Origin of the sequence: Nocardia sp. NPDC088792 (assembly GCF_044750615.1) — a bacterium.
Lineage (GTDB): Bacteria > Actinomycetota > Actinomycetes > Mycobacteriales > Mycobacteriaceae > Nocardia.
In genome coordinates this window covers 1,314,256-1,544,941 of sequence record NZ_JBIVKC010000001.1, presented here as the reverse complement: position 1 = coordinate 1,544,941, position 230,686 = coordinate 1,314,256, and the positions used below count along the sequence as shown (strand labels likewise).

The 230,686-nt window shown below is 65.4% G+C and carries 203 protein-coding genes, 2 tRNA genes, 6 pseudogenes and 1 riboswitch; of the genes and pseudogenes, 95 read left to right on the top strand and 116 right to left on the bottom strand.

Features of this window, described 5'->3' with window-relative positions:
* Positions 1–70: 70 nt before the first annotated feature.
* From ACIP5Y_RS07460 to ACIP5Y_RS07450, 3 genes are read right to left on the bottom strand one after another with little or no spacing between them, the layout of a single operon-like run.
* Entirely contained in the window at positions 71–421 is a 351-nt protein-coding gene (locus tag ACIP5Y_RS07460) for a hypothetical protein (RefSeq protein WP_400348421.1), read from the bottom strand.
* A complete protein-coding gene (locus ACIP5Y_RS07455) occupies positions 418–1,773 on the bottom strand; it encodes a GDSL-type esterase/lipase family protein (protein ID WP_400349182.1) in 1,356 nt (451 codons plus the stop codon). The genes ACIP5Y_RS07460 and ACIP5Y_RS07455 overlap by 4 nt, the downstream gene beginning before the upstream one ends.
* A gap of 2 nt (positions 1,774–1,775) precedes the next feature.
* Positions 1,776–2,348, bottom strand: a complete 573-nt coding sequence (locus ACIP5Y_RS07450; RefSeq protein WP_400348419.1) for an NUDIX domain-containing protein — start codon at positions 2,346–2,348, stop codon at positions 1,776–1,778.
* 235 nt (positions 2,349–2,583) lie between these two features.
* Here ACIP5Y_RS07450 and ACIP5Y_RS07445 point away from each other — a divergent pair, with 235 nt between their 5' ends.
* The 17 genes from ACIP5Y_RS07445 (at position 2,584) to ACIP5Y_RS07365 (ending at position 24,892) form a co-directional block, all read left to right on the top strand.
* Positions 2,584–3,474, top strand: coding sequence for an alpha/beta hydrolase family esterase (locus tag ACIP5Y_RS07445; RefSeq protein WP_400348417.1), 891 nt, complete (start codon positions 2,584–2,586; stop codon positions 3,472–3,474).
* Between the two features lie 189 nt (positions 3,475–3,663).
* Positions 3,664–4,722, top strand: a complete 1,059-nt coding sequence (locus tag ACIP5Y_RS07440) for a GAF domain-containing protein (RefSeq protein WP_400348415.1) — start codon at positions 3,664–3,666, stop codon at positions 4,720–4,722.
* A gap of 325 nt (positions 4,723–5,047) precedes the next feature.
* Entirely contained in the window at positions 5,048–6,076 is a 1,029-nt protein-coding gene (locus ACIP5Y_RS07435) for a GAF domain-containing protein (protein WP_400348413.1), read from the top strand.
* Between the two features lie 896 nt (positions 6,077–6,972).
* A complete protein-coding gene (locus ACIP5Y_RS07430; protein ID WP_400348411.1) occupies positions 6,973–9,081 on the top strand; it encodes a cutinase family protein in 2,109 nt (702 codons plus the stop codon).
* The gene (locus ACIP5Y_RS07425; RefSeq protein WP_400348410.1) at positions 9,081–10,283 is read left to right on the top strand and encodes a peptidoglycan DD-metalloendopeptidase family protein; all 1,203 of its coding nucleotides are present in this window, start codon (positions 9,081–9,083) and stop codon (positions 10,281–10,283) included. The genes ACIP5Y_RS07430 and ACIP5Y_RS07425 overlap by 1 nt, the downstream gene beginning before the upstream one ends.
* A gap of 156 nt (positions 10,284–10,439) precedes the next feature.
* Entirely contained in the window at positions 10,440–11,801 is a 1,362-nt protein-coding gene (locus ACIP5Y_RS07420; protein ID WP_400348409.1) for a MinD/ParA family protein, read from the top strand.
* 33 nt (positions 11,802–11,834) lie between these two features.
* Complete coding sequence (locus ACIP5Y_RS07415) at positions 11,835–12,230, top strand: hypothetical protein (protein WP_400348407.1); 396 nt, start codon at positions 11,835–11,837, stop codon at positions 12,228–12,230.
* Positions 12,231–12,471: 241 nt separating this feature from the next.
* Positions 12,472–13,008, top strand: a complete 537-nt coding sequence (locus ACIP5Y_RS07410; protein ID WP_400348406.1) for a hypothetical protein — start codon at positions 12,472–12,474, stop codon at positions 13,006–13,008.
* 16 nt (positions 13,009–13,024) lie between these two features.
* Positions 13,025–15,169, top strand: coding sequence for a hypothetical protein (locus tag ACIP5Y_RS07405; RefSeq protein WP_400348405.1), 2,145 nt, complete (start codon positions 13,025–13,027; stop codon positions 15,167–15,169).
* Entirely contained in the window at positions 15,166–16,740 is a 1,575-nt protein-coding gene (locus ACIP5Y_RS07400; protein ID WP_400348404.1) for a hypothetical protein, read from the top strand. Before ACIP5Y_RS07405 ends, ACIP5Y_RS07400 begins: the two co-directional genes overlap by 4 nt.
* Before the next feature lie 9 nt (positions 16,741–16,749).
* On the top strand, positions 16,750–18,279 hold the full coding sequence (locus ACIP5Y_RS07395; protein ID WP_400348402.1) for an ATP/GTP-binding protein: 1,530 nt from the start codon (positions 16,750–16,752) through the stop codon (positions 18,277–18,279).
* On the top strand, positions 18,276–18,776 hold the full coding sequence (locus ACIP5Y_RS07390; RefSeq protein ID WP_400348400.1) for a hypothetical protein: 501 nt from the start codon (positions 18,276–18,278) through the stop codon (positions 18,774–18,776). Before ACIP5Y_RS07395 ends, ACIP5Y_RS07390 begins: the two co-directional genes overlap by 4 nt.
* On the top strand, positions 18,773–20,125 hold the full coding sequence (locus ACIP5Y_RS07385; RefSeq protein ID WP_400348399.1) for a type IV secretory system conjugative DNA transfer family protein: 1,353 nt from the start codon (positions 18,773–18,775) through the stop codon (positions 20,123–20,125). The genes ACIP5Y_RS07390 and ACIP5Y_RS07385 overlap by 4 nt, the downstream gene beginning before the upstream one ends.
* Positions 20,126–20,161: 36 nt before the next feature.
* Complete coding sequence (locus ACIP5Y_RS07380) at positions 20,162–20,656, top strand: hypothetical protein (protein WP_400348398.1); 495 nt, start codon at positions 20,162–20,164, stop codon at positions 20,654–20,656.
* A gap of 4 nt (positions 20,657–20,660) precedes the next feature.
* Positions 20,661–22,037, top strand: coding sequence for a DUF1173 family protein (locus ACIP5Y_RS07375; RefSeq protein ID WP_400348396.1), 1,377 nt, complete (start codon positions 20,661–20,663; stop codon positions 22,035–22,037).
* Positions 21,956–23,548, top strand: coding sequence for a hypothetical protein (locus tag ACIP5Y_RS07370; RefSeq protein WP_400348395.1), 1,593 nt, complete (start codon positions 21,956–21,958; stop codon positions 23,546–23,548). The genes ACIP5Y_RS07375 and ACIP5Y_RS07370 overlap by 82 nt, the downstream gene beginning before the upstream one ends.
* Positions 23,549–23,563: 15 nt before the next feature.
* Positions 23,564–24,892 (top strand): hypothetical protein, encoded by a 1,329-nt coding sequence (locus tag ACIP5Y_RS07365; protein WP_400348393.1) that lies wholly within the window; start codon positions 23,564–23,566, stop codon positions 24,890–24,892.
* 698 nt (positions 24,893–25,590) lie between these two features.
* Here ACIP5Y_RS07365 and ACIP5Y_RS07360 read toward each other — a convergent pair.
* Both ACIP5Y_RS07360 and ACIP5Y_RS07355 read right to left on the bottom strand, forming a co-directional pair.
* The gene (locus ACIP5Y_RS07360) at positions 25,591–25,893 is read right to left on the bottom strand and encodes a hypothetical protein (RefSeq protein WP_400348391.1); all 303 of its coding nucleotides are present in this window, start codon (positions 25,891–25,893) and stop codon (positions 25,591–25,593) included.
* 467 nt (positions 25,894–26,360) lie between these two features.
* On the bottom strand, positions 26,361–26,780 hold the full coding sequence (locus ACIP5Y_RS07355; RefSeq protein ID WP_400348389.1) for a hypothetical protein: 420 nt from the start codon (positions 26,778–26,780) through the stop codon (positions 26,361–26,363).
* A 246-nt stretch (positions 26,781–27,026) separates the two neighbouring features.
* Between ACIP5Y_RS07355 and ACIP5Y_RS07350 the strand changes: the two genes are divergently transcribed.
* Positions 27,027–27,896: a helix-turn-helix domain-containing protein gene (locus ACIP5Y_RS07350; RefSeq protein ID WP_400348387.1), complete on the top strand. Its 870-nt coding sequence runs from the start codon at positions 27,027–27,029 to the stop codon at positions 27,894–27,896.
* Entirely contained in the window at positions 27,893–28,270 is a 378-nt protein-coding gene (locus tag ACIP5Y_RS07345; protein WP_400348385.1) for a DUF397 domain-containing protein, read from the top strand. Before ACIP5Y_RS07350 ends, ACIP5Y_RS07345 begins: the two co-directional genes overlap by 4 nt.
* Before the next feature lie 565 nt (positions 28,271–28,835).
* Here the strand turns inward: ACIP5Y_RS07345 and ACIP5Y_RS07340 are convergent.
* Complete coding sequence (locus ACIP5Y_RS07340) at positions 28,836–29,513, bottom strand: HAD family hydrolase (protein WP_400348383.1); 678 nt, start codon at positions 29,511–29,513, stop codon at positions 28,836–28,838.
* 209 nt (positions 29,514–29,722) lie between these two features.
* Between ACIP5Y_RS07340 and ACIP5Y_RS07335 the strand changes: the two genes are divergently transcribed.
* Positions 29,723–30,709 (top strand): glycosyltransferase family 2 protein, encoded by a 987-nt coding sequence (locus ACIP5Y_RS07335; RefSeq protein ID WP_400348381.1) that lies wholly within the window; start codon positions 29,723–29,725, stop codon positions 30,707–30,709.
* Here the strand turns inward: ACIP5Y_RS07335 and ACIP5Y_RS07330 are convergent.
* From ACIP5Y_RS07330 to ACIP5Y_RS07270, 13 genes are all read right to left on the bottom strand, one after another.
* Positions 30,700–31,281, bottom strand: coding sequence for a histidine phosphatase family protein (locus ACIP5Y_RS07330; protein WP_400348380.1), 582 nt, complete (start codon positions 31,279–31,281; stop codon positions 30,700–30,702). The two genes, ACIP5Y_RS07335 and ACIP5Y_RS07330, sit on opposite strands and share 10 nt — an antisense overlap.
* Before the next feature lie 28 nt (positions 31,282–31,309).
* Complete coding sequence (locus tag ACIP5Y_RS07325; RefSeq protein ID WP_400348378.1) at positions 31,310–32,119, bottom strand: SDR family oxidoreductase; 810 nt, start codon at positions 32,117–32,119, stop codon at positions 31,310–31,312.
* Positions 32,116–33,102 carry an NAD-dependent epimerase/dehydratase family protein gene (locus tag ACIP5Y_RS07320; RefSeq protein WP_400348376.1) on the bottom strand — a complete coding sequence of 329 codons (987 nt, stop codon included), beginning with the start codon at positions 33,100–33,102 and terminating at the stop codon, positions 32,116–32,118. Before ACIP5Y_RS07320 ends, ACIP5Y_RS07325 begins: the two co-directional genes overlap by 4 nt.
* 32 nt (positions 33,103–33,134) lie before the next feature.
* Entirely contained in the window at positions 33,135–34,679 is a 1,545-nt protein-coding gene (locus ACIP5Y_RS07315) for a nucleotidyltransferase family protein (RefSeq protein WP_400348374.1), read from the bottom strand.
* 64 nt (positions 34,680–34,743) lie between these two features.
* Positions 34,744–35,691 carry an aldo/keto reductase gene (locus tag ACIP5Y_RS07310; RefSeq protein ID WP_400349180.1) on the bottom strand — a complete coding sequence of 316 codons (948 nt, stop codon included), beginning with the start codon at positions 35,689–35,691 and terminating at the stop codon, positions 34,744–34,746.
* Positions 35,692–35,766: 75 nt separating this feature from the next.
* On the bottom strand, positions 35,767–36,816 hold the full coding sequence (locus ACIP5Y_RS07305; protein WP_400348373.1) for a hypothetical protein: 1,050 nt from the start codon (positions 36,814–36,816) through the stop codon (positions 35,767–35,769).
* Positions 36,816–38,738, bottom strand: a complete 1,923-nt coding sequence (locus ACIP5Y_RS07300; RefSeq protein WP_400348372.1) for a PEP/pyruvate-binding domain-containing protein — start codon at positions 38,736–38,738, stop codon at positions 36,816–36,818. The genes ACIP5Y_RS07305 and ACIP5Y_RS07300 overlap by 1 nt, the downstream gene beginning before the upstream one ends.
* Positions 38,739–38,742: 4 nt before the next feature.
* Positions 38,743–39,267 carry a dCTP deaminase domain-containing protein gene (locus tag ACIP5Y_RS07295; RefSeq protein WP_400348371.1) on the bottom strand — a complete coding sequence of 175 codons (525 nt, stop codon included), beginning with the start codon at positions 39,265–39,267 and terminating at the stop codon, positions 38,743–38,745.
* Entirely contained in the window at positions 39,264–39,803 is a 540-nt protein-coding gene (locus ACIP5Y_RS07290; RefSeq protein ID WP_400348370.1) for a dCTP deaminase domain-containing protein, read from the bottom strand. Before ACIP5Y_RS07290 ends, ACIP5Y_RS07295 begins: the two co-directional genes overlap by 4 nt.
* Before the next feature lie 37 nt (positions 39,804–39,840).
* Positions 39,841–41,085: a phosphotransferase gene (locus ACIP5Y_RS07285; protein ID WP_400348369.1), complete on the bottom strand. Its 1,245-nt coding sequence runs from the start codon at positions 41,083–41,085 to the stop codon at positions 39,841–39,843.
* Positions 41,085–42,086: an NAD-dependent epimerase/dehydratase family protein gene (locus tag ACIP5Y_RS07280; protein ID WP_400348368.1), complete on the bottom strand. Its 1,002-nt coding sequence runs from the start codon at positions 42,084–42,086 to the stop codon at positions 41,085–41,087. The genes ACIP5Y_RS07285 and ACIP5Y_RS07280 overlap by 1 nt, the downstream gene beginning before the upstream one ends.
* Before the next feature lie 575 nt (positions 42,087–42,661).
* Positions 42,662–43,351: a hypothetical protein gene (locus tag ACIP5Y_RS07275; RefSeq protein WP_400348367.1), complete on the bottom strand. Its 690-nt coding sequence runs from the start codon at positions 43,349–43,351 to the stop codon at positions 42,662–42,664.
* Positions 43,348–43,617: a hypothetical protein gene (locus ACIP5Y_RS07270; RefSeq protein ID WP_400348366.1), complete on the bottom strand. Its 270-nt coding sequence runs from the start codon at positions 43,615–43,617 to the stop codon at positions 43,348–43,350. Before ACIP5Y_RS07270 ends, ACIP5Y_RS07275 begins: the two co-directional genes overlap by 4 nt.
* 449 nt (positions 43,618–44,066) lie before the next feature.
* Here ACIP5Y_RS07270 and ACIP5Y_RS07265 point away from each other — a divergent pair, with 449 nt between their 5' ends.
* The 4 genes from ACIP5Y_RS07265 (at position 44,067) to ACIP5Y_RS07250 (ending at position 48,051) form a co-directional block, all read left to right on the top strand.
* On the top strand, positions 44,067–45,197 hold the full coding sequence (locus ACIP5Y_RS07265; protein ID WP_400348364.1) for a hypothetical protein: 1,131 nt from the start codon (positions 44,067–44,069) through the stop codon (positions 45,195–45,197).
* A 658-nt stretch (positions 45,198–45,855) separates the two neighbouring features.
* On the top strand, positions 45,856–47,208 hold the full coding sequence (locus ACIP5Y_RS07260; RefSeq protein WP_400348363.1) for a hypothetical protein: 1,353 nt from the start codon (positions 45,856–45,858) through the stop codon (positions 47,206–47,208).
* Positions 47,209–47,226: 18 nt separating this feature from the next.
* Entirely contained in the window at positions 47,227–47,613 is a 387-nt protein-coding gene (locus ACIP5Y_RS07255; RefSeq protein WP_400348362.1) for a hypothetical protein, read from the top strand.
* A gap of 129 nt (positions 47,614–47,742) precedes the next feature.
* Complete coding sequence (locus ACIP5Y_RS07250; protein ID WP_400348360.1) at positions 47,743–48,051, top strand: hypothetical protein; 309 nt, start codon at positions 47,743–47,745, stop codon at positions 48,049–48,051.
* A 202-nt stretch (positions 48,052–48,253) separates the two neighbouring features.
* Here ACIP5Y_RS07250 and ACIP5Y_RS07245 read toward each other — a convergent pair whose 3' ends face one another.
* The 5 genes from ACIP5Y_RS07245 to ACIP5Y_RS07225 all read right to left on the bottom strand — a co-directional run bounded on the left by ACIP5Y_RS07245 (position 48,254) and on the right by ACIP5Y_RS07225 (position 54,901).
* Positions 48,254–49,072, bottom strand: coding sequence for a 2,3,4,5-tetrahydropyridine-2,6-dicarboxylate N-succinyltransferase (locus ACIP5Y_RS07245; RefSeq protein WP_400348358.1), 819 nt, complete (start codon positions 49,070–49,072; stop codon positions 48,254–48,256).
* A gap of 67 nt (positions 49,073–49,139) precedes the next feature.
* Entirely contained in the window at positions 49,140–49,820 is a 681-nt protein-coding gene (locus ACIP5Y_RS07240; RefSeq protein ID WP_400348357.1) for a hypothetical protein, read from the bottom strand.
* Positions 49,821–49,911: 91 nt separating this feature from the next.
* On the bottom strand, positions 49,912–50,679 hold the full coding sequence (locus ACIP5Y_RS07235) for an SDR family NAD(P)-dependent oxidoreductase (RefSeq protein ID WP_400348355.1): 768 nt from the start codon (positions 50,677–50,679) through the stop codon (positions 49,912–49,914).
* An 18-nt stretch (positions 50,680–50,697) separates the two neighbouring features.
* A complete protein-coding gene (locus ACIP5Y_RS07230) occupies positions 50,698–54,150 on the bottom strand; it encodes an aminotransferase class I/II-fold pyridoxal phosphate-dependent enzyme (protein WP_400348353.1) in 3,453 nt (1,150 codons plus the stop codon).
* Between the two features lie 109 nt (positions 54,151–54,259).
* Positions 54,260–54,901: a LysE family translocator gene (locus ACIP5Y_RS07225; RefSeq protein ID WP_400348351.1), complete on the bottom strand. Its 642-nt coding sequence runs from the start codon at positions 54,899–54,901 to the stop codon at positions 54,260–54,262.
* Positions 54,902–55,389: 488 nt separating this feature from the next.
* On the opposite strand from ACIP5Y_RS07225, the gene ACIP5Y_RS07220 reads away from it, so the two are divergent.
* Positions 55,390–55,962 carry a hypothetical protein gene (locus tag ACIP5Y_RS07220; protein WP_400348350.1) on the top strand — a complete coding sequence of 191 codons (573 nt, stop codon included), beginning with the start codon at positions 55,390–55,392 and terminating at the stop codon, positions 55,960–55,962.
* 101 nt (positions 55,963–56,063) lie between these two features.
* Positions 56,064–57,113 carry an NAD-dependent epimerase/dehydratase family protein gene (locus ACIP5Y_RS07215; RefSeq protein WP_400348348.1) on the top strand — a complete coding sequence of 350 codons (1,050 nt, stop codon included), beginning with the start codon at positions 56,064–56,066 and terminating at the stop codon, positions 57,111–57,113.
* A gap of 354 nt (positions 57,114–57,467) precedes the next feature.
* On the opposite strand, the gene ACIP5Y_RS07210 is transcribed toward ACIP5Y_RS07215, so the two are convergent.
* From ACIP5Y_RS07210 to ACIP5Y_RS07120, 19 genes are all read right to left on the bottom strand, one after another.
* Positions 57,468–58,655 carry an SMI1/KNR4 family protein gene (locus ACIP5Y_RS07210; protein ID WP_400348347.1) on the bottom strand — a complete coding sequence of 396 codons (1,188 nt, stop codon included), beginning with the start codon at positions 58,653–58,655 and terminating at the stop codon, positions 57,468–57,470.
* Positions 58,656–58,754: 99 nt separating this feature from the next.
* Positions 58,755–63,377 carry a MobF family relaxase gene (gene mobF / locus ACIP5Y_RS07205; RefSeq protein ID WP_400349178.1) on the bottom strand — a complete coding sequence of 1,541 codons (4,623 nt, stop codon included), beginning with the start codon at positions 63,375–63,377 and terminating at the stop codon, positions 58,755–58,757.
* Positions 63,378–64,007: 630 nt separating this feature from the next.
* Complete coding sequence (locus ACIP5Y_RS07200) at positions 64,008–64,331, bottom strand: hypothetical protein (protein WP_400348345.1); 324 nt, start codon at positions 64,329–64,331, stop codon at positions 64,008–64,010.
* Between the two features lie 40 nt (positions 64,332–64,371).
* Positions 64,372–64,587 (bottom strand): hypothetical protein, encoded by a 216-nt coding sequence (locus ACIP5Y_RS07195; RefSeq protein WP_400348343.1) that lies wholly within the window; start codon positions 64,585–64,587, stop codon positions 64,372–64,374.
* Between the two features lie 80 nt (positions 64,588–64,667).
* Complete coding sequence (ssb, locus tag ACIP5Y_RS07190; protein ID WP_400348341.1) at positions 64,668–65,123, bottom strand: single-stranded DNA-binding protein; 456 nt, start codon at positions 65,121–65,123, stop codon at positions 64,668–64,670.
* Between the two features lie 530 nt (positions 65,124–65,653).
* Positions 65,654–66,076, bottom strand: coding sequence for a hypothetical protein (locus ACIP5Y_RS07185; protein ID WP_400348340.1), 423 nt, complete (start codon positions 66,074–66,076; stop codon positions 65,654–65,656).
* 108 nt (positions 66,077–66,184) lie between these two features.
* A complete protein-coding gene (locus ACIP5Y_RS07180) occupies positions 66,185–66,748 on the bottom strand; it encodes a hypothetical protein (protein WP_400348338.1) in 564 nt (187 codons plus the stop codon).
* Positions 66,749–66,811: 63 nt separating this feature from the next.
* Positions 66,812–67,069, bottom strand: a complete 258-nt coding sequence (locus ACIP5Y_RS07175) for a hypothetical protein (protein WP_400348336.1) — start codon at positions 67,067–67,069, stop codon at positions 66,812–66,814.
* A gap of 123 nt (positions 67,070–67,192) precedes the next feature.
* Positions 67,193–67,774 carry a hypothetical protein gene (locus ACIP5Y_RS07170; RefSeq protein ID WP_400348335.1) on the bottom strand — a complete coding sequence of 194 codons (582 nt, stop codon included), beginning with the start codon at positions 67,772–67,774 and terminating at the stop codon, positions 67,193–67,195.
* A gap of 4 nt (positions 67,775–67,778) precedes the next feature.
* The gene (locus ACIP5Y_RS07165; protein WP_400348333.1) at positions 67,779–67,982 is read right to left on the bottom strand and encodes a hypothetical protein; all 204 of its coding nucleotides are present in this window, start codon (positions 67,980–67,982) and stop codon (positions 67,779–67,781) included.
* A 54-nt stretch (positions 67,983–68,036) separates the two neighbouring features.
* Positions 68,037–68,885: a bifunctional DNA primase/polymerase gene (locus ACIP5Y_RS07160; RefSeq protein ID WP_400348332.1), complete on the bottom strand. Its 849-nt coding sequence runs from the start codon at positions 68,883–68,885 to the stop codon at positions 68,037–68,039.
* A gap of 84 nt (positions 68,886–68,969) precedes the next feature.
* Positions 68,970–70,715, bottom strand: coding sequence for a ParB/RepB/Spo0J family partition protein (locus ACIP5Y_RS07155; RefSeq protein ID WP_400348331.1), 1,746 nt, complete (start codon positions 70,713–70,715; stop codon positions 68,970–68,972).
* Between the two features lie 149 nt (positions 70,716–70,864).
* The gene (locus ACIP5Y_RS07150; RefSeq protein WP_400348329.1) at positions 70,865–71,074 is read right to left on the bottom strand and encodes a hypothetical protein; all 210 of its coding nucleotides are present in this window, start codon (positions 71,072–71,074) and stop codon (positions 70,865–70,867) included.
* Between the two features lie 142 nt (positions 71,075–71,216).
* Positions 71,217–72,449, bottom strand: coding sequence for a hypothetical protein (locus ACIP5Y_RS07145; RefSeq protein WP_400348327.1), 1,233 nt, complete (start codon positions 72,447–72,449; stop codon positions 71,217–71,219).
* Positions 72,450–72,531: 82 nt separating this feature from the next.
* Positions 72,532–73,113 carry a hypothetical protein gene (locus ACIP5Y_RS07140; protein ID WP_400348325.1) on the bottom strand — a complete coding sequence of 194 codons (582 nt, stop codon included), beginning with the start codon at positions 73,111–73,113 and terminating at the stop codon, positions 72,532–72,534.
* Between the two features lie 44 nt (positions 73,114–73,157).
* Positions 73,158–73,859 (bottom strand): hypothetical protein, encoded by a 702-nt coding sequence (locus ACIP5Y_RS07135; protein ID WP_400348323.1) that lies wholly within the window; start codon positions 73,857–73,859, stop codon positions 73,158–73,160.
* A 423-nt stretch (positions 73,860–74,282) separates the two neighbouring features.
* A complete protein-coding gene (locus ACIP5Y_RS07130) occupies positions 74,283–75,746 on the bottom strand; it encodes an ATP-binding protein (RefSeq protein ID WP_400348322.1) in 1,464 nt (487 codons plus the stop codon).
* The gene (dprA, locus tag ACIP5Y_RS07125; protein ID WP_400348320.1) at positions 75,743–76,699 is read right to left on the bottom strand and encodes a DNA-processing protein DprA; all 957 of its coding nucleotides are present in this window, start codon (positions 76,697–76,699) and stop codon (positions 75,743–75,745) included. Before dprA ends, ACIP5Y_RS07130 begins: the two co-directional genes overlap by 4 nt.
* Positions 76,696–77,799 carry a DUF4192 domain-containing protein gene (locus ACIP5Y_RS07120; protein ID WP_400348318.1) on the bottom strand — a complete coding sequence of 368 codons (1,104 nt, stop codon included), beginning with the start codon at positions 77,797–77,799 and terminating at the stop codon, positions 76,696–76,698. The genes dprA and ACIP5Y_RS07120 overlap by 4 nt, the downstream gene beginning before the upstream one ends.
* 1,613 nt (positions 77,800–79,412) lie before the next feature.
* Between ACIP5Y_RS07120 and ACIP5Y_RS07115 the strand changes: the two genes are divergently transcribed.
* The 4 genes from ACIP5Y_RS07115 to ACIP5Y_RS07100 all read left to right on the top strand — a co-directional run bounded on the left by ACIP5Y_RS07115 (position 79,413) and on the right by ACIP5Y_RS07100 (position 83,443).
* Positions 79,413–80,066: a hypothetical protein gene (locus tag ACIP5Y_RS07115; RefSeq protein ID WP_400348317.1), complete on the top strand. Its 654-nt coding sequence runs from the start codon at positions 79,413–79,415 to the stop codon at positions 80,064–80,066.
* An 82-nt stretch (positions 80,067–80,148) separates the two neighbouring features.
* Positions 80,149–80,445 carry a hypothetical protein gene (locus tag ACIP5Y_RS07110; protein ID WP_400348315.1) on the top strand — a complete coding sequence of 99 codons (297 nt, stop codon included), beginning with the start codon at positions 80,149–80,151 and terminating at the stop codon, positions 80,443–80,445.
* 214 nt (positions 80,446–80,659) lie between these two features.
* Positions 80,660–81,778: an LLM class flavin-dependent oxidoreductase gene (locus ACIP5Y_RS07105; protein ID WP_400348313.1), complete on the top strand. Its 1,119-nt coding sequence runs from the start codon at positions 80,660–80,662 to the stop codon at positions 81,776–81,778.
* A gap of 399 nt (positions 81,779–82,177) precedes the next feature.
* Positions 82,178–83,443: an IS256 family transposase gene (locus ACIP5Y_RS07100; protein WP_400348311.1), complete on the top strand. Its 1,266-nt coding sequence runs from the start codon at positions 82,178–82,180 to the stop codon at positions 83,441–83,443.
* A 758-nt stretch (positions 83,444–84,201) separates the two neighbouring features.
* Here ACIP5Y_RS07100 and ACIP5Y_RS07095 read toward each other — a convergent pair.
* From ACIP5Y_RS07095 to ACIP5Y_RS07085, 3 genes are all read right to left on the bottom strand, one after another.
* Positions 84,202–84,933 (bottom strand): hypothetical protein, encoded by a 732-nt coding sequence (locus tag ACIP5Y_RS07095; RefSeq protein ID WP_400348309.1) that lies wholly within the window; start codon positions 84,931–84,933, stop codon positions 84,202–84,204.
* Complete coding sequence (locus ACIP5Y_RS07090; RefSeq protein WP_400348308.1) at positions 84,927–85,211, bottom strand: hypothetical protein; 285 nt, start codon at positions 85,209–85,211, stop codon at positions 84,927–84,929. The genes ACIP5Y_RS07095 and ACIP5Y_RS07090 overlap by 7 nt, the downstream gene beginning before the upstream one ends.
* A gap of 85 nt (positions 85,212–85,296) precedes the next feature.
* Positions 85,297–86,250 carry a hypothetical protein gene (locus tag ACIP5Y_RS07085; RefSeq protein WP_400348306.1) on the bottom strand — a complete coding sequence of 318 codons (954 nt, stop codon included), beginning with the start codon at positions 86,248–86,250 and terminating at the stop codon, positions 85,297–85,299.
* A gap of 426 nt (positions 86,251–86,676) precedes the next feature.
* Between ACIP5Y_RS07085 and ACIP5Y_RS07080 the strand changes: the two are divergent.
* Positions 86,677–86,801 (top strand): annotated as a pseudogene (locus ACIP5Y_RS07080) (IS630 family transposase); the annotation flags it as partial.
* 99 nt (positions 86,802–86,900) lie between these two features.
* Here the strand turns inward: ACIP5Y_RS07080 and ACIP5Y_RS07075 are convergent.
* A complete protein-coding gene (locus ACIP5Y_RS07075) occupies positions 86,901–87,203 on the bottom strand; it encodes a hypothetical protein (RefSeq protein WP_400348304.1) in 303 nt (100 codons plus the stop codon).
* Positions 87,204–87,765: 562 nt separating this feature from the next.
* Positions 87,766–88,455 carry a TetR/AcrR family transcriptional regulator gene (locus ACIP5Y_RS07070; protein ID WP_400348303.1) on the bottom strand — a complete coding sequence of 230 codons (690 nt, stop codon included), beginning with the start codon at positions 88,453–88,455 and terminating at the stop codon, positions 87,766–87,768.
* 222 nt (positions 88,456–88,677) lie between these two features.
* Between ACIP5Y_RS07070 and ACIP5Y_RS07065 the strand changes: the two genes are divergently transcribed.
* A complete protein-coding gene (locus tag ACIP5Y_RS07065; RefSeq protein WP_400349205.1) occupies positions 88,678–88,803 on the top strand; it encodes a hypothetical protein in 126 nt (41 codons plus the stop codon).
* Between the two features lie 22 nt (positions 88,804–88,825).
* Here the strand turns inward: ACIP5Y_RS07065 and ACIP5Y_RS07060 are convergent.
* Both ACIP5Y_RS07060 and ACIP5Y_RS07055 read right to left on the bottom strand, forming a co-directional pair.
* Positions 88,826–88,969: pseudogene (locus ACIP5Y_RS07060) on the bottom strand (group II intron maturase-specific domain-containing protein); the annotation flags it as partial.
* A 54-nt stretch (positions 88,970–89,023) separates the two neighbouring features.
* On the bottom strand, positions 89,024–90,466 hold the full coding sequence (locus ACIP5Y_RS07055; RefSeq protein WP_400348302.1) for a lipase family protein: 1,443 nt from the start codon (positions 90,464–90,466) through the stop codon (positions 89,024–89,026).
* Between the two features lie 172 nt (positions 90,467–90,638).
* On the opposite strand from ACIP5Y_RS07055, the gene ACIP5Y_RS07050 reads away from it, so the two are divergent.
* Entirely contained in the window at positions 90,639–91,346 is a 708-nt protein-coding gene (locus ACIP5Y_RS07050) for a TetR/AcrR family transcriptional regulator (RefSeq protein WP_400348300.1), read from the top strand.
* Positions 91,347–91,764: 418 nt separating this feature from the next.
* Here the strand turns inward: ACIP5Y_RS07050 and ACIP5Y_RS07045 are convergent, their stop codons facing one another.
* Entirely contained in the window at positions 91,765–92,991 is a 1,227-nt protein-coding gene (locus tag ACIP5Y_RS07045) for a glycoside hydrolase domain-containing protein (protein ID WP_400348299.1), read from the bottom strand.
* Between the two features lie 868 nt (positions 92,992–93,859).
* On the opposite strand from ACIP5Y_RS07045, the gene ACIP5Y_RS07040 reads away from it, so the two are divergent.
* Together ACIP5Y_RS07040 and ACIP5Y_RS07035 are read left to right on the top strand one after the other, a co-directional pair.
* On the top strand, positions 93,860–94,408 hold the full coding sequence (locus ACIP5Y_RS07040; protein ID WP_400348298.1) for an SRPBCC family protein: 549 nt from the start codon (positions 93,860–93,862) through the stop codon (positions 94,406–94,408).
* A 179-nt stretch (positions 94,409–94,587) separates the two neighbouring features.
* A pseudogene (locus ACIP5Y_RS07035) lies at positions 94,588–94,818 on the top strand (transposase); the annotation flags it as partial.
* Positions 94,819–94,966: 148 nt separating this feature from the next.
* On the opposite strand, the gene ACIP5Y_RS07030 reads toward ACIP5Y_RS07035, so the two are convergent.
* The 7 genes from ACIP5Y_RS07030 to ACIP5Y_RS07000 all read right to left on the bottom strand — a co-directional run bounded on the left by ACIP5Y_RS07030 (position 94,967) and on the right by ACIP5Y_RS07000 (position 109,210).
* The gene (locus ACIP5Y_RS07030) at positions 94,967–96,421 is read right to left on the bottom strand and encodes a hypothetical protein (RefSeq protein WP_400348296.1); all 1,455 of its coding nucleotides are present in this window, start codon (positions 96,419–96,421) and stop codon (positions 94,967–94,969) included.
* Positions 96,422–96,572: 151 nt separating this feature from the next.
* On the bottom strand, positions 96,573–97,214 hold the full coding sequence (locus ACIP5Y_RS07025) for a hypothetical protein (protein WP_400348294.1): 642 nt from the start codon (positions 97,212–97,214) through the stop codon (positions 96,573–96,575).
* Positions 97,215–97,891: 677 nt separating this feature from the next.
* Positions 97,892–99,676 (bottom strand): hypothetical protein, encoded by a 1,785-nt coding sequence (locus ACIP5Y_RS07020; RefSeq protein ID WP_400348293.1) that lies wholly within the window; start codon positions 99,674–99,676, stop codon positions 97,892–97,894.
* Positions 99,677–99,738: 62 nt separating this feature from the next.
* Positions 99,739–100,572: a hypothetical protein gene (locus tag ACIP5Y_RS07015; protein ID WP_400348292.1), complete on the bottom strand. Its 834-nt coding sequence runs from the start codon at positions 100,570–100,572 to the stop codon at positions 99,739–99,741.
* Positions 100,573–100,601: 29 nt separating this feature from the next.
* On the bottom strand, positions 100,602–104,486 hold the full coding sequence (locus ACIP5Y_RS07010) for a discoidin domain-containing protein (RefSeq protein ID WP_400348290.1): 3,885 nt from the start codon (positions 104,484–104,486) through the stop codon (positions 100,602–100,604).
* A 2-nt stretch (positions 104,487–104,488) separates the two neighbouring features.
* Entirely contained in the window at positions 104,489–106,690 is a 2,202-nt protein-coding gene (locus ACIP5Y_RS07005; RefSeq protein WP_400348288.1) for a hypothetical protein, read from the bottom strand.
* Between the two features lie 6 nt (positions 106,691–106,696).
* The gene (locus ACIP5Y_RS07000; protein ID WP_400348286.1) at positions 106,697–109,210 is read right to left on the bottom strand and encodes a DUF6603 domain-containing protein; all 2,514 of its coding nucleotides are present in this window, start codon (positions 109,208–109,210) and stop codon (positions 106,697–106,699) included.
* A 1,296-nt stretch (positions 109,211–110,506) separates the two neighbouring features.
* Here ACIP5Y_RS07000 and ACIP5Y_RS06995 point away from each other — a divergent pair.
* The 5 genes and pseudogenes from ACIP5Y_RS06995 to ACIP5Y_RS06975 all read left to right on the top strand — a co-directional run bounded on the left by ACIP5Y_RS06995 (position 110,507) and on the right by ACIP5Y_RS06975 (position 117,577).
* Positions 110,507–111,451 (top strand): alpha/beta hydrolase, encoded by a 945-nt coding sequence (locus tag ACIP5Y_RS06995; protein WP_400348284.1) that lies wholly within the window; start codon positions 110,507–110,509, stop codon positions 111,449–111,451.
* A 301-nt stretch (positions 111,452–111,752) separates the two neighbouring features.
* Positions 111,753–112,678: pseudogene (locus ACIP5Y_RS06990) on the top strand (zinc-binding dehydrogenase).
* 1,142 nt (positions 112,679–113,820) lie between these two features.
* A complete protein-coding gene (locus tag ACIP5Y_RS06985; RefSeq protein WP_400348282.1) occupies positions 113,821–115,833 on the top strand; it encodes a hypothetical protein in 2,013 nt (670 codons plus the stop codon).
* Positions 115,834–116,466: 633 nt separating this feature from the next.
* On the top strand, positions 116,467–117,159 hold the full coding sequence (locus ACIP5Y_RS06980; RefSeq protein WP_400348281.1) for a hypothetical protein: 693 nt from the start codon (positions 116,467–116,469) through the stop codon (positions 117,157–117,159).
* A 115-nt stretch (positions 117,160–117,274) separates the two neighbouring features.
* Positions 117,275–117,577 carry a hypothetical protein gene (locus ACIP5Y_RS06975; RefSeq protein ID WP_400348280.1) on the top strand — a complete coding sequence of 101 codons (303 nt, stop codon included), beginning with the start codon at positions 117,275–117,277 and terminating at the stop codon, positions 117,575–117,577.
* A 140-nt stretch (positions 117,578–117,717) separates the two neighbouring features.
* Here the strand turns inward: ACIP5Y_RS06975 and ACIP5Y_RS06970 are convergent, their stop codons facing one another.
* A complete protein-coding gene (locus tag ACIP5Y_RS06970) occupies positions 117,718–118,008 on the bottom strand; it encodes a hypothetical protein (protein WP_400348278.1) in 291 nt (96 codons plus the stop codon).
* A 226-nt stretch (positions 118,009–118,234) separates the two neighbouring features.
* On the opposite strand from ACIP5Y_RS06970, the gene ACIP5Y_RS06965 reads away from it, so the two are divergent.
* The gene (locus ACIP5Y_RS06965; protein WP_400348277.1) at positions 118,235–118,966 is read left to right on the top strand and encodes a hypothetical protein; all 732 of its coding nucleotides are present in this window, start codon (positions 118,235–118,237) and stop codon (positions 118,964–118,966) included.
* A gap of 7 nt (positions 118,967–118,973) precedes the next feature.
* Here the strand turns inward: ACIP5Y_RS06965 and ACIP5Y_RS06960 are convergent, their stop codons facing one another.
* The 4 genes from ACIP5Y_RS06960 to ACIP5Y_RS06945 form a co-directional block, all read right to left on the bottom strand.
* On the bottom strand, positions 118,974–119,879 hold the full coding sequence (locus ACIP5Y_RS06960; protein WP_400348275.1) for a DUF2637 domain-containing protein: 906 nt from the start codon (positions 119,877–119,879) through the stop codon (positions 118,974–118,976).
* 82 nt (positions 119,880–119,961) lie between these two features.
* Positions 119,962–120,987 carry a tyrosine-type recombinase/integrase gene (locus tag ACIP5Y_RS06955; RefSeq protein WP_400348273.1) on the bottom strand — a complete coding sequence of 342 codons (1,026 nt, stop codon included), beginning with the start codon at positions 120,985–120,987 and terminating at the stop codon, positions 119,962–119,964.
* Positions 120,984–121,355, bottom strand: a complete 372-nt coding sequence (locus ACIP5Y_RS06950; protein WP_400348270.1) for a hypothetical protein — start codon at positions 121,353–121,355, stop codon at positions 120,984–120,986. The genes ACIP5Y_RS06955 and ACIP5Y_RS06950 overlap by 4 nt, the downstream gene beginning before the upstream one ends.
* Positions 121,356–121,536: 181 nt before the next feature.
* Positions 121,537–121,612: transfer RNA gene (locus ACIP5Y_RS06945), tRNA-Lys, on the bottom strand.
* Positions 121,613–121,849: 237 nt separating this feature from the next.
* Here ACIP5Y_RS06945 and ACIP5Y_RS06940 point away from each other — a divergent pair.
* Complete coding sequence (locus ACIP5Y_RS06940; RefSeq protein ID WP_400348269.1) at positions 121,850–123,064, top strand: Ig-like domain-containing protein; 1,215 nt, start codon at positions 121,850–121,852, stop codon at positions 123,062–123,064.
* Between the two features lie 43 nt (positions 123,065–123,107).
* Complete coding sequence (locus tag ACIP5Y_RS06935) at positions 123,108–124,037, top strand: 2-deoxy-5-keto-D-gluconate 6-phosphate aldolase domain-containing protein (RefSeq protein WP_400348267.1); 930 nt, start codon at positions 123,108–123,110, stop codon at positions 124,035–124,037.
* Between the two features lie 102 nt (positions 124,038–124,139).
* Here ACIP5Y_RS06935 and ACIP5Y_RS06930 read toward each other — a convergent pair whose 3' ends face one another.
* The 3 genes from ACIP5Y_RS06930 to ACIP5Y_RS06920 all read right to left on the bottom strand — a co-directional run bounded on the left by ACIP5Y_RS06930 (position 124,140) and on the right by ACIP5Y_RS06920 (position 126,091).
* The gene (locus ACIP5Y_RS06930) at positions 124,140–124,466 is read right to left on the bottom strand and encodes a hypothetical protein (protein ID WP_400348266.1); all 327 of its coding nucleotides are present in this window, start codon (positions 124,464–124,466) and stop codon (positions 124,140–124,142) included.
* 161 nt (positions 124,467–124,627) lie between these two features.
* A complete protein-coding gene (locus ACIP5Y_RS06925) occupies positions 124,628–125,272 on the bottom strand; it encodes a cyclase family protein (protein WP_400348265.1) in 645 nt (214 codons plus the stop codon).
* A gap of 18 nt (positions 125,273–125,290) precedes the next feature.
* Positions 125,291–126,091 (bottom strand): VOC family protein, encoded by an 801-nt coding sequence (locus tag ACIP5Y_RS06920; RefSeq protein ID WP_400348263.1) that lies wholly within the window; start codon positions 126,089–126,091, stop codon positions 125,291–125,293.
* 194 nt (positions 126,092–126,285) lie between these two features.
* Here ACIP5Y_RS06920 and sigI point away from each other — a divergent pair, with 194 nt between their 5' ends.
* Positions 126,286–127,155: an RNA polymerase sigma factor SigI gene (sigI, locus tag ACIP5Y_RS06915; protein ID WP_400348262.1), complete on the top strand. Its 870-nt coding sequence runs from the start codon at positions 126,286–126,288 to the stop codon at positions 127,153–127,155.
* Positions 127,156–127,189: 34 nt separating this feature from the next.
* Positions 127,190–128,038, top strand: a complete 849-nt coding sequence (locus ACIP5Y_RS06910) for a hypothetical protein (RefSeq protein WP_400348260.1) — start codon at positions 127,190–127,192, stop codon at positions 128,036–128,038.
* A gap of 22 nt (positions 128,039–128,060) precedes the next feature.
* Here ACIP5Y_RS06910 and ACIP5Y_RS06905 read toward each other — a convergent pair whose 3' ends face one another.
* The 3 genes from ACIP5Y_RS06905 to ACIP5Y_RS06895 form a co-directional block, all read right to left on the bottom strand.
* A complete protein-coding gene (locus tag ACIP5Y_RS06905) occupies positions 128,061–129,068 on the bottom strand; it encodes a lactonase family protein (RefSeq protein WP_400348258.1) in 1,008 nt (335 codons plus the stop codon).
* Positions 129,065–130,450 carry a sugar porter family MFS transporter gene (locus ACIP5Y_RS06900; RefSeq protein ID WP_400348257.1) on the bottom strand — a complete coding sequence of 462 codons (1,386 nt, stop codon included), beginning with the start codon at positions 130,448–130,450 and terminating at the stop codon, positions 129,065–129,067. The genes ACIP5Y_RS06905 and ACIP5Y_RS06900 overlap by 4 nt, the downstream gene beginning before the upstream one ends.
* 154 nt (positions 130,451–130,604) lie before the next feature.
* Complete coding sequence (locus ACIP5Y_RS06895; RefSeq protein ID WP_400348256.1) at positions 130,605–131,408, bottom strand: NAD-dependent epimerase/dehydratase family protein; 804 nt, start codon at positions 131,406–131,408, stop codon at positions 130,605–130,607.
* 290 nt (positions 131,409–131,698) lie between these two features.
* Here ACIP5Y_RS06895 and ACIP5Y_RS06890 point away from each other — a divergent pair, with 290 nt between their 5' ends.
* The 5 genes from ACIP5Y_RS06890 to ACIP5Y_RS06870 are packed head-to-tail and all read left to right on the top strand — an operon-like array spanning position 131,699 to position 139,858.
* Entirely contained in the window at positions 131,699–132,598 is a 900-nt protein-coding gene (locus ACIP5Y_RS06890; RefSeq protein ID WP_400348254.1) for a LysR family transcriptional regulator, read from the top strand.
* Positions 132,599–132,657: 59 nt separating this feature from the next.
* Positions 132,658–133,572, top strand: coding sequence for a 5-dehydro-4-deoxyglucarate dehydratase (gene kdgD, locus ACIP5Y_RS06885; RefSeq protein WP_400348252.1), 915 nt, complete (start codon positions 132,658–132,660; stop codon positions 133,570–133,572).
* A 12-nt stretch (positions 133,573–133,584) separates the two neighbouring features.
* Positions 133,585–135,069 (top strand): aldehyde dehydrogenase (NADP(+)), encoded by a 1,485-nt coding sequence (locus tag ACIP5Y_RS06880; protein WP_400348250.1) that lies wholly within the window; start codon positions 133,585–133,587, stop codon positions 135,067–135,069.
* Positions 135,066–136,340, top strand: coding sequence for an enolase C-terminal domain-like protein (locus tag ACIP5Y_RS06875; RefSeq protein WP_400348248.1), 1,275 nt, complete (start codon positions 135,066–135,068; stop codon positions 136,338–136,340). The genes ACIP5Y_RS06880 and ACIP5Y_RS06875 overlap by 4 nt, the downstream gene beginning before the upstream one ends.
* 50 nt (positions 136,341–136,390) lie before the next feature.
* Positions 136,391–139,858, top strand: coding sequence for a tetratricopeptide repeat protein (locus ACIP5Y_RS06870; protein ID WP_400348246.1), 3,468 nt, complete (start codon positions 136,391–136,393; stop codon positions 139,856–139,858).
* Positions 139,859–139,860: 2 nt separating this feature from the next.
* Here the strand turns inward: ACIP5Y_RS06870 and ACIP5Y_RS06865 are convergent, their stop codons facing one another.
* Positions 139,861–141,261, bottom strand: a complete 1,401-nt coding sequence (locus ACIP5Y_RS06865; protein WP_400348245.1) for an ABC1 kinase family protein — start codon at positions 141,259–141,261, stop codon at positions 139,861–139,863.
* Positions 141,258–141,773: an Imm42 family immunity protein gene (locus ACIP5Y_RS06860; RefSeq protein ID WP_400348243.1), complete on the bottom strand. Its 516-nt coding sequence runs from the start codon at positions 141,771–141,773 to the stop codon at positions 141,258–141,260. Before ACIP5Y_RS06860 ends, ACIP5Y_RS06865 begins: the two co-directional genes overlap by 4 nt.
* Before the next feature lie 241 nt (positions 141,774–142,014).
* On the opposite strand from ACIP5Y_RS06860, the gene ACIP5Y_RS06855 reads away from it, so the two are divergent.
* Positions 142,015–144,189 (top strand): ArnT family glycosyltransferase, encoded by a 2,175-nt coding sequence (locus tag ACIP5Y_RS06855; RefSeq protein ID WP_400348241.1) that lies wholly within the window; start codon positions 142,015–142,017, stop codon positions 144,187–144,189.
* Positions 144,190–144,252: 63 nt separating this feature from the next.
* Here the strand turns inward: ACIP5Y_RS06855 and ACIP5Y_RS06850 are convergent, their stop codons facing one another.
* From ACIP5Y_RS06850 to ACIP5Y_RS06835, 4 genes are all read right to left on the bottom strand, one after another.
* The gene (locus ACIP5Y_RS06850) at positions 144,253–145,047 is read right to left on the bottom strand and encodes an MspA family porin (RefSeq protein ID WP_400348239.1); all 795 of its coding nucleotides are present in this window, start codon (positions 145,045–145,047) and stop codon (positions 144,253–144,255) included.
* 13 nt (positions 145,048–145,060) lie between these two features.
* On the bottom strand, positions 145,061–145,660 hold the full coding sequence (locus ACIP5Y_RS06845) for an MspA family porin (RefSeq protein ID WP_400348237.1): 600 nt from the start codon (positions 145,658–145,660) through the stop codon (positions 145,061–145,063).
* Between the two features lie 118 nt (positions 145,661–145,778).
* Positions 145,779–147,449 carry a hypothetical protein gene (locus ACIP5Y_RS06840; protein ID WP_400348235.1) on the bottom strand — a complete coding sequence of 557 codons (1,671 nt, stop codon included), beginning with the start codon at positions 147,447–147,449 and terminating at the stop codon, positions 145,779–145,781.
* A 3-nt stretch (positions 147,450–147,452) separates the two neighbouring features.
* Positions 147,453–148,811, bottom strand: a complete 1,359-nt coding sequence (locus ACIP5Y_RS06835; protein ID WP_400348233.1) for an MFS transporter — start codon at positions 148,809–148,811, stop codon at positions 147,453–147,455.
* A 131-nt stretch (positions 148,812–148,942) separates the two neighbouring features.
* Between ACIP5Y_RS06835 and ACIP5Y_RS06830 the strand changes: the two genes are divergently transcribed.
* The 3 genes from ACIP5Y_RS06830 (at position 148,943) to ACIP5Y_RS06820 (ending at position 153,762) form a co-directional block, all read left to right on the top strand.
* Positions 148,943–149,953, top strand: coding sequence for a LacI family DNA-binding transcriptional regulator (locus ACIP5Y_RS06830; protein ID WP_400348232.1), 1,011 nt, complete (start codon positions 148,943–148,945; stop codon positions 149,951–149,953).
* A gap of 116 nt (positions 149,954–150,069) precedes the next feature.
* Positions 150,070–150,286, top strand: a riboswitch (cobalamin riboswitch).
* A 134-nt stretch (positions 150,287–150,420) separates the two neighbouring features.
* On the top strand, positions 150,421–152,685 hold the full coding sequence (metE, locus tag ACIP5Y_RS06825) for a 5-methyltetrahydropteroyltriglutamate--homocysteine S-methyltransferase (RefSeq protein ID WP_400348230.1): 2,265 nt from the start codon (positions 150,421–150,423) through the stop codon (positions 152,683–152,685).
* Positions 152,686–152,841: 156 nt separating this feature from the next.
* The gene (locus ACIP5Y_RS06820; RefSeq protein ID WP_400349176.1) at positions 152,842–153,762 is read left to right on the top strand and encodes a methylenetetrahydrofolate reductase; all 921 of its coding nucleotides are present in this window, start codon (positions 152,842–152,844) and stop codon (positions 153,760–153,762) included.
* Between the two features lie 25 nt (positions 153,763–153,787).
* On the opposite strand, the gene ACIP5Y_RS06815 is transcribed toward ACIP5Y_RS06820, so the two are convergent.
* From ACIP5Y_RS06815 to ACIP5Y_RS06805, 3 genes are all read right to left on the bottom strand, one after another.
* On the bottom strand, positions 153,788–153,997 hold the full coding sequence (locus tag ACIP5Y_RS06815) for a hypothetical protein (protein ID WP_400348228.1): 210 nt from the start codon (positions 153,995–153,997) through the stop codon (positions 153,788–153,790).
* Between the two features lie 21 nt (positions 153,998–154,018).
* On the bottom strand, positions 154,019–155,074 hold the full coding sequence (locus ACIP5Y_RS06810; protein ID WP_400348226.1) for a LacI family DNA-binding transcriptional regulator: 1,056 nt from the start codon (positions 155,072–155,074) through the stop codon (positions 154,019–154,021).
* A gap of 150 nt (positions 155,075–155,224) precedes the next feature.
* Positions 155,225–156,115 (bottom strand): LysR family transcriptional regulator, encoded by an 891-nt coding sequence (locus ACIP5Y_RS06805; protein ID WP_400348225.1) that lies wholly within the window; start codon positions 156,113–156,115, stop codon positions 155,225–155,227.
* Between the two features lie 82 nt (positions 156,116–156,197).
* Here ACIP5Y_RS06805 and ACIP5Y_RS06800 point away from each other — a divergent pair, with 82 nt between their 5' ends.
* Entirely contained in the window at positions 156,198–157,127 is a 930-nt protein-coding gene (locus ACIP5Y_RS06800; RefSeq protein ID WP_400348223.1) for a DMT family transporter, read from the top strand.
* Between the two features lie 4 nt (positions 157,128–157,131).
* On the opposite strand, the gene ACIP5Y_RS06795 is transcribed toward ACIP5Y_RS06800, so the two are convergent.
* The 5 genes from ACIP5Y_RS06795 to ACIP5Y_RS06775 form a co-directional block, all read right to left on the bottom strand.
* Positions 157,132–157,893, bottom strand: a complete 762-nt coding sequence (locus ACIP5Y_RS06795) for an SDR family oxidoreductase (RefSeq protein ID WP_400348221.1) — start codon at positions 157,891–157,893, stop codon at positions 157,132–157,134.
* A 109-nt stretch (positions 157,894–158,002) separates the two neighbouring features.
* Positions 158,003–159,127 carry a bifunctional 2-methylcitrate synthase/citrate synthase gene (locus tag ACIP5Y_RS06790; RefSeq protein WP_400349174.1) on the bottom strand — a complete coding sequence of 375 codons (1,125 nt, stop codon included), beginning with the start codon at positions 159,125–159,127 and terminating at the stop codon, positions 158,003–158,005.
* Positions 159,127–160,041 carry a methylisocitrate lyase gene (prpB, locus tag ACIP5Y_RS06785; RefSeq protein WP_400348220.1) on the bottom strand — a complete coding sequence of 305 codons (915 nt, stop codon included), beginning with the start codon at positions 160,039–160,041 and terminating at the stop codon, positions 159,127–159,129. The genes ACIP5Y_RS06790 and prpB overlap by 1 nt, the downstream gene beginning before the upstream one ends.
* On the bottom strand, positions 160,038–161,543 hold the full coding sequence (prpD, locus tag ACIP5Y_RS06780) for a 2-methylcitrate dehydratase PrpD (RefSeq protein WP_400348218.1): 1,506 nt from the start codon (positions 161,541–161,543) through the stop codon (positions 160,038–160,040). Before prpD ends, prpB begins: the two co-directional genes overlap by 4 nt.
* A 167-nt stretch (positions 161,544–161,710) precedes the next feature.
* A complete protein-coding gene (locus ACIP5Y_RS06775; protein WP_400348216.1) occupies positions 161,711–162,562 on the bottom strand; it encodes an alpha/beta fold hydrolase in 852 nt (283 codons plus the stop codon).
* Positions 162,563–162,790: 228 nt separating this feature from the next.
* Between ACIP5Y_RS06775 and ACIP5Y_RS06770 the strand changes: the two genes are divergently transcribed.
* Positions 162,791–164,185, top strand: coding sequence for a glycoside hydrolase family 27 protein (locus ACIP5Y_RS06770; RefSeq protein ID WP_400348214.1), 1,395 nt, complete (start codon positions 162,791–162,793; stop codon positions 164,183–164,185).
* Here the strand turns inward: ACIP5Y_RS06770 and ACIP5Y_RS06765 are convergent.
* Entirely contained in the window at positions 164,154–164,987 is an 834-nt protein-coding gene (locus tag ACIP5Y_RS06765) for a helix-turn-helix transcriptional regulator (protein WP_400348212.1), read from the bottom strand. The genes ACIP5Y_RS06770 and ACIP5Y_RS06765 overlap by 32 nt on opposite strands.
* Positions 164,988–165,120: 133 nt before the next feature.
* On the opposite strand from ACIP5Y_RS06765, the gene ACIP5Y_RS06760 reads away from it, so the two are divergent.
* A complete protein-coding gene (locus ACIP5Y_RS06760; protein WP_400348210.1) occupies positions 165,121–165,846 on the top strand; it encodes an SDR family oxidoreductase in 726 nt (241 codons plus the stop codon).
* A 6-nt stretch (positions 165,847–165,852) separates the two neighbouring features.
* Here ACIP5Y_RS06760 and ACIP5Y_RS06755 read toward each other — a convergent pair whose 3' ends face one another.
* The 3 genes from ACIP5Y_RS06755 to ACIP5Y_RS06745 all read right to left on the bottom strand — a co-directional run bounded on the left by ACIP5Y_RS06755 (position 165,853) and on the right by ACIP5Y_RS06745 (position 168,519).
* Complete coding sequence (locus tag ACIP5Y_RS06755; protein ID WP_400348209.1) at positions 165,853–166,569, bottom strand: hypothetical protein; 717 nt, start codon at positions 166,567–166,569, stop codon at positions 165,853–165,855.
* Between the two features lie 415 nt (positions 166,570–166,984).
* A complete protein-coding gene (locus ACIP5Y_RS06750; RefSeq protein WP_400348208.1) occupies positions 166,985–167,749 on the bottom strand; it encodes a class I SAM-dependent methyltransferase in 765 nt (254 codons plus the stop codon).
* A 17-nt stretch (positions 167,750–167,766) separates the two neighbouring features.
* Complete coding sequence (locus tag ACIP5Y_RS06745; protein ID WP_400348207.1) at positions 167,767–168,519, bottom strand: SDR family NAD(P)-dependent oxidoreductase; 753 nt, start codon at positions 168,517–168,519, stop codon at positions 167,767–167,769.
* A gap of 200 nt (positions 168,520–168,719) precedes the next feature.
* On the opposite strand from ACIP5Y_RS06745, the gene ACIP5Y_RS06740 reads away from it, so the two are divergent.
* Positions 168,720–169,880: an epoxide hydrolase family protein gene (locus tag ACIP5Y_RS06740; protein ID WP_400348205.1), complete on the top strand. Its 1,161-nt coding sequence runs from the start codon at positions 168,720–168,722 to the stop codon at positions 169,878–169,880.
* 473 nt (positions 169,881–170,353) lie between these two features.
* On the opposite strand, the gene ACIP5Y_RS06735 is transcribed toward ACIP5Y_RS06740, so the two are convergent.
* A complete protein-coding gene (locus ACIP5Y_RS06735; RefSeq protein WP_400348203.1) occupies positions 170,354–171,100 on the bottom strand; it encodes a nucleotidyl transferase AbiEii/AbiGii toxin family protein in 747 nt (248 codons plus the stop codon).
* Positions 171,090–171,737, bottom strand: a complete 648-nt coding sequence (locus ACIP5Y_RS06730; RefSeq protein ID WP_400348202.1) for a type IV toxin-antitoxin system AbiEi family antitoxin — start codon at positions 171,735–171,737, stop codon at positions 171,090–171,092. Before ACIP5Y_RS06730 ends, ACIP5Y_RS06735 begins: the two co-directional genes overlap by 11 nt.
* A gap of 416 nt (positions 171,738–172,153) precedes the next feature.
* On the opposite strand from ACIP5Y_RS06730, the gene ACIP5Y_RS06725 reads away from it, so the two are divergent.
* Complete coding sequence (locus ACIP5Y_RS06725) at positions 172,154–172,804, top strand: HAD family hydrolase (RefSeq protein ID WP_400348201.1); 651 nt, start codon at positions 172,154–172,156, stop codon at positions 172,802–172,804.
* 275 nt (positions 172,805–173,079) lie between these two features.
* On the opposite strand, the gene ACIP5Y_RS06720 is transcribed toward ACIP5Y_RS06725, so the two are convergent.
* On the bottom strand, positions 173,080–173,637 hold the full coding sequence (locus ACIP5Y_RS06720; RefSeq protein WP_400348200.1) for a flavoprotein: 558 nt from the start codon (positions 173,635–173,637) through the stop codon (positions 173,080–173,082).
* A gap of 61 nt (positions 173,638–173,698) precedes the next feature.
* Positions 173,699–174,880, bottom strand: a complete 1,182-nt coding sequence (locus ACIP5Y_RS06715; RefSeq protein WP_400348199.1) for a helix-turn-helix domain-containing protein — start codon at positions 174,878–174,880, stop codon at positions 173,699–173,701.
* A gap of 178 nt (positions 174,881–175,058) precedes the next feature.
* Between ACIP5Y_RS06715 and ACIP5Y_RS06710 the strand changes: the two genes are divergently transcribed.
* From ACIP5Y_RS06710 to ACIP5Y_RS06695, 4 genes are all read left to right on the top strand, one after another.
* On the top strand, positions 175,059–175,370 hold the full coding sequence (locus ACIP5Y_RS06710; protein WP_400348198.1) for a hypothetical protein: 312 nt from the start codon (positions 175,059–175,061) through the stop codon (positions 175,368–175,370).
* Positions 175,367–175,642, top strand: coding sequence for a hypothetical protein (locus tag ACIP5Y_RS06705; protein ID WP_400348197.1), 276 nt, complete (start codon positions 175,367–175,369; stop codon positions 175,640–175,642). The genes ACIP5Y_RS06710 and ACIP5Y_RS06705 overlap by 4 nt, the downstream gene beginning before the upstream one ends.
* Positions 175,643–175,723: 81 nt before the next feature.
* A complete protein-coding gene (locus ACIP5Y_RS06700; protein WP_400348196.1) occupies positions 175,724–175,966 on the top strand; it encodes a hypothetical protein in 243 nt (80 codons plus the stop codon).
* A gap of 10 nt (positions 175,967–175,976) precedes the next feature.
* Positions 175,977–176,261 carry a DUF6968 family protein gene (locus tag ACIP5Y_RS06695; protein WP_400348195.1) on the top strand — a complete coding sequence of 95 codons (285 nt, stop codon included), beginning with the start codon at positions 175,977–175,979 and terminating at the stop codon, positions 176,259–176,261.
* A gap of 269 nt (positions 176,262–176,530) precedes the next feature.
* On the opposite strand, the gene ACIP5Y_RS06690 is transcribed toward ACIP5Y_RS06695, so the two are convergent.
* Together ACIP5Y_RS06690 and ACIP5Y_RS06685 are read right to left on the bottom strand one after the other, a co-directional pair.
* Complete coding sequence (locus tag ACIP5Y_RS06690) at positions 176,531–177,373, bottom strand: alpha/beta fold hydrolase (RefSeq protein WP_400348193.1); 843 nt, start codon at positions 177,371–177,373, stop codon at positions 176,531–176,533.
* Positions 177,374–177,491: 118 nt separating this feature from the next.
* A complete protein-coding gene (locus tag ACIP5Y_RS06685) occupies positions 177,492–178,316 on the bottom strand; it encodes an alpha/beta fold hydrolase (RefSeq protein ID WP_400348191.1) in 825 nt (274 codons plus the stop codon).
* A gap of 239 nt (positions 178,317–178,555) precedes the next feature.
* Between ACIP5Y_RS06685 and ACIP5Y_RS06680 the strand changes: the two genes are divergently transcribed.
* Complete coding sequence (locus ACIP5Y_RS06680) at positions 178,556–179,716, top strand: IS110 family transposase (protein WP_400348190.1); 1,161 nt, start codon at positions 178,556–178,558, stop codon at positions 179,714–179,716.
* Between the two features lie 74 nt (positions 179,717–179,790).
* On the opposite strand, the gene ACIP5Y_RS06675 is transcribed toward ACIP5Y_RS06680, so the two are convergent.
* Positions 179,791–180,495: a RibD family protein gene (locus ACIP5Y_RS06675; RefSeq protein WP_400348189.1), complete on the bottom strand. Its 705-nt coding sequence runs from the start codon at positions 180,493–180,495 to the stop codon at positions 179,791–179,793.
* The gene (locus ACIP5Y_RS06670; RefSeq protein WP_400348188.1) at positions 180,477–181,394 is read right to left on the bottom strand and encodes a hypothetical protein; all 918 of its coding nucleotides are present in this window, start codon (positions 181,392–181,394) and stop codon (positions 180,477–180,479) included. Before ACIP5Y_RS06670 ends, ACIP5Y_RS06675 begins: the two co-directional genes overlap by 19 nt.
* 815 nt (positions 181,395–182,209) lie before the next feature.
* On the opposite strand from ACIP5Y_RS06670, the gene ACIP5Y_RS06665 reads away from it, so the two are divergent.
* Together ACIP5Y_RS06665 and ACIP5Y_RS06660 are read left to right on the top strand one after the other, a co-directional pair.
* Positions 182,210–182,395, top strand: a complete 186-nt coding sequence (locus ACIP5Y_RS06665; RefSeq protein WP_400348187.1) for a hypothetical protein — start codon at positions 182,210–182,212, stop codon at positions 182,393–182,395.
* Between the two features lie 83 nt (positions 182,396–182,478).
* Positions 182,479–182,706, top strand: coding sequence for a hypothetical protein (locus tag ACIP5Y_RS06660; protein ID WP_400348185.1), 228 nt, complete (start codon positions 182,479–182,481; stop codon positions 182,704–182,706).
* Here ACIP5Y_RS06660 and ACIP5Y_RS06655 read toward each other — a convergent pair.
* Together ACIP5Y_RS06655 and orn are read right to left on the bottom strand one after the other, a co-directional pair.
* Positions 182,698–182,770, bottom strand: a tRNA-His gene (locus ACIP5Y_RS06655). The genes ACIP5Y_RS06660 and ACIP5Y_RS06655 overlap by 9 nt on opposite strands.
* A gap of 54 nt (positions 182,771–182,824) precedes the next feature.
* Positions 182,825–183,463, bottom strand: coding sequence for an oligoribonuclease (gene orn, locus ACIP5Y_RS06650; RefSeq protein ID WP_400348183.1), 639 nt, complete (start codon positions 183,461–183,463; stop codon positions 182,825–182,827).
* A 191-nt stretch (positions 183,464–183,654) separates the two neighbouring features.
* Between orn and ACIP5Y_RS06645 the strand changes: the two genes are divergently transcribed.
* Positions 183,655–185,433: a helicase HerA-like domain-containing protein gene (locus tag ACIP5Y_RS06645; RefSeq protein ID WP_400348182.1), complete on the top strand. Its 1,779-nt coding sequence runs from the start codon at positions 183,655–183,657 to the stop codon at positions 185,431–185,433.
* A gap of 19 nt (positions 185,434–185,452) precedes the next feature.
* Here the strand turns inward: ACIP5Y_RS06645 and lysA are convergent, their stop codons facing one another.
* The 7 genes from lysA to ACIP5Y_RS06610 all read right to left on the bottom strand — a co-directional run bounded on the left by lysA (position 185,453) and on the right by ACIP5Y_RS06610 (position 193,104).
* Positions 185,453–186,799, bottom strand: a complete 1,347-nt coding sequence (gene lysA, locus ACIP5Y_RS06640; RefSeq protein WP_400348181.1) for a diaminopimelate decarboxylase — start codon at positions 186,797–186,799, stop codon at positions 185,453–185,455.
* Positions 186,800–186,930: 131 nt separating this feature from the next.
* Positions 186,931–187,725, bottom strand: coding sequence for a mycolate reductase (cmrA, locus tag ACIP5Y_RS06635; protein WP_400348180.1), 795 nt, complete (start codon positions 187,723–187,725; stop codon positions 186,931–186,933).
* Between the two features lie 84 nt (positions 187,726–187,809).
* Positions 187,810–188,229 carry a DUF4189 domain-containing protein gene (locus ACIP5Y_RS06630; RefSeq protein WP_400348179.1) on the bottom strand — a complete coding sequence of 140 codons (420 nt, stop codon included), beginning with the start codon at positions 188,227–188,229 and terminating at the stop codon, positions 187,810–187,812.
* 134 nt (positions 188,230–188,363) lie between these two features.
* On the bottom strand, positions 188,364–188,963 hold the full coding sequence (locus ACIP5Y_RS06625; protein ID WP_400348177.1) for a VOC family protein: 600 nt from the start codon (positions 188,961–188,963) through the stop codon (positions 188,364–188,366).
* Entirely contained in the window at positions 188,963–190,990 is a 2,028-nt protein-coding gene (locus ACIP5Y_RS06620; RefSeq protein WP_400348175.1) for an FAD-dependent oxidoreductase, read from the bottom strand. Before ACIP5Y_RS06620 ends, ACIP5Y_RS06625 begins: the two co-directional genes overlap by 1 nt.
* Positions 190,987–191,541, bottom strand: a complete 555-nt coding sequence (locus ACIP5Y_RS06615) for a PadR family transcriptional regulator (RefSeq protein ID WP_400348174.1) — start codon at positions 191,539–191,541, stop codon at positions 190,987–190,989. Before ACIP5Y_RS06615 ends, ACIP5Y_RS06620 begins: the two co-directional genes overlap by 4 nt.
* Positions 191,542–191,673: 132 nt before the next feature.
* Positions 191,674–193,104: an MFS transporter gene (locus ACIP5Y_RS06610; RefSeq protein ID WP_400348172.1), complete on the bottom strand. Its 1,431-nt coding sequence runs from the start codon at positions 193,102–193,104 to the stop codon at positions 191,674–191,676.
* Between the two features lie 102 nt (positions 193,105–193,206).
* On the opposite strand from ACIP5Y_RS06610, the gene ACIP5Y_RS06605 reads away from it, so the two are divergent.
* From ACIP5Y_RS06605 to ACIP5Y_RS06575, 7 genes and pseudogenes are all read left to right on the top strand, one after another.
* Complete coding sequence (locus ACIP5Y_RS06605) at positions 193,207–194,151, top strand: helix-turn-helix transcriptional regulator (protein WP_400348170.1); 945 nt, start codon at positions 193,207–193,209, stop codon at positions 194,149–194,151.
* 251 nt (positions 194,152–194,402) lie between these two features.
* Positions 194,403–194,879, top strand: a complete 477-nt coding sequence (locus tag ACIP5Y_RS06600; RefSeq protein WP_400348169.1) for a hypothetical protein — start codon at positions 194,403–194,405, stop codon at positions 194,877–194,879.
* Between the two features lie 99 nt (positions 194,880–194,978).
* Positions 194,979–195,131 carry a hypothetical protein gene (locus ACIP5Y_RS06595; protein ID WP_400348168.1) on the top strand — a complete coding sequence of 51 codons (153 nt, stop codon included), beginning with the start codon at positions 194,979–194,981 and terminating at the stop codon, positions 195,129–195,131.
* Positions 195,128–195,375: pseudogene (locus ACIP5Y_RS06590) on the top strand (helix-turn-helix domain-containing protein); the annotation flags it as partial. The gene ACIP5Y_RS06595 and the pseudogene ACIP5Y_RS06590, both read left to right, overlap by 4 nt.
* Positions 195,376–195,453: 78 nt before the next feature.
* On the top strand, positions 195,454–195,675 hold the full coding sequence (locus ACIP5Y_RS06585) for a hypothetical protein (protein WP_400348166.1): 222 nt from the start codon (positions 195,454–195,456) through the stop codon (positions 195,673–195,675).
* Between the two features lie 6 nt (positions 195,676–195,681).
* Positions 195,682–196,002: a type II toxin-antitoxin system PemK/MazF family toxin gene (locus ACIP5Y_RS06580; RefSeq protein ID WP_400348164.1), complete on the top strand. Its 321-nt coding sequence runs from the start codon at positions 195,682–195,684 to the stop codon at positions 196,000–196,002.
* A 49-nt stretch (positions 196,003–196,051) separates the two neighbouring features.
* On the top strand, positions 196,052–197,419 hold the full coding sequence (locus tag ACIP5Y_RS06575) for an MFS transporter (protein WP_400348162.1): 1,368 nt from the start codon (positions 196,052–196,054) through the stop codon (positions 197,417–197,419).
* Here the strand turns inward: ACIP5Y_RS06575 and ACIP5Y_RS06570 are convergent.
* Positions 197,382–198,005 carry a TetR family transcriptional regulator gene (locus ACIP5Y_RS06570; protein WP_400348160.1) on the bottom strand — a complete coding sequence of 208 codons (624 nt, stop codon included), beginning with the start codon at positions 198,003–198,005 and terminating at the stop codon, positions 197,382–197,384. The two genes, ACIP5Y_RS06575 and ACIP5Y_RS06570, sit on opposite strands and share 38 nt — an antisense overlap.
* Positions 198,006–198,131: 126 nt before the next feature.
* Between ACIP5Y_RS06570 and ACIP5Y_RS06565 the strand changes: the two genes are divergently transcribed.
* The 3 genes and pseudogenes from ACIP5Y_RS06565 to ACIP5Y_RS06555 form a co-directional block, all read left to right on the top strand.
* The gene (locus ACIP5Y_RS06565) at positions 198,132–199,196 is read left to right on the top strand and encodes a ferredoxin reductase (protein ID WP_400348158.1); all 1,065 of its coding nucleotides are present in this window, start codon (positions 198,132–198,134) and stop codon (positions 199,194–199,196) included.
* Positions 199,197–199,208: 12 nt separating this feature from the next.
* A complete protein-coding gene (locus ACIP5Y_RS06560) occupies positions 199,209–200,357 on the top strand; it encodes a fatty acid desaturase family protein (protein ID WP_400348156.1) in 1,149 nt (382 codons plus the stop codon).
* Positions 200,358–200,552 (top strand): annotated as a pseudogene (locus ACIP5Y_RS06555) (hypothetical protein); the annotation flags it as partial. It abuts the gene before it with no gap.
* A gap of 211 nt (positions 200,553–200,763) precedes the next feature.
* On the opposite strand, the gene ACIP5Y_RS06550 reads toward ACIP5Y_RS06555, so the two are convergent.
* A complete protein-coding gene (locus ACIP5Y_RS06550; RefSeq protein WP_400348154.1) occupies positions 200,764–201,366 on the bottom strand; it encodes a DUF4254 domain-containing protein in 603 nt (200 codons plus the stop codon).
* Between the two features lie 461 nt (positions 201,367–201,827).
* Here ACIP5Y_RS06550 and ACIP5Y_RS06545 point away from each other — a divergent pair, with 461 nt between their 5' ends.
* Positions 201,828–202,154: a hypothetical protein gene (locus tag ACIP5Y_RS06545; RefSeq protein WP_400348152.1), complete on the top strand. Its 327-nt coding sequence runs from the start codon at positions 201,828–201,830 to the stop codon at positions 202,152–202,154.
* 370 nt (positions 202,155–202,524) lie between these two features.
* On the opposite strand, the gene ACIP5Y_RS06540 is transcribed toward ACIP5Y_RS06545, so the two are convergent.
* From ACIP5Y_RS06540 to ACIP5Y_RS06525, 4 genes are read right to left on the bottom strand one after another with little or no spacing between them, the layout of a single operon-like run.
* A complete protein-coding gene (locus ACIP5Y_RS06540) occupies positions 202,525–203,124 on the bottom strand; it encodes a GTP-binding protein (protein WP_400349173.1) in 600 nt (199 codons plus the stop codon).
* Positions 203,105–203,584, bottom strand: coding sequence for a DUF742 domain-containing protein (locus ACIP5Y_RS06535; protein WP_400348150.1), 480 nt, complete (start codon positions 203,582–203,584; stop codon positions 203,105–203,107). The genes ACIP5Y_RS06540 and ACIP5Y_RS06535 overlap by 20 nt, the downstream gene beginning before the upstream one ends.
* Entirely contained in the window at positions 203,581–204,009 is a 429-nt protein-coding gene (locus tag ACIP5Y_RS06530) for a roadblock/LC7 domain-containing protein (protein ID WP_400348148.1), read from the bottom strand. The genes ACIP5Y_RS06535 and ACIP5Y_RS06530 overlap by 4 nt, the downstream gene beginning before the upstream one ends.
* An 11-nt stretch (positions 204,010–204,020) precedes the next feature.
* Complete coding sequence (locus tag ACIP5Y_RS06525) at positions 204,021–206,969, bottom strand: nitrate- and nitrite sensing domain-containing protein (RefSeq protein WP_400348146.1); 2,949 nt, start codon at positions 206,967–206,969, stop codon at positions 204,021–204,023.
* A 272-nt stretch (positions 206,970–207,241) separates the two neighbouring features.
* Here ACIP5Y_RS06525 and ACIP5Y_RS06520 point away from each other — a divergent pair, with 272 nt between their 5' ends.
* On the top strand, positions 207,242–207,907 hold the full coding sequence (locus tag ACIP5Y_RS06520) for a DUF4389 domain-containing protein (RefSeq protein ID WP_400348144.1): 666 nt from the start codon (positions 207,242–207,244) through the stop codon (positions 207,905–207,907).
* Here the strand turns inward: ACIP5Y_RS06520 and ACIP5Y_RS06515 are convergent.
* The 3 genes from ACIP5Y_RS06515 to ACIP5Y_RS06505 all read right to left on the bottom strand — a co-directional run bounded on the left by ACIP5Y_RS06515 (position 207,894) and on the right by ACIP5Y_RS06505 (position 210,503).
* The gene (locus ACIP5Y_RS06515; protein WP_400349171.1) at positions 207,894–208,769 is read right to left on the bottom strand and encodes an ATP-binding cassette domain-containing protein; all 876 of its coding nucleotides are present in this window, start codon (positions 208,767–208,769) and stop codon (positions 207,894–207,896) included. The two genes, ACIP5Y_RS06520 and ACIP5Y_RS06515, sit on opposite strands and share 14 nt — an antisense overlap.
* 122 nt (positions 208,770–208,891) lie before the next feature.
* Positions 208,892–209,707: an ABC transporter permease gene (locus ACIP5Y_RS06510; protein WP_400348142.1), complete on the bottom strand. Its 816-nt coding sequence runs from the start codon at positions 209,705–209,707 to the stop codon at positions 208,892–208,894.
* On the bottom strand, positions 209,700–210,503 hold the full coding sequence (locus ACIP5Y_RS06505; RefSeq protein WP_400348140.1) for an ABC transporter permease: 804 nt from the start codon (positions 210,501–210,503) through the stop codon (positions 209,700–209,702). Before ACIP5Y_RS06505 ends, ACIP5Y_RS06510 begins: the two co-directional genes overlap by 8 nt.
* A gap of 165 nt (positions 210,504–210,668) precedes the next feature.
* Here ACIP5Y_RS06505 and ectB point away from each other — a divergent pair, with 165 nt between their 5' ends.
* The 6 genes from ectB (at position 210,669) to ACIP5Y_RS06475 (ending at position 217,778) form a co-directional block, all read left to right on the top strand.
* On the top strand, positions 210,669–211,931 hold the full coding sequence (gene ectB, locus ACIP5Y_RS06500; RefSeq protein ID WP_400348138.1) for a diaminobutyrate--2-oxoglutarate transaminase: 1,263 nt from the start codon (positions 210,669–210,671) through the stop codon (positions 211,929–211,931).
* A gap of 284 nt (positions 211,932–212,215) precedes the next feature.
* Positions 212,216–213,028 (top strand): ABC transporter permease, encoded by an 813-nt coding sequence (locus ACIP5Y_RS06495; RefSeq protein ID WP_400348136.1) that lies wholly within the window; start codon positions 212,216–212,218, stop codon positions 213,026–213,028.
* Entirely contained in the window at positions 213,001–213,837 is an 837-nt protein-coding gene (locus ACIP5Y_RS06490; RefSeq protein ID WP_400348134.1) for an ABC transporter ATP-binding protein, read from the top strand. The genes ACIP5Y_RS06495 and ACIP5Y_RS06490 overlap by 28 nt, the downstream gene beginning before the upstream one ends.
* Entirely contained in the window at positions 213,834–214,829 is a 996-nt protein-coding gene (locus ACIP5Y_RS06485; RefSeq protein ID WP_400348132.1) for an ABC transporter substrate-binding protein, read from the top strand. The genes ACIP5Y_RS06490 and ACIP5Y_RS06485 overlap by 4 nt, the downstream gene beginning before the upstream one ends.
* A gap of 12 nt (positions 214,830–214,841) precedes the next feature.
* On the top strand, positions 214,842–215,987 hold the full coding sequence (locus ACIP5Y_RS06480; protein WP_400348130.1) for an LLM class flavin-dependent oxidoreductase: 1,146 nt from the start codon (positions 214,842–214,844) through the stop codon (positions 215,985–215,987).
* Between the two features lie 99 nt (positions 215,988–216,086).
* On the top strand, positions 216,087–217,778 hold the full coding sequence (locus ACIP5Y_RS06475) for a bifunctional metallophosphatase/5'-nucleotidase (RefSeq protein WP_400348128.1): 1,692 nt from the start codon (positions 216,087–216,089) through the stop codon (positions 217,776–217,778).
* A gap of 10 nt (positions 217,779–217,788) precedes the next feature.
* Here ACIP5Y_RS06475 and ACIP5Y_RS06470 read toward each other — a convergent pair whose 3' ends face one another.
* From ACIP5Y_RS06470 to ACIP5Y_RS06460, 3 genes are all read right to left on the bottom strand, one after another.
* Positions 217,789–219,069, bottom strand: a complete 1,281-nt coding sequence (locus ACIP5Y_RS06470; RefSeq protein WP_400348126.1) for an oxygenase MpaB family protein — start codon at positions 219,067–219,069, stop codon at positions 217,789–217,791.
* A gap of 87 nt (positions 219,070–219,156) precedes the next feature.
* Entirely contained in the window at positions 219,157–219,591 is a 435-nt protein-coding gene (gene tsaA, locus ACIP5Y_RS06465; protein WP_400348124.1) for a tRNA (N6-threonylcarbamoyladenosine(37)-N6)-methyltransferase TrmO, read from the bottom strand.
* Positions 219,592–219,707: 116 nt separating this feature from the next.
* Positions 219,708–219,941: a DUF6374 family protein gene (locus tag ACIP5Y_RS06460; RefSeq protein ID WP_400348122.1), complete on the bottom strand. Its 234-nt coding sequence runs from the start codon at positions 219,939–219,941 to the stop codon at positions 219,708–219,710.
* A gap of 131 nt (positions 219,942–220,072) precedes the next feature.
* Here ACIP5Y_RS06460 and ACIP5Y_RS06455 point away from each other — a divergent pair, with 131 nt between their 5' ends.
* From ACIP5Y_RS06455 to ACIP5Y_RS06410, 10 genes are all read left to right on the top strand, one after another.
* On the top strand, positions 220,073–221,050 hold the full coding sequence (locus tag ACIP5Y_RS06455) for an ATP-binding cassette domain-containing protein (protein WP_400348120.1): 978 nt from the start codon (positions 220,073–220,075) through the stop codon (positions 221,048–221,050).
* A gap of 19 nt (positions 221,051–221,069) precedes the next feature.
* Positions 221,070–221,771: an ABC transporter permease gene (locus ACIP5Y_RS06450; protein WP_400348119.1), complete on the top strand. Its 702-nt coding sequence runs from the start codon at positions 221,070–221,072 to the stop codon at positions 221,769–221,771.
* 28 nt (positions 221,772–221,799) lie between these two features.
* Positions 221,800–222,936, top strand: coding sequence for a sensor histidine kinase (locus ACIP5Y_RS06445; protein WP_400348117.1), 1,137 nt, complete (start codon positions 221,800–221,802; stop codon positions 222,934–222,936).
* On the top strand, positions 222,933–223,580 hold the full coding sequence (locus ACIP5Y_RS06440) for a response regulator (RefSeq protein ID WP_400348115.1): 648 nt from the start codon (positions 222,933–222,935) through the stop codon (positions 223,578–223,580). The genes ACIP5Y_RS06445 and ACIP5Y_RS06440 overlap by 4 nt, the downstream gene beginning before the upstream one ends.
* A gap of 79 nt (positions 223,581–223,659) precedes the next feature.
* On the top strand, positions 223,660–224,220 hold the full coding sequence (locus ACIP5Y_RS06435) for an HD domain-containing protein (protein WP_400348113.1): 561 nt from the start codon (positions 223,660–223,662) through the stop codon (positions 224,218–224,220).
* A gap of 207 nt (positions 224,221–224,427) precedes the next feature.
* The gene (locus ACIP5Y_RS06430) at positions 224,428–225,336 is read left to right on the top strand and encodes a LysR family transcriptional regulator (protein WP_400348111.1); all 909 of its coding nucleotides are present in this window, start codon (positions 224,428–224,430) and stop codon (positions 225,334–225,336) included.
* A gap of 151 nt (positions 225,337–225,487) precedes the next feature.
* Positions 225,488–226,723 (top strand): oxygenase MpaB family protein, encoded by a 1,236-nt coding sequence (locus tag ACIP5Y_RS06425; protein ID WP_400348109.1) that lies wholly within the window; start codon positions 225,488–225,490, stop codon positions 226,721–226,723.
* Between the two features lie 104 nt (positions 226,724–226,827).
* Positions 226,828–228,204 carry a lipase family protein gene (locus ACIP5Y_RS06420; protein ID WP_400348107.1) on the top strand — a complete coding sequence of 459 codons (1,377 nt, stop codon included), beginning with the start codon at positions 226,828–226,830 and terminating at the stop codon, positions 228,202–228,204.
* A gap of 163 nt (positions 228,205–228,367) precedes the next feature.
* Positions 228,368–228,643: a hypothetical protein gene (locus ACIP5Y_RS06415; RefSeq protein WP_400348106.1), complete on the top strand. Its 276-nt coding sequence runs from the start codon at positions 228,368–228,370 to the stop codon at positions 228,641–228,643.
* Positions 228,644–228,808: 165 nt separating this feature from the next.
* Positions 228,809–230,470 (top strand): hypothetical protein, encoded by a 1,662-nt coding sequence (locus tag ACIP5Y_RS06410; protein ID WP_400348104.1) that lies wholly within the window; start codon positions 228,809–228,811, stop codon positions 230,468–230,470.
* Positions 230,471–230,686: the final 216 nt, after the last annotated feature.

The window sequence follows — 230,686 nt, the reverse complement described above, 5'->3', positions numbered from 1 at the left end:
GGGGTCGCCGCGTATCGTCCAGCCGGAACGGAGAGGCCAGCGGCGGGTGGTGGCATTCCACCGCCGCCCGTCAGTTACTCGTCGTCTTGCTCATTGCGGCTTGCTGCCGCATCTGCTCGGTCGTCGAATCCGCTTGTTGCGGTGCCAGCAGGGTGGTGATTGACGGCGCGATGGCTGACCGCGGTGGGCAGTCGGCAACGTCGATGTCGCAGACTCCGTGGACTTTGCGTGTCACCAGCGGGGTGATCGGGCGCGGCGGGCACACGAGCCAGCAGCGGACGTCATCGGCGTCTACGATCGGCCGGTCGAGCGGAAGGACAGCGATCTCGATGATTTCGTCGTGGCCGTTTCCTTCCACGTCGACCACGGCAATGTGCTTGTCGCGCAGCACATCAGGGACCGGAAACGGTTGCGTGTTCATGTACCCTCCTCGGCCAGTAGCGCTTCGACGGTCCGGTGTTCGAGGAGGTATCGGGTGATCGTGTCGCGAACCAGCTCGACGCCGAGTTCGGAGAGATGGATGCCATCGCTCCACAGCGAACGAGCACTCGGCGGCACGGGCGAGGGTGCGCTCGGATCCCAGCCCCAGCAGCGAGCGGTGTCGTGAAACGGCGTCCACAAATCGACGAATCCCGCTCCGTTCCTCGCCGCGACTTCGCGTGCGCGATGGTTGTAGGCCGCCAGCATCGTGTTGGCGGCAGGGACGTCGATTGCGGGGTCCCAGCCGATCGGGGGCTCGCCGATGACCAGGATCTGTCGGGCATGAGTTCCCAGCAACCGCAGGGCGGTGTCGATATTGCGTTCGTAACAGTCGATGTCGACGGCCTCGTGATGTCGGCCTTGATGGAACCGCCACACATCGTTGATCCCGCAGCCGAAGACCGCGAGATCGGTGCTCGGGTGGTCGTGTGTCGCGGCGCGGACCGTGGCGAGCACATCGTTGGATGTTGCTCCGCCTGCACCGTAGTTTTGGGCCGTGAACTCGATATGCGGGAACCTTGTCGATGCCCAAACGGTGACCGCGTGGACGTATCCGCGGTGGCGCCACTGCGCCACGGTGATGAGGGAACCGACCGGGGGAAGGTCGGTTTGGTCGACCAGGCGCGGATGGTGAGCTTCGTAGTGTTCGGTCAAACTGGTGCCGAACCAGGCGAACCGTAGGGCGCGCCGACACGATGACACCATCGCGGGGCGGCTTGAGACTGCACCTTCGAGGCGGTCGGCGTCGAGCCCGGTGGCGGAATCCACCCTCGGCGCTGCCGGCGTCGGCGATCCAGAGTGGTGGGCGCGGATGATGTCGGTGTGGATTCGGTCGACGGTCGAGTCCAATTCCCATGCGGCGTCGATGCGGACCTCGTCGGTGAAAGGTAGCGGCTGCCACCCGCGATACCACTGTGCCATCTGTTCGCCGGAGAAGTCCGCAGCCTGGGGCCGGCCGGCATGGCGGATCAGGGTTTGTTCGAAGGACAGATCGAAACAGTAGTGCAGGGCATGGGTCGCTGACGCGGTGAGTCGTTGCAGCATGGGCCCGTAGCGGTCGGCGTCGAGTATGCCCTCCACGATCACGACCATGCCGCGAGACAACCCGAACATCGCGATGTGTTCGAGCAGGTCGATGTTCGTCGCGGCCGGACCATCGAACTCGCGCAGCATGAGGCGGCGAACCGTATCTTGCGACACGACAAGGCACGTGGCGCGTGGAAAACGTTGCTGGACCGCGCGGGCGGTGGTGGTTTTGCCGGAGCCGGAGTTCCCGCGGATCACGACCAGCATGCTCACCGGCATTCCTGTGGCAGCAGGATGGTGTCGAGTTTGCGAATGAACCGGGGCAGGTGAGGGTCGGTCTCGGGCAGACCGTAGGGGTCCAGATCCCACCAGCGGCCACCATCGAACTCGACCGGGTCGAGGCGGTACTGGCGGGCGCGGTCACCACGAATCGCGAACCACAACGAGATATCGGTGTGGGCCGGGCTGGTGCGTACCGTGCTCACGGTGAGGAACAACGGCTCATCGCCGGCCACGTCGAAGACCGGCGTGATTGCGAGTTCCTCGCTGGCCTCGCGGTGCGCGGCAGCGAGGGGGTGCTCGTCTGTCTCGACGTGACCGCCCGTGGGGAGTTGAAGGTGCGCGAGGCGATGGTGCCCGAGGTGGATGCCCCGGGCCTCGGGATCGACCATCACGACGTAGACGGCCAGATGCGGGGACGGGATCCCCGGTCGGTGTCGCCGGAAGATGTCGTCGGTGCTGTGGAGCCAATCCAAAGTTGTTGCGATGTGCTGTCGTTCGAGGTCGTCGTACGGTGTGATCCGGGAGACGAGGTCGGTGACGACCGCAGTGGCAGGCCGCATAGCGGCGAACCCTACCGCTGCCCTCTGAGTGCCTGGTGGTCATATCGGGTCATTTAGTCATTGGTGTCGCGGCGGGGCGAGGTGGGCGGCCCGGTTGTGGTTGAGGCGGTCGGCCTCGGATATGTGCCTGGTCAACTGATCGCCGTGTGCGGAGGGCGCGTGTCATGCTGGCGTGTTAGCCGGATGATGGTCAGACTCTGTTGCTGTGTGGATGCGCCCACGTCCTGCGAATGTTGTGACAACCCAGTTGTCGTACGACTATCAGCGACGTCGCAGTTACGAGCTGGTTCGCCCGCATGTTGTGGTGCCCGGCGCGCCGCTGGTGCTCGTGCTGCACGGGTTCGGCGATACCCCGAATGCAATGCGTCGGTACTCGGGAGGTTCGTTTGATCGCTACGCCGAACGCGGAATTGTGGTCGCCTACCCGAACGGAATCGGTCGCGAGTGGAATTCTGCTCGACGAGCGGTCATGCGGTCGCGGAGTGTCAAACAGATCGATGACGTCGGTTTTCTGCGGGCACTGGCTGGACATTTGATCGACACGTGGTCGCTGGACCCCCAGCGGGTGTTCGTTGTGGGGTTTTCGCTTGGTGGCCAGATGGCGATCCGGTTGGTCTGCGATGCGCCGGGGCTGCTGGCGGGTGCTGCGTTGATATCGAGCACATTGCCGGCACCCGAGAATCTGGTGTGCAGCGGCGGCGCTTCTGTCGCGGTACCAGTGGTGACGTTCCACGGTACCGCTGATCCTCTGGCGCCTTGGGGTGGCGGAACCGTGGGATTGCGGTGTTCCCCGCGGCAGCGGCGGGTCTGGTTCGGGAAGGGACCGCATTTGTCTGCGCCTGCAACGGGTCGCTGGTTCGCGGAACGCAACGGCATCGAGGGTGCAGGGACATTCGAGTGGATACGCACCGTCGCCGGCTGGGTCGGCCGGACCGACTATCGCGCACCGGGATGTGAACCGGTGACGGGCTACACCCTCGTCGGAGGCAAGCATGAGATTCCGGGTACTCGCTGGCGACGGCTGCTGCCGGATACGACGGTCGGTGGCGGGCTGGTCGCCAGCGATGTGATCGCCGAGTTCTTCGGGATCGGTTCTGAAACAGCGAGTTCGGGTACAACCGATTGACATCATCGACACCCGGCAGCCTGATGGGCGATGATTGCACATCGGCGCCGGAGCTGAGCAGCTTCGACGTGAGCTGATACGCCGCGACTGCCATCAGTGAGATCAGAGGGTCGGTCCACGATTGATAAAGACACTCTGATCAGCGCTTATATCGACATCTCCCTGGTTGTAGTGAATACAATCGCGAAGATGAAGCCTGGGTGGATTCTGGTCGAAACGCTCGAATCCGACCACATGTCTGTGATCGGCCGCGCAGGTGAACCGCGTCAGCGCACATCGCTGGAACGGGCGGTGCAGGATCGCCTCGACACAGGACATGCGCCGGCGGCGGAGGCCACGCGATGGCTTGAGAGAACAATCGGCGAGACACGATCGGCGCCTCGGGCGTGCGAGGTCACAATCACCTTGAAGAACCATCAGCAGGTCCACAGTCGGATCGTACCGATCACGGGACCTACCGAGTCGCTGTTCGCGGTATGGGTGTGGCTGGGCGGCGGCCAGGATTGCTGCACTGTACCGGCGCGAACGCTGGCGTTCTGCTGGGATTCCGATACACGGCTGGCGATGATTCCTTCGGCGCACCCGGGCCAGATTCAGTCCCTCACTGCCCCGGAGCTGTTCCGTTTCGTGCACGTCCCCGACAGCTTGTCGCTGATCCGGACATTACTGACGCCAGCACCGGGGGCGGTGTGGCAGGGTTCGACGATGTTGAGGCTGGCCGATCGCAACCAGCCCGCACACGTATGCATGGTGGCCGGACCGACACCGGAGCTGGCATCACTGTGGCAAGGGGTGCTCTTCGAAACAACGAGCAATGCCACGGCAACAGAGGGCAGTCTCGAGGCTGCCGCTCTTGACGCAATGCAGCTGATGGCACCGGCGGCTTATCTTGCCTTGGTGGATCTGGCCAAGATGCGGCTGATCCGGTGGATCACCGATCCGCTCACCGAAGTGCAATGGAAAGGTCAAGTCGACCAGCGCGACACACCCCACCCCGAAGACGTGCAGCGAATCTTCGCTGCCGCCGCCGACGTGCTGGCAGGGCGGGCGCAGCACGCTATGGTCAACAGGATCCGGCTGCGCCGCAGGGGAGGCGGATGGACCCTCGTCGACGGAGTCGGCGCGATCCTGCGGGCCACAACAACCGAGGATGGTCCACCGCTTGCGCTCGTGCAGATACAGGTGATCGGCCACAGCGACGACCCGGACCCGGTCCCGCCCGACGACCTGGGGCATCCTGGCCTGTAGTCACCGGTGCGCACTGACGAGTTAGCGCGCAAGCAACAGTGCAGTTACTGTGGCGCAATTCACAGGTGGGTTTTATACTGTGCTGGCAGTTGCCCGGTACCTGTCGCTGACGGACGCCGGATGAATAGCACCGGTCGATTCCTGGTGGATCGATCTGTCAGTCATCCGTGCGCATTCGACCGGAGGTATCGAGATGGCAACCCCCTCATTCAACCCGGCAGACGATAAATCGTCGCCGCGCTCTGTGTCGCCGACGAACATGCCCGCCCACATCTCCAGGTGTCCGCACACCCCAGGCACCCATGTACCCAGGCATTGGGCGGTCGTGGAGACCCTCGACCAGGGCAGTGGGGGGACGATGATCGCGGACGGCCTCCAGCCTCGACGATTCAGCAAGCTGAACCGGGTATCGCTTGCCCCCACTATCGGTGTCGTTCGTCGCCTCCAGCCGTTGATTGCTCGTTGCGTAGCGAGTCGCCGATTCGTCATGGACCCGATGACCCTGTCGTGCGGAGCGGAGATCAGGATCGTCGGAGTTCCGGTCCTCGGGCCATACGGGCATGTTCGCGCTGTCTGCGTCTGGATCGGCGAGGTCGACGCTGTCCTGCCTGCGCTTCCCGACGTCGGTGTGCTGGAGTGGGACGCAGCTGTTGTGGTGGCGGCATCGGTCGCTGCCCGCAACCTCCTGCTCGGCGACGAATCCGTCGAAATATCGCTGCTCCCGGACATGCTGTCGAACCTCGATCGATTCGAGAATCGTGCCGACTTCCTCGCCCTGCTCAGTCTCGATAACCCGATCGACGAGTGGATCGGAAGCGCAACAAGGACTTTCAGCGACGGTATACCTCACCGGCTACAGATCGCCGCTCGCGCCGATGGCACTGGCCCTGGTCGCCGCATGCGAGCCGTCGTGTGTGAGGTAGTCGACGATACGCAGACTCGGTTGGCACCCGAAATGTATTTGAAGGCAATGCGACACGTACCGATCCTGCCTGGGCACGCCCTGGCGATGGTCGACCTCAACGCGAAGGTCGTCCACGACTGGATAGCCAACGACAGCGATCCCATGGCCGGCTGGTGCCATCACAGGCCACTGCTTCACCCCGGGGATCAAGCGCGAATTCTCGCGACGTGTGAAGCACTGCTGGCGGGCTCCGCAATGACTGCAACAGTGCGGGGTAGAGTCCGATTCGATCCAGCCGACGAATGGATCGAGCTGGAATCCGAATGGACGCGAATAATCGAGGGCGACCAACCCCAGGCACTCGTTCATATTGCAGTTGTTGCGCCCTTACCAGCGTCGGTCGTGGACAACTGTCCTCGCTGCAGGCGGGCAAGCGACAGTGCCGCCTAACGTCTCTGGATTCGGAACTTCCATAAGTTACCCATACATGCCATAACATCCGGTCGGCAATGAATGGCTTCGCCGTCGGAAATCTTGCAAAAAGATGTGACATAGGATACATTCGACACAACGTCCTCTTGTGAGGATTTTCCCGGCACCCGCTGTGCGGAACCGGATGAATACCAGGCGTATCGCATGGAATCAGTCGCCATCGCGCGATGATTGCGCTGCATGTCTGGTGAACCCGATGGCACCTGGATCAGAGCGCGAGAATTAGGCGCTCCGGTCGGACCGGTGTCGGATGGGAGAGGCTGAGATGAAGATCCTCGAACACGGTTGCCGGCGCTCTCGCCGACCTGACAGCGCTCGGCCGGTCCTCGTGTGGGATTCGGCGTTTAACGAGCGCTTCGAGCGACTCTATGACGAGATGATCGACGGAGAGCTGCGATCACGTCGACGCATACGGCGCCGTTGGTCACTCGACGACGAGTAGGGCCTCTTCGAAATATCGAGTGCAATCTGTTCTGGAGTTGCATATTGCATCGATCGACTTCGTGTAGGCGAATGAGATCGAATTCGATGTCGGTGGCCATTCATTAATTCCGTGCCTTGAGCCTGTCCGATCTGAGTGTCGTGCATTTTCTGATCGGCTTGGCTCGGGCTATTCAACCATGCCGAATGCCGAGGCGGGAACTTACGGGTGCTCGCGAAGTGCGCTGCTGCGAGATGCGCTGATCGGCGGCGAGAACCGGGAGGTGCGCAGTGACGGAGAAACTGTGCGAGCACTGTGGGCGTATACCGCGCGACCGCGTGCTGAATATTCACCAGATAAGTGAACGGACGGGCCACTCCCCGGACCGGATCAGACACCTGCGGCAACAAGGACACCCGCTGTATTCACGCGCATGGAAGAACAGCGACTCGATAAATTCGCCCCTGCTTTTGGAAGCATCGGTAGTCGAGGAATGGGTCGAGTCCCGCAAGCAGCGCCTCGGCGGACAGTCATGAGCGGCGAGAGGCAGAGCAGACGAGTTCCCGGTCGCGTCGGCAGAAATACGCCACGATCCACCGCGGGCGTGGTTTTGCTGGCGGTTGGCGTAACGGCCTTCGCGGCGGTAGTTCCTGGCTCCGCGGTGGCAGAGCCTGCGGCACCACTCGCCGCGGATACATCCAGTTGCCCGGCGGTAACCGGTGTGTTCCTGCCCGGCACATGGGAGACCCACACGGGCGCTGACGAATCCCAAGCCGTGGGGCTTTTCGCGCCGGTGGCGACAGCATTGGCCCAGAAGTTCGGTGCGCAGTTCAACTACCGGTTCCCCGCCTATGCGGCCGAGGCGTTCGACGGCATGGCCTACAGCGACAGCGAAGCCACCGGGGTCACCGCGGCCAAGCGGGTCGTCGGCGACATCGCTGCGCGTTGCCCTGCAACGAAATTGGTGCTTGCCGGATACAGCCAAGGCGCCGACGCGATGGGCGATGTCGCAGCGTCGATCGGATGCAGCAGCGACCCCGTGACCGCGGATCGGGTGCTGGCAGTGGGATTGGTCGCTGACCCGAAACAAGGCACCGCCGGCGGCAAACTGGTAGGTCCCTCGGTGGATGGTCAGGGGATAGCCGGCACCCGAGCCGGCGGATTCTGCGCGTTGTCGGCGGTGACCGCAGAAATCTGTGCCACCAAAGACAAATACTGCGCCACGAACGCCAGCGAAGACCCGATCACCGCCGGCATCGGGCGCGCCCTGACCCAACCCGACAACACGACGAACACCGGGTCCGGCTCAGGTGATGAGACGAGTCAGCAGAACGACTTGGGACAGGCGCTGTCAACCGATCTGTCGGCGGACAAGATCGCGGATCTGCCCGCGACCGTAGCCCGGTTGGGCAGCCAGGCCGCCTCAGGCGCTGATCCCGCCACTGTCTCCCAAACGGCCTCTGATCTGACGAAAACCATTCAGCCACTGACCGATCTGAGCACGTGGGTGTCCAACACTGCCGATGCGCAGAAGCGACTCGCCGATGCCGCCGATGGCTCTGCGGACAAGCTGGCCGGCACCGTCCTCGACGGGCTACGACGCTCGGACGTCAGTAGCGCGTTGAATGCGCTGTCTGACATCGGTTCACAGAATGGCAAGAACAGCGAAGGCAACAGCCAAGCCCAGGACGCCAAGGCCGCCGCGAACGCGATTGCGCCGCTGACGGATTCGCTGTCGTCCTCGACTGCCGACGCGGCCGCGCAAGCCGCGCAGGTACTCGCGATCCTCAAGCCCACGGTGGTGGTCAACCAGCTGGTGAATGTGGTGGGTAATGGTCTGTCGTTCGCGCAGAACGTGCCCACGCTCACCGACACGCTGGGACGGATGATCGGGCTGCTCGGGAATCCGGGAATCGACACCGCGGGCAAGGTGAACGGTCTGCATGATCTGTTCGGCCAGTTGAACAACCTGTTCCAGCCGCTGGTGAAAATGGCCGCCGGAGTCGACCTGCATACCGCCTCGCGGCTGATCGCGATGATCCCGGACACGACCGGCACCGCCCAGATCGTGTCGGCGGTCGTGGGGGTGCTGGCGAACCTGGATGTCGCGAAGCTGGCGCAGCAGGTGGGAGACCTGCAGGACAAGGTGTGGGCGCTGGCCCAAACCATCAGCAGCGGAGGCGATCTGGCCGCCGTCGGTGCTCGGATGCTCGACTTCGTCCCGACCGCACTCGGATTCGCCACCCTGGCATTGGACACGCTGACCGGGCAAGCCAAATCCTCCGACGGCACGGGCAGCAGTGCCGATTTGAGTGGGCTGGCGAAGTCGCTGTCCACCAAGAGCGATGGCAACAAGGACGACGACGGCATCGACGCGTTGTCGAAGCTGCTGTCCGAGGGTGCGGACGCGGCGTCGTTCCTGCTCTCGGGTGTGCACGAGGGCTATGACCACTATGTCGTGGATTCCGATGGTCGTACCGCGGTGCAGTGGCTGACCGACTGGTTCAGCAACCGTATCCAGCACGTGGTCGGAGTGGTGTGATGGCCGCGCTGTCGGCGGCGCTCGTGCCTTTAGGTGCCCTCGCGATTCTCGGCGCGGCGTTGCTGCTGGGATCGGGAGACCGCACACCGGTCCAGCATGGGTGTCTACCCGATACGCCACGCACACAACCGCATGCGACGGCACAGGTGGTCGTGCCACTGCCAGCGGGCAGCTATACCGTGTCGTCGCCGTTCGGGCCGCGTGACGGTGGAATGCATCTGGGCGTGGATCTGGCCGCGCAGGCGGGCACGGCGATCCTGGCGGCTACCGACGGCACCGTCGCCGCGGCGGGCCCGGCCTCGGGATTCGGGAACTGGATCGTCGTCGATACCCACATCGATGGGCAGCTCCTGTCGACGGTGTACGGGCACATGTTCGCTGAGGGCGTGAACGTGACTGTCGGGCAGCAGGTCCGGGCAGGGGAGCGTATCGGTGCGGTAGGCAGCGCCGGCGAGGCGACGGGCCCGCACGTGCATTTCGAAGTCGTACCTGGCGGACGGTTGCAAGGCGGTCACCAAATCGACCCCGTGCCATGGCTGGCGCAACACGGCGCCGCCGTGAACGGCACCGACAGCGCTGCTGTGCGACAAGCCGCAGACACGACGGCAGTCGATACACCGGACGTCGCGAAGACGTCGCGGTCGAGATTCGTTGTCACACAAGCAGCAAGCTTCCTCAGTGGGTGCGTGCCCGGGACAGGTGCCTCGGGTGGGGGCGGTCCGGATTTGCGGGCAGGTTCGGTTCCGGCGGCGTTCGATCCGTGGATTCGCCGGGCCGCCCAGACCTGTCCGGAAGTGACCGGGCCCCTGCTGGCCGGTCAGGAGGAACAGGAATCGGGCTTCAACCCGAACGCCGTCTCACCGGACGGTGCGCTCGGAGCAGCTCAGTTCATGCCCGGAACCTGGGCAGCCTACGGCATGGACGTCGAAGGGACCGGGCATGCCGATGTCACCTCGATCCCGGATTCGGTGATGACCCAGGCCCGCTACGACTGCGACCTGGCCCAAAGCGCGAAAAACGGTTTAGCGCAAGGCACATTGCACGGTGACCTGACCGAATTGTGGCTGAGCATGTACAACTGCGGACCCGCCGGCACCTTCGCCGCCGGTGGCGTGTGCCAGAACTCCCAAACGTTGAACTACGTCAAAGCCATCCCCGCACTGGCCACCAAATACGCCGCGACGCTCGGCAACTCGTCATGAACACCAACCACCACCGAACCGCGGTCCGTGACATTTGCTGGACCACGCTACGCACGCCGATGGCCTGCCAGCGGCTCGCTCTCAAACTGTTGCGTGATCCCATCGCCGATGACGAAATGGCCACGCCAGCACAGGAACTGGGAAAGGAGGCCCGTGATGGACAACAACCTCGAGACAGACGCTGACAGCGTCGAACGTGACGACTACACCGCCGAGCAACCGGTGGACCTGCGTCGCCAACGGCTACGCATCGGCAGTGACAATCCCGAAATCAGTAGCGATACAGATACTGAGCAAGGTACCAGTGCAGGCGACGACGGTGCCTTGGACGGTAGTGACCCGTACGGTGTCGGCGAGCAGAATCTGGCCGGGCCGATCGAACCGTCCGCGGACGAGGTCGCGGCCGTGCGCGAAGCCCGGTTGGCGATGCTGCTCAAGCCCGCCGCGGGAGTGCACACCGACCCCGCTCGGTGGGGGTGGCGCGGACGAGCCAACGCGTTCGGATTCCGGCTGCGGCCCCACCGCCGCAGTACAGAGGTGGCGTATCGGCAGGCAGTCGAACGCATCCGCCAGCCGCTACCCGGCACTCCGGTAGTAGTCGTAGCGAATCCGAAAGGCGGCAGCGGAAAAACCCCAGCAGCGGTACTGCTGTCGGCACTGTTGGGCCGGCACCGTGGCGGACGCGTGGTCGCTTGGGATGCCCATGAAGCCTGCGGTAGCCTGGCTGCGCGGGCGGCGTGCTGCCCGAGCGAGCACACCGTGTGGGATGTGCTCGGACACGCCCACGAGTTGTGCACGGCCAACGCCGACGCCTCCGGGCTCGCACGATTCCTGCAACGCCAACCCACCCTGGACGAGATCCTCGCCTCGGACCAGACCCCCGGCGGCAGCGTCTGTATCGGCCGCGACGAATGCGCGGCGATCCTGGCGGTCCTGCGCCGCCACCGCGAAGTGGTGATCGTCGACACCGGGAACAACGACCGCGCTGAAGGATTCCGGTGGGCGATAACCCACGCTACCCAGCTGGTGGTACCGATCATTGGACGCCGCGATGTGATCGTGTCGGCGTTGCGGCTGCTCGACGGCATCGCCGAGGACGGGTACGAAGACCTGGCAGCGCGTGCGGTGATCACGGTGTGCGGGGCCGGCCCGCAGCAGAGCGGAATCGTGGAAACGCTGGCCGCGGCGGGGATCAGCCGTGTGGTGGCGGTGCCGTTCGACCCCGGCCTGGCCAGCGGCGAGCGCATCGTGGTGAGCCGGATGGGCAGGGATTCGGTGCGGGCGTGGACCGAGGTCGCTGCCACGGTGGCCGACAGTGTCGCGGAAACCCTTGCCGCACGCCACCTTCCGATGCAAACCCGCTTCGTCCCCGACACCCGTTGGGCGGCTGGCGCCGACGAGACGACCCATCACCGACTGCTGACGTACGCGCTGCACGAAGGGCAATTCTCGCGCACTCAGAAGACCCGAACCTCTGGCTCCCATGCCCCGGTCGATGACTTCGACCCGGGCTGGTGAGTACCCGCTCCGACCACGAAGAGGTGAACCGTGATGAATGTGAAACCAATTGTTGTACAGGGGATCCGGTCGGGCCGGTACGCCTGTGCGCTCGCGACGGCCACGGCGCTGGTGGTGTGTGCCGCCCCGTGCGCGTCGGCGGATATCACGAACCCGTTGGATGGGATCAAACCGGATTTCGGGTTGTTCAACGGGGCGCTGGATTCCTCGTGGAAGCGGATCGTGGCGTTCCTGTGGGCGCTGGTGGTGATCGGTGCGTCGGTGCGCGTGATCGTGGGGGCGTTCAAGGTCAAACGCGCGAAGGCGCGCGGCTACACCAACGATCTCGCCGAGGGCAGTGAGGAACTCCAAGACGCGCTGATCTCCCTCGGCCTGGTCGCGCTCGCGTCCCCGCTCGTGGCCACCGTCCTGTTCGTCGTCGGCGGATAAACCCATCCCCAGGAAGGAGACCCCGGTGATACACACCCACGGCAAACACTTCGCCGACCTCGCGCCCGAATCGACCCTCGGCGACCCAGAACATTCCAGCAGAACGGCCACTACCCGGCGAGCGCCTCGGAAGTCGTTGCGCCGGTGGCTGATCGTGGCCCTGGTCCTGGCCGCAATCGCCGCCGCAGGGCTTGTCATCTTCGGCTCCTGCGGGGCGAGATCCTCTAGCGGTCATGATCCTATGAATACGGTGCGGGTCGCGCACGGGCCCACCGCCACCCTCGACGGTGTCCCGATCGGGTACGTCCACGATCGGGCCGGCGCGGAAACCGCGGCAGTGAACACCGTGCAAGCTTTGACGCAAGCCGGCCAAGGACGCATCCCGATGGGCGCGGTCGAGCACGCCATCATCGCGCGTGACCCCGGTCCCGGACTACGCCGTTCACTCGGGATCGGTGCGGATCGTGCACCTGAGCGGGACGTGGTCAACCTGGTTCCCGCGGCGGTCTCGGTGGTGGACTTCTCGGCTCTGGCGGCGCAGGTGAGTGTGTGGACGGTCGCGGTGTCGCGATCGGCGATCAGCGACGGCGACCCGGCATCGGTGATCACCGCGTGGGCCACCCACACGGTGTCGCTGGTGTGGGAGAGCGGGGACTGGAAGGCCAAGGAACTCACCTCCCAAACAGGGCCGACACCGGAGCAGACCGTGGCACCGAGCGCGCAGTCTCCGCTGAGCGCGACACCCGAGTCGGGCTACTACAGCTTCTACATCAACTAAAGGGGGTGAACCGGTCATGCTCAAACGACGGATCATCGCCGCATTCTTCACTGCTGCAGCGATATTGACTGTGCTCACCCATTCCATGGCGATCGCTGCCGCCGATCCGGACACCACCACACCGGTCACGGCGGGCTCGCTGCCGGACGGGTTCCCGACCGATTTGCGTCAATTCATCGCCAACACCGACGAATTCAAGTCGGCCTGGTTCTCCGGAACATGCGCCAACCGAGGGGGTGATGTTGGCGCGTACGTGAACGCGGTGATGCCTGTGGAAGACCGGCTGCTGTACTGGACGGCCGACGACAAGCAGAAAGCGCAGCTGCTGGGCGCCGGTCTACAGGCTTCGGGCGGGCAATCCGAGGCGCAAACCCTCATCAGCCAACACGGCGAACCACCGAAAGACCTGCTACCGAAAGTGTTTCCGGCCGGAGACCCGAACTATCAGATGCCCGCCCCGACGTGTGAGGAGGACCTGAAGCGCTGGACAACGTCGGCGTTCACCGTGTGGGGCTTTTCCTGGGCCACCCATCCCGACGATCAATCGATGACCGCGATCCGCAGCCAGCTCGGAGGTCAGAAGGTCCCCGACCAGGCATGGACCGATCCCTGCGGTGTCGGGTTTTCCTATTGTTCGCACGCCTTCTTCGTCGATTGCGATGGCTCCGACCCCGCCACCGGCGACCAGACCCGGTGTCTGGAGTGGAATCGCGCGGTAGGCAAGCTGTTCGGCGGCACCGCCAACTGGCTCGATAAGAACACCAGCCTGTCCGACAGGATCGAGAAGGTCGTCGACACAGCGGTCGGATCCCAATACGCCGGCGGGGCCGCGGTCGCCTCAGCCTTCGGATGGCTGTGGAAGGTCGGCTCGGCGACGGTGCGATTCGTCGACAACCCCGAAAGCGTCATCGACGACTGGGCCAACTCCTCGAAAGACAGTGCGGTCGCCCTGAGTTCGAAGGTCCTCGACGGGCTGGCCAGTGTCGGCAAATTCGACCCGAACGCGGACTGGTTCCTGCACTGGTATGCGATGAGCACCGGCATCGGCGTGATCGTCATGGGCGCCATGACCCTGCTCGCGCTATGGAGGGCAGCCTCGAAAGGCGAAACCCTCAAAACCATCAGCGCGGACCTGTTCGGGTACATGCCCGCAGGGGTGTTGTTGATGCTGTTCGCGCCGATGTTCGCGACCTTGCTGGTGAGCGTGGCCAACGATGCCTCCGACGCGATCACGAAGGCTACAGGCCCGGACATGGGGCACATGATCACCAACCTGGAGCTGTTCACCGGGAAACTTACCGCGAAGGATCTGGCCGGGGGGCCACTGGTGGGGCTATTGCTGTTCCTGCTGTTGATCGCCGGGTCGCTGGCCGTTTTCTTCGGACTGTTGATGCATCAGGTTGCTTTGCCGATGCTGGCGGTGGCCTCAGGTATCGGGTTCGGCATGTGGGTGCACCCGAGCTGGCGCCGCAAGGCACTGCGCCCGGTCCTGCTGTTCATCGCGATCGTGTTCTCCAAACCGCTGCTGTTCCTGCTGCTGGCCACCATGACCGGACTACTGAATTCCGCACTCACCCAAGACGATCCAGGCCAACAGCAACTGGGCACCCTCGGTCAACTGTGCCTGGTCGTGGTGGCGTTCCTCGTCGTCGGTCTGGCACCGTGGTCACTACTGCGGTACGCACCCTTACTACCGTCGCGCTCGGACGCGGCCGGATTCGGGCAGTCGGGCTCGCTGATGGCCGGTGCGGTCGGTGGCGCTGGTTCGGCGATGTGGTGGTCCGGTCGACGCGGCCCCGGCCGCGCCGGGACCGGCGGCCAGCACTCCGGCGGCGGTGGCAGCAGTGGTGGCCGATCTGCACCCTCAGGTGGAAGTGGTTCCGCGGGAACGAATTCCGCGGGTGGTGGCAGTTCGCCCGGATCACCGACCGCGGCACAGTTCTCCGGGACGTTGAGTGCGAACGCTGGATCGAAGTCGCACCAAGGTCGGTCTGTGGCACGTAAATCGGTGGGTGGGTTGGGTTCTGCCGCGCGTGGTCTGGGCAAGGTAGCGATGGTCGCCTCACCGATCGCGGCCCAAGCAGCCTCGGGTGCGTTGAACAAGGCCCGTAGTGCCGCCGAAGCCGCGCCCGGTGAAGCCGAATCCGGGAGCAGCGAATGAGTACCGGGATGCGGACCAGCATTCTGGGCGGCGAGATCGCGCGGCGCAGCTGGCTCGGGCTGTCGCGGCCTGTGTTGGCCGCGTGGGCGTTCAGTATCGGTGCGGCGTTGGCGATTTACTTGCTGGGTGGTGGACAGGCGTGGGCGATCGCGACCGCGCTCGCCTGGTTGATCGTCGTGTTCGCGGCCACCATGGAATGGCGCGACAAGCCCTCCTGGGCGTCGCGTCGTGCCCACGGGCTGCGCATCTGGAGCCGGCGTCGCCGCGGTGAACACGTCTACCGCAACCTGGCCGACCCTGCCCACGGCGACCCCGCGGTGGATCCGGGCTGGGAATTCCCGCCGCCATTGGGCAATACCACGCCACTACCAGTGGCCGGCACCGGCCTGGATGACATGTTCATCCTGCGGACCGCCAACCCCGGTGAGCGCCCGTACTATTCGGTGATCATCGCCGTCGACGGCATCGCCGACGGGTTGCGCGGCGATGCCGCCTACGGGGCGATGTCGATGGCGTTCGGGACGTTCCTGGCGCAGATGGCGCGCACCAGCTCCCACGTGCGCGGCCTGCAACTGCTGCACCGCAGCATCCCGCACGACATGACACGGCACACCCGCTGGGCCCACGCCCGCGTCGCCCGGCTGCGTGATGCGCGGCTGCTGCCGGCAGTGCAGTCCTACGGCACCCTCATCGACACCCTCACCCCGCTCGCCGAAGAACACCGATGCCTGGTCGTGTTGCGGTTCCCACAAACCGAAGCGTTCATGGCCGAAACCGCCCGCCTCGCCCGCACCAAGAACGCCCCGATCGGCGGCGGCATCGCCCAAGTCGTGCGCGACGAAACCGAAAGAGCAACACGACTATTGGCAGCAGCAGGCATGGGGCGGGTCGACGTGCTCGGTGAACGCCGGGCGTGTGCGCTCATCCGCGCCCTGCTCGACCCCAGCTACAAGATCGACCGCCACCGCGACGCCACCTGGGCGACGTGTTGGCCCAGCTACGTCGGCGGCAACGACTGCGTCGCGATCGGCCCGCACGGGCAATGGCGCACCCGGGTCGGGCACATCCGCCCTCGCGCGATCGAACCCGTCGCGTTGGGGCCGTTGTGGCTGGCACCGCTGCTCACCGGTGTCGAGGCCGACCCCGGCGATGACGACATCGCCCCGATGCCGACCATCCGAACCCTGAGCGTGCGTTTGGATTTCGTCCCCGCCCACCGCGCCCGCGCCGCCACCAAGGGTGATGTCACCGCCGACCAGGCACGCAAAGCCAAGGAACAAGAGAAAGGCAAGCTCGACGACGGCTCCACCGAAGTCCTCTCCGACGCCTCCGAACGCCGCCGCCAAGACCTCATGCCCGGCTCCGGGCACCACGGCGCCATCTACACCGCCTCCATCGCGGTCACCGGCCGCGACACCGACGACCTCGACCGCGCCTGCCTGCGCGTCACCGAAGCCGCCAACGAATCCGCGATCACCGAAATCGACTGGTGCGTCGGCGATCACGACGTCGCCGTCTTCACCACCCTGCCCCTGGCCCGAGGACTCGCGGCCACCCAGCACACCCGCTAGGAGGTGCTCATGCAGCGACACCACCGACCCACCACCCGCCGGTCAACCGACACGGAAACCGAAACCCAGGCACCTGCGGCGCGGCATCCGGCGCACAAGACCGAACCAGAACTGTCGACGCCTCGACACCACAGCCCGCGGCGGGCGCGGTGGCTGGACCGCTACGGCTGGTACGAGCCTCGCAGCGAGGGCGCGTGGACCACCACACGGCAAGCCGAGGCATGGAACCTGGCCACCAGCCGCCGGCGCGTACGCCAAGACGGGGTACTGGCCGGACTCAACACCATCTCCCAAGAACTCGAGATCGTCGACGCCTTCGCCGCCTACGGCGATGACACCTCCGGCATCAACGTCTGCGTCATCGGCGACATCGGGCGCGGCAAATCCTCCTGGATCAAAACCGTATGCGTGCTACGCCAACTCGTCGCCGGCCGCCAGGTCGTCGTCCTGGACAAGAAACCCCAAGCCGGACACGGCGAATACACCCCACTCGCGCAAGCCCTCGGCGCGGAAAGCATCCGATTCAAAGTCGGCGGCTCCGGCGCCCGGCTCAACCTGCTCGACCCGGCCATCAGCACCGGCGGCCAACACCACGGCGGCCTCGACGGTGTCGTGCCCGCGGGCCAGGAAGCACTCGTCCTGGCAGTGCTCACCGACGCCATGGGCCGCGAACTCGACGAGAAGGAGAAGGCCGCCGTCGGCGCCGGACTCAGCCTGGTCAACGCCGACGCCCGCGCCCACGGCCGCGACCCGATCATCCGCGAACTCGCCATGCGACTACTCGACCCACGCCCCGACGACGGGCACGAATTCGGTGACCGCTGGAGCGAACGCGCCCTGGAATGGGGCCTCGAACCCGGCCTGGCCCTGCTGCGGTTGGCCGACCGCGACCTACGCGGCCTGGTCGACGCACCGACAAGTCCGGCGGTGCGTGACGCACTCGAGACCCACCCTCTGGTCCATATGGACCTCTCAGCGTTGCCGACCGACGGACCGGCACTGCGGGTGGTGATGACGACAGCGAATACCTGGCTGGCCAACAAACTCGCCGCCCGCTCGGCCGCCCACGAACAAACCATCCTCGTCGTCGAAGAAGGCTGGCACGTCGCGGTCGGCTCCACCGGCGAAGTATTTCGCTCGAACCTGAAACTCTCACGCGGGCTCGCGCTTTCGACAGTCTCGGCGTTCCACCACCCCGCCGACACACCCTCGGACTCGCCCGCGCGGTCGCTGATGGCCGAAGCCTCGATCGTCGTCCTGTTCGGGCAGGCACGCGCCGACGACGCTGTCGAAACCGCGCGGCTGTATCGGCTGCCACCCGGCACCGAGGACACGCTGATGCGGCTCGGACGCGGGCAGGCCCTCGTGAAGATCGGTTCCCGGGATCCGATCCTGGTCACCCACATCCGATCACCGTTCGAAGCAGCACTCACCGACACCGATGCCGCGATCACGGGCAAAGGTCGTGGGTTCACTGCGACTGAAGCTTCCCCGGATCTGAGGAAGGGCGATGAGCAGGCGGAGAGTGAGGCGTCGTGAGTACGGGACGGCGGATCCCACACCCGGTGCGACGCGACCCGCTGCTTCCGGCCGGGCTGACTCTGACCGGCTATCTCCTCGCCACCGTTGTGGTGGGCGTGTTCGGTGGCGGCGCTGTCTCCGCCATGATCTGCGGCCACGGACTCGGAATCGTTGCACCAGCACGGATGTCGGCGACTCTGGTCCGACTGGCGATGCGACCAGGCGATCCGGCTGCTGCCTGGGTCGGCGCCGCGAGGCCGGGCCCGGCATGGCTGACCTGGCTGTGCATCGGCCTCGTCGCCGGACTGTGGTGCATCATGACCGCCATCGCCGACAGCGAAATCGGCGCCCGCCTGCGCCACCGCCACCGCGACGGGCTCGCCGGGACCGCAGAGCTAGGCCACCTCGGACTCGACGAACCTTCCGCCACACGCAAAGCCGCACAGGAATACCCGCGGCTGGCCCATCAACGGCCAGGCCGTCACAGCACGTTCCTACGCAGGGTGCGGCGATGAAAGCGCTGCCCTGGCACAGGGAAGCGCGTCCGTCGCGGCTTGCGGTGGATGTAGGTGCCTTGATCGAGGCGCCGCGCCGGCACGTGTGGCTGCAGCATCGCGACGGCGTGATCGTGCACGGCCCCACCGGCGCCGGTAAAACCTGGCGGGTGGCCTGGCAGCGGGTCATCGACGCACCCGGATTCGTCCTGGCCACCACCACCAAAGCCGATTTGGTCGCTGCCACCCTCACCGACCGTGTCGCGTGCGGGCGGGTGGCGGTGTTCGATCCCGAGCACCTCACCGGCTGGCCCGACAGCATCGCCTGGTCGGTCCTGACCGGCTGCACCGACCCCGATACCGCCATCCGCCGCGCCGACGCCCTCGCCCGTGCCATGCCCTTGGAAGGCACCCGCAACGGCGCCTACTTCGAGCAGAAAGCCGCCACCATGCTGCGCTGCTGTCTGCACGCCGCGGCCTTGCGCGGGCTCTCGATTCGTGAAGTCCGGGTGTGGGTTTCCGCTCGCACCAACCACACACCCGTCGACATCCTCGCCGACACCCTGCCCGACTGGGCCGGCGAGCTCGACCAAATCCTTTCCTCGGCAAGCGAATCCAGCGACGACGTCCTCGCCGCCGCCTCCCGGCTACTCGAACCGTTGGCCTCTCCGACCTTGCTGGCCGCAGTCGATGTACCCATCCACGAGTCTTTCGACGTTGGGGAGTTCGTGCTGTCGGGCGCGAACACGCTGTATCTGGTCTCGAAAGGGACGTCGCGGTCGATGGCGCCGTTCGTTGCGGCGCTGGCCGCGGAAGTCCATCACGTCGCTGATCGCGCCTCCCAGCTCGCACCGGGTAAACGGCTCGATCCGCCGGTGCGGCTGGTGCTCGACGAGATGAACAATGTCGCACCGATTCCGGATCTGCCGCAGATCATGACCGACTCCGGCGGCAAAGGCATCACCGTGTGGGCCTTCGCCCACAACCAGGACCAGAACGAACTGCGCTGGGGCACCGAAGGCGGCAGAGTCCTCGCCCAATCCGCACCCGCCATGCTCATCCTGCCCGGGCTGCGCGGCGTCGAGGAACTCTCCGCCCTGTCCCGGTTGATCGGGGAACGCCGGCGCTGGGAAGCCAGCCTGCACGAAGGCTCACGCAGCTACACCCTGCACGACGACACCGTGCTGCGCACCGACGAAATCCGCGAACTCGGCACCGACCACGCCTTGCTGATCTACCGCAACGCTCCTGCCATGCTGCTGCGCCTGCCCAGCGTCTGGGAACACCGCCCCTGGCGCGAGACGGTGATTGCCTCCACCGGCATGTTCGACGACATCGTCGCCGGACGCAGACCACCTCCCAGAACTTGACCAGGCCAACCCCGCACAGAGTGAAAGGAGGCAAGCATGACGAATAATCCACTGACACAGCAGGACCCGCAGCCTGACGGTCCAGTCGCTCTGCGGCTGCAGCCGTGCCGCTACTGCTGGCGCGAGATCGACCGGCACGAAGCCGCGCGGTTGTGGGAGGAGCTGCTCGACTGGGTGAACTGGTTACGCCACCGATACCAGCTAGGTTCTCGCATCCCGGCGTGCTGGTACCGCCACGAAGCCATCGTCGAAGAACTCACCGCCCTGATGGCTGCCCACACTGCGGCCTATTGGTGTGGACCCGACAGCATCGAGCTGCCGCGCGAGGACCTGACCGCCTGGCACACCCAATGGCTGTGGCCGGTGATCGAACGCCTCACCCGCATCAGCGACTTCTCCGCCTGCCGACCCCACCACTGCCGGTACGAGAACCATCCACAGCCCGTGCATGCCGGTGTCGAGGAATACCTCACCGTCGAGATCGCGGCTCACACAACGCCATTCGACGTAGGCCCGGACGGGGAGGGATAGGGCGATGTATGCGATCGACGATCAGCTCATCGACCGGACTCGCATCGGTGACGACTATCTGCAGCCGCTGCTGGCCACAGTGCACCGCAGCCCGCAGCGACGGCCCCGATGCTTGTGCAGCGCAAGCGAAACCGGCGGAGTCGACATGTACGTCGCCCGCATCGGCGGACGTTACGTGCTCAAACGCATGCCCGGCACCGGACCTCACCACACCCCGTCCTGCTCGTCCTACACCCCACCCGCCGAACTGACCGGCCTGGCGCCACTGCTGGGAACCGCGATCCGTGAACAACCCAGCACCGGACTGACCCGGCTCGCCCTCGGCTTTCCCCTCACACGTAACCCGACACCACCGACCCGGGAAGCCTGCGACGTCGATTCGGACGTCGGGACCACCCAGGCAGACAGCACGAAGCTGACGCTGCGTTCCTTGTTGCACTTCCTGTGGGACGACGCCGAATTCGTGCGCTGGGTACCCGCCATGTCGGGCCGGCGCAGCTGGCCCGCGATCCGCCGACACATCCTGCTGGCTGCACAGTCGAAAACCACTAAATCACGCGAGCTATCCGAACTCCTATGGCTACCCGAACCATTCGCCCTTGCGAAGAAGGAAGATATCGCCGCACGCCGCACCGTGGCGTTCTCTCCACTGCACGGTGCCGGCGCAAAGCGCAGGCTCATGTTGGCCCTCGGCGAGGTCAAAGACATTGCCCCTGCCCGCTTCGGGCACCACAAACTGCTCATCAAACACGCCCCCGACTGCCCATTCATCCTCGAGCCTGCAACCCTCACGCACCTGCATCATGCGTTCGCCACCGAACTCGCGCTACGGCAATCCATTTCGGATTCCAAGCTGATCGCTCTGTTCACCTTCGCCGTCACACCTGCCGGGGTCGCGATCGCGGACTGCATTGCCGTGATGAGCGTGAGCGCCGAATGGATTCCCTTCGAATCGGTTTTCGAACACACCCTGATCCGCAGATTGATCGGACACGGCCGCCGATTCACCAAATCCCTGCGCTACAACCAACCCGCCACCAGCCCCTTAGCTTCGCTGGTCCTCACCGACACCGACCCGCCCACCGCCTGCTACCTCACCACAGCCACCACCACCGGAGCGCCACTACCACCTGATCCAGACCTGCCACTGCAGCAATGGATCTGGAACACCTCGGTTGACGCCATGCCGAGCATCCCGCCACCCAAGGCCCGACGACTCGGCCAAACCCCAGCCGCTCGAACTCTGAACTCACACAACAACACCGAGGAGAGACCCAACCCAGCTACCAAGGAGACGCCATGGCCGATCAACAGCACACCCCCGCAAGCCAATTCGACGAATCCACCCTGCGGGAGGACTTCCGCCGCCACTACCGGATGATCGGGCTCCAGAGCTGGGCGGTCGTCTCCGAAACCGAACTGCAACAACTCACCAGCGAGGCCAACGCCATCACCGCCCGCTGGGCCGACGCACCCATCCCCTGGAAAACCCACTGGGACCACCTGATGACCGCGGCACAACAGTGGGAACACAATCCCGACCGCATGCAACAGCTGCTCGATCGGATCGCCTGCGACTACGAACGTGCCGGTACCACCGATCTGGCCGCTCCAATCCAGGTCCGAAACCTGCTGCTGGCCGGCGAATTGGTCGAGGAACAACGCACCTACCTCGGCCTCGGAGCCGGCCCGGCCGCCCCGGACCATATCGACCTCGTCTACGGATACCTGACCAGCTACCGCGCCGACAACACCACGCACTGGGAATCGCTGCCGAGCTGGTCGACCGCACGCCGATGGCTCTGCGACCACGCCTCAGCCACTGCCCCCGGCACCCGCGTCGATGTGACCATCACCGGACCTGACCCCCTCAGTGGCGCCGCAGCACGACCGCTCATGACCGGCACCGATCTGACTGCCGGTGAATTGGTCGACCGTTTGCGCCGACTCGACGGATTACTCGGCGCCGCAGCGATTCCCGCCGACCCCGCCGCGCACTCCTGGCTCGACGACCTGCGCTACGACGTACTCTGCGACGCCTACCGCGACACCCTGATCGACCACGCCAACCCCTGGGCGGTCGGCCGCCGATTCGAGCACTACCTGCGCGCTGACGACCTCCACACCGACATCGTCGACTACGCCAACCGAGCCGGGCTGAATCACACTCACCGCAGTGTGGAATCCGGTGAGGAGCAGCCCGACATTGTCGAGGCGCGCCTGGCCGAGATCCGCCGCGACGTCCGGCGGTCCGATATCGATTGGTTCACGCCGCCGCGCGCGAGCACCTGGCTCGACGAAGCGGTCGAGGAAGCCCAGCAGCTGCTCGACTCCGTCGCCCGCAGTGGCCTCGCGCTCAGCTACACCGATCCCACCTACACTGGCCAGCTGACCGTTGCCGGATTCGACGGCGAACAGTGGTACATCCAACGCGCGCATACCGGCGAAGACGGCCGAACGGTCATCCACGACACACCACCGGCCCGGTATCGCTCCTGCGACGAATTACTGTACACAGCAACAACATGCGTGGTCGTAGACGGCACGCAACCCTCACCGGATGCCGTGACCATCCCCGCCGCGGTCGTCGCCCAGCTGCACGACTTCGAACGCGACCTGACCGCGCTCGCCGACAATGTCACTACCGTGAACGAGCTGCGCGACGCCATCCGCTCCGGCCGCCCCTACACCTTGAGCCGCCACCAGCCGCCTGCCGTGACCAGTCAGCGACAAGCCCGTAGCGCAATCAGCCGCGACGCCAACCGGATCACCCTGACCGACACTCCTGACGGCGAAAAACCTATATCACCAGCGCAACCGGCTAAAGAACCTCGCACGAAGCGCAGGCAGCCGCCGAAATCAGCAGGACGAACACACCGGCGACGGCTGTGAGCGCGGGGAGCCACCATGACCAACCCCACCCCAGCACCTCGCGATAGCGCCGAGGCCAGCGCTGTTCGCACTATCCGTTCCCTGGTCGAAGCCAAGGACCTGCGCGCAGCCAAACAACAACTACGCCAATTAGAGAACCGCACCGACGACGCGACATGGGCCATGATCGTCGAGATCGCCAACACCCTGCGCTTCAAGACCCACCCCGTCGCGGTCACCAAACTGCGCAAGCTCTGGCGCGACAACGAACAATTCCGGCCCCTCATCGAAGCCTGCGTCCCGAAATCTGGAGAACATCAATACATTCCAGAGCCCACACCAGCACATAGCGACAACGGCCCGATCGTTCCCCGCGCCGACAAGGTGCGTCGGGAGATCGACCCGGACAAGCGCATCGCACCGGACAGACGCCACCACACCCCCCACACGAAGATCATCGACGACTACGAGAAAGCCCTCACCAGAGGCGAACGCGAAGACCCGGGGGTGGAGCGCGCCGAACTGATAGTCGATCGCCACGACTACGACACCGATGCCCTCACGGAGGCCCACACGACACTGTGCGTGTCGTGCCGACTGGAACGTGCCGCCATCGACCACCACACCGAACGCGTGCACGCCGGACACGGCGACGACGGCCTGTGCGGCGAATGCCGCAGCCACGGCCGGACCGGCCTTCCTGAACTCGCACTCGGCCACACGCTCACCGACCAGGTCCACGGCCGACTTGAGTTCCTCGCCGAACACTTCCAGACCAACAACCGCGGCATATTCCGACAGGAATGGCGCTACGCGCACCCCAAGGAACGACCCATCATCAGCGCATGGGTCAAAGACCACACCACCCCAGAACCGCAACGGGAGAAGGTCACTCGGAGTGTCGAAGCAACCAGCCTGAACGGGTGGTGTGAAAACTGCGAAGAGTACCGTCAACTGGCCCCCAAACGGGCAGGAGCAGGCAAGAACTCGGGAAAACTGTGCTTCGACTGCGACCCGCACTACCAGCGCGCAGGCTTCCAAGCAGGAGATATCGAAGCCGTCCACAACCGGTACAGCGAGCAGCTCGGCGGCAGCACTTCTAGAGAAGAGGCCGGACCACAGCGCGCACCGGATAAGGAGCAGCGGCGGACCGCGAACCAAGAATCCCGAACGAGACAAGTGACGGCGCCAGCTGAACCGAGTGGTGTAACGGCAAAATCCGACAACAGCGCCCCGTCGCTAGAGCACCGGCGAAAGCTGGTCGAGAGTGCCCGCGAAAAGGCCAGGACCGTGGCGCAAGTGCGCCGGCGGGCCATGGCTCGCCAACCAGCCCCAGCGGCACGGACACGTGTGGTTCGACGCTAAAAAATTCTCTCGCACAATAGGATCGGCGGACTGCGACGCAACGATCCACACGAAGGTGGATCGACAAGTCGACCAGAATTCGAGCCTTGAAATTCAAGCCTCTGCGATTTGACATCGTTGAATGCGATGGGGCGGTGGACGATCCAGAGCTAGCTGACCATCATGAATGCCTTTCGAGCTCAGCAGAGCTGTAACGAACACGGACGAAGTCGTGCGTAGGCTACGGAAAATGTAGCTTCGGCTGCCGGGAGGATCCGCCAACCGCCGGAGGTACGTAGTGCCCGTCACGTAGCAGGGCGCGGTGAAGGGTTATGCCCAGCGGCTCGGCCTGGCAGAGGGTGTTTCGCGAGCACACCTCCGCCGTCTGCCGTAGCAGTCAGGAACTGAGTTGGGTTGCCGACTCTCGGAGCGCGGCCACCACCGTGACGATCGGCGGTCGAGCGGGGCCGTCCGTGAGGTGCAACCAGCTGCGCAGGCTGTCACCAGGAGTCGGTAGGGCAAATGCTCGAGGAGCGAGAATCGGCACGATCGGATGCCGGAAGACCGACCACGACAATTGCAAGGCCGCCGAAGAATCCGATATAGCACGTCCAACGCGAACTGCCGTCGATATACCACACAACGCTGCTCGACCGTCAGATCAGCGCCACCGAGATCAGCGCGAGAGCTTTTGATCCTCGCCGACATCGCGCACCTCCTCAGAACGCCGAGGCGGTGGTCGGCCAGTTTCCTGCCGCCCGCGTGTTGATGGATGAGCGATGTGCACGGTAGCGGTGGCGGCCGGCGCGAGGATTCTCCTCAGCGATACGGGCTTCGATGTTCTTGGCGTAGTAATAATCCGGATCGCCTTCACGCGGGACGCGGTCCGGCTCATCGGGGTCGGTGTGCAAGATCCGGAGCAGCCACATCGCCAGGCAACCAACACCGACACCAACCAAGAACAGTACAAGTACAGACATCGGGGTAGACCTCCTCATCAGATGAAACTTGTTATCGGACAAAGGGAAATCCGCAGGATGAGCTCATGCGGCGCGTGGACAACGGGCCAAGCAGTTCGAGTACCCACCGCTGGGCCAGTTGGATGCATTCGATGGGCCGGGCAGCTGCGATACTCATTTCCGACCGTTCAAGCCGGGAAGGAATAGCTTCGCGCGCGTTGGTCCCTGACGGGGCCAGCATCCGAGTGGACTGAGCGACCAGACATCGGTGTCGCAGCGCAGCGCATCCATCCACCCCGTCAGGTGCACGACATGCGGGACCAGCAAACATGTGATGCCGGAGGCGGCGAAGGTGGCCAGCAGCAGAGCGAACTCCCTGTCAGTGGCTGTAACCAGGACGCCGCGCAGATCCAGCTCGAGTCGACACGCGAGTCCGCGGATTTGATCCACGTGCTCGCTGGTGCGTATACCCGAGCGGTCACGGCGAACAAACCCGTATGCCTGCCAGTGCCGAGTGTTCCTCTCAGCGGTCACAGCGCGACCTCGCAAACGTGCACGTCGGCACGTAGAGCCAACACATTGAGCAGACAGGAATGAGGCACCACCATCCCGGACATGTGCCCGCAGCCGGTGAGTACCAAGTGAGCTCCGGACCTGCGGCATTCCTCGAGGAGATCGAGAAATGCCGGTGGGACGGTTTCGGAGAGAGGATCCGACTCCAGAAAGACCGCCGCCAATTCGCAGCCCAGCTTGCACGCAGACGCGGCGAGGATGCGTTCCCCAATATCCAGGGTGAGGTTGCCCAACAGATCCGCGCGCAGGTACCCATACGCGAGGGGCAACCACACTCGCGACGTTTCCTGGTGTTGGCCGCCAGCCAGGTCCGGCCGACGTTCGTCGGTCCGAAGCCAGCCGCTGTCTTGCTCTTTCGTTGATGTGTGCGCGGCCATTGCTGCTCAGCTCCCTCGAAGCGGGGGTCCTGCCTCGGCTCATGTGCCATTTGGCTTGGGGACCTGCGGCCTCTGCGTCCCGGGGCGTTGAGGTCGGCCTGACTCAGCTAAACGGCAGTCTGTGTAATGTCCATCATAATCGTGCACCCAGATTAGCGTGTAAATTTACAGGCAGCAATGCATGTGGCGATTGACGCCGGTCAGCGCGCTATGGTGCTGACGACTGCCGTAAACATGGAGGACTGAGTGACTGAGACGGGTAGGCGATCCGACCCCAATGCGCTCCGGTTCCTGATCGGCCGGGAACTCAAGGACGCTCGCGAACGCGCACGAATGTCACAGAAGCAGGCCGGCGAGAAGATCGACTGCACCCCAACGAAGATCAATTATCTCGAGACCGGCAAGTCGACACAGCAATCCACCGAGGTCGCCGTCCTGCTCGAGGCGTACGGTGCCGATCGCACTCACATCGAGCGAGTCTCGGCCCTCGCGGGGCAGGCGGACCAGGCCACGTGGTGGGCACCTTTCGGCCCGGTGTTCCCGAACTGGTTCAAGACCTTCGTCGGCCTGGAAGGGCTGGCTGAAAGTCAGTACTGCTATACGTCCCTGCACCTACCGGGGCAGATGCAGACAGCAGAATACGCGGCGGCGCTGCTGGAGGGGCATCTGCGGGTCGCCCCCGCTGACGCGCCTCAGGTTGTCCGTGCACGGATGGCGCGCCAGCGCCTTACTGGTGACCATGCCCTGAAGATGCGAGTCGTGATGGAGGAGTACGTCCTCGACCGTATCGCTGGCGGACCGCAGGTCATGAAGCCCCAGTACGAGCATCTGCTGCAGTTGGCCGAGCTCCCGAACATCGAGCTCCACATCATGCCCGTCGACGTTGCCGTACACGACGGTCTCGACGGCGACTTCATCGTCCTGAACTTCGAGTCCGCCCGGAGCATCGGATACATCGAGTACCCGGCTGGTGCTCTATACGTCCAGGAGGAGGAACAGGTCGAGCTGTATAAAATGGCGATCGACCGGATGTGCGCTGCCGCGCTGTCCGAGGCCGACTCGGTTGGCGCGATCGAGCGTCGGCTGGAAGCACTGGGACGTAGGAGCACTCGATGAGCACCGCAGACCGCCTTCCATGGCGGACCTCCAGCTACAGCGGGAACGGTGAAGGCTGCGTCGACGTCGCCCCAACTCCGTCGACCATCTTCATCAGGCACGCGAAACACCACGATCACGGGACCATAACCTTTACTTCCCGGCAATGGTCGAAATTTATTCGCGAAGTCGTGGAAGAAAGCCCGAGCCCAAACGGCGCCGTCGTCGTGACCTACGACGCTGCCGACACGATCGTCTCCTCGGCTGCTGTTCGATTGCGGTTCAACCAGATTGAATGGACGGCCTTTGTCGCCGGGGCGACAGACGGAGAATTCGACTTCGGTCACAGGAACAGACCGAGCCGACCGGTTGATATCTCAACAGCGGGCAATTGATCGACCGCGCGAACTTCACGCCTACTTAGGGACAAAGTCCAACCAGGTGTGTATGATTCAGAGCCCCGATGTATCTAAAGGTATCCATATGGACTTCGGGACACGATGGGAGTCATGTCGCGGCAACGGCATGACCCCACGTAGTCAGGGGATCAATAGGACCACATCACCGGACGTGGATAAGCGCCTGAATTACAACTGGCACTGAGAGGCTCGTTGCCGGCACGCATCGACTACTCACGGAGACCTTGGCGGTCACCTGAATGATCGCCAAAGACTTCCGATCCCGCCGGCGACGTTTTCTCGCCATATACTCCCCTTCATCGCGACACGAGGTGACACACCTCGTTTGGGGGACATTCCTACGTACCGCATGAAGGAGAGAGCGGTCAGTGTATTGATCGAATGGGTTCTCCGCGCCTGATTCTGGAGATTTCGTTCGATTCAGACGTCCTGATAGAGGGTGTATCGACGTTCCGCGCGCTGACAACGCTGTCTGCCCAACCTGTCAACCGGCACAACAGATTTCCCCTGATCGCAGTGGAGATGATATCGGATGAGTGGATCACCATGGAAGTTCATCGATCAGAGTTGGCAGGCACCATAGATCGCTGGACCTTCTCGCCTGCCTGTGCAGCGGCTCCGGTGCGGTTCGCTGGCGGTCTATGTGGAGTGCGCGCATACCCGCCGTGAGACTACCGAGGACGTCCGCGGTCCAATCGTCGCCGACGAATACGGTGGCGTCGGCTGCTGTGCCCGATGTGGCCAGCGCCGTGTCAAACATCCTGGGGTGGGGTTTACGGGCACCGACTCGTGCGGACACCACCACCCCATCCACAAGCTCGAGCAGGCCGGCCTGTGCGAGGGCTTTCTCCGCGTCCCACGTCCAATTTGTGCAAACCACGGTCGCGATACCGCGCTGGCGTAGTTTAGCCAGCACGCTGGCTACTTCCGGGTAGGGCCTCATCTTCCAGGTAGACCACTCGCTGTGAACCTCATCGACCAGCGTCCCAATATCGCCGTGGACGCTGTGTGCCCGAATCATCTGGGCAATACGGTCTTTCTCCCACTCTGTATAGGTTTCCCGCGTTCTGGAATGGGCGGTGTGGTCGAGGCCGTCCGCAGCCTGACTGACATATCGGGCCGCGATGCGATCGTCGAGGGCAATGCCATGGTTGGCGAGCACAGCACGCCACGAGCGGCCTCGGGATTCGAAGGTGACGAGAGTGCCGAACATGTCCAAGACCGCAGCGTGATGCACTCCGGCACCAACCTTACTGGAACTTGCTCGATCGTGATTAGCCACAATCAGGAGCTCTCGATGATCTTTTGCCGAAATGTGTTACACAGCAGTATGTTTCGAGCGCTTGTATCGGTACACTCCGAAGGTGCAGTATATCGGGCAGTCATGTGCTGCGCTCGGCTGCGATCGGGCTCACGCTTCGATATAGTGTGCTGCCGACCAGCAGCTTGAACGGCCTTCGCCGTGGCCATCACGACGAAAACGCCAGCCGACGCGAAACGGGGAAATACAGCATGCCGGAGTCCGGCCAGACCGCATCGACCGACGACCTTGTCTCGGTGGTGCTCGTCACCTACCAAAGCGCCGATGACCTGCCCGAATGCTTGTCCTCCCTCAAGAGTGCCGCTGGCGCCTACGAACTCGAGACCGTGATCGTCGACAACGCGTCTCGTGACAACAGCGTCGAGATCGCCCAGGGCTTCGGTGCGACCGTGATCGCGAACCCGGACAATCCGGGATTGTCTACGGCGATCAACCAAGGTGCCGCTCGGGCGAAGGGCAGTTGGCTGCTGTTGCTCAACCCTGATACCGAGCTTGAGGAGAATTCGATCGCACAGCTGGTCGACCGCCTCAAGGCCGATCCCCAGATCGGCGCGGTCGGGCCGAACATCCGGCAACCCGGCGGGGAGCCTTACCCGACGGGCCGACGGTTCCCGTCGCTGCTGGTAGGCGTGCTGCACGCACTCTTGGCCCGGATCTGGCCATCGAACCCAGCGACACGGCTGTACTTGATGGATGGCCTGGATCGCACTGTGGCCCAGGACGTCGATTGGGTGTCCGGCTCGTGCATGATGATCCGCCGGGAGGCGTTCGACAGGGTCGGGGGCTTCGACGCGGGGTACTTCATGTACTTCGAGGAAACCGACTTCTGCCTGCGCCTGCACCGCAACGGCTGGCGGATCGTATTCGATCCGGCCGCCACGATCATGCACAAGGTCGGGGGATCGACCAAGAGCGCCCCGTATCGCAAGGTGATCAACCACCACAAGAGCGCGCTGCGGTTCTTCCGGTGCCGCCACCAGGGCAAGCCTTGGATCATCCTCACCCCGGTGGTGGCGATCTTTCTTGCTGTACGCGCTGGCGTATCGCTTGCAGGTGTCGCTCTTGAGCAGCGAAAACAAGCCGATCAAGGGTAGTCCCAGCGATGCGCGGTCCAGACCGATTCCAGGCCCGGACCTCGCACTCGAAGCTTGCTTTCGAAGAAATCGAGCCGGTAGATCGCGGGCATCGGCATCGCGCAGCTGAACTGCCAGCTCACGCCTGGCGCCCCCAGTCCCAACAGCGCCCGGGAGATGAACATACCGTGGCTGCCGACAATCACCGCGGTTGTCGGGTGCTCGCGCGCCAACTCGGTCACTGCGCTGGTGGAGCGGCTGGTCAGCTGCGCCAAGCTTTCCCCGTCACCGTAGACGTGGGTCGGATCGTCCCAGCTGTCGCCGTAATAGCGCTCCCATTGCGGTGTGCGCGGCAACCCGGAATCCCACTCGCGCAGCGCGGGCATCGGTTTGACCGGACTTCCCAGGGCGCGACTCAGCGGTTCGACCGTTTGGACCGCGCGAAGGTAAGGGCTCGAGACAATTTTCGCCGGTGCGAACCTGATCAGGTCGTCGACGAGTCGGTCAGCTTGGCGCATGCCTTCGGCGGCCAGTGGCCGGTGATAGTTGTCTGGCCCATCGGGTACGGGGATGACCGATAGCGCGTGCCGCACCAGAACAACCGTTGAGATCGGTGGTGACTCAGACATGGTTCCTCATATCCTCGATTGCCTCGGTGACAGGGCGGCCGACGAGTGGGTGCCGGGCACTTTCGAGGACTAACCGCGGTGGTCGCAGCCCGGTGGGGTCGATGTCGCTGTTGCGGATCGCCACGATGTCGGTAGGTAGGTGCAGGCCAGCGCGGATGGCGTTCATGAATTCGAATCGCGACATAGCAGTGGCGCCACCGACATGGACGATGCCGGACATCGACCACAGACGCGTGAGGTGCTCGGCGATATCGGGTAGATAGAGCGGGTTGGTCACGACATCGATCACCGCGGGGGTGGATGCTGCACGAAAACGGTCGATGAACTTCGTCGACCATGGGCTGAACCCGAACAGGAGTGGGACCCGGATGACGAGATTGTCCTTGCGCCGCAGAATTATTCGCTCGGCAGCGAGCTTCGTGCGTCCATAGACGCTCACAGGCCCGGTGAGGTCGGATTCGATGTAGCGTGGCGCCCGGCCCGAAAAGACGTTGTCGGTAGAGAAATAGACGATCTTCGTCGCAGTGGTGGCGACCAGTTCTTCAGTGGCCCTCACGTGCACACGCTCGGTCAGGGCGGGCTCCTGCTCTGCGCGGTGCAGATCGACGATCCCTGCGCAGTGCACGACCAGGTTGAACGTGCCTGCACAGGCATGTTCAATCGCGGTGGGGTCGGTGAGGTCGAGCCGGTGTAACCCGGTGATGTGGCGGGTGGTGGTCCCGACGACCTCGTGATGTCGGCTTAGCTGCTGGTAGAGCACCCCGCCGAGCAGACCTGACGCGCCGAGCAGGAGGATTCTCACCGGCTTACCCGCTCCTGCGACTCGAACCAGTCGGCGTTCAGTCCGGCGATCTGGTTCATCCGGTCCTTGACTCCGGACAGGGCCATACGCAGGTCACCAGAGGGTTTGAACCCCTGCTGATACAGGCGTTCACCGGCGACTGTGAAGCTGATCTGGTTGACCAGCTCCGCGTCGGTGTATCGGTAGGCCGCTGTCGGGTAGAGCTCGCGAATCACCGACAGGATCTGACCGAGGGTGGCATTGAATGAAACCGTGTTCCACACCTTGCCTGCCAGCCGGCCTGGCGAGCGCAGCGCCATCTCGAGGCTTTGCACGCAGTCCTCGATCGCCAGATACGGGCGGTTCTCGGCTTCGGCGGTTCGGTACACAGTCAGAGGGACACCGACGTGCGCGTAGAGCGCGAGCAGGTTGATGGCCACTTCGTAGCGGTAGCCCGGTGCCCACCCGAATACCGATGCGGGGCGGTACACTACAACGTTCGTGTTCGCACCGCTCAGGCCCAAAATCTGTTCGCTGGCGTGTTTGGTCTTGCCGTACGGCGTAACCGGATTGCAGGGGGATTCTTCGTCTAGAACCTCAGTGCCGCCGTGGCCGTACACGCTCGTTGAGGAGTGTGCGACCAGCGTGGCGACCCCCCATTCGACGGCGCGTTCGGCCAGCGCCACGGTGGCTTCGTAGTTGACCTGCTCACACAGGATTCGCTTGTCCTCGTCCAGGGACGTGGCAGCATCGATCGTGGCCGCCAGGTGCACGATCGCGTCAGGGACTCCGTGTAGTTCGACCGCGGCGGTGATCTGGTCGGGGCGGCGGATGTCGGTGCGGACGAAGTGCAGTCGATCGGGGTATCGGTCGAACAGGTAGGACACCGATTCCAGGCGACCTTTGGACAGGTTGTCGACAATGACGATCTTGTCGACGCCAGGCTGGCGCAGCAGATGCGGCACCAGCGCGGATCCGATGTAGCCGCAGCCGCCGGTGATCATGATATTCTTCGGCAGGGTGCCAGGGGTGATGGTCATTGTCCTTCTTTCGTTGTGCCGCAGTGGTTTTCCTCCGCCGGTCGGGTGTCGTGCGGGCCGGTCGGGTCCGAGGGGACGTGAACGTCGGTGCGTACTTGATGGGCGCGTTGCAGACAGGCGTTCTTCTCGTCCGGCGTGATCGCGCCGTCGTATCGGCTGCTGGTGAAGGCGCCGATCGGTGTCAGCATCGTGTGTGTCGGCTGATCTTCGTCGATGAGCAGCGTCGTGGCACCTACCCAGCGGCGTGATGGCGTCGGCGTTTCGAGTTGAGGGTGGGGAGGTCTCCAGCGAACGCAGTCGAGCCGGGTCATCATCACGGCGGTGCGTTTTGGCGAGGGCCAGCCGATTCGCCGATCGTCCCAGCGCCGGTGCGCGCGCGGATAGATGCGCCGGTTGCGGAACATACGAGCAAAACCGACGACTCCGGAGTCGACGGGCAGAACTCGGCCGATCTGATCGCGCGTCGTCGTGTACACGTAGGCGGCCTGCAACGCCACCGACGCCGGCGAACCCGCGCCGTACCGTTCGACACGGCGCATACGCGAGACCGCTTCCACGGCCCAGCGCAAGGAAGGCGGCGGGGATGGAAGGTGGCTGCCGAGGTGTCGTGCCGCGGTCGTGGCATGGGGGAAGGTGTCGCTGATCGCGCGGAGCGTGGCATGGGCCATCGCCACCAAACTGTTGGCCTTGATCTGGCCATTGAGGTAAGCCAGGTCAAGGTCATGTTCGGTGAGTAGCTGGCATACCCGGTTTAGGGTGCCCATGGACAAGGTGCCGTGGCGCACGAGGTGCAGCATTTCGATCACCACCATGTCCTCGATCGACGGCGTGAGCACCGGTTCGCCGCCGACGGTCCGGCGGGTGGCGCGTTGCCACAGGTCGGTGATCAGCACGCCTTCGCCGGGGCCGTAGAACCGGCCGATGTGCAGGTCGAGAGTGCGCACGTGGCCCATATCCCAGTGCGCCTGGGTGAAATCGGCCGAGCCCTCGCAGCGATAGAGGTTGGCGTAGCCGTGGTAGCGCACTTCACCGGGCACGTTGTCGGGTAGGTGTCGCAACTTGATTTTGCGCAGTGGGTAGCCGAGCTGTTCGGCAATCTCGATGACCTGCCACGCCTGGTCCAGGTCCCGGGCGAGGACATCGAGGTCGGTCATTGCCTGAGGCGCCGAGGTGACCGCCCGCGCTGCGGCGCCTTTGATCGCCAGCGGCCATAGTCGGGCTTGGGCGAACGCGGCGAACAATTCATCTTGCGCCCCGATCGTCTTGTGCCATGTGGCCCGGTGGATCTCGCAGTGCTGGCCGATCGCCGCCGCGATCGGCGCCAGGTCGGGCATTCGTTCTTCGAGTTGTATGACGTTGGCAGACAGGTGATTCCACACATAGCGCAGCACCGGGAACGTCGGTTCCACGGCGAATCGCCGCAACTCGGCGGTGTGACGCTCGGCCCAGATGAAGTCGGACTCGTCGAGGACGTATTTGCTGAATCTCCACAGGAATTCGCGCCGGAATCGTTGCTGGGTGTCCGCCTCTGATTGCATCATCGCGGGCCGCTGTCCCTTCTGTTTGTCGTTGAAGCACCGCCGGATCTGGCCGGGGCGGTCGGAGCTACCAGCCCGGCTCCCACCGGTCAGGCTTCGGCCACCCGGATACGTGATCGAGGTGTTGCAGCTGGACCTGATCGAGGGCCAACGCGGTGGATGCGAGGATCTGATCGAGCTGGTCCACACTGTTGGCGCTGGCTACAGCAATGACGGCCGGGCGAGCGGCCAATAGCCAGGCCAGAGATATCTCGGTGGCGCTGCACCCGAGCTCGTGCGCGATCTCGCGCACGGTGTCGAGGATGACGAAGTTCCGTTCCGTCAGCAGCGGTTCGAGGTGAGCGCGGCGAATCGTGTTCTCGGGTATCGGTTGTCCGCGCTGGTATTTGCCGGTCAGCAGGCCGGCCTCCAGTGGGCTGAACGCGAGCACACCGAGACGGTAGGATTCGGCCAGCGGCGAGTACCAGCGTTCGAACTCTTCTCGTTGCAGCAGACTGTAGGGGGCCTGATAGGTTGCCACCACATCGCGGCCATGGTGTCTGCCGAGGTGGATGGCTTCGGTCAGTCGCCACGGTGAGAAGTTCGAGACACCGAAGTAGCGCACCTTGCCGCAGGTGATCAGGTCCTCCATCACGGCCAGGGTGTCCTCGATCGGGGTGTGTGTATCGGCCCAGTGCGCCTGATACAGGTCGATGTAATCGGTCCCCAGCCGTCGCAGACTGGCCTCGACCGCGCGAAGCACGTGGCGTCGGTTCAGCCCTCCGGAGGTGGGCTCGGCGAACATGCGGCCACCGACCTTCGTCGCAACCACGAGGTCATCACGGTTGCCGCGGGCAGACATCCACTGGCCGACCACTGTTTCGGCGGTGCCGATGCCCGCGCCTTGGCGGGTATAGACGTCGGCGGTGTCGACGAGGTTGCCGCCGGCGGCACGGAATCGGTCGAGCACTGACCAGCAGGTGTCTCGATCCGCACTCCACCCGAAATTCACTGTGCCCAGACAGACCGCCGACACTCGTACGCCGGTGTGCCCTAGAAATCGGAATTGCACTGGTGTCCTTCCCTTTCCACCGTGCGGGGGTCTCAGATGTCAGGCCGACTCGGCGATCCATCCGCTATATCCGCGCGTAGAGTCGCAGGGCCTGGCACCGGGGAGCGCGGAGTCGATTCTTTCGATGTCATCGGCAGAGTCGTAGCTGTAGACGACCTCGAAGAATCGTGCGCACGGCTGCTCAGAAGATTCACCCTGTTCGAACGCAACGGCGTGGTACGCCCCAGCCGGGACGTGGATCAGGTCGCCGGGGCTGCGCACGGACTCGGCGAGATCACTCGGATCATCACCGATGAACAGCCGCACCGCGCCTCCGGCGATGATGTTCAGTTCGGAAGCAAGTTTGTGCCGGTGAATCGAAGTCCGGCCGCCTGGATAGACCAGGATCTCCCGCAGCAAGGTCGCCGAATCCAGTGGCGTCTGGACGTATTCGCCCCAGACATGAGTGGTGTCGCGGGCACCAGCAAACCCCGTCGACGCCGCCCGCAGCGCCGCAGACGCTTTGATCGGCGCACGTACGCCCGCGCCGACGGCTTCGAGCACCTGACGGGCGCAGGCTCTGGGATCGGCTGACAAGGTGTCGATCTCGTAATCGAAGCTCATCGCGGCCATCGCCGGTCCAAATATCTCGCGCTCGTCGATTCGTGAGAGATCGCCGCGGCCGGCCAACCTTGTCGCCCGCACTGGCTCCGCACAGCTCACCCGAACCAACGTGAACCCGGCCTCTCGTAGCCCGGGGGCATCGACGTCAGCGTCACGCAGATCGTCGTTGATGACCGCGGTCCCGTCCGGAACGCCGCGCAAAGCGGCACGGAACCGGTCGACGAATGACGTCGGCGAAACACGCCGCAGATCGGTGGCGATGCGATGCAACAGTTGCTGATCCTGTGCATCCTCACCGACCTCGAGACCAGCTAGGTCGTAGTAAGAGCGCTGCAATTCATACAGTGGCGCAGCCAGTTTCAGCACCACGCTGTTCACACCCTGATCCCGCAGCAGATCGGCGATGGCTTTGGCGAGGGTGGTCTTCCCCACTCCGGTGAACCCCACCAGGGCGATGCGGGGAGCCGTGTTCGCAGCAGTGATCATCACATTCCTTCCATGTGCAGTGTTCCGTCGGGACGCAGGGTCACCATGTAGCCATCGGCAATTTGCACACCAGGTGCGGCCACGGCTGGCACAGCGTGCTCACGCAGCAGGATCATCAAGTGGCACAACAGCGAGGCTTCGGTGCGAAACACGAACCCGGCGACCGTGCCGATGAGAACCGCCAGGATGGCGTACGGATGGTCGACTACCACGACCGGCGGTGCCGGGGCCGCAAGGATTTTCGCGTGCAGGTCGGCGATATAGCGCTGCGCGTTCACCGGTAGGGGTGCTGCCACCGAAACAATCGGTGCGACGCTGGCCCTTTCCAGGATGCCGGTCAGCTCGTCACCCACCACTACGGCCGGCCCGGTACACGTCCCACGGCTGAGCACACCGACTCGCTGACCGGGCAGCCACAGTTCAACCTCGTTATGCACCCGTGAGTAGTCGATGGCATGCGGGTGACCGTCGACAACCGTCCACTCGATCACAGTGTCGGGGCATGTCTGCGTGAATATCTCTGTGAGAGAACGTATTCGAAACAGTGTGGCGGGATGCCAGTCGTCTGGGACGATCCCGGCGACTGTACCGGTCGAGTCGATGCACAGGTGCGTGGTCGGCACGAGGCCGCGGTTGATAGCCAGCAATCCGGCGGTGCTGTATTCGACATGCAGCACGCCCTCGCGCACGCGTGACAGCGCTCCGGCAGTGCCTGTGATGAATTCGCGGACCACGACGGTGTGCACCGCCGTGGGATCGGCGTCGGTCGAGTGCAGTTCCTGCAGTGTTGCGGTGAGATCTGTGATGTCGACGATGATTTGGCGGATCTCGTCGCTCACGTCCACGACCACCTGCCCGGGAAACCGTTCCAGCAGCTGAGCCCAGGCCGCCGATCGTATGCCGAGATCGTTGAACTGCACGGCCACTGCGATCCCCGCAGCACAAAGCTGCCGCGCCGCAGTATCCTGCAACACTTTGCGCTTGCGCCGGTAGTGGTCGTAGATCCGCTCGACCGCGCCGAGGTCGGTGAACCCGGGGGTTTCCTCGTCGCTGTAGACGCCCTTGGTGCGTACCACCGGTTCCTGAGCTGCGGAGAATGGGCCAGCCGCTTGACCCGGCGCCGCGGTGACCGGCCGCACCTGCACGACGTGCAAAAGCACACCGTCCCAAGCCCATTCGACATCGACTTCGCAGGACGCGTGCTGACGCAGCCGTCCGACCGCGTTCACGAGCTGGCCCTGCCACGGCTGAGCGGGATGGATCCGTCCTGGCACCGCGACCGCGGTGCGCAGGGGGACGGCGTACCCACCGACCAGCGATGCAGCCGAACCGTCGACACTCTCGACGAGGACGGTGCTACGGCCGCGACTAAACGCCACGCCCCCCGACTCCGCGGTGATCATCTGTTGCACCACCACAGCCATCTCCGGTGGCCGCCACGGTTGCCGACGGGCCAGCCGCTGCGCCAGCGCGCGATCGCTGTAATACGATCGCCAGCAGCACACCACGGCCTCGGCCACCGACTCCGGCGCAAGGTCGAGCAGCGATTCATACACGCCCGCCTCGGTGCCTGAACCGGAATCTTCCGTGCTCGCCGAGGATCGCACCGCAAACCTCAGCGTGCCCGCCAATTCCTCTTCGATCGCGGTGTTCAGGTCCCGCCGCATCGCGTCGGTCAGGCCGATGTCGCCCAGGACAGTGGCGATCTGTTCGACGGCTTCCGGCAGACCAGCCGCACCACGGTGACAGAGGAGATGCCACGCATGTTCGAGGGCGAGCGCGCGGTCGGCCAGCACGGTGGCGAGCCAGTCCGACGGCACTACGACGAACGGCGGCACCGTTGTCACCTCGGCGGCTTGGGCGAGGCGGCGGCCCTTCCCGCCGGCCTGGGGATCAGCGAGGCATTGCGTGGCCGTGAGCACGGGGCTACACCGTGGCGAAGTCACGATAGATCCGTGTCGCCGAAGGTCCGTGGCTGTACTGGTATTTTCCCGCGTACAGGTCGATCTCTCCAACCGGCTGCCACCAGCTGATCTGGCCGATCTTCATCCCAGGAAGGATCCGAATGCGTTGTGCGGCAAACAATTGCAGGGTCCACTGTCCCAGGTATCCGATATCGCCCAGGGTCGCCGAGAGATTGATGAACAACCCGGCCCGAGCTACCGAGGACCGCGCGGTGAACGTCGGCACGAAGTAGTCGCCGCCCATGACTTCCAGGCTTGCCGCCAAATACAACTGGTTGGCCTCGAGTACGTAGCCGTCATCGGGCATTGTGATTTCGTCGACGTCGGGCTCGACCCGCGGATCGAAGACCTCGCATCGGTAGACATGCAGGGTGTTCGCGAGCCGGAAGTTGTAGCTGTTCGGGTTGACCGCGTCCGGGTCGAAAGGCTCGATGACGATTTGCCCTCGCTCGCGGGCGGAGCAGATCTGTGGGCCGGTAAGAATCATGACAAGTCCTGGCGGGAGAGGTGGAAGTCGGAGGACAAGCTGGACGGACGAACTCCGGTCGATCGGGCATAGCGACCGCAGTAGGCCGACCGCTGCCCCAACGTGACCCAGAAGGCGATCTTTCCGATCGGCATGCCGGGCCAGATCCGCACCGGCTGCGCGACCCGAATCTCCAGGGTCCACGGGATGATCGCGCCGGTGTGTCCGAGGTCGGCGCTGAACTGGATCCACATTCCCATCGAGGCTGTGGACCGGTTGGCGTGCAGGGTAGCTGCGTAGATCGGGCTGCCAAGCACCTCCGCGGATTCGCCGAGATACAGCCGACCGGGATCGAGCACCATGCCGCCGGAGGGAATCTCGGTGGCGCAGACCGTCGGTGGGCGACAGGCATCCAACTCCGTGTCGGTGTAGGTCAGGATGGTCGTGCCCAACCGGAATCCGTAGCTGTTCGGTTCGATGTGTGCAGGCGTGAACGGGTCGATTACTACACGCCCCCGCGCTACCTCTACGTGGATCTGTGGGCCGGTGAGGATCATCTGCACTCCCGCTGGTGGTCGTAATTCTCGGTCGCGCTCATGGACCCGGTTCCTGCCAGTTCGGTCGTGTCAGCGTTCCGCTGAGCAGTCGAGCGTCGTCGAGTCGAAGCAGGTGCTCGGCGCTGAGGACACCCATCGCGTAGAGGCCGGTGGCTAGTTCGGCTTGGGCGGCATGGCCACGGTTGGCTGGAGTGGTCCGGGGTTTGGTGTCGGAGAATCGGCAGGCGACCTCGGCGAGCATGTGCATAGCGGTGGTCATGTGCAGTCGCAGCAGCCAATGCGGGTCTCCTTCGATCAGGCGCCCGAATGCAGGCAGGCTGGCAAGGAATTCGGGGAACCGGTCAGCGGCGGACTCGAACACGTGCGTCTGCCCCGACCGCACCTTGACCTCGATCCCTGCGGTGCAGCGTTGTACGGCGAAGCCCGAGTGCATGCCGGCGTGTAACCCTGCCAGGGAGAACAGAAGTTTGCCCATGTCGTACATCGCGTCCCAATGCTCGACAATTCCGCGAGGATCGAGCATGAAGTAGCCGCCCTTGCCGGTGTTTTCGCGGCGGAACAGGTTGCCCGCATTGAGATCGCCGTGAACCGGGAAATGCAGCACAGGTGGGTCGAGCGCAGCCAACAGGGCGGGGCGTGCACGGAGATCTGCCAGTACGTCTTCGAGACCGGGACAGGATCGGCCGTTGATGCGCACGGCACCATCGAGCAACCTTCGATCGAGGTTGTCGCGGATGACCTTCAGGCGTCGCTCGATACGATCCGGATGCATCCTTGCGAAGGAGCCCGAGGCGGCCGAGATGGTTGAGGTCGAATATCCGTGTTCGATCAAGTCGGTAAGGATGGGCGCCAGCACATCGAAGAACTCGGCGGGGCTGTTCGCATCTTTCAGCAGCTGTATGAGTGGGTAACCGGCCTCGTGATGCATAACCAGCGCGCAACCGTCATCTCCGCGGTACACCAGGATGGGGGCCGCGATGCGGCCAGCCAGCCGAGGACAATACTGGTGGATCCAGGCGATTTGATCTGCCTTGCGGCTCAGGGTTGTTGCGTCGTGGCCGTCGACCAGTGCGGTGCCGGCACGGACGAACTTAACTACGTATGTTGTTGCGGCGTAGTTAAATTCGTACACTCTGGCGTTAGATCCGCCGCCCATGAGCGTGGTGTGGTCGGCGATTGGCAACCGGTCGAGTAGTTCATCCAGCGATCGCAGAGGCTCGATGAACAGTGCCAACAGCCGCTCGTCGCGGCCTGGGCTTCCGCCATGGATCAACAGGGCCATCAGGCCAGGTCCGCTTCATCGTGGGTCCACCAGCCATTGCGGTGCACCCAATTCAAGATGGCGTCCACGCCGTGGTTCAGCGGCGTGGCCGGTTCCCATCCGAGGATGTGGCGGGCCTTGGAGATATCCGGGATCCGCACCACCGGCTCGTCGTAATTCGCGCCGAACAGATCCGTCGAGCTTCGGTGGATGTAGGACTGCTGCGATTGGTCCACGCCTACTCGTTCGCCGAGAACGCCGATGGCGTCCAGCACTGTGATCGGGGTTGCGCTGCCGATGTTGAACGCCTGCTGATTCGCCGCTGGTGTATTGGCAGCGCGGAGTAACGCATCCACCGCATCACCGACATAGGTAAAACAGCGCTGCTGGTGTCCGCCATCGAACACCACCGGCCGGTATCCATGGGCAAGACGCCACAAGGTTCGGGTGATGAAAAAGCTGCTGTCTTGACCGGGTCCGTAGACATTGAACAGCCGCAGTGTGGTGAACCGCATCCCACATCGGCGACCAAGGTCGAACAGTAGCTGTTCGGCGAGCAGCTTGGCCGTCGCGTACACCCAGCGAGGGCGGCTGGCATCCCCCATCATGCAGTCAGCTGTCTCCGACCACGGCACGCTCGGATTACGGCCGAACACCTCGCTCGTGCTGACGAACACCATCGGCACATCACGTTTGAGGGCCGCGCGCGCGACGGTCCGTGTTCCGTTGAAGATTACATCGGCAACGTCTTCGGCATTCTCCAAGTAGTGCGAGATCCCGACGTGCGACGCCAGGTGAAACACCACATCCACGCCGTCGCACGCAGCGGCTACCGCCCGCGCGTCTCGCACGTCGGCAGTAAGGTACTCGCAGTCAGCGGCCTGGAGAATCCTTGCAACCCTTGGTCGTTCATCTCGGTCGACAAGGTCGAGCACAGTAACCTCATCGCCCTGATCTCTGATCCGACCGATGAGATGGCTTCCGATGAACCCCATGCCCCCGGTGAGGATGATTTTGGCCACGACGGACCCTTCCTCTCTAAACAGGTTGGTGTACTTTTTGTTTCAAGCCGGAACACACTGAACTGAGCGGGGCCTGCACGGTAGGAAACGGCGCAGAGCTCACCACCGCAGCACTTATTCCCCGATGTCATCAGCGAATATCATTGTTGTTCAAGGGACCTTGCGATAGCTGCCCATTGATCCGTGCACTGACCAAACAGGCAGAGGAGCAGTGCGAGTGCAGAAAACGGGCAGTCAGGACCTGCCCGTAGGTCAACACGCCCGGGTCGGCGTAGCAGTCACCGATATTGGAAACCATGTGTGTCAAGGTCGCCGGATCCAAATAACCCGGCCGCAGGTCACGCATAACCGCCACGCACCCACCGCTTGCCCTGAAGGTAATCGGTTGCGGGCGTGGGAGATTTGCCGCGCTCTTCACGCCTTTTGGCATCTGCGCAGCAGGGGCGACACCCGGCATATACAGGGTCGGATCTCTGCCATGCACCTCCGCAACCGCTGTCACCCGATATCTGTTTCGTCATTGGCCATTGCCCTCCTCCAGTGGGATCGGCCGCTCCTCGGCCGAGCACAAGTGCTTACGCCTGCCGCAGGCCCGCCAAGACTCGCAGTAGCGTTGGTATTTCGGCGTCGTCGGATAGCTCGGCGTCGAGGCCGGCCACCTCGACATGCATGCCGCGGCGTGCTGCCCGCTCACGGGGACTGAGCGTGGCTGGCACGAACTTCCCGGCATCGATCAAAACCGCAAGTGCCGCCGCTTTGCGGGGGCAGCGCATTGTCTGGCAAAGCTTGTGCGCCTGCATGATCCGATGTGCATTCGAAATATCCAGCGGATGCCATGGGCTGGCGTGTTCGTCCGGCAAGGAGTGGGTGAACGCATCGAGTAGCGACTCCGACATCTCCGATTCGCGACGAGGAAGATCTTCGCTCTGGACGTATACGGATTGTGCCCGCGCCCAGATTTCCTCCGGGTACACCGTGACCAGGGCGCATATGTCGCACACGGGCGCCGGTCGGCAATCGACGTGATCCAGGTCGGGAACGATGATCGCGGCCACGTCCAGATCGCGGGCGATCCGGATTACATGCCGCAGCGGATGAGGTACCGAGGTGGGCCAGATCCTCACGATGTACACCAGCTCAAAGTCCAATCCGCGTGCACGGAGCCGGATTTTGTCGGCATGACGTCCAAGGTCTGTGCCTGAGAGGTCTCCTCGGATGTACCCGATGGCTCTGGGGCGCTGAGGGCGGGACGCCGAGACGATCATTGCCCACCTTCGATCAGAATAGGCAGTGCGCCGGTTGCCCAGCGGGCGAAGGTTTCTTCGGGATCGACGGTGAGCACGTCCACCAGCTGCACCACCACCGCAAGGTGTTCGGCAGCGACGAAATGTTCAGGCCCCGGTGCGATGACAGCGTCGGCGCGGTGTTCTCTGACTGTCTGCGTGAGCTGCTGGATCGGCTCCGGAGTGTCCGCATCGGCCTCGACAAAAGCACGGAGCTCGTAGCCCAATCGGCTGGCGAGGCTGCGCATTCGGGCCTCATCCCATCGCTGCTGCGCCCCGCTGATGTCTATTCGGTGGTATCCGACCGCGATCGGCCTGTCCCTCATAATTGCCCCTTTTGTTGGGTAGGAGACCCGCCCGGCCCCTGCCAGCGTTGTTTTGAGTGTGGAAGCTATGAGCTGCGGAGAGTAAGTTCCTTGGGGGTGGCGAAAGGTGGCGAATTCGGCCACGACCAGCGATCTGGGCGGATGGTGCGGTGGAATCTCCCAACATGCAGCTGTCGGACTGGCTGACCCGTTCGGGTTGGAGCCGAAAGGAATTGGCGCGCAGAGTGTGCGCCACCGCAATGGAGTGGGGTGAACCCCAGATACGGCCGGATACTTCGCGAGTCCGCCGCTGGCTGGAGGAAGGGGAAACACCCCGCCATCCGGTCCCTGCGATCCTCGCCGACTTGTTTTCGTCCCGGTTCGGTTACCGTGTGACGACCTACGATCTCGGTTTCGGTGATTCGCCTACGGTTGACCGAGCACTCACCTACAGCCCATCGTGGACACGGACGATAGAAGCAGTAACTGATCTGGGAAGGGCCGACGTGGATCGCCGTAGATTCCTCACCGCCGCACCATTCGCCCTGGCAGCAGTCGTCGAGCCGTCGCGCGACTGGCTGCTCAACACCCTCGATCAGATCCCCGGCGCAGGCCGTAAGGTCCGCCTTGAGGACGTTGCGGCGGTCAAGAACATGTTCGGTACCTTCCAGCAGATGGATGTTTTCCAGGGCGGTGGCAGTGGGAGGCTGGTGCTGGCCGCCTATATGAATGAACACGTCTTCCCACTGCTGCGCCGCACTCATACCGAGGAGGTCCACCACGCCCTGTCCGGTGCGGCTGCCGAGCAGACGTACCTGCTCGGGTGGATGGCCTTTGACAATGGTGAGCACGGCACCGCCCAGCGATACCTGATCCAGGCTCTCCGGCTGGCTGAGGAGTCCCGCGACCCCGCCCTCGGGGCCCACGTGCTCGCTGGGATGGCAGACCAGGCCACGCTGCTCGGCCACCCTGAGGAGGGCCGCCGCCTTGCGCAGGCAGGCCGTCAGGGCCTCGCCCGCGTGAATTCCTCTGCCTGCCTTGCGGATCTGTGGACGCTCGAGGCGCGGGCCCTTGCTGCAGTGGGCGACAGGCGAGCGACCGCGCACGCAATCAACGAAGCCGAGCGGGCATTTGCTGGGATTGATCCCGACCGCGAGCCCGAGTGGGCTCGGTTCATCGATGAGGCATACATCTGCGGTGAGTGGGCGAATGCGTTCCGGGATCTCGGCCAGCCAGCCGACGCTGAACCGCATGCCCGCCGGTCGATCGCCTACGCGCGCTGGCAGAACCGGGCGCGGCGCGGTGCGCTGTCGCAAGCAGCCCTTGCTGTCACGCACATGCAGAACCGGGACCTGGAAGCTGCTCACACCGCCGGAGTACGAACTCTGGAGCTCTCTCAGAAGGTGAAATCGTCGCGGTCCATCGAAGCGGTTCGCGATGTGCGGCAACGTATGACCGCGTTTGGCGCCCACCCATTGGTCACGGACTTCGCCGACCGGACGCGTGCTTTTCTCGCGGCCTAGCGACGATGCAGTTCGCGTCGTAGCAAGGTTCTCTGTGGGTGGTCGGATGCATCCGACCACCCATAGCGGCGCCTTCATCACGCGGCCTTTTGCCAGCAGGTAATCGCGATATCGTGGGTCTCGGATAACCGGTCGCCGTCGTCGTGAGAACCCGATGCCACATGTCAGCACCAGCTGCGGGTAGTTCTCGTCGTTGTCGAACATGGTCAGGTCGAAATCGAAGGGGGCGAACAACTCGGCGCAGGCGCGTGCCATTCGGGCGGGTGTCTGCCGGGCCGATTCGCTGGCCAACGTGACGCTCGGCGATTCCAGGATGGCAGCAGCTGCTGCTTCGGCCGCGACCATATCGCGGCCAGCGGCGGAAGGGGTGGTGTCACGGCAGGATGCGACGAGAGGAACGGGCATGGGAATCTCCAACCCTTGAGGAAGCCGGAATCCGAATAGTGCAACCGGATTCGGATTCGGCGACATGGTGCTGGATCGTTGATACCGCTCGCCCTTGCGCCTCGGTCCCCCGAGGCGGTTACCGGGTGGCATCTTCCGACGCCGAACTCCGATTCAAGATTCACACCCTCGGCGCCAGCGAACCAGGAACACGACCGGAAACTTCGCCGTAGTCTGAGCGGAAACCGGAAACCCGACCCATCCGGGATACCCCATGATCATCGCTACATGGACCGGCGCGACAGCCAAAACCCTACGCAAGACACTGAACTGGTCCCAGGAGCGGTTCGCCGAGGAGCTGGCGATCACGGACCGCACTGTCCGCAACTGGGAGCGACGTGGGCATCACCAAATCCTCACACCCCATTACGCCCACGAGCTTGGTGATCTACTGGATCGCCTCTCCGCCGATCAGCTTCGACAGTTTTCCGACGCGGTTGTGGACAACCCGTCGACCGATCGATTCGCGGTCGCAGATTCATCGTGTTCGGGGCCTAAGCTCGACGGCAGGAAGGTCGTGTGGCACCCTATGCCGGGCGACGGGAGCTATCCGGAGATCACCGACATGAATCGTCGCGAGTTGCTGAGGCTGCTGAGCACAGTGACGTTGACGCTCAGCACGCCGATCGACTGGGAGCGACTGCACGGCATCGACCCTGGCGACCGCGTCACCGCTGCGACCGCACACGAGTACTCCGAGATCAATCGAATGCTGTGGGAAAGCTATGGGGCGTTGCGGGTGAAGGCCGGCGTATTTCGCGCCGCCCGTGAGCATCTCGGCACCCTCGTCGATGCGCTGCAGCACCCCGCCACGGCCGCAGTCGATCGCTGGTTGCGCGAGTTGGCCACCGACACACTGCAATTGATCGGTGAGGTGTATTTCGACGCCGACCTCTACAGCGACGCCGCCAACTGCTACACCCTCGCAGCCAGCCTCGCGGCCGGTATCGACGCCTATGACCTGTGGGCCTGCGCGCTGACCCGCCACTCCTACCTAGCCCTCTACGACCATGAATGTCAACAGGCCGGCAGCCAACTTGAGAGTGCTTTCGAAATCGCCACCCGAGGCAATCCCGAACTATCGACCCGATTCTGGGTTTCGAGCGTGCGCGCGCAGGCCCTGGCCGGCCTCGGTGATCAGGCCGGTTGCGATCGGGCATTCGACGCCGCCCGCGGAGTCGAACATCTCAGCGCATCCGCTTCGTCGGTCGCCTGGATGCGGTTCAGCGGAGAACGCATCGACGAGGAACAAGCCACCTGCTATGTGCAGCTGAACCAACCCGACGCGGCCCAGGCCATCCTTGAACCCCTGCTGCAACGTCCCCTGTCGTCTCGCCGTCGCGCGTCGGTCCTGGTGGATCTGGCTGCCGCCAGCGCGCAACACCGTGATCCGGTGAGGGTGGTCATGTACGGCTCGGCCGCATTCGACATTGCCCGCCATTCCCACTCCGCCTACGTTGCGCGCCGCCTTAGCCAGCTTGCTCCGTACCTCACACCTCTAGGGCGAGATCACCACATACAGCATCTGCGCCACAACATATCCCCGCTCGCTTACGCTCCTCGGTGACAAGACAGGAGATCCTCAATGACCGACCCCGACCATGGTGCAAAGATCTTCCGGCAGGCATGGATCGACGGTGTCACCCGCCACTACCCCGGTGACCCGAAGCCGTCCTACGTCAGCCCCTGGGACGACATGCCCGACTGGGAAAAAGCCAGTGCCGCAGCGGTCTATGAACAGGTCGCCGGCTTCGTGACCCTTACTGACGGCGCCGCCTGCCAGCTCACACGCGAGCAGAAGGGGCGATTCATCGCGATCTGTTGGATCGGGCAGGTCCGCAAACACATCGCGGACCCGAAACCTGGCTATGTCGCTGATTGGGACCAGATCGCTCCCTGGCAGCAGCAGACCGATATCGAAATCTTCGAATCGATCGAACGATCCATGGAATCGGCACCCGCGACACGCTGACGAACCGATCGAACCCGAGGCCAGCATCAGGCGATCAAGCATCAGGCCGCCGAGCGGATATTGCTAGCTTCGAAGCGAATTCACCGACGTTGGCGCGTCCCCGAAATCCGCACGTGGGGAGGGGACTCAATGATCGAGCCTGAGCCATCGAGCACCAACCGCACAGCCTCGGTATCGTTCAGACTGGCGGCGCTATCTTGGGTCAACCTGGGCAACTCCCTGTGGGAACCATGCGGTGTATTGTTCGGCGACTGGGACGAAGTCAGCATCGTTCCTCGGGAAATCGATCTCATCAACACCCACCAATACGTCCGATTTCAGGTCCTCGGCCAAGCAGGCTTGGAGGAGTTCAGCCGCGCGTACGGCTGGGATGTACGCGGATGGCACGGGTACGACACCCTGCGCAGCATGGGCGACCTACATACGCTCGGCAGCTAGTTCCGCCGTGCGAGCCGCGCGGTGACCGCCGCGCGGGCCACGAACTGGGTGCCCGCATCCGCAGCCTCGGCGACGTCAAATTCAGTGCCGCTAACTGGCATACCGTCAGTTGACCAGTCCGATGGCGCGACACCAAGGAAACAATAGTCAGGGCGGCGATAGCGTGACAGTCCATATCCGATACACAGGGACATAATGACCGTCAGTAGCGCGCCAGGTCGTTGAGCGTGGTTTTCGCGCGGGTCTGCTCGTCGGCGTACTTGACGATCACCGCCGAGTACAGGGTGGGCCCGTCGCCCGTGGGGTCGGGTCTTCCGCCGGACACCACGACGGCGTTCTGGGGTACTTCGCCGCGGTAGATCCGGCCGTGGACGCGGTCGAGGATCGGGGTGGACGCGGTGAGGTAGACACCCATGCCGATGACTGCGCCGCGGCGCACTCGCACACCCTCGGCGATTTCGCTGCGCGCGCCGACGAAGACGTCGTCTTCGATGATCACCGGCGTCTGGCCGATCGGTTCAAGGACTCCTCCCAGGCCGGCGCCGCCGGAGATGTGGCAGCGGGCCCCGACTTGGGCACAGGAGCCGACGGTGGCCCACGTGTCGATCATGGTGGCGGCGCCGATGTATGCGCCGATGTTGACGAAGGAGGGCATGAGTACCACGTCGGGGCCCAGGTAGGCTCCGTGGCGCACCACTGCTCCCGGCACCACGCGCAGGCGGGCGGAGTCGAAATCGTTGTGAGTCCAGTTGTCGAACTTCAGGGCCATCTTGTCGAACCCGCGCGGCAGGCCCGGGCCGGGGTCGATGAGCACGTTGTGGCGGGTTCGGAAAGAGAGCAGGATCAGTTTCTGGACTCTGGCGTCGACCACCCAGTCTCCATCGCTGGGGTGCGCGGCGCGCAGCTTACCGGCGTCGAGCTGGGCGAGGCCCTCCTCGACCGGGCCGGCGGCTGCGGCCCAGTCCGCGGTGCTCAACTCGGTGCGGCGTGCGTAGAGCTGGTCGATCTCGCTGGGCTCCATTACCTGCTCACCTCGTGTGTGGAAGTTGTTGGCCGACAGGGTGGTTCGATCGCGTTCCGGGTGTGGTTCATGGCACTCTCGCGATGCAGATGGTGCGGTTGCGCAGGCCGCTGAGGGGGCGTACGTAGGGGAAGTAGTAGCTCTCGATCGGTTGCAGGCCGGCTGCGGCGAGGCGGTGGGCCAGGTAGTCCTTGGACAGGTACCAGAAGTCGGTGACCCGTTCGTGGGGCGCGAAGCGGGCGCGTGGGTCGGGTGGGGCGTCGTTGGAGAATACGAGCAGTGTGTCGCGTTGGAGATCGAGTTCGCCGAGCTTGCGCAGTGTCGGGCCGATTTCTTCCCGGGCGTCGAACAGGTGCCCGAGGAACCCGTCGGCGTAGACGGCGTGGTAGCCGTCGAGGTCGTCGCGGGTCAGGGCGAAGAAGTCTGCGGTGGTGGCGTCCACACCTTTGTCTTGGGCCAGGGCCACTGCTTCGTCGCAGACGTCGATGCCGGCGACCTTGCGGTCGCGTTCGACCAGGGCGGCTTCGACGGCGGCGTTGCCGCATCCCAGGGAGAAGATCCAGGTGCCGGGGTCGGTGAGGGACAGGAATTTCAGCAGCAGGTGTGAGCGGTACTCGGGTACATAGGTCGAGGGGGTGACCGAGTCGTTGAATGCCTCGCCGCGTTCCCAGATGGCGTAAATGGTTTCGGCGCTGGCTGATCGGGGAGTGGTGTAGTACTCGCGCAGCGCATGCAGATTTTGTGTCATGGTGGTCCTTGTCCGCGGCGCCTCGCGCAGGTCTGCGAAGTGCCGAGCTTTGCTGGTCGACGGGGTGGCGGTGGGGGTGGTGGCGGTGGGTTCAGAGAGCGCCCTGCAGGCCGCCGGCGTCGATGGTGACGGTGGTGCCGGAGATATAGGAGGCGCTTGCTGACAGCAGGAAGGCGACGGTGGCGGCAACCTGGGCGGGAGTGCCGATCGTGGCGGCGGGGTTTCGCGCGCGCAGATGTGCCAACAGAGGTTCGTGCAGTCCTTCGAGGATGTCGGTGTCGATCACGCCCGGACAGACGGCGTTGATGCGGACGTGGTGGCGGGCGTACTCGGCGGCCAGGGCGCGGGTCATGCCTACGACGGCGTGCTTGGAAGCGGTGTAGGACACCGAGAGGCTGTCGGCGGCACGCAGTCCGGCGGTGCTGGCCATGTTGACGATCGCGCCGCCGTGGCCGTGGCCGGTGAACAATGCCAGCTCCTGGCGCAGGCAGGCTGCCAGCCCGAATACGTTGACTGCCATCACATATTCGAATCCGGCGGGGTCGGCGGTGTGAAAGCTGTTGCCGCGCAGCATCGTGTCGGTGCCGATGACTCCGGCACAGTTGAACGCGCCCGTGAGCTCACCGCGGGCGGCGACGGTGGTGAAAAAGTCGGTGACTTGCTCAGAGTCGGTGACGTCGGCGGGGACGAACTCGACTGTGCCGCCGAGCTTGTCGGCCAATGCGTCGCCGGCTTTACGGTCGCGGCCGCAGAAGAGGATCGATGCGTCGGGGTAGTCGTTCGCGAGTTGGATGACGGTGGCCGCGCCGATGCCACGGGTGGCGCCGATCACGGCGAAGACGCTGTCGCAGACGGGCATTGGAGTCCTCGGGGAGTGCTAGCGGGCGGTGGCCGGGGCCAGGGCGGTGGCGAGCCGGTCGGCGATATCGGTGAGGTGGGCGGGATCGTGGGCCGCGGTGATGGTGGTGCGCAGTCCCCGGCGTGAGGGCGAGCGCCCCGACAGCGGGAGCGCGAGAACGCCCGCGTCGAGCGCGGCGTGGAAGGCGTGGGCGGGGTTCATCGGCAGCAGCAGTGGCACGATGGCGGTGCTCGAGGTGCCGATATCGAATCCGGCACCGGTGAGTGCCTGTGCCCAGACGGTGCGGTTGTGGTGCAGCCGTGCGGTGAGTGCGGGCCCGGTGGTGGCGAGTAGTTGCAGGGCTTCGGTGGCCAGGTGCGCGCTCAGCGGGGACAGAGCGGTGGAGTATGTCCCTCGCCGGCGCAGCCGAGTGGTGAATGTGGTGCTGGCGGCGACGAATCCGCCGCCGCCGACCAATGCCTTGCCCAGAGACCCGACGCGGATATCGATGGTCGCGGGCAGGTGGTGGTGGGCTTCCAGGCCGCAGCCGTTGCCGATCTGCCCGATCGAGGACGCCTCGTCGACGTAGAGGATGGCGCCGGTGGACCGGGCGCAGGCGGCGAGGGCGGGAAGATCGGCGATATCGCCGTCGATGCTGAACACGCCCTCGGTGACGATCACGCGCCGCCCGCGCGACCTGGTGGTGCGCAGCAGGGTGTGGAGGTGGTCGGGGTCATTGTGGCGGTAGACCTCGAAGGCGGCGCCGGACAGGACCGCGCCGTCGAGCAGGGAGCGGTGGCATCCTTCGTCGAGCAGCAGTGTGTCACCGGGTCCGGCGACCGCAGGCAGTGCCGCGAGGTTGGCCAGATACGCCGAGCTGTAGAGGGTGACCGCTTCGCAGCCGAGCAGCGACCTCAGTGCCTCGATCAGGCGTTCGTGGGTGTCGGTGTGGCTGTTGAGTTCCGGGGATCCGTGCGGGCCCAGCGAGGCCGCCGAATCCACGACCTCCGCGATGCGGGCACGCAGCCGTGGATGTCCGGACAGTCCGAGGTAGCTGTTGGAGCACAGATGCGCCAATCGTCTTCCGTCGAAGTCGATTTCGGTTTCGGTTGCCGACCGCACCGGACCGAGCACGCCGCGCACATCCACTTCCTCTGCATTACTGCCGCAGTCGGCGTCCGGTGCTGCGGGTGTATCGGGGCCGGGGCTCAGTGCGGTCACGAGCTGAGCAGTGGTGAACGCGGTTGTCGCTGCGCGTGCACCGGCACCGGGATCGGGCAACTGGCTGAGCAACGCGGCAAGCCGTAGCGAATCGACACCCAGTGTGCTCAGAGGAACCTGAGGATCGGGGTCGTGTTCGCCGGTCAGCCGGTACAGGTAGTCGCGTACCAGCTCGGCGGTCCCTGCCTCGCGTGCCGCGTCGACCACGTCGCGTGGGGAGGGCTCGAGGTAGCGGGCCAATGCAGTGGTGTCGATCTTGAAGTTGGGTGTGATCGGCAGGGCGGGCACCGTGATGATGCGGGTGGGCAGCATGTACGGTGGCAGCTGCTCGGCGAGCAAAGCACGAAAGGTGTGGGTGTCGAAGGTGATTGCCGGGGTGGCCGGTACGAGGAACAGCACCAGCGCCGGCGCGGCGGCGATCTCGGCGACGATGGTGGCCGCGTCGGCGACCGCGGTCACCGTTCGTGCCTTGGCGGTGAGGTGGTCGAGCTCGATCCGATAGCCGTTGATCTTGACTTGGGTGTCCGCGCGCCCGAGGTAGCGCACCCCGTGGCGCAATGACGCGAATCCGATATCGCCGGTCAGATATGTCGGTGTGCGGTCGTGGCGCGGTGTCCCGGCGGGGAGGCCGACGCGGAACTTCGCGGCCGTCAGCTGCGCGTCGTCGGCATAGCCGAGTGCGATCTGTGTTGAGCGAATCGCGATCTGGCCGCTCTGCCAGGGCAGACACACCTGCCCGGCGTCGGTGAGCACCAGCACCTGCGCATCGGCCATCCCGCGCCCGGCCGGCAGCACATCAGGCAGCGCGTCGAGGGCCTCGGCGTGAGTGTCGATGTCGAAATAGGCGACCGCGCGCTGTGTTTCGGTGGAGCCGTAGAGCGCGATGAGCCGGGCCGCGGGCGCGATGGCGGCCAGTGCGCGCACTTGAGGCCGGGTCAGGGCGGCACCGAGCAGGTACACCACCCTCAGTCCCGGCAGCTGCACGCCGGTGGCGGTGAGTAGCGTGATCGCCGAGGGATTGACGCACAGCACTCCCACGCCGGTCTCGGCCAGCCAGCGTGCGAAGCCACCGTGCGAGGTCAGCTCGGCATCGGGCGGAATGACCAAGGTTGCACCCAGATACAGCGGGGTCATGATGTCGCGTTGCAGCGGGTCGTGTCCCAGCGCCGAGCACATCCCGAACCTGGCACCCGACAGCGGGCCCAGGTGCTCGTCCATCCACTCGAAGAAATAGGTCAGCGAGCGATAGCGCCCGCGTACGGCCTTCGGTTTTCCCGACGTTCCGGAGGTGAAGGTCACCACCGCACAGTCGTCGCCGGCCAGCAGTTCACGGTCGTGGACCCGCCTGGGCTGGCCGATCGCGGGTATCTCGTGCACGGCGCCGGGATAACCGGTATCGGCCAGATCGACGACCACGTCCGCACCCGCCGCGGCCGCGCAGTCACGCAGAAATGCCTGTGGGGCTGCGGGATTGGCGATCGCCATCGCCGCGCCGACCTTGAACCCTGCCACGACCATGGCGACCAGGCGCTCGTCGCGGCGCGGGATCACCAGTATCACCCGCCCCGGGCCAGCCCCGTGCGAGGTCAAGGTCACCGCCATCGCGTCGGCGAGCGAGTCCAGTTCCTGATAAGTCATCACTCGATCGGCGGTCTGGACCGCTATCCGGTCGGGGTGGTGCGCAACCACCTCCAGGAAGCGGGTGAGAAACAACGTCGGCGGGCCCGCGGGCGCGGGTCTGGTCGGGCGTGACAACAACTCGGCGGCGGCGGGTGCGGCGATCTGTTGCAGCGGGATATCCGGTGCCGCGACGGCCAGCAGGGGCCACACGCGTGCGAGCACTTCGCCCAGCTCGTCCTCGTCGACATCTCCCGCGGGGCAGACATCCAGGTGCATCGCGCCGGTGGCGGCGTCGACAGTCAGCACGGTCGCAGGGGCGAAGATCGCACCTGCCGGCTCACCTGGACCGATCGCGATCAGATGCCCGCCGACACCAGGGGTCGGCTCGATCGCGCGTGCGCGCAACGCAGCCAGCTCTGCCAAGGTGCTGTGGTCGGGATCGACGCCACGAAGATCGATCAATTCCGTTGTGGCGCCATCGATCAGCAGGATCCGATCCTGGTGCGGGAACGCGCGATCGAGCAGGGCGTGTACCGCTATCGCGAGCACGGTCGGGTCCGACGTGCGATCGCGGGCCGTGCCAGCGGCGATCTCGGTGCGCAATACCGGAACAGACGAGGTCGGGCCCTCGTGATGAGTGGGTCGATTCAATTTTCCCCCCGAGAAAAATACACAGTAAATACAGCGGCCGGCACCGATGAGGTGGGCCTTCAACAATTCGCGACGATCGATTACCTGAACGGAAAGGTTCTTATTCCGGTTATCGGGTACCGAAAACGACACCTATTCCGACTCCTACCAGGGCAACGCCCACGGTGGCATCGATTCGTTTGCGTATCCGGGAATTAGCGAGTTTCTTTTGCAAGGAGAAGACAATACTGACCAGGATCAGATACCACGTGCCGACGATGGCGACCGCCACCATCGGCAGCACGATCGCATCCAGGACCGGTGAGCCGTCGTGGCGGATGAACTGTGGGATCAGCGCCACGAAGAACACTGCGGCCTTCGGGTTCAAGATGTTGGACAGAAATCCCCGCCGGACATTGGCCATCATCCCCATTCGGGCGGTCGGTGCCGCGGTCGATTCGAAGTCTGCGTCATCGGTATGCCGGCGGGCGGACAACAGCGACTGCACCCCGAGGTAGACCAGGTAGAGTGCGCCGACGATCTTCACGATGGTGAAGGCGGCGGCGGAGGTGGCCAGCAAGGCCGAAATCCCGGTCACCGCAGCCACTACCCACACTGCGACACCGGCCACCACACCCACTGTCGCTGCCATCCCCGCCGACCATCCCGTCAGGGCCCGGCTGACGATGACCGCCATATCCGGTCCCGGGGAGATCGCCACGAAAAGCATCACGCCGGCGAACGTGGCGTACTGCGCGACAGAGGACATCATCAGTCCTATTCGTTCGAGTGAATCGACATTTCGGACCCGCACAACGGCACGGACTCTAGCAGGTTTGCCAAATACCACCCCCGGTCGGCAAGGAATCCTATCTGCTTTGCCAAGCGAAACGGTAGCAGCGCTCAACACATGGGATCAATAGCCCGCTCAACATTTGCTGATAGAACATTCCGAATTCGGCGTACCGGTCGGTTTATCAAATGAGTTTGCGGCTCGCCTGCCGAACTCGGCACAGTGAGTCCCCGACACAATCTGTGCCACCCGGACTCGGGAACCCTCCTTCCTGCACACGGCACTGCGCTGACCGGCCTCCGGTACGGCCATCATCACGAATGCTTAACGTGTTGCCGCAGTTGACAACTGGACGGGGCTTCAATCACAGTGTGCGAAGGTAGTTCGCGGACCCGGGAAGCTGAGTTCGGTCTCCAGACGCCCGCAAGTGTTCTGCACTGCCATGTAAAGCCGATAAAACCCAGGGCATGGTCCGGGATGCTTCGAAGGGGGAACTCATGGTGCTCTATGCCTTCGGATTCGAGAGGCTGGGCGTGATGCTCAGCGATCTGTACTTCGTGAATCCTGCCCCTACACAAGGTCATGAAAGTCCTGAGCGGGGCGTGCGGCTGGAGCTGCGCTGGCTCGAGGCCGGCCAGCCCCAAGGGTCGATCTACGCCGCGCGCCCGATCACCGTCGCAGAACCGATCTGGCGTGCCGACCTGCTGGAATCGGTCGATGGGCCGTCAGGCAGCTTCGACCGGACCCATCATCACCCCCGCTTCGACGGGTGGAAAGTGTGTCGGCGGGTCTTCGACGCCGAGTTGTCAGCCGACCCGCTCGCCTGGTTGGACCGCCAACTGTCGGATCTGCCGAATCTGCTGACGCGCGCCGGAGTCGATACCGACAAGGTCGGTCGCGGCGACCTGACCGAATTGCCGCGGGCGGTACCGGAGATCGTCGACGTCACCCGGCGGATGCTCGACCGGGTCTACGCCGGAGAATTGGGCCGCGCACCGGACGGACCGCCTGCGGAGTTCGTCCGCGCCAGCTGGCTCTGACGAGTGTGCGGACCGTGAATCTCTGCGGCTCTGAGGCTTTCGAGCACAGGGATTGCTCCGTGTGCAATGCGCCTCGGTGAACGACTGCGAATTGTGTGGCGATGGACGATATAAAACGGGTACTGATTCTGGGTGGGTCATGGTTTCTGGGCCGGGCGATCGCCGAGGCCGCAGTCGGCACAGGAACCGAGGTCACCGTCTTCCGCCGCGGACTCAGTGGTAGCGACGCCGGCGGTGTCAACGCGATCTACGGCGACCGCGCCAACCCCGATGACGTGGCACGCTTGGCGAAAGCCGGTAGCTGGGACGCGGTGATCGACACCTCGAGTTACACCCCGCGCAACACCTTGCAGCTGGCGCGCGGACTCGAACCGGTCGCCGAGAAGTACGTACTGATCTCTACCGTAGCCGTGTACTCCGATTGGCCGTTGCAGCCGCTGACCGAGTCCTCTCCGGTCCTGCAATGCCCAGCCGATGCCGGGCCCGACTTCGAATTTGCCGGTGAGACAAGACATTCCCGCTACGCCGTCAACAAGGCCGGATGTGAGCGGGCGGTCATGGACACCTTCGGACCCGACCGTGCGGCGGTGCTGCGCCCGGGTGTCATCCTCGGGCCCGGGGAGTACGTCGGACGCCTCGAGTGGTGGCTACGCCGGATGCGCCGCGGCGGGCGCGTGCTGGGCCCAGGATCGCCTAGGCGTCCCATCCAGCCCGTGGATGTCCGCGACGTGGCGGCGTTCGCACTATACGCTGCCACCAGATCCGGGCTCTGGAATGTCACTGCGTCCGGCTGCGACACCATGGGCGAGCTTCTGCAAGGCTGTAATGCCGTGGCTGCCGGCGGTGCGGCCCAGATCGACTGGATCACCGACGAGCACTGGCTGAAAGCCCAGCACATTGTGGAATTCAAGGAACTGCCCCTATGGCGCATCTGTGCGGGCACCTGGGCGGTCGACTCGGCTCGAGCTCGGGGTGCCGGCCTGAATTGTCGTCCGTTGATCGAGACCGTCACCGACACATGGGAATGGCTCGCCCACGGCGGACTAGCGATCGCGCACCAGCGCTCCAAGGAGATAGGCATATCACCCGACCGCGAGCAGGCTGTGCTGCATGCATGGGATGAACACCGGAATGCGGGCGGCCGTGCCTGACTGCGCCCGCAGTGGTGTCTACAGAACGATTGTGCACTGATGGGCGGATTTGGGCCCCCTGCCTCCCGGAGTTGCCTATCGGGGTAGACCCGCCGGAGACTACGCTGTCTCCGCCACCTGGCCGCGGCCAAGACAATCAGATCGGACTCGCTGACGTGCTTTAGACAGGTGCATACCCTCGTCATTTGCCGGATCAGCGAAGCCGAGATCGTCGACACCCCGCGTAGAACTCGACGTGAAGGCACCGGCCTGGCCGAAGGTCTATTTGACCAATACACACCGAGATCACCGGTATCGCGCAACCTGATCTCTACAGCGTGCCCTTACTTCGATTGGGGTAAGGACTGCCCGGGTTTATGGGCATCCATCATTCGTCCGGTTCTTGTGTGATCCGCGATTGGCGATGCTCAGGCCGCGGAGGTGGTCACAGACGGTGAGGAGGTGTTGGCGGACGGTGCCGTAGGAGATGGCGTAGCCGGGGAAGGCTCCGGGGATGAATGCGTCGTCGAGTAGTTCGCGCACTTGGCCGGTGTGGGTGTCGATGCCGTAGACGCGGCCGTCGAGTACAGAGAACGGGACGACGGGGATGCGGAGAATGCGTTCGCGGACCGGGGGCTTCGGGGGCGGAGGGGGTTGGCCGGTGCGGGCGGCTTCGGCGGCGAGGTTGCCGAAGTAGTCGTCCTCGATTTTTTGTGCGCAGGCGAGTGCGGTCTGCCAACGGGTACCTTCACGAATATCGTCGACCGACAGGACGTGTCCGAGCATCGGTTCCGGAGTCGATAGGCCATCGGTAATCGCCAGCAGTTCGCGATGTTCAGGATGTAGAGCACCGGCGAAGTCATGATCGAGCGCGTTCAGTGCATTTGGTGCGGCGCCGGGGTTTGCTTGTATGGGCTGGTCGGGGTACGCGGTGGCGCTCAGGTCGAGGATTTTGGTGAGGATGTCGGTGAGGGTGGGAGGGGCGATGCGGATGTCACGGCCCCATGTCTCCGAATGGGGGCCGAGAACTTTTTGATCGGTCCAATACGTCATCTGGCGTAGCTCTGCCTTGAGGTAGGAGGACAGGTCTGGCCAGATGCCGCCCCAGTCGATGTAGAGGGAGAAGATGGATCCGGCCGCGCCTTGGGAAGTGTCCTTCAAGGCCAGGCACAGACGGTCGGCTATCGGCAGATAGCTGTCGGCGTAGTCGTCGGGGATGCGGAGACTTCGTGCAGCGTCGGGTCCGATGTCGTCGACGAACCAGTGCAGCGATTCGACTGCTTCGTCCCAGCGTGGTCCGCTGCCGAGGTCGCTGGTTCCGAGCAGGTCTTCGCCGAAGTTGTAGCCGTCCCAGCCGTCGGCGATGGACAGGAACTCGCGATATTGCGGATCCAACCTGAAGCCGAGCCGGCGCTCGGCGGCGCGGAGCTGCTGCTCGGTGGCCCCCGCCTTGGGCGGTATCAGAGGATCCTTCTCCGGGTCGGCGCCAGCCCGGCGCCGGTGTTGCTGAAGCAGGCTGTCGAGCAATTGCCGCCAAGCATCTTCTCCGATGGGATCACCCATGACGACCTCCTCACCCACTCACGAGCAGAGCTCTGTCTCGAAATCCATTGTGGCAACTTTCCTGCAAACTAAAGCGGAATTCATGCTGAACCGTGACCCTCACAGACCGCGACGACGGGGCCGGTAAGGAGAACCGGGTGCTCCTGGTTTGATGCGGCGGCGTGTCGACGCGGCAGCTTTGCGCGGAGCTGGCGAGGGCGGTGCAGGGGTGGGTGCTGTCGGCGAGGCGGAGGTGGTCGACGTGGAAGTCGGTGCGGGGGCGGGGTTTCGCGGTTGGTGTTTTGCGATTCGTGTGCGGAGTTCGCTGGCGAAGTCGGCGAGGCGCTGGTCGTGGCCGGGGTAGTCGGGGATCGGCCGGAATTGACCGGTGTAGGGGCTGTGGGTGAGGGCTCGGAAGGGGGCGCCATCGGTGGGTGCGGAGTGGGGGAGCTGGTGCTGGATCCAGGTGTCGGCGCGGTCGCGGAGTTCTTGTGCGGGGTCGCGGACCAGGAGCAGGGAGGCGCCGAGGTCGTTGTAGTTGTCGGTGGCGATGGAGGCAATGAGTTCGTTGGTGTCGAGTTCGTGGGCCTCGGCGAGGGCGACGGTGTCGAGCAATCCGGGCCAGTGCCGCGAGTCGGTGGCGAGCCGGTAGAGGACCGCGGGCAGGGCCCGGTAGAGGCGTCGGTCGGTGTGGGTGTCGGCGAGTTCTTTGACGTAGTGGTGGTAGTCGGCGCACATTCGGTCCAAGCGCTCGGAGCTCACCGCGGATTCGTGCTTCGACGGCTCGGTGTCGTGGAACCCGGTACCTGGGAGCGCAAGAGTCTCCTGAGTATTGAGACCCGCGATGAGACGTGCAGTGTCGTATGTGTCGGTGGCGCACAGTGTCTCCGCAGTCGGTATCGCAGTGGCGGATGGCAAGCTCTCGAGTGTGAAGGTCGGTTCATCGGGAGCATCCGGGGCGAAAGATGCGCCGCGCAGGAGCGCCGAGGCAGCGGTGTCCGGTGCGGCGGGTGATGCGTCCGATACGATTCGCCGGCGCAGTTCGTGGGCATAGGCGATCAGCTCGACGTCGGCGCCGGGCCACGGTGTGGGTACCGGCGGACACGGGTGGTTCGACGGGAGGTCGCGCAGCGCACGGAACTGTTGCTGCGGCAGCGCAAGATCGGCTACTGCATTCGCTCGACCAATCGCTGCGAAGAGCGTGTGTTCGTCTGGGCCGGTGAGTGTCTCGGCAGGAGTGACAACCAGCGGATTCGGAGCGAGCGGGATGTGTCGGTGGATCCAGCGATCAGCGCGTGCACGCAGGACCGCAGCGGTGTCGCGGGCGGTGGTGAGAGATTCGCCGAGGTCTCGATAGTTGTTGGTGGCGATGCTGGTGACGAGCTCGCCGGTATCGAGTCCGTGGGCGTCGGCGAGAGCGATGGTGTCGAGCAGATCTTGGTATGTCGGTGAATGTTTCGCGTCGTGGAAGAACATGACCGGCAGTGCGCGGGTGAGCAGATACTCGGCGCGGGCAGTGGCCAGGAGTTGGTAGGCGTGGTGGTAGCTGGTGTGGATGCGGCGGTCGGCGGCGGCTTGTTCTTCGCGCATGATGTCGACCGCGGAGCGGTTGTCGTCCTCGCGGGCGAGCACGCGGGCGAAGCAGTGGAAGGGTTCTTGGGGGTCGTCGGGTTGTTGGTCGCCGGAGATGTCGACGAGGGCGTCGGTGGCGAGGTAGAGCCGGTTGAGTTCGGATCCGCGGGTGAGACCGACGTAGGCCAGCGCGCGTCCGAGGGTGGTGTTGAGCAGCATGTAGGCGCGGCGCACGGTGATGCCTTGGGCGCGGTGGGCGGTGGTGGCGTAGCCGAGTTCGACGTGTTCGCTGATGTAGTCCGACGGGAGTAGGACGCTGCCGCGGTGGTTGATGCCGGTGAGGGTGATCGCGCCGTCGGTGTGGATGCGGTGGATGCGCCACAGGTCACCGTTGTCGACCTGGGTGCCTTCGCGGATTCCGCCGATGATCTTCAGTCGGGGGTTGTTGGCGCGGGTGACGACGATGTCGCCGAGGAATCCGGAATTGCTGTCGGACAACACGATCCGGCCGCTATCGGTGCGTACGCGTCCGGTGCGGATGTGGGCGGTCTGGGTGGCGGTGTTGAGCGCGGACACGTCTTTGATGGTGGCGGCGATCATGATCGAGGAGATCCCGGCGGTTGTGTCGGCGAGGTATTCGGTGAGGATTGCGGTGCGTAGTTCATCGCTCATGCCCTCGGTGATGCGGCCGCGATCGTGGTAGAAATCCCAAGCTTTTTTTGCGTTGCCGGCGCGTACGGCGAGGGTGGCTTCGGCTTCGTCGGGGTCCTTGAAGCGGACCAGTTCTGTCAGTTGCGGTGCGCTGGTATCGCGCGCGATAGTGGCGATGATGCCGCCGGATTCGACCGCGGACAGCTGCTCGGGGTCACCGATACCGCGGATGATCGCGCCCTGGCTGGCGGCTATTCGCTGTAGTTTGTCGAGGTCGAAGGTGGCGGCCATGGCGGCTTCATCGACCAAAAGCATTGTCCCCGGTCCTAATCCGGTGGGCACACCGAAGCTGATTTGTGCGAACAGTTTGTGCAAGGTGCGGGCCGGCGTGTGCAAGCTGGCGCCGAGCTCCCGCGCCGCGGCGGCCGAGGGAGCCAGTGCGATGACGGTCCGTCCGCTGGCTTGCCAGGCGTCGGCGACGGCTTTCATGGCGGTGGTTTTGCCGGTGCCGGCCGGTCCCACCGCGACCGCGAGCTGGGTGCCGATGGTGCACAGGTAGTGGGTGATCGCGCGCTGGCCCGGATTGAGGTGACAGGCTTCGCGAGCCTGGACTCGCATGATCGCCGCGTCGACCGCCTCGACGGACACGCGTTCGGTGCTGCGGTGGCGGGCGGCGTCGAGTAGACGGGTTTCGGCGTCGAGTACGGCGGTGCAGGTGTAGCGGGTGGCAGCGGTGGTGGTGAAGATGCTCTCTCCGGATGCGCGCGCCATCGCGGCAGGGACCGGATCGGGGTCGATGCTGAGCTGGATCGAATGGGTGTCACGAACCAATGCGGTGACGCAGGCGACCGCGTCGCGTTGCGCGGTATCGGAGGCGAACTGGCACACCGCGAGCCGGTCCTCGACCGCGGAGGCGATGTTGGCTTCGGTCCAAGTCGCACGACGGCGCGCCACGATCTCGGTGACCTCCACCGCGATCGCAGCGGGATCGTAAACGGCACGCCGGCGCGCGGCGCAGATGTCCTCGATCCGCTCGAGGAGCGCTTGGTCCGGCTCCGGGGCGAGTCGAGCAACCACCTGCGTATGCGCGTCGGCGCGAGCCTGGAAGGAATCGAGTATGCGCCGGTCGAGTTGGGCGTTGATGGCATGCTCGAGCTGTGCGGGGGTCGCGGTCAGCAGTGCGCCGATACCACCGAGGTCGACACCGACAGCTGCGGCAGTCTCGTCCGGATCGAAGGGGCGGGGTGCGTCGGGGTGGGTGTGTTCCCACTGCAAGTGGTCGACGAAGTGTTGCCCGCTGGGCTGGGCGAAGACGGCACGGAAGCGGGCATCCCATTCGGTGATCATGTGCCGCAGTGTTTTCGGCAACGGTTTCTGCTGGCGCGTCTCGAGGGTTGCTTGCTGTGCGAGCCGGTATTGGGTGATCAGCTTCGGGTTGTGCCCGTGCGTGGCACGGTAGTGGGCGGTGAGTTGTTCGAAGCGGGCGAGGATTTCCTCGCGGCGGGAGAATTCGCCGATCATGTCTTCGCTGACGCCGACGACTTCGAGGACGGGTTGCTTGCCGCGTCCGCGGGTGCGTTCCTCGAACTGCCATCCCATGCGCCGGGTGAGTTTTCCGACGAGGGTGGCGTTGTAGCGGCACGACAGCGACACCGCCGCCGCATACAGCGCACGTGCGTCCAGGGCCGACCATTTGCCGTCGGAGCCGAGGACCTTGTTCGAAATCACCGCGTGCGTATGCGGATTCGGATCCCCGGCGCGGTTGTCGAAGTGGGTGAACGCGGCGATGATCAGCCCGGTCGCGTCGATCTGCATGACCCCGTTGGCGCCGCGGCGGGTGACCGCGTAGCGGGATTCGGCGAACGCGAGGACCTCGCGCACGGCTTCGAGGTGGCACTGCCAGATCTCGCGGCGCACCGTATCCGAACCCAGACCCCACAAGATGCTGATCGATTTCTGCGGGGTGAACACGCAATCGAACCCGGCCACTGCCTTGCGTGTGCCGGCCTTCTCCACCGCGAGCGCTGCGTCGATCTCGCTGCGGCTGGGGCGGTGCCCGAGGACTGTGGTGAGGTGTTCACGAGCGGATTCGGTGCGCAGGATGGTGCGCTCGTCCCAGTTCGGTCGCCGCCGCGCAGCGAGAGTGAAAGCGTTGATCTCGCGGTCGAAAATGGCCCCGATAGGGGTCGGCTCGGTGGAATATTCGTAGAACATCCGGCCGATCTGCGCCGCCTCGACCGCCTGCTTCACGGTTTTCCCAGCCGCTATTGCCGAGGCAATGATGGCGTCGGCATCGGGATGCAAACCTTCCCCGAATAATGCCTGCATCTGCGCTTCGGTGACCATTCCCGACAGGCCGAGTTCGGCCGCGCCGCGACCCATCCACACGCCCGGCGGGGTGCCGTGCTCGCGGTAATAGTCGGTGAGGTCACGAGTGCGATCGCGCAGGCGATCACCGCTGGCCACTTGCCTGGTCAGGTACTCGTAGCCGTCTCCGGCATGGAGGCGGTGAAGGGTCATCACTTCTTCGAAAATAGCGCGGAATGTAACCTCTGAAAAGACATTACTCCCGGGTAAGCATGTGAATGCAAGAGGTGTGTAGGTGACTGAAATAAAACCCATATGGGGAGCTATGGCGAGGTTTTCGGGAGGGATTGAGAAATGGATGGATGGGGTGGGATCGTGAATGGAGAGGAAAATGGAATGAAGGAATGAATCGATAGTTCCTGTCCGCGACGGCCTAGAGCGAGTTGCGTGCGGGAGGGTGAAGGGAGGTCCGCGATGGCGGAGGAAGGGAATGCGCGCAAGTGGGCGCACACGGTGATGGCGGGAATGCTCGCCGAGCAAGCCCGAGCGGTGCGGGCGAACGAAGCCGACCTGATCGCGTTCGGCAAGCAGCACGGGCGGCTGGCGCGGGCGGCGCTGCGGCGGGACACGGCGATCGCCGCAGCGAACGCCCGATATGAGCGGATAGCAAGCGAAGCCGAAACTGGTGCTGGTGCGGCCTTGACTCGACTACACCAGCGGGGAATGAGCGAAGCGCAGTTGTGCGCGATCACCGGGCTCGGCGCGGGCCGCATACGCCAGCTGCTGAAAGGCGTGGTGGGCCGCACCGATTCCGGTCCCGGCCAGGGCCACGGTGTTGCGGAGTTACTGGTCGGGGTCGTCGAAGTAGATGAGGGTGCGGCGGGGGATCATCCAGCGCAGGCCGGGCAGGGTGAAGATACGCAAGGCGATGGGCGAGGCCCACTCGCCGTGTTTGAACGCATGCGCCCAATGCCCGGCCAGCCAGAGGAACAAACCGAGCGCGAGCAACCACAGTCGGCCGGGAATCGCTCGGTGCGGGATGAACACGATCGCGAGTAGTGAGTCGAGGAAGATCCAGAACCCGGCGATGCGGGCCAGGATGGGAAACGCCCACCACAGCAGCAATGTGGCCAGGACGGCGACGGCGACGAGCCAGATCAGTCCCATGGTCGGATTTCCTTCCTCGTGAATGTATTCGGTGCGGCGTTCACCGTGGCCGGGTGCCGGTTCGGGTTCGGTCGTAGTAACGGGCTTGGCCGATCAGCCGCTCTTCGTGCTCGCACAAGGCGTGGATCGCGGCAGCGTCGAGCAGATCGTCACGGGCGAGGGCCAATTCACGGACCTGTCGCGAGAGCATCAGAACCGCAACCCAGACCCCGGGCATCGCTGCGAGCGGGACGGGCGAGAATTCCTGGGCAGGCATCGAAGGCCACCTCCCAACAGTGAGTCGAACACAACAGCAGGGAGCCGCTCACCCGTGAGCGGCTCCCTGCTGTGAAACGGTCAGAAATCGGGCTGATCCCCGGCACCAGCACCGGCACCGACCAGAGCGCGGTTACCTCGGCGTGTGACCGGCTGCTGCTCGTCCTCGGCCTCCTCGCGGGCCTGGACCTCGACGTCGACGAACCGCAGCGAGACCGAGATCTCGTCGACCATCAGCTCGGTCATCCACTGCGTGACCCCGTTGCGGTCTTCGTAGCTGCGCTGACGCAGCCGACCGGTGACGTGCACCCGGGTGCCCTTGGTGACACTGGCCGCGACGTGATCGGCCATGTCACCCCACACTGAGCAGCGCATGAATACTGCTGCGCCGTCGCGCCATTCGTTGGAGGCGCGATCGTAGACACGCGAGTTCTGCGCGACGGTGAGATTGGCGACGGTCTGCCCGCTCGGCAGCAGCTTGTGCTCCGGATCGGCGGTGAGGTTACCGATGACGGTGATGACGATTTCTCCAGCCATGACAATGCACTCCTCGAATGAGAAACGGAATTGGACTGACCGCCAACCCCTCCCACCCCCCGATCCGGAATAAACCATGATCGGGGTGGTGCTTGGAGGGCCGGCGATCTGCGGCTTCGCCATCAGGGGCGGGCCGGGCCCGCCAGGGCCGGCGGGGGTTCTGTGGGGCGGGGTGGGATCGCCGCGCTTTTTGCGGCGACCTGAGCGCCAGCGAAGGCTTGTCCCACCCCGCCCCACAGGTTCATCGGCGGGAACCCGGCTCGCCCCTGATCCCCTGGGGGCAGATCGCCGGCACTGCAAGACACCAGCTCAATCCCCTTCGAAAACACCTACCCACCGATGACCGTTCCGGTGCTTCCAATCCGTCGTGATGCGCGGGGTGTCAGTACCTTCCGGCGATGGCGTGAACGGAATACTGGGAGAGGAATTGGTTCGGGATTCGGGCCGGGAAGTTAGAGCCAGGAAAGGTCCCAAGCAGGTAGTAGGACTGCCCGGCCCTTCGAAGTGCTGGTATCGAGTTGGTGGGTGACTCAGAACGGGTTGTGGTCGTGGACGGGCAGCACCTGGCCCGGCGGGTAGCCGAGCGCCGCTTCGATCGGGTCGGTGAACATCGCAGTGCCCCCGGCGTAGTTGCCGCCGTGCGCGGTGTAGTAGAAGGCGGGTTTGTCCGGGTCCAGCTCGATCGGCACCAAATAGGCGTGCTTGCGGGGCGGTTGGCTGCTGTCGAACCGGTACCGGTATTCGATGTGCACGACCACCGCAGGCGCATCGGCGCTGGGCGGGCTTTGATGCCATTGAGGCGTGGCGAGTACCTGCCCGCCGGTGGTGTCATCGACGATGCCGACCACAGTGAGGTGATCATGGTGGGCGGTGAGGCCGATCTGTGTGCCGTTGACCGATCGGTAAACCTCCACACGCAGACCGAGCACTTCGGACCAATGCATGCCGGACATGAGGTGAATTCCTCTCTCTAGCAGTTGCGGGTTGTCGGGATAGAAGGGAACTGGCGAGGAAGCGTGGTGGGCGACAAGCCGGAAACCGGGCGCTGCGGGGCGGGTGCGTTATGACGGTGTGGCGTAGCGGCAGGTGACCGGTTGCCCGAGATGTTCGCCCGCGCATTCAGGGCGGGGGTCGGGGATCCGCTGATCGTGTTGCTCGGCTTCGCGGGCGTCGGTCTCGAGTCGGTCGATGTCCTCGGCGAGGCTTGCTTCGTAATGAGCGAGGTCCGCGGTGTGGCGGTGCGGGTCGGGCAGGGCGGCGGCTTTCCACATGCGCAGGAACAGCCCGACCGCCGCGCCGGTGAGCGGTGCGGTGCGGCTGGCGCGATGGGTGAGCAGCAGGACTTCGACCGCGGTGCCGGGGCGGGTGTCCTGCCCGGTGGCGACGCGTTCGAGCAGCTCGCGGCAGTGTGCGCGCAGCAGCAGCTCGCAGCACAGGCGCGCATTGGTGAGCTGGGGCAGGTCGTACGCGTGGAACAGCACGTCAGCTTGTTCGGGGTGACGCTGCTGAGCCGCGGCGATCTCCTGTTCTGTCCACTGGTGTTGTGCGGCGTGGGTACCGCAGTTGGTGGTGACTTCGCGGAACAAGAGTTCGACGGTGGCGGTGCCGATCGAATCGAAATCCATTGAGAGCCTCATTTCTTCGGAGAGCAGGAAGGGAATTGCGTCGGTCGCGACGCAGTGGTGGACCTAATCCGCCGCCGAGGTGTCACCGTTGGGACGGTGGGCGGCGATAGGCCGTACGCGGTAAATATGGGACGAGTCGCACAGGTCTTCATTGCCGTGGTTGTCGCAGTAGGCCGTGGAGAGCCAGCGGCGAATTCCGTAGCGTTCCCAATCGATCCAGCGGGTAGCGGGTCTGCCGCATCCGAAGATCCAACAGCCGATCGCACCGTCGGCGAGCCGCGCACAATGTTGCACGGAGCGTTCGCTACTTCCCTTACCCATGACAGGACTTCCCTTTCCTGTGTGTGAGGGTGGTGGTGGCGGATCACGTTGGAAGGCACCAGGTATCCCGCGAGGAGGGGGCGCCGGCGGGGTGGGAGTGCGGTATCTGTGGTGCAGTGTGATTCAGTCGGGGCGGCCGCGGATGACGGTCCAGGTGACGGCTTGCAGCACAGCGGGGGTGATCGAGTGATGGTGTGCGACGCGTCGGTAGAGCTCGGCAGTGGCGTCATAGAAGCCGCTACGGCGTAAGCAGCGGGCGGAGTCGTCGATTCCGGCGACGCGGGCGGACCAGACGTCGATGACGATGGCGTCGGGATCGCCGAGGATCGCCGCCGCGAACGCACGAGTCTTCAGCGAGGTCACCGTGAACGTCGTCCACGGATCCGCGGCGGCGAGAGCGGTGCGGGCGCGGGCGAGGTTGGCGCCGATCGCTCCCGGCGCCTGTCCGGTCGTGAGCAGCGCGTGGGCGTGGATGATGGTTCGCGACCACGGGGTGCGAGGCGAGAGATGCGCCAGCACAATGGCAGCGGTCTCGACACAGAGCCCGCCGTTGTCGGCGAGGCGGGTGGCGAGGGCGTGTGCATCGGGATACCAGTGCTGTCCGGTGTCGAGCTCGTGGGGTGTCGCGGTGGCGAACACGCGAGCAATGTTGCGCGAGATTCGGCGCGGGGAGAGCCCCGCGGCGGTGATCGGATCGGCAGGCATCGGGTCACCACGGAACTGGATCCGGGGCGGTGAGGTCGATGGTGACCGGCTGGCCGCTCGCAGAAGGACCGTCGTCGGTGATGTTCGCGACGGTGAATACGGTTGCGAGGCTGTCGATATCGCGCTGGATCTCGAGGGCGAGTCGTGCAGCGTGCCGGGGTGTATCAGCGGTGAGGTCGATGTCCCAGGACACGCGAAATTCAGGCATCGGGAACTCCTTGGGGAATGGAAGGTGGGTAAGGGGTGTAGTCCGGCGGCGGAGTCAAGGCCGCCGGGTGAGTTGGCGGGGCCTGCGGGCCCCGAGAGCCAGACCGCTGGTGATGGTGCGATTCATCTCGCGGGTAGTGAAGTTCGCGATTCCGATGTGGCCCTGCGCCGCGGCGATCAGGGCATCACGCACGCGCTGCTGGTCGAGTTCACCGCCGGCGATCAGACGGCCCAACGTGAACGAGGCCCGGAACAAGGTGGTGTTGCGGATCCCGGGCTCGGCGGTGGCGACCCTGCGGGTTTCGCCGGCGACGATGGCGTTGAGGTACGCATCGGGGCTATGCGGCGGGTCCGCCACCACGGCGGGTAAGGAAAGTGGTTGTGGTGCAAGCCGTTCGAACAGCCAGTCCGGCAGTGCCGCCGGTGGGCGGGCCGTCACGATGCGGTAGGAGCCTGCTCCGATCCGTGATCCTGCGGCCACGACATAGCCGCCGTGGCCCCGTGAGTCGATTCCGGCACCGAGGCGGGAGGTGGTGTTGCGCAGCTGGATTCCTTCAGGAACCCGGTAATAGAGGTGATAGCCGTTCGAGGGTGTCGAGACGGTGAAGGTGAGCAACGATGCCCGTGCCGCCGCAGTGTCCGCGAGCCGGTAGAGGGTGTCGGCACCGTTGTGGCCGTGGCGGGTATCGAGGTCGAGCACATACAGGCCACTAGGACCCGTCGCGATGGCCACATTCGCGCTCGGGTGGGCGGCCCACCACGCGATGATGCGGTCACGGTCGATGGTGGCCTGATCGGGCCAAGCGTCGATAGCGGGGCGTTTGGACCCCGCTCGCAACGGAAACACCATCCATCCACGAGCGGCCGCCGCCAGCGCGGCGTCACGGAATCTATTGGTGGGCAACGCAAACTCCTCCGGTGACGAGTCGCCTGGCCTGACGGTCCACGGGGTGGAGGGTCAGGCCAGGCGCGAGGTGGATGGGGTGGTTCAGGAGTCGATGTCGATGGTCTCGGGATCGAGGTCACCGGCCGCGGCCTGTTCGACCGGGGTGAGGGTGTGGCCGAGCGAGGCGAGGAAATGCAGATAGCGCGTCACGCCGGGATCGCTGTACTGCCAGGCGAATTTGGTGGTCCGCCCCTCGAAGGCCCCGAGCACGAGCGCGAGGAGAATCATCTGGCAGCGTGGGGGTTTGGCCGGTTCGATCGCCGCCAGCAACGCGGTCTTCGAGCCCTTGATCCCGAGCAGCCCGTAGGCGAGGCGGTCGGCGTCGGGTCCGAGCAGCAGATCGGGCTTCTCGGCCAGCGCGTGGGCGAGGAACGCCCACACAGCGGCCGGTGGCGCGGTCTTGCGGGACAGGAATCGGGTGAGGAATTCCCGGCGAGCGCCCAGCGCGGCTTGGCCCTGCTTGTTGAGTTCATCGCGGCGATGCCGCTCGGCCGCCTTGCGCGCTTGCTCGGCTTCTGCGGCCGCCTGGGCTGCGGCCGCCTGCTCGGCTGCCTCCCGGCGACGCGCTTGGATCGCCCCAGGATCGGGCGGCTCGGCTGGAACATGCTCGGCATCCTCGGGTTGCATATCGGCAGGCTCGCCCGGATCAGGCTGCATGTCCGCGCCAAGGCCGGGGTCCTGTGCGGTTGGTTCGGTGAAGTCGCGGGCGTGGCGGAAGTCGGATTCGTCGAGCCGCTCGGCGCGCAGGTAGTAGTCCGGCGCCCACAGGTAGCCGGCCTCGACGCTGTCGGCGTGGCGAAGCCCTTCGGCGGCAACAGCATCCGGCTTGCCCTTGGTGGCGGGGTCGATGCTGTCGGGGTCGACGACCTCACCAGTGTCGCGGTCGATGAGCACCTCGACCTCGGTCGGTCGGCAATACACGGTCCACAAGGCGGGAGCGGCGTGGATCTGTGCGACGCTGATCTGTTCGCCGTCGCTGGTGCGTAACCATTCCGCGGCGATGAATCCGTCGTCCTGGCCGGGGTCGCTGCTGTGCACGCCGAAACCTTCGGCGGCATAGGGCAGGGATTCGCGGAAGCGATCGCGGGATTCGTCGCGCTCGGCGGCGATGCGGCGCACGTGGTAGCCGAACATCGACCGCGGTGCGGCCAGGAGCCGCGCGACCGCGTCTGTGTCACCCGCGTTCTCGTATACCGCCAGTACTGCGGCCTGCTCGAAGTCGAGTTGGTGGGCATCGACCGCGGCGCGGGCGCTCTGGCTACGCCCGACGGTGACCGCGAGCTTGACCTGCTCGCGTCGCTGCCCGATCTCTTCGCTGATGCGGGTCAGGGTGGCGCCGAAGTCGAACATGCGCGCCATGCCGGCGGCGCGGTCACCGTCGGTGAGCGCGATGCGATGATCGTTGACGTTGATCTGCGTGGAGGTGCGACGGATCTCCCGCTCGGCCGGATCGATATCGGGCGCGGGGGTCACCCACACGGGCACCGTCGGTACTTTCAGTTCGAGTGCCATGAGCGCGCGGATCTGGCCGTCGACCACGGTGATGGTCCCGTCGGGTTCACGGTGGGCAAGGATCGGAATCTCCACGCCACGCTGAATCGACGCCTTGATCTCGGGATAGTCGTCCAGGTCGAAGGACTTGCGCACATTCTCGTCGATGACCAGCGTTGCCGGAGACAGATACAGTGCCTGCGCGGCCGGGGATTCCCCGTGGTCGGCATCATTGGAACTCACAGTGCCGCTGGGGCTCTCGGTGATCTGGGTGGGGTCGATTTCGGTAGTGGTCATTGCAAACTCCAACTTGGAACGCCATAGGCGGGTACAGGCCACAGCATCGGCCGATACCCGCCCGTCAGCGGAAGGTGAATGGGTTTATCGAATCCTCGTGCTGGACAGCACATCCCGACAGTGCAGCAAAGCTGTGCTGCTGGGTGCTGCTACTTCTTCTTGTCGCGCGCGGTGACGTTGATCGGGTGCAGCGACCAGACCCTGTCCTCGGCGCGGACGAACAACCAGTACTTGCCCGACCATCTCGGCTCGGCAGTACGCCAGGCGTCGATGGTTTTCCCGGCGAGCTGGGAGACCGGCCCGGCGGCTCCGAAGTGGCGCTGCTGCTCGTAGTCGCCGCGGGACAATGTTTCGATCATGGAAACAACCTCCTGAGAGACGAACGGGCGCGGTGCGCGACGAACAGTCGCAACACCACGCCCGGCGAGGAATCGGCTGAAGTTGTGTGCAGATTTCGATCGGATACATCCTGAATCACACGCTGGTACAACAGGATTGATGTCAGGCCAAGGTCATAGCCTGGAAAGCCAGGTCATCGAGTGCGTTGGCGCGGTCGGGGTCGGGGATGGTCTGGGAGTAGCTGGTGACCGCGTTGGCGATCCCGGCGGCGGTCAGCTGCCCGCCGGCGATGAAGTGCGACAGGATTCCGGCGCGTTCGGTTTCGCTGAATCCGAGCCGCTTGGCCAGGACCTCCATCGTCTTATCCGGTTGCGTGACCGGCGCGCCCGCGGCTTCCTCGAGTTCGTCGATGCGGGCGGCGAAGAATTCCGGTGACAGCCATTCCGCGACACGGTCGCGGGTTTCGGCGGTGATCACGGCGAGCTTCTTACGCAGCGTGTCCTGCGACCAGGACACGGTCCCGGTCTCGAGGCGTTCACCGACGTGGCGGTGGGTGTGAGCGAACATCGGAATGGTCAGCCCGTTCCCGCAGACCTGTACCACCAACTCCGGAGTCAGGCGCACGGCGTGGTGGCCGGTTTCGTCGTTGCTGAACCGGAATCCAGCGAACACCACCGGCTCCGCCCCAAGGGCGTAGCCCTTACCTTCGCGGGCCGCGATCGGGCGCCAACGGTCGAGATCGCCTGCGACGCGACGGCGTTCGGCTTCGAGGTCCGGGTTGGCGAAGGCACTGCGGTAGTTGGCCAGGAACCGTGGTGCCAGTCCGGACATTTGCGGGGAATACACCTTGGCGTGCATGGTGGAATCGGTCAGATCGCACGCGCGGATCTCGGTGTCGGCGCCGGCGGCGTGGATGCCTTCGAGCACGGCGGTGAGCACATCGAGGTTGTCGATGATCCCGTACCGATCCGAAACCACCGCCCGCAGCACACCGGCCTGCCCCGGCTGAGGTGGGGTGAACAACCGCAGCAGAAACGACCGCTCATCGGGTTCGGGCAGCTCGGTATCGGTCGGCCCGTGCAGCCAGCCGTTGACGTTGCCGTCGTAAAGATCGAACCGTGCGCGTTCACGCAATCGGCGCAGATACCGCACCGGGATACCGAGCTTGTCGGCGATCTGCCCGTCCGCCGCGCCGGTCGGGCGATACATGCCGTCGACGGGGGTGACACCGCGTTCGTCGATCACCGGGGTAACGCCGAAAAGCTCGATCATCCCGTCCCGGGCGCGAATAGCCGACGCCGAGGCGACGACATCGACCTTGGCCGCCTGCTGCTCTTGCAGCAGCGGGACTAAATCCTGCAACGACAAGTGACGGGCATAGGTGTCCAACGACATGAGATGTACTTCCTTCCAAGTGGATCGGATCGAGAAGGGGTGGGTGAGCCAAAACCTGGCCGCGAACCGGGACCGGGAGCAGTCAGGAGTGGGTCTTGATTCGAACGGCCGCGAGCAGCGCATCGGCTTCGTCGGCCGCCAGGCGGGCCCGGCGGTAACGCAGACGGGTGATGTCTTTACGCATGGCTGCCAATTCGTGTGCACGAGAAGCGCTTTCGCATCGCTGCGCGGCCTGATCGTGGCGGTAGCGGGCCACCCGCAGATCGGTGAGGAACCGCTGCGCCAACGCGGTCACCACCGAGTCCACCGCCTGCTGAATATGGGCGGGCTGCTCGGCGAGCACCCGACCGAGGTCGATCACGAGATGCCCCGGTTCACCCAGACTGAGCATCGAGACCCCGGGGCGATGATCAACCCAGTTCGGGAAAAAGGACGCCGTGCTGACCGGTGCACCCAGCCAACGGCCGTGCACCGACAAACCGAAGAACCGGAACACCACCTTCGGCCGCCGCTGCGGCCCGTCGTCGGTGTGCAGGATGTGCTCGGCCATGTCGAGGAACACCCGTCCGCTGGCGGGGACGTCGTCGCTGGGTTCGAAGGTGTAGCAGGTGCCGTGCTCGGAGGAGTTCTCGCAGGTTTCCTCATCGAAGGAAGGAATGGACATGATGGACGGAATCCTTTCTTGTGGTGCCGATTTCAGGTATCCGGCTATGGTGTTGCTGTCACGGAGTCGGGTGTCCAGGACACGAGAATGTGGCCGGAGGACAGGTCGGTGATCTCGATCGAATCGACCGTCTCGCCGAGCGCGTGGTTGTGCGCGAGGATCTGCTGCGGGGTCGGCGTGTGCGCGGCGCAGGCGTGGGCGACGGTGAGGAATGGGGCCATCGATCCACGCACGGTGGTGCGGGTCGTGGCGAGGACGGCTGCGCCGAAATGCTCGGCCAGTTCACAGCGTGGTGGCAGCGCCACAACGACTTTCGCGCCGACCGCCAGCTTGTGCAGGAACTGATCCCCGCGGGTGAGCCACCAGCCGCCACGGTCGCGATGCACCGCGTAGTCGAAGGGAAGCTGCGCCGACAACATGCGGGCACCGGCGGTGGTGAGCGGACCGTCGAGCGTGAGGTGCAACTCGTCACCGCGATCGGCGAGAGTGAACGCAGAATCGAGGAGGTAGGCCGCGGACCGCGATTGCCGCCGCGCGCCGGAGGAATCACGAACGGCAGTGATCCCGCAGGTCAAACGTTGTGCGGGGTGACCGAGTTCGCGTTTGGCCGCCGCGGCGAGCTGCGCCGACCAGCTGGCCTCCGACAGCGGCGCATCGTCGATAGCACGCGACAGTGTGACGTGCAGGATCGAACCTTCGCGGTGGACGATCACGGTGCTGCCCTGCGGATTTCGATAGCCTTTCATAGCAAAATCTCCTTGTACGGGTGAGACGAAGCCGTGGCGGGGCGAGATGACGGTGCGGTGAAGGATGGAGATCGGCTGGCGTGGTCCCGACGACATGCCCACGCCAGCCGACGACAACGCGCCCGATCCGCCACGCCCGCGACGGCGTTCAGAACTTGCCCGCTGGCGTGCGGGTGTGGTCGGTGGGGCGCTACACGCGAGACACCGGCGGCGGGAAGGACGGTCAGGCCGATCCGCCGACGAGGCGTGCCACCGATGTGACGGTTCGTGTCCCGGTGTGTGTGGCAGGGTGCGGCTTGACCGTCCGCGCCGCCGGGGTAGCGTGCGTCCGCCCCACCGGCCACCCCGCACCGCATGAAACCCCCACGTACACAGTCGGTCCCGTCACCCCGCACGGCGATGCCGAGCGCTGTTCGCCCAGAACTACAGTGATCGGCGCAGCAGCAATGCGTGCTCGAAATCGTGCATCGTGGGTGCGGGGGCCTCACGCAGATCGCACAGTGTCCATGCCACCGCCAGTACCGCAGTGGCCTGTTCGGGGGTCAGCACGCCCGTCGCCGTGAGCCGGTCTGCTTCCCGCACCGGTAGCGAGTCGACGCCGAGCGCGCCACGCAGGGCGTCAGCGGGAACCCTCGCATTGGAATACATCCCGAGTCCCGACCATCGCCGCGCGGCTGTCCGGCGTGCAGCGAGGACCGCCTTGCGGCCGGGAAGCCGGGCACGCGAACATGTTTCGGCCTGTCCTGGTTGAACTCGCACCCGCACATCGACGCACGCATCGAGCGCATCGTGCGGCCACCGGAAACACACGTGCGGTCCCGACACCTGCTGCGCACCGCTGCCCTCGCAGGGGCAGTCGTGGCCGGTCAACGCCAGCTGGAACCGGGCAGGGATGACCGAGTCCGCATTGCCGCCGACACGGACGGCTCCTTCACGGGCCAGTATCGCCAACGCCGTGCGGACCCGAAAGTCCATGTGCGGGAACTCGGTACATGCCAGAACGCCCTGATGGGCAAGCACTGCGGCACCTGCAGCATCCGCCGTGCCGAATACTGTGCGCCACGAGGCACTATGAGGCAGCTCGCGCAAGGGCGGGATCTGCGTCGGCGGTGAGAAACACTCCACCCCGCCCCGGCCACGCAGCCGCACCAGATCCAGCGCATCGCGACGTGAGAGCGACGGAAGCAGCGCATGCAGATACTGCACCGCCACCATCGTCGGCGCACCCTCGGCCCCGGCGACAGCCAGATGATGCCCGCCCGCCGCGCACACCTGCACGGCATCGCGAATGTCGGGATCGGCCGGCATCACCACCAGGCGGCGCTGTTTCGGCACCGGCGGGTCTGCTGGGCAATCACGGCGGGGATCAGCGGCCCACGACAGCACCGCGGCCAGACTCGGTGCCGCGAACACCTCCACTTCCGCAATGCGCGACAACCAGCGGGCGTTGACGCTGGGAACGACCACACGACGCAACCCCGCCTGCCGCACCACCCGCACAACCTCGTCCAACCCGATATCGCCGCAGATCCGGCCATCGAGGCCGAGTTGTCCGACGAACACGGTATCGGCCAGCACACCCGCCGGGATCGCACCGCTCGTGGCCACGATCGCCACCGCGACGGCCAGATCCATCAAACCCGGACGAGACAGCGGCAGCGAAGGAATCGGCGCCGACAACGCGAGCCGACCGCTCGGAAACCGGTACCCGCCATTGCATATCGCCGCGCGGACCCGATCCCTGGCCTCGCGGGAGATCCCGCTCGTGCACGGCGCTGCCGCAGTGTCGAGCTGCGCGGTCACCGGCACCAACGTGGCGGAGTCGACCGAATGCACAAGCACCGACCACACCCGTACCGGATTGCCGGTGCCCGACGAGGCCGTCATCGCTCGCCCCCTTCACGACCGAGCCACGGTTGCGCGACGGCGGGGACCGTAGAGGTCCACCACGGTGGGACCAACGCGCGGCGGACATCATCGGCACAGGTCACCAACTGCGCTTCCCCGTCGGCGATGAAGCGATGACAGCCCGCCGACGCCGCCGAGGTCACCGGTCCCGGCACCGCCAGCACCGGGCGACCGAACCGGTCGGCCCAGCGCACCGAAGACGCTGTCCCCGAACGCAATCCGGCCTCCACGGCGACCACGGCGTGCGACAACGCCGCCACCAACCGGTTGCGATCGAGAAAGCTCTGGCGCTGAACCTTCGCACCGGGCGGGTATTCGGTCACGACAAGGCCATCATCGGCGATCGCATCCAGCAACTGCTCGTGCGCATACGGGTAGGGGCGATCGAGCCCGCACGGCATCACCGCCACCGTCACCCCACCGACCGACAACGCGGCCCGATGCGCCGCAGCATCGATACCGTAGGCCGCACCGGCCAGGACACAGTGGCCCGAACCTGCCAGTTCCCCGGCGATCTCGCTAGCCACACGATTGCCGTAGGGCGTGCTGGCCCGTGCCCCGATCACCGCGACCGCACGACACGTCGCCTGCAGCAGAGAACGGTCGCCCCGCACCCACAACGCCAACGGCGCCACATCACCTACATTGTCCGAACCCGAGGGCAGACACTGCAGCAACTCTCGAGGCCACTCGTCGTCCTCGGGCGTCACCAGCCGGCCACCGAGCCTCTCCACCGCCTCCAGATCGCGGGCTGCGGCCTTCAGCCCGCGAGCACCGCGACCCAGGACATCTCGATCGACCTGCAAGTCACCGGACTGCACCAGCGCAGCTACCCGCGTGGGGCCGAGCTGGTCGACCGACTCGGCCAACGCGCGGCACGGGCCCGAAGCGGCGCGCGACAGCAGCGCCCACGCCAGCCGATCGACACTCATCGCACGACCTCGACACCAGAAGTGGCTGCCCCGCAGCCGATATCGACCCGGAGATCGCTGGCGGCTTCGATCCCGGAGTTCACGATCCGCTGCAACCGGGCAGGAGCGAGCCCGTTCTGCAGCGCGGCGTCGAGCAGCCGCGCCATCCGATGTTCGCGATCGGACGCGAGCGCCTGCTCCAGGGCAACCCCTGCCAGCACGCCGTCACCGCGCCGATACGCATGAAACGCCAGCAACGTTGCTGCTTCCGCCCGGTCCGGATCCGGCAACGCGCGGGTCAGGACTGCCCACAAGTGCTCCGCGGCCGGCTCGTGCACGCCGCCCGCGACGCCGAACATGATGTCGCGGACCGTGTGATCACGCAGCGCGACAGCGACTTCGGCGATCGTGGGTGCCGCGATACTGTCCCGCTCACGCGCGCGGGTGATGACTGCCATCACCTGGCACAGTGCCATCCTGGTGTGGGCGTCGGGATTGTCGATCTGGATCGCTCGAACCAGCCGCCGCTGCGCGTCAGCGATCGCCGCCGGCAGATGCCTCGCCACTTCCTCACGCATCGCTTCGTCGATCGTGACGACATCGTTCAATGCCGCCCGCGATGAACGCAGCGTGCGGCCGGCGTATGCCTGGGCGGCAGCCAGCGGCGAGGCGAAGGGATCGGGCACAAGCCCACGGCTATGCGGTGATTCGATGTTCCACCACTGAGCGGCTTCGCCGAAGGATCTCAGCGCCCATGCGCCGGCGAGCTCGACACCGCAGCTGTTCAAATCCCGGCGGAGCGCTTCGATCAGCATCCGATGCCCGGTACCGGCGGGAGCCGATGCTGCAGCGCTCTGCGAGGTACGGTCATCGACGATCACCACCAGCGCCGCGACAGCATCGGAATTCCGGACCACACAGACGAGGCGTTCCCTCGCCAGCGCATGCCACGCGGCAGGCGAGAGGTCCAGACGGGTAGCGAAACGAATCTGATAGCGCTGGTCGGGTGCGTGCCCGACCATCATGACGATCATCGATCGCTCCGGAACAAACCCGAGCAGCGCTGGAACAGCGGCAATCAACTGACCTGGATACTTGAACACGGCGTCGAACTGCGACATCGAGGACTCCTCAACAGGGGATGAGCCCCACAGCGCAGCCTGGACACCAACCGGATATCGATGTCCGCGCCGCGCCTTCGGGGCGGTGGGCGCAACGCGTCGACACCGGCGGCGTCAGTGGGCGGTCAAGCCGAGAAACCCATGCCCCCAAGCACTGTCGAACCTGTTTGCACGCATCACGTTCGGCACACGCGGCTTGACCGCCCACGCCGCCGGTGTAGCGTGCGCCCGCCCACCGCCCCGAAGGCCGCGCGGTATCCCATCCAATTCATGGGACGATGAGGAGATGATTCCGGCAGCGGCAGCGCCGAATTCCATAACTGTGGAACAGGTTTCGAACCGGATCGTGCATCCAGGCCCGCGGGGTCGAGCGATTTTCGCCTTTTTCATTCGTAGTCGCCGGAGGTGTCAATGACAGATCGCGTCCGGATCGATGAATCGTGCGGCGAAGTGCACTGCAGTTTCCATACGAATGCTCCTCGTATGATGCGCGAACCGACCCGACTCCGGAGGTGAGATCGCGAATTGTGTGAATGGCCCCGGAAAGGCCAGGGCGCGACCGAAGCAGGAGGGGATGCCGCTGCTCCCTTGTCCTCTGCCGGGCTGTGCCGCGTCGATGCGGCACGTCGGTGATCACGGTTTCGCAGTTGAGTGGGACTTGCCGACGAGGTGACCCGCCCTTTATTTTTTTTTGGGGGGCACGGCCCGAATCACCCCTCGCGCAGAGCCGTTGGCGATAGTGTCGGGGTTGTCATAGCCCCGACCGATTGCAGCAGGAAGCCTGTATCCAGCCACGCACCGCGACGAAACCGCCTGACAGACAGAGGGTTTCCCGCTCGGCCGGTACGGACCTACCCGCCCGCGTCACGCAGGATCACGGTCTTCTTGAGTCGGACAAGGGGCATCCGGCCACAGGGCAAGGAATCCGCGCAGACGAACCAGGCGGAGCCAGCCAGCGGTGCCCGACGTTAGCTGCAGAGGGGGTTGTACCCACTCCTGAGGAGTGTCCTTCCGAAATCCTGTTCGTGCGGATGCGCGGTTCGGCATCGACCGGCGCGGTATCGGCCGACCCGATGGTTTGCGCCCGACCGGTACGAAGATTTTATTTGAGCTGGAAAATTAGGTCTGTGACCCGGCTATCCATAGTTGACGGGGTGCGCTTCGGCGTGAGAGGCAGCCATCACAGTAGACAAGCCAAATCTCGTACGCTATCGTACTAGTTCTACAACTCAAGGATGCTGGAAGGTTGCCGGATAGTGGCGATCGACCGGGTGAATCCATTAGCAGTCAAGACGGACTGTCGTCCCGCTGAAGGGGCCGCCGCATCGGCCACCGATTTCTGAACCCATATCGGAAGAATTATCGATCGCTGATGCGCGCAGACGGCAGCACCTGTATCGACGGTGCAGTGACATCGCCGAAAAATGGCCGCGAGCTTTCCTTGAGCAGCGCTGACACCGCCAGGGTATCAGTATTCGCTGCAGTTGTTCGGACGTAATCCTGCGTTCGCTCGAATTCGCCGGAATCCACATATGTGCCAGATATGAAGGCAGGGGCATATGAAATCAACGACAAGGGTCATCGAGGAAAACGATGAGCTCCCGGGAACACCGGTGAGACACCGGCCGCGCGAAAGCGCAGCATCCACGCCCGACACCGCGATAACGAGCGCAGCGTGGGAGTCCACCGCCGCGCATCTGGCCGAGTACGCCTACGGGATCATGCGAGGGTGGATCTACACGGGCGCCATCGTGGGCCAGGTACGTAACGCCACAGGCATCGGGATCCGGTGGGAGCCCGGACTTCACGACCTCGACACCGCCGAGGAGTTGGCCGGCATCACCATCGCCGTCGCGCTCGACCGATTCCACCGCATTCTGGCCGGCAATCAATGGGACCCCGCACGAGGTGCGCGAATGGAAACGTTCTTCATCAGACAATGCCTGCTGCAATTCCCTAACGAGTACCGACGTTGGCTCCGCGAACACCATGCCGGTCACATCGGGCACTGGATCGGTATGGACCATATCGAGAATCTGAAAGAGACCAGCCCGCATTGTGATCCCGAATTCAGTGCACTGTGCCGGGTGGAAGCCGAAAAAGCATTGATCGATCTGCCCGGCACTCGGCTGCGCGTCATCGTGGTCCTGGTTTCCCTGGGGTACAGCCACGAAGAAATCGCCGGTTTCCTCGAGATAACCCCCAAAGCGGTACAGATGACCCTGTACCGGATGCGGGTCTCCCAGCGGACACTCACCGCGAGTTGAGTGCCCGGTGATGGACCCGACCGACAGCCCTTGCCCTGCGGTTCGGAATTTCCCTGCCACCCCACTACCGAAGGTGTCCACGATGTCTGAAGCCAATCCGGGCCCCGCCGACGCTGAACCCTCGACCGAGCCATCCGGCCGCTACGCGGCCGTCCCTGAAGATCTTCCCGCCAGAGCGCCGTCGAACCCTTATTCCGGCATAGCGGTGGTCATCATGTCGGCCGGGCTCACAGTGAGTATGGGTACCGCTCTGGTGGTCGCGTCTTTCCAGACGTCCCCGATCTCCGAACAATTCGCCGGACTGCTCGCGTCTCTGGGCGGCGCCACGGTCGGGTCGATCGCCACCTACCTCGGCACCACCCGCAACAGCAGCAAATAGCGGCCCCGGTCGGACGCCGTCGACGCCTGACCACCGGTCGAGGGGAGGGGCCCAGGCCAACCGATCAACAGGCTGTCCGCCTGACTTTCCCAGTGTCGTGCGTGTGCAGCACCCGCTCCGCACCCGGATTGCGCAACCGATACGCGGCGGCCGCTCTCCGCTCCTGCGCGCGCTCGGTCGTCCAGGGGCACATCACTGCGAGGACAACGAACCGATGAACGAAACCTCGACCGACCCCCACGACAATCCCCTTGCCAAGGGCGCACAGGCCCGCGGCGACGGGCAGGGCATCGCCGTCGGCGCCGTACCGACCGAGCGAATCGAGTTCGGAGTGATGACCTTCGCCGAAACCGTGCCTCCCGGGCGGGGCTCGGTGCAGGTCTCCTGCCACGAGCGGTTACAGCAGGTCCTCGCCGAGGCCCGCCTCGCTGACCGGGCCGGGCTGGATATCTACGGTGTCGGTGAACACCACCGCCACGACTTCGCCGCGTCCGCACCGGCGGTGATACTGGCCGCCATCGCTGCCCACACCAGCAGCATCCGGCTCTCCAGCGCAACCACCGTCCTCGCGTGCACCGACCCGGTCCGAGTCTTCCAGGACTTCTCTACCCTCGATCTGCTGAGCAGCGGCAGAGCAGAACTCATCGTGGGGCGAGGATCGTTTCCCGAACCGTATCCCCTGTTCGGAGTCGACCCAGCCGAGACCGACCCGGTCTTCGGCGAGAAGCTCGACTTGCTACGCCAGATCCGTGACCACGAGTTCATCGAATGGACCGGCCGCCATCGCCCGCCCCTCACCGGACAAGGAGTGTATCCCCGCCCCTACCAAGATCGTCTGCCCCTCTGGGTGGCCGTCTCCCACAACACGCACACGGCGCGTCGAGCCGCAGTCTCGGGACTGCCGATGATCCTGGGACTCTTCGCCGAGGACCATCACCTGCATCACCTGTGTGAAACCTATCGCGATCACTCCACCGCCGCACCTCGCATCGCCGCACAACTGCAGGGCCTGCTCGCCGATTCCGCCGGCGAGGCATCACGCACCTTCTACCGCGCCTACACCAGCGCACGCCGACAGACACACCCCGACGCGCCCCCACTGACACCGGCACAGTTCACCCACCTGTGTCGACCGAACGGGCCACTGGCCGTTGGAACCCTCGACGAGGTCAGCGCCAAAATCACCCACCTGCACCACGAGTTCGGGATCACCCGCTTCCTGCTGCATATCAGCGTCGGATACCTACCTCACGACGTCGTGCTGCGCGCTATCGAATTGTGGGCCCAACTCGCCCACCATGTCCGCACCGACATCGAGATACATGCAAAATGAGTTCGATGTCCTTCGCCCGGCACGGGTTCACCCTGCATCTGTGACCACGCTTACGTCGTCCTGACAAGTCCACCGCGAGGGGCAATCCCGCACCGGAGACCCATAACGGGGGTCACCACATCGACAAGTTTCATCATTGCGCGCGCAAAGTCTGATCGACGACGACCGTCGGTCGTGCCACATCGACGCGGCACACCCCCCGGGCAGTCGGAATCGTGAGAATCCCGGCTGCTGGTACGGCCGAACCCCACTCATCCCGGGAGCAATGGGCGGCACCGCGCCTCCCCACCCGTGCTGCCACTGTAAACGGCCGGGAGCGGGGGAGTGTCGGGATAACGGCGGATCTTGATCTCGGTTCGATTGGCCGAACCTTGATGGTTCGGCAGGAAGGACCGACTGATGTCGGAGACACTGGCCGCCGTGAGCAACGACGCGGTGGACACCAAGAAACTGGCCCAGCAACTGTTGGCTCAGGCCAAGGAACAAGGCATCGATCTGGTCGGGCCCGGCGGGCTGCTCAACCAGCTGACCAAGACCGTGCTCGAAACCGCTCTGGAAGCCGAGATGACCGAGCATGTCGGCTATGAGAAGCACGATCCAGCCGGTCGTGGAAGTGGTAACTCCCGCAACGGAACTCGATCCAAGACTGTGGTGACCGAGATCGGTCCGGTCGAGATCGACGTCCCGCGCGATACGAGTTCCTCGTTCGAACCCAAGATCGTCAAGAAGCGACAGCGGCGCCTGTCGGGAGTGGACGAGATCGTGTTGTCGTTGACCGCGAAAGGGCTTACCACTGGCGAGATTTCGGCGCACTTCGCCGAGATCTACGGGACCTCGGTGTCGAAGGACACGATCTCGACGATCACCGAGAAGGTGGTCGCGGAGATGGTCGATTGGTGCAACCGGCCCCTCGACGCCGTCTATCCGGTCCTGTTCATCGATGCCATCCACGTGAAGATCAGAGATGGTCAGGTGGCCAACCGTCCGATCTATGTGGTCATCGGCGTCACCACCGCCGGGGAACGCGACATCCTCGGGTTGTGGGCCGGTGACGGAGGTGAAGGCGCCAAATTCTGGCTGCAAGTGCTCACCGAGCTCAAGAACCGTGGCGTCGCCGATGTCTGCATCACCGTCTGCGACGGCCTCAAAGGCTTACCGGAGGCGATCAACACCGTCTGGCAGCAGACGATCGTGCAAACGTGCGTGATCCACCTGCTGCGCAACAGTTTCCGCTATGCCGGCCGCCAGCATTGGGCCGAGATGAGCCGCGACCTCAAACCGGTCTACACCGCCGCGAGCGAGGCCGCGGCCCGCGAACGGTTCGGCGAGTTCACCACGAAATGGGGTAGCCGCTACCCGGCGATCGTCAAACTCTGGACCAACGCCTGGACCGAGTTCACACCCTTCCTCGACTACGACGTCGAGATCAGGCGAATCATCTGCTCCACCAACGCCATCGAATCGTTGAACGCCCGCTACCGGCGCGCGATCCGCGCCCGCGGCCACTTCCCCTCCGAGCAATCGGCGTTGAAATGCCTTTATCTGGTAACCCGTTCCCTGGACCCTACCGGCCAGGGCCGGGCACGATGGGCGATGAGGTGGAAACCGGCGCTCAACGCCTTCGCGATCACCTTCGAAGGCCGGATCCACCCAACCAGGAACTAACCCACACCGAGACCGGATCCACCGTTAATCCGAAACTCCCGGGAGCGGCGGTGAGGTAGTCGACCCGAGTCGGGTTCGGTCGTGACAGCGGATCTCTCGGAAGCGGTATGCCGGCCGAGTCCGTGGGGGACTTGAGCCTGTTTCCGAAGATATCGGTTGTGGGCAATTCTGGAGAGCTCGGCTGCACGATTGTGCTCGCTGTTGGCGCGATGATGTCCGTGGGACGTGTTGGAGTGTCGCCGGAATCGCTGTGGTGGCGAATTGAGGCGAGAACAGTGAGGGTCACGATAAGGACCGTGATGCCGATTGGCAGCACCGGCCCGGGACGTCGAAAGCTCATGGAAGGCGCGTCCTCATACTTATGAGAGTGGCAGCTGGATGAGATTGAAGGGCAAGGCGGTAATCGTCTGCGCTGGCGATGTTTGAGGTTGTGTACGAAGCGGCAGTTTCCAGTCACCGCTTTGCCGAATGATGGTCGAGACGTGGCGGGTTATCGATTGATCGGACTGGATAGTGAAGATGGCGATCGCTGCCCGGTCTCGGGTATATGTCAGGACGCGGTATCCAGCGACCTGCGGGGCGTTGACGGAAATGGGGGTGGTGGTGGAAATCTGAGATCGGGCAATAGCCCACGCGTCGCGTCCAGGTCCAGCGCAAGCATCCGCTACCCGATCAATGCCTACTCGCTATCAGTGGCCGCAGACATTCGAAACGTTGCGTTGATGGCGGCTGGTGCGCAGGCCACGAACTCATACAGGTCAGGCGGCGTGGGTTCGTTGCCTGCCCCAGCGTTGCTGGTGTTCGTTCGCTGCGGATGGGGGCTCGTTCACGGCGTTGGGCGGCCAGCACGTCGGGGCGGCGGGCGTTGGCGTTGCGTCAGCGTAGGTAGGCCAGCAGGGGCTCGGTGAGCGCGACGTGGTCGGAATGATTCGCATCGGTGATGACAAGGTGCGCAGCGGTCCGAACTGGGGCTCTATCGGGTTGGCCCAGGAGGCGTCGGTCGGGGTCAGACGCAACTCGACGTCGTTCTTCGCTGCCCAGCAACGGATTCGGGGTGTCTTGTTGGCCGAGAGGTTGTCGCAGATCAGGTAGATCGGGTCGCCGTCGGGGCGGGCGGCTCGGATCGATTTGTAGGCTGCCACGCTGTGGTCTTCGCTCTTGCGGGCGCGGACTACGCCCCACAACCGGTCCTTGCCGAGGCCGTAGCAGCCGTGGAAATAGCTGCTGATGCCGTTGGTCGCGGAGAGAGGTCGGGCAATCGTTGCAGTCTGCCTCGTAGCATCCACGGTGCCGTGGACCGGTCGGATCGAGATCGGCCCGAACCGGTCGAAGGCGAAGCACCGGTCCCGATACTCGGTGCTTGCTGCTCGATCCGGTCGAGTTTCGCGTCGAAGTCCCGGGTGTGCGACTCCTATCCAGGTGCGGGTGCGCTGGAAGGAGATTCGACGGGAGCGCAGGATCTGTCGCGGCCGTTCGCGCCCGATCACCACGACACGAACGGTGTTGTCGTGCAGGTAGGTGGCGAGTTTGCGCAGGCTCCAAGTGGTGAACGGCGGCCCGAGCTTTTCGGTCGGGTCGTGGCCGGATCACCGATGTAGTCGATGTCCTCATCGGTGATCCGGCGGGGATAGCCGCCTGCTGGATGAGGCTCCAGCACGGCCAGTCCCGTGACGTTGACGCCTTGGATCACTTCCCGCACGGTGTCCTCGTCGGTGGTAACCAGCCGCGCGATGGCCGGCACCGTATTGCCCGACGTGGACGCCCACACAGATCAGGTGCTGCTTCTGAGTCGAAACGCCGCCTGGCTCAGAAGCACCACCTACCCACTCATATGTGGGCTCACATCCTTGCCTCTAGTTAAAGGCAGGCAACTCGATGCCGAACCGCTGTGCAACATCGTTGGCGGTGGTAACGGCCTGAGGAACCACTGCATCAGCAGCGCTAATGACGTCATTCAGAACCGAATTGTTGTTGGCCTGCTGGTCGATAACAGCGAGCGGTGTACCGATATTCGCCACAACATCGGCCTGGGTCTGGCGCGGGCTCTGTCGCACATCGTTATTCAAGTGAAGCTGCGCATTCAGACTATTAGCGGATCCCTCGGCTGCTCCGAGCACCGCACCTGCCGCTGCGCCGACCGCGCCTCCGATTGCGCCTCCGATTGCGCCTCCGATAGGCCAGGCCAGTGGAGCAGTAGCCGCGACACCTACAGGAAATCCCAAAGCGGCACCGAATACCCCGCCAAGCGCTCCACCGATCGGTGCAGCAACAGCCGCGCCGATAATCGCACCAGGGATGCAGCCGACGATCAATATCGGCAGACCGATCGCGCAACCGAGCCCCGCACCAATCAATGCAGCGCCAGCGCCGGCTGTCAGTCCTCCAGCCAGGCCGACCGCGTAGGTACCGACAACCCCACCGGGAAGCGAGGCGACCGCCGCGCCCGTCGCAGCGCCGACGCCGGTACCAATACCGAGACCGGCTGCCGCGCCCTTCGCCGCGCCCGCGGTCGCGTAATCAACCACCGACATCGGCGCCTTGGCAGCGATATGAGCACCGCTGACCGGCGAAGCAACTTCGCCAACACCAGCGATCGAATCACCCATAAGACCAAGTTGATCGGCATGGCCGGACACCCATTCCGAGGCAAACTGAGCCTGCGCAGGTGAAACTGCTGCTGCCGACGTCACCATCGGCTCAGTGCCCACCGGAGCAGCAGACGCGGGCGCCGAAACGAGCCCCGCGATCGGCACCACAATTGCAGTGGTGGAGCAAGCGGCTATGGCAAGCCTCTTACGCATGTTCATCTAGAAATCTCCTCAGTCGGCCAATTGGGCCAACGGTCATCAAAGTTGAATCGAACGTGAATCTTGAAACGATCACCAAGCCTCGAACAACAGATGAGACTACTGAGACTCGGGTGCCGTAATGAAACCTTTTGAAGCAATCAGTTGGCAACTCGCGTTGCGGCAACGTGTCGCAGATCACATCTGTCGCCAATGTGGTTCGTGTTCCGCGCCACGCTGCGCAACAATCACCGGCTGGACATGGAAAAACTACATGCACCCATTGATTATGCACTCTTGCTATCAAATCGCTGCCTGCGCTGCATTGGTAATAGTCCGTGCCGTGTCGGTGCATGGTTGTGAAATCTCACGAACCTGCTAGCTAATTATTAGCTAATCGGCTCGGTGCCTGCCGACGGGCTGAAGCACATGCTCGATATAAGTCCACGGCGAAGACGGATCCACGCCTTCTACCGGGCCCGCCCACCCGACGACCTGCTCTCCGCCGACGCACCCTGGACCAGTCCATGGCTGCAATGGATTGCGCGACGAACTATTGGAATGGCGGTTAGAGTCATCGAAGGCACAGCATGGCCTACGAGGCGCAATGCTGCATCCCTGAAATGTAGAGACCTGGGATTGATTCGCGACCATAGTCGAGGCTGGCGCCGCTATCGTGCCCCTCTCTGCAACGCTTTGAAATCAGCCTGACGAGCGGCGCCGGCCGCGCCGGCCGTCGACCGTCGGGTGATCAGCGGGATACCCAGCTGATAGACCGTCCACGTCCAAATTGGGTAGTCGGTGGGGGTCGTCATGATATGCGTGATGAACCCTCCTGTCAGCCATCGGCGCTTCGCGCCGATACCGTTTCCATCCGACTCGAGTGTTACGAACCAATCTGCAGGAAAGTCGTCCGACTCGAATTCGGCGTTGACGGCACTGAGAAAGGTCTTGTAATCAAAATTGGCATCCACTAATTGGTTCTCTCTGATATGTGGTCATTAATCCTCTTAGCCTTGGTCCGCCGACCCGAAGCGGAAGTGCCTTTGAGCCGCGGCAACAGCCCGCCGCGTTCTATCCGCTGCAGGCGAGATCGACGTCGTGGTTATGTAAAACGGCAGCCAACTTTCCCCAGGCGACGATGAATCGCTCAGTAAGTTCGCCGATTCTGTAGAGCTGGTTCACTTCGCGTGTCGGCCAACGGCAGTGGCCGTTAAGTTAGGCAACGCGCTGCTGATGGCGCGAGTCCCTACCTACCGGAGGCACTGGATAGCGGCGTCATCGGGACCAGCAGCTGGCAAACATTCCGGTAGGTGATCGGACTTCGATCGTCTGCGAGGGGCTCGAGCCGGAAGCCCTCGACCAATCTCTGGAATACCCTTGGTCGGCAGACGATATTTTTGGGACTGCGTATCGGTCGATATCTCCGCGATGACGACGGGCTAGCATGCCATCATCGAGGTAGTGAATCCGCGCCGCGCGTTTACTCTCTGTAAATCCGTGGTGTGTCTGACGTAAGTGTCATCGATGCGACGCTTACGTCTCCCGGCGTGAAAGCAGCGAACGGTCACCAATCGGCTGGATGACCGACGCCACGACCACATGGCTGAGCTCGGCGGCGATCCGGTCGAGTTCGACGGCGGCATCCGAGTCGTGCGTGACAAGCCATTCGTGGGCGAGCGAGTTCACTGCACCTACCGCTGCCAGTGCCGTGTAACGGTAGTCACGATCAGGGAGCTCACCGCGGGCGATTCCCCTGCAGGCCTCGCCGGCCAACACGCTCACGAACAGCTCCCGTCGGTGCCCTCGCCATTCCTCGACCGCATCGCTGACGCCAACAATCTCCACATAGCACACCCGAGCCGTGCGGGTGTCCGCACAGGTCACCGACATGTACGCCCGCAACGCCCGCTCGGCTCTCACTCCGAACGATTCATCCGGCGACGCGGCCAGCACGGCACCGGCATGTTCGAAGGCCCTTTCATCGATGGCCGAAACCACCTTCATCAGAAGGCTTTCCAGCGTTCCGATCTGGTTGTAGAAAGCACTGCGAGACACTTGCGCAACCTGGCAGACATCGGAAATCGACACCGCACCGTATCCGCGCGTGCCGAACAACTGAAGTCCGGCTTCCAGCATCCGATCCAGACGATCGGTCAGCCGTTCTTCACGAGTAAGGCCGCGGTAACTACGCGAGCCGTCCTCGTCGTTCGTGAGCTTCGCCATATCATCGTGCCGGAGTGGGCCAGTACCGGCGCACCTTTCGTTGAGGGAGCGGCCTCTCTGTCTTGCCGTACGCATTGATTCAGTACGATACCGTACTAGATGTTTCCCGCAAATTTTAAGCGATCGATGTGACCTGAAAGGCCGTTCGAGTGGCTGTTCCAGGTTCAGTGAACACGAGGGGTGATGCCGCTCGATGGCGCGGTAGTTTGATGCCGGGAATCGATGAAGAAGGCGAAGGATTCCGGAGGCGAGGACGGTTCCGCAGACGAGCCGCTGATCGATACGGAGCGGGCCGAGGTGGCACCGTTGCAGACGGAGAACGTGGAGTTGAAGACGCAGGTCGCGTAGGCAAAGTAGTTAAGCAGGCATCCAGGGCGCTGAGAGCCTCGCCGGACACCGCGCGCCGGTAATAAGCGGCCCAGCCCCAGATGGTGGGGTTGAGCGCAGCGATGACCGTTAGCGCATGCGGCGCGCTCGATATCGGCCAAGGTGATCTCGACAGCAGACGGTCCACGATGCGCCACAAAGCAGGGCATAGGCTTGCATACCCAGTTTCTGGCGCAGGATACTAGGTCGTTCGGGGGAGTATCCCGATCTGTTGGTTGGTGATCAGTCCGGCTATGTCGGGCAGTTTCTGGTTGAGCATGGTGATGAGGTCGCCGTCGGTGAGGTTGGTGGCCGGGCTTTCGATGGTGCAGCCTTCGGCCACGGGTTTGTTTTCGAGGCGGTCGACGATGAAGTTGTAGCTTTTCGGGATCCAGGCGAGGAGGCCGGTGATGTGTTCGGCGTAGAGCTCCCGGTTGTAGGTGATTGTTTGGTGGGGGTCGTGGCAGTACCAGTTCACCAGTCGGTCGGTGCCGGCGTTGGGGATGATGGTGTCGTTTTGGGCGTGGTAGATGAACATGGGGACGCTGGGCCTGTTTTTCCCGAGGGCGTTGGCATTGATGGCGTCGATGATCGCGGGTTCGGCCAGGATGCCGGCGGGTTCGGGTCCGGTATATCCACCCAGGTAGTTCCAGAACGGGAAGTCGATCGATCCGAGTGGCGAGTGGCACAGGAAGCTCTTGGTGGTGAGCATGAACCGGGTGAACCAGTCGGTGCGGGTGTCGAGGACCTTCTGGACGTCGGGATATTCGGTGGCGAAGCCGAAGAATGCTGCGCCGATGAGCCCCGCAGTTACCTGGACGTTGTTCTTGCGGATCACCGCGTCCAGATCGGCCATGACCACTCCGCCGATACTGATGCCGACGATGTTCACCTCGGGCGCGTAGCTGGCCGCATGCTCGGCGACCCAGCCGGTCGGGATGGTGCCCCCGGAATACCCGAGTAGCCCGACCCGCGTCTGGTTACCGGCGGTGAGTTGCAGCGGGGTGAATCCCAGTGCGGCACGGATCGCGTCGAGAGTGGCTTGTCCGCCGAGGATGGCCGCACCGTAGGCTGAGCCGGGGCCTTGATAATCGGGAATTGATACCGCGTAGCCGTTGGACACGGCCTCGGCCACCGCGAGATTGCTTTCGAACATATTGACGAAGTCTGAGTACCACGGAATGCTCCCCTGCTGCATCCCATACGATGGCGCGCAATACATCGCTGTAGAGTCCTCGGCGACCTGATACGAGAGAAGCTTGCGCCCGCCTTCGGGTGCCGGGCCGCGGGGTTTGATCAATGTGGTCACCGTAGCGATCGCGCCGCCGTGACTGTCGTTGGTGCGATATAAGACCTGCCATGCGTCGACGTTTTCCGGCAGCAGATTGAAAAACGCCGGAGTGATCTGGCGGGCCTTGAGGATCCCGCCGGCGGGCGCGGCGACGATGTCACTGGCCGGGGCCTTGTAGAACGGATCGAGCTCCGGGGGGAGCACCGCCACCGGCAGCGGCTGGATCGGGACCTCAGTACCAGGTGAGGGCGTGGCCGACACCGGACACACAGCCAGAAAGCAGCTTGCCTGTGCCGTCACCAGGACACACAACACCAGCACCGTCCGCCGCCACCACGGAGTCCTCGACGTCATGGCCTCTCTTCCCTCGTTTTCGTATACGGCCAGGTCCGCGCGCAGACTATTCACCACATACAGGCGATTCGGTATGGCAATGTATTGGATGATGCCGGTAGGGCCGTGGCGCACAACACACCCGGTTGGATAGTGTGGGGATCCAGGGTTTCATCTCTGCCAGACTGACATTGTGAACGACGAGCGCAGGATTGCTGCGCAGGCGCGCAGCTACGGCGGTCTCGATCAGGAAGAGCGCCGGGCCGATCGGCTGCACCGAATGCTGGAGGCCGGGCTGGAGCTGTTCGGCACCAAAGGCTTTCACTCGGTCTCGATCGCGGAGATCTGCCAGCGGGCACGAATTTCCCGCAGCGCGTTCTACGACCAAGTCGCAACGCAGGAGAACCTGTTGATGGCGGTCGTGTCCGCAATCGACGCCCGAGCCATCGACCGCATCAGCGAGGCACTGGCCGCGCACACCAGCGAGCCGTTCACGAGTCGCACCCGCCACGCGCTGCGCGCCTACCTGTCGGTGACCTGCGCCGATATCTACAGCGCCCGGGTGTGCTATGTGGAAATCGTCGGAGTCAGTCCGACTATAGAGGAGTGGCGGACACAGCGGCGTGAAGCCTTCGTTGCGTTGATCGTGCATGAGGCGCGTGCGGCGGTGGCCCGCGGTGAGCTGCCCGACCGTGACTACCGCCACTCCGCACTCGCGGCCATTGGTGTCATCAACGCCCTGGCCTACGAATGGGTCAACACCCAACAAACGCAGAACGCACTATCGTTCGACCAGATGGCTGCTGAGGTCACCCACGTCGTCGTGGCCACTGCCCTGACTCCGGTCGAGCTTCCTGACCATCCGACCCCAACTGAGGTCGATGACAGGGCCTGTGGTTGACCAGCCGGATCCATTTGATTGCCGGCACCGCCATAACGTTCAGCTCGCTCGATCGGGAGCCGGTTGACGTGCATTTCGTCGACGGCGAAGACCACCGTCCGTCACGGCAGCCACAACAGCCGTGATCAGATCGCAGCGACCGTGCGGGCAGGGTCAGGGTCGCCCCGCGCGATCAGTCTCGGCCGCCTGCGGTCCTGGTGCTTGCATGGATCCGCACCCGAAGCACACGCTGAGTCGACCCCATTGATCTGCAGCCCACTCGGAGGCGGGAACAACCGCGAACTGTCCAAGATCGCAGCACCGGCAGCAGGATCGATCATCAAGCGCCCGTTCGTATTCCGGGCCGGGTCGATCACGCGGGCGGTGTGGTCGGTGAACGGTACCCGTCTGGTCCGTCGAATGGCTTCGATGTCGATGTTCATGGGGTGGCTGTGCCGGCTTGTGTGAACTCGTAGACGTAGGTGTTGAAGGTGTCCCAGGGGAAGTTGGGTCCGACGTCGGTGTGTGTGCCGATTCCGAGGCATTCGGTGACGTATTTGTGGTCGCTGATTCCATCTGCGCGTCGATAGGGTGGCGCGATCACTTCGGTGGGAACGCCGTATTTGCGTGCGTCCTGCACGGCCAGCCACGCGGCGATGCGGAGGTCGTTGTCGTGTTCGAGCCACTGCTGGCGCGACCAGGAGGAGAACGATCCGGCGAAACACATGTTGATGGTGTAGGGGTTGGCGTCGAGGACCGACCATGAGGCGTAATCGGTGTCGACCACATCGCACACCATGCCGTCACCGATGGTGTAGTGGTAGCTGACCTGGTTGTCGGTGTCGTTGAGGTAGCGGGCCAGCGATTCGGCGGTGCCGTTGCCCTCCTGGGTGTGGAGCAGGATGTTCGTGATCCGGGCTCCGTACCGGCTCGAGCAGGAATCGCCCATCCGGTCGATTTCCACGTAATCGGGTTTGGTCGCCACCGTTGTTACCGGGGCGGGGGAGCGGTCGAGCGACCATTGGCCGTAGTCACCGGCGAGGATATCGCTGACGTCGACCGATGAGCCGTCGATGAGCGGGCCCGGATCGGTGGGCGTGTCGATTGTGCGCTGGTACAGGACCGCCGCCGGTTCGCGGGCGCCGCCGCTCCATGCCCGGGTCTGCCAGACCCAGTACCGGCCCTCGGCGGTCCGGCCGACGACGTCGTCTTCGATGGCCCAGGCACACGCGCGGGAATGGCCGTAGATGCCGACCCACTCCGGGCCGATGGCCGCCCCGGCACCGCGGAAGAAATCGACCGCCGTGGAGTTCCACTGCGCGAGGTCGAGGTCGTCGTCGACGGCGAAGAAGATCGGGCAGTAGCCGGGCCCCCCGCCGGCGAAGTGGTTGTCACGGGCCTGTAACGCCATCCGGTAGCCGCCCTCGTAGCCGGTTGTCCAGTCCGACGGCGCCGCCGCATTGCCGGGCTTGCCGTACTGCCAGATACTGACGACCTCGAGCCCGGCCGCCCGCACGCGATCGGTGTAGTCGCGGGTCACTGGTTTGGCACCGAAACTCGCCCCCGGCCGGCTCGGGCTCACATACACCAACACCGCGCTATGTCCCGCGGCCTCGATCGCGCGCGGGTCGATGAATCGCGCGGCGAAGTCCACTGCAGTTGCCATACGAATGCTCCTCGAAGAGGCACGGACCGACCCGAACCTGACTCCGGGTGAGACCGCGAATCGTGTGATTGGCCCCGGAAGGTCCAGGACGCGACCGGAGCAACCGGAATGCCGCTGCTCCCTTGTTGTCTGCCGGAATGTGCCGCATCGATGCGACTTCCGGCGACGGTCACCAGCGATCACGGTTTCAGAGCGAAGTGGGGAAACTTGTCGTCGCGGTGACCCTGGGTTATGGGTCCACGGCGCGGGATCACCCCTCGCGTCGGGCTGTTGGTGACGGTGTCGGGGTTGTCACAGCTCGGGGTGAGGTGGAGGAAAACCAGTGTCCAGCCGCGTACCGCGACGAAACTGCCTCACAAAGAGCAGCTTTCGCGCTCGACCGGTAATTACCCACGCGCCCGCGCCACGGGATCACGGTGTTCTCGACTCGGACATTCGCGCACGCCGCACTATCGAACTCGACAAGCCACAGGCGGCCGTCGAGGCTGCGCGCGGTGGCTCGGGGCGTACTGTTGCGTCGGCTTCACAGGAGGGCACACCGACAGAGGCGCCGTACCTGGCCGCCCTCCGCATGCCGATAGTGATCCGGGTACCGACCGACGTGCTATCGATGGGCATAACGCCCCGCCCTTGATCGCCGCGACCCGTCATTCGGGCCGGCTGAACCCATATCGGTGGCCCGGCCGCCCCCAGCTGCGAAGTGCGCTTCGACGTGAACGTCCGGTAACACCGTCGACAGATTCTATCTAGTACGATAGAGTACTAGATCCGAGAATTGCGAATGACAGATGGTTGTCACGATGTCGGCATTCGTTTAGAGAACGATGCACCTAATCCAGTGTCTGGTTGGCTATCCAGCCAGATGTCCGTGACTGTGAAGCTACTGTTGAAGTGGGGTGTGATTGGTATGGGATCGCTTGAACCGCAGGACATGTCGTATTTCGATGTGGCGCCGGTGAAGTCCACGGCGTCGATCGAGTGTCCGGTGCCGGCGCGGGTGGTGTTCGCGGTGCTGGCCGATCACCGGCGGTGGCCGGAGTGGATCGGTATGGGTGTGAGTGCGGCGGAGCCGACCTCGCAGCCGGAGTCGGGAGTGGGGTCGACGCGCACTCTTGTTATTGCGCGTGGGGCTCTGCGGGTTCGGGAGTGGTTCATCGCTTGGGAGGAACCCGCCGTGTGGGCGTTCACCGGCATCGATTGTCGGCCGAGGGTCTTTGCGAAGCTGGTCGAGGGCTTCGGGCTCGAGTCGCTCGGCGAAGGCAGTTGCCGCATCACTTATCGGATGGGTTGTGAGCTTCCTCTGCTGTTGAAGCCGATGTCGCCGTTTTTCGGTCGGATCTGGACCCGCGCGATCGTCGGTGCCCTGCCCAACTTGGTTTCCGCGGCGGTGCGCCGGCAACAATCGGGAAGCGCCTGACAACACGCCGTGAAAGCCCATGCAGCGGGCCACGACACAGGAGCGGCAATACGCCCTCTTTGCCGCGCGGTTCGAACAGTGCGCTGCAGGATCAATGAGCCGGGGTCGATTCCCGCCAGGTCCGCGGTCCGGCGGTGGTTGGCGCTCGACTCGGCTGGTCGGCGTGGTCCCGAACCGACATCCACGGAAGCCTTTGGGACCGGTACCGGCTCAAGGACGCTGATCCGGCGGCCGTGTTCGTCGAGTTGATCCGCGCCGGCCCGCAGGCGCTGATCGCAGCCGAGGCCACCGAGACCTTCCGTGGCGGCCGCTACGAACGCGCCGAGGACCGCACCACTCACCGCAACGGCTACCGGCCCAACACCGTTTCGACGACCAGTGGTGACGTCGAGGTGAAGATCTCGAAGCTGCCGGGATGGACCGCCTACGCACCACCTGACCAGCACACACCGCCACGAAGGAGTCCCACCACCGGGCCCTGTGCAACTCGGCCGCACCGACGGACACTCGGGGATGTGCCACGTCACGTCACCATGGATGCCTCAAGAAGGATCGAGGTCAGCGTGACAGTACCGATCGGGAATCCAGGTCGTCACTACGTGGGCTTTCAGGAAGAGAGACGAACGCGAGCTCGAAATGTTCTGTCACTGTATGGATGACCAGGGACTTGCCGGTGGGTTCATATCTGAGGGAGAGACGAACCACAGTAGGATTCAGTAGGTGTGGAATGTCCGGAAGTTCGAGGTCGAACTGGGCGAGCACATCGGTGAGTGCGATGCCGGGGCTAGGGGCCGTGGCCGTGAACGTCCAGCCGCTGCCGGAGGACCATGTACCAACCACGTCGAAGGCTTTGTCCCCCAACTGCCACGCCGCGTCGATGGTGGCTGTGACCTGGCTGGCTTCCTTCATCACGCGCAGGTTCACCTTGGAGAGCATCAAGCCCTCGACGACTGGCAAGACGTTATCGAGCGTGAGGTCGAGAGCATAGCCCGGATCGTTGCTCATTTCGGCGGATACAATCAGATGGCTGACAGCGAGTTTTTCGAGTAACGGGATTTCTCCGAAAAGTCCCTTTAGAACTGTTCCGATCTCCAACCGGCTGGCCAGATTTCCCGCGAGCGACTTGTTTGGAAGCATCACGGTGACATCGACCCGGATCTCATTGGCCAGCTCGACACGGCCGCCGACAACGACGGAAACCATTGGCCGACTCAGAGGGCTGCTGACGGTGAAGGCGGTGTCCAAATTCTCCACCGTGAGCACGTTGGGCCATATTTCCCATTTTCCGGCCAGTTTTAACCCGATTCCCAGGGACAGCCACTGCAGATCGGTCTTGAGTGCAGCGTCGGCGGGGATGATGTCGAACGCGAGCGCGTTCAGTCTCAGATTGTCAGGTATCAGGCCCTCTGGTAGGTCGAAATTACCATCGGAAAGTTTGTGCAGGTCATCGAGACCGCTGAGTGGGACGTCATCGAACACCCCGAAGAAATTCCAGGGCTGGTCTGCTTTTGCCGGTGGGTATGCCCAGACGTATGGGCGGGGATCGACGGCAGGGTTGGGAAATAGCAGCTCGATACCGAGTCCGATCCGCGGACGGTTCGGTACGCTGGCTCCATCCGAGAGGGAACCCCCATCCGGCTCGATACCGAAGACCAGATGCTGCGGACCGAGCCCCAACTGCTCCAGTGCGGTGGGAATATGGGCCAGTTCGGGGGGCAATCCGGGGCCGGTGGGCAGCAGGACCACGTCGATGCGGATGCCGACGAGATACTCCTCGGCGTCGTCGGCGAGGAAGACAACGCGAGTGTCGGACGGAGCCTGCCCGATGATCGGGACCGATCCCACGATAACCAGTGCTTCAAGGTCGATGAAGTTCGTGTTCACCCGCAACATTGCATCGTTGAAGAATCTGGTGAACAGGTCGGTAGCATGACCCAATTGAAGGAACTCCGGCGATATCTCGAGTGTGGGTCCGGTCAGCGCAGTTTTGAGGTCGGAAATTCGGAGTGGCATGACGTTTCCTTCTTATCTTTGGGGATTATGAGATCCGCCTCGTGTCGTCGTGATTCGTTTGCCCCGTATCTGATTCGATTGCGCTAATGCCGAGGTTCGGCTCGAATCACTGCTACAAGGTCAGAGCCGAATCGGTCATGTGGGACCCCGTCTAAGGCGTCCATTTAAAGGGTGGCCGAACCAGTTTGCCCATCTTTCGTCTGTCTTCGATAGTGAATTCAGACTTCTTCTTGATCTTCCAATCCGAGACGGGCTTTTCGTTCACCGACTTGATCCAAGCGGTGGGAATATCGGTAAAAAATGTGATCTCGTAGGTGCCGGCTTTGTGCCCGAAGCCGAGGACGGTTGATTGCTCAATACTTTCCGCATTGAGAACGATATAGTGGGCGTCAATTTTTCCGGTATTTCCGACCCAATCAACTTCCTCGCCAATGCTTAGATTGTCCCCCCAGCGAAATGTTCGAGCATTAGGGATCTCGATCACGTAATTGAAACCTTCGTATGCCCCCTCTCTGGTTGCTGCGGTTGCAATTGCGTAAACCTTTCCTGATTGTCGCAGGGACTGCGCGAAGGCATCAACCTTTTTCCTGGGAAGTCCGAATTCTTTGTCGATCTCATTTTTTATGGCCGCCCACACTTGAAGGATGAGGGAGTCCCTGGCTTGCGTCGCGTTTATCTTCGGCAATTGCCCTCCCGGCAGAGGGTCGCGAACGGTCAGTCCATCGCACAAGCGGAGTTCGGGCGTCCCCCAGGACTGCTCTTTCTCGGCTCTGTAACAAGTCAGGGTAGGCATATGGAATCCTTTCGTCGACTGCATCGACGTGCACGGAGGGCACAATGCTCTACGGTGCTGCGTTCCTGCAGAACCCCGTTACCGTTGGGGACTTTTTGCAGATGGTGCAGGAGTGCTTCGGTGACGATTGGAACCGCAATGTCGGGTCAGCCAGTCCCACCATCTCTATCGGTTCTATATCCGGATGCATGCTTTTGCCCTCGTGCCCCGGGAACACCGGGGCTGGCCCGGGTGGCGGCGTTGTCGGTTATCAAGCTTGTGAGCTGGGGGTTTCTGGTTGAGGATTTCGATTCTGCGGTTGGGGGCGAAGGCGGAGCGGGCGGCAGGCTTCGGCGATGTTGAGTAGCGCCGTCGAGCCGATGCAAGCCGGTCGCGGTGTTGCGGAGGGGCGGCCAGGACGCGGTCGCCGGCGCCGATGAGCAGGTCGCGGACGACATGGACCAGCTGACGGGCATGGGGATGCCGATACCGGGTGGCGCGGTCACGATCTGCAAGCTGCGGTGTTCGATACGGCCGTGCCCGGTGGTGGTGTCGTGGGTGGCCGGGCGACCTCCAGCGAGGGTACGGAACCGCAATCCGATACTGCCGTGTCTTCGGGTCCGTGCCATGCTTTGCGGTTCGGACTATCCGGCCTTCCCACTACTGAAGGTGTCCACAATGTCTGAAGTCAATCCGGGTCAGTCGACTTGGATGGTGAAGGAGGCTGGTTCGGAGGGGCTGTCGGGTGCGGTGGCCGTGAGAGTGAAGGTGCCGGGAGTGGTTCCGGTCCTCAGCGGGGGCAGTTGGATGGTTCCGGCGCCGGCGTGGGTAAACACTGTCGCGGTGGTGGAATCGTCATCGAACGACGCGGAGGCTTCTCCGTTGGTCACTTCGAGCACGATGAGTGCTTGGCCCACCGGTGTACCGTCTTTGTCCGTGGCCAGCAGATACACGTTGGGAACCAGCTCGCCGCGACCGACACCAGCAGCCCCCTCCCCCGCGGTCAGTGCGATCACACGTTGCTGGATCAGTTCCTGCTCGGCTGAGAGCGACAACCGATCCAGCTCGTCGATCACCTGCTCGGACCTGGCCCCCGACGAGCGGAAGCGGACACTGAAGGTGGAGTTATTGAGGTAGTAGCCCGGTCCCGGATCATGGACACAGGCAATGTCGTAGTCGCCAGATCGCATTCTGCTATGGTAAAGAAATCCACTCCGAACGTCGACATCCGCAATGTTGTAGAGTTGAATATTATCCTTCTCTTTGATTGCTCTCTGACGTTGCTCCCACGTGGGGGCGATCCATACGTTTTCCTTCACGTAAACATAGCTGCGCACGTCTAACGGGCTATTTATATACACTCGTTTATTGGCTGTTAGGACGTCGTCGAAGGTGCTGGGGCCTTGGATGTCGACGGGGCCGTAGGCGGTGAGTTTCTTGCCGTTGGCGATGGTGACGTCGTTGTTCAGCGCGATGGTTCCGTTGACATTGCTCTTTCCTGCGACTGTGAGGTCTCCCTTGGCGTAGAGGAGGCCTTGGACGTCAACGGGGCCGGTGGCGGTGAGTTTCTTGCCGTTGGCGATGGTGACGTCGCCGCTGAGTGTGGTTGTTCCTTTGATATTGCTGGTTCCGTCTATGATGATATTGTTGGCGGTGATATCGGGGTTTTTGACGAGCACGCTGGTAGTGAGGTAGTAGTCGAAGGATTCGGACCCGACGGCGACAGTGGCTTTGAGGGTGAAGTTGGCGGGACCGGTGAGAGATTCGGGGGAGGTCCAGGTGGCGCCGCCGACTGGGATTCCGGGTTTGTCGTCTTGGTAGAGGGTGTAGGTGGCGGTGGCGGCTCCTTCCCAGTTGAGGGTGATTCGCTCGCCGCGGTTGATCATGGGTTTGTGGGGGTGGAGGTTGCGGAAGAAGAATGTGTCATCCGTTTTGGGGAGTGGGATCTGTGTGGTCTCCATCTTGAATCCGTTCGTCGCGTTAGTGGAGGCGTCTTCGGTGACGTCGATGATGACGGTGCCTGGCGTTCTGTTGACCGCGACCGATGTCAGGATGAAAGTGACGGTCGACGTGCCGTCGAACATGGCGGTCTCCTCGGGTATGCAGGTGAACACCGCCTTTTTCGAGTCGTTGTAGTTTTTTGTGATGGTCCATCGCCTGCCTGGGACAGGTGACCCACTCGTGGCTGTTGCGGTGCCAATGCCGGCCGGGGCTGCGGTGAGCTCGGTGGGGCCGTCTCCGGTCGGTACCGTGATGATGATCTTGCTGCAATAGATGGGCCAGTCCCCCGTCCGCCCGTTCCGGCTGTCGGTGGCCTCCGGGTCGAGGATCGATCGCGAGTATCCCGTGCCGAGGTTGCCGATGGTGATTTCCAGGCGGGCGTAGGAGGTTTGGGTGACGGTGCTGACGGCGACCGGGTCGGGGTCGGTGACGAGCAGAGGAACGAGTAACGCCGCTCTGGTCGCGCGGTCGTAATAGATCATGGGCCAGCCCTTTCGGACAGAGTCGCCGGCAACGATGCCGACGGTGACAACAACGATGAAAGCTAAGTGACATCGACGGTGATGATCACCGGGGCGGCCCCACTGCCAGGCGCCTCAGCTGTAAGAAAGAATTTCCCAGGACTGGAACCCGCGGTCAGATCATCGATATTCACTTTGCCGGCCTGACCGCCGTTTCCACTCTTCCGAATTATGGTCGTACTCTCGCCCGAGAAGGATCCGGACGCGGTTCCATCGGTGATCGTGAGAACAATCAATGCTCCCGCCAACCAGTTGCTGCTCTTGTCCTTCACATACACGGTGAAAGGTGGAACTAGCCCACCGTGTCGGGCCTGCAACGCAGCGTGTTCGTCTAGCAGACCCACCTTTTGTTGGGTTTGTTGTTGTTGGGTGTCGACGATCGGTGTGTCGACGTGAATTTGATGCGGGGTGTAGTCCCGAGTTGCGTCGGTAGCGGTGGCAGTGGAGATTTCGATGGTTGCTTCGGATTTGTTTTCGGGGTTGATGGGGATGGCGTCGAGGGTGAAGGTGACCGTCCAGGTACCGTCGAACGTCGCGGGGCTTTCGGGTGTGCAAATGAACACGGTCTGCTTGGGGTCGGTCGTGTTTTTGATGATGCCCCATTGCCGGCCTTGGTCTTTTCCATACACCGGAGTGATGGTGGTGGTGATGTCCTCCAGGTGTCGACTGAATGCTTTGTCGCCGGTTCCGGTGGGCACGGTGATGGTGATCTGATTGCAGCGAACGGGAATGGAGCGCTGGACTCCTTCGCCAGCGGTGACATGCAGGGCACCATAGACGGGTTCGGCCGCATCCAGGACCAGTAGCTCGGGTGTAGTCCGCACGCGAATCGGTAGTGTGGTGGTTTCTGGCGGCATGGTCGCTTCCTTCGTTGGCCGAGGCGGGCTCAGGATTGGGCGTCGGCGGGCTTGGGGTCGAGTTGGAGGTAACCGGATCGGGCGACGGGGGTGGGGTCGCCGAGGTGGGGCTGGGTGTCGGCGGGGAGTATCGAGAGCTCGTTCCAGGCGGAGGTGTCCGTAGGTTCGGCCCAGGTCCAGCTACCGTGCCAGGCGGCGGGCCGTGGCATCACGACCGCATTGGCCGGGGGATCGGTGGTGACTTCGAAGGAGCGGATCGCGACCCTCCAGCCCTGGCCGCCGCTGGACTTCACACGAAGTGCCCGGGCTGTCAGCGGCCCCGACGGTGGTGTGTAGTGGACTTCGGTGGTGTCTCTTCCGTTGTAGCGAGCGAGATTGGTCCAGGAACTGCCATCGGTGGAATACTGCAGGTCGAACGGGGTTTCGAATAGGTAATCTCGTTCGGGCCTGCCCAGGTATATGTCGACCTTGGTTACGCTCTGGGGGCTTGCGAAGTCGACTGCGACCCAGTCGTCTTGCTTTACCCACTCGCCGCTCCAGTAGAAGGTGGTCAGGTCGCCGTCGAGCATGTTGGCTGGTGCGTAGTCGCCGGACACCCCCATCGAGGTGGCGGCCAACTGACTCGTCAGGGCACGTCCAGGGGCGAGGAGAGGGGTGAGCCGGAACGAGGCGCGCATGCGGGCCAGGGCCTGGTGGGTGGTGTCCGCGTCGAGAGTCAACGTGGTGACGGGGAGGATATCGGTGGTGGCATGGATGGGGGTATGTGGCTCGGCGAGCAGGATGATGCGGCGGATGGCGGCCTCGGAGGAACGGGGTCGCGCGGGCAGGGCGAGATCGGTCCCGGTGCCGATCGGCCGGATGTAGTCGCTGCCGCTGTTCTGGGTCACGGCGTGCAGGTGGTCGTAGCTGACCGGGCCCCCGACCTCATCGGAGGAGAAGTAGCCGATCAGGCCGTCGGTCAGCCGCTCTCGGCCACCTAATCGGACGGGCCAGGTGTAGGTGGGGTAGGTCGCTTCGGGTGGGGTGAGGACCTGGTCCCAGCTGGGGTCGGTCAGCGGTGGGCCCGACAGTTCGAGACTCAGGTCAGCGCGGATGAGGGCGAGGGGGTGCCCGAGCAGCCGCACGGGACTGTCATCGCTGTCGGGCGCAGAGTCGATGATGGTGTCGAGGGCCTCATCGATCGTGTCCAGCAGGGCCTCGAACGCTGCCACGGGTTGTGCGCGGAGTCCGGTAAGGAACGCGGAGAGCTCGGGGTACTGCGCGGTGTCCGGCGCGTGGGGCAGTGGAGTCCAGCTGGTGGCTTTTTCTGCGGTGATGCGGAGTTCGCCCAGGGCGTGGCCGTCGGGGGCGTAGATGAGCAGTGTGCGATCGAGGTAGTTGATCAGCAGCCACCCGACCAGCGGTGTATCGCCGGAGACAGCGTTGATAGGTTCGAGGCGTAGCCGGGTGTCCTGGAGAATACGAGGGGGCAGTTGAATGAAGCGCTGCTTACCGAAGGGTTCGCTGGGATGGGTGTAGAGCGGTTTGCTGGGAGTGACACTGGCTGCGCGGACGGGCGGGAATTGTTGGTAGTTCTGTGTATTGACGATGTCCATGACTCGGCCGAAACGATCGACGACGCGAAGGTCGAGGAAGAAGAACTGGCCGGCACGGACCGGCTGGAAGCGCTTGGTGCCGGTGGAGGCGGGATCGGGGACATAATTGGTAGGACCCACCAGCGGCGCAATGCTCGGATCCGTGACGAGCCGGGCAGTGCCGTCGTGTTGCAGGAGCCAATCGTTGAAACCGTCGAGGGTTTGCGACAGCAGGTCCCAGGTTGCCACCTCATCGCGGAATGCGCGTAGTGACGTGGCTTGCCCGGTGGCCAGGTAGCGGGCCAGTTGCGCCCGCAGCGTGTAGGTGAACGTCGGGGTGAGGAAGGAGCGGCCGCGGAAGACAGTGAAGCGGAGGTCACCTTCGTCGTCGCCGGCGGGGGCGCCAGTGCCGTTCCAGTCGTAGGTGTCGCCGTTGAAGGTCCAGTGCGTTTGGCCGTCGGTGCGGTAGGGGGTGGGGCAGTAGTGGAGGTCCCATTGCAGATACATCGGCAGCCAGGGTTGCCGCCATGGTGCGGTGTATTCGGCGAGGCGACCGCGGGCCAGTCCCGGGTCGGCCAGGATGGCGTGCAGTGCTGTGCTGTCGCTGCCGACCGAGGTGCGGGCCGCTTTGTCCAGCATGTAGAACTCGGCGATCAGCGCGTCGCACACCGAGGGCAGGCCGGTCAGATCAGGGGTCGGCAGCTGATCGGGTGGGCCGCTCCAGGTGCCGTTGATGTTGACCTCGGTGAGGAGTTTCGAGGGCAGGCGGCAGGGTAGAAGGGTGTCCTCGCGAGTCAGCGGCTCGGTGTTACCCGGCCCCTCGAGCACGACAACGGGATCAGCGGGGACGTGGAACGCTTCCCGCGGTATTCGCTTCAGTTCCTTGGTTTTTGGGAGATTGTTGGCGGCGGCGTAGGCATCGATAGCGGCTTGCAGCTCCGCGCTGGTCGTGCCGTGCGGGATGCTTGCGCGCAGGGTGGTGACGGTGACCTGCTGGGCTCGGGTCCTTTCGGCGAGACTGCCGGTCTGGTTGGGATTCAGTTCACGTTCGCAAGTCTCATCGAAGGTCTCCTCCAGATTCGGGGGACGCTGGTCCTGGGGGAGGTGATGCAACCACCACAGGGTCCACAACCGCCACTGCAGGTGATCGAGTTGATGCAGAGCGGTGTCGTAGGCGGCCTGGTTGGTGTTGAGTGTGTCGAGCCATTGCGGTAGCGCGGTGGCGGCCTGCGGTGTGGTGTCGACGCCGGGCCGGTCGGCGATCTGCCAGATGTAGCCGCCGTCGCCGGCGGCGAACCAGGAGCGGTGGGTGTCGTCGTCGAGTTCGGTGGGGCCGTCGGCGCCGTCGTAGGTATCGAGGGTGCCGTGGTAGAGGGCGCGGATCAGTTCGCCGGTACCTGTGGAGCGGGTTTGGTGGGTGATCAGGGCCTCGGCGGCGTCGGCAGTGCTGTGCCCGAGTGCGACCTTGACGCGGGTGCGATCCGGCATGTCGGAATCGGGGGCGTCGCCGTCGGGGTCCCATGCGATGCCCAGTGCCGTGCCGGCGTAGAGGCTGTGGCGCACGGTGGCGGGCACATCGTCGGGACAGGTCCACCCCAGTTCCGCCAACACTGCGTCGATCCCGCTGGTCGCGGGGAGGCGCAGGTCGGGGTTGTTCGTGGTGGTCGTGAGAATGTCGGCGTCGTCGCTGGAGTACCAGCCGATCACGGTATAGCTCAATACGGTCTTGTCGGATGGACCTTTGCGGTCGTCGAGGGTGTCGTGGAAAGAAAAGACATTCTGGTGGTAGCTCTGGAAGGCCGCGAACGCGGGTATGCCGGGGCCGACCGCAGTCAGGAACAGCTCTTTGGTTTCCGGCGTTAGCCATGGCCCGAGAGACAGATCGTGGGCGCGGCCGATCCAGTCTCCTTTGGGAGCGTTGAGGGTACTGCGGGGGCTGAGGTATGGGCTGGTGCCATAACCGTATTTGCCCGAGTAGTCGTCGCGTTCCAGGTAGTCGCTGTGGATTACCCATCCTGCGACATTCTCTTCGTCGCCGGTGTAGCGGACGACCAGCCACCGGTTGGGAACCAGCGGGAATCGGGTATCACCGGTCGTGCCGTCGATGAATCCTTTGGTGAGAGCTTCGGGGAGTTCCCATTGGATGTGCACGCCTTCGAAGGTGGCATCGCCGGTAATGTTGTCGATGTTGTTGTAGGGTTCGGGCTCGGCACTCGTCTTGCCGTTGATCATGCTGCTGAAGTTGGGGCGCCATCGCATGAACGGTTGGCTGGTGCGGACTTTGGGGTTGACAACGAGGGCGTGGATCTTAACGGGCACAATCAGGTCAGTGTCGGTCATCGCTAGCTCCTGGCTGTCGATGTGGGCGGCTGCACGTGCAGGCTCTGTCGGAGGGGAGCGTTCACCAGCTGTAGTGCGAACTGACTCGGGGAGAGCGTCTTCCCGAGGGCTGTATCAAGGGCGGGTACGAGGCCGCCGTTGCCTTGTAGATGCAGGACATCGGCAGTGGTGTCGTCGGCCGGTCGCAGGAAGCGGGTGAACACCGTGCCCCCCGCCGCGTCGGGGAAGGTGGATCCCGAGGGAAGACCGAGCGAGGGACCGGAATCGAGGCCGCGCACGCGGATCCGTTCATGGTCGTCGAGGCCGAAGTGGATGCCCTGGGCAGGCTCCTTGATCGAGATCAGGTCCGGTACGGCATCGAACAGGCACAGCAGCACGGTCGGTGACAGGTGGTCTCGGCGCAATTCGGTGACCGATGTGTCCTTGAGGGTGGCGGTGATATCGAAGACTGGCCAGGCGCGGACCAGTTCCGAGGACATCAGCAACCCCGCGGCTGGTTGTGTCGAGTGGCTCTGGAAGCATTGCTGCAGGATCGGATCGAGCATGTCGTCCTGAGTGGTATGGATACCGACGCTGCGGGCGCCGGCCAGCAGCGCCGCGATCCAGGCCGGGTCGATGCGGAATAGTCGCAGTGTTTCCGGGGGGAGCATCCGTGCGTCGGGCACGAGGAAGGAGAATGGAACCCCGTGCAGGAGCGTGAGCCGATCCAGCCACTGTGGCATGGTGTCGAGCTGCCCCTCGACGGCGTGGCGTAGTGCTGCCCTGCGATCGGGGTCCCGCAGAGCTTCGCGAGCGGCGCTCTTGGTCAGTTGAGTCCTGCGTGGCGGGGGGGATATTGGTTCGTCGTGTTGCGGGGCGGACAGTGCCCGGGTGAGGTTCTGGCCGAAGTTATCCTTGGCCAGGCTGTCGAATGCGTAGTGCCCGGTGGGGGCGTCGGGGTCGTATTTGGCGCGCGGCGCGTCGGCATCGGCGGACAGGGCAGTCAGGGTTGCGGCCCGGTTGGCCAACTCGCGCCGAGCCCGGACGATCTCGCTGGTGTAGTCGGGGTCGGCCAGCGCGATGGTGCGGCCCAGCGTCCATGCCGCGGCATAGCTGACATCGAACAGCCCGTGCTCGGCCTCGTAGATCAGCGCATGATCGGCGGTAGTATGCGGTGTCTCGGCTGTGGGCACGGTGGGGGCGGTCACGGGGGTACCGGGTCCTCGGTACCACGCGTAGGTGAGTTCCCCGGTCGGTAGCCGCGATGGCAGTGCGACGTAACCGCGGCCCAGTCGGCTCAGTGCGTAGTCCTGCGCATCTGATCCGTCCGGATCCGGCGTCGAGGGAGCGGTCAGGCGCAGCGCGAGGTGTTCCGGGTCCGTGGCGCCGGGAGCGACAAGGTTCTCGAGTAGTTGGCCCGTGTCCGCGATATCGGTGGCATCGCTGGTGAACGACCAGGAAGACAGGCTGCACAGTCGTACGGCCGTGGTGTGCGGCGGCAAGTCCTCGGATCCGAGTGCGGTCTGGAATCCCTCCAAAGAGACCATGTGTGCTACGTAGGTACCCTGTGTTCGCGGAAAACGATTGCCGGTCAGCACCGCATACCGGCCTTCTTGCAGGATTTCTCCGTCATCGCGGCGCTGAGGGGGGAATTTCACATCCCGTACATGCGCCAGGAACGGTAACTCGTCGGCGTGGGGGACGACGGCGGTGAAGATCGAAGCTGGCACGTCGATCGTCCGGCAGGGACTGGCCTTGACCGCCTCCGGGATATCGGGGGTCAGCACGGGACCCAGCACACCGTGCTCGGCGGGCTCCAGTAACTCTGCGACGGTGCGGGAGACAGTGAGCCCGAGCGCTAGGGGATCGTCGGGTAGTTCCCCTTCCCGGAACAGCAGTAGCGCCAGCCACGGCCGTTTCCTGTTATCGAGTTCGCGTTCCCACGGCAGGATCGCCCGATCCAGGGTGACGTGGGGTAGGACCCGCGTGTACAAGCCACGGCTGTCCGCGGGCGGATAGTAGGCGTGGATCGAAGACTCGGCGAGGATGAACCGCACCGCGCGTACCTCGAAACTATCGGTTTCGGTGGGCAGCGGATCACCAGTGTCGAGTGCGGTGCCATTCTTGGTGAGCTGTTGGTGGGTCGCGAGTCGATAGGTGCCGGCGGTGGCGCGCGGTTGGAGGTGGTCGAGGAAGGTGACGTCGAGATTGGTCTGGGGGGACATAGCGTTCTACCTCGTGCTCGCAGTGGTCATGGGAGGGGCGGTGAGGGTGGATCCGGCTAGCCGGGCGTAGCGGGTCACGGCCCCGTCGGTGCCGGGTGCGACTCCGAGCGCGGCCAGGGCGGCGTGTGCGGCACGGCGCTTGATGACCGCGGCATTGGCTGCCATGGTGTCGGTGATCGTCTGGATGCTGTTCGGCGCTGGCGTTGGAGCTGGACCGATCGGTGACGCATTGCGCAGCGGCATGTTGCCGGGAGCCAGATCGGTGAGTCCCAGCGCTGCAGAGGTCACCGGCCCCACCGCGGGCCCGGCGGCGGGAGCCGGCGCCTGTAAGCGCAGCCCGACCGCGCAGCCGTCGATCTGTCCGTCCTCCTGCAGGGCCTGGTTCGGATCTTGCAACGGCTTGCCCCATAGCGCCCGGGGCATGTCCCTGCGAACAACCGTCACGGTCCAACCGGCATCGATCGCGTTGAAGGGCTGGTTGTTGCGGGTGAGGGTGACCTTGTGGGTGGATGTGACATCGGATTGGCTCATCGGCCGGATGTTCACGACACCACCGGCGGCGCCGGTCACCGGCGCGTCGTTGAGGGTGATGCCGGTGGCGGGCAAGGCCGCTTCGGTGACGACAGTGAACCCATCGACGGACACCAACGTCGGCTGATTGGCGGAGTTACGGGCCTCGATCTCGGTAGGGGATACGTCGGCCAGCCCGCCCTGCTCCAGGTTGATCCGAATCGGAGCCGGTAGTTGCTCCCGGAATTCCGACCAGGCCACCGGCGCTGGGGGCTCCCGGTGAGTCCCGAAATCGAGCGCGAAGGACAGGAACCACACCTTCACCCATGCGCGGCCGCCGATCGGGGGGCCCCAGAGTTGCAGTGCGACAGCGACGTCCAGAGACACCCGCACTCGCACGAACCATACTTTGATCGTCGCGGAGAGCCCGATGCTCACACCCAGGTTCACATCGAAGGAGAACGGTTTCCACTGCACGATGGCGTCGACATAAGCGGTGAACCACGCTCGAAGCTCCACCCCGTGGCTGTTGTCGTAGGCCGCGGCCAGCCGCCCACCGGCCATGAGCGCGCCGTCGGTCACCGCCCCATAGACCTGGCCCTGGATCGCGAGGTTGTCCCGAGCCCAGGACCAGCCCACTCGTGGCGGTCGCGGATAGTGATCCGGGATTCGGAACGCGGGATGGTACCCGCCCGCGGTGATCACGAAGCCCTTACGGCCTCCTGGCGCAGCCTCACCCCAAACGTAGAACGAGATGCCGCCGGTCAGGGCGGCGGCCGGATCCAGGATGTAGGAGCCAGGGGCGATCACGGCATCCATCGAGAACTGGTCCAAGTTGCTCTGATAGGCGATGGCGAAATTAACGATCACGCGCGCCAGCGGATTCTTCGAGGCCTTGTTTCGCGGCAGGTCGACAGTCGTCTTGCCGGCCAGCAGCACCTTCCACGAGTCTCCGACCTCGACCAGCAGCAGTGCCCGTGTGGCGATGAAATTGAATACCGTAAAGTCCAGCCCTCCCGCAATCCAGAGTTGACCGGCGGCTGGGGTGACCCACGGCTGCGGACCCTGCGTCAACGACGCCAGCACCTGCTGCGGTGTCCCCGCCTCACTGTCCATCCCCGACACCAGCGGGAACTTCGCCACTTCGGATTGGGTCGGCACCCGAACACTGCTGTTGATCCCAACTCCCGCTGAGATTGCGGTGATCACGAATTTCGGTGGGGCCCCCAGCTTCAATCCGCTCAGCTGACACAGCGCGAACAACGATGGCATCCCATCGGGGCGCCGTCGTTGATACGCCGCGATCGCGACAGCGCCGAGTTGGGGCAACTCGACCACCAACATGCCCTCGATCAGCAGGTCGTATCCCTCCGGCGGAGGAATCCGATTGACCAGCATCCCTTCCACGCGCACCGGTGGACGATTCACACCTACCGCCAGGCCCGACAGCCGAGTTCGCGCGCGGAAACCATCGTTCAAATCGATGCCCAACCCCAGGCCCGAGACCCCGATCGACACACCGGAGGCGATCAATGAGGCATCGAGCAGCAACCATACTGTTCCCTGCTCGAGGGCCGCGCCGAGTCGATCCACCTGTAACGGCCCGAACGTGCGGCCGACCGGTACCCACACCGCCACCCCGGTGGAGTCGTCGCCGCTTCGGCCGAGTGCACGCTGAGTGTTGTTGCGGGTGAGGGGGATCACCAGCGGTGTCGAGGTCGCGTCTCCGGGGACCATATAGTCCACCGTCACCACAGCACCCTGTGGCAGACCGTGGGATCCGTTTGCTTGTGGTAGCGATGGAAACTTGGGCAACTCGGGATCGGCCGCTCGCACCGCGGCGTTCACCTTATCCAGCATCGTGCGGTCCAGTTGCTGCGATGTGGCGATTACCCGTACACCGGTCACCGCTAGATCCGCGGCGGGCGGTACCAGACCACCCACCAACGGCACATCCGATAGGCCGATCGACGTCGTCGAAGTCGCCACTTGCAGCGCATACAGTGTCATCGGTATCTCCCAGGATCAGCTTCACGGAAACCCGCTCGGTCTCAGCCCGCAGGTATCATTTCGCAGCGCGTGTATACGGTGGCCGCGGTTCTTCCTGCCTGAGCGACCCCCCGGTTATATGTCGGATTACCCGGCCGACCCCTCGGCGCACTCTCTCGTGTCGGCTTCGCCCCGAAACTGGAACCCGGCCGGCTAGGAATCACATACACCAGCACGACAGATGATCGCCTCCGGAGCGATCCAGCGGGTAGCAAAGTCATATATCCGGTCGATCGCGAAACCCCTCACGGAATCACGTCAAGAACTCCGAGACCATCGATACTTTCGACCTGCAATCGTCGCGCACGGCGTGGGCTACCACTGAGTGCATGTCCGCCTACACCCACTCGTGAGTGAGCACTTGATCTCGATTGCAGCCTGCAGCCTGCCGCACTACCAAGGCTTCCTTATCCGGCTCTGCCGCACTCACTGCTTCAAGAATCTGCAAAGGCACGAATAGCGATGTGAGACACCGCCTTAGCTGGACCGGCCATCACCGACTCAACCAAGGCGTCAGATACTTCATCGGGGAACACAAATCCAGGCTCAGGTGACACTCAGGCAACGCCACCCTTCAGATCATGGTGGCTCCGACTGGTGCGATTTCCCCGTATCGGTCAGCGATGCTCACACTTTGCGTTGGCGTATAAGCTCGCAAGCTCCGGACTGGGACCACATGCTGCCCGATGTGAGCGCTGCCTTGACAGGCATCGGAGATCGACACTGCACAGTATCTGCGGGTGCCGAACAACTGCAGTCCGGCGTCGAGCATCCGGTCCAGGCGCTCGCTCAGCCATTGCGCGCGAGCGAGGCCGCGGTAACTGCGCGAGTCGTCATCGTTCGTGAGTTTTGCCAAGTCCTCGTGCCGGAGTAGGCCAGTTCGGCGCGCCTTTCGTCGGGGGAGCGGCCTCTCTGCTTTCGTTGTCCGCTACTATCGGGTACTCTGACGTACTAGATGGTAGCTGCAAGGCTTTTCTGATCCACCTTTCTCATACCGAATCGTGACCTGCACTCTTTTGACGGGAGAAACGATGACCCTATCGACGCCGACCTTGCGGCACATGGCGATCGAAAGAATCTGTGTCCTCCTCGGCCGTCTGGGTGCTACCGCGGGGCAGGCACTACCGCGGTGAGCGCTGAAGCGGTCGGCGCGCGAAGTCGGTGCTCTCGGCGTGCAGTACTGCCGCCAGATCGACGTCTCACAAGCCGTTTTCGGCAGCGCCCTTTGCGGTTTGTAGGGCGTAAACAGTTCAGTTCATGCAGGCCGGGTTGGGCACTCAATGTGCGGCCCATGGTTCACAGGAGTCAGGAATGACCAAGGAAAAGGTTCGGTTCGACTCGGATGGCCTCGAGTTGGCCGGTGATCTGTACAAGCCCGAGGATTTCGACAGCTCGAAACGGTATGGCGCCGTCGTCGTGGCGGGCTCTTTCGCCTCGGTCAAGGAGCAGATGTCGGGAACCTACGCCCGGAAACTCGCCGAACGCGGGCTTGTGGCGTTGGCGCTGGATTACCGCAATTGGGGCGAGAGTGAAGGTCAGCCGAGGCAGTATGAGAACTCGCCCCTCAAGCGGGTGGATCTGTCGAGCGCGGTGACGTATCTGTTGTCGTTGCCGTATGTGAGGTCGGTCAGTGCCTTGGGTGTGTGTGCCTCCGGCGGCGCGGTCGGTGACCTGGCCGCTCGCGACGAGCGGTTGTCCGTCGTCGCCTTCGTCGCCCCGATGCTCGCCAATCCCGAGGTTCTCTCCGCGGGGCTCGGTGAGGCCCCTGAAGCCCTGGAAGCCAACATCCAGGCCGCGGCAGCGGCTCGGGAGCATTACGAGAACACCGGTGAAGCGGCACGGATCACCGTGTACAGCAGCACGGACCCGACCGCGTTCTACACCGGGGAATGCGACTACTACGAGAACCCGAGCCGGGGCAACGTCCCGGAGTTCACGAACGAGACCGTTGTCATGAGCCTGGAGAACATCCTTCGGTTCCACCCCTACGACAGCGCCCCGCTGATCAGCATCCCGGCGATTGTGTTCGCCTCCGACCTGTGCGTCACCGCGGAGGTCACCAAGTCATTCTACGAAGAGCTGAAAGGCCCGAAAGAGCTGGCGTGGGGCGTCGACCCACATTTCGACTACTACGACAAGCCGGACTTGGTGAACCAGGTAACCGAAAAGGCCAGCGACTTCTTCAAAGCCCACCTGCCCTAGCCCGTCGGGTCCATACCAGTGACCTCAGCGTTCGGCTTGCCGCGGTCAGCGGCAATGGCCCGCGGCAATACGTACCTGCGGCTGACCACGGCAATGGTCCATGCGATCGTCGTCTGTTCGCCAAGATCTGAAACATCCTGCTTCGCAACAACATGCGCTGATTCAGCTACTCGAACGAACGCTGAGGAAAGGTAACTCTGTTGTGCGCGCAACCCTGCTGTATCAGGCCGGTGACGTTCGTGTCGAAGACGTCGGCGACCAGGAGATCTAGAATCCGACCGACGCGGTGATCCGTGTCGCGCTGGCCTGTATATGGCAGCGACCTGTAGCCCTACAAGTCCGCGGCGCGCACCGACAACCCCTGCCATATGGGGCATGAATTTCCTGGCGTGGTCGCGGACATCGGCTCCGAGGTGGGCACTGTCGAACCCGGTGACCTGGTCGTGGTTCCGTTCGCCTATTCCGACAACACCTGTGAATACTGCCGCCGGGGCCCGCAGACCTCCGTGTTGATGGTGGGCAGTGGGGTGGGCGCCTCCGACGGTGGCCAGGTTAGGCAGCCCGTACCCCGTATGCCGATGGCATTCCTGGTCAAGATGCCCGTTGACGAGGATTCCGATCTGTTGCCGGACCTGCTCACGCTATCGGATGTGCTGTGCACGGGCTATCACGCAGCCCGTACCGCCGGTGTCGCACCCGGTGACACCGTGGCCGTGATCGGTGATGGCGCGGTCGGCTTGTCCGCGGTCATATCCGCGAAACTGCTCGGCGCGGAACAGATCTCTTGACGGGTCGCCACAGCCAGCGCACCGACCTCGGCCGCGAGTTTGGTGCCACCGACATCGTCGCCGAGCGCGGCACAGACGGCGTCGCCGCGGTCCGGGAACTGACCCGTGGCGGTACTACGCGGGTACTCGAATGTGTCGGCTTCGCCGATGCCCTCGCCCAGGCGGCTGGGGTGGTCCGCGACGGCGGTGTCATCAGCCGTGTGGGCGCCCCGCAATACCCTGCGATCCTTTCGGGTTCGGTGAATTCATGCGCAACCTCACCCTGACCGGCGGTGTCGCACCGTCGCGCGCCTACATCCCTGAGCTCATGCCCCACATCCTCAACGGCGACATCCAACCTGGCCGAGCCTTCGACCGCACCGTCGGCCTGGAAGATATTGCCGAGGGTTACCGGCTCATAAACGACCGTGAGGCACTCAAAGTCCTGGTCCGCCCCTGAGGATGGGGAGGCGCCACCGTGGTCGCATGGAGTGCAATCGAACTCGACCGAATCGGTGCGCCGCGATGCGAACTCGGCATCTGCACCGGGCGGCGCCCACAGCGTCAACGTGACCCAGACCGCGTGCGGGTCAAGGCTGAAAATAAGGCGTGAGCGCCCTCCGATACGGTGCGGCGTCGCTCACGCGTCAGTTGGTGCGTGAGCCGCGCAGGAGTCGCCCGACGGCGTCGACAACGAGCCGATCTGCATTGTGTGTGGGGGTAATGCTCGAAATCCGTCAGGCGATAATCTTGCGTGGACAATCCGGTTTCGAGTGAGCGCCGGCACTGTTCCCCGGATCGCGGGCGAACCCCATTGGCAGCCACTGGAGCTACCAATTTTTGCTGCAAAGTTGTTGCGCCGCTTAGATATTCACGACACACACGGCCAGCCTGCCCACGGCAGTGAATGAAACGCCGTCTACAGCTGTCTTCTAGCGCGGATGACGGTTCTCCCTGCTTCGTCTGCGTGGATTCCACGGAATGTGCCCGGAAAACTTGTCGGCATCTGCCCGGCAAAGTCTGTCCGAGTCGTCCCGATCGGGCCCGACCGTCACCACGGGCAGGACAGGCCGGTAGGAAAACGTCGATGGTGTCTGTCCTTCGCTGGACGCCGGAGTCTCACCGACCCACCCTGCACCTGTGATCACGCCTACGTCGTCACGACAGGTCGTCCACGCGAGGGGCGATCCCGGATCGAAGACTCATAACGAGGGGTCACCACGTCGACAAAGTTTTGCCACTGCGGATGGAAACCGTGATCGCAGGTGACCGTTGGCATGCCGCATCGTTGCGGCACAGCGCCAGCACCTCCGACCGGTACCAGAAGACAGGACACCACAATGGCCGTATCCGAATTCGATAGTTACTTTTCCAGACGGTCAAGAGCTGAAAAGTTCTCGGTTCAAATCCTGGCCTATAGGTAATCGGCAACGCGGGGCTGAAGTGGTAAAAATGAGGAGTCCCCACGAGCGCTCCTATATATCGACACTTCCACAACCATCGACAGGCAGTGCATATTACACGGAAAGAACAGAAAGAGAGGAACACATGGCTACGAGCTGTTTCAGACAGGTTGACTGGGACACTGTACGAAACGAGCTGATGACCGGCCGCGAGCGTCTCGTGTCCGGCAAGGTCGCAGAGCTGAAGACGAAGACACCGATTTTCACCGAGTCGCAGTTGGAAGCGAATTTTAATAAGGAGTGGTTCTTCGTCCCGTACGAGAAGACACGCAATTATCTGAACGAGAATTGGGGGTCGGCGGCGCTGTCTGCGCCGCTGTGGATTACCGGCATCGTCGAAGCGTTCAATAGCGATGCGACGGCGCTGCAGAAAACCGCCGCCGTGGCCGCCGTCATTCCCGTGGTCGGGAACCTGCTGGGCTTGGGTACCTCATGGGAATCCAGCGATCTCGCAGGCGTGCTCATCAACAGCGGGTTTCTCGTCATCGAAGTGGGGTCCATTGGCGCCGAGATCGGCGGCTACGCGACCCTGGCCGCCGCATTGGGCCCCATCGGTACGCTCGCCGCACTCGCCGCAGGCTTCTACGTCGTCGCCAAATCGATGCTCGACGAATCAGCAGCAGTCCGGGCGCAGGAGAACGACCTGATCCCGAATCGGGACATGACCTGGAACGCGTTTGTGAAGGATCTCCTCAACCCGGCATCCGAGCATTCCCAATGGCTGTACGACTCCACAACAGCCTGGGCCGCCAGCTACTACGAACTGCTCGCCGGCCAAGCCCTCCAGATCACCACCACCATCCTCACAGCTGAGCACGCCCACGGAAACACCGCAACCAGCCTCCGCCAAGCACTGGTAACCCACCAGAAGGAATGGCAGCCACTCGGCAAAGCGGCCGACGAATTCATAGCCACCATCGCGCTCAATGTCCGCACAGAATTCATCAAGCAAATAAAAGAATCCATGCACGGACTCTGGAACTCTCCGGTAGCCGCTGCATTCAAGGCCGCACTCAACACACGAGTCGATGCTATCGCCAGGGAAAAATTCAAGTACGATGCGTTTGGCTTGGACCCCGGTATGAGAGCAAATCTCCTCCAGCAAGCCCAAGATTGGTCTGCGAAGAAAAAGAGAGAAGTCGACGCAGCCCCTCCATTGACAGAACTGGACGACAACCATCTCAACAATCTGCTCAACACCCTCGAATGGCCCAAAGGCAACGATCACTACTTCGAAAAATCTCTCGACCTGCCATCCACGAAGATCCAGATCAATACCCATGGTACCGAGGGAGTGACGCTGAGCGTTTCTCCAGGTGTGAATACGCGAGTTTTGGATATTAAGACCAAGAAAGAAGGCTCTATCGAACCTTACGTTGAGCTTTTGTCGACGAACAAGGATTATGAAGTAGATGGAACAGCGATTGAAGTCAAGCCTTCGAAGGAATCTGACGATGCTCTGAAAATCAGACTTGGCGGTGACTACACAGTGCGCGGGACCGACAAACACTCCCGGAAGCCGAACTATATTATCTCCGCTTCCGGTAGACCTGGATTCGCGATCAATCCAAAGCGCTGGGATGAGGAGCAGATTTCAAAGCGTGCGCCGCAAACCCTAAAGTCCGACTCTCTGACGGTAGACGTAAATCCACCCGCGGTGACCGTGAATATCTCAGTGACTCTAAACCAGGCCGAATTGGCAAATCTCTTCTGTATGAATCCATTCGAAAATCTCGCAGATGACCTCACAGTATCTTTACCTTCGCCAAGTTATGACCTGAATACGGTGCGGGGTGACCGGTCTTCTCAGGTTATTGGCTGGGGGGCTCCCTATGGGAGCACCCAACGCTACACGATTTGCTGGGTACCGGGATATTTCAGTTCGGGAGAACTAGCTCAGCTGGCCGAAATCATCGAGCCCCACAGCGGGACCTTTAAGATTATTCTATCAGTTCAGGTCAGTAAGGATGGGCAGACGTTGACGCTGAATGCAACGGTACCTTCTGGTAGCGATGAAAATTACAAAGTCGAGTTCAAGTCGGCGAACGCCTACGCTATTTTATCGTCGAAAAATAGGGCGATAGATGTTAACTTCTACCCATCTTCGATGCCCACAACAGAGAACGTCAGCTTGGAATTCGGGAAGGTTTGATTGTGCTCGATGGCTGACTGCTCATCAGCCGGATTGGACAGGGCTGGGCCGAACCTAGCCAGGCCAGCTAAATATGAGAACGGAATCCAATGATCTCGGACGCGGGACCCATAACAGGGGTCACCTCGTCGACAAGCTTTCCCATTCCAATACGAAACCGTGATCGCCGGTGACTGTCGGCTGTGCCGCATCGAAGCGGCACAGCCGCGGCAGACACACAAGGGATAGCATCCCGGTTGCCCTGGGCGCGCGTCGGACTCTCCGGGGCCAATCACACGATTCACGGTCTCATCCGGAGTCGGGCTCGGAGCCTGGTTCTAGATCATCGAGGAGCATTCGTATGGCAACTGTAGTGGATCGACACACACCGATGTCGGAGCGAACTTCCCCTGGGGCACCTTCGCCGAATACGTCGCCGAGTTCACCCGGGGCGTTCGCATCGACACTGACCGGTGACGTAACCAGAGTTTGAGCGCAACAAAGTGATCAACACCGCTTCGCGGGGAGGCCTGGCCTCCCTGGATGTAACCACTGTCGGCCCCCATTCCCACCTATCACGGCACAACACGGCTCAAACATAAATTAGGCCGAATTTAATAAAACAAAACGATCCATCAAGAAGGGACTCTTATCGTGGCCGCCCCCGAGAAATACGACATAAGCGACAAAGGTAACTACAATCTATTGATCAATAAGTTGAGACAGGTCTACAAGGACTATAGGCCCGGACAGACGGCATTCGGTGCGCAGATCAAACTTGGCGACGTAGAGCTGACCCTCTGGTTTAACCCCGCGAATCTCTACATGTACTACGCCTCACTGCCGGACGACAACACGAAAATTGTGAGCTTCGAGCTCGGACTTGAAGCGGACAAGGCCGCAAAGCCTAGCACCACCGGTAAGGATAATGAATTCTATTCCAATAATATGCGTGTCACCTATGAGAGGTTTCCAGATGATTGGTCGTTCGGTAAAGATCGGTTCAGGGATTCGCTTACCACTTACAGAAAATATGTCGAAAATCGCATCAAAGCGGGCCCTAGGGGCAACTTCAAGTTGGAAGGGGGGGATCGTCGTGCAGTGAGCTATCTGGCAAATATGACCGCGGAAGCCGCTCGATTCGAGTACATTCGCAGGGGAGTGTACGACGCGTGGAGTGACGGGCAAAAGTGGGAGGTTATTAAAACGAATTCGTCGTTTGAAGAAGATATTACCAGCTGGAGTAAAACTAGGAAATTGACTACACAGGAGCTGGAGATGAAATACGGTGTAGGCTCATTGAAATTCGAGCCTAGTAGATCGCAACTCAATGCGATGTGCTCATGATATCAATAGCACCCGGGATCGAATGGCGCGCTAGCGCATTCGGAATCATCGATCGCTAGGTATGCCTGCGGGTCTAATCAAAACCGAGCCTGATATTCGAGTGGAGGATCAGCGTATGAACCTGAAGACAGGGCACTCGCTTGTGTTCATCAAGTCCATCTCCCCGGATACCCCCACGCTCGTTGTTGGGTCTTCACCGGACAAACTTCTGCTTGGGTGTGACTGGCGGATCCAAGTTGAGCAGCGGGAAGAAGATGGAACCGTCACTGTTCAGGTAGTGGCTGCCTCCAATTCGCCCGCCTACAACCAGATTCCTGAATTCTTCGCTGCACTTGATAAGCAGAAGCCGCGCGGTATCGACGAGGTGATCGCGATAATTGAGGATTTGGGAGGCAGCGTCGCCGTTCAACGCGAGTGAGCTTGCCTCGGCCGGGGTCGCGACCTCATCACCGTTCGGAAGCTGTTGTGTAGGTGTCAGTTTGGGTGATTGTCGGCATGTCGAGGTAGACGATAACGGTTCTCCGGGCTGCTTCCTCGTCGAGTTGGGTCAGTTTGGCTTCAGCGCCAGCGAGGCATTCCCGGCCTCCGTTGCGGAACCAGCATCAGCCCGATAGGTGATCTGGGCGAGGAATCGGTCGAGTTCACATCGATCTCGTCCGGCCCATCGGCCTCGACGAGGATCTTGCTCATCGTCTCCCGCGTGATCGTCAGACGCGACATTAACTGCTCGGCCGCGTTCAACTGCTCGGCCAACTCCGCGATCTGTCCTCGCAGCCGCTCGACCTGCTCGGCCGCCGCCGCTTCGCGCCGGGCGAGCTCCTCGTGCCAGGCCACCATCACCGCTTCCACACCGACCCTGCCCCGCTCCGACGAGAAGCCGCCAACCCCCACCACAACAGTGCCCCAACAGTTTCCGCAGCTCACAAACCTAACACGCTATCCGATCAGTTGGGTAACATGCACTGAGTATCATTGGCGCGCTGTAGAATCCGACGGTGATTGTCGGATAGGCAGGCTTGGCTCGCCGATCGGTGCAGCTCACGCAACCGAGGCTTGCTGGTGTCAAAGGGGGGATATGCCGTTTGATGCTGCGGTGGGCCTGTTGATGCTCATTGCGTTTCCTGTTTCTGTCGCGTATGGCTACTTTCGGGCCGAGCGCCTTGGCGACCTCGCTTCGGAGGATTCGGAGCGATTCGCACGCGACCTTCTGCGGGCCGTTGCCGAACGCGCTCCCGGCCCGTGGTCCTCCGCTGACATCCAACGCTGGGTAGATACATGTGGCCTGACACCTGCTCAGGTCATTCAGGTACAGCGGCGTGCGCAACACGAGGGCTGGCTGCGGCTTCCTCGCCGATCGCCAGTCTCGATCGCGTTCTGTAGCCCCGAGTATCGCGTTTGGCTGACGACGAGAGGATATGACATGCACCATGGCTCGAACGTAGGTCCTTCAATTCAGTTCGCAGGTCCTGTGATTGGCAACACGACGATTGCCCAGGCGGGCGGCGATCAGAACGCCGAGTTGAGAGTTCATGAACCTCAGGCCACGGCCACTGAGAGTGTGGCCTGGCCTGACCTGATTTCCGCGCTGCGCAGGGATGTCCCCAGCCTTGCAACATACGATCGAGCGGCCGTAACGCAGATGATCAACGACCTCGATGAGGCGGGTCCTTCGGGCCCGGAGCCCTCCAGAGCCACAGAAATCCTCGGTTGGTTGCGCGACAAGGTCGGTACGCGGCTTGCCGCTCAAGCTGCGGACGGAATGTGGTCGGCGACGAAGGAATATCTCGAAACGTACGTCGGTGGGTAGGGCTTCTTCATCGCTCGTGTGCTGCGGCCGTCGATCGAGCTTGCGAACCGATGGATCGACGTCGGCTGGCTGAACCGGCAGATCGGATTGTGCGATTGTCCAGCAGGTCACGTGCTTGGCTGATGACCCGGCTGACGCTGGAGCGACTGCGGTTCATCTCGCGAGCGATTTGCGAGGTGTTCCAGCCGTTGTCGTGATGACGGGTGAGGACTTGTGCCACCACTGCGGGGTCGCGGCGGCGGGCAGGGTCGCTGGCGCAGATGAGTTCCGCGACCTGAGTCCAGGATTCACCAGTGGGGGAGGGCTGAGTTGGTGTGCACACCTCGGAGGCGCATTCGTGTTCGTGCGTGTCGTGCGTAGGGCCGGCAGTCGATCGATCGTGCGGGGCAGCTGCGGCGGTTGGTTCCGGAATCGTCGACGCCGCGTGCGCACGGGTGTCGATGGGGGTGTGGGCGATGGCGAGAAGGGCGAGTGTTGCCTGGGCCATGGAGCCCTCGATGATAATGGGCCAGATCCAGGCTTCCGGCTGCGCGATTCCGGCCATGATCGCGAGATCACGTAGCGCGGTGAACGACAATCGGAACGCGCCGGCCGCGATCAGAATGGTCATGAAGGTTGTGAGCAGGTGGATGAGCCTGGATTGGGTGTGCGTACGCAGCATCATCGTGACGCCGTGCACGGCAGTCATCAGCGCGACCGGGGGCACGATGGCGACGGCGGCGGCGACGATGGCCAGTGAACGCGTGTGCAGGACTGCGTGTGTCGCGTTGCCCGAGATGCTCACGGCGACCGACACGATCAGTACGCACCAGAAGAAGCGGACGGAGGCGGAAGAGCACGGTTCGGGACGGGTGTGGACGGGTCGTGCGGACTCGATTTCGCTTGTGCGCACGGAAGACCGGACAGCGGTCATGAGCAAGCTCCATCAGTGTCGGGCACCCGACCGCGTTGTGCGCTCGACGGCTGCGGTGACGTGGTCGGGTGTCGATGGTGGATCAGGATGCGATGGCGAGTGGATGCGGTTCCCCGGTGAGAGTGGCCAGCGCGAGCGCGATTTCCTCGAGGCAGGCGCGCACGTAGATCGCGGTCGAGCCGTCGGATTTGCTCTCGGCGTGGCCGGCATAGCCGCGAGCGATCGCGTATCCGAAGGTTCGCTCGACCCAGGTGAGGGTTGTGTGCCGGAGCCAGTGTGTGCTGATCTGCTGTTTCTCCACCCAGGGCAGTTCGAGCCCGATACGGGTCCACAGGCCGTCGTAGCGGCGGCGGGTGATGGGTTTGCCACTTCGATAGCGCAGCAGTTGTTCCCCCGGGTGCGCGCCGCGCGTGTGGGCATGATGGAGCAGGTTGGCCATCAGCGTCGGGGAGACCGGTTGCCAGCGCGAGACCTTGCCTTTTTCTCGCAGGAAGATCAGGCATTGCTGTGGGTCCAGATCATCGGGCCGCAGTGCCAGCGCTCCACCACGGCGGCAGGCGGTCTCTGAGTGCAGCCGCAGCAGCAGGGTGTCCAGGTCCGGGTCGTTGCCGGTGGTGGCGGCGGCATGGGCGATCTCGGCGATCTGGCTCAGTGGCAGTCCCCGGCGGGTGGACGGGACTCGGCGAGGTTTGGGCACCCGCCGGGCAGGATTGTCGCCCGCCCGGATCAGCCCGTCGTTCTCGGCGTGCCGGTACAAGAACCGCAGGGCACCGATCATGGCCTCGGCAGCGCCGCGACCGTCACGGGCATTGCGATCCTGCTTGGCGTTGCGGCGTGCGGCATCGCGCATATCGGTGATCTCGCCGACTGTCGGCTCGTCGATACGACGTGCACCCCACTGCTTTTCGAGCGTCTTCCAATGCGTGTTGTACGTCTTCAGGGTTCCCGCCGCCACCACCCTGGCTCGCACGAGGGGGATGTACTCGGCGAAAGTCGGTGCGGCCGGGCGGATGTCGAGCAGGTCGGCGGGCGTGATGCCCATCCGGGCCAGCAGCGTGCGGGCGGCGTCGAGTTCGGCCTCGTTGACCGGTTGCGCAGAGGTCGTCACCGTTGTTCACCCCCGTCGATCAGATCGCGGATTCCCGCAACAAGGGTGTCGAATGCGTTCTGGCAGACGATGATCAGCCGATGCTGATCCGGGTGTGCGGCCAGCAGCACCCGGTGGCCGATCCGCAGGCGTACCGCGCGCCGGATCGGGGCGGGAATCGGCAACTGGCCATTGCGGGCAATGGCATAGACACTCTGCGGCGACGAGGTCACGAGGAGGACATCGGGCAGGACGGGCTCGATATCGATCGGCGTTCCCGCTGCCCAGCCCAGCGACGACAGGACCGATCGCTCGGCGATCCGGCCGGCATAGTTGACCAGGACCGATCCGAAGACCACCGTAACCCGGCTGAAGGACGTGGGCGGCATCACCTCGAGTCGCCCCCGCGCACGCGGGACGACAACCGAATTGGGTGAGGCCAGGGGAACGACCGGCGGCACTGCGCCGCTCTGGTTCGAAGGAAGAATTCCGCTGGCTGAAGAACCAGCGGAAGGGTGTTCCAGTGCACTAGAGCACGTAACACGGTTGTTCTGCTCGTGAGCAGAGAAATGGTGCGCCATCAGGGACTCGAACCCCGAACCCGCTGATTAAGAGTCAGCTGCTCTGCCAATTGAGCTAATGGCGCATTTCGATCGCCGGGTGGCTGGTTCCTGTTGGTTCCGGCCGCTCTGCGGTGCGGAAAGAACATTAACAGGGATGTGTGTGGAATGTGAAATCGTGCCGTCTAGCTGGGGGTTTGTTGGGGATGGGGGGATTGGGGTCTGGTGGTAACACCGTGGGGGTGGGTGAGGATGAAGGTGCGAGGCCTCTGTCGAGGGGCAGGACGGTTTGCCGCGCACGAGACATGAAGAGTGGGGTTGCGATGAGCGATGGTCTGGGTTGGCGTCGAGTGGTCGGGAACCATTCGGCACGGTGGACGGTTTCCCTGGCGGTGCTGTCCGTGCTTGCGGTGGCGGGGTGTTCCGCGGGCGGGAAGCAGGACTCCGCGGGGGTGGCGATCGATTCCAATCCGGTCGGGGAGCTCATCAAGCCGAAGCTGATTTCGCCGGTCAGAGACGGTGACAAGGGGGTGTCGCCCACCGATCTGTCCTTGCGGGTCGAGGATGGGCTGATCACCAAGGTGGCGTTGACCAATCCGGATGGGAAGCCGGTGGCGGGGGAGATCGCCGGGGATGGCAGCTCCTGGACGCTGACCGAGCAGCTGGGGTTCGGGCGGACCTACAAGTTGAGCGTGGAGGCCATCGGTTTGGGTGGCGCCGGCAACTCCAGCATGAGCTTCACCACAATTTCGCCGGACAATCGCACGCATCCGTACCTGCTGCCGGCGGAGAACGAGGTGGTGGGCATCGGGCAGCCGGTAGCGGTGCAGTTCGACGAGAACATTCCGGACCGGCATGCCGCGCAGGCTGCGATCAAGATCACGACCACGCCGCCGGTGGAGGGCGCGTTCTACTGGGTCAACAATCGTGAGGTGCGCTGGCGGCCCGAGCATTACTGGGCGCCTGGCACGAAGGTCGATATCGCGGTGGGCGCCTACGGCAAGGATCTGGGCAACGGACTGGTCGGCGACAGCGACATCACCTCGAGCTTCACCGTCGGCGACGCGACCGTCTTCACCGCCGACGACAGCACCAAGATGGTGACGGTGGAACGCAACGGCGAGGTGATCAAGACCATGCCGACCTCCATGGGCAAGGATTCCACGCCCACCTACAACGGCATCTACCTCGTCGGCGACAAGTTCGACAAGATCATCATGGATTCCTCCACCTACGGTGTCGCGGTGAACGCGCCCGGCGGCTACCGCACCCCGGTCGACTGGGCGACGCGAATCTCCTACTCCGGTATCTTCTTTCATTCCGCGCCGTGGTCGGTGGGGCAGCAGGGCTACTCGAACACCAGTCACGGCTGCCTGAATCTCAGTCCGGCAGATGCCAAATGGGTGTACGACAACGTCAAGCGCGGCGATGTCACCGTCATCAAGAACACGGTGGGCCCGACGCTGTCCGGTGTGGACGGCCTGGGCGACTGGAACATTCCGTGGGAGCAGTGGAAGGCCGGAAACGCCAGCGCGTGACGGTTCTTGTTGCGGGTCGGAGCCAGGCGTAGCGTCGGGTCGTATGACAGCTGCGGCAGCCTGGCGACCGAAGCATGACGATCCGCTGCTCATCCTGGCGATGGACCATCGAGAGTCGTTCGGCAAGACGCTGTTCGGCGTCGTGAACGATCGGCCGACCGCGGACCAGGCCGCCGCGATGCAGTCGGCCAAACAGCTGATCTTCGATGGACTGAACGAGGTCGGGCCGCTGAGTAGCGGCCGGCGCGGCGTGCTCGTGGACGAGCTGTACGGCCAGGCGGTCATCGATTCGGTCGAGCAGACCACGACGCCGGTGGTGCTCGCGGTGCCGGTGGAGGCGAGCGGGCATCCCTGGTTCACGTTGCAGTACGGCGACCGCTGGCTGGAGCATGTCGAACGGATCCGGCCCGCCTATGCCAAGGTGCTGGTCCGCGACAATCCGGATTTCGATGCGAAGAGCCGTGAAGAACAGCTCACCGACCTTGCGAATGTCGGCGCCGGACTGCAGAAGATCGGTGTCCCACTGCTGTACGAACTGCTGGTCCCTGCCACCGACGCGCAGCTCGCCGGCGTCGGCGGCGATACCGGGGTCTATGACCGTGATGTTCGTCCCGGTCTGGTGGCGCAGGTGATTTCGGATAATCAGGTGGCGGGCATCGAGCCCGAGCTGTGGAAGGTCGAGGGCTTCGAGACCGTCGACGGCGCGCGCCACGTGGCGGATCAGGCGAAGGCGGGCGGGCGCGGCACCGACCTGATCGTGCTGGGCCGGGATGCGCCGACCGAACGACTCGACCACTGGATCGATGTGGCGGTGCAGGTCCCGGCCTTCGTCGGGTTCGCGATCGGCCGCAGTATCTGGGAGGAGGTCGTGCGCGACTACGAGGCGTCCGACCACGGCGCCGCCGCGGCCGCTGCCGCCCGCAATGAAATCGCCGCCCGCTATTCGGGATTCGCCGCGCACTGGCTGAGTTGAGCCGGATCGAGACAGCTGAGCTGAGCCGGATATCCAGAACGGAGGGGCACCAGCGTGATTGCTGGTGCCCCTCCGTCGTGCTCGAGCGCGGATCGCGCGTTGTCAGCCGATGGTTCCGGGCCCGGTCGGGCTGCAGCCGAGCCCCGCGTATCCGGCCAGCGCCCAGGCGCTGCCGGTCACCGCGCACAGACCCTTGGTACCGGCCGAGCCGGTGGTGGCCGAGCCGCCCGCGTATCCGAGGACGGCGTTGGAGGACAAGGTCGAAGACCCGGAGGATCCGGCCCAGGTCTGCATCGGATCACTCGAGTCGGCTGTCGATGTCGACGTGGCGTGCGGCGCGTCCTGCAACACGATGTCTGCGGAGGCCACGGTCGGTAGAGCCGAGACCATGGCGGTGGCGAGTAAAGCGGTTGCGGCGCAACGTTTCACGAGATGACTTTCTGGTCGAGCACGGACCAGGGGCCCCGACTTCCCCCGAGTAACGCTATGCAGTCTACGAAGATCGAGTGCGATACGCCACAAAATCGTACATAGTGATGTTTCAGTTACTTCTGAATGAGAGCGGTTCCCGCCGAATCGGCGCGCCCGGATCAGCCGATCCGGGCGATCGCCCGCACGGGAGCGCCGTCCGCCCCGGGCAGTGAGAGCGGCAGCAGCATGGCCTCGATGCGCTCCCCGGCCTGTTGCGCGGCCAGTACCTCGTCCAGTCCGGTGAGGTTCTCCGCGATCACCGCGTGTGCGCCGCACAGGATGCGATGCACCGGAATCTCTTCCGCGAGTGCGGGATCCACGCTCAACCCGTCGATGCCGACGGTCCGCACCCCGGCGTCCACCAGATACCGGGCGGCGTCGGGCGTGAGATACGGATGCGTGAAGTACGTGTCCGTACCCCAGTGCGCCGACCATCCGGTGTCGATCAGCACGATGTGCCCGGCCGTGACCCGGCCCTCGAAATACTCACGCCCGATGCCGTTTCCGGCCGCGACATCGCGGGCGTCCACCACCACGGCGGGCCCGAGGAACCGTTCCAGCGGCAGTGCGTCGAGGGTGGGCAGGGCATCGTCGATGTGCGCGGGCGCGTCCACGTGGGTGCCGGTCTGCGAACCCAGGTGCAGGCGCAGCACATTGACGCCGTCCACCGCCACGCGCAATGCGGGCTGGATGGTCACCTCCGGATCGCCGGGGTAGATGGGCATCCCGGTCCGGAGTGGCACCGACAGGTCGATGATCCGCACGCCGTCAGCGTAGCCCGGCTACTCGGGCGGGGCGCCGATGGTCACATTCGGGTCGAGGATGCCGAAGACCTCGCCCTGCGGCGCCTGGATGACGGCCATCCGGCCGAACGGGCTGTCGTCGGGTCCCATCAGGGTGGTCGAGCCGAGCCGGGCGGCCCGGGCCAGCGTGGTGTCGGTATTGCCGACCTGGAACCAGGTCAGCCAGTTGGGCGGCATGTCGCCGGGCAGTGGGGTGGTATCCATCAGGCCGCCGGAGGGCTGGTTCGCACCGGGGAGGGTGAAGGTGGAGTAGACGAAATTCTCGCCGTCGCCGATCTCCGTGTAGGACCAGCCGAATACCTGGCGATAGAAGTCCTGCGCGGGTGAGTACTCGGTGGTGTGCAGTTCGTTCCAGCAGTACGCGCCGGGTTCGTTGAAGACGCCGGCGCCCTTGTGCGCCTTGGCTTGCCAGAGGCCGAATACCGCGCCCGCGGGGTCGGCGGCGACGCACATGCGGCCCACGTCCATGACGTCGAAGGGTGGCATGAAGACGGCGCCGCCGGCGGCGGTGATGGTTCCGGCGACCGCGTCGGCGTCGTCGGCCGCGAGGTAGGTGGTCCAGACCGAGGGCATGGCCACGTCGCCCATCTTGGGTCCGATGCCCGCGGCGGGGCGGCCGTCGATCATGGCCATGAGGTAGCCGCCGGCTTCGGGCGGGCTGTCCAGGATGTCCCAGCCCAGGAGTTCGGCGTAGTACCTGCGGGCCTCGGCGGGATCGTCGACCGAGCAGTCGACCCAGCAGGGTGTGCCCTGTGGCCAGGCGGAGTCGCGGGTGGGCATGGTGGTCTCCTGTCGTGTCGGGCACGGGAGGGATGCCGGTGGCGTACGCCCAGCTAATCACAGACTGTTCGGTCCGGTACCTGGAATGTTCCGATTTCCGAGCGGGCGTGCGCGCTGCCGAATTCCGCCGCGTAACTTTCCCCCGCTCCGTCCCGTCATATCTTCATGAACACCGACAACTCCGGGACACCCGCATGAGCACCGACGAGCACGAACCGGCCACCAGCTTCGACAGCAGTTGGCGCACCAACCGCCCCTACGTGGTGGACCTCGCCTTCCGCCTGCTCGGCGATATCGGGGACGCCGAGGACGTCGCCCAGGAGGTCTTCACCCGCCTGGCCCGCACCCGCCCCGGCGAGATCGACGACGAACGCGCCTGGCTCACCGTCGTCACCAGCCGCCGCTGCCTCGACCACCTGCGCAGCGCCCGCGCCCGGCGCGAACGCCCCAATGATCCGATCGAGCTGATTTCCGCTGTGCCACTGACCGGTTCGGCCCCCATCGACCCCGCCGACCGGATCACCCTGGACGAGGAAGTGCAGCTGGCGCTCTACCGGCTACTGGAACGGCTCGCCCCTGCCGAGCGCATCGCCCTCGTCCTGCACGACGTCTTCGCGGTCCCCTTCGACGTCGTCGCCGACACCCTGGGCCGCCCGGTCGGCAGCTGCCGCCAGCTGGCCCGCCGGGCGCGGCAGAAGATGTCGGAGGCGCACCGGGCCGAGGGCGTGGTGCTGCCCGACGAGCATCGCGCCGTGACCGAACGCTTCATGGCCGCGTGCGCCCTGGGCGACCTGGAAGGGCTGCTGGCCGTCCTCGATCCCGACGTGTGGGGGGTCGCCACCTTTCCGCCCGGTTCGGCCATCGACGCGGTGCCCAGCCGGGGCGCGGAAATGGTGGCCGCCAATATGTCCCGGTTCGCCGCCCCCGCGGTCACCATGGTCACGCATGCGGCGCTGGGCAGGCCCGCGGTGCTGCTGTATCGGGATCGGGTGCTCTTCGCGGTGTTCGTGCTGACCATCGCCGGCGATCGGATCGTGAAAATAGAAGCGAGCATCGACCTGTGAGTAACTATTCGAGGAACGATCTCGTCCTTGAAGTATGAAACTCACACGAATTACCGGGAAGTTCAAGGCAATCGGATGGATAGCGGTGGCCGCGGCGGCCTGCCTCGTGCACGGGATGCCCATGGCCACGGCCGATCCCGCCGATCCCTATCTCGGCGTATGGAATTACGACCAGCCCGACCGCGCCGACGCCACGAATATCGCGACGGCCGGCAAGTTCGGCGTGAATCCGCTGACCTATCCGCAGATCGGCACCGTGGATTTCGAGCGCGCCGCGAACGGTGACCTCACCGGCCACACCGATCAGGGCTGCACCTGGCACTTCCGCCCGTCCGGCGACGGCCTGGACCTGACCTCGACGGACCAGTACTGCTACAACAATGTCATCGGCTCCGGCTACAACATCTACTACTGGCATGTGACCGTGCAGGGTGATCACGAGCAGGAAGTGCTCCGCGCGAACAGCTATCTGCCCTACGGCACTTTCGATTTCGTGCTGGCCGACGGCAGGCGCACCCGCGCCGCTGCCGCCGATCCGGGTGAGGCGACCCGATCCCTCACCGGCACCTGGGCCTATGACGCGACGAATCCGCTCTACCTGAACAACCTCACCACTCCGGGCTATCGGCCGCAGACCGGCACGGTGACCCTCACCGCGACCACCGGCGATCGTCTCGTCGCCCGCACCGGCGACGGCTGCGACTGGACCTTGGACGCGCACGGCAATACCGCGGAACTCGCTCCGGCGCACCAGGTTTGCGGCGCGGCGAGCATGTCGTTCTGGTCGATCGCCGGTGACGGGCAACAGCTGGCATCGATCATGACCGGCATCGATGCGCAGGGCCACGACTACTTCCTGAGCTCGGGCTCGATGCACCGGTGAGCAGGCCGGGGCGGGCCCGGGCTCAGCGCAGCTGGATGATTTCGACCCAGTTGGGGTTGCGCCCGACCGGGTGCCGGGCCAGCAGGTCGAGCGCACCGGTGGCGGGGTCGATGGCGTGCACGGCGAGCGCATTCGACTGCTGACCGGCGGCCAGCAGATAGCGCCCGCTCGGATCGATGGCGAAGCCGCGCGGGCAGGTTTCGGTCGGGGTGTGCCCGAGCGGGCTCAGGCCGCCGGTGCCGGGGTCGACGGCGAAGCCGGCGAGCGTGCTGGAACGACGTTCGGAGACATAGAGATGGCGACCGTCGGGTGTGCAACGCAGTTCCGAGGTCCATGGGTCGGTATCGCCTGCGCACAGTACCGAGTACGTATCGACAGCAATGAGATGCCCTGTGTTGCAGTTGAACTCGAAGCTGCCGACCGTGCCGTCCAGCTCGTTGCTGACGAAGACGAACCGCCCGTCCGGGTGGAAGGCCAGATGGCGCGGTCCCGCACCGGGTTCGGTGGCGACGAAGGCGGGCCGGTTGGGTCGCGTACGGCCGGTGGACGGGTCGAAGTGGAACTGCAGGATCGCATCCCCGCCCAGGGCCGCCACGAAGAGAAATCGCCCGGAGGGGTCGGTGATGATCGAGTGTGCGTGTGGCGGGGTGGCGAGCACCTCGATCGGCGCCGGATCGACCAGGCCGTCCGCGCCGACCGCATTGAAACTGATGACACTGCCGGTATAGGAGGCTCCCAGCAGATAGCGGCCGGTGCGATCGAAGCGGAGATAGGCCATGTTGTCCGGCAGCGGCACGATGGACTGCACAGCCAATTCGCCGCTGCCGGAGTCTATTTCGAGACAGACCACCGAATACGGGTCGGAGCGCAGCGATGCGTACAGGTATCGGGCGTCCCGGCCGACCGCCAGCGGCATGACCGTGCCCGGCAGCGGCACGGTCTGCACCGGCCGCACTCTGCCGTCCGGATCCAGTCGCAGCACGGAGATCTCGGCGCTGTCGGCGTTCGAGACGTAGACGGCGGCGCTCACGAGGCAGCCCCCGGCACCCGCGCCCGCAGATCCAGTTCGATCTGTTCGAGGCTGCGCCCCTTGGTCTCCGGGACGAACCGCCGCACCAGCACGAACAGCACCACGCTGACCGCGGCGAAGATCCAGGCCGAATACGCCAGGCCCAGATGGTCGTTCATGACCGGGAACAGGAAGGTGATGGCGAAGGTGGCGGCCCACAGCACCGTGCTGCCGACGCCCATGCCGATGCCGCGCATGCGCAGCGGGAAGATCTCGGCCATCATCACCCACACCACGGCTCCCCAGCCCAGTTCGTAGCCGACCCAATAGAGATTGAGCAGGATGAGCGCGACAATGCCGGTGCCCGCGCCCTTGTCCATGCCGAGCACGGCCGCGCCGAGCAGGAACAGCGCCGATGCCATCAGCGCATTTCCGATGAGCAGCAAGGGTTTCCGGCCCCACCGGTCGACGACGAGGAACACCCACGCGGTGAAGATGACCTTCACCGCGCCCATGACGATCGATGCCAGCAGCGAACCGGAGTTGGCCAGTCCCAGGTCCTTGAACATGGTGGGCGCGTACAGGTTCACCGCATTGGTGCCCGCGAACTGCCGGCCGACGGCGAGAATGAGCGCCACGATCAGCGCCGGCCGCGCCCACGGGGCGAGCAGATCGCGCGGCCGGCCCCGCTGGGCGGCGTCGAGCCGGATCACCTCGCAGATACTGTTCAGCTCGGCGTCGATATCGGCATCCCGGTGGGTGCGCTCGAGCACCGCGCGGGCCTCGGATTCGCGCCCGGCCTGCACCAGCCAGCGTGGGGTTTCCGGCATGCCGATGAGGCCGAAGAACAGGATCACCGCCGGGATCGCGGCAATGGCGAACATGAGCCGCCAGTTCTGTGCGCCCGACAGCGCCCAGTCGATGATGTAGGCGATCAGAATGCCGGACACGATCATCAGCTGGTTCAGGGTCGACAGCGCGCCGCGCACCTTGGTCGGCGCGAGTTCGGACAGATAGGTCGGCACCGTCGCCGACGAGCAGCCGACCGCGATGCCGGTGACGAAGCGTGCCACCGCGAGCATTCCGAAGCCGGTGGCGAAGGTGCATCCGAGCACGCCGACGGTGAACACCGCGGCCGCGACCATGATGGACCGTTGGCGGCCCCAGTGATCGGCGATGCGGCCCGCGCCGGCCGCGCCGAAGATCGCGCCCGCGGCCAGGCAGCCGCCGACCACGCCTTCCGCTACCGAGCCGAGGTGCCAGAGCGGCTTTATGAACAACAGGACTCCGGAGATGACGCCGAGGTCGTAGCCGAAGAGGATGCCCCCGAGCGCGCCGAAGAAGTAGAGGTACGCCACGCTGATTCGCTTCGGCCGGGCGGGCGCCGTTGCCGCTGGGTGCATGTGCTGTCCTTCACTACCGAACGAGTGTGCTCAGGGTCACATGCCGAAAGGGTGAACACAATACGGATTCCGATTCGAATTCGGTATCGCGCAATGCATTTACGAATGTGAACACCTACTCGCCGGGCAATCGGGACGTATGCCCGGGCGGGCTTCAGAGCGGGTTCGACTGTCCCAGCGGGGTATCGCAGAATGCGCCGCCGAGAAATTCCGGCAGCACGCCCGCCGGCACCTCGCCGGCGAAGGCCTCGGCATCGTCGAGGCTCTCGTAGCCGATCTCCGCGGCCTCGCGCAGCGAGACGACGGACCGCGTGTTCGCCGAGACGCCCCACAGCACGCGGTAGTCCGGTTCCTTTGCGGCGAGGCAGGATTCGAGCAGGCGGGCACAGTCGTCCGGCGACAGCCACAGCGAAAGCTGCCGCACATCGGCCGGCCGCTCGAAGCAACTGCCGATGCGCAGGCAGGTCACATCCATGCCGAACCGCCAGTGGTACAGGCTGCCGAGCGCCTCCATGGCCGCCTTGCCGACGCCGTAGTAGGTGTCCGGGCGCGGGCTGCTGTCGGCCGGGAGACCGTCCGGCCCGGCTTCCCCGATCCGGCGGAATCCGACGGAGTGATTGCTCGAGGCGAGCACCACCCTGGGTACGCCCGCGGCCCGCGCGGCCTCCAGAACCGTCTGTGTACCAGCGATATTGACCTCGAGAATCCGTTCCCAGCTGTCTTCGCGGCTGATGCCGCCGAGGTGGATCACCGCATCGGTATCCCGGCAGGCGCTCGCCATGACCTCCGGATCGGTAACCGAGCCGGTCAGCAATTCCACCCGCTCGCCGGGCGCGGCGGGTTCGAGCGGCCGCACGTCCAGCATGCGCAGGATGCGATCGGAGCGGATCAGTCTGGGGCGCATCAGTTTTCCGACGACACCCGCCGCTCCGGTGACGAGGACACGGTGCTCCGGCATGGTGAAGACTCCTTCGGATAGGTCAGCGGATGCCCGCCCGGCGCGGTCGGCATGGAGCACTTCGCGATCGGTGCGGGTGTGCCCGCGAGCGCGTCGAGCCGAGCCGTGCTCCTCGGGAAGGCGGGTGCGATTGCGAGGCTAGCGGCCGTGAAACGTGTTCTCAATGCCGAATTCCTCCCGGCATCGAAAAGCATTCGTATCCGTCAACAGGACTCCGATGCCGATCGGGTATCAGCCGATGCCGGAATGATGTTGGACGGGTATCGCGCACCTGCCCTAGCCTCCAGAACATGTTGTCCTTGGAGCACGTGCGCGGGTTCGTCGCGGTCGCCGAGGAGGGCAGCTTCCGCCGGGCAGCGGAACGCCTGCGCATGACCCAGCCGCCACTCAGCCGCCAGATCCAGAAGCTGGAGCGCGATATCGGCGCGCAACTGCTGGACCGCACCCAGCGGCAGGTGGTGCTCACCCCGGCCGGCGCCGTGTTCCTGGCCGAGGCGCAGCGGCTACTGGCGCTGGCCGAGGCGGCGCCCGCCACCGCGCGCCTGGTGGCCGCCGGGCACACCGGCATCGTGCGCATCGGCTTCACCGCCACTGCCGGCTTCGGCTTCCTGGGGCCGTTTCTGAATCGGATCTCGCAAGCGCTGCCCGAGGTGCGGCTGGTGCTCGGTGAGGCGGTCAGCGCCGTGCAGTTCGACGAATTGTCCAGCGGGAAACTGGATCTCGGCCTGTGCCGGCCGCCGTTCGACCGCGCCGAGTTCGAGGGCGTACCGGTACACCGCGATCCGCTGCTGCTCGCCGTGCCCGACGGCCATCGGCTGCCCGCGGGCAGACCGGTCACGGTGCGCGAGCTCGCGGGCGAGCGGTTCCTGGTGTACGCGCTCGGCCCGGCCCGCTACTTCGCCGACCTGATGACCCGGGTGCTGTCAGGTGTGTCCCATGACGTCGGTGATCGAGTCACCCAGGTGCACACCATGCTCGCACTGGTGGCTGCCGGGCGCGGGGTAGCGCTGGTACCCGAGACGGTTGCCCATCTGCATCCCGAGGGAGTGCGGTTCCTGGCGCTGGCCGACGTGCGCGAGCGCGCCGAACTGTATGCGGTCTGGCGCGGGCGGCCCGCCAATCCCGCACTGCGCCGCGTCGTCGACCTGCTGGAGACGGTCGATGTGCCGGCGACCGGGCGCCACGACTGACTCGACCGGCCGCCGCTGTTCCCGCGGCCGTTGCCGTGCAATGTATTCGAGGAGGAAACGTGTCATCGATATCCGCCGGCGAGCTCGGCGCCGTACTGGGCCGGGGCCTGCTGTCGTTCCCGGTCACGCACTTCGACGAGCGGCTGGCCTTCGACGAGGCCGCCTACCGGCAGCACATCGGATGGCTGGCCGAATACGACGTGGCCGGCTTGTTCGCGGCCGGAGGTACCGGTGAAGGCTTCTCGCTGACCTCGGCCGAGATCGATCGGGTGGTGCGCGCGGCAGTGGCCGAGACCGCGGGGCGGGTGCCGGTCATCGCACCCGCCACCGCCGGGACAGCCGTCGCCGTCGAACAGGCGCGGGCCGCGGAAGTGGCCGGGGCACAAGGCATCCTGCTGCTGCCCCCGTATCTCACCGAGGCCGGACCCGACGGGTTGGTCGAGCACGTCGCGGCCGTCTGCGCGGCGACCTCGCTCGGCGTCGTCTTCTACAGCCGCGCCAATGCCGCCTGCGACGAGGTGACCGTGGCGCGCATGGCCGACCGCTGCCCCAACCTGATCGGATTCAAGGACGGGGTGGGCAATATCGAGACGATGACCCGGATCTACGCCCGCCTGGGGGACCGGCTCACCTATATCGGCGGCCTGCCCACGGCGGAGACCTTCGCGCTGCCGTACACCGAAATGGGCGTCACCACCTACTCTTCGGCCATCTTCAACTTCGCGCCGAAGTTCGCGCTGGACTTCTACCAGGCGGTGCGCGCCCACGACCGCGAGGCCGTGTACGCGCGGCTGCGCTCGTTCGTGCTGCCGTACCTGGACATTCGCGATCGCCGGCCCGGATATGCGGTATCGATCGTCAAGGCCGGGCTGCGCGCCGCCGGCCGGCCGTCGAGCCGGGTGCGACCACCGCTGACCGACCTGACCGCGGACGAGCTCACCGAGCTGACCGCACTCGTCACGACCATCGTCTGACGGAGAAAGGCCTTGGAGGACACCATGATCGCGGAGACACCCCGCACGGAGATCGACCGCATCATCGCCGCCGCCGCGGCCGCCGCCGAACCGGCGGCCGCGACCACACCGGCCGAACGCGCGCGCTGGCTGCATGCTGCCGCGGACGCCCTCGAGCAAGCGGGTGACGAGTTGATTCCCCTGGCGGCCAGGGAAACTCACCTGCCCGAGGAGCCGCGGCTGCGGCCGGAGCTGGTGCGCACCGTATTCCAGCTGCGACTGTTCGCCCGGGTACTCACCGACGGCGAATTCCTGGACGCCACCGTCGATCACGCCGATCCGGCCTGGCCGATGGGACCGCGGCCGGATATCCGGCGCACGATGATTCCGATGGGGCCCGTGCTGGTCTTCCCGGCCGGCAACTTCCCCTTCGCGCTCGGCGTCGCCGGGCACGACATCGCCGCCGCGCTGGCGGCGGGCTGCCCGGTGGTGGCGAAGGCGCACCCGGGACATCCGGAGCTGTCGGCGCGAACCCGCGATGTCCTGGTCGAGGCGCTCACGGTGGCGGGCGCGCCGATAGGCATGCTGGACATCGTGTCCGGGGTCGAGGCGGGCGTCACCGCCCTGCGGCATCCGGACATCGCCGCGGCGACCTTCACCGGTTCCGAGGCGGGTGGGCGGGCCCTGTTCGACATCGCCGCCGCGCGGCCCCGGCCGATCCCGTTCTACGGAGAGTTCGGCAGCGTCAATCCGGTGTACGTCACGGCCGGGGCGGTGCGGGCGCGCGGGACGGAGATCGCCACCGGTTTCGTCGGTTCGTTCACGCTCGGGGCAGGGCAGTTCTGCACCAAACCTGGACTGCTGTTGCTGCCCGTGGGCCACGGCCTCGACGAAACCCTGCGCGCGGCGGTGGAATCCGTACCGGGGCAGGCCATGCTCGACGACCGGATCGCCGCGGCCTATCGCGCGGGGAACGAACGGTTGCGCGAACATTCGGCCGTCACCGTGCTCTCCATTCCGAGCCCGCGGGACGACCCGTTCCGGCCGACATTGCTGCGGGTGAGCGCCCCGGATTTCGTAAAAGCCGCGGAAGCGCTCGGCGGCGAATGCTTCGGGCCGACCTCGATCATCATCGAATACGCCGATGACGCGGAGCTGCGCGCGGTGCTCGGCGCACTCGAGCCCGGCCTCACCGTGTCGGTGCACGCCGAGACCGACGAGGCCGACCTGGTTCGGCCGCTGTTGCCCGCGCTCACCCGCCTGGCGGGACGGCTGATCTGGAACGGCTGGCCGACCGGCATCACGCTGTCCTGGGCCCAACAGCACGGCGGGCCCTATCCCGCCACCACCGCACCGGCTTTCACGTCCATGGGCCCGGCCGCCATCGCGCGCTTCCTGCGTCCGGTCGCCTGGCAGGGTTTCCCGGACACGCTGCTGCCGCCGGAGTTACGGGCGTCCAATCCCTGGGGGTTGGCGCGCCGCATCGATGGGGTCCGAGTGCAGGGGAATATCCGATGAGCAAACCGTTTCCGATCATCACCGAGGTTCGGCTGACACCGATTCTCATCGCAGATCCGCCCTTGCTGAATCGCTCCGGGGTACATCAGCCGTACACCCCGCGGCTGATCGTGGAGGTCGAAACCGAAACGGGCGTGCTCGGTCTCGGCGAAACCTACGGCGATACCACATATCTGGAGCGCGCCCAGGAACTGTCGCGTGCGCTGATCGGCATGCCGATCAGCGCGGTCAATGCGATCGGCCGCCTCGGCCGCGGCGCGAGCACCCTGCTCGATGCCGAACCCGCGGCCAGCGGTCTACGCGGGGCGCTGACCACCGACAAGGTACGCCTGAGCGTGCTCTCGGCCTTCGAGGTGGCCGTATTCGACGCACTGGGAAGGCATCTGGGCGTGCCGGTGCATGCGCTGCTGGGCGGCAAGGTACGCGACGCCGTCGATTACGCGGGCTACCTGTTCTACAAATGGGCCGGCCATCCCGTCACGGAATCGGAGACCGACGAGTGGGGCGCCGCCCTGGACCCGGACGGGGTGGTGGAGCAGGCGCGGAAGTTCGTCGCGCACGGCGGTTTCCGTTCACTCAAACTCAAGGGTGGCGTCATGCCCCCGCCGGAGGAGTGCGCTGCCATCGAGGCGCTCGCCGCGGAATTCCCGGGTATTCCACTGCGATTGGATCCCAATGGCGGCTGGTCGCTGGAGACCTCGCTGCAGGTGGCCGAACGGCTGCACGGGCTCGTCGAATACCTGGAGGACCCGACCGCCACCGTCGACGACATGGCCGAGGTGCACCGCCGCACCGGAATCCCCTTGGCCACCAATATGATCGTGACCTCACTGGACGAGGTTCGCCCGGCCTTCGACCGTGACGCCGTCCAGATCGTGCTCTCCGATCACCACTTCTGGGGTGGTCTGCTCGCCACCCGGGATCTGGCCGCGGTCTGCCGCGCCTACGGCCGCGGCCTGTCCATGCACTCGAATACCCATCTCGGCATCAGCCTGGCCGCCATGACCCAGGTGGCCGCCACCGTCGACGACCTCCGCTACGCCTGCGACACCCACTATCCGTGGCAGCAGGAGGACGTCATCGCGGAACGCCTCGCCTTCACCGCGGGCGCGGTCGAAGTCTCCGATACTCCGGGACTCGGCGTGGAGCTGGACCGCGACGCCCTCGCCCGGCTACATGAGCGTTGGAAGGCCATGCCGCACCATCGCATTCGCGACGATGTGGCCGCACTGCGCCGGGCCGGCCCGGATCGGGCGATCATGCCGGAATGAGAGGTTGCGAACGCATTCCTGGGCGCGGCGGGCGCGGTTAACCTGACTGGGTGGCAGGAACGGCGCCCGGAGGCGCAGGGGGGAAGTTCGGCACGGCGCGAGAACTGTTCGCGCAGCGGCTGTCCGAGCTGTTCGAGGCGGCCGGCAATCCGACGCTGGAACAGGTGGTGCGGGCCACCAAGGGGCGGCTGCGCGGTTCGCGGGGGTTGCCGACGATTCAGCGGATCAGCGATTGGCGTTCCGGGCGCAATGTGCCGGCCCGCTTCGCATCGCTGGAACCGGTGGTGGCGACGCTGATCTATCTGGCGCAGCCGCGGCGGGAGACGGTCGCCACGGGTCTGCTGAACATGGCTGCGTGGCAACGGCTCTGGGAGACAGCGGTGGTGGAGGTGGGTCCGCCCGCCGGTCCGGCCACCCTGGCCTCGACCGTGCCGGAGCCCTTGACGCCGCGGCCCGTATTGACCGACACGCTGCCCCGCGATGTCGCGACCCTGATCGGCCGGGACGAGGAGCTGGCCCGCATTCTGCAGGCGGCCGGGACGAGCCGGGTGGCCTCCATCCACACCATCGACGGTATGCCGGGAATCGGCAAGACCGCCTTGGCGACCCGCGCCGCGCACCGGCTCGCGGACCAGTTCCCCGACGGCCGCTTCTTCGTGAACCTGCACGCCCACACCGCCGGTCGCGCCACCGCCAAACCGACGGATGTGCTGGCCGGACTGCTCACCGACCTGGGCATGGACCCCGGCAGCATTCCCGACAGTCTGGAGAACCGGCGCAGCCTGTGGCGAGATCGGGTGGCGGGCAAGCGAATCCTGCTGGTGCTCGACGATGCGCAGGATCACGCGCAGGTCGAGCCGCTGCTGCCGAACGGGCCGGGCTGCCTGACACTGATCACCAGCCGGCGGCGGCTGGTGGCGCTGGACGGCTCCGAGCCGTTCGCCCTGGACACGCTCGAACCGGAGAAGGCCGCCGAACTGTTCTGCACACTGGCGCGGCGTACTCCCGCGGACAGTGAGCGGGCGGCGGTGGCGGAGATCGTCCGGCTGTGCGGATTTCTGCCGCTGGCGATCGTGCTGCTCGCGGGCCGCCTGGCTCATCACGCCAGCTGGACCATTGCGCGCATGGCCGCCGATCTGGTCCGCGCCCAGGACCGGCTGGGCGAGCTGGAGGCCGGCGAGCGCGCCGTCTACGCCGCGTTCACCATGTCCTACCAGGAGTTGCCGCCCGCCCGGCAGCGTTTGTTCCGCCGGCTCAGCCTGCACCCGGGCCCCGAAATCGACAGCTACGCCACCGCGGCGCTCGACGGCATTCCGGTGAGCGCGGCGCGACGCGAACTGGACGCGCTCTTCACCGACCACTTCCTCGAGGAACCCGCCGGCGGGCGGTATCGGATGCACGATCTGCTGCGCCAGTACGCCCTCGCGCTCATCGGCGACTCGTCCGAGGACCGCCGCGTCGTCGTCGACCGAATCCTGAACTACTACCAGCACACCGGTGACATCGCCGACCGATACCTCACCGTGGACACGGATCTCGAGCTGTGCCTCGCCGAAGACACCGGCGCTCCGTACTTTTCGAGCCGGGCCGAGGCGCTGTCCTGGCTGCGCACCGAGCGGGCCAATGTGCTGGCCTGCCTGGAATACGCGGCGGCCCAGCACCAATCGGCCCGGGTGGTGGGGCTGACGAGCATTCTGGCCGGGCTGCTGCGGCTGGACGGGCCGTGGCCGCTGGCCATCAAACTGCACCGGCGCGCGGCCACCATCGCCGAGCACAGCGGGGACCGGGTCGGCGGCGCCGACGCCCTCAACGACCTGGGCATGGTCCGGTACGCGACCGGCGACTATCCGGGTACGGCGGACCTGATCCGCAAGGCGCTGGCCATCTATCGGGAGGTCGGCGACCGCATCGGGCAGGCGCATGCCCTGGGCAGCCTCGCGCGGCTCGGCTACGCCACCGGCGACTATCCCGGCACCGCGGAGCTGATGGACGAAGCACTTGCCATCTACCAGGACATCGACGATCGGCGCGGCCAGGCCTACGCGCAGATCGGGCGCGGTGTGGTCCGGTATGCGTGCGGCGACTATCCGGGCACCGCGAAGCTGGTGCGCAAGGCGCTCGCCATCTTCCGGGAGATCGGCGACCGGTCCGGCGAGGCGTACGCCCGCAACGAACTCGGCGTCGTCCGGTATGCGACCGGCGACTACCCCGGCGCCATCGAGCAGGTCGAGCTGGCGCTCGAGATCTACCGGGACCTCGGGGACCGGTTCATCGAGGCCTACGCCCTCAGCGATCTGGGCGCGGTGCGCTTCGCGATCGGCGACTATCCGGGCGCGATCGAACTGGTGCAGCAGGCGGTGGCCCTCTACCGGGAAGTCGGAGACCGGCTGGGCGAGGCCTACGCCCTCGGCAGTCTGGCCCGCCTGCGGTATGCCGTCGGCGACATGAACGGCTCGGCCGGCCCGATGGAGCAGGCACTGGCCATCTTTCGCGAGATCGGGGATCGCATCGGTCAGGGCTACTCGCTCATCGATCTCAGCCTGGGCCGGTACGCCACCAGCGACTATGTGCGTGCGGCCGACGAAATGCAGGAGGCGCTGGTCATCTTCCGCGAGAACGGCGACCGGGTCGGGCAGGCGTACACGCTGATCGTGCTCGGCCTGGTGCGCTACGCGGACGGCGCGTACGACCTCGCGAACGAGCTGATCCAGCAGGCGCTGAGCATCTTTCGCGAAATCGGGGACCGGGTCGGGGAGGCATATGCGCTCAGTGGCCTGGGCAGACTCGAATACGCGATGGGCAAGCTGCCCAGTGCGCTCGAACGAATGGACCCCGCGCTGAGCATCTTCCGTGATATCGGTGATCGGGCGGGGGAGGCCTACGCCCTCAGCACCCTGTCCCGCTTGCGCTTCGCGACCGGCGACACCGACGGCTCGAACGAGCTGGTGCAGCAGGCATTGACGATCTATCGGGAGATCGGCGACCGCTTCGGCGAGGCGTTCGCACTCGGCGGTGTGAGCATCCTGCGATATTCGACAGGGGATTACGCCGCCGCCTCCGAGCTGGCGGAGCAGTCACTGGCGATCTTCCGCGATATCGGGGACCGGGTCAGCCAGGCCTACACCTACATCGGGCTGGGCCTGCTGAAGTACCAGGCCGGAGACTATGCCGGTGCGGCCGCGCTGGTCGAGCAGGCACCGGTCATCTTCCGGGAGATCGGTGACCGCCTGGGGGAGGCCTACGCCTTCATCGGGCTGAGCCTGCTGCGGTACCGGTCCGGTGATTACTCGGATCTCGCCACGCTGATGCAGCGGATTCTGGCCGTATTCCAGGAAATCGGCGAGAGTCCGGGCCAGGACGACATGGTCGACCGCATCAGTGCGCTGTGGGAACTCAATGCGCCGCAGGACGTCGTGGTGTCGTATATCGACGCCCTGCGGTTGGTGCGTGAGATCCAGGTGCGCTGGAAGAAGCGGCGCGTCTGGCGAGACCTGCCGGTGCCGGACGCACCGAGATAGCCTCAGCTCGCCCCGACGGGAGTGTCCAGATTGTTGCTGGCCTTCCACTCCCGGTGTAGCCGGCCGAGTTCCGTCGCCGGTGGTTCACCGAACAGCCATTCCCGGCCTATACGATGCCAATTCGCGGTGGCGCGCAACTGTCCCAGGGTGCCACAGGTCCAGAATTCGGTGCGCCGGGAGAACAGGTGCTCGGGCGGCAGATATTGATGCCGCATCCCCTCGAATTCCGACATGCGCGGATCTATGGCGTGCAGGAAAGCACTGCTCGCCAATTCCGGGGTGATGGAGAGTTCTTCATCGGTCAGGCTCCATTCCGCCGCCGACAGCACATACTCGTAGCATTCCTGGGCTGTCACACCGGAATTCCCGTCGATGATGCCGCGGTCGACCATCAGCCGATACAGCTCCTCGCAGCGGTCCTCGGCGGTGGCGCGCAGGCAGGCGGCCTCGAAGGCGATGTGCTCGGGCGCCATCCGCTTGTACAGGCCGAAGTCGACGAACACCACCTTGCCGTCGGCGCGCAGCAGCACATTGCCCGGATGCGGATCGCCACAGAATTCGGCGAATTCGAAGAGTGAACCCACATAGAACCTGAAGATGATCTCGCCGACTCGATCGCGATCGGCGTCGGGCAGCGCGCGAATGCCTTCGAAGCCAAGTGCCGGTGCGTATTCCGTCACCAGCACGCGGGGACCGCTCAACTCCGGAAAAGCCCGGGGCACCACGATGAACGGGTGATCGGCGTACATGGCCGCCACCCGCTGCTGGGTGCGCGCCTCGAGCGGATAGTCGAGTTCCTTCTCCAGACTGCCCCGCAATTCGTCGAATACGCCGGACGTGAATCCCGGCAGCGCCTGTTTCATCATGACCCGCAGCAGGCCCAGATTGCGCAGGTCGGCGCGGACGGCGAGGTCGACACCCGGATACTGCGCCTTCACCGCCACTTCGGTGCCGTCGAAGAGCCGCGCGCGGTACACCTGGCCGATGGAGGCCGCCGCCACGGGTTCCGGATCGAACTCGGCGAACAGCTGCGTCAGGGGTGCGCCGAGATCCTCCTCGATGACCTGCCGCATGGCCTCGAACTCGACAGCGGGCGCATCGTCGAACAGGGTGGCGAGCCGATGGCGGAACATCTCCCGATGCCGTTCGGGCACCAATTCCAGATCGAGCAGGGACAGCAACTGCCCCAATTTCATGGTGAGGCCCTTCATCTGGCCCAGCACCAGGACGAGCTGCTCGGCCAGCTGCAGGATCGATTCGTCGGCGAGCCGGGCCCGCACCTCGGCCGATCTGCCGATCATGGACAGTTTGGTACGCCGTTTGCGCACCGCTTGTTTGGCCACCACCGCACCCAGTTTGGATCCGCGCGCCAGCCGCGAGGTCGCCACCGGTTTCGCCGTCATCGCCCCTCCTGCCCCAGTGCTGTCAGAAATCCACGCAACACCCCGGCGAATTCGCCACGGCGCAAATCACATTCGTCGACCTCCGGCTGCCCGGCCGGCCCCCAGATGAGCCGCGCTCCCGCCGCGCCCTCCACCACGAAGATGTCCCAGGGATCGAAGTTCTCGCTCCTCGGACTGACGAAGAACGGCCAATACCGCGCGCCGTCCGCCGCGATCTGCTCATCACTGCGATCACTGTCCGAGAACAAGGCGTCGGTGACGATCCGCGCCACCTCCCCCGCCGGCGCCGCCATCAACTCGGGACTGTGCCGGGCGGCTTCACTCCCGAGCAGCCGCCGCACGGTCACGGCGATCTCGTCGATCGCCGAACACGACTCGTACCGTCCCACCGCCATGCCGCCACACCACCATCGGATCCGACCGAACATCCACGGCCCCGGTTCTCCGCCACTCGCCACCGGATCACATTCGAATTCGATCGCGAAGCGGGCGCGATCCCCGATCAACATCATCGCACCTTTTCCCCAGCCCCGAGGACGTTCGTACCCCGGAAAATCGTCACCCCGGCACCGTAGGAAACGGGCGCCGCGCCCCGCCGCCGCGGCGCTCGCCGAGCCGCCGGAAACACCTGCCCGGCGTGCGTTTCCGGTCCGGAAAATCCACCTCCGCTCCGGAACACCGGGGCGGAGTGCTCCGAGGCACACGGCAAGCTCACCGTGGGCTCACAGGTTGCTCGCGAGTCGGGAGGGCTGAATGGTCACCGTGACCGCATCACTCATGGACACCTCTTCGGTGGTCCCGCCGCAATCCGCGGCCCCCCGCACGGCCGGCAGGTTCGGTGGTCCCGCCGCTGAACGAGCCGGCCTGGTCGCGCTGTTGATCGCGACCGCGGTGATGTACCTCTGGAACATCACCAGCAATGGAATGGGCAATCAGTTCTATGCCGGCGCCGCCTGGGCGGGGTCCAAGAACTGGGAGGCCCTACTCTTCGGCTCGCTGGATACCGGGAACTTCATCACGGTCGACAAGCCGCCGGTGTCGCAGTGGGTGATGGGGCTGTCCGGGCGGATCTTCGGATTCTCGAGCGCCAGCATGCTGATTCCGCAGGCGCTCATGGCGGTGGCCGCGGTGGCACTGCTGTACGGCGCGGTGCGGCGGGTCACGGGTAGCCACAACACCGGTCTGTTCGCCGGCGCGGCGCTGGCATTGACTCCGGTCGCGGCCTTGATGTTCCGGTTCAACAATCCGGACGCGGTGATGGTGCTGCTCATGATGGCGGCGGCCTACGCCACCGTCCGGGCCCTCGAACGCGCCTCCACGAAATGGATCATGCTGGCCGGTGTGGCCCTGGGCTTCGCCTTCCTGGCGAAGATGCTCGAAGGGCTGATGGTGCTGCCCGCACTGGGTCTGGCCTATCTCATCGCCGCGCCCAATCCGATCCGCACCCGGATCCTGCAACTCTTCGGCGCACTGGTCGCGATGCTCGCGGCCAGCGGCTGGTACGTGTTCGTCACCCTGCTGTGGCCGGCGTCGAGCCGCCCGTATCTGGCCGGGTCGACCGACAACAACTTCATGAACCTGGTGCTGGGCTACAACGGCTTCTCCCGCGTGCTCGGCCGCAACCACGGCAACCGTGGCGGCGGCACACCCAAGCCCGATCCGACTACTGCCGCGAACGCCGCGAATACGGCGGCCGGCGGCCATGCCTCCACTGCCGATGCGGCACAACAGTTCCCGGCCGGCGGACGCGGCGGCTTCGGTGGCTTCGGCGGCGGGCAGTCGCACGGCGTGACCCGCCTGTTCACCGGTGAGTTCGGCTTCGAGATCGGCTGGCTGCTGCCCGCCGCGCTGGTGGCCATGGTGCTGGTGATCGTCTCCCGGGGCCGCGCGCCGCGCACCGATCTGATGCGGGCCGCCGCCATCATCTTCGGCGGCTGGATCATCATCGACGGTGGCGTGCTCAGCTATATGAGCGGCACCGTGCACCCGTACTACTGCCTCTCCATCGCCCCGGCGGTGGCCGGCATGTTCGCCGTCGGCCTCTACGAGATGTGGAGCAAGCGGGGGACGATCCTCGGCCGATTCGGCCTCGCCGCATTGATCGCCATCACCGGTGTGTGGAGTTTCGTTCTGCTGCACCGCAACAGCGGCTGGTACCCCGAATTGCGCTGGGGCATCCTGGCGGTGACCCTCATCGCGGCGGTGCTGCTGGTGGTGCCGTGGACCCATACGGCGCGGCGCAAGCTGGCGGCCGTGGTGCTGGCGGTCGGCGTGGCCGGCAGCCTCTCGGGTGCGGCGGCCTACACATTCGCGACCATCGCCACCCCGCATTCGGGTGGCGGACCCACCGTGGGCCCGGCCCAGGCGGGTGGCCGCGGCGGTATGGGCGGCTTCGGGCAGACCCAGTCCAATCCGGCGCTGGCGAGCCTGCTGGAGAACACGAACTCGACCTGGGCGGCCGCCATCAACGGTTCGTCCGCCGCGGCGGGGCTCGAATTGCAGAGCGACAAGGCGGTCATGGCGATCGGCGGCTTCTCCGGTAGCGATCCGACGCCGACCCTCGCGCAGTTCCAGGCGGATGTGAAGGCGGGCAAGGTCTCCTACTACATCGTCCAGAACAACAATGGCGGTGGCCGCGGCCAGGGTGACGGCAATGGTCAGGGCGCCGGGAACGGTGCGGGCAACGGTCAGGGCGACGGCAGCGGCCGGTACTCCGATCGGACTCCGGGCGCGACCGGTGACCGGACCACCGGCGGTGGCCAGTCGGCGCGGCAGCAGGGTGGGGCGGATCCGGCCCAGAACCCCGGCGGCGCAGGCGGATTCGGGCGCAACCAGCACACCGATATCACCAACTGGGTGACCGCGACCTTCACCCCGCAGCAGGTCGGCAATGCGACGGTCTACCACCTGACCGGATATCAGGGGTAACCGCCGGAAACGAGAAAGCCCGGTGGGCAACGGAATCCGTTGCCCACCGGGCTTTCGTCATGCTCAGCCGAGGCTGAAGGGCTGACCCCACAGCGTCTGCGTCACGTCCATGACATTGTCCTGCACCAATACCGTGGTGTACGACCGCGCTTCTGCATAGCCCGCGCAGCCGTCGATCGAGATGGTGTGGTTCACGAACTGGGTGACCCCCGACGTACCGGTGAACTGGTACGTCTGAATCGCTTTGGTGGCAACCTTGCCCGGCTTGATGGTCAGGGAGGCGTTCGGGTCGGCGTAGGGCGTGACGCCCGAGGTGGAGAGACCCGCGCCGAAGTCGCCGGTACCGACGGAGAGCCCGCCGCCACCGCCACCGCCGTAACCGCCGCCGCCTCCACCGCCCGCGCCGGGGCTGCCACCGGGGCTGCCGCCGCCGCTGTTGCCGCCCCCGCCGCCGTTCTGCGACTGGTCGCCGCCCGGCGCGGGCGAGGTCGTCTGCCCTGCCGTGTCACCGCTGCCCTCGGTGGTCACCTTGCTGCTGAGGTCGACCTGGCAACCCACCAGGTATCCGGTCTCGATGTGACCTCCGGTGACGGTCACACCGGCGGGCACGGTGACGGTCACGGAGGTCACGGCGGACACCATGGCATTGCGCGAGAGCGGGCTGGCCGCCATCGATCCCGAGAGGACGGCTTGCTCGCCGCTCCGGTTGACCTGCACGGCAACGCCGTCCGGGCCGGTGAAATTGCCCGTGCCGTCGGGGAGCGCCACGGTGGTGTCGGCTCCGGCCGGACCGGCCGCGAGCAGGAGAGTGGTCAGGAAGCTACCGGCCGCGATTGCGAGGCCCATCGAATTCCGCATGTGGCTTTCCTTCTCACCCGACACTGAAAGGCTGGCCGTACAACGTGATCTCGGCAGAGCCCTGATCGTTCGTCACCGTCAAGGTGCTGAACGCTCGTGCCTGCGCGTAACCGCCGCATCCGGAGATCTCGATGCCGCGGCCCGCGTAGGCGACGCCGACGGCCCCGGCCGTGGGGTCGAGGTTCTTGGTGTCCAGGATGACCTGCGAGACACCGCCGGGAACGAGGCTGATGCTGGGGGCGATTTCGGGGGTGACGGAGCTCGGCGAGACGTACACGTCACCGCCGAGTGAGAGGCCGCCGCTGAGGTCTACCTGGCAGCCGACCAGGTAGCCGGTCGTCAGTGTGCCCTTGGTGGCGTTCTGCACCTTGGCGAAGACGGTGGCGGTCACACTCGCCGTGCGCGAGGTGGGGGTGGACGACAGCGGCGGCGAGACGATCGCCTGCTCGCCGGTCCGGGTGAGATCCACCTGTACTCCGGTGGCGGTGGTGAGCGCCTGCTCGCCGTTCGGCAGTGGAATTGTCGTATCGGCATGAGCCACGGCCGATCCGAGAATCGCCGCGGTGAGAACGACGCCGAATCCGGCGAGTCGCCCCCCAATTCTCGAATTCAATCTATGTCGACCCTTCGAATCCAAAATGAGCAATCGAGGGTCGACTATATGGGGGGCGACTACGCGTGCACAACCCTGTAACTGACTGGTAGACAGGGCATTGCAGTATGTTTACCGACTATGAAGTGACGGGCACCACACCGGTCGATGAATTCTGTGAATGTGCTGTGCGGAGTGCGGCGGCGAGCGCCGGACTGATCGGTACCAGTAGGTCCACATTGCGGTCGGATGGTTTGCCGGCGGAATTCGGTCCGCCGACCCGGGTCGGTTCGTTGTAGGCGAGTTCGCGGTGCAGTGCGGCGAGGTCCCACAAATCGAGGGTCGCACCGGGTCGTGCGGGGGCGGCGTGGTCGAGCATGGTGGATCGGATAACCAAGTGATCCGATGAATTCGATTCCGGCAGTAAAAACTCCAGTGCGCGGGACTGGCACGGCCATTCACAGAGTCCGGAGGTAATCACATGCCAGAATCCGCCGCCCGCGCGGACCTGTGGAGTGACCGAATTGCGGTGTTCATGTCCGGCGATCCAGAGCACGGCATTTTCGAAGCGATGCAGTAGCGCCGTGAGATCGGCGGCATGATATCTCGGCTCATCCGCCGCGCCCGATCCGGTGGTCGAATTGTCGAGCATGGTGAGGCCGTGATGTGAGGCGACTATGACCACGCGATCGGGATTTCCGGTATGCACGATCTCGCCATCGGCGCCGATATAGGCGGAATGCACCTCCAGCAGCCGTTCGATGAGCCAATCGCGTTGCCGGGCACCGATACTCCCGGTGACATGACCGGCGGGATGTGTGGTGTCCAGCACGATGATCCGGACGCCCGGCACCGCGTCGTAGGCGTAATACGTCGTGCCCTCGGCGAGGTTCTGCTCGGTGAAGCCGTGCCCGCGCGGTTCGGTCGGGCTGTCCAGGTGTGCGCGTACGTATTCGGCGGGGCTGATCACGCGCCGGTCCGCGCGGGCCCGGATCGGCACGGCCGGGCCCTGCGAGAGGGCCGTGGGATCGGCGAGGTAGCTGCCCATCGGATCGGCGGGCGGTTCCATGCCCAGCTCCACCGGCTGCCGATCGCCGGTGACCAGCGCCTGGAATTCCGGTGTGACCGGAGCCCGGCCCTGCGCGAGGCAGTCGTGATTGCCGAAGCAGCCCAGCCACGGAATGCCCAGGCCGCGCGTGTGGAACGGCCGGGCCGCCGCCGCCAGCAGGCCGGGCACGTCGGGGAAGCCGTGGTCGAGCTTGTAGGCGTCGCGCGAATCCGGCTCCGGATTGTAGAACTCGCCGGACACCGTGTGCGCGGGATGTGACTCCGGTTCGGTCACGCCGAAATTCGGGTCCAGTTCGGACCCGCCGTCGAGCAGGGCGAGCAGGGCGCTCAGCTCGTTGGCCTGCGCGCTGTCGATATTGTCGCCGGTGCTGATCACGAAATCGGCTCCGCTGCCGGTCTGTTCGCGCAGGGTCCGGATGGTGGCCTCGAAGGCCTGCAGCGCGACCGGTTCCTGTGGCCGGTAGGCCGGGAACATGGATTCCCAGCCGGGGCGCCCGGCCAGGGGGTGCAGGAAGGTGAGGCGGCCGGGGGAGTACGGGTCGGCGAGCTGGAAATCGGTCAGGTGCACGAACCGCATGAGCCGCACCATGTCCGCGCCGGGCTCGAGTTCCTGATCGGGCGCGAGGTCGGTGCGCGGCAACTGTGGTTCGGCGGGTCCCTGGACCAGGCTGTGATAGCGCTGCCCGGCGTCGAGCGCGGGTCCGGGCACGAGGGTGTGATCGGGTGTTCGGTGGTCGGTCATCGGTCAGCGGCCCACGGTTTCCGTTGCGGCCGAACCGGAGTACTCCTCGGAGAGTTCTTCCAGGCTGCGTCCCTTGGTCTCCGGCGCCAGTGCCGCCGCGATGGCCAGGCCGATGATGCTCGCGCCCACGAACAGCCACAGCACCCGGTGCAGGCCCGACGAGTTGATCAGCGTCGGCAGCCACAGCGTGCCGATGATCGCGCCGACGCGGGATACGGCGGTGCCGAGTCCATTGGCGGTGGCGCGCACCGCGGTCGGGAAGACCTCGCTCGGGTACACCAGGTTGACGATGCCGGGCCCGGAGTTGGCGAACAGCACGGCGAGCCCCAGCAGCAGCACCAGTCCGGCGAGCCCGGGGCTCTGCCACAGCGCCAGCACGGTGAGTGCGAGGAACATGCCGATGAAGCCGACGATCAGCAGCGGCCGCCGCCCGACCCGGTCGACCAGATTGACGCCGATGACGGCGCCGGCCACGCCGATGAGCGCGATGATCAGCGATCCGACGTAGGTGCCGGTGGTGCTGGAGGTGACCTGCTTGAGGATGGTGGGCGTGTACAGCGTGATGCCGTAGTAGGACAGCGTGTACATGAACCAGAAGCCGCAGCAGAAGAACGTCATGCGCAGCAGCGGCATGCTGAGCAGGGTGCGCCACGGCGAATTGTGTTCGGGCGCGGCGGGTCCGGTGAGGTCGATGCCGGTGTCGCCGAGTCCGGTGAGGACGGCATTGGCTTCCTCGCCGCGGCCCTGTGCGGCCAGCCAGCGCGGGGATTCGGGGATGGTGCGCCGCATCCACAGCACGATGAGCGCGAAGACCGCGCCGAGGACCAGCATGACCCGCCACATGTTGTGGCCGAGCGGCAGGAGCAGCAGAGCGAAGACGTAGGTGCTGGCGGCGCCGATGAACCAGGTGGCGCCGAGGCGGGTCATCAGGCTGCCGCGGCGTTTGGCGGGCGCGTATTCGGCGAGCAGTGAGGTGGAGATGGTGTAGTCGGCGCCGAGGGCGAGTCCGAGCAGGAAGCGGCACACCAGCAGTTCCCACGCGTTCTGCGCGAAGGCGGCGATGAGTGCGAAGACGACGAATCCGATCAGGTTGACCAGGTACATCTTCTTGCGGCCGAGCCGGTCGGTGAGCCGTCCGAAGACCAAGGCGCCCACGAACATTCCGATGACGGCGGAGGCGGAGAGCGCGCCGGTCATGAAGCTGGAGAGGTGCCATTGCTTGGTGACGGTCGGCAGCGCCACGGCGATCACCGTGATGTCGTAGCCGTCGAGGAACATTCCCGCGGCCGACAGCACCATCACCTTGCGATGGAACGGTGTCAGTTGCGTGGAGTCGAGGGCCGAGAAGGCATCGCGGGCCACTGTGGTCCTTCCTTATGGAACTGAGTACTCAATCGTTTTAGCACTGGCAGTGGGCTCGGGTCAGGGGTTCTCGCCAAGAGTTCAGAGTCTGCTCACTCGCGTTCAGTGGCCGTTCGCTAGGGTGTCTTTTCGTGGCAACCGGTAGCGCACCGATCACGCAGCGGGATGTCGCATCGTCCCTCGGGGTCTCCATCTCCGCCGTCAGTCTGGCTTTGTCCGGGCGGCCCGGTGTGAGTGACCAGCTGCGGGAACGCATCCTCGAACGTGCCGAAGAACTCGGCTATCGGCCCAATGCTTCGGCGGTCGCCTTGCGCACCAACCGAACCCGGGTACTCGGGCTGCTCATCCGAAATCTGCGCAATCCGCACTTCCTGGACGTGATCGACGGTTTCGACGAAACCTGCGCCGCCGCAGGCTACGACGTGATGGTGGGCTCCTCCCGCTACGACCCGGCCCGGGAAGCGCAGCTGCTGGACGCCTTCCAGCACCGCGCCATCGACGGCCTGGCCATCGCGCCGATCGGGGTGAGTCCGCAGGTGCGGGAATGGTCTTCGGTCACCGATCGGCCGCTGGTCCTGCTCGATACCGCCGGTGGCCCGACCATGAGCGTCCGCACCGATCAGGAGACCGCGGTCGATCTCGCCGTCCGCCATCTGCTGGAGCTGGGGCACCGGCGCCTCGCCATGATCGTCGCCCCGGCGGACAAGTCGCCGGACCCCGAACGGCTCGAACGTTTCCGGCAGCTGAGCGCGGACCTCGGCTTCACCGCCCTGACGGTGACCACCGAGTTGTCCGCCCGGGCCGCGCGGACCGCCATCGCCGAGGCGCTGGCGGTGCCCGCGCCGGACCGTCCGACCGCCTTCATCGCCAACAGCGATTACATCGCCCACATGGCCTATCTCGCCGTGGCGGACGCGGGTCTGCGTGTTCCGCAGGATATTTCGGTGGTGGGTCACGACGATCTCCCTACTTCCGCCTCGCTGTGCCCGGCGCTGACCACGATTGCCGTGGATCGCCGGGAAATCGGCCATCGCGCGGCGTCGCTGTTGCTCGACGCGCTGCACGACCGTCCCATCGACACACCGAACATCGTCCTCCCGGTGACGTTGCATACGCGCGGTTCCACCGCGCCTCCGCCCTGATCGGACCGGTAGCGGTGCGGAACCCGTGCGAACTTCGCTATATTTGCGGGTGCAGCTGGTTCGCCGGAGGCGGAGTCGAGGAGCCCCTGATCCGCTCGATGGTGTCGAAGCCCGGCGATGACGTTCGCGTCATCGGCGTGGTGAGAGGGAACCCGGTGGGAATCCGGGACTGTCCCGCAGCGGTGAATGGGAACGACTGCCGTGAAAAGCACTGGGCGCACTGCCTGGGAAGCGACGGCTGGTAGGAACAGCCCCGGTCGAGTGCGCCGGGGTCGGCCCGGAGCGGGTCGGCGCCCATGAGTCCGAAGACCTGCCCGTTGTGCCGGATACGCCGTATCCGGCGGTCGTCGCCTCGTGGATCGGGCGTTACGCCGAGTGGACCGGGCACGGATCATGCGTGTGGGCTCGTTCAGCGTACGTTTCGAAATGGGTGGCGTCCCTCTGACTGCTGACCATGGAGTTCATCGATGTTGAACCCTGACAATACTTTCACCGCCACCGTGCTGGGGCTGCCGCGAATCGGACCGAATCGCGAACTCAAGCGCGCCACCGAAGCGTACTGGGCGGGCCGCCTCGACGCCGCCGGACTGCACGAGGTCGCCCGGGAGCTGCGGACTGCGCAGCTCACGCAGGTTCGGGACGCCGGGCTGGATTCCGTTCCGGTCGGCACGTTTTCGTATTACGACCAGGTGCTCGATACCGCCGTGCTGCTGGGCGCATTGCCTGAGCGGGTGCTCGGTATCTCCGACGAGCTGGACCGCTACTTCGCGGCCGCGCGCGGCAATGCCGAGGTCGCGCCGCTGGAAATGACCAAGTGGTTCGACACCAACTACCACTACCTGGTGCCCGAACTCTCGGCGGAGACCGAGTTCTCGCTGCACCCGGAGAAGCCGCTCGCCGAGCTGGAAGAGGCACTGGCGCTGGGGGTTCCGGCCCGGCCGGTGATCGTCGGCCCGATCACCTTCCTCGAGCTGGCCAAGTCGGTGGACGGCAGCAACCTGCTGGACCGGCTGCCCGATCTACTGCCGCTCTACGAGCAACTGCTCGGTCTGCTCGCCGCGGCCGGTGCGAAGTGGGTGCAGATCGACGAGCCGTCGCTGGTCACCGATCTGTCCGAAACCGAACTGGCCGTGGTGCACACCGCATACCGGCGGCTGGCCGAGCTGTCGGCGCGGCCGGCCATTCTGGTCGCCTCGTACTTCGGGCGGCTGGGTGCGGCGCTGCCGGTGCTGGCGGAGACCGGGATCGAGGGCATCGCCGTCGATCTGGTCGCGGGCGGTGACGCGGATGTGGTTGCGGCGCGGTCGATCACGGACAAGCTGATCGTGGCCGGTGTCGTGGACGGCCACAATATCTGGCGCGTCGATCCGGACCACGCCCTGCCGCGGCTGACCGATCTGCGGAATGCCGGGGTGACGGTCGCGGTGTCGAGTTCCTGCTCGCTGCTGCATGTTCCGTACAGCCTGAAGCCGGAGACGGATCTGGAGCCGCGGCTGCGCAGCTGGCTGGCCTTCGGCAACGAGAAGCTCGCCGAGATCGTGCTGCTGGCCACCGCGCTGCACCGGGGCGAGGAGGCCGTGGCCGGTGGCCTGGACATCGCTCGCACCGCCGTGCTGGACCGCAAGGCCGATCGGCGGCTGCACGTGCAGGCGGTGCGGGATCGCCTGGCCGGGCTGGACGCGGACGCGATTCGCCGCGCTCCGGCCGACGAGCGTCGCGTGCTGCAGCAGGAGCGGCTGCACCTGCCGTTGCTGCCGACCACCACCATCGGCTCCTACCCGCAGACCGGCCGGATCCGGGTGGCGCGCGCGGAACTGCGCAAGGGCGGGATCGACCGGGCCGAGTACGACGCGCGCATGCGCGCCGAGATCGCCGAAGTCGTTGCGCTGCAGGAGGAGATCGGCCTGGACGTGCTGGTGCACGGCGAGCCGGAGCGCAATGACATGGTGCAGTACTTCGCCGAACAGCTGGACGGTTTCGCCGCCACGGCCAACGGCTGGGTGCAGTCCTACGGAACCCGTTGCGTGCGACCGCCGATCGTGTACGGCGACGTGGTGCGCCCGGCGGTCATGACCGTCGAGTGGATCACCTACGCGCAGTCGCTGACCGCGAAGCCGGTCAAGGGCATGCTCACCGGTCCGGTGACCATCCTGGCGTGGTCGTTCATCCGCGACGATCAGCCGCCGGCCGATACCGCGCGGCAGATCGCCCTCGCGATCCGGGACGAGACGGTCGACCTGGAGGCGGCCGGTATCGGCATCATCCAGGTGGACGAGCCGGCGCTGCGGGAACTGCTGCCGCTGCGCAAGGCCGATCAGGCCGCCTACCTGGAGTGGGCGGTGGACGCGTTCCGGCTGTCGACCTCCGGGGTCGCGGATGCCACCCAGATCCACACCCACCTCTGCTATTCGGAGTTCGGTGAGGTCATCGGGGCCATCGCGGGCCTGGATGCCGATGTCACCTCGATCGAGGCGGCGCGTTCGCATATGGAGGTGCTGGACGACCTCAATGCGGCGGGCTTCGACCTGGGTGTGGGTCCGGGCGTGTACGACATCCACTCGCCGCGGGTGCCGGGGACCGAGGAGATCGAGAACTCGCTCGCCCTGGCCCTGAAAGCCGTTCCGGCCGAGCGGCTCTGGGTCAACCCGGACTGCGGCCTGAAGACCCGCCGCACCGATGAGGTGACGGCTTCGCTGCGCAATCTGGTCGCGGCGGCGCGGTCGCTGCGCTGACAGCACGGCCGGGGTGTTCCGCCGAGTGCGGAACACCCCGGCCGCCTTCGGATCTCTTCTACTTTCGAGGCGAACATGTATCCCATTTCCGACCGGGGACGTCCGATACCGTGGCGCTCGCACCGGCTTTCACCGATCGTTTCCGGCGTGCCGTCGGTGGTGCAGAGCCTGCACACCCATTCCGGGCCGCGGGTCCCGTTCTCCGTCGAGTTCAATCCGCCCCGCGATGCCGCCGGTGAAGCCCGGCTGTGGCGGACGGTGCGCGAATTCGAGCGCATGCATCCGGCATTCGTGTCGATGACCTATGGTGCGGGCGGCTCCACCAAGGACCGGACCGCGCGCATTACCGGCCAGCTGGCGCAGCAGACCACCTTGCTGCCCGTCGCGCATCTCACCGCGGTCGGGCACAGCGTGGCCGAATTGCGTGCGCTGGTAGGCGCTTACGCCGATTGCGGGATCCGCAATATCCTCGTGCTGCGCGGTGACCCGCCGGGGGATCCGCTCGGCGAATGGCGCAGGCACCCGGGCGGTGTCGAGTACGCCGACGAGCTGGTGCGGATCGTCCGCGACCTCGGCGACTTCCACGTGGGCGTGGCGTCCTTCCCGCAGGGCCACCACCGCTCCCCGGACCTGGCCACCGACACCGCCTTCCTCGCCGCGAAACTCCGTGCCGGAGCGGACTATTCGATCACCCAGATGTTCTTCGACGTCGACCATTATCTTCGCCTGCGCGACCGGGTGGCCGCGCACGACCCGATCGAGGGCGCGAAACCGATCATCCCGGAGCTGATGCCGATCACCTCGCTACGCACCGTGCAGCGCGCGGTCGAACTGTCCGGTCGTGAGTTGCCGAAGCCGGTGCTGGACCGCCTGCGGCGCGCGGCGGGCGACGGCCCGGAGGAGAACCGCGCCGCGGTACGGGCCGCCGGCATCGAGATCGCCACCGAGATGGCACGGCGCCTCATCGCCGAGGGCGCCCCCTGCCTGCATTTCATCACCCAAAACTTCGCGAAGGCGACCGGCGAGGTGCTGACCAACCTCGGCTACGAGGTCACCGCCGCACCCCTGAGCGCCTGATCGGCCGGGTCTGCTATCGGCGGCGTCAGCAGGTGATCGGGTTGGCCGGGCAGGGGTCGAGCCGGTCGGCCAGGCGGGCTCGGCGCTGAGCGGATCCGCGCAGGAAGGCGGCGATGTGCTTACGGAACCGGGTCTCGCGTGGTGGCGGATCGGGTAGGACCGGTGCATCGGGCAGGGCCGAATTGGCCTGCGCCCGTACCGCATTGACGGCAATGGGTCCGGCAATGGAAAGCATGTCGATCTCCTCGTGCGAGCGTCAGCTGCGCACCGGACCGGTGCTGGAGCGGATAACCAGTTCGGTGGGCAGTACGACGCGTTCTTCGGTATAGGACGGATCGAGCAGCATGCGTCCGAGCAGCTGCCCCTTGTCCCGAATCGGCTGGCGGACAGTGGTGAGCCCGGCGCCCGCCGCGGCGGGAATGTCATCGAACCCGGTGACGGAGATATCGCGACCCGGTGCCAGCCCCCGCTGTCGCATCGCCTCGATCACGCCGAACGCCAGCACATCTCCACCGGCCGCGATCGCGGTCGGGCGATCGCGGCGATCGAGGGCCAGCGCGGCCCCGGAGACACCGGACTCGATCGAGTTGTGCCCGCCGGAAACAACTGTCAGCCGCGCATTCGCCCCGAGCCCCTCCCGCAGCCCCTGCATCCGCAGTCGGGCATTGGCGTAAAGCGCGGTGGGGTCGGTGATCTCGTGCGGCGCGCCGGTAGCGCGCCCGGAGTCGACCACCATCGCGACCTCGGTATGACCCAGCCCGGCCAGGTACGTCCCGACGCTGCGCATGGCGCCGGCCTCGTCGATCACCACCCGCCGTCCGGGCGTCACGTGATCTTCGGTGTGCGCGAACGGCAATCCGCGCTGCGCGATCACCTCGAGGGCCGGATGCCCGGCATCGATGCAGTACCCGACGACCCCGTCGACCACCGCATTGCGCATGGTCTCGACCGACTCCCGCACCGCCTCGTCATCCGCACCCGCCTCATACCGCGGCAAGGGAATGAGCAGCAACCCGGTCCGCGTCCGCTCGGCCACCTCACTCAGCCCGGCGAGCAGCCCGACCGCGAACGGATCGGAGAACGCATACGACAGCTGTTCCGTCAGCAACAGCCCGATCGCCCCGGCGCGCCGGCTGCGCAACGTGCGTGCCGCGGCGTGCGGACCGGAGTACCCGAGCTCCCGCGCCGCCGCGAAGATCCGTTCCCGAACCTCCGCCGACAGCTGATCAGGCTTGTTGTACGCATTCGACACCGTCGACATCGAGACCCCCACCGCGGCGGCGACCGACTTCATATTCGCTCCCGAAGGCACGCCCAACCCCTCCTCAACGCCTTCTGTATCGTTCTACTAGAACGATACAGAAGGAGAGCGGAGCCGCCTAGCGGTTTCCGGGCGAGGTTCGTTCAGCCCTGGCGGGTCGGCCGGATGGTGAGGTCGCCGATTTCCACGTCGGCGGATCGATCAGGTCCGTGCTACGGCGGTGAACAGGTCGACCGTGCGACGGGCCGCGGGATGGTCGGCGATCGGTTTGCGGACGGCGATGGCGATATCGCGGATCGGGGTGGGGGCGATCAGGTTTCGGGCGATGGCTCGCGGTGGCAGGTCCACGGCGGCGAGGCTGGGCAGCACGGTGATGCCGATGCCGGTGGCGACGAAGGCCAGGGCCATGCGGTAGTCGGGCGCGTGCACCTGGAACCGCGGGGTGAAACCGGCGCTCGCGCAAGCGTTCAGCACCACCCGACGGCATACGTCGTCATTGAGTTCATTGTCGATCCAGGGGCGGTCGGCGAGGTCTGTCATTCGAACGTCGGTGTGGCCGGCGAGGGGATCATCGTCGCGGACCACCACCAGGTAGGGGTCCGAGACGAGGTGGTGCATGACAGCGGCGGCCGAGGGCGCGGTTTCGGGTGGGCCGGATCGGGGATCGGAAACCACGATCTGGATGTCGGGTTGCCCGGTGTCGAATTCCGCCATGCGCAATTCGAGGCGCAGATCGGGGAATTCGCAACGCAGAGCGTCGACGATGGGTGGCAGCCAGGTGGCGCCGACCGAGGTGACGTAGCTGATGGAGAGGCTGCCCATTCGTCCCTCGCGCAGGTCGCCGACTACTCCGTCGAGGCGGCTCAGCTCCTGGAACAACGGCTCGGATTCGGTGGCCAGCGCGCGCCCCGCGGCGGTGGGCTCGATGCCGCGACCGACACGTTCGACGAGTTGCAGCCCGGTCTGCCGTTGCAGCGCGGCCAGCTGCTGGCTTGCCGCCGACGGCGTGTAGCCGAGGGCCGCGGCGCTGGCACGCAGGGAGCCGGTAGCGATCACCGTGCGCAGCAGTTGGAGCCGGGTGATGTCGAGCATGCCGTGATTGTACAGACACACTGAACAGTGATGCTCGATTATTCACTTGTGCTGTCCTATGGGTGGCGGCGACGATAGCGGGGTGTCCACCGAGCTGCAGCCCCGCGCGTCCGCACCCACCACCGGTTCCACTCCCGACTGGCGCAGCGCCGTGGCGGCACTGATCGCCGTCGTGTTGTGGGCCTCGGCCTTCGTCGCGATACGTGACGCGGGCCCGGCACTGTCGCCCGCCCCCATGGCCCTCATGCGGCTGGCGGTGGCAGCCGCCGCACTCACGGTGCTCGCCCTGACCCGGCGGGGCGCGTGGCAGCGGATTCCGCGCGGCCGGAAGCCGTTGCTGCTCATCGCGATCTACGCGGTGCTGTGGCTCGCCGGCTACACCGTCGCGCTCAATTCCGCCGAACGGCATGTGGATGCGGGTACCGCGGCACTGCTGGTGAACGTGGCCCCACTGCTGGTGGCTTTCGGTGCGGGAATGCTGTTCCACGAAGGACTTCCGCGTTCGCTGATCGTCGGCGCCTTGATCTCCATGACCGGGGTCGCGGCGATCACGGTCGGCACCGACGGCCATCGCGACCTGCTCGGCGTGCTGCTCGGCCTGGCCGCGGCCGTGCTGTACGCGGTCGGGGTGCTGGCGCAGAAAGCCGCATTGCGCCACACCGATGGACTCACCGCCATCTGGCTCGGCTGCGTCATCGGCACGGTCGTCCTGCTGCCCTGGGCGCCCCAGCTGGCGCGCGAACTGGCTGTCGCGCCGGCGCGCACGATCATCGACGCCGTGTATCTCGGATTGTTCCCTACCGCAATAGGTTTCACCGCGTGGTCGTACGCGCTGAGCCGCACTCCCGCCGGCCGGCTCACCGCCACCAGTTATGCCGTGCCCGCCATCTCGATCGTCATGTCCTGGCTGCTACTCGACGAGGTGCCCACCCCCTGGGCCTTGGTGGGCGGCGCGATCTGCCTTGCCGGCGTGGCCATTTCGCGCCGCACCAGCCGGCCGAAGAACGCGTGACAGGCTATTGGACGCTGCGGGTGGGGCGGACGGTGATCTCGTTGACATCGACGTCCGCAGGTTGGTTCACCGCGTAGGCGATGGCGTCGGCGATCGCTCTGGCCGGTAGCGCGACGCGGCGGTAGCTGCGCATGGCCTCCCGAGCCTCGGGATCGCCGATGCTGTCGGCCAATTCGGATTCGGTGACGCCGGGCGAGATGAGACTGACCCGCACCCGACCGTCGGATTCCTGGCGTAGCCCTTCGGAAATCGCCCGTACCGCGTACTTGGTGGCGCAGTAGACGGCCGCGGTAGGTGAGACTTCGCGCGCGCCGACGGAGGCGACATTCACGATATGGCCGCTGCCCTGCTCCCGCATCCGCGGCAGGGCAGCAGCGATACCGTGCAGGACGCCACGCAGGTTCACATCGATCATGCGATCCCATTCGCCGGTCCGCAGCGCGGCCAGCGGCGACAGCGGCATCACTCCGGCATTGTTCACCAGCACGTCGATCCGGCCGAACCGCTCGATCGCCGCGGCGGCGAAGGCGGCGAAATCGGCCGCGTCGGTGACATCCAACCGCGCGAACGCGGCAGTTCCGCCACCGCCGGTGATCTCCGCGGCCAGCTGTTCCAGCCGCTGTAGCCGGCGCGCGCCGGCGAACACGTGATGCCCGTCGGCGGCGAGCCGTCGCGCGGTCGCCTCACCGATTCCGCTACTGGCGCCCGTCACGAGTACCACTTTGCTGTCGGCCCGGTGCCGGACCTCTGATCGGTTCGTCTGCATGCCCACCACGATGGCCGGAGGAGAGATACGCAGGGAGGCCGCGCTTCTCATGGGTGCGACGCACCCACCGTCGACCCGGCGCGCGTCCAATCGGGTCGCCGGGAAGCGGTCAGGCTACGACGGAACGTTGTGGGACGCCGATGTATTCGCTCAGGGGGCGGATCAGGGTGTTGGATTCGCTCTGTTCGATGATGTGGGCGGTCCAGCCGGTGATGCGGCTCATCACGAAGATGGGGGTGAAAGCCTCGATATCGAACCCGAGCAGGTAGTACGCGGGACCGGTGGGGAAATCGAGGTTGGGCTTGATGCCGGTGGCCTCGTTCATGGTGCGTTCGAGGATCTCGTACATGCGCACCCACTGCTGCCCGCCGGTGGCGGCGGCGATGTCGAGGAAGGCCTGCTTCATGGTCGGCACCCGGGAATCACCGTTCTTGTAGACCCGGTGGCCGAAGCCCATGACCTTCTCCTTCCCGGCCAGCTTGTTGCGCATCCACTCCCCGGCCAGGGCCGGGTCGCCGATCTCGATCATGTCGTGCATGACGGCTTCGTTGGCGCCGCCGTGCAGCGGGCCCTTGAGCGCGCCGATGGCGGCGGTGACCGCGCTGTAGATGTCCGACAGCGTGGAGGTGACGACCCGGGCGGCGAAGGTGGAGGCGTTGAAGCTGTGTTCGGCGTAGAGGATCAGCGACACCTCGAAGGCCTTGACCAGCGCCGGCGACGGCACCTTGCCGAAGCACATGTTCAGGAAGTTCTCGGCGAAGCCCAGCTGGGAATGCGGGGCAATGGGATCCAGGCCGTGGCGGCGACGATGGTCGGCGGCGACGATGGTCGGCAGGACGGCCATCATACGAAGGGCCTTGGCGCGGTTGGCCTTCGGTGAGTTGTCGTCCTCGGCCGGATCTTCGGCGCCGAGGTAGCTGATCGCGGTGCGGACGACGTCCATCGGGTGGCAGTTCTCGGGGAGTTTGGCGACCAGCGACAGTAAGGATCGGTCGGCGCGGCGGGCGGCGCGCTCCTGCTGGTTGAATTGCGCCAGTTGGGCATCGGTGGGGAGTTCGCCGTGCCAGAGCAGGTAGGCGACCTGTTCGAAGCCGCAGTGCGCGGCGAGATCCTGGACCGCGTAGCCGCGGTAGGTCAGGGAGTTGGTCTCCGGCACCACCTTGGAGATGGCGGTGGTGTCCACGACGACGCCGGCGAGACCCTTGTAAATGGTCGGTATCGCGATATCCGTCATCATTGATTCCTTCCCAGCGTGAAATTGAAGATGTCGGAATCGAATTCGTTGTAGCGCTCGTATTGCAGGAGTTCGTAGAGGCGGCTGCGGTGTTGCATCCGATCCAGTAGGCCCGCCTGCGTGCCCGTGGCGAGGAGTTCCCGCAGGCCGGTCTCGGCGGCGTACATGGCCAGTCGCAGGGTGGTGACGGGGTAGATGACCGCGTTGTAGCCGATCTCTTCCAGCATTGTGGCCGAGAGCAGTTCGGACTTGCCGAACTCGGTCATATTGGCCAGCAAGGGAATCGGGACGGCGGCCCGGAACTTCGCGAAGTCCGCGGCGGTGTTCAACGCCTCGGTGAAGATCAGGTCCGCACCGGCATCGGCATACGCCTTCGCCCGCTCGATCGCCGCGTCGATGCCTTCGATTCCCGCGGCGTCGGTGCGGGCGCAGATCACGAAATTCGGGTCGCGCCGGACGGATACGGCCGCGCGTAACCGCCGCACCATGTCCTCGATAGGCACCACGGCCTTGCCGTCGAGGTGTCCGCATCGTTTGGGATTGACCTGATCTTCGAGGTGGCAGCCCGCGATCCCGGCGTCCTCCAGCACGGTCACCGTCCGCGCCGCGCTCATCGGCTCACCGAATCCGGTATCCGCGTCGATGAGTACCGGAAGATCGGTCACCCGGGCGATCTGGTGACCGCGGCCGGCCACCTCGGTCAGCGTGGTGAGCCCGATATCCGGCAGCCCGAGGTCGGCGGAGAGCACCGCGCCGGAGACATACACGCCTTCGAAGCCGATCTCCTGAATCAGCTTGGCCACCAATGGATTGAACGCGCCTGGGAACCGTTGGATGCGTCCGGAGGCGAGTCCCGCCCGGAATGCGGCCCGCTTGTCCGCGGCGGAGGTGTTCGCGGCCAGCAGCCCGGTCATCGGAACAGTCCCTGCGGGGACCGCGGCGCGCGGGCGAGCACGTCCGCCGAGACTATGCAGGTGAGTTCCGGCAGTTCGCCCGCGGACAGTTCGCCCGCGCGCTGGACCACTTCGAGGAAGCGGTCCTGCTCGGCGGGCGCGACAACGCCCTCGGCGAGGGTGCGGAACTTGGCGATGTACTGCTCCCGGGCAAAAGGCCGCGCGCCCAGCGGATGTGCGTCGGCGACGGCCAGTTCGTCCGCGATCACCTCACCGCTCTTCAGTGTGACCTCGGCGCGGGCGCCGAAGGCCTTCTCGTTCGGGTCGGTGGAGTGGTAGCGCCGCGTCCACTCCGGATCCTCGGCGGTGCTGATCTTGTTCCACAGCGCGATGGTGTCGGGCCGCTGCGCCCGCTCGGGCGCGTAGGAACGCTCGTGATGCCAGGTGCCGTCCTGCAGCGCGACCGCGAAGATGTACATGACCGAATGGTCGAGGGTTTCGCGGGAAGCCCCGGGATCGAACTTCTGCGGATCGCCGGAGCCGGTGCCGATCACCACATGTGTGTGATGGCTGGTGTGCAGCACGATGGACGCGATCTGATCCAGGTCGCCGATCCGTTCCCGCAGGCGGCGGGCCAAGTCGATAGGGGCCTGGCTCTGATATTCGGCCGAGTGCTCCTTCGTGTAGGAGTCGAGGATCGCCCGTTTGGGCTCGCCCGGACCGGGCAGCGGCACCGAGTATTCCGCGGTCGGCCCGCTCAAAAGCCAAGCGATGACACCGTCTTCGCCTTCCCAGATGGGGGAGGGCGCGCCCTCGCCGCGCAGTGCGCGATCGACGGCCTCGACGGCCATCTTCCCGGCGAAGGCCGGCGCGTACGCCTTCCAGCTGGAGATCTCGCCCTTGCGGGACTGCCGGGTGGCGGTGGTGGTGTGCAGGGCCTGGCCGACGGCCTGATAGATGGTCTCGATGTCCAGGCCGAGCAGGGTGCCGATCCCGGCGGCGGCCGACGGGCCCAGATGGGCGACATGATCGATCTTGTGCTCGTGCAGGCAGATCGAGCGCACCAGATCGATCTGGATCTCGTAACCCGTTGCGAGACCACGGATCAGGTCACGGCCGGACCGCCCGGCATGCTGGGCGACAGCGAGGATCGGCGGGATATTGTCACCCGGATGCGAGTACTCGGCAGCCAGGAACGTGTCGTGAAAGTCGAGTTCGCGCACCGCGACCCCATTGGCCCAGGCGGCCCACTCCGGCGAGTACCGGCCGTCCACACCGAAGACGGTCGAGCCGGGCCGGTAGGGGTGCGCCAGCGCCTGAGCGCGCGCATTGGCGACAGGCCGCCGGGTGAGCGAGGCGGCCGCGACCGCCGCATTGTCGATGATCCGATTGATGATCATCGCCTCGGTCTCCGGAACCACCTCCACGGCGTCCGCCGCAACCTCGGCGATCCGCCAGGCAAGGTGTTCTTCGCGCGGAAAGTCCTCCGCCGAACGATGCGTGCGGACGAGATGATTCTTCACTGTGGGAAACCTCCAGCCATATCTTCACCGGTACGTTTCGCACGCTACGCAGCCCCGACCCCCGCAGAAACACCTCGCAAATGCCGATTTTTGCGACAGCCGACTTGTGAATCCGCGAATGTTGTGAAGACACAGCACAGCGGATTCCACCACCCTGCCTATCGCCTCTACCGCTGCTCGATATCGGAGAGGAATTTCAGGGTGAGTTCGGCGACGCGGTCGGGGGAGTCGGCCTGGATGTGGTGGCCGCCGCCCTCGGCCAGGGCGACCCGGCCCAGGCCTGCCGGGATGAGGGCGACTATGGCGTTGCCTTCGGCTTCCGGGTCGGGGAAGTCGGGGTCGGCGGTGCCCATGATGATCAGAGCGGGGCAGGTGATGTTCCGGAGTTGGGCCTCGGCGTCCGCCGGAGTGGATTTGCCGGTCTTCATGAATTCGGCGAATCTGCCGGGCGCACGCAGTTTTTCGGCCAGGTCGGCCATGTACTGCTCGTAGTCGGCCGGTTTGATCGGGAAGGCGATATCCAGGTACCGCATCCATTGCGGGAGGCTCTTCAGCATTTGAGTCATCCCGAGCCGGATCAGCCCCTTGCGATAGCGGGGGACGGTGAAGAATGCGCCCGCGTCGAAACCTTGGGTCCTGGTGAAAGGATTGAGTTCTATTACCGCGCTGACGGATTCGGGACCCAGCGCCGCGGCGATGGTAGCGGCGCCGCCCGAGATCGAATTGCCGATGATGACCGCCGGCCCGCCCAGGTGACGGATCAGCGCCAGCAGGTCACCGGCGACATCGGTGCGCGAAATGGCATCGCTGCCATCGTGTGAGGTCCAGTTCATGCTGGATTCGCCGTGCCCGCGGATATCGGCATTCGCGACCCGGAATCCGGCGGCAACCAATTGCGGCGCGAGAAAACGGAAGGTCTGCCGATGGTCCCCGATTCCGTGCGACAACACGATCAATGGTCCCGCACCGGCAATGTCGTAGGCGATCCGCCCGTCGCCGATGGTCAAGTACTCGGTCATGAAGAGCTTTCCGATAGTTGCCAGGAATACGGGGCAATCGTGCCGTCCGCCGACGCGCGCCGACAAGGCGCGATTCGTACACGAACGTTCTGGGGCGCTACACGATCCGGTGCCTCTGCGGCCGACGGACTCAGATACCTGGGTGGCTGTGAGTGCCTGCCAGGCTTGCACCCCGGCCCGTGGTAGATGATCACCCCGCCGTCCATGGAACCGAAGGAGACGATCGGCGTGCGATTCCGAGCCCTGCCGTCCATCGTGGTCGTCGCCGCCACCGTGCTGCTCGGCTCCGCGGCCGCCGCACCGCCGTACCTGGTGCCGCGCGCGGCGGCGGGGGAGATGACCGCACCGCCGATGGGGTGGAACTCGTGGAACTCCGGAATCGAGTTGACCGAGCAGAACATCCACGAGGTCATCGACTCGATGGTCACGTCCGGTATGCGGGACGCGGGCTATCGCTACGTCGATCTCGATGCGGGCTGGGCCTATCCGGAACGTGATCTCGCCGGGAATCTGCAGGCGGATCCGCGCCGATTCCCGCACGGCATCGCCGCGCTGGCCGATTACGCGCATCAGCGCGGCATGTACCTGGGCCTGTACTCCAGCCCCTACAACGAAATCTGCGGGCAGACACCGGACAACGCCAGTCTCGGGCACGAGACCGACGATGCGCGCACCTTCGCCTCCTGGGGCGTCGACATGCTCAAATACGACTGGTGCCGGTCCGATGCCGACCTGGCCGCGCAGGTCCGGGTCTTCACCGCCATGCGGGCTGCCCTGCACGCCAGTGGCCGGCGCATTCTCTACAGCATCAATCCGAACAGTTCCAACAACCTGCATGCCGGCGCCGACTACGACTGGTCACAGGTCGCCGATATGACCAGGAATACCTCGGATCTGATTCCCTTGTGGCACAATGGTTTACCCGAACTTCCGATCGCGACGACCACCACTCGTAGCCTGCTCGGCGTCACGGATGAGGTCGGCGCCGCGCAGCCCATGGCCGCGCGCAGCCGCCCCGGCTACTGGAACGATCCCGACATGCTCGTGGTCGGAGTGCAACTCACCGAATTCATCGCGACCCATCTCGCCGGGTTCCCCGAATCCGTGCTGCGGGGCGCCCTCACCACGGATCAGATGCTGTATCTGGAGTCCTCCCTCGAAGTTTCACCGCAGGTCATCGCCCGCCTGCGGGAGCCGCAGTTCAGCCTGAACCCCGATGAGCAACGCGCGCACTTCTCACTGTGGGCCATGCTCGCGGCGCCACTGCTCGCGGGCAATGATGTGCGGTCCATGACCGAGCAGACCCGAGCTGTACTGATCGACGCCGATGTCATTGCGGTAGACCAGGATCCGGGCGTCGTCCAAGCCGCACCGCTGCCCGGTGACGCGCGGATCCTCACCAAACCACTCGCCGACGGGTCATCGGCGGTGGCGATGTTCAATACCGCCGATACCCCCGCCACGATCGAAACAACCACTGCCGCACTGGGATTGCATCCGACGGGCTGCTACACCGTCCGGGATCTATGGGCGCACACCGGTACCACCACAACCGGCCCGCTGCGGAGCGCCGATATCCCGCCGCACGGTGTCACGATGCTGAAAGTCTCGGCCGCCTGCTGAGCTGTACCTCGGTTGCCAGGATCGCGAGGGCATCGGCACTGTCCGGTGTGGCGGTACCGACGAGGAGTTGCAGACCGGGGGCCTGCTGCACGTCGAAGGCCTGGTAGATCAGTTCGAGCCGGCCGCACCGCGGATGGTCGAAGACCTTGGTCTTGCGGCCGATACCGTGCACGGTGTTGTCGTGCCACAACTCCGCGAATTCGCTACTGGTATCGAGGAGTCGGTCGATCAGCGCGGTGGTCCGGGCGTCGCTCCGGTGTCCGGTGGTCAGCCGCAGCGCCTGCACCGCATCGCGGGCCACGATCGGCCAGTCGGCGAACAAGGTCCGGGCGGCGGGATCGTGGAACAGCGAGACCATCATGTTGCGCGGATCCGCCAGCGGTGCGAGCAACGCGTCGGCCAGGGCATTGGCGGCGAGCACCTCCAACCGCCGATTGACGATGTAGGCGACCGCGGTGGGAAACGCGTCCATGAGGCGGCGCAGCTCCGGATCGACCTCGTCGGTCGCGGCGGCGGGCTCGGGCCTGGGCAGCAGGCCCGCCAGCCGGAACAGATGCCAGTGCGCATCGCCATCCAGGCGCAGGGCCCGCGCGATGGCATCGACCACCTGCCCGGACGGGTTCGTCTCCCGGCCCTGCTCCAGTCGCGTGTAGTAGTCGACGCTGACCCCGGCCAGCACGGCGACCTCCTCGCGGCGCAGACCGGCGACCCGGCGGGCACCGGTGACCGGCATGCCCACCTCCGGCGGGGTCAGCCGGGAGCGACGGGCGCGCAGGAACTCGCCGAGCTCATTGCGGGTCATTGCCACAGCTTACGTGCGCCGATCCTGGGTGCCGCACACCCAGGAAGCCAGGACCTGCCTGTTCCGGGCGATTGCCCGCATCCTCGACCCCGGCGCCGGAACACCGCCGCCGGGGTCGAGCGAAGGAGTCATCGTGGTACCGAGCAAGGTCGTCCTGATCACCGGAGCAAGCAGCGGCATCGGCGAGGCCACCGCCCGCCTCCTGGCCGCCGCGGGCCACCGGGTGGTCCTGGGCGCGCGACGAGAGGAGCGAATCGAGGCCGTAGCCAAGGAGATTCGCGCTGCCGGCGGCATGGCCGAACATCACGCCCTCGATGTCACCAGCCTGTCGGCGATGCGATCCTTTGCCGCCGGAGCACAGGAACGGCACGGACAGATCGATGTTCTCGTCAACAATGCCGGCGTGATGCCGCTGTCCCCACTGGATGCCCTCGCGGTCGAGGACTGGAATCGAATGATCGACGTCAATATCCGTGGCGTACTCCACGGTATAGCCGCGGTCCTGCCTCTGATGCGTGCCCGGGGAGCAGGCCACATCGTCAACCTGTCCTCGATCTCCGGCCACCGCGTCGACCCGACCGCGGCGGTCTACAGTGCCACCAAATTCGCCGTGCGAGCCATCTCTGAGGGCTTGCGCCAAGAGTCCCGGGACATCCGCGTCACCGTGATCAGCCCCGGCTTCACCAGCACGGAACTGTCGGACGGCATCCGCGACAACGATATTCGCGCAGCAGTACGGGAAGGCATGCGTTCCGCCATTCCGGCGACCGCGGTCGGCGCGGCGATCGAATACGCGATCACCCAGCCGTCCGAGGTCGACGTCAATGAAATCGTCGTCCGCCCGACGATGCAGGCGTAATACCGGCTACTTGCCGGGGAGGGGGGTGTTGACGGTGGTGAAGTACTGGATTGCGGCGCCCAGGGCGATGGGGGCGGAGATGAAGATGTGGCCGAGGATGGTGCCGATGGCTCCCACGGCGGCCACACCGACGAGGCAGCCGATTGCGGCACCTGGCAGGAAGGCGAAGATGGCGCCGATAATGCCGGTGACTGCCGAGGCGGCGGTACCGAGCATCAGACCGCCTGCGACGCAGCCGATCGCCGCGCCGCTCAGCCCGCCGACCAGGGTGCCCAGAGTGGCTCCCATGGAGATGGTGGAGGTGAGGCGGGTCCAGGCGGAGACCTCGCGGTCGTATTCGTTCTTCCAGGGCGCCTTGTCCTCGAAGGGCAGAGCGACCGGCTTGTAAACGGCGTGGGCCAGGTCGAACTGCGGGGTGAGAGTGGCGGTGCGGTCGGAGATCTCGGCTGCGATGGGGAATTCGAAGTCGTCGACGCGGAAGTTCAATTCCGTGCCCGCGAGGGTGATTCCTTCCGGGGACTTGATCTTGAAGGTGCCGTTCTCGACGGTCAGTGAGCCCGCGTCCGTCGAGATGATGGCGCTCTCGTCCGTGGCGGAGGCGGTGACGTCCACCCCGGTGGGGGTGTCGGAAACCTCTTGCGGGGCCGCGTGACTCGTGCCCGCAGTGATTGCCATGGTGGTGCTGGCGGCGGCGATCAGTAGGGCGGTCTTGGTGAACTTCACGAGCGGTGATCCTCTTCCTGTTCCCTCATCTGGACACGCTCCATCGACCCCGGGTGGAAAGCGCGCGTTATCGCTTTGCGGGGCAAATGAATACGACTTCGTCCGGCGGCATCCGATGATGTTCGGATACCCTCGCCGTAAAACTGTGAACTGGCTGTGACCGGACTGGGAACACGTTAAAACAGACAAACCTCGCAAACAAGACTTTTGCCGGTTAATAGTTGGTTATCAGCGAGTGGAGATTTGCCTACTTGGGAACAGCACAGAATTTGCTTCGGTCTGATCGTAGGTATTGCGTATGGGGCCGTAGGTCGTTCGATGCAGGAGCGCACGGGGCAATCGCCCGGCATCATCAATGGCGTCGACACGGACCCCGACGCATGCGCCCTGCCGCAAAGGATTTCGTGACGGAAGTTCACATACTTGCGCGGGGGAGGCGGCGAGCGTGCCAGCCTTCGGTGCGCAAGGGGATCGCGATGGTGCCGGCGCCGCCGGCGTGCTCCTCCAGGACCGTGCGCGCCCGGGCCAGGCGGGCGTGCCGGTCGTCGGGATCGGCGATGATCATGCCGCTGTAGGTGGCCAGCCAGGCCACGGCATCGTCGAGGGTCATGATGCGGGTGAACGTGAACGACTCCCGCTCGCCGGGCTCGAACAGGTCATTGTCGGGCAGCTTGAACTCGTCACGGTGACGCCGCAGCTGCGCATCCGAGGGCAGCGGTTCGAGATCGCGCGCCCGTTCCAGTTCCCGCACCCAGTCGACGGCCCGATCCCGGCTGGTCCGCACCACCCCGAGCCGCCCGCCGTCGCGCAGTACCCGCCCGATCTCCCGCGTGGCCCGCTCATGATCGAACCAATGCCAGGCCGCGGACACGAACAACGCATCCACACTGGCATCGGGCAACGGGATCGCCTCGGCCGTCCCCTGGAGTACCCGCACCTCCGGTGACCGGGCCTGCAACACCGCCCGCATGCGCTCATCGGGCTCGACCGCGACCACCTCGGGCACCCGCTCGGCCACGGCCCGGGTCAGCAATCCGGTCCCCGCGGCCAGATCCACCGCGACCGCGCAACCGCCCGGAATCAGCCAATCCACCGCCGCCGCGGCCGGACCGGGCCGGAAGCGGTCGTAGTCCTCGGCAATCGATCCGAACGATGTCGCGCGCTCCAGATGATCGGTCATGGTCACCACGGTAGGTGTCAGTGCGCCATTTTGCCGTTGTCGACGGTGTAGACGGCACCGTGAACGGCCGCGGCGTCCTCGGAACAGAGGAAGGCGATGACCGTCGCGACCTGCGCGGGGTCCATCAGGCCACGGGCGGTCGCCGTCTTCATGATGAGGGCGTAGTCAGGGTCCTCGGGGAAAGTGAAGTTCTGCAGCAGCGGGGTGGTCATGCCGCCGGGACACACGGCATTCACACGGATCCCACGCCCGTCGAATTCGAGCGCCATCGCCCGGGTCAGGCCTATCAGCCCGTGTTTCGCCGCGCAGTAACCGGCCGAATAGGCCTGTCCCTCCAGGCCCGCGATCGAGGCGACATTCACGATGCAACCCTGCCGCTCGAGCAGTTGCGGGAGCGCGGCCCGGGAGAGGAAGAACGGCGCGTTCAGATTGATCGCGAGATCGTGCGCCCAGTCGTCGTCGCTGGTCTCGGCCGTGTGGCGCATGGTGTGCGCACCGGCCGCATTGACCAGGATATCCACCCCGCCGAAGCGATCCACACACGATCGCACCACCGTGGCGCACGCGGCAGGATCGGTCAGATCCGCTGCTTGCCAAGCGGTTTCGTCTCCCTCGAGTGTCTCGCGCAGCCGCTGCTCGTCCCGGCCGACACCGAAAACCCGCGCCCCGCCATCACGCAACGACCGCGCCACGGCCTGCCCCAAACCCGACGAGGCCCCGGTCACCACCGCCACCCGCCCCTCGAACCGTCCCGCACCCTCGATTGTCATGCCTGTCTCCATCTCACGCGCGGACGACTGCGAAATCACCGCCCGCCCAAACGGATACAAGGTAACCCGCGCTGGTGCGATAGATCCGCCGTGGCCAGGTCTGAAGTGCCGCGCAACATGATCGGACCGACCAACGCCGGGGGCAGTGCGCGGTTTTGTGCATCTGGCGGGCTCGGTGCCTTCGTCCTAGTGTTGCGGACGTGACTGAGATCGAACCATTTCCGGTGCACATTCCCGAACATGACCTGGAAGACTTGCGGACTCGTCTCGACCGCGTCCGGCTGCCGGAAGCAGAGACGGTTCCGGACGGTACGCAGGGTATCGGCTTGGAACGTCTGCGGCGCCTGTTGGATGCCTGGCGGCAACACGACTGGCGGTCCCTGGAGAAGCGATGGAATGCGTTGCCGCACTTTCGCACCCGTCTGGACGGGCTGGACATCGCGTTCTGGCACGTGCGCTCGCCCGAGCCCGACGCCTTTCCGCTGGTGCTGACGCACGGCTGGCCCGGCTCGGTGCTGGAGTTCGAGAGCCTGATCGGGCCGCTGACCGACCCGGTCGCGCACGGTGGTTCCGCTGCGGACGCATTCGACGTGGTCGTGCCCGCCCTGCCCGGTTTCGGGTTCAGCGAGCGGCCCCGGGAACCCGGTTGGAATCCCGGCCGTACCGCGCGGGCCTGGGCGGATCTGATGACCAGGCTCGGGTACGAACGGTTCGGGGCGCACGGCGGCGACTGGGGCGCGTTCGTCAGTACCGAACTGGCGCGCTCGGCACCCGAACGGGTTGCCGCGCTGCATCTGACCATGCCGATCGCGTCGCCCCTGCCCGAGGACGTGGCAACCGCCGACGAGGCGGAGAAAGCCATGCTCGCCAAACGGGACAGGTTCATGATGACCGGTCCGACCCACGTGATCGTCCAGGGCATGCTGCCGCAGACGCTCGGCTACTCCTTGCTCGACTCTCCTGCCGGGCTCGCCGCATGGCTGAGCGAGGCGCTGGTTTCGTTCTCGGACACGCGACCCGAGGCCGGCGGTGGTGTCAGCGTCGCACAGCAGGTGGACGACATCGCCCTGTACTGGTTCACCGGCACCGGCGCCTCCACCGCTCGCTGGTATTGGGAGGCGGTGCGGTGGACGCCGCGCAGCGCGGAGGCGCAGAACGCGCAGACGGTCACAGTGCCCACCGCCTGCACATTGTTTCCGGCCGAACCGTTCCCGATCGCCCAGCGCTGGGCAGCACACCGCTATGACAACCTCATCAGCTGGAACGAGATGGAATACGGCGGCCACTTCGCGGGCTGGGAACAACCCGGCACCCTGATCAGCGAGCTGCGAAACGCCTTCCGCCAGGCCCGCAATCGCTAGCCGGGCCGGAAATCGCCCGAGCCGTGACCGTATGGCTCAGGCCAGGGCCTCAGCACGATTTTGCCGTGGGTGTGTCTGCGTTCGAGTTCGGTCAGGCCGGCCAGTTCGGCGAGAACCTCGACGCCCGGCCTGCCGGTCGAGTTTCGGCACTGTTCCCTTCCCGCTCATAGTCGCGATGCGAGCGCTTCGGAGCAGGCACGTACCCGCCCGGTTTACGCCGCACACCAACCCTGAACGGGTGTGCCACGATCGAGTCCATGAGTCCAGATGTGACCGCCGAAGCGATTGTCGCGGTATGGAAGTCGCGACTGGTCGATTCAGTTCGACGTGATCTTGTGCATCCTTCGCTTCAGTTCAGGTGTCGGCGTACTTCGGCGGCGAAGCCCGATACACCGGATCGGTCGAGGACGTCGAGCAGCACGGGCGGCAGTCCGCGAGACCTAGCGGGTGGCGGAGATTCGATGCCGTCGCAGTTACTCGGCGATACGTGCCCAGGCGTTCCGAACCGCGGTCAGCGCGACCTCGGCGGTGACGTCCAGCCGGGTCTGCCCGGCCAGTTGCGAATTCCAGTCGTCCTCGGCTGGTGCGCGATCGAACAATTCGGGGCTGGGGAGCCGGTTGGTGGGGCCGTATCGGCGGTACAGTGCGCCCGCGGCATCGTCGATCGCGCCGATGTTGTTCAGTGCCCACAGATCCCAGAGATCGCGGGACGCGCGACGGTCGTGCCATGTCGCGGTCTTTCCGGCGACAAAGGCCGGCAGCGTTGGCACGGACAGTTCGGCCGGTGGCACGTCGCGGTATCGCTGTTCGAGGCCACGAAGTTCGGTGGGCCATAACGTACGTCCGCGCGCGGACAGCAACTGGATCTTGACCGATATGCCGGATGCAGCGCGAAGACTGGCGGCACCGGTATCCGGGACGGCGCTGAGTGACGGCATCCATTCCAGTCGGCCGTAGCTCCGTGCGACCGCACGTGGCAGCGCGGCATCGAGTTCGGTCGCGAGGACCGTTCGATTGTCCAGTGCGACCAGATCGATGTCCTCGCTGAGCCTGCCGTTGACCAAATGTGTACGGGCGAGCGCGGTTCCGCCGATGAAATGCAGTCGGTCGCCGAACCGGCGGCTGATTGCCGCGAGCAGGTGGGAGATCAGATGGTCGCGCTCGACCTGCTCCGGGGATACACCGAATTGCGCTGCGACACTGTCATGTTCATCGCTCATCTCCCACCCAGCCTTCCGCGCGTCGAAGCGCCGCGCTCAGGCGCTGGTCCGCGGCGAGCTGGGCAAGTCTCGTCGAATCGCTGCGGCGGTAGAGCGTGGCGACCGCCGAACGAACCTCCGTCTCGGCGTTGCCCAGCTCCGGACGCCGGGCAAGATCGAGGACGGTCTGTTCCGGTGTGGTGACCAGTATCGGGCCCAGCGCCGATTCGATGCGCTCGGCGTCGAGAGCTTCGGTATCGCGGCGAACGAACCGAACGTGCGCGGGGCGGTCGGTCAGCGCGATCGGCCGGTGTTGAGCCGGAACCGCGACAACCGCCGTCGCCAGCGCGCGAGGTATCGCTCCGAGCACGCGCGCCGCGCTGACACCCATGACGACGGCCTGATCCACCCCGTAAATCGAGGACGCGATACCCGCGGCCGCCGCTTCCAACCCGGGCAGCCAGGTGCGGCCGATGTAGTCCGGCGGGACGATGATGTAGTAGCCGTGCGCGACACGGTGCAGCACGCCCCGATCCACCAGCCGCGCGACCTCTGGCCCCGGCTGGGCATAGATTTCGGCCAAGTCCTGCGGCCGCACAGTTCTCAGCGGCGCCCGCCAGAGTCGGCTGGGCAGCAAGGTGCTGTGCCGTTCGCTCACCACAACACCACCTCCCGAACAGTATGCATTTCATTGGCTATAACCCAATGAAATGCATAGTAATGCCTCTTGGCTTCGCCTTGCTGGTCCTTTAGCCGAAGGCCAGCTCCGAACTTGGACAGCATCTATCTGAGCATCTGGACGCTGACGACTGCAGGCGGTGCTTGCGAGCAGAGGTTGGTAGTCGAGACATCGAAAGATGCCGCACCGCGCTGGCCGCGCAGCGGTGGTGTGCCTGGCTGGCGGGCCAAACCCGCCTCCCGCTCTCCGCGCAGGAGACGCTCGAAATCGTATGTGCGTCAGGAGAACAGGGCGGTCGAGCAGGGCCTCGCTGGTTCTCGCCCTGGAAAGCTCGTGCCGGTTCACGCCGATCGTAAGGCCGGAACACCTCCCGAACAGCCGGTAGCGTGTGCCCGGTGATCGGGGCTGTGGTGTTCGATGTCGGCGAAACACTCGTCGACGAGACACGTGAGTATGGGACGTGGGCGGATTGGTTTGGCGTGCCGCGCCATACGTTCGTCTCTGTTTTCGGCGCCACGATCGCACAGGGCAAGGACTATCGCGAAGCCTTCCAGGTATTCCGACCCGGATTCGACCTCGCCAAGGAACGCGAGGCACGCGCGGCCGTTGGCCAGCCAGAGACCTACGGCGAGCAAGACCTCTACCCAGACGTACGGCAGGCATTGTCGAAGCTTCAGGGCATGGGGGTGTGGGTCGGGATCGTCGGCAACCAGACCTTGCGCTCCGGCGAGATCCTGCGCGGCCTCGGACTGCCCACCGATTTCGTTGCTACCTCGGACGATTGGGGTGTGGAGAAGCCGTCCACCGCGTTCTTCGAAAAGGTGGTCGAGGTCGCGCCCTGCGCGGCGAACGAGATCGTGTATGTCGGCGACCGGATCGAGAACGACATCGCACCGGCGAAAGCGATCGGTATGCGAACCGCCTATATCCAGCGCGGCCCGTGGGGCTGGATCCAGCGGGATATGCCGGAGATCGCGGAGCTGTCCGATTGGAAGATCCACGACCTCAACGAGTTGCCGGAAATCGCTGCAGCGGAGAACGGCTAGATCGTCAGCGACTTGATCATGTGCGCACTTGGGCAGTCGGCGTGCGCCAAGTTGACGACGAGTTCAGCGATCGATACCGCGGATCTCGAATGTGGCGAGACTGGGCGACCGTCGGTCAGGCGCGGCTGGCCAGACGATATCGACCGGAACTCCCTTGCTGCGGGCGAACTCGACTACCGTGCCGGTGCCGCCTTGCTCGCTGGGTTTGTCGTCCCGCATCGCGATGAGGCGGTCGCTCGATCCCACAAGAATTTCGTCGAGGTCTGACCGAGCCGCTAGTTCGCTGGGTCGACCGCCAGCCAGGGATGCTCGAGCAGTGCGGCCCACGCCTCTTCCCACGGGAATAGGTGCGATACACCCGCCCCGGTACCGGGTGCGTGCTGCTCTCCTGTGACCATGGTGACGCCCCACTCTGACAGTGAGTTGATGGCATTGCTGATGGCTGGGAAGCTGCGCAGGGCGGAGTTCACGGAAGGTACCGCCACGACCGGCATGCGTTTGCCGACCGCTTCCACCAACAGGCCGAGCGGCAAGGTGTCAGAGATGCCAGCCGCCCACTTGGCCAACGAGTTCGACGTGATCGGGGCGATGATCATCGCGTCGGCGGGCGGGAAAAGGTCCGGGGTGCCTGGGTCTTTGTATCGGCTGCGCACCGGGTGTCCGGTCTTGGTCTCCAACGCGTCGGCATCGATGAACCGGCTGCCCTCCGGGGATACGATCACGCAGACGTCCCAGCCGTCCGCTTGGGCGAGGTCCACGAGCTTGCCGATATCGCGGGCGGGCGGTGCCCCGGTGGCGATGGCGTACAGGACTGGTGCCCCTTGATCGTTCATGGCACCCATGGTGGGCCATCCGCGGATGCCGCACCAGTGCGAACGGGATAGTAGCCCGTCGTTAGATTCTGGTGCCGAGCCAGGCAGCGAAGCCGACGAGAGTATCGGTCCTGCGCCGCTCGAGCTGGGCGATAGCGTGCATGGTCTCCCGCACCCCGGGGTGCAGCCTGGTTTGCTGCGGCGCGTACCGGCGTGCCTTGTTCAACGCGGCGAGGGCCTTGTCGCCGTTCGTGATCATCACCCACGCCCGCGCGTTGTCCATGTAGTGGTGGCCGATCCGGGTCGGGGATTGAATATCGGCGGTGACCTGGAGATTCTGCCCCTCACGGGCTGCTTTGTTCGGGTCGCCTGCTTCCAATTCCACTGCGTGCGCATGGATTTCGACGTTGGACGGCCCGAACGCGGACATGTACAGGTCGGTTTCGCCTGTGCGCGTGGCGCATTCGCGGGCGGCGGTGATGTGGTCCATGGCCGTGGAGTAGTCGAGTCGTCCGGCTTCGTTGATCGCGGCCGCAAGATGGGATTGACCTGCCAATACGAGCCCGGCGTACGTGTCGTCGGCATGGCTGAGGCTGGATTCGACCAGGCTCGCAGCCACCTCCGATTCCCCGTATCCGGTGAGTAGACGCGCACGGGAAACCGCCGTGAAAGGCCCGTGATAGGGGTCGTCCCCCAACGCCGAATAGGTGTCAGCAAGATCGAGGGCCTGTGGCATTACCGAATACCAGCCGGTCCGGCGCAGCGATGAGGCCGCGACACGATAGCTCTGGGCGAGCTGGCTGTATGCCTTTGCTTGGGCTTGACCTGTGGTTTCGTGCACCAGCCCGTGAAATCGGCGGATGACGTCGGGCAGCACTTCGATCGCCTGGCGGGTGTTGTCGTCGCGGAAAAGTCGTTGTGCCGCAGTAAGATCGGCGTCCAGGGTGCCTTTCCGCGGTTCGATCGCGCGAGCATATCGCCCCTCCGCCAGCAGGACCGACATTCCATTGATGGCTTCCGACAACGGTTTCCCGTCATCGTAGGGTGTGCCCGTCAAGGCGTCCGGTGAGAGGCGGAGTGCTTTAGCGGTAGCGGCGATGAACCCGGCAGACGCCGGTTCACGGCCCTGTTCGACGGCTTTGAGCATGGCAAGGCTGTAGTGCATTCGCGCCACCAGTTGCCGTTGCGTCAGCCCGGCGATCTTGCGTTCGGTCGCTATCCGTTCACCCACGCCCATGCAGTCCAGGATATCGCCGCCCGCCATGGCGCGTCCCCGTTAAAAAGACCGGCGGACTAGCCCTTTCCTGTCCCTTGACGCCCTTGTATCCGGGTGATCGTGTTCTTGGCCCCGCCGTCCGGGATGACCGCGTGCTCCACACTCCGGAATGGCCCCGGCGACGGGTGCCCCACACCAAGGGCGACCCACGCGAGGGATAAAGGTGATGAGGCGCGAACCTACAGCTTTGGAATACATCAACGACTCGGTGAGCGAAGCGCCGCAATGGGATTCGGCCATCTGCCGCCGGTTGGCCCGCCGTCTCGGGTATCGGCTGATCCGGCCGGTCGACGACTCCGCGTTGAGCCTGGTCGATTACGTCCGGGAAGTCGACGTGGACGCGGTGATCGTGCCCAATATCGGGCATGTAGACGCGCTCACCTTGGACAGGCTGATGCACACGGTCGATGTGGAGGCCGCCGCACCTCGGGAGACGTTCGCCCGCTACTTGGGAGGGCGGCACGGATGCCCGGCGTGACTCCGTTGACCATGCCTGACCTCGCTGTATTGGGTGCCTTGCACGCCGCCGGTGAGTCACTGTCGACCGGCGATATTGCCGCCGCCGTCGCGAAACCCGCGACCAGCAGCCCCGGCATGCACCTGACGATCAGCGCCGTATGTCGGATCACCGCACGGCTGCGGGCGCGGGAGCTGATCGCGCTGACTGATGGCGGTATCGGCCAGCGCTGGTATCTCACCCAGCGCGGCCGGGCCGTATGGGCCAGCAAGGGAAGCAGGTTCACCCTGTGAACTTCCACCCGAGCGGGTGGGGGACAAGAGAATATTGAGGGAATTACCATGCTACGCAATGCTTCTCGTTTGGGAACGTTCATGTCCAGTGCAGCCGCCGTGCTCGCGATCGGCGTCGCGGTCGCCGCCGCTGGCAGCACCTACGGTGACAAAGACTGGTGTGATGCCCAAGACAAATGGCACGCCGAGCAGTGCTATGAGGCGTACGCCTATCAGAGCCCCAGCCAGGCGAAGTGCCTGCAAGCGACTACATCGTGGCTGGCGTCGTGCTATAAGGGCGACTGTCCGATCTGGAACTCACCCTATGACGGCCAACCCTATTAAGGTGCCTGCCATGCCCCCAACATTTGATGGCGTCGGCGATTTCGGCGAACCGGTCGCCACCCGCGAACTCGTCTCCGAGGATGGCGGCCCTGTAGTCGTCGCTGTCGGTGCGCCACGCCCCGACCCCGCCCGGGACGGGATATGGCTGTGCCCGTGGCGGATCGACGGTATCGGCGAGAAGTGGTCCACCGGCAACCCTGGGCGCGGCACAGATTCGTGGCAGGCGCTCGAGTCGGCGATGACGATTGCGGTGGCGGCGTTGGAGGGTTCCGGGCATCCGACACGGCCAGCCTAGGCGCTGTACGGTGTGGCCACCTTTGGCCACACCTGGCCACAATTTCGGCGGACTGCACAAGATCCGCGATTCAAAGTGAGGCGTAACCCGCAGGTAGAAGCCGATTTACAGCCCACAGGCTAGTGCCTGCCCCCTGATTCGATTCCGGGCAGCTCCACTCGAAGAAGCCACTCACCCACCCGGGTGAGTGGCCTCAGCGGAGGTCGCGGTCGGGTCCGAGCGCTTGGTCCGAACAGCCTTATCAGCGGCAGAAGCGGATATTCGCGGCGTCATTCGAGAAACTCTGCGACGGCGGCCAGCCACGCCTCGGGCTGGTCGATGTGTGCCATGTGCCCGGCATCGTCGAGTGTTACCACGGTGGCGTTGGGTAGGCGGGCTGCCGCCTGCTCCGCCAGCATTGCGGGAAAGACCATGTCATAGCGGCCATGCAAAAGGAGGATCGGGATCTCCGAACGAACCAACGCCGACACCGCATCATCGAGTCGCGCCGATGGCAGTATTCCTGCGCGACGCGCCTGATCCCAATCGGCGGAAAACTGCACGGCACGAAGTCGTTTGAGGAGTTCGGGCAACGCCTCGGCCCGCCACACATTGGCGCGGGCACCGGCAAACGCCGCCGCACGGGTGCGTTCCGGCCCGCTGAGCGCTGGATCCGCCCAGACCGCCGTCTCTCGCGCTACGAGCACATCCCTTTCCGCCCAGCCGTCGTAGGCGTTGGTCGGCACTGCGACGATGCTGCTGGACGCGATGATCATGCGGCGTACCCGCTGCGGGTCAGCGACGGCCAGTCGCTGCGCTAGTAGACCGCCGAATGAAAAGCCCAATACGTCCGTGGTCGTGACGTCGAGACTGTCCAGGATCGTCAGCAGGTCAGCAACCACCAAGTCAGGGTGATAGCGATGGATCGGCAGCCCACGGGCAGAGTGGCCACAGCCCCGAAGATCTGGCAGCAGCAGTCTTTTCGAGTCGGCAAGTCGCTCGAGTGGTTGCCGGAGATAGCTGTGGTCCCAGTCGGGCCCACCATGGATAACCAACACCGGCGAGTGGTCAGCACTTCCTGCGCAGGCGGTGTACAGCTCGACCTCGCCGATCGTTCGATGTTCAATCCACACGTCGCACACCTCCCGAATGCACGATATGTCGGCAGAATAGTGCGTTGGGAAGCGCTGGCGGCCAACCGGTTTGGGCGGCCGACCAACGCGCGGGGGCCAGAAGCGTGCGTTTGCCGTTTCAGGTGTAGTCGGCGATTGCGGTGGCGACGGCTGTCGGGGCAAAGTGGTGGAGCCCGTGTCCGACTCCATCGAAGGTGTGGACCTTTCCGCCGGCCGACTCGATGAGCGTGACGTCGTCGTCTGAGGTCATCGTCATGACTGCCGGATCGCCCCGGAACAGGACGACCGGACCAGGTATAGCGGCCAGCCACCTGTTCGCCTGCACGAGAGACCCATACACCGCATCGCGATCGTCGAGCAGAGCGGCGATGAAGCTCGGATCATGGCGATGCAACGACTCCGCCATTCCACGCAGATAAAAATGGTCCGCCCCCAGGACCTCCGCGGTCGTTCGCCCGCCGAAGGGTTCGTCACCGAGTAGCTGCAGCAGTGTGTCTTCCGGCAGACCGCACCATTGCTGCCACTGCCGCATTCGATCAGTACTGAGTTCGAGACGCTCGTACATCTGCTCGGGGATCAGCGGCGTATCGCCGAGGACCAACCCGGCGAACAGCCCGGGCGTCGCACCGGCTGTGGCGAGTGTGGCTTGGCCGCCGTAGGAATGGCCGTACCACCATGCAGGACCACCGATCTCGTGTTCGGCCCACTCGGCCAGGGCAGCACCGACCGCATCCAGTCGGTACCGCCCCGGGGTCCATGAAGACTCGCCATGGCCCGGCAAATCGACCGTCCACCAGCGGAATTGAGGCAGCAAAGCAGACGTCAACGCCTCGCATAGTCGAGAGGAGCCCGAGCCGCCGTGAACAATGATCAGCGGTATATCTCCGCTACCTCCACTACGTGCGTGAATCACTGTGCCAGTCTCGCAGAAAACGCACGACATTCGGCTAGTTAGACACTTGCTGTCAGGATCAGGTCCCGGCCAGGATTTGATCCAGGTGCCCGGTGGGATGCTCCCTATATTCGGCTGCCCACCATCGGTATTGGTGTGGCTCTCTTCTGGCTTGCCTCCCATCGGGTGCCGTGCAGGGAGTGGCTGAAGAGGGGCTTGCCCCGATGCTCGAACTAGCGGTGCCCTCCCGCACGGACACCACTTGGTTCGTTGACGCGGGAGGTACGGCGATGACCGTCATCATCGGAATGGACCCACACAAACGCTCGGCCACCATCGAAGCCCTCGACCCGACCGGCAAGGTCCTGGCCACCGGCCGATACGGCACCGACAACGCCGGCTATGCGGAAATGCTCACTGCCGGAGAGCGATTCCCGGATCGGATCTGGGCGGTGGAAGGCTGCAATGGCATCGGCCGCCACCTCGCGCACCGTCTGGTCCACGACGGGGAAACCGTGATCGACGTGCCCGCGAAACTTTCTGCTCAGGTCCGTGTCTTCGCCACCGGCAACGGCCGCAAAACCGACACGGTCGATGCCCATTCCGTCGCCCTGGCCGCCTTGCATGCACCGAATCTGCGCCGGGTCGAAGCCGATCCGGAGTTGGTCGCATTGGGCATGCTCGCCGACCGCCGCGACGAGCTCGGGCGTTCGCGCACCGAAACCGTCTGTCGGCTGCACCGATTGCTTCTGGAACTGATTCCCGGTGGCGCCAAGACGTTCCTGTCGGCGCGTCAAGCCCGTGAGTTGATCGCCCAGATCACGCCGTCGGACGCGGCCGCGCAGGTCCGGCTGCGTCTGGTCGTGGAATTGATCGAGGACCTGGAAACGGTCGACCGCAAGACCAAAGCGGCGGACAAAGAACTGCGGCAGTTGGTCACCGACCGCGGGTCCACGCTGATGGACCTGCACGGGATCGGACCGTCCTCGGCGGCACGACTTCTGGCTGATACCGGCGATATTCGCCGGTTCCGCGACCGAGATCGGTTCGCGTCCTGGAACGGCACCGCACCCTTGGACGCGTCCTCGGGTGATCAACAGCGGCACCGGCTTTCGCGCGCCGGGAACCGCAAGATCAACCGGGTCCTGCACATTATGGCCATCGTCCAACTACGCAACCGCACACCAGGCCGGGTCTACTACGACGGCCGCAGAGCGGGCGGAAAGACCTCGATGGAAGCCCTGCGCGCACTCAAAAGACGACTCTCGAACGTGATCTACATGAGGATGCTCGCTGATCAGCGGCGCCGTGAATGGGCAGGCCCGGGAGGGCAATCGGGAACGACTACTGACTCCAGCGCGACCGGCTCCAACCCGCACACCGATCCTTCGGACAAGCCACATCCCGGACCCAACAAACAGGCTAACCCCACACCCACACCGATGTCTTGACATAGAGGGGTGCCAGAATAGTGCGTTCAGCAGGCGCGCCGGCAATACTGAGCCACGGTTCGCAAGTGCGATCGCTAGTCACCAGGCGCGATTGAGCTGGTCTCTTTCGGGCGGTAGCGCAGGACTGCGACGTCGTCGAGCACGGTGGCGTCGACGAATTCCAGGCGTCGGCGTGAGCCGCCGGGGTACTGGGCGGGGTTGACGAACCGCGGTGCGTCCGTCTGGCCGATCAGCAGAGGCGCTACCGCGTAGCGCAGCTCGTCGGCTAGCCCTTTGGAAAGGAAGGCTGTGTGGATGTGCGTCCCGCCTTCGACGATCAGGCGCTCGATCCCGCGCCGACCGAGATCGTCGAGCACACCTCGCCAGAATTCCGGCTCCGCCATAGCGATTACTCGGGCGACCTCGTTCAGTTGGTTGCCGATCTTCTCTGCGCCTTCGATGGTGGTGTATACCAGCGGTTTTCCTGCTTCGGTGTGATGGTGGAACATGCGTGCGGCCGGGTCGAGATCACCGGATCGGGTGACGGTTACCTTCAGCAGGTTGGCGGGCTTGCCCGCAGCAACTCGTGCGGCGCGGCGTTCGTCGCTGCGCAGCCACAGCCGTGGGTTGTCGCGGCGTACCGTCTCGGCTCCGATGAGGATGGCATCGCATTCGGCGCGCAGAGCGTCCACACCGTCGAAATCTCGGTCGTTGGACAGGTAGAGGCGTTCGGGGATGGTGTCGTCGATATAGCCGTCGAGGCTGACGGCGACGGAGAGCACTACGTATGGTCGAGCCAACCTTCCGCCTCCCAAGCGGTGAAGGCGTCGCGGAACTCGGCGACACCGGTTTGCTTGCTGTCGGGATCGATCATGCCCGACAGCTCACGGACCTTGTGCAGGATGCGAGTCGACCTCGTGCTGATACCGATCTCCAGGGCGGATCTCCCTGCCGCGGCGGCCGGCTCGATTTCGCCGGCGGCCATGTGCGAGACCGCGGTGCGGGCGAGGTAGACGCCCTTGTCGCGCGGGAAGCCCGGTTGCATCCGAGACATGGCATCGGCGAATTGTGTTGTGGCTCGCGCATGTTCGCCTGTCTCGGCGAAGGTGTGCGCCTGGTAGGCGTCGATGTATGAGTCGTCGAGGAACATGCCCCATTTCGGATCATCGGCGGCAATCGCCACGATCGCACGCGCGGCGTCGTAGGTACGGGCACTGTCTCGAGCAGCTCCCGCGAGTGCGAGCGCGTGCGCCCGGAATGTCAATGCGGCGGCGGAGAACAGCGAGTTGTGTGGAGCGCTGCGGTGCGCTGCGTCGGCGAGTTCCCCTGCCTCGTTCGCATCGCCCTGGTCGCAGGCGAGCTGGCTCATGCGAACCAGCGACAATCCGATGTAATAGTCGTCGGCGAGCTGGTGAGACCACTGCAGGGCCTTCGCAGCCCAGTGCTGCGCGTTCACGAAGTCGCGCTGGTCCTGGTATTGCCACGCAGCCGTTTCGGCGAACACGGCCTGCATCCGCAGAATCCCACGCGGGTCGCCGACCTTGCCACGCTTCAGCTCACCGAGCAGGGCCAGACTGTCGAGGACATGCGGCAACGTCCGGGCCGCGCCGTAGAGGTTGTCCGATTCGATCAGCGACATCCGCATCGTGTCGAAATGCGCGACATGATCGATCGAGGCGTCGGCCAACATCGACGCCAATGCCGTACTCCCGGAGGCGTTTCGGGCGAATGGGAGTGCTGTTGACGTTGCGGATCCGATCATTCCGGCCCCGATTCCGAGGACGAAACCGCGGCGTGACACGGTCGCCAACACCACCTCCCCTGTCAGAGTACGGCCCGATACGATCACGCAATCGTCCTCGTCAACACCGGATCCGGGTCGCCCGCTGAGGACCTGCCGCGGATCACGTTCGACAGTGGCAGTCTCATTCCGGATCGCCCAGAATCGCTGGACCGCAGCAACATCCGCAGCCCCGAGCTTCTGATCGAGGCGCTCGGCGTAGTCGGGCCTGAGCGTGATGTCTTCGAGTCGGCGTTCCCACTTCTTCACGGCGTCGTATGAGACGCCGATATAGGCCGCAAACTCTTCTTTGTTCATGCGCAGCGCGTCACGGAGAGCCTTCGTTTCGGCGCCTGTCCACCGCGGGCAAATGCTCACATCGGTTCCCTTGTGCCGGTAAGTGCACCGAGAGTACCCGCACAGTACCCAGCCGGTCACTTCTTTCGAGTGCTCCTGAGCAGGAGTGTAGGAGTTGCACTCGACGTCGGGACTGCGCCTGAGTCTCGGCATCGGGTGCACTCCAACACCTTTGGACGGACATGGAGCACACCCGACATGGAAATCATCGTTGCTCTCACCCTCGCCGCGCTGGTGGTGCTTTGCACCGCGCGAATCACACTGCCTGGTTCGGAACGCCACGACAAACCCCGACGGCCGACGGTTCACGACATACGGGCACGACTTGCCGCCGAACCGTCTCATACGTATGTCCCGATCAGCCGGGGGTGGTGACGATGGGGACGGAGAACCGAGCGCATCGTTTGCGCGTCGCGATCGACCGGTTGGGCGTCGATGCCGTAATCGTGCCCAGCACTGCGCATTTCGACGGCCATGACATACCGGCTGATCTGCTCGCGGTGGCGACGGTGATCACGGTGTCGCCGGGCAGCACGCCGGCTCGGACGCTGCGGCCGAGCTAGGGGTGCGCGATGTCCATTCATGGAGTATTGGCCGTCCTGAATGGTGAGCGACCGCGCGCCTGGCTGCAATACGAGGACGGCTCATGGCGCCGGTCGCCGAGAGCGGACGGGTAGGGCCGTCGATCACCGCCGATGATCTCCGCGCGGTCGCTCAGCACGATCTCGAAGCGCTCGAGGCGGCTGGATTCATCACCGAAGTCATCGACGTCGAGCCGCTGTCGGTCGTCGACGTCGAAGTTGGAAAGACGTCAAGTAAGCAGAAGGCCCAGGCGGGAGAAAACTCTCCGGCCTGGGCCTTTAGGGGTGGCTGACGGGACTCGAACCCGCGACACCCAGGATCACAACCTGGTGCTCTACCAGCTGAACTACAGCCACCATTGCCGGTAACTTCCGGCGCGGTAGAGCTTAACGTGTATCGGCTGTGAGTGCCTAATCGGCTGGTTGGGCCGGGTTTTCCGGGTGTTCGGCGGGGGCGGCCAGCTCGGCCGCTACGGCGGCGATCTCGGCGGTGGAGGGGCCGGGGGCGGGGACGAAGGCGGTGCGGCGGTAGTACTGGAGTTCGCGGATGGATTCCTTGATGTCCGCGAGGGCCCGGTGGGCCAGGCCCTTTTCGGGCTGGCCGAAGTAGATGCGGGGGTACCAGCGGCGGGCCAGTTCCTTGATGGAGCTGACGTCGATCATGCGGTAGTGCAGGTGCGCGTCCAGGGTCGGCATATCGCGGGCGATGAAACCGCGGTCGGTGGCGATGGAGTTGCCGGCCAGCGGAACGGTGCGCGGGGTGGGGACGTACTGCTTGATGTAGTCGAGGATCTGCTGTTCGGCCTCGGCGACGGTGACGGTGGAGCGGCGGACCTCGTCGGTGAGCCCGGAGCGGGCGTGCATATCGGTGACCACCGGCGGCATATCGGCCAGGGCGGCATCGTCGGCGTGGATCACGATGTCCACGCCGTCACCGAGAATATTGAGATCACTGTCGGTCACGAGGGCGGCCACCTCGATCAGCTTGTCGCTGTCGAGTCGTAGGCCGGTCATCTCGCAATCCATCCACACCACGTACTTGTCGCTCACCGTGGTCAGCGTAGACGCTCGGCCGCGTCGCATCGGCGCACCCGGCCGCGTCGGGCCTGCTTTCCGTAGCAACTGCGCAGTATCGTTGCCACATCCCCGCGCAAACAGAGCGGTCGGCATGTTGGCAAGGCAGTTCGCAGAGCAATCGTTCGCAGGCAGTCGCAGTTGGCAGAGCAGACGGAGGAAGCGCGATGACCACCCCGCAGGAGAAAGCAGCGGCGGCACGGAAGGCGGCGGAGGAGGCAGCGCGGATCGCCGCCGAGGCTGCGGCCGAAGCCGAGGCGGCCGAAGAGGAAGCCGCCGATCAGGAGGCGGCCGATAAGGCGCAGGCCGATGCCGCCGCGGCGCAGCAGGATTCGGGCAGCGCCGCCGGGGTCAAGGCCGCCGCCAAGAGCGGTACGAAATCAACTGCCGCAGAGGATAATTCAGGCGACAAGGCCGAAGCGGCCGCCCTGGAGATCGCGGCCGGGTACGCCATGGAAGGACTGGCGCTGGAACTGGGCACGGTCATCGTGGACGGCCAGGTGCATCCCGATGCGCGCGTGCGCATTCCGATGAAGACCATGAACCGGCACGGCCTGGTGGCCGGCGCGACCGGTACCGGTAAGACCAAGACCGTGCAGGGCATCGCCGAGCAACTCTCGGCCGCGGGCGTGCCGGTGGTGCTGGCCGATATCAAGGGCGACCTGTCGGGGCTGGCGCAGCCGGGCACCTCCAATGACAAACTGCTGGCCCGCGCCCAGGAGACCGGCGACCCGGACTGGAAACCGCAGGGCTATCCCTGCGAGTTCGTCTCCCTCGGCACCGAGGGCATCGGCATTCCGATCCGCGCCACCATCACCGCGTTCGGCCCGATCCTGCTGAGTAAGGCGCTGGGGCTCAACGAAACCCAGGAATCGACCCTCGGGCTGATCTTCCACTGGTCGGATCAGAACGGCTTCCCGCTGCTGGACCTCAAGGATCTGCGCGCGGTCATCCAGTTCCTCACCAGCCCGGAGGGTAAGGAGGATCTCAAGGGCATCGGTGGCGTGTCCGCGACCACCGCGGGAGTGATCCTGCGCGCGCTGGTCAATCTGGAGGCCGACGGCGGCGACACCTTCTTCGGTGAGCCGGAACTGGATCCGGCCGATCTCATGCGCACGGCGGGCGGGCAGGGCGTCATCACGCTGTTCGAGCTGGGCGCGCAGGCGTCGCGGCCGCAGATGTTCTCGACGTTCCTCATGTGGGTGCTGGCGGATCTGTTCCAGACCCTGCCCGAGGTCGGCGATATGGACAAACCCAAGCTGGTCTTCATCTTCGATGAGGCGCACCTGCTGTTCAACGGTGCGTCGAAGGCGTTCCTGAACCAGGTCGAGCAAACGGTGAAGCTGATCCGCTCGAAGGGCGTGGGCGTGTTCTTCTGCACCCAGTTGCCCACGGACATCCCGAATTCCGTGCTCTCCCAGCTGGGTGCGCGCGTGCAGCACGCATTGCGCGCGTTCACGCCGGAGGATCAGGCGGCGCTGTCCAAGACGGTCCGCACCTACCCGAAGACCGCCACCTACGATCTCGAAAAGGCTTTGACCTCACTGGGTATCGGTGAGGCCATCGTCACGGTGCTGTCGGAGAAGGGTGCGCCCACTCCGGTGGCGTGGGCGCGCATGCAGCCGCCGCGCTCGCTCATGGACACCATCGGGGACGACGGAATCCGCTCCCGCGCACAGCAATCCACGCTGTACGGCAAGTACGGGACCACCGTCGACCGGGATTCGGCGTACGAGATCCTGAACGACAAGCTGGCGGCGGCCGCGGATCAGCAGGCCGCCGAGGCGCCGGCGAAGCCCACACGGGCGGCGAAGCCCGTCCCGGAGGACGAGTCCATGGCCGAGAAGATCGTGAACAATCCGGCGTTCAAGAACTTCCTGCGGTCGGCCGCCACCGTTGCCGGGCGCGAGATCGGCCGCAGCCTCTTCGGCACCCGGAAACGGTAGCGGGCAACGCCGGGCGGGCTCAGTGCCCGATATCGCGGCACATGAGGTCTTCGATGGTTTCGCGGCGGACCAGTTCACGGCACTGGCCGTCGCGGACCGCGACGATGGGTGGCCGGCCGACGCCGTTGTAGGACGACGCCAGGCTGTGGTGATAGGCGCCGGTGCAGGGCATGGCCAGCACTTCGCCGGGCCGCAGGTCCACCGGCAGCCGCACATCGTGGGCCAGGATGTCACCGGCCTCGCAGTAGCGGCCGGCGATGGTGGCCGTCATATGCGGGCCGGACGGATGCCGGTTGGCCACGACCGCGTCGTAGCGGGCGCCGTAGAGGGCCACGCGCGGGTTGTCGCACATGCCGCCGTCGACGGTCACGTAGGTGTGCCCGCCCTCGACATGTTTGACCGACAGCACCCGGTACAGGGTGACGCCGGCCCGGGCCACGATGGCGCGGCCGGGTTCCAGGGCGATGCGCGGGCGCGGGAAGCCGTGCCGCTGGCAGGCGGCGTCGAGGGAGTCCTCGACGATGTCGGACAGTTCCGGCAGGTTCATTTCCGCGTCGCCGCTGCGGTACGCGACCGCGTGTCCGCCGCCGAGGTCCAGATCGGTCAGCGTGACGCCGAATTCGTCACGGATGCGGGCCATTTCGCCGACCATGCGGCGCACGGCCTCGCCGTAGGGGAAGGTGTCGTAGATCTGCGAGCCGATATGGCAGTGCAGGCCGGCGAGTTCCAGATTCGGTTGCCGCACAATGCGATCCACCGCCTCCTTGACCGCGGTGCTGCCGATCGGGAAGCCGAACTTCTGGTCGGTGACGCCGGTACGCACGGCAGGGTGCCCGTGCACGTCGATATCGGGGGTGACGCGCAGCAGTACCCGCTGCGGCCGTTCCGCCAGCGCGGACAGCAGGGTGATCTCGGTGAGCGAGTCGACCACGATGCGGCCGACCCCGGCATTGATCGCCTTTTCCAGTTCGCCGAACGGTTTGCCGTTGCCGTGCAGCACGATCTTCGCGGGATCCACGCCGGAGGCGAGTGCCACGGCGAGTTCGCCGGCGGAGCACACGTCGAGCGAGAGGCCCTCGGCGGCGATCCATTCGGCCACGGCGCGGGTCAGCAGTGCCTTGCCCGCATAGATGATCTCCGCCTCCGGGAACCACTTCTGGTAGGCCTGGCAGCGGCTGCGCACCTCGCCTTCGTCCAGTACATAGGTGGGTGTGCCGTACTGGTCGGCTATATCCGCGAGGGCCACGCCGCCGACGGTGATTCGCCCGTCGGCGTCGTAGTGGGTTTCACGCGGCCAGACCGTCGAGTCGAGGCGGGGAACGATGCCCCCCTCGCGCAGCGACGGAAATATCTCGAGCAGCGTCAAGGTGTCTCCCTGTAGGCGTCCCCGCTTTCTTTTATGCGGGGTCAATTCAGGAGTACGCCCGTACGGTAGCCGGTACACCCCTGGCTACGCGGCCTTGACGAGTGCGGGGGCGATCCTTACGCCTTGTTGACTCAGCTGCCCAGTTTCTTATAGGCAGCGCCCGCCACCACGGAGGTAATGGATCGAGGTCCGAACTGCCCCGCGATGCTCATACCCTTGCTGATCAGGCCCGGAACCACGCGCATCTTGTTGCGAGCGAGCGCGTCGATGGTGATTTTGGCGGTGTGAGCAGCGGTGACCCAGATGAACTCGGGGATCTTGCTGCCCATCTCCTCCTGGTCCGGATTGTCCGTACGGACCGGGCCGGGGGCCAGCAGGGTGACATTCACGCCGGTGCCCTTGAGTTCGCCCCGCAACGACTCGGAGAAGGTGTTGGTGAACGCCTTGCTGGCAGCGTAGGTGGTGTTGTTCGGGATCGGCATATTGCCCGCCGCCGAACCGGTGATCAGGATGCCGCCCGCGCGACGCTCCAGCATGCCCGGCAGTACGGCCAGCGAGAGATCGTGCACCGCAACGGCATTCAGTTCCATGATGGCCCGCTCGTAATCGAGATCGAGCTTGGCCAGCGGGCCGAAGGTGGCGACGCCGGCATTGTTGCAGAGGATGGCGATATCGCGGGCGGCCAGTTCCTTGGCCAGCGGCGCGCGCTGTTCGCGGTCGGACAGATCGACCGCGCGCACTTCGGCGGTGATGCCGTACCGGTCGGTCAGCCGCTGCGCCAGCTCGGTGAGGAGATCGCCGCGGCGGGCGACCAGGATCAGCGAGTAGCCGCGCGAGGCGAGTTCCTCGGCGAGAGCGGTTCCGATGCCCGAGGAGGCTCCGGTGACGACGGCGCGATTATCGGCTGTGGGTGCAGGCAGGCTCACGATTGCTGAGCCTACCCACCGCCGGGCCGCGGCAGGGCGGAGCGTCCCCGACGCACGCTCCGACCGCACCGGCTCAGCGAATGGTTAGTCGGTGCACTGCGAGTCGAGGATGACGGCGCTGCTGGGATCGGCGCTGCCCAGGCTCACCAGCAGCGGGTTCGGGTCCGGTCCGGTGGCCGCGATGGCATTGCGCTCGGCCTCGGCCAGGCTGTTGCCCAGTGCCCAGTACATGTGGCCGTCGCGGTCGGCAATGGCGGCGCAGCCATTGGACCAGCGCACCTGAACGGTGCATTCCGGATGGCCACACTCCTGCATGGCGCGATTGTCGGCGCCACCCTGGTCCGGGAAGTTCCAGCCGGTGCCGACCAGAATGGAGTCGCCGTCGATGACCAGGGCCATCGAGCCGTACAGGTCCTGGGCGTGCGCGGTGCCCATACCGGTAGCGAGCAACGCGACGGCCGCGGCGCCGAAGGTGCCCACGGCGGCCTTGCGAGACAGGTTCATAAGAGAATTTCTCCCCCAGATCGAAAAAGTAAATGCCCCAAGATCATTGCAGGGAGATACGACAAAAACGTCCGTCGGGGGTGGCCGGGGAGCGATCTGTATCGGTCGGTGAATCGGTCACTCCCCGACCGGATTCAGTTCCGGGGCTTCGGTTCCATGAAGGCGATCCCCCAGCCGACATGCCCGTGCCAGACACTGGCGATGCGCCCGCCCTGCACGGCCGATTTGGGATCACCGATCGGCCCGCCGGCCGCGCGCACCGCCGCCACCGTGGCATCCAGATCGGGGCTCATGAACGCGACCCCGGACAGCGCCGGTGGCCGGGCTCCGGCGCCCACGGTCTCGATGAACGCCTCACCGACTCGATAGAAGGCCATCTCGGGACCTTCCGGCCCGCGTGGAAAGAACCGCCGCCGTGGCGGAATACCCAGTACGGCAGAAAGATTCGTGACCGCGGTGTCGAGATCCGGAACCCAGTACACCACGTGGTCGACGAACGAGACGGCATTCGGATGCTCACCGTCGAGTTCGGATCCGGTGCCCCCGGAATCCGATTCGAGGTACGGCACGCCCAGTTCGGCCGGGGCGGCATGGATTTCGTCGAAGCCCCAGGCAGCCTCGCCGAGTACGCACTCGGCGTGGCCGATCCGGAAGCGCCCGCCGGTGACGGTGAAACCCAGTGCCGCCCAGGCCTGCTCGTCTCCGGGCAGGCCCAGGCGGGTGAGGTTCGGCATTACAGGGACGCCGCCAGCCGGGTGCCCTGGTTGATGGCGCGCTTGGCGTCGAGTTCGGCGGCCAGATCGGCGCCGCCGATGAGGTGCACGGTGACGCCCGCGGTCTGCAGCGGCTCGTGCAGATCGCGCACCGATTCCTGTCCGGCGCACAGGATCACGTTGTCGCATTCGACGATGGTGGGCCGCTGCCGCTTCTCGCCGAAGCTGATGTGCAGGCCCTTGTCGTCGATGCGCTCGTAGTTGACGCCGCCGATCTGCTCCACGCCCTTGGCCTTGACGGCGGCGCGGTGCACCCAGCCGGTGGTCTTGCCCAGATCCTTGCCGAAGGAGGACGACTTGCGTTGCAGCAGTACGACTTCCCGGGCGGCAGGGGAGGGCCTGGGGGTGGTGACGAAGCCGGGGAGGTTCGGATCGTCGGAGACGCCCCACTCTTCCTTCCACTCGTCGAGCTTCAGGCTGGGATGTCCTTCCACGGTGAGGAATTCGCTCACGTCGAAGCCGATGCCGCCCGCGCCGATGACCGCCACCTTCTTGCCGACCGGTTTGCTCTCGCGCACCAGTTCGGCGTAGGTGAGCACCTTCGGGTGGTCGATGCCCGGGATGTTCGGGATGCGCGGCTTCACGCCGGTGGCGAGGATGACCTCGTCGTAGCCGCCGTCGATGAGCTGCTGTGCGGTGGCCTTCGTCTCGAGATGTACACGCACGCCGGTGATTTCGAGCTGCCGGGTGTAGTAGCGGATGGTCTCGCTGAATTCTTCCTTGCCCGGGATGCGGCGCGCGATGTCGAACTGCCCGCCGATCTTGTCGTCGGCCTCGAACAGATCCACATGATGTCCGCGCTGGGCCAGGCTGACTGCGGCCGAGAGTCCGGCCGGGCCCGCGCCCACGACCGCGAACTTCCGGGTGCGCCGGGTGGGCAACAGCTGCAGCTCGGTCTCGTGGCCCGCGCGCGGATTCAGCAGGCAGGACACGGTTTTCGCCTGGAAGGCGTGGTCCAGGCAGGCCTGGTTGCAGGCGATGCAGGTATTGATCTCGTCGGCCCGGGCGTCCTGGGCCTTGCGCGCCCAGTCCGGGTCGGCGAGCAGCGGCCGGGCCAGCGACACCAGGTCGGAGTCGCCGCGGGTGAGGATCTCCTCGGCGGTCTCCGGCATATTGATGCGGTTGGAGGCGCATACCGGAATGTCCACCAGGTCCTTGACCTTCGCGGTCCACTCCACGAACGCGGCGCGCGGCACCGAGGTGACGATGGTGGGCACCCGGGCCTCGTGCCAGCCGATATCGGTATTGATGATGGTGGCGCCGGCCGCCTCCACATCCCTTGCGACGGCGGCGATCTCGTCCCAGGTCTGGCCCTTCTCCACGAAGTCGGCCATGGACAGCCGGAAGACGATGATGAAGTCCGGGCCGGCGGCCCGGCGCACGCGGCGCACGATCTCGCTCGCGATGCGGCGGCGGTTCTCCGGCGAGCCGCCCCACTTGTCCTTGCGCTTGTTGGTGCGCTCGGCGAGGAACTGGTTGATGAAATAGCCTTCACCGCCCATGATCTCGACGCCGTCGTACCCGGCGAACTTGGCCAGGGCCGCGCAGTTCGCGTAGTCGTCGATGGTCGATTCGACGCCCTTGTCGGACAGGGCGCGCGGCTTGAACGGGTTGATCGGGGCCTTGATCGCCGAGGCGGACACGCTGGTCGGCATGTACGAGTAGCGGCCCGCGTGCAGGATCTGCAGCGCGATCTTGCCGCCCTCGGCGTGCACCGCCTTGGTGATGGCGCGGTGCCGGTAGGCCTCGGTCTTGTTGGTCAGCTTGGCGCCGAAGGGCAGCAGCCAACCGGTGCGGTTGGGGGCGTAGCCGCCGGTGATGATGAGACCCACACCGCCGCGGGCTCTTTCGGCGAAGTAGGCGGCCAGCCGGTTGATGTGCCAGGCCCGGTCCTCGAGACCGGTGTGCATGGAACCCATCACCACGCGATTGCGCAGGGTGGTGAATCCGAGGTCCAGGGGTTCGAACAGGTGCGGGTACGCGCTCATTGCGCAGTGCCTTTCGTGTCGCCCCGGAGGGCATCGAGTACTTCGTCGCACCAGCCGACGAAACCCTCCTCCACGCGGATTCCGCCGCGCAGCACGAGGAACTGGTGCAGCCTCGGCCCGGAGAGGTGTTCCGGGGCCGAGAAGTCCTTCTTCTCGAAGTCGAGATAGAGGTCGAGGCGGGCCGCGTGCTGATCGCGATGCCGCTGCACCTCGATGCACAGTGCCGGGATATCGGCGAGCGAGGCGGCGCGCAGTTTCACGCCGAGTTCATTGCGCATGGGCGCGACATCGATCGGTTCGGCGATCCAGCGGGTGAGTTCGGCTCGCCCCGCATCGGAGACGGTGTAGACCTTCTTGTCCGGCCGGCCTTCTTGCGCGATGGCTTCACCCGACACCCAGCCCTGTTCTTCCATACGCTTGAGCACGCGGTAGATCTGCTGATGCGTGGCGTTCCAGAAGAAGCCGATGGATTTGTCGAACCGGCGGGCCAGGTCATAGCCCGAACTGGCGCGTTCGGTCAGCGATACCAGCAGCGCGTGTTCGAGGGCCATGCGGCCAGGATAAATGAGACGGCCCGTACTATGCAATTCAGTGCATAACAACTCTCGTAACTCTCAGGGGCTTCGCCCCCGAACCCCCGCACCCGGCAGCCCCAGCCCTGAGGGCCGGGGCGTCTTACTCCCTCAGCGCCGGACAGCGGCAGCCGCGAGGCCCGCGGCGATCAGAACAGCCACACCCTCGGCCACAGCCGTGACACCCACCGCGTGGGCGGCGGACAGGGCGGTCGAACCCGCCAGGGTCAGGAAGACCGAGCCGAAGCTCGCGATCCCGACGACCACGCCCAGCTGGACGTTGGTGACCAGGATGCCGCTGGCGTCGGCGGCCAGTTCGAAAGGCACTTTGCTGGTGGCGCGGGCCATCAGTGGACTGAAGGCGAGGCCGAAGCCGATACCCATGATGCCGAAGACGGTCAGTTCCAGCACGCCCATGCCGCGGCCGTCACGCAGCAGCAGACCCATCACCACCATGGTCGCGGCGCCCAGCGCGAGGCCGCCGGGAATCATCGCCCGATGGAAGCGGGCCGGGATGCGGGCCCAGTTCATGCTGGCGATGCCGAAGGTGAGGCCGTTGGGGAGACAGATCAGGCCGGCGTGCAGGGCGCTGTAGTGCAGCGTGGTCTGCAGGTGGATGGCCATCACGAACATCCAGCCGCTGAAGGTCGCCATGACCAGCAGCAGCGTGGCCGCGGTCAGCACCAGCCCGGGAGCCCGCAGCACCCGATCCGCGAACAACGGTTCACCACCCGTCCGGTGCACCCAGCGCTCGACTACGGCGAACCCGATGAACCCGACCACGGCCGCGCCCAGCGCGATCCGCGTCCACAACGGCCAATCCTGTTCGTGTCCGAGCACCAGCGGCAGGACCAAGGCCAGCACCGAAGCGGTGAGCACCCCGAGTCCAGCCAGATCCAGCTTCCGATCGATCCGCACGGTCGGCGCCGGCAGCACCTTGGGCACGACCACCAGCAGCACGAGCCCGATCGGCACATTCACCAGAAACACGCCCCGCCAGCCACTTCCGGCGATATCGGCGTTCACGATGAGCCCACCCACGATCTGCCCGACCACCATCCCGCCGGAGATCACCGCCGCATACGCCGAAAGCGCCCGGGTCCGTGCGGCTCCGGTGAAGGTCCGCTGAATCAGCGTCATGATCTGCGGCACCATCACCGCGGCCCCCACACCCTGCAGGAACCGGAACACGATGAGCGCCCCGGACCCCCAAGCCAGCCCGCAGGCCAGCGAAGCAACGGTGAACACGGCGAGCCCGGCGCCGAACACGGTCCGCTGCCCGAACCGATCACCCAGCCGCGCACCGGTGACCAGCAGCACCGCATACGCGATCACATACCCCGAAACAATGAGCTGCAACGCAGACCCGCTGGCATGCAACGAGGTTCGAATATTAGGAATAGCGACATTCACAATGGAGGCGTCCAGCACGGCCATGAACTGCCCGAGCAGAATCACGGCCAGCACGGCGGCCGGGCGCCGGGTCGAAACGGAAGGGGCCGGAGCCACCGCCGGTGGAGATTGGGTCAGGCTCTGTGTCATGTGAACAAGACTGTGCCGCCCCGGATCCTGGTAACAGGAGTCCGCTTATACGGGTAGTGGCACCACCTGGATAAGCGGCGGGCGCCGGGAGACGATGGGGTGGTGGGTTCTCTGGATTTCGACACCGCCACGGATGATCATGCCGATCCGCGGGCGATGAGCAAGGCGCGGCGGCAGGAGCTGGCGACTTTTCTGAAGTCGCGGCGGGCGCGGATTCTGCCGGGGGATGTGGGGCTGCCGGCGGGGACGCGGCGGCGGACACCGGGATTGCGCCGGGAGGAGGTGGCGCAGCTGGCCGGGGTGGGGGTGACTTGGTATACGTGGCTGGAGCAGGGGCGGGATATCAAGGTGAGTGTGCAGGTGCTGAACGCGATTTCGCGGACGCTGGCGCTGGACGGGGTGGAGCGGGCGCATCTGTATCGGCTGGCGGATGTGCCGACGATTCCGGGGCTCGCGGTCGAGCAGCGGGTGCCGGAGGAGTTGCAGGTGATTCTGGATCATCTGCATCCGTTGCCGGCCGCCTTGCTCAGTGCGAAGTATGACGTGCTGGCGCACAACGAGGCGTACGCGGCGATGTGCCCGGGGTTCGTGTCCGGTGAGAAGAATGTGATCCGGAAGGTGTTCATCAGTCCGGAATGCTGCAACCCGTACCGGTCGCAGATCGAGCATCTGGCGCGGATGGTGGGGTATCTGCGGGCGGCCTATGCCAGGTATCTGCAGGATCCGGAATGGACGGGGTTCATCGAGGATCTCTGCGCCGAGAGCGCGTTGTTCGCACAGCTGTGGGAGCGCAATGACGTGGCGTTGCCTTCGGTGCGTACCAGGTGCATTCGGCACCTCGCGGTCGGTGAACTGGAGATGGTGATGACCAGCATGACCGTGCCCGCCATAGCCGGTGCCTGGGTGCAGATCTGGACACCCGCGGACGAGACGGGGTGGACCCGGCTGCGGGCGCTGCTGGCCATGAGCGAGGACGAGCGCCGCCGACCCTGGCTCGAGCATTTCGAGCGGGAGCACGGCTGGGTGTCCGAGAGCGTGTCCGCCTGAGTGTTTCGCTGCGCTGCGCCGCATGCACGCGAGACGCCACTGGATCAGTTCTCGGGATCCGGCTACAACGCGGGCAGGACGTTGGGACGGTCGCAGGGTGTAGCCGAAGGATCCAACACATTCCTGCCGAGAGAAGAGCGATATGGACAGAGCGCAGTGGGCGTCGTTGGGTACGTACATCAGATCCTCTATGGGAGTGAGGCGTACGAGTGAGGACTCGCAACAACAGGTGGTTTCGGTGGGGTCTTGGCTTGTTGATTGTGATGGGATTGCTGGCCCTTGGTTATCACCGACTGGAATACGAGCGTCCTCATGGGGACGAGGCACATCGGATTGTCGAGCAGGCGACGGTCGCCGGTTTCGCTCGGACCGGAATTATCGCCATCGATGACGGCGACAACCCGCCTCTTGCGGAAGCGTATTTCATTGGCCCCGCACCCAAGCCGGACGTCTTGACAGTCGTATCGGTCCCCACGATCCAGTTGAAGGCGGTGGAGGATGCCGACGCCGAGTGGGCCAGGCAGCATCCTGATGTCGATTACGCGGTGGCACACGGAGAACGGCCGGACGGCTGCGGGGCTGGTGTGTCGTTCGTTTCGAATCCGACGCCCACGGTAAAGGAGCGAGGGATTCGGGATGTCACCGTACTGACCGATGAGCAAATCGCGGCGGTGCGGAATCACACGGCGGTCGTAATCGAACTGAGCGTAGGCCCTTGCGGATGGTGAACCGATCGGTTGCCGGCACTGCGGACAAGGGGACCTCTATCGCAACCTTAATTGCCTAATACCGGGAGGACTACCAAGATGTTCTTTAAGTGCTCGCCGATGCCGGGTACCAAATGGGGATTGACCGGCGCCGAAGCAATTCTCACCCTCCGCGCCCTGATCGACAACGGCGGCTTCCAGTGGTACTCGGACTTTCAATTGACCCGCGAGCATCGGCGCGTCCACCTCAACGCCGATCAGCTCGCCGCCTGATCAACAGTCAGTTGGCGACCTTCCTCGAGTCGCGGCGGGCTCGCATCACTCCCGCCGATGTCGGTCTACCCGTCGGCTCGCGGCGGCGGACGCCGGGGCCTGCGCCGCGAGGAGGTGGCGCAACTCGCGGGTGTGGGTGTCACCTGGTACACGTGGCTGGAGCAGGGGGGATATCAAGGTGAGTGTGCAGGTGCTGAACGCGATTTCGCGCACCCTGGCGCTGGACAGCGCCGAGCGGGCGCACGGCCGGGTGCCCGAAGTCGTGTCCGCCGGGCTCAGCATTGCGGACCTGCGGTAACACAGTGCGTGTTACGCTTGGCGCATGGCTGTCTTGAACGTTCGCACCGATGAAGCGATGGAAACGGCGATCGAAGCGCTAACCGCCCGGCACGGCAACCGTACCGAGGTGGTGCGGTATGCCTTGTTGAAGGCGTACAAGGATGAGTTGCTTCGTCAGGCCGAGGCGGATGCGGAACGCCTTGCCGCTGACAAAGACGACCAGGCTGAAATGCTGGCGATCCAGCGGTACATGGGAGTGGTGTGAGTCTGCATGATCTTTCGTGGTGCCATCTATGAGATCAAGGCTGCTTCGGGTGCGAAAGGTCATGAGCAGCAAGGGAAACGGCTGTGTGTGATTATCCAATCGGACCGGTTCGCGTCCACCGCGATCATCGTCGCACTCACCTCGACGTCGGCGGGTCCGGCGATCTACCGCCCCGAGATCGATATCGACGGCACGAAGACACGCATCCTCTGCGATCAGATCTACACCGTCGATCCGACTCGGCTGGGTGAATTCAGGGGCTCCTTGGAAGGTAACGAGTCGGCGGACCTGGATCGAGCCCTGATGTTGAAGCTTGGTTTGCTATAACCCGGCCGATAGGCCACGCCGCGGCGAGGCACCGCCTAGTCTGCGCTGCATGACCGAGCTGCCGGGAGAGGCGACTATCGGGCAGGCCGGCGGGCGGGGGCCGGTGCTGGCGTGGGGTTTCTGGGATTGGGCGGGGGCGGCGTTCAATGCCGTGATCCTCACCTTCGTGTTCTCGGTGTACCTCACCGACAAGGTGGGGGAGAATCTGCCGGGCGGGATTTCGGCGAGTGCCTGGCTGGGGTGGGCGCTGGGGGCGGCGGGGCTGGTGGTGGCGGTGACCGCGCCGGTGGCGGGGCAGTGGTTCGATGCCAGTGCGAAACGCAAACTGTCGCTGGGGATTCTGAGCACGGTGACGGTGGTGCTGATGGCCGCCATGTTCTTCGTGCACGAGAATTACCGCTATCTGTGGCTGGGCCTGGCGCTGCTGGGGGTGGCGTCGGCGGCGTTCGAGCTGGCGCAGGTGCCGTATTACGCGATGCTGCGGCAGGTGTCGACGCCCGCGACGGTGGGCCGGATCTCCGGATTCGGTTGGTCCATGGGGTATTTCGGCGGGATTCTGCTGCTGTTGATCTGCTACTTCGGGTTCATCTCCGGTAAGGGGGATATGCGCGGGCTGTTCGGGGTGCCCACGGATGACGGCCTGAATGTCCGCCTGGTGGCGGTGCTGGCGGCCGTCTGGTTCGCGGGATTCGCGGTGCCGCTGTTCCTGTTCGTGCCCGAGGTCGTGCGGACCGTGGCGAATCCTGCTGCGGCGGCGCCTGTTTCGACCGGGCGGCTGCGCTGGTTGCGGGCCGTGGGGGCGTCTTATCGTGGGCTGTGGCGCGATATCCGGGAGTTGTGGGTGGTGGACCGTCGGACCGTCGGATTCCTGCTGGCCAGTGCGGTTTTCCGGGACGGTCTGGCCGGGGTGTTCACCTTCGGTGCGATTCTGGCGGTCCGCGTGTACGGCATCGCCGACTCGGACGTGCTGTTGTTCGGTATTGCCGCGAATGTGGTTGCGGCACTGGGCGCCCTGGTCGGCGGTCGGTTCGACGACCGGATCGGACCCAAGCCGGTGATCGTCACCGCGCTGGTGGCCATGATCGTCTGCGGGACGGTGTTGCTGGTGGTTTCCGGGCCGCTCATGTTCTGGATCTTCGGGTTGCTGCTGACCGTGTTCGTCGGCCCCGCACAGGCTTCCGCGCGGTCCTTTCTCGCCCGGGTCGCACCGCCGGGGCGCGAGGGTCAGATGTTCGGGCTCTACGCCACCACGGGCCGGGCGGTATCTTTCCTGGCCCCAACGCTTTTCGGGTTCTTCGTGTGGGCTTTCGATGCCGAGCGCGCCGGTATCGTGGGCCTGCTGCTGGTGCTGATCGCGGGTCTGGTGCTGTTGCTCCCGGTCAACGGGGCCACCACGCACCCATTCCGACCGCGATGAGCCGGACCTGCTGTATCGCGCCCGCCACGATGCGCCCGCGTTCCCGGGGTTCCGCGAGCACGTAGTCGGCGATCCGGTCGGCGACCGTGGAGACGATGAGGTCGGCGGCCAGCTGGAGATCGTCGGGCGACCATTCGTCCAGCGCCCGCACCCGGGACAGGTCGACGACGAGTTCCCGCACGATGAGCTGCATTTCGACGGCGATGGCCCCGCGCAGCGGCGCGGAACCGCCGTGTCGTTCGCGCAGCAGGAATCCGTAGAGGTCGCGTTTGTCCTCGACCTGCGTGAATACGAATCGGACCGTGTCGCCGAGTTTGGCTTCCGGATTTCTGCGCATTTCCCTGAGTGCGAGGCGCATTTGGCGCACGCCCTCCTCGACGAGGCTGGTGCCGAGCTCGTCGAGTGAGGCGAAGTGGCGGTAGAAGGCGGTGGGCACGATGCCGGCGGAGCGGGCGATCTCACGCAGGCTCAGGGCCGCGAAGCCGCGGTCGGCGGCCAGGGCGAGGGTGCCTTCGAGCAGGGCCGCTCGGGTGCGTTCTTTGCGCTCGACTCGGGTAGCTGCCTGCTCGCTCACGTCGATGAGCATACATCCGTTCACATTCGTTCCTGTCGAGAGATGTCGTGTGGGTCACACGAACTGCCGGTTGAACTGGAGTGCCTTCACCGGGCAGACTATCTCAGTGTACAGATGTGCACCGAAATGGAGGCTCGCATGGTCGGACTCATCGACCTGGTGCAGAAGACGTTGACCACCCCGCACCCGCTGGACCGCTACCTGGAGCTGGTGCGTCCCACGCTCACGCTGCGCGATCTGCGCGCGGAGATCACGCATGTGCGCCGCAGTGCGGTCGGGTCGGTGACCCTGACCCTGCGGCCCAATCGGCAGTGGGCGGGTCATGTGGCCGGGCAGTACGTACAGGTCGGTGTGGTGATCAACGGTGTCCGCCACACCCGCTGCTATTCGCCGGTGAATGCGCAGCACCGCCGCGACCGGCACCTGGAACTCACGATCAAGGCCCACCCGGAGGGCCTGGTCTCGAATTACCTGCACGACACCGCGATTCCGGGCATGACGGTGGATCTCTCACCCGCACAGGGTGTTTTCCACCTGCCCGAGCAGCGGCCCGAGCGCATCGTGCTGCTCAGCGGCGGCAGCGGTATCACGCCGGTGCTGTCCATGCTGCGCACGCTGGCCAATGAGGGCTATCGCGGTCAGGTGCTGTTCCTGCATTACAACCGTTCTCCGGAATGGGTGCCGCATCGCGCCGAGCTGGAGGCAATCGCCATGCAGCACGGCAACTTCCGCGTCGAGTTCCGCTACCCGGAACTGCTGCACGACCCGGTCTTCGGCTACGACGAACTGGAGCGCCTCGCGCCCTGGTTCGCCACGGCGCAGACCTACCTGTGCGGGCCCGGCGGCCTCATGAAGGCGGTGCGCACGGTCTACGAGGCCGAGCAGCTCGCCGACCGCCTGCACATGGAGGAGTTCACCCTCACCGCCGCACCCGCCGATCCATCCACCGCCGAGGGTGAGGTCACCTTCTCCGGCAGCGGCATCACCACCGACAACACCGGTGCGAGCCTGCTGGAGCAGGCCGAGAGCGCCGGTCTCACCCCGGAATACGGCTGCCGCATGGGGATCTGCTTCTCCTGCACCGCCGTCAAGCGCACCGGCTGCACCCGCAACCTGCGCACCGGCGAACTGGACGCCGATCCGGACCAGTCCATCCAGCTCTGCATCAACGCCCCCGTCGGGGACGTCGACATCGCTCTCTGAAAGGCGATCATCATGGCGATTCTCACCGAAACCCCCGAGGGCCCGCTGGTCCTGTCCGTCGAGCAGGTCGAGGAGATCGGCCGCGAGCTCGACGCCCTGCGCGCCCGCATCACCGCCGATCTGGGCGAGAGCGACCGCGAATACATCTACTCGGTCATCAAGGCGCAGCGCGGCTTCGAGATCGCCGGCCGCGGTCTGCTGTACCTGGGTTTCCTGCCGCCGTTCTGGCTGGCGGGCGTGGCCGCGCTGAGCCTGTCCAAGATCCTCGACAATATGGAGATCGGGCACAACGTCATGCACGGCCAGTGGGACTGGATGCGTGAGCCGGGCCTGAATTCCCGTGTGTTCGAATGGGATACGGTGTGTCCCGCCGATCAGTGGCGGCATTCGCACAACTACATGCACCACACCTACACCAATATCCTCGATATGGACCGCGACATCGGTTACGGCATCCTGCGGGTGGACGAGGCGCAGGCGTGGAACCCGCTGCGGCTGGGCAACCCGCTGTACGCGTTCGTCCTCATGCTGGCCTTCGAGTGGGGCGTGATGGGGCACGACCTCGAGGTCGAGAACATCGTGCGCGGTAAGAAGTCCTGGTCGGAGATCAAGACCCTGGTCAAGGGCCAGTGGCGCAAGGCGAGCCGGCAGGTGCTGAAGGACTACATCGTGTTCCCGGCGCTGACCGGGCCGCTGTTCGTGTCCACGCTGACGGCCAACTTCACCGCCAATATCGTGCGCAATCTGTGGACCTTCTCGATCATCTTCTGCGGGCACTTCCCCTCCGGCGTACAGACGTTCACCCAGGAGGAGACGGCCAACGAGACACAGGGCGAGTGGTATGTCCGGCAGATGCTCGGCTCGGCCAATATCGACGGCAGCAAGCTGTTCCACATCCTGTCCGGCAACCTGTCGCACCAGATCGAGCACCACCTGTTCCCGGACCTGCCCGCCAACCGCTACCCGGAGATCGCCCCCGAGGTGAAGGCACTGTGCGAGAAGCACGGCCTGCCGTACAACACGGGCGGCTTCTCGAAGCAGATCGGCTCGGTGTGGGCGAAGCTGTTCAAGCTGGCCCTGCCGCCCTTCCTGACCGGGAACTCGCAGTCCGCGAGTGTTATCGTGATGCGCCAGGGGCAGGCGAGCGAAGCGGGCGTGTAAATGATCTCCAAATTCGAGAGCAACAAGGATCTCATCCAGGAACTGACGTCGTCCGGAGCACGGCACGTCGGCAATATCGCCTCGATCATCACCGGCACGGTCGCCGAGGTGACCCGGGAGATCGGCGACTGGATCACCGACGCCATCGAGATGCGTGAGGCCGCCGCGGCCGCACAGCAGGACGCCGAAGCGCACCGCGCCGAGGCCGGCGACCTCGAGGCCGACGACCTCGACGACGAGCCGGAAACCCCTGCGGCGCAGGAGAATCCGGCCACGAAGCCGGTCCCGAGCGAACGGGTCTCCGCGGACGTCATCGACGCCGAGGTCGTAGACCCCCGTTAGGGATGGGACTCCCGGGGTTGGGGTTTCAGGGGCGAAGCCCCTGAGGGCTCCCCGGGAGTGGGGGTTACCAGACCGGGAGGCGCCGTCGGTGTTGCGCCACTTCGGTGATCAGATCCTTGTAGCCGTCGGCGAGTTCGGCGAGGCGATACCACTGCAGGTGCGCCTCGCTGTCGACGTTGCGGCGTGGCCCGTCCTCGCTGATGCGGTGGGCGGCGGCGTGGCGTCGTGACCGCCCGTCGCCGTTCTTCGCGGTGGTGGCCCGGGCGGGGGGCGCGGAGACTCCCAGAGCCTGTTGTGCGGCAACCCATTTCGCGGCCATCCGGTCGATGACCGCGCCCAGTGTCTCGGTGTGCAGCGAGGCGCCGGCGCGGTGCGGGATATTGGCCGCCACCCAGTCGTCGATGCGGGCGATCTGGTGTGCTCGCTGCGTGTCGATCGTGTCGACGGTATGGCTGCAGTCGGCCACGTTGTCGGGCGTGGCCCCGGCGGCGTGGGCCGTCTGCAGGGCGCGGTGCCGGCGTTCGTGGCAGCGCGCCAGTTCGTGAGCGGATTCGAGCACATCACGATCGCGGCGCTCGGTGGTGACGGGTTCCCGGAAGGCGCGCAACAACGTTGAAGGCGATGGGAGCTCGGTCCCGAATACCGCTCCGGTGTAGTCGATTGCCATTCGTTCCACCCTCGGCTTCGCATGTTTGGATGCGCCAGGGCCGAGGGGGTTTCGGGGAGGGGCTCCCCTCGGCTCCGGCGCAGCCCCGCATCCGGAACGCAACAGTCCCCTACCTACGGCACGGTGAAGAAACCGGGAAATCCGCGACGATGCGAGAAGAGACTGTCCGACAATGCGGGACATATTCAGGAAAGCGCGATAGTCGAACGGGCGCAACCATCCGGCGCGTGCTGTGCGAAGCTGCCGGAAAATCGTTATACAGCATTACAACCCGGTTACATGGCTGCTGCGGTTGGTGGCTGATCGACACCTGTGCGGACGGTGTGTGGGACGGCGGGTGCGCCGGGCGCCGGTCCCCGATAGCTGGATCTGTCATGAATCAGGTTACCGAGGCTTATGAATAGCTACCGGTGCGGCGTGCCTGGAGAGTTGCGGGCCGCGGTCCACTAGCCTCGGTATATATGCCCGCATATGCGTCGTCGCCGGAGCTCGGTTTCGGTTTCATGTTCGCGCTGGAAGACCCGGAGCGAATCGCGGAAGTCGTCCGCACTCTGATCGTTCGCCGCAGGGTGTCGGTCTTCCGGCTGGCACACCTGTCCAGTGATGACGGCCCGCCCGAGCGCTATGTCGTCAACTGGGCTGCGGTGCCGCAGATCTCGGTCAAGACCGGCCCGCCGACCCCGGAGGAATTGCGTTCCAGCGGAACGATGCTGGTCAACGCGTTCCTGGGGGAGGACGGCGAAGTGAGCCTGTATTCGGCGGATGGCTCGGGCCCCGGCGTGCCATAGCGGCTCGCTATGCCTGTGATTGGTGTTACCCGGCGTCTTAGCAACCTCTCAGCTACAGACAAGGACTTGTTCAGGGAGGCCCGGCAGGGTGGGTCCGGTCGCCGAAACGGAAATCCCGGACGGCGGCCTCACTGAACAGAGAGGTTTCACAATGATCCCGGTTATCATCGACACTGGCTCCGCTGCGCTGAACGGCGTTCTCAACACCGGTTCGGCCGCGCTGGGCGGTCTGCTGAACACCCTGTGGACCGGCTCCTTCGGCCGCTAAAACCTCATCGTTCGAAGAGTTTTCGGGCGATTGCCCCGAGTGCACGGCACTCGGGGCAATTCTTTGCCCGTACCCGGTCCCCGGCCGCGTCCGGAGCGGTGCTCACGCGTAGGCGGGCGCCTGTCGCGCCCGCAGGATCTGTTCCAGCAGGGCGACCAGCACCAGCTTGACCGATTCCCGGTCGCGCGCATCGCATTCCATGAGGTGGACGGTGGGGTCCAAGTCGAGGGCCTCCCGCACCTCCTCCAGCTCGAACTCCATCCCGCGGTCGAATCGGTTGACCGCCACCACGAACGGGGTGCGGCGCTCCTCGAAGAAGTCGAGCACCGGATAGCAGTCCTCGACCCGGTCGGTGTCCACGAGGATGACGCCGCCGAGCGCGCCGTCGAGCAGGTCGTCCCAGAGGAACTCGAAGCGCTTCTGGCCCGGGGTGCCGAAGAGATAGAGCACCAGGTTCGCGTCCAGGGTGATGCGGCCGAAATCCAGCGCCACGGTGGTGGTGGTCTTGCCCGCGGCCAGGCCCGGATCGTCCACGCCCACCGAGACTTCGGTCATATCGGCCTCGGTGGCCAGCGGCTCGATCTCGGAGATGGCGCCGATCAGCGTGGTCTTGCCGACACCGAAGCCGCCGCTGACCACGATCTTCACCGAGGAAGCCAGCGGCTGAACCGTGGGGCGATGCTCAGAGTGCCCGTACAAGATCCCTGATCCTTTCCAATGTGGCGGTGGACAGTTCGTCGTTCTGGCCGACCATGGCGTGGCCGGCCGACACCAGGTCGCTCACCAGCACTCGCGCCACGCCGACCGGAACCCGCAGGGCCGCACCGATTTCCGCGATGGAATGCGGCTGCTGGCAGAGCCGCACCACGCGCTCCAGTTCGAAGCGCAGCGGGGCGGACAGGGCGGCGGGGGTGGCGCGCACCAGGGTCTCGATGCGCAATCCGTCGACCAGCGGGGTGGTGCGCCCGGAGGTCATCATGAACGGTCTTACGACCTGATCCTCGGGCTCGTACTCGATTTCGGATTCCACTGCGTGGGAACGGGGTCGAGTCGTTTCCTGGTAGTGGTCCGCGGGTTCGGCGGCCGGCATCATCCCGGGCTGCGCGTACGGCCGCGCCCGGGCGATCATTCTCGAATCCGGCAGCCGGTGTGAATCGTTCATCGGCTCAGTGACTCTCGCAGTTCGGTGATGAGCGCGGGGGTGAGCAGCGCGCCGGCGCGCTCGGCCAGCACCGCCATCTGGTAGCCCACCAGGCTGATATCGGCATGGTGATCGGCGATGACGCCGATGCAACTACCGTTCGCCATTGCGGACACCAGCAGGAACCCGCGGCCCATCTCGATCATGATGAGCCGCAGGCCGTCGAAGGCGTAACTGCGCGAGGCACTCCGGCCCAGGCTGGTGAGACCGGAGACGATGGCGGCCAGCCGGTCGGCGCCGGTCCGGTCCAGGCCGTCGGACATGGCCATGAGCAGACCGTCGGAGGACACCGCCACCGCGTCACGCACTCCGTCGGTGGTGCGCACGAAGTCGGCCAGCAGCCAGTTGAAGGTGTGCGGATTGGGGTCGGTGTAGTGGGTGGTCACCTGAAATCCTCCTATGCATTCGAGCCGGGTCGTGGCGGCTCGCCGCTCTCGCCGCGCTGGTGCCCGGATCGGAATCCGGCCAGCATGCTTCGCACCTGTTCGGGGGTGCGTTCGGCGGGCGGAGCCACGTTACGTGGTTCCGCCGCGGGCCGCTGGGCGCCGCCCGGCGCGACACCCGAATTCTCGCGAGTCTTCCGGCTGCGCTTGACGAGTCCGTTTCGTGTGCGTTGCACCTCCGGTACACCCACTGAAACCTCTCGTCCCGCTTGCGCATGCGTCGTGTCGTCGCTGTATGTCCCAGCGCTGTCGCTGTATGTTCCGGCCGCGGCGGGCGCCGGCGGCTGCCCATTGGGCGCGTAGTTCCGATCGTGCCCGGAGTCGCCCCGGGCGGGGACGGCGGGCTCGCTGCCGTAGCTCGGAAAGCGGCTCGTATTGCCGTCGAGGCCGGCGCCCCACTGGTAGGCGTCGTCCTCGTGGCGCGCACCGGATCCGGCATGGCTCTCCGAGCCGCTGCGGGCCGTGCGCTCCGGGTCCGGGGTGCGGCGTCCGGTGTCCAGTGCCGGTCCGGGCTCGCCGCCCAGCGGGATGAACTTGATCGGGTTGTGCTCCCGCGAGATCGCGCGCTCGGTATCGGCCGGTCGTGCGGCCCCGGTGGTGCCGGTGTCGCCGGGCGTCTCGACCCGCGGGCCGTCGATGATCCAGGAGCCGGTGATCGGCCCGGAGTCCGAGGGCTCGAAGACCGCGTCGCCGATCAGGTCCGACGAAGTGGTGAAGGCCGTTGTGCCGGAAGCGGTGTCGAAGCTCCGGCGGGCGGCCTCGTCGGCGGCGCTGTACGAGCGATCCGTTTCGGAGCCGATGTACGCGCGGTCCACGTCGGCGGCGCCGAACGAGCGCTGCGGATCGGCTGCCGGCGCCGCGGTGGAGCGGTGCCGGCCGAAGCTGGATTCCGGCATGGGCGAGCTCCCGATGGCCGGAAGTTCCGAGGTGGCAAGGTGATTCGCGGTGCCGCCGAGCTCGGGCAGGACGGTGTTCTCGTCGCCCAGCAGCTCGGGCGGGAAGTTGAGCCGGGCCACCACACCGCTGGTGGGGGAGATGTTCAGTTCGACGTCGATGCCCAGTCGCTTGGCCAGCCGGCCGACCACCCAGTGACCCAGGAAGCGGGTGGGCGCGACCAGGAAGTCGGCCTTGCCCTGCAGGCGGGCATTGGAGATGGCGAGCTGATCGGCCGGCATACCCACACCGTGGTCGACGACGGCGAGCGTGTAGCGCCGCCCCAGCCGGCGGCCGTAGATCTCGACCTCCATATCGGGTGGCGAGAAGGCCAATCCGTTCTCGATGAGCTCGGCCAGCATGTGCGCCACCTCGCTGACGTGGGCGCCCGCGATGGCGACATCGTCGATGCGGCGCAGTACGACGCGGCGGTAGTCGTCGACCTCGGACAGGCCGGCGCGGATCACATCGGTCAGCGGGATGGGCTTGGACCAGCGGCGCGGGTTGGACTCACCGACGAGCACCAGCAGGCTCTCGGCATTGCGGCGCATGCGGGTGGCCAGGTGGTCGAGCTCGAAGAGGTTGGACAGCGCGTTGGGGTCCAGCTCCTCCTGCTCGAAATCGCTGATCAGGCTGAGCTGGCGGCGGACCAGGTTCTGGTTGCGGCGGGCCAGGTTGGCCATGGATTCGGTGGTGTTGCGCCGCAATCGCGCCTGCGCGGAGGCGAGTTCGTAGGCGGTGGTCTGCACGCGGTCCAGCGCATGCGCCACGGAGAGGATCTCCTCGCCGGAATCGGCGTCGGCGCGCACGGGTTCGGGCGGGGCCGGGTCGCCGGCGTCGGCGTCCGCCCAGGCCGCGATGACCTGCGGCAGTCGCTTCTCGGCCACCGCGTCGGCCTCGGAGGCCAGGTCGGCGAGCGGTCGCACGATGGCGCGCACGGTCGACACCACCAGCGCGATCTGCGCGGCGACGGCGAGCAGTGCGATGAGCGCGTAGATGCCGAGCACCATTGCCGCATTGTGCTGCAATTCCACTGCGCGGCCGCGGATCTCGTCACCGAGGTGGCGCTGGACGACACGCTGGGCGTCGATGACCGAGGTCATCTGCTTCCACCAGTCGGCCGTCGCGACCGGTTGCGTCAGCGGCCCGAGCACGGAATCGATCGCGATCTGTTCCGCCGTCCCGGCCCGGGTGGCGTCGTCACCGCGCATGACGGTGTACAGCTCGGAGCGCTGCGCGGGGGTGGCGTCGCGTTCGAAGGCCGCCATGGCGGCCTGCTTCCCGGCCCGGATGTCGAGGAACTGCGCGTACTCGCCGGGCTCGAAGCCGCCGGCGGCGAAGACGCCGTTGAGGAATCCGCGCTCCTGACCGGTGAACTCCTTGACGTCACCGAGCGCGTACAGCGATTCCAGGCCCTTCCACAGCGTGCTGTCCTGGGCGTGATCGAGGCCCGGCCGCGTCTGGTTCAGCGCGTGGATCGCATTGGTGTAGAAGGTGAACGAGGCATTGCGGTCGATGCGGCGGGCGTCCACGTCACTGCGGTTGGCGCTGACGCCGGCGAGCAGGCTGAGCGCGGTGCGCACCTGATCGGAGCCGGTGGGGTTGTCGGAGAGCGCCTTGTTGAGGGACTGCAGGGCGGTATCGGTGGCCGCGCGCTGATCCCCGAGGGATTGGCGCATCGCATTGTTGCCGCCGAGCGCGCCGTTGGTGAGGCCGCGCTCCTTCTGTACCTCGTGCACCAGATCCTGCACTGCCAGTGCAAGATTCACGGCGCGGACGGTATCGCCGGTGGCGCGGTAGTTCCCGACCTCGCCCGCCATGACGATGGCGAGCAGGACCAGTACCAGCGTCACCGAGAAGATCAGGATGCGGCGTAGCCGCGCCCTGATGGTGCGCGGCCGGAGGAACTCCGTCGCCGGGGTGAGCTTGCCGTTGCCGCGCGGCAACAGTTTCGCCGGGCGCAATTTCACTACTGGCTCCTGTACATCGGCTACCGTGCCGACCCACGCCGAGCGCACGGAAAAACAACAGCAACTTCGCACATCGGACCGTGCCTTGCAATTCGAAGCCGATCCGTGTGACTGGCGGAACTTTGGTCGCGCGCCGGTACAAATCTGGTCACAACCGATGAGAAGTAGATGTGATCTTCCTGGCCGGGAGGAAACATCGAGGTGAACAACGGCTCACGCTGTTCCGGCGGCGGCCTTCCGAGCGCCGCCGACACTCGGAAGGAGTGATGGACATGCAGCCTGGTTCCGGTTACCCGGTGCGTGTGCGCGGCGATCTCGACCCGGGGTTGTCCCGCTGGATGTGGATAATTAAGTGGATACTTGCCATTCCACATCTCATCGTGCTGATCGTGCTGCACGTGGCGTACCTGCTGGTGACAATCGTTGCGTTCCTCGCGATTCTGATCACCGGGCGCTACCCGCGTGCGCTGTTCGACTTCAATGTCGGTGTCATGCGCTGGAGTTGGCGCGTGCGGTTCTACGCCTACTCCACGCTGGGCACGGACAGGTACCCGCCGTTCAGCCTCGCCCCGAACGCCGACTACCCCGCCGATCTCGAGGTCGACTACCCCGAGCAGCTCCACCGCGGCCTGGTACTCGTCAAGTGGTGGCTGCTGGCCATCCCGCAGTACCTGATCGCCATCGCGTTCGTCGGCATGGGCGGACGGCACTACCACTGGGCGCTGCTGCCGATCCTGGCGATCATCGCGGCCATCGCGCTGTTGTTCACCGGCTCCTACCCGAAGGGCCTGTTCGACTTCAACGTGGGAATCAACCGCTGGCTCTACCGGATCCGCGTCTACGCCAGCCTCATGACCGACGTCTACCCACCGTTCCGGCTGGACCAGGGAGCCCGGGAGCCGGAGACGGCCGGACCCACCGAAGTCAGTGAATCCTGAACTCGGCCGACTCGTAGATGCGGCGGACCACGTCCTCGATATCGGGTTCCTCGATGGACAGGTCGCGGACCTCCGCACGAGCCGACACGGCGGCGAGCAGCTGTGCGGCAGTGGTGATCTCGGTATCGAAGGCCAGCCGCTGCCGCATGCCCGCGCCTTCGGTGCCGAGCAGCTTGGCACCGGGCAGATCGGTGAGATCCGCGGTGGGCTCGGCCAGATCGACGGTGAGCACCCGATGTTCGCCGACGGTGGCGGCCAGTCCGGTGAGCGATCCGTCGTAGACGAGCCGCCCGTGGTCCACCACCAGCACGCGCTCGCACAGCCGCTCCACATCGCCCATATCGTGGGTGGTGAGCAGCAGGGTGGTGCCGCGCTGGGTGCGCTCGTAGCGCAGGAACTCGCGTAATCGCTGCTTGGACAGCACATCCAGGCCGATGGTGGGCTCGTCGAGGATCACCAGCTCCGGGGAATGCAGCAGCGCCGCACCGACCTCGGCGCGCATGCGCTGCCCGAGCGAGAGCTGCCGCACGGGCGTGTCCAGGGTGCTGCCCATCTCCAATTGCTCCACCAGTTCCGCGGTGCGGGCGCGCGCGGCGGCCGGTTCCAGCCGATGGATGGCCGCCAGGATCGAAAACGATTCGCGCAGCGGCAGATCCCACCAGAGCTGGGACCGCTGCCCGAACACCACGCCGATGCGCCCGGCCAGTTCGCGCCGCTGCCGCACCGGATCCAGGCCACAGGTGCGCAGCGTGCCGGCCGACGGCACCAGAATGCCGGTGATCATCTTGATGGTGGTGGACTTGCCCGCGCCATTGGCGCCGATATAACCCACGGCCGCCCCGCGTTCCATGCGGAAGCTCATCTCGTCGACGGCCGTGACCACCTCGCGCCGCCGTCGCCAGCGGCCCTCCTTGCGACTCAGCACGAAAGTGCGTGTCAGGTCCTGGATATCGATGGCCCACGCACTGCCGGCACCCGCTGCGTTCACCCGCCGCCTCCCTGATAATGCCTGGTCCCGATGCGCCATGCGGACAATGCCAGACCCCATACCCACAGCGCCGCCAGCGGTGACGCCCAGGCCAGCCAGGCCGGCAGCAGGGCGGGCCCGGGTTGGCCGAGCAGTGCGATGGCGGGCAGGTAGGAGGTGAAGGCCACGGGGACAAGGAATCCGAAGATGAGTTTCATTGGCGTCGGGAACACCGAGGCCGGTTGCATGGAGGCGTAGGACCCGCCGTAGGTGAAGGAGTTGGTCAGTTCGGCGCCGTCGATGAGGAAGAACTGCAGTCCGGCCGCGCAGACGAACAGTCCCGCGAAGATGGCGATGCCGCTGACCATGGTGATCGTGAACAGTGCCAGATGGCCGGCGGTCCAGTCGATCTCGTTGCGGGCGATGCCGAAGCCGAGCACGGTGGCGGCCACCGCGATGCGCGCCACCCGGCGCAGGGCGATATCACTCGTCATGAGCTGCAACAGCAATGGTTGCGGTCGCAGATAGAAGGCGTCCAGCTTGCCCATCCGGATATACGTGGGCAGCGTGTCGGCGTGCCCGACGAGCATGTCCGCGATGGCGAAGGACGTATTGCTGAAGCCGAACAGCAGCAGCATGCCGTTCAGGTCGAGTCCGCCCAGTCGCGGCACATTGTGGAAGATGACCCACATCTCGGCGAATTCCACCAGCCCGATGAGGAAGGCGCTGAGCACGTCGGTGGCGAAGGACAGCGGGTAGGCGCGTTGCGCGCGCAGCCGGGAGCCGAGTACGGCACGGTAGGGCGCGAGCGCGGACGGCCGCGAGTCACCCACCCTGCACCTCCAGTTTGCGACGCCCGGCGCGCAGCATGAGTTGCCCCGCGCCCACCAGGAGGAGTACCCAGAGACATTGCACGGCAACGATTTCCACGGCGGCGAAACCGGCGGTGCGGCCGGAGAGTACGTCGATGGGCCATTGCAGCATGGCGGGGAAGGGGGTGGCGTAGGCGATGTCGCGCAACCACTGCGGGAACAGATGCACCGGTACGAACAATCCGGCCAGGAAGGTGCCGCAGATCTGGTGCAGGCCACGCAGGCCACGCGTCTCGATGAGCCAGAACCCGGCCAGGCACACCACGAACATCGAGAGGAAGGACAGCGCCATGGCCAGCACCAGGCTGATGCCGCCCAGCACATAGGTTCCCGGCGTGGTGGGGAAGGCGAGCCCGAAGGTGAACGCGCCGATGAGCAGGCTCGGCACGCCGCGCGGCAGCAGGGTGCAGACGGCTCGCCCGAGATATTCGGCGAGGTGCGCGAACTGCATATCGATCGGCCGCAGGAAGTCGATGGCGACATCGCCGGTGCGGATGCGTTCGACGAGATCCGGTGGCGTCCAGAAGGCCAGGGCGCCCAGCAGGCCCTGGGACAGCCAGGTGTAGGCGCCGATGGTGCCGCGGTCGTAGCCGCCGAAGTTGCCGTTGGCGTGTACCGCGGCCATCAGCACCGCCGCCCGCACGAAGCCGAAGACGACATTGGTGATGAGTCCGGCGACCATGGCGAGTCGGTAGTGCGACTGGCGGCGGAATCCGGCCTTGGCCAGCTGCCAATAGACCCCCACATCGGCGCGCACAAGAGGTTGACACTACGTCCCGGCCGGTGGGTGTGCAATGGCTTTACCGTTGCCCGGCGCCGAGTTTGCCCGCAGGGGACCGATTCGCCGAAAACCCTCCCGCCGCACCTGTGCAGGTGATAGAAAACTCCTCGTTTCACTTTGCTGCGACGCTAGGACCACAGGATGACTCTCGCGGAGACGACCGTTTTCGAGGCGCTCGAATCCAATGTGCGTGGCTACTGCCGAGCGTGGCCGACGGTCTTCGACACCGCCCGCGGCTCCTGGCTCACCGATGAGAACGGCAAGGACTACCTCGACTTCTTCGCCGGCGCCGGCGCGCTCAACTACGGGCACAACAACCCGGTGCTGAAGCAGGCCCTCATCGACTACCTGATCGGTGACGGCATCACGCACGGCCTGGACATGTCCACCACCGCCAAACGCCGCCTGCTGGAAGCCATCCGGGACCTGCTGCTCGTCCCGCGTGGACTGGACTACAAGGTGCAGTTCCCCGGACCCACCGGCGCCAATGCCGTGGAGGCCGCACTCAAGCTGGCGCGCAAGGTCACCGGGCGGACCACCGTCCTGAACTTCACCAACGGCTTCCACGGCATGACCCTCGGTGCGCTGTCGGTCACCGGCAATGCCGCCAAGCGCGCGGGTGCGGGAGTTCCGCTGGTGCACGCCACCCCGATGCCGTACGACGGCTTCCTGCCCGGTGACGACGACTTCGGGTGGATGCGCCGCGCGCTCGACGACAATTCCTCGGGCCTGGACAAGCCGGCCGCCGTCATCGTGGAAACCGTGCAGGGTGAGGGCGGGATCAATGTGGCCCGCGTCGAATGGCTGCGCGCGCTGGCCGAATTGTGCTCGGCGCGCGGCATTCTGCTCATCGTCGACGATGTGCAGATGGGCTGCGGCCGGACCGGCCCGTTCTTCTCCTTCGAGACCGCGGGCATCACCCCCGACATCGTGGTGCTGTCCAAATCCATCGGCGGTTACGGCCTGCCGATGGCGCTGGTGCTCATGCGGTCCGAACTCGACCAGTGGGCGCCCGGCGAGCACAACGGCACCTTCCGCGGCAACAATGCCGCCTTCGTGACCGGGGAAACCGCACTGCGGCACTACTGGTCCGACAATCGGCTCGAACTCGCCACGCTGGCCAAGGGAGAGCGGATCCACGCCCACCTCACCGCCCTGACCGAGGCCTTCGACGGCATCTCCACTCGCGGTCGCGGCCTGGTGCAGGGCCTGGTCTTCGAGGACGCCTCGCAGGCCGGGAAGGTCTGCAATATCGCCTTCGAGCTCGGATTGCTCGTCGAGACTTCCGGATCCACCGACGAAGTGGTGAAATTGCTGCCACCGCTGACCGTCACCGAGGAAGAGATCGGCCACGGCCTGGGAATTCTCACCAGGGCCGTGGAAATCGTCCGCGACGCGCACTGAGCGCCGGACGCCAGGAAACGTCGGCCACCGCCCACACCGGTGGCCGACCGGAGCCGGGTTCCCAGCTGCGGAGGGAACCCGGCACCACCTTTTCAAACGCTACTGTTCGGAAATAGTTCCGGCACTCCCGCATTGCTCGTAGCGGGCAGCGCAAAGAATCACGCAAAGAATCACGTGGATTCCAACCGGTGACGCACCGGGGCATGGACGGCACTCTCGGATAGCAGGCGGTTGACGGGCTCGACCGCCGAGGTCCCCCGTCCCCCTGCCCGAGGTGTACTGCCGTGTCTTCAGTTGCCGTGCAGGCCAGGCCCATTGCGGTCCGCCTGCGCTTACCCCGCGTTTCGACGTGGGCGCGGCTGGTCGGTCCCGTGGTGCTGGTGGTGATCTGGCAGCTTGCCAGTGCCACCGGCGTACTGCCGGAACGACTGCTCGCTTCACCCTTGACCGTTGTGCAGACGGCCGTCGACCTGGTCCGCGACGGCACGCTCACCTCGGCCATCCGAGTTTCGCTGCAGCGCGCCGCGCTGGGCTTCGTGATCGGCGCCGTGGCCGGCGTCGCCCTGGCGCTGGTCTCCGGGCTGAGCCGGGTGGGCGAGATCCTGCTCGACCCGATCCTGCAGATGCTGCGCACGCTGCCGTTCTACGGCCTGATCCCGCTGTTCATCCTGTGGTTCGGCATCGGCGAACTGCCGAAGGTGGTGCTGGTCGCCTTCGGTGTGGCGATTCCGCTGTACCTCAATACCTTCGCCGGAATCCGCAGTGTGGACGGCAAACTCGCCGAACTGGCACAGGTGCAGCAGTTGGGGAAGTTCGCGCTGATCCGGCACATCGTGCTGCCGGGCGCGCTACCGCAGGCGCTGGTCGGCTTGCGGCAGTCGCTGGGCGTGGCCTGGCTGGCTTTGATCGTCGCCGAGCAGGTCAATGCCGATGCCGGTCTGGGCTACATGATCAACAATGCGCGCGAGTTCCTGCGCACCGACATCATCGTGGTCGGCCTGCTCGTCTACAGCATCCTCGGTCTGCTCACCGACGCCTTCGTGCGTCTCATCGAGAGGAGAGCGCTGTCATGGCGACGCGGCTTCCTGGCATCCTGACCCCCTCCGTCCTCGCGGCCACCCTGACCGAATTCGAGAAGAACGCCGATCTCGGGGAACGCACCACGAACGGCGCGGCCACGGACGGCTCTGCCACGGACGGCGTGGTGGCGCGGATTCGCGGGCTGGCCAAGGACTTCGGCGACCGCCGGGTCCTGCACGGCCTCGACCTCGATATCCGCCGCGGCGAATTCGTCGCCCTGCTCGGCCGCAGCGGCTCCGGCAAGTCCACGCTGCTGCGGGCATTGAGCGGCCTCGACCGTGAGCACGAGGGCGAGCTGACCGTCTCCGGCGATGTCGCGGTGGCCTTCCAGGAGCCGCGCCTGGTGCCGTGGAAGCGCGTGCGGGACAACGTCACCCTGGGCCTGAAGCGCGAAAACCCCAAGGCCGCAGCACAGGCCGCACTCACCGAGGTAGGCCTGGCCGGCCGCGCCGACGCCTGGCCGCTGACCCTCTCCGGCGGTGAGGCGCAGCGCGCCTCGCTGGCCCGCGCGCTGGTGCGGCAGCCGGACCTGCTGTTGCTGGACGAGCCGTTCAGCGCGCTGGATGCCCTGACCCGCATCACCATTCACGGCCTGGTGCTCGAACTGTGGGACCGGTACCGCCCCGGCGTGCTGCTGGTCACCCACGATGTCGACGAGGCGGTGCTGCTGGCCGACCGCGCGCTGGTGCTGGACGACGGGCACATCGCCCGCGAGATCCGCATCGACCTGCCGCGCCCGCGCCGCCGCGACCACCCCGAATTTCTCGCGCTGCGTGCGCAACTGCTCGCCGAACTAGGCGTGGCCACGGAAGAAGGAAATGCATGATCACCAGACGCTTGTTCGCCGCGCTCGCGGTCACCGCCGCCCTCGTGACGGCGGCGTGTGGGTCCGGTGGCGACAACAATCAAGGCGTCAACGCGGACGGGTCCATCGACCTGTCGAAGGTGACCCTGCACATCGGCGACCAGAAGGGGCAGGCCCTGCAGGCGCTGCTCAAGGTGTCCGGACAGGACGCGGGTACGCCGTACAAGCTGGAATGGTCCCAGTTCACGGCCGGTCCGCCGATTCTGGAGGCCATCAATGCCGGGTCCGTCGACCTGGGCGGCGTCGGTGACGCACCGCCGGTATTCGCGGCGGCGGCCAAGTCCCGCATCAAGATCGTGGCCGCCTACGACTCCGGGTACGCCGGCAATGCCATCCTGGTGCCGCCGAACTCCGACATCAAGGACCCGAAGGACCTGCGCGGCAAGAAGATCGCCGTCACCCAGGGCAGCTCCGCGCACTACCACCTGCTGTCGGTGCTGAACAAGAACGGGCTCACGTTCTCCGACATCCAGCCGCAGTACCTGCAGCCCGCCGATGCGCTCGCCGCCCTGTCCACGGGCCGCGTCGACGCCTGGGCGGTATGGGATCCCTATGTGGCACAGGCCCAGCAGGCCGGTGACAAGGTCCTCGTCGACGGCACCGGCTACATCAAGCCGGACTCCTTCTTCGTCGCGGGCACCAAGGCGCTGGACAACAAGGCCAGCTCGGCCGCCATCCGCGATCTGCTGCTCCGCATCCAGCGGGCGCAGTCCTGGGTCAAGGACCACCAGGAGCAGTGGGCCAAGCAGTCCTCCGATATCACCGGCGTCCCTTACGACGTGACGCTGCTGGCCGTGCAACGCGCCACCTACCTGCACCATCCGCTCGATGACGCGACCATCACCGCCGAACAGCAGGTGGCCGATGCGTTCTCCGACGCCAAGCTGATCCCCGGCAAGGTGAACATCAAGGACTTCATCGACACCCGCTACAACGACCGCTTCAACTCCTAGGAAGTCCCCCGAATGAGCCTGTCGTTCCATTGGTTCCTGCCCACCTACGGCGACTCCCGCGGCCTGGTGGCCGGTGGGCACGGCACCGCCATGTCCGGTGACCGTCCCGCCACGCTGCACTACCTCAACCAGCTCTCCGCGGCGGCCGAGTCCAACGGCTTCGAGGCCGTGCTCACGCCCACCGGATCCTGGTGCGAGGACGCCTGGCTCACCACCGCCATGCTGGTGGAGACCACCGAGACGCTGAAATTCCTGGTGGCCCTGCGCCCCGGGCTGATCAGCCCCACGCTGGCCGCGCAGATGGCGGGCACCTTCCAGCGGCATTCCGAGGGACGACTGCTGCTCAATGTGGTGACCGGCGGCGAACCTCTGGAACAGAAGGCGTACGGCGACTTCTCGGACAAGGAAGCCCGCTACGCCCGCACCGGCGAATTCCTGCACGTGGTCAAGTCGCTGTGGGAATCGCACTCGCCCTTCACCTTCCAGGGTGAGCACGTGCACGTCGAGAACGCGCTGCTGAACAACCGGCCCGACCCGATCCCGCCGATCTTCTTCGGCGGCTCCTCGGGCCCGGCCGGACCGGTCGCCGCCAAATACGCCGACACCTACCTCACCTGGGGCGAACCGGTGCACGCGGTGGGCCGCAAGCTGGACTGGATCCGCGGCCTCGCGGTCGATCACGGGCGAAAGCTGGACTACGGCCTGCGGATCCACGTGATCTCCCGCGACACCTCCGAAGAGGCGTGGGCCGTCGCCGACAAGCTGATCGCCGGCATCGACCCGGCCGATATCGAACGCGTGCAGGCCAGCCTGGCACAGAGCGAATCCGAGGGCCAGCGCCGCATGCTGGAACTGCACGGCGGCAATGTGGATCGGCTGGAGATCGCCCCCAACCTGTGGGCGGGCGTCGGCCTGGTGCGCGGCGGCGCGGGCACCGCGCTGGTCGGCTCGCACGAGGAAGTCGCCGAGCGGCTCATCGAATACTCGAAGGTGGGCATCGGCCACTTCGTACTGTCGGGCTACCCGCACCTGGAAGAGGCGTACTGGTTCGGCGAGGGCGTGCTCCCCATCCTGGAGCGAAAGGGCCTGTGGCAGCACCCGACCCGGCGCCGCGCCGCGCCCGTCTCGGTGCCTTTCGCCGGAGCCTCCAGCAGCTAGCGCCGGCAACGGTCGTGCCCGCGACCAGCCGGCGAACAGCACCGGAACAATGGCGCGGAAACAATTCGCGGTGTGTGTTTGCGATTACAGTCGAAGTTCATGACAGCTCGTCGACGTGTGCTCGGACTGTGCGCGGCCCTGCTGAGCCTGACACTGGCGGCCGGTTGCGGCGGCTCCGGTACGTCCGGCACACCCGCGAAAACCGGTGCGGTACCACTGATCTCGACCGGTGACCTGCCCAAGGCCCAGCCCGGCGAGGTGCACCTGTTCGGCATCAACGACCTGCACGGGAACCTGCAACCCCCGGACGGGGCCAATGGCAAGGTCGGGCAGTACACCGCGGGCGGCGCGGTCTACCTGGCCACCCACCTGGCGCGCCTGAAGGCCGCCTATCCGGACAGCGCCATCGTGTCCGCGGGCGACAATGTCGGCGCCAGCCCACTCATCTCCTCGATGTTCCACGACGAGCCGACCATCGACCTCCTCGACTCCCTCGGCGTCGCCGCCTCCTCCGTCGGCAATCACGAATTCGACCACGGTGTACAGGAATTGCGGCGCCTGCAGCAGGGCGGCTGCGCGGCCGACGGCTGCTCACCCGGCGCGCCCTTCACCGGCGCCACCTTCCCCTACCTGGCCGCCAATGTCACCGATGCCAATGGCCAGCTGCCGCCCGGGACACGGCCGTGGACCATGCTGACCGTCGGCGGGCACAAGATCGGCGTGGTCGGCGTGGTCACCCCCGACACCGTGCACATCGTGCTGCCCGCGGGAATCCAGGGCTACACCTTCGGCGACGAGCCGGACGCCATCGACAAGTACATCCCCGCGATGCGGGCGGCGGGTGCGGAAACCGTTGTGGCACTGATCCATGACGGCGGCGCCCAGCAGCCCCCGAACGGCACACCGGTCGACTACAACGGGTGCGCGAACATCTCACCCAACGTGACCGACCTGGCGAAGCGCACCGACGCCGCGGTGAAGGTGCTGTTCACCGCGCACAGTCATCAGGCCTACAACTGCACCATCGACGGCAAGGTGGTCACCCAGGGCGCCGCCTTCGGGCGGCTGATCACGGATGTCACCCTGCGTTTCCACGACGGCACCGTCGATGCGGCCGCCGTGAACCGCGTCGTCACCCGTGATGTGACACCGGACCCGGCCACCGCCAAGCTGGTGGATTTCTATGCGGCGCAGGTGAAGCCGCGCGCGGAAACCGTCATCGGCAATGCTGCCGCGCCGGTGCCCGCCGAACCGAGCGGATCCGGGGACTCACCGCTGGGCGATGTCATCGCCGACTCCATGCTGGCCGCCATGGCGCCACAGCAGGCGGTGGCCGCCTTCATGAACCCGGGAGGCGTGCGCGCGGGCCTGCACGGCGGCAATATCACCTACTCCGACGCCTACACCGTGGAACCGTTCGGCGATCAGGTGGTCGCCCTCACGCTCACCGGGGAGCAGATCCTGCGCCTGCTGGAACAGCAGTGGGACAGCGTGAGCGAGGAGGCCGGCGTGCTGTCGGTCGCGGGCCTCACCTACGCCTACTCCGAGAGCGCGCCCAAGGGGCACAAGATCATCGACGACACCGTGCGGATCGGCGGGCAACCGCTGAACCCCGCGGCCGCCTACCGGGTTTCGACCAATAACTTCCTGGCCGCGGGCGGCGACGGCTTCACGGTCTTCCAGCAGAGCAAGGATCTGCGGGTCGGGCCCATCGATCTCGACGCCTTCGAGTCGTACCTGCGGACCCGCCCCGCCGTGCAGCCGCCGGCGGAACCGGTGCAGAAGCGCTGAACCGGGGCGGCTAGCGCCGGAACTCCTCCACCGGATGGAACTCGGCGGCCCGATCGCCGACCTCGTTGCGGTACCACTGTTCCCGGCGGTACCGCTGCACGCGGTCGGCCACGTCGTCCAGGCCGGGCACCGTGCGGCGCAGCGTCTCCGCGCCGAAGATCAAGGGCGCCTGCATGATCGGATGCAGCACCCAGGGGAATCGCTTCGGCATGCGGTGGCGCGCGTAAGTAGCGGGCGGCAGCCAGAAGGCGGTGTAGCCGATCTGGATCCGATAGTTGAACTCGTCGCGAATGCGCTTGGCCCAGGGGCTGTCCGGGTCCGGGGCGAAGGCCGGGAGGTAGGACTCGACCAGTTCCGCGCCGTCCGCCCCCGCGGTGCGGGCGCGCTTGACGAAGGCGGCGAACATGAGCTGAACCGCCTCCTGGAAGTTCCGCGGATACCAGTCCGGCTGCACGCCCAGCAGATGACCGATATAACGCCAGAAGTGCAGGGTCGCTTCGATTTCCCGGAGGGTGGTCTGGTGCCCGAGGCTCCACAGCGCCAGGCCGGGCACCACACTGCCGCCCATCAGGGTGAGGGTGGCGTCGCCGACACTGATGGGCACACCCCAGGCGTCGTGATCCCACTCCGGCCGCTGCACCAGCTTCCGGCGGATGAACACGTGCATGATGCGGACCCGCATGGCGGTCTGCCGTCCGCGCGCACCCGGGTCCAGGCCGCCGGGCTCGGAGACGTCGATCCAGAAGCGGACCGTTTCCAGCTGTCGCTTGTGCGCCTTGTCGCCGGCGTAGCCGCCCGCGTAGGAGAGCGGTTTGGTGATCGAACTCTCCGAATACATTTCCAGGGTACTGGTGGTTGCGAAGCTGAAAACCGATGTGCCCCAGCGGCGGAACACGCGGGCGCCCTGCGCCACCAAGTCCGGGTCCAGCCACTGCGGTGCGGTCTCGAACTCCTCGAACAGCCGCCGCAACGAGGCCGGAGCGTCCGGTACGGCATCCACGCCCTGTTCCAGTGCCAGATCGAGCATGGCACGCCCGCGCTTGGGGCCGATCTCGCCGAGATACACCTCGTCGACGAAGGCTTCGGCCACCGGATCGGCCTGGTAGTACGCCTCTCCGAAGGCTTGTACCAAGCGGTCCGATGGCTGCGGGTCGAACCCCAGTACCGCCCGCGCCACCCGCCGTGCCCGCTGCACGCCCGGATTCCATACCCGCTCCCGATACCGGAACTCGGTCGGAATCTTCCCCGCCGCAGCGACATCCAGGGTCGCCCGCGCCTGCACTCCAGCCATCCCCGGAGCGTAGATCGCGCCTTGCCGCCAGTCACTGTTTTCGGACATACCTGGCGGCTGCTGCGACTTGCGGTGGTGGTTGCGGCCTCAGCGGTCGGCGCGGGCGCCCAGCACCGGTTTGATATCCACGATCGGCGTGCCGTCGAGCGCCTCCAGCCCGTCCACCGTGACCGTGGCGCCCGCGATCGCGGTAATGGTGACCTCGTGCAACCCGATCGGATTGGGGCGGTCGGGGGAGCGGGTGGCGAACACGCCGGTGGCCGGCCGGTCCTGCGCGCCGCGCGGGTGCACCGCCTGCACGGTGCGGTCGGTGCGGTCCAGCCAGGTGAGCACCACTATGCGCAGGCCAGGCTGTAAATCGGCTGCGGCGCGGGCGAATTCGGGATCGATGAGCAGCTCCGCGGGCGGGGCGTCCTCATCGGGCTGCCGGGGCGCGCCGGCCCGCGCGGTGAGAATCGACCGCACCCGGCCGATCGGCCGCAATTCGATGGCGAGGTCATCCGGGTCGGGTGAGGCGGGCATGCGCTGAATTCCTCCGTGGTGTGGCGTGCTCGGCATTGCGGTCGGTCTGCACAGTCGACCTGAATCATCGGCCGAATGTGACAGGTACGCCAGGTCGTCGCCGCGGCGAACCCGTATCAACGCCTGCGGCGGTAATGCAGGCAGGCCGCGTGGGTCGGCGGTCCGGACCGCGGCCGCATCCCGACCTGCCGTTCCTCCGACAGCACCCGCAGACCGTCGGCCAAGGTCCCCGCCATATGCTCCAGCGCCTCCGGCGAGAGCAGCTTCGCGAAAGCGGCCGCGTCGAGTAGCTGCCGCCGCACGTCGTTGATCTGTCGCTCGACGTAGGGCATCCGCGCGGGTTCTGGCATGCCCGGCAGATTACCTCGAGTCGAACAAGTGTTCTAGTGGACGAGCCTGTGGTTCCGGAGGACCACGCGGCGGCGCTCGGCTAGGCCGAAAGGTTTAGCCGGTTGTGGGCCTTGGGCGGATGGAATCGGGGGTGGATCACGAGATCGTCGATAGCGGCGGAGCGCTGCAGTCGGCGGCGCCGGAGAAACGAGGTGATCTCATGATTCAGGCGCGGGGTCTGTGCAAGCGCTACGGGAGTGCGGCCGCGGTGGACAATCTGTCCTTCGATGTGCAGCCGGGGGTGGTGACCGGCTTCCTCGGCCCGAACGGGTCGGGTAAGTCCACCACCATGCGGCTCATGCTGGGCCTGGATCACGGCGACGGGCGCACCACGTTCGGCGGGCGGGAGTACCGGGAGATCGAAGATCCGCTGCGGGCGGTCGGCGTCATGCTGGATGCGCGGGCCGTGCATCCCAAGCGTTCGGCGCGGGCGCACCTGCGCATGATCGCCGATGGCGGCGGTATCGATCGCAAGCGCGTCGACGAGGTCCTGGAGATCGTCGGATTGCGCAGTGTGGCAGGGAAGTACGCGGGCGGGTTCAGTCTCGGCATGCGGCAGCGGCTCGGCCTGGCCGCCGCGCTGCTCGGTGATCCGGCCGTCCTGATCCTCGACGAGCCCGCCAACGGCCTGGACCCGGAGGGCGTGCGCTGGCTGCGCGATCTGCTGAAACAGCTTGCGCAGCAGGGCTGCACCATTTTCGTGTCCTCGCATCTACTCAATGAGATGGCGCACCTGGCGGATTCGCTCATCGTGATCGGCGCGGGCCGGCTCATCGCCGCGGAATCGGCGACCGAGTTCGTGCACCGCAATACCGCCGCCCGCATCGTGGCGCGCGTGGACCGGCCGCGCGAGCTCGCGGAAGCCCTGTCCCGCAATGGCTTCCCGGCCGGCATCCGGCCCGACGGCGCGGTGGTCGTGGAGGGCCGGGACCGGCAGGCGGTCGCCGAGATCGCCATGCGGGCCGGGCTGCTCATCACCGAACTCACCCAGGCGCACTCCAGCCTCGAGGACGCGTTCTTCCACGCCACCGACGGCGCCGCCCAGTACCGCGCGCACTCCGCCGCCTGACCCGAAGGGAATTCCCCTCATGCTCAACGCCATTCGCTACGAAGTCACCCGCTTGACGAGCGTGCGTTCCACCTGGGCCCTGCTGGCCGCCGGGATGGCGATGCAGGCCTTCATCGCCTTCGTCTACGCCGGCAAGACCGATATGACGGCCGGCGACCGGTTCGTGCAGTCGTTCCACGGACTGCCTCTGATCCTGGTCACGCTGTTCACCACCGCGGTCGCGGTGAACTCCTTCGGCCACGAATACCGGTACCGCACCATTACGACCACCATGCTCACCCTGCGCCGGCCCGGCCGCGTGCTCGCGGCAAAGGCGCTGATCAACGCCGGTTTCGCCGCGGTGAGCGGTGCCGCCATGGTCGCCCTGACCCTGGCCATCGAGGCCGTGCGCGCGGGTGCGCCGACCGAGATCGGCCTCATCGCACGGATTTTCGGCGCGGTAATGCTGTACGCGGCGCTCGCGGCCCTGGTCGGCATGGGCATCGCCGCGGTGACCCGCAATGCCACCATCGCCATGGTCGCCACGCTCGCCATTCCGACCGTCGTGGAGGTCGCGGCCCTCCTCTTCGGGCTGAGCATCAAGATTCTGCCGTTCAGTGCGGCGGCACAGCTGGTGCAGCCCAGAGGGCTGAACGTGCTCCTGCTGCCGCTGCCGCTAATCGGATTGGCGGCCGGTTTGCTGGCCGCCTCGGGTGTGCTGCTTGCGCGCCGTGACGTGTGACAAACGCGCGGTGGCTAGGGTTGCCAGGGTGAGCCGACTGCCATTGATCCGACGAGTGATCGTCGACGTCGTGCTCGCCCTGGCCTTCGGCGCCCTCGCGTACGACAACGTTCACACCAATTCGATCGGCATTCTTCCGGCCGCCGCAGGCCCGCCCATCGCCATCGCATCCGGTATCGCCCTGCTGTTCCGGCGGTATTACCCGCTGCCGATACTGGCGGCCGTGCTGCTGTCGGACATCACGGTCGGCGCGACCCTCCCTGTGCTCCTCGCGATGTTCACCGTGGCCGACCGCTACGGGAACCGGATGGTCACCTGGCTGACGGCCGTCGCGGCCATGGTCGTGATGGCCCTGCCGTGGGGCCCGACCTGGTCCGGCGCCCTGCTGTCGAACAGGGCGCCCATCGTGATCCCGTTCGTGCTGGTGCCGGTGCTGTTCGGCCTGTGGACGAATCAGCGCCGCCAGACCCTCGAGGGCCTGCGGGAACGCGCCGAACAGGCCGAACGCGAACGTGACCTGCTCGCCGCCGCCGCGGTGGAGGCCGAGCGCATCCGCATCGCCCGCGAGCTGCACGATATTGTGGCGCACCGGATTTCGCAGGTCACCGTGCTGGCCGGGGCGCTCGAGGTGTCCGCCGACGGTCAGCCCGCCGAAATCGCCGGCACCATCCGCGAAACCGGCACCAAGGCCCTGAACGAAATGCGTGAACTCCTGGGCGTGCTGCGCGATTCCGACGTGCACGTGCCCTTGCGGCCCGCGCCGGATCTGGCCGCTGTCCGGGAACTCCTCGACGATGCCGTGGCATCCGGGCAGCGGCTGGAAATCGAACTGCCCGAACCGCTTCCGGAGGTGCCCGGCCCGATCGGCCGCGCCGTCTACCGCCTCATCCAGGAATCCCTCACCAATGCCGCCAAACACGCGGCGGGCGCCGAGGTCCGGGTGGCACTGCAGGTCCGCGACGACGCGCTGGAAGTCGATGTCCGCAACGGCCGCGGCGAACGCACCTTCGTCGCCGCCCAGGGCTCCGGCGCCGGCCTGCTCGGCATGCGCGAGCGCATCGAACTGGCCGGCGGCGCCATGCATGCCACCCCTCTCGCTACCGGCGGCTTCGCCGTCCACGCCAGACTGCCGCTGATTTCCGGTGCAACAGAGGAGGTTTCGTGATTCGGGTGGTGCTGCTCGACGACGAGGAGCTGGTGCGGCACGGGATCGCCATGATCCTGGAGGCCCGGGACGGCATCGAGGTGGTGGCCCAGGACGCCGACGGGCGGAACATCGTGGAGCTGGTGCAGAAGCACCGGCCGGACGTGGTCGTCACCGATATCCGCATGCCGCACGTGGACGGGCTGGAGGTGACGCGGCGGGTGCGGGCGCTGCCCGACCCGCCCGCCGTGGTCGTGCTCACCACTTTCGGGCTCGACGAATACGTCTATGCCGCACTGGAAGCCGGGGCGGCGGGCTTCCTGCTCAAGGACACCCCGCCGCGCGATCTGGCGCAGGGCGTGGAAGTGGTGGCGCGCGGCGACGCCATCCTCGCCCCGGCCGTCACCAAACGCATGCTCACCGCCTTCACCAGCGGTGCGGGCGCGCAACAACCCGAGGCCCGCGCACAACTCGAGCAGCTCACCGAGCGGGAACTCGAGGTGGCGCTCGAAGTGTCCACCGGCGCGGGCAATGCCGAGATCGCCCGCACCCTGCACATGAGCGAATCGACGGTGAAGGTTCACATCAGCCGGATCATCTCGAAGCTGGCGCTGGAGAACCGCACCCAGATCGCGATTCTCGTGCACCGTGCGGGTCTCGGCTGACAATGCCGCGCCGGAGCCCGGCCGCGGGCTGCCTGCTGGGCGCGCTGAGAATTAACCCGGGCCGCGTATGGTGCCGGGCGTGGATCGGAACCTCGCGCCTGTATCGACCGTCGACGAACTCATGACCCTGCTGGGCGATTGCGCCGACAAATGGGACATGCCCGACCGCAGCGGCGACCCGGTCGACATCCTCGACCACGACAGCCAGTGCGCCGAGTTGCTCCGCGAACAGTTCCCGGATGATGAGGAACTGCAGGTCGCCGGGCTGGTGCACGATATCGGCCACGTCCTGATCCCCGGTGACGACGCCGGCCACGGCCGCAATGGCGCGCACGCCGTGCGCGCCCTGCTGGGGGAGCGGGTGGCCCGCCTGGTCGAACTGCACGTAACCGCGAAACGCTATCTGGCCGCGACCGATTCGGTCCACAGCGCCGTGCTCTCCCAGTCCAGCCGGCGCACCTTGGTGGCGCAGGGCGGCCCCATGACCCCCGCGGAAGTCGCCGCCTTCGAGGCCGATCCGGACTTCCACGCGGCCATCGCACTCCGCAAGGCCGACGACGCCGGCAAGGTGATCGGCCTGACCGTCCATCCTCTGCGTACCTGGCGACCCGTGATAGAGCGGGTAGCCGCCGTCGGCTGACGCCGACCGCGCTGTCCAGTCATTCGGGCCGCGTCCTGTCCGGTGCGGTCGCCGCGGCCGTACCGGCGGCCCCACCGGATTCGACGCTGTGTGATGGCCGCCCGAAATTCACGCTCGGGTGGTGACCGCGTAAGCCTGGCCCCGGCCGCCCGGAACCGCACCGGGTGGCTGCCTGATACCGGGCGATATCCGGCATAGGGTTGATCTATGCCACTATCCCCCCGGGTGCCCGACCTGGCCGCGCTGGAACTGCTGCTCTCGGTGATCGAACTGGGCAGTCTGGGGCGGGCGGCGAAGGCGCACGGGATCAGTCAGCCTTCGGCCAGTTCGCGGATCCGGTATCTGGAGCAGCTGGTGGGAGTGCCGGTGCTGGAGCGGACCACGCTCGGCTCGCGGCCCACCGCAGCGGGCGCGCTCATCGCGGAGTGGGCGCGGGATGTGGTGGAGGCGGCGGCCCGGCTGGACGCCGGGATCGATACGTTGCGGGCGCAACGGGATTCGCGCCTGCGGGTGGCGGCCAGTCAGACCATTGCCGAATACCTGTTCCCGAAATGGCTGATGGCCTTGCGGGCGCGCATGCCCGACACCTCGATCGCGCTGGAGTCGGGCAACTCCGCCGAGGTGGCCGCGTCCGTGCTGGAGGGCCGGGCCGGGATCGGCTTCGTGGAGGGCCCGCGGCTGCCGCGGGATCTGGAGAGCCACATCGTGGCCCACGATCGGCTGGTCGTGGTGGTGGCGCCGGGACAGCGCTGGGCGCGGCGGCCGGAGATCACCGTGCGGGAGCTGGCGGCGACGCCGCTCATCTACCGGGAGCCCGGTTCGGGCACCCGGAACTCGTTCACCCGGGCCATGACCGAGGCGATTCCGGATTGGCAGCCGAATGTGGCGCTGGAATTGTCCTCGACCACGGCCATCAAGACGGCGGTCGCGCAGGGGCTGGCGCCGGCGGTCCTGAGTTCGCTGGCCGTGGCCCCCGAACTGGCCGCCGGCACGCTGGTGTCGCCCACGGTGCAGGGCCTGGATCTGGATCGGGCGTTGCGCGCGATCTGGCCGAAGGGGCAACGGCCCACCGGTCCCGCGCAGGATCTGTACGCTATCGCGCGCCGGCCTGTCTGACCTCCCGCAGGCTGCTGCCCTGATCAGGGCCGTGACCGGCCTGAGTGCGTGAGAGATTTTCTCTCGAGTCTTGTCATGCCCGCGTATCTGGTGGACACTATTGCCAGATATCTGGTGAGTAGGTTCACCAGAACAGCGAAGGAGCTGCTCGATGACGCGCACTCGACCGATTCCGACCCGTCATCCCCACGACCGGGCCCAGGTGCCGGTGCTCGGGCCGACGGTGAAGCTACTGGGCATCAAGCCGCCGACCGAGGCCGAATGGGCAACCATGGGGGAGGCCCTCACCATCGGCGACGAACCGATGGACGCCCTGGTCGAGTGGATGTACACCGCCGGCATGGGCCAGGTCCGCCCGCTCTTCGATCAGGCCCTCGCGCACGGCATCGCGAATGTCCCGGATGCGCCGGAACCATTGCGCGACTTCTTCACTCAGGTCGAGAACCCGCCCGCCTGGGTGGATTGGGATCGGATCACGCTGGGGGAGCGCATCTTTCAGGCGGCGGGACTCGACGGTATCTACCTCGGGCGCGACGTCCCGTTCCTCGGCGGATTCGTGGCCTCGGGCATCAATCGCACCCTGCTGCTCACCAATACCGGCAAGAGCGGCGCGACCGGCGGCGGTCAGCGGTTCGCCGAAACCATGCAGTGGGCCCTGGATGTCATCTCGGACGGTGGAATGCGGCCGGGCGGCAAGGGTTTCCGTTCCACCCTGCATGTGCGGCTCATCCATACCTTCGTGCGGCGGCACGTCGCGAAGCTGCCCGAATGGAGCGCCGAGGACTGGGGTGTGCCGGTCAATCAGACCGATATGGCCGTCACCATGCTCGGTGCGCTCTTCGCGCCGGCGCTCACCGGCATGATGATGGGAAACCTCTTCACGCCGCGCGAACTCGACGCCATTGCCCACCTCACCCGCTATGTCGGCTGGGTCATGGGCATCGAGGAACGCTTCCTGCCCCATGGCTTCATCGACGCCACCCGGCAGCTCTATCACTATCTGACCGCTCTCACCGCCCCCGACGAGAGCAGTAGGCAACTGGCTCGTCCCATGGCAGCGGACCCACTCACCTGGCACTACCCGCACCTGGCCCCGCTGCGCCGCAGAATCGCCTGGGCGCAGCACCTTTCGATCAGTACCGCGTTCCTCGGTCGCGGCCGCATGCGTCAGCTCGGCCTGCCCGACTACATGCCGCCCTGGTATCCGGTGGCCAAATTCCCGGTCAACCTGGCGCGTTCGAGTGCGGGCATCCTGTTGCCGGGCTGGCGTGCCCGGCAGGCCCGCGCGGGGCTGCGCGCCCAGCACAAGTTCATGGACACCCTGATCGGCCCGAAGGAGGAGGGGGCCATCGGCGGTTCGGTCAACTACATCGGGCACGCCGCCTGACGGCTGGGGCCGGTCCGGTTCGTCGACACGCCAAAGCAGACCGTTCCGGTTTTGGCGTGTCGGGCCGTTGACTTTGTGATGGCGGTCTCTCTAGCGTTTAGGAAGTGTTCACTCTCTTTCTTCGGGTCGCCGTGCTCACCGTCGTGCTCGGTCTCGCCGGGGTGGCCGGCGCATCAGCCGCACCGGCCGAGGTGCCGATCCAGCCGCTGCCGGTGATCGTCGTGCCACCGGAACTGGATTCCTTCTACAACGCCCCGGCCAATGTGGTCGCCGCGACCGAACCGGGCGGCATCATCAAGGCGCGGCAGATCACCCCGGCCTTCCTGTCGGTGCTGCCCTACAACGTCGACGCGTGGCAGGTGCTCTATCGCACCGATGACAGCCACGGCAATGCCATCGCCACGGTGACGACGCTGGTGAAACCGCGCGGGCCGGCCCCGGCGGGCGGCTTGAAACTGCTGTCGTACCAGGTCGCCGAGGATTCGACCGCGCAGTACTGCACCATGTCGTATGTGGCGCAGCAGGGTTCGATACCCGCCGACTTCGTGAACTCCGCCGAGACCTCGCTGGCCATGGTGCTCGGTCTCTCGCAGGGCTGGGCGGTATCCATTCCCGACTACGAGGGCCCGAATTCCGCCTACGGCGCCTCGATTCTGGGCGGGCAGGCGACCCTGGACGGTATTCGCGCGGCGGAGAATTTCGCGCCGTTGCAATTGACCGCGGGGACGCGGACGCCCGTCGGATTGATGGGTTACTCCGGCGGCACCATCCCGACCGGTTGGGTCGCCGAGCATCACCGCGATTACGCCCCCGAGCTGAACATTGTCGGCGCCACCATCGGCGGCGTCGTCATGGGCGATCTGAAAGCGGTGCTGCGCAGCAATAACGCGAACCTGGGCGCGGGCCTGATCGGCGCCGCATTACACGGCTTCGCCACCGAATACCCCGAGGTCCAGCAGGTGCTCGATACCAAGTACGACTGGTTCGGCCGCTTCATGACCTCGATCAAGGGCGTGCTGTGCCACCCGCAGGGTTCGGCGCTGTTCCCGTTCTGGAACTATCTCGGCTCGTTCACCGGCGGCGGTGACCCGCTCGACCTGCCCGAGCTCAGCAATGCCGTTGTGGCGCAACAGCTGGGACAGCAGACGCCGGATGTGCCCATGTACATCTATCACGCACAGAACGACGAGTTCATCCCCATCGCTGGAACCGACCGGGTGGTCGACGGGTACTGCCGGGACGGCGCCGACATCACCTATACGCGGGAATTCCTGGCAGAGCACATCATCGGCATCCCGGGCTGGTTGCCCGGCGGATACCAGTTCATCATCGACCGCATGAACGGTGTTCCGGCGCCGCACGGTTGCAGTATCACCAGCCCGACCAGCACCTTCACCAGCGGCGATTTCACGAATCTGCTCGCCGCGAAATGGCCTGCCATTGCGGGTTTGCTGACCGGTTTCCCGGTGGGCGCGCGATAATTTCCGAACGGCAGTTTCGGCCGCAGCGTTTAGATGCGGCCGAAACCGGTTAACCTGGGTGCGGTAGAAGGATTACCTAACGTTTCTACGCAGGATTCGCACCCCCAAGACTCAAGTGCGCCACCGGCTCCCACGAGCGGGGTTGGCGAGTTATGGTTTCGTTATGGTGCGAACCGCCGCCGCCGCTGCAGACCCGGACGAACCCCAACGTCCGCTAGCAGTTCCGCGGCCACATCTCGAGGTTGTTCCCGAATCACCCGATTCCGAAGTGCCCGAGGCCCACTCCTTCGGCGCGAACGTCCTGACCGCCGCGGATATCGAGCGGCTGCCCTCCTCCGCCCGCCACCGCATCGCCGCCTTCATTCATCTGCAGGTAGCCGCCCTGGAAGAAATGCCGGAGCCCTCGCTCCCGGTCCTCCCGCCCACCGAAGAGCTGTAGCGAAATCGGCTCCGCGGCTTCGCAGCCCGCGAAGACCCGCCCCCTCACCCCTTGTGCGCACCGACAGCCGGTGCGGCGTATTCCTGGGATTCTGCCGGATGGAACCGGCACTCCGGCCTGGCACAGTTCTTCTCCTGGAACAGGTCTCGCCGACACCGGAGCACCATGAATACGAGAAATACCGTCCGTGCGCTACCCGGACGCGCCTGCGCAGTGCTCGCACTGCTGGTCGGCGGCGCTCACACCGTGGCAATCTGTGGCGCTCACACCGTGGCGATCGCGCATGCCCAATCGGATCCGGCCACCTGGTACGTGAGTTCCGGCGCACCCGCCGGCGGCGTCGGTAGCGCCGATTCCCCCTTCGAATCCCTTGCCCGGGCAGAGACTGCCGCGCAGGACGGTGACACCATCGTGGTGCAGCCCGTCGCGCACACCGCTCCCGCACTGGACGGCGGGATAGCCCTCAAACCGGGACAGCACCTCATCGGCGGCGGACCGACCGTACTCGGTGCGGCGGCGGGCGCGGCCCTGCCGCGCCTCACCAATACCACCGGCAACCTCGACGGCGATGCCGTGCGACTGGCGCCCGGCGCGGAAGTCCGGAACCTGGTGATCGCGGGCGCGCGCCGCGGCGGCATCTACGGCCTCGACGCCGCCGGCGCGGTGATCACCGGAAACGATGTCTCCGCAACGAATCAGCAGTGCGGCGACGGATTCATGATCGGGCCGTTCTCGCTGCCACCCACCCTGCCGCTCGGCGCCAGCGCACCACCGCTACCGGACTTCCTCACCCTCAACAATGGGTGGGCGGCCATCATGACCGACTTCGACAGCGCCACCGGGGATGTGCACATCGACGGAAACGTCGTACACGACACGGCTTGCGGTGACGGCATCGACCTGCGAGCGCGGGGGACCAGCCGGATATCTGCTCAGCTCGACGGGAATACCGTGCACCACGTCAATCTCGGACTCGCCAAACTGTCGTTGCTCGCGATCGGCGTGCAGGCGGACGGCAATGCGCGGCTCACCGCCGAGCTGGACGGCAATACCCAGACCGAGATCGCCTCGCCCGCAACCTCGCTGCTCAACAACCTGGCCGACAGCGAAGGTGTGTTCCTCAACCCGCTCGGGCATGCGCACATGGATGTCAGCCTCTCGCACAACACCTTCCGGAACGGCTACGGGAACTTCTCGGCCAACGGCCTGGAATACGTCACCACCAGCGGCGCACCCGAGAGCCGGGTCCGGGTCACCGACAGCGATTTCGACACCGTCGCCGGCGACATCATCGAGAACTACAACCTCAGTGCCGACGGCGCCCGGCAGTCCCTGACCCTGGACCGGGTCGGCGCACACCACTCGACCTTCCCCGGCGCGGCGCTCAACCCCCTGGTCCCCGCCAATCTCGGAAGCTGCGTGGTGACAACCAACTTCGGGCGCACCGCGCACACCGACCTCACCATCGCCGACTCCGACCTCGGTGACTGCAGCGCCGATGGCATCGGCCTGGTCGCCTACACCCCGACCGGCCCCGAGCCGAGCACCGCCGAACTGACCTTCGACATCCACGACACCACGCTGAACGGCGCGGCGGCACACGGCATCAACATCATCAACGTCGGCGACACCGCCGTCCTGCACGGCAGCATCGCGCGCACCACCCTCGCCGCCGCACAAGCGGAACTCCTCCGCACCAGCAGCACCGATGGTCAGATCGGCAGCGCCGCATTGAACATCGACCACACAACCGTCGATGGCAGACCCCTGACCTGTCCGATCACCGACCCGAAGGTCGACCTGACCGGAATCCCCGCCACCTGCTGAAATCGCCCCTCCCGAAACGGCTTCCCGCCGGTCTCGAGGTGCCGATCAACGCGGGACGGCGCTGCGGCGTGATCGATCAGCGGGGTGGCCGATCCGGCACGGGCCCGCGAAACGGCGTCGCGGCGGGCCCCCAAGGGGGGTGGGGGCCGCGGGGGGAGTTAGAAGGGTTGGGTGGGATCCCGGGGTTTTGGTGGAAGATGTTTAGCCCCCCCACAC

What these genes read in the sequence shown, in the direction of transcription:
- ACIP5Y_RS07345 (WP_400348385.1), top strand. Translation starts at nt 27,893, where the DNA reads ATGAGCACCGCAGACCGCCTTCCATGGCGGACCTCCAGCTACAGCGGG.
- ACIP5Y_RS06875 (WP_400348248.1), top strand. Translation starts at nt 135,066, where the DNA reads ATGAGCAAACCGTTTCCGATCATCACCGAGGTTCGGCTGACACCGATT.
- ACIP5Y_RS07400 (WP_400348404.1), top strand. Translation starts at nt 15,166, where the DNA reads ATGAGTACCGGGATGCGGACCAGCATTCTGGGCGGCGAGATCGCGCGG.
- ACIP5Y_RS07110 (WP_400348315.1), top strand. Translation starts at nt 80,149, where the DNA reads ATGTCTGAAGCCAATCCGGGCCCCGCCGACGCTGAACCCTCGACCGAG.
- ACIP5Y_RS07260 (WP_400348363.1), top strand. Translation starts at nt 45,856, where the DNA reads ATGATCATCGCTACATGGACCGGCGCGACAGCCAAAACCCTACGCAAG.
- ACIP5Y_RS06545 (WP_400348152.1), top strand. Translation starts at nt 201,828, where the DNA reads ATGCCCGCATATGCGTCGTCGCCGGAGCTCGGTTTCGGTTTCATGTTC.
- ACIP5Y_RS06550 (WP_400348154.1), bottom strand. Translation starts at nt 201,366, where the DNA reads ATGGCAATCGACTACACCGGAGCGGTATTCGGGACCGAGCTCCCATCG.
- ACIP5Y_RS07250 (WP_400348360.1), top strand. Translation starts at nt 47,743, where the DNA reads ATGATCGAGCCTGAGCCATCGAGCACCAACCGCACAGCCTCGGTATCG.
- ACIP5Y_RS06985 (WP_400348282.1), top strand. Translation starts at nt 113,821, where the DNA reads ATGACCGGCCGCGAGCGTCTCGTGTCCGGCAAGGTCGCAGAGCTGAAG.
- ACIP5Y_RS07385 (WP_400348399.1), top strand. Translation starts at nt 18,773, where the DNA reads ATGAAAGCGCTGCCCTGGCACAGGGAAGCGCGTCCGTCGCGGCTTGCG.
- ACIP5Y_RS06855 (WP_400348241.1), top strand. Translation starts at nt 142,015, where the DNA reads ATGGTCACCGTGACCGCATCACTCATGGACACCTCTTCGGTGGTCCCG.
- ACIP5Y_RS07145 (WP_400348327.1), bottom strand. Translation starts at nt 72,449, where the DNA reads ATGTCGTTGGACACCTATGCCCGTCACTTGTCGTTGCAGGATTTAGTC.
- ACIP5Y_RS06900 (WP_400348257.1), bottom strand. Translation starts at nt 130,450, where the DNA reads ATGCACCCAGCGGCAACGGCGCCCGCCCGGCCGAAGCGAATCAGCGTG.
- ACIP5Y_RS06485 (WP_400348132.1), top strand. Translation starts at nt 213,834, where the DNA reads ATGATCACCAGACGCTTGTTCGCCGCGCTCGCGGTCACCGCCGCCCTC.
- ACIP5Y_RS06750 (WP_400348208.1), bottom strand. Translation starts at nt 167,749, where the DNA reads ATGACCGATCATCTGGAGCGCGCGACATCGTTCGGATCGATTGCCGAG.
- ACIP5Y_RS06475 (WP_400348128.1), top strand. Translation starts at nt 216,087, where the DNA reads ATGACAGCTCGTCGACGTGTGCTCGGACTGTGCGCGGCCCTGCTGAGC.
- ACIP5Y_RS06975 (WP_400348280.1), top strand. Translation starts at nt 117,275, where the DNA reads ATGAACCTGAAGACAGGGCACTCGCTTGTGTTCATCAAGTCCATCTCC.
- ACIP5Y_RS06700 (WP_400348196.1), top strand. Translation starts at nt 175,724, where the DNA reads ATGTCCAGTGCAGCCGCCGTGCTCGCGATCGGCGTCGCGGTCGCCGCC.
- ACIP5Y_RS06560 (WP_400348156.1), top strand. Translation starts at nt 199,209, where the DNA reads ATGGCGATTCTCACCGAAACCCCCGAGGGCCCGCTGGTCCTGTCCGTC.
- ACIP5Y_RS06680 (WP_400348190.1), top strand. Translation starts at nt 178,556, where the DNA reads ATGACCGTCATCATCGGAATGGACCCACACAAACGCTCGGCCACCATC.
- ACIP5Y_RS06720 (WP_400348200.1), bottom strand. Translation starts at nt 173,637, where the DNA reads ATGAACGATCAAGGGGCACCAGTCCTGTACGCCATCGCCACCGGGGCA.
- ACIP5Y_RS06595 (WP_400348168.1), top strand. Translation starts at nt 194,979, where the DNA reads ATGCCGGGTACCAAATGGGGATTGACCGGCGCCGAAGCAATTCTCACC.
- ACIP5Y_RS07000 (WP_400348286.1), bottom strand. Translation starts at nt 109,210, where the DNA reads ATGACACTGTATGCGCTGCAAGTGGCGACTTCGACGACGTCGATCGGC.
- ACIP5Y_RS06565 (WP_400348158.1), top strand. Translation starts at nt 198,132, where the DNA reads ATGGTCGGACTCATCGACCTGGTGCAGAAGACGTTGACCACCCCGCAC.
- ACIP5Y_RS06470 (WP_400348126.1), bottom strand. Translation starts at nt 219,069, where the DNA reads ATGGCTGGAGTGCAGGCGCGGGCGACCCTGGATGTCGCTGCGGCGGGG.
- ACIP5Y_RS06840 (WP_400348235.1), bottom strand. Translation starts at nt 147,449, where the DNA reads ATGACCGACCACCGAACACCCGATCACACCCTCGTGCCCGGACCCGCG.
- ACIP5Y_RS06535 (WP_400348150.1), bottom strand. Translation starts at nt 203,584, where the DNA reads ATGAACGATTCACACCGGCTGCCGGATTCGAGAATGATCGCCCGGGCG.
- ACIP5Y_RS06775 (WP_400348216.1), bottom strand. Translation starts at nt 162,562, where the DNA reads ATGACCGAGTACTTGACCATCGGCGACGGGCGGATCGCCTACGACATT.
- ACIP5Y_RS06410 (WP_400348104.1), top strand. Translation starts at nt 228,809, where the DNA reads ATGAATACGAGAAATACCGTCCGTGCGCTACCCGGACGCGCCTGCGCA.
- ACIP5Y_RS07055 (WP_400348302.1), bottom strand. Translation starts at nt 90,466, where the DNA reads ATGACGTCGAGGACTCCGTGGTGGCGGCGGACGGTGCTGGTGTTGTGT.
- ACIP5Y_RS06735 (WP_400348203.1), bottom strand. Translation starts at nt 171,100, where the DNA reads ATGAGCGATGAACATGACAGTGTCGCAGCGCAATTCGGTGTATCCCCG.
- ACIP5Y_RS07165 (WP_400348333.1), bottom strand. Translation starts at nt 67,982, where the DNA reads ATGCCTGAATTTCGCGTGTCCTGGGACATCGACCTCACCGCTGATACA.
- ACIP5Y_RS06645 (WP_400348182.1), top strand. Translation starts at nt 183,655, where the DNA reads ATGACCACCCCGCAGGAGAAAGCAGCGGCGGCACGGAAGGCGGCGGAG.
- ACIP5Y_RS06490 (WP_400348134.1), top strand. Translation starts at nt 213,001, where the DNA reads ATGGCGACGCGGCTTCCTGGCATCCTGACCCCCTCCGTCCTCGCGGCC.
- ACIP5Y_RS07355 (WP_400348389.1), bottom strand. Translation starts at nt 26,780, where the DNA reads ATGGCCGCGCACACATCAACGAAAGAGCAAGACAGCGGCTGGCTTCGG.
- ACIP5Y_RS06960 (WP_400348275.1), bottom strand. Translation starts at nt 119,879, where the DNA reads ATGACCGCTGTCCGGTCTTCCGTGCGCACAAGCGAAATCGAGTCCGCA.
- ACIP5Y_RS06460 (WP_400348122.1), bottom strand. Translation starts at nt 219,941, where the DNA reads ATGCCAGAACCCGCGCGGATGCCCTACGTCGAGCGACAGATCAACGAC.
- ACIP5Y_RS07210 (WP_400348347.1), bottom strand. Translation starts at nt 58,655, where the DNA reads ATGGGTGATCCCATCGGAGAAGATGCTTGGCGGCAATTGCTCGACAGC.
- ACIP5Y_RS06860 (WP_400348243.1), bottom strand. Translation starts at nt 141,773, where the DNA reads ATGATGTTGATCGGGGATCGCGCCCGCTTCGCGATCGAATTCGAATGT.
- ACIP5Y_RS07275 (WP_400348367.1), bottom strand. Translation starts at nt 43,351, where the DNA reads ATGATCGTCTCGGCGTCCCGCCCTCAGCGCCCCAGAGCCATCGGGTAC.
- ACIP5Y_RS07020 (WP_400348293.1), bottom strand. Translation starts at nt 99,676, where the DNA reads ATGATCTATTACGACCGCGCGACCAGAGCGGCGTTACTCGTTCCTCTG.
- ACIP5Y_RS06950 (WP_400348270.1), bottom strand. Translation starts at nt 121,355, where the DNA reads ATGCCGCCCACGTCCTTCAGCCGGGTTACGGTGGTCTTCGGATCGGTC.
- ACIP5Y_RS06610 (WP_400348172.1), bottom strand. Translation starts at nt 193,104, where the DNA reads ATGACACAGAGCCTGACCCAATCTCCACCGGCGGTGGCTCCGGCCCCT.
- ACIP5Y_RS07455 (WP_400349182.1), bottom strand. Translation starts at nt 1,773, where the DNA reads ATGCTGGTCGTGATCCGCGGGAACTCCGGCTCCGGCAAAACCACCACC.
- ACIP5Y_RS06520 (WP_400348144.1), top strand. Translation starts at nt 207,242, where the DNA reads ATGCAGCCTGGTTCCGGTTACCCGGTGCGTGTGCGCGGCGATCTCGAC.
- prpB (WP_400348220.1), bottom strand. Translation starts at nt 160,041, where the DNA reads ATGACCGGGCTGCTGGCCGCGAACACCTCCGCCGCGGACAAGCGGGCC.
- ACIP5Y_RS07215 (WP_400348348.1), top strand. Translation starts at nt 56,064, where the DNA reads ATGGACGATATAAAACGGGTACTGATTCTGGGTGGGTCATGGTTTCTG.
- ACIP5Y_RS07100 (WP_400348311.1), top strand. Translation starts at nt 82,178, where the DNA reads ATGTCGGAGACACTGGCCGCCGTGAGCAACGACGCGGTGGACACCAAG.
- ACIP5Y_RS06615 (WP_400348174.1), bottom strand. Translation starts at nt 191,541, where the DNA reads ATGGCCCTCGAACACGCGCTGCTGGTATCGCTGACCGAACGCGCCAGT.
- ACIP5Y_RS07130 (WP_400348322.1), bottom strand. Translation starts at nt 75,746, where the DNA reads ATGACGGCCTCGTCGGGCACCGGCAATCCGGTACGGGTGTGGTCGGTG.
- ACIP5Y_RS06570 (WP_400348160.1), bottom strand. Translation starts at nt 198,005, where the DNA reads ATGCTCATCGACGTGAGCGAGCAGGCAGCTACCCGAGTCGAGCGCAAA.
- ACIP5Y_RS07460 (WP_400348421.1), bottom strand. Translation starts at nt 421, where the DNA reads ATGAACACGCAACCGTTTCCGGTCCCTGATGTGCTGCGCGACAAGCAC.
- ACIP5Y_RS07150 (WP_400348329.1), bottom strand. Translation starts at nt 71,074, where the DNA reads ATGATCGAAACATTGTCCCGCGGCGACTACGAGCAGCAGCGCCACTTC.
- dprA (WP_400348320.1), bottom strand. Translation starts at nt 76,699, where the DNA reads ATGAGTGTCGATCGGCTGGCGTGGGCGCTGCTGTCGCGCGCCGCTTCG.
- ACIP5Y_RS07375 (WP_400348396.1), top strand. Translation starts at nt 20,661, where the DNA reads ATGTATGCGATCGACGATCAGCTCATCGACCGGACTCGCATCGGTGAC.
- ACIP5Y_RS06940 (WP_400348269.1), top strand. Translation starts at nt 121,850, where the DNA reads ATGAGCGATGGTCTGGGTTGGCGTCGAGTGGTCGGGAACCATTCGGCA.
- ACIP5Y_RS06660 (WP_400348185.1), top strand. Translation starts at nt 182,479, where the DNA reads ATGGCGCCGGTCGCCGAGAGCGGACGGGTAGGGCCGTCGATCACCGCC.
- ACIP5Y_RS07155 (WP_400348331.1), bottom strand. Translation starts at nt 70,715, where the DNA reads ATGACCACTACCGAAATCGACCCCACCCAGATCACCGAGAGCCCCAGC.
- ACIP5Y_RS06965 (WP_400348277.1), top strand. Translation starts at nt 118,235, where the DNA reads ATGCCGTTTGATGCTGCGGTGGGCCTGTTGATGCTCATTGCGTTTCCT.
- ACIP5Y_RS07440 (WP_400348415.1), top strand. Translation starts at nt 3,664, where the DNA reads ATGAAGCCTGGGTGGATTCTGGTCGAAACGCTCGAATCCGACCACATG.
- ACIP5Y_RS06515 (WP_400349171.1), bottom strand. Translation starts at nt 208,769, where the DNA reads ATGAGCTTCCGCATGGAACGCGGGGCGGCCGTGGGTTATATCGGCGCC.
- mobF (WP_400349178.1), bottom strand. Translation starts at nt 63,377, where the DNA reads ATGACCCTTCACCGCCTCCATGCCGGAGACGGCTACGAGTACCTGACC.
- ectB (WP_400348138.1), top strand. Translation starts at nt 210,669, where the DNA reads ATGACTCTCGCGGAGACGACCGTTTTCGAGGCGCTCGAATCCAATGTG.
- ACIP5Y_RS06805 (WP_400348225.1), bottom strand. Translation starts at nt 156,115, where the DNA reads ATGCTCGACATCACCCGGCTCCAACTGCTGCGCACGGTGATCGCTACC.
- ACIP5Y_RS06630 (WP_400348179.1), bottom strand. Translation starts at nt 188,229, where the DNA reads ATGAACCTGTCTCGCAAGGCCGCCGTGGGCACCTTCGGCGCCGCGGCC.
- ACIP5Y_RS07185 (WP_400348340.1), bottom strand. Translation starts at nt 66,076, where the DNA reads ATGTCCGGCATGCATTGGTCCGAAGTGCTCGGTCTGCGTGTGGAGGTT.
- ACIP5Y_RS07195 (WP_400348343.1), bottom strand. Translation starts at nt 64,587, where the DNA reads ATGCCTGCCCAGGAATTCTCGCCCGTCCCGCTCGCAGCGATGCCCGGG.
- ACIP5Y_RS07425 (WP_400348410.1), top strand. Translation starts at nt 9,081, where the DNA reads ATGGCCGCGCTGTCGGCGGCGCTCGTGCCTTTAGGTGCCCTCGCGATT.
- ACIP5Y_RS06765 (WP_400348212.1), bottom strand. Translation starts at nt 164,987, where the DNA reads ATGACCCGCAATGAGCTCGGCGAGTTCCTGCGCGCCCGTCGCTCCCGG.
- ACIP5Y_RS07410 (WP_400348406.1), top strand. Translation starts at nt 12,472, where the DNA reads ATGAATACGGTGCGGGTCGCGCACGGGCCCACCGCCACCCTCGACGGT.
- ACIP5Y_RS07450 (WP_400348419.1), bottom strand. Translation starts at nt 2,348, where the DNA reads ATGCGGCCTGCCACTGCGGTCGTCACCGACCTCGTCTCCCGGATCACA.
- ACIP5Y_RS06620 (WP_400348175.1), bottom strand. Translation starts at nt 190,990, where the DNA reads ATGAGCGCGTACCCGCACCTGTTCGAACCCCTGGACCTCGGATTCACC.
- ACIP5Y_RS07290 (WP_400348370.1), bottom strand. Translation starts at nt 39,803, where the DNA reads ATGATCCTCACCGGCCCACAGATCCACGTAGAGGTAGCGCGGGGGCGT.
- ACIP5Y_RS06935 (WP_400348267.1), top strand. Translation starts at nt 123,108, where the DNA reads ATGACAGCTGCGGCAGCCTGGCGACCGAAGCATGACGATCCGCTGCTC.
- ACIP5Y_RS07005 (WP_400348288.1), bottom strand. Translation starts at nt 106,690, where the DNA reads ATGTCCCCCCAGACCAATCTCGACGTCACCTTCCTCGACCACCTCCAA.
- ACIP5Y_RS07085 (WP_400348306.1), bottom strand. Translation starts at nt 86,250, where the DNA reads ATGAACATGCGTAAGAGGCTTGCCATAGCCGCTTGCTCCACCACTGCA.
- ACIP5Y_RS06695 (WP_400348195.1), top strand. Translation starts at nt 175,977, where the DNA reads ATGCCCCCAACATTTGATGGCGTCGGCGATTTCGGCGAACCGGTCGCC.
- ACIP5Y_RS06480 (WP_400348130.1), top strand. Translation starts at nt 214,842, where the DNA reads ATGAGCCTGTCGTTCCATTGGTTCCTGCCCACCTACGGCGACTCCCGC.
- ACIP5Y_RS07180 (WP_400348338.1), bottom strand. Translation starts at nt 66,748, where the DNA reads ATGGATTTCGATTCGATCGGCACCGCCACCGTCGAACTCTTGTTCCGC.
- ACIP5Y_RS07395 (WP_400348402.1), top strand. Translation starts at nt 16,750, where the DNA reads ATGCAGCGACACCACCGACCCACCACCCGCCGGTCAACCGACACGGAA.
- ACIP5Y_RS07295 (WP_400348371.1), bottom strand. Translation starts at nt 39,267, where the DNA reads ATGATTCTTACCGGCCCACAGATCTGCTCCGCCCGCGAGCGAGGGCAA.
- ACIP5Y_RS07245 (WP_400348358.1), bottom strand. Translation starts at nt 49,072, where the DNA reads ATGGAGCCCAGCGAGATCGACCAGCTCTACGCACGCCGCACCGAGTTG.
- ACIP5Y_RS06415 (WP_400348106.1), top strand. Translation starts at nt 228,368, where the DNA reads ATGGTGCGAACCGCCGCCGCCGCTGCAGACCCGGACGAACCCCAACGT.
- ACIP5Y_RS07010 (WP_400348290.1), bottom strand. Translation starts at nt 104,486, where the DNA reads ATGACCGACACTGACCTGATTGTGCCCGTTAAGATCCACGCCCTCGTT.
- ACIP5Y_RS06745 (WP_400348207.1), bottom strand. Translation starts at nt 168,519, where the DNA reads ATGACAATCGAGGGTGCGGGACGGTTCGAGGGGCGGGTGGCGGTGGTG.
- ACIP5Y_RS07135 (WP_400348323.1), bottom strand. Translation starts at nt 73,859, where the DNA reads ATGAAAGGCTATCGAAATCCGCAGGGCAGCACCGTGATCGTCCACCGC.
- ACIP5Y_RS06715 (WP_400348199.1), bottom strand. Translation starts at nt 174,880, where the DNA reads ATGGCGGGCGGCGATATCCTGGACTGCATGGGCGTGGGTGAACGGATA.
- ACIP5Y_RS06995 (WP_400348284.1), top strand. Translation starts at nt 110,507, where the DNA reads ATGCAGGCCGGGTTGGGCACTCAATGTGCGGCCCATGGTTCACAGGAG.
- ACIP5Y_RS07015 (WP_400348292.1), bottom strand. Translation starts at nt 100,572, where the DNA reads ATGCCGCCAGAAACCACCACACTACCGATTCGCGTGCGGACTACACCC.
- ACIP5Y_RS07405 (WP_400348405.1), top strand. Translation starts at nt 13,025, where the DNA reads ATGCTCAAACGACGGATCATCGCCGCATTCTTCACTGCTGCAGCGATA.
- ACIP5Y_RS07370 (WP_400348395.1), top strand. Translation starts at nt 21,956, where the DNA reads ATGGCCGATCAACAGCACACCCCCGCAAGCCAATTCGACGAATCCACC.
- ACIP5Y_RS07175 (WP_400348336.1), bottom strand. Translation starts at nt 67,069, where the DNA reads ATGGGTAAGGGAAGTAGCGAACGCTCCGTGCAACATTGTGCGCGGCTC.
- ACIP5Y_RS07285 (WP_400348369.1), bottom strand. Translation starts at nt 41,085, where the DNA reads ATGGCCCTGTTGATCCATGGCGGAAGCCCAGGCCGCGACGAGCGGCTG.
- ACIP5Y_RS06790 (WP_400349174.1), bottom strand. Translation starts at nt 159,127, where the DNA reads ATGACGGATATCGCGATACCGACCATTTACAAGGGTCTCGCCGGCGTC.
- ACIP5Y_RS07065 (WP_400349205.1), top strand. Translation starts at nt 88,678, where the DNA reads ATGAAGAAGGCGAAGGATTCCGGAGGCGAGGACGGTTCCGCAGACGAG.
- ACIP5Y_RS07430 (WP_400348411.1), top strand. Translation starts at nt 6,973, where the DNA reads ATGGAAGAACAGCGACTCGATAAATTCGCCCCTGCTTTTGGAAGCATC.
- ACIP5Y_RS07415 (WP_400348407.1), top strand. Translation starts at nt 11,835, where the DNA reads ATGAATGTGAAACCAATTGTTGTACAGGGGATCCGGTCGGGCCGGTAC.
- ACIP5Y_RS07380 (WP_400348398.1), top strand. Translation starts at nt 20,162, where the DNA reads ATGACGAATAATCCACTGACACAGCAGGACCCGCAGCCTGACGGTCCA.
- ACIP5Y_RS07200 (WP_400348345.1), bottom strand. Translation starts at nt 64,331, where the DNA reads ATGGGACTGATCTGGCTCGTCGCCGTCGCCGTCCTGGCCACATTGCTG.
- ACIP5Y_RS07120 (WP_400348318.1), bottom strand. Translation starts at nt 77,799, where the DNA reads ATGTCGCAGTTCGACGCCGTGTTCAAGTATCCAGGTCAGTTGATTGCC.
- ACIP5Y_RS06910 (WP_400348260.1), top strand. Translation starts at nt 127,190, where the DNA reads ATGAAACTCACACGAATTACCGGGAAGTTCAAGGCAATCGGATGGATA.
- ACIP5Y_RS07420 (WP_400348409.1), top strand. Translation starts at nt 10,440, where the DNA reads ATGGACAACAACCTCGAGACAGACGCTGACAGCGTCGAACGTGACGAC.
- ACIP5Y_RS06685 (WP_400348191.1), bottom strand. Translation starts at nt 178,316, where the DNA reads ATGTCGTGCGTTTTCTGCGAGACTGGCACAGTGATTCACGCACGTAGT.
- ACIP5Y_RS06815 (WP_400348228.1), bottom strand. Translation starts at nt 153,997, where the DNA reads ATGCTTTCCATTGCCGGACCCATTGCCGTCAATGCGGTACGGGCGCAG.
- ACIP5Y_RS07365 (WP_400348393.1), top strand. Translation starts at nt 23,564, where the DNA reads ATGACCAACCCCACCCCAGCACCTCGCGATAGCGCCGAGGCCAGCGCT.
- ACIP5Y_RS07170 (WP_400348335.1), bottom strand. Translation starts at nt 67,774, where the DNA reads ATGCCTGCCGATCCGATCACCGCCGCGGGGCTCTCCCCGCGCCGAATC.
- ACIP5Y_RS06450 (WP_400348119.1), top strand. Translation starts at nt 221,070, where the DNA reads ATGCTCAACGCCATTCGCTACGAAGTCACCCGCTTGACGAGCGTGCGT.
- ssb (WP_400348341.1), bottom strand. Translation starts at nt 65,123, where the DNA reads ATGGCTGGAGAAATCGTCATCACCGTCATCGGTAACCTCACCGCCGAT.
- ACIP5Y_RS07140 (WP_400348325.1), bottom strand. Translation starts at nt 73,113, where the DNA reads ATGTCCATTCCTTCCTTCGATGAGGAAACCTGCGAGAACTCCTCCGAG.
- ACIP5Y_RS06430 (WP_400348111.1), top strand. Translation starts at nt 224,428, where the DNA reads ATGCCACTATCCCCCCGGGTGCCCGACCTGGCCGCGCTGGAACTGCTG.
- ACIP5Y_RS07235 (WP_400348355.1), bottom strand. Translation starts at nt 50,679, where the DNA reads ATGCCCGTCTGCGACAGCGTCTTCGCCGTGATCGGCGCCACCCGTGGC.
- metE (WP_400348230.1), top strand. Translation starts at nt 150,421, where the DNA reads ATGTTGAACCCTGACAATACTTTCACCGCCACCGTGCTGGGGCTGCCG.
- ACIP5Y_RS06575 (WP_400348162.1), top strand. Translation starts at nt 196,052, where the DNA reads ATGACCGAGCTGCCGGGAGAGGCGACTATCGGGCAGGCCGGCGGGCGG.
- ACIP5Y_RS06795 (WP_400348221.1), bottom strand. Translation starts at nt 157,893, where the DNA reads ATGCAGACGAACCGATCAGAGGTCCGGCACCGGGCCGACAGCAAAGTG.
- ACIP5Y_RS07105 (WP_400348313.1), top strand. Translation starts at nt 80,660, where the DNA reads ATGAACGAAACCTCGACCGACCCCCACGACAATCCCCTTGCCAAGGGC.
- ACIP5Y_RS07255 (WP_400348362.1), top strand. Translation starts at nt 47,227, where the DNA reads ATGACCGACCCCGACCATGGTGCAAAGATCTTCCGGCAGGCATGGATC.
- ACIP5Y_RS07270 (WP_400348366.1), bottom strand. Translation starts at nt 43,617, where the DNA reads ATGCGCAGCCTCGCCAGCCGATTGGGCTACGAGCTCCGTGCTTTTGTC.
- ACIP5Y_RS06895 (WP_400348256.1), bottom strand. Translation starts at nt 131,408, where the DNA reads ATGCCGGAGCACCGTGTCCTCGTCACCGGAGCGGCGGGTGTCGTCGGA.
- ACIP5Y_RS07240 (WP_400348357.1), bottom strand. Translation starts at nt 49,820, where the DNA reads ATGACACAAAATCTGCATGCGCTGCGCGAGTACTACACCACTCCCCGA.
- ACIP5Y_RS06665 (WP_400348187.1), top strand. Translation starts at nt 182,210, where the DNA reads ATGGGGACGGAGAACCGAGCGCATCGTTTGCGCGTCGCGATCGACCGG.
- ACIP5Y_RS06850 (WP_400348239.1), bottom strand. Translation starts at nt 145,047, where the DNA reads ATGCGGAATTCGATGGGCCTCGCAATCGCGGCCGGTAGCTTCCTGACC.
- ACIP5Y_RS07220 (WP_400348350.1), top strand. Translation starts at nt 55,390, where the DNA reads ATGGTCCGGGATGCTTCGAAGGGGGAACTCATGGTGCTCTATGCCTTC.
- sigI (WP_400348262.1), top strand. Translation starts at nt 126,286, where the DNA reads ATGAGCACCGACGAGCACGAACCGGCCACCAGCTTCGACAGCAGTTGG.
- ACIP5Y_RS06710 (WP_400348198.1), top strand. Translation starts at nt 175,059, where the DNA reads ATGAGGCGCGAACCTACAGCTTTGGAATACATCAACGACTCGGTGAGC.
- tsaA (WP_400348124.1), bottom strand. Translation starts at nt 219,591, where the DNA reads ATGCCCGCCTCACCCGACCCGGATGACCTCGCCATCGAATTGCGGCCG.
- ACIP5Y_RS06890 (WP_400348254.1), top strand. Translation starts at nt 131,699, where the DNA reads ATGTTGTCCTTGGAGCACGTGCGCGGGTTCGTCGCGGTCGCCGAGGAG.
- ACIP5Y_RS06425 (WP_400348109.1), top strand. Translation starts at nt 225,488, where the DNA reads ATGACGCGCACTCGACCGATTCCGACCCGTCATCCCCACGACCGGGCC.
- ACIP5Y_RS07025 (WP_400348294.1), bottom strand. Translation starts at nt 97,214, where the DNA reads ATGCCTACCCTGACTTGTTACAGAGCCGAGAAAGAGCAGTCCTGGGGG.
- ACIP5Y_RS06585 (WP_400348166.1), top strand. Translation starts at nt 195,454, where the DNA reads ATGGCTGTCTTGAACGTTCGCACCGATGAAGCGATGGAAACGGCGATC.
- ACIP5Y_RS07030 (WP_400348296.1), bottom strand. Translation starts at nt 96,421, where the DNA reads ATGCCACTCCGAATTTCCGACCTCAAAACTGCGCTGACCGGACCCACA.
- ACIP5Y_RS07315 (WP_400348374.1), bottom strand. Translation starts at nt 34,679, where the DNA reads ATGATGCAATCAGAGGCGGACACCCAGCAACGATTCCGGCGCGAATTC.
- ACIP5Y_RS06580 (WP_400348164.1), top strand. Translation starts at nt 195,682, where the DNA reads ATGATCTTTCGTGGTGCCATCTATGAGATCAAGGCTGCTTCGGGTGCG.
- ACIP5Y_RS06625 (WP_400348177.1), bottom strand. Translation starts at nt 188,963, where the DNA reads ATGCCGAACCTCACCCGCCTGGGCCTGCCCGGAGACGAGCAGGCCTGG.
- ACIP5Y_RS07225 (WP_400348351.1), bottom strand. Translation starts at nt 54,901, where the DNA reads ATGATGTCCTCTGTCGCGCAGTACGCCACGTTCGCCGGCGTGATGCTT.
- ACIP5Y_RS07070 (WP_400348303.1), bottom strand. Translation starts at nt 88,455, where the DNA reads ATGGCGAAGCTCACGAACGACGAGGACGGCTCGCGTAGTTACCGCGGC.
- ACIP5Y_RS06920 (WP_400348263.1), bottom strand. Translation starts at nt 126,091, where the DNA reads ATGCCCACCCGCGACTCCGCCTGGCCACAGGGCACACCCTGCTGGGTC.
- ACIP5Y_RS07045 (WP_400348299.1), bottom strand. Translation starts at nt 92,991, where the DNA reads ATGGCAACTGCAGTGGACTTCGCCGCGCGATTCATCGACCCGCGCGCG.
- ACIP5Y_RS06865 (WP_400348245.1), bottom strand. Translation starts at nt 141,261, where the DNA reads ATGACGGCGAAACCGGTGGCGACCTCGCGGCTGGCGCGCGGATCCAAA.
- ACIP5Y_RS07305 (WP_400348373.1), bottom strand. Translation starts at nt 36,816, where the DNA reads ATGATCACTGCTGCGAACACGGCTCCCCGCATCGCCCTGGTGGGGTTC.
- ACIP5Y_RS07320 (WP_400348376.1), bottom strand. Translation starts at nt 33,102, where the DNA reads ATGATCACCGGCGGCTGCGGCTACATCGGATCCGCGCTGGTGCCGCAT.